We start from the raw sequence: 230,686 nt of genomic DNA, 5'->3' as shown, positions 1-230,686 counted from the left end.
GCTAACGCGAAGCTCTTGATCGAAGCCCCGGTAAACGGCGGCCGTAACTATAACGGTCCTAAGGTAGCGAAATTCCTTGTCGGGTAAGTTCCGACCTGCACGAATGGCGTAACGATGGCGGCGCTGTCTCCACCCGAGACTCAGTGAAATTGAAATCGCTGTGAAGATGCAGTGTATCCGCGGCTAGACGGAAAGACCCCGTGAACCTTTACTATAGCTTTGCACTGGACTTTGAATTTGCTTGTGTAGGATAGGTGGGAGGCTTTGAAGCGTGGACGCCAGTCTGCGTGGAGCCAACCTTGAAATACCACCCTGGCAACTTTGAGGTTCTAACTCAGGTCCGTTATCCGGATCGAGGACAGTGTATGGTGGGTAGTTTGACTGGGGCGGTCTCCTCCTAAAGAGTAACGGAGGAGTACGAAGGTGCGCTCAGACCGGTCGGAAATCGGTCGTAGAGTATAAAGGCAAAAGCGCGCTTGACTGCGAGACAGACACGTCGAGCAGGTACGAAAGTAGGTCTTAGTGATCCGGTGGTTCTGTATGGAAGGGCCATCGCTCAACGGATAAAAGGTACTCCGGGGATAACAGGCTGATACCGCCCAAGAGTTCATATCGACGGCGGTGTTTGGCACCTCGATGTCGGCTCATCACATCCTGGGGCTGAAGCCGGTCCCAAGGGTATGGCTGTTCGCCATTTAAAGTGGTACGCGAGCTGGGTTTAGAACGTCGTGAGACAGTTCGGTCCCTATCTGCCGTGGACGTTTGAGATTTGAGAGGGGCTGCTCCTAGTACGAGAGGACCGGAGTGGACGAACCTCTGGTGTTCCGGTTGTCACGCCAGTGGCATTGCCGGGTAGCTATGTTCGGAAAAGATAACCGCTGAAAGCATCTAAGCGGGAAACTTGCCTCAAGATGAGATCTCACTGGAACCTTGAGTTCCCTGAAGGGCCGTCGAAGACTACGACGTTGATAGGTTGGGTGTGTAAGCGCTGTGAGGCGTTGAGCTAACCAATACTAATTGCCCGTGAGGCTTGACCATATAACACCCAAGCAATCTGCAGAAAGATGGCAGGTTGCGGTGTGTGAAGACGCATGAAGACGAAAGTTTGCGAACACACAGGCTGTACCTTGATCACATACCCGATTTGCTGAAGCGTTCGAGAGAACGAGTCAGTACCCGAATTTCTTGACGACCATAGAGCGTTGGAACCACCTGATCCCATCCCGAACTCAGCAGTGAAACGATGCATCGCCGATGGTAGTGTGGGGTTTCCCCATGTGAGAGTAGGTCATCGTCAAGATTAAATTCCGAAACCCCATTTGCGAAAGCAGATGGGGTTTTGTTTTTGCGCGCGAAAAAGCGGGCAACCATCCCTCGCCAGATAACCAAGGGAAGCGCGTTCGCCCGCCGCCCTACCAAGATCGACCGCTAACGAGTCCGCTCCCTCTGTTAGTCTTCTCCCTCTTTTGAAAGACCAAGGGACACAGCTATGCCGGTGACATCCAATCTCAACCCCGGGTTTATGGTGGTCCATGGGAATCGCCTGGATGAGCTGCGTGGCCTTGTGGTGTCATGGATGCGGCGTTACCCACTGACGCCCCTTGAAAACGAAGTGGCGTTAGTACAGAGCAACGGTATTGCTCAATGGCTGAAGCTCGCTTTGGCAGAAGATGCACAGGACGATGATCAAGGGGGTTGTGGCATCGCCGCTGCGATCGATGTGCAGCTCCCTGGCAGCTTCATGTGGCAGTTGTATCGTGCGGTGTTGGGCAAGGCCGAGATTCCAGAAACCTCGTTGCTGGATAAAGCGCCCCTGACCTGGCGATTGATGCGACTGCTCCCCGGCCTGATCAACCAGCCACACTTCGAGCCGCTGCAGCGATTCCTGACCGCCGACACCGACCTGCGCAAGCGCTACCAGCTGTCCGAGCGGCTCGCTGACCTGTTCGACCAATATCAGGTGTACCGCGCCGACTGGCTGGAAGATTGGGCTGCTGGCACGCATCAACTCAGAACCGGCCGGGGAGAGGCAAAGCCGCTGAAACCAGAGAACTGCTGGCAAGCCGAACTGTGGCGTGCGCTGCTCCATGATGTTGGGGCAGAGGGGATGGCCCAGAGCCGGGCCGGCGTGCATCAGCGTTACATACAACGGATCAACAGCCTGACGGAGGCGCCGGCCGGTTTGCCGGCGCGAGTGATCGTGTTCGGTATCTCCTCACTGCCCGCCCAGGCATTGGAGGCGCTTGCCGGGCTGGCTCGTTTCAGCCAGGTCCTGCTCTGCGTTCACAACCCTTGCCGCCATCACTGGGCAGACATCGTGGCTGACAAGGATCTCCTGCGTCACGAATACAAACGCCAATCGCGCAAGCCGGGCATGCCGGTGGTGTTGAACCCTGATGCATTGCACCAGCACGCTCACCCGTTGCTGGCTGCGTGGGGCAAGCAGGGTCGTGATTACATCAATTTGCTCGACAGCCATGACGATCCGAACAGCTACCGCTCGATCTTTCGCGACGGGCGCATCGACCTGTTCAGCGAGAGCGAGCCCACGACCCTCCTGAATCAGCTCCAGGACGATATCCTTGAGCTGCGCCCTTTGAGCGAGACCCGCGAAGTCTGGCCGCCCGTAGACATAAAGACCGACCGCTCGATTCGCTTTCATGTAGCCCACAGTGCCCAGCGCGAAGTGGAGGTGCTGCATGATCAATTGCTCGCGCGCTTCAGCAAGGATCCGGACCTTCGTCCTCGGGACGTCATCGTCATGGTGCCGGACATCGACAGCTACGCTCCTCATATTCGCGCGGTGTTCGGCCAGCTGGATCGTGACGATCGCCGCTTTATCCCCTTCACCCTCGCAGACCAGGGCAAACGTGGTCGCGATCCGTTGCTGATCGCCGTCGAGCACTTGTTGAAGATTCCGGACAGTCGATTCCCGGTCAGTGAAATCCTCGATCTGCTGGACGTTCCCGCACTGCGCGCGCGCTTTGGCATTGATGAGCGAGATCTTCCAACCCTGCACCGCTGGATCGAAGGTGCGGGTGTTCGATGGGGTCTCAACGCCAAGCAGCGTGAAGGACTGGGGCTGCCGGAACAGCTTGAGCAGAACAGCTGGCATTTTGGTCTGCGTCGCATGTTGCTTGGGTACGCCGTCGGTGCGGGTGCGGCCTACGATGGCATTCAGCCCTATGACGAAATCGGCGGGCTGGATGCGGCCCTGATTGGCCCGCTAGTGTCCCTGATCGACGCCCTGCAGGTGGCTCACAATGAACTCTCCCAACCCGCGACGCCCGCGAAGTGGGGCGCGCGGCTTCAGGCGATCATGCAGCTGTTTTTCATGGCCGACAGTGAGCACGACGACTACCTGTTGAGTCAGCTCGAAACACTGCGTGAAACCTGGCTGCAGACCTGCGAGACCGTCGGCCTGGATGAAGAATTACCTTTGACGGTTGTGCGTGAAGCCTGGCTGGCCGGGCTGGATCAGGGCCGATTGTCCCAGCGTTTTCTGGCCGGTTCGGTCAACTTCTGCACGCTGATGCCGATGCGTGCCATTCCGTTCAAGATCGTCTGTTTGCTGGGCATGAATGACGGCGATTACCCCCGAGCGCAGCCGCCGCTGGATTTCGATCTGATGGGCAGCGACTACCGGCCCGGCGACCGTTCTCGACGTGAGGATGATCGTTATCTTTTACTCGAAGCGCTGCTGTCCGGCCGTGATCAGCTGTACATCAGCTGGGTCGGGCGCAGCATTCGCGATAATTCTGAGCGGCCAGCTTCGGTGCTCATCGGGCAACTGCGTGATCATCTGTCCAGCGGTTGGCGGCTGGCCGATGCCATCGAGCCCGAGGACGATAAAAAGCGTGATCCGGGTCAACAGTTGCTGCACAAACTTACCGTCGAACATCCGCTGCAGCCGTTCAGTGCCAAGTACTTCCAGGAGAGCCCGGAGTTCTTCAGCTTTGCCCGCGAGTGGCAGGTGCTGCACGAAGCCGTCATCGAAGCAGGCGAAACAAAAGCGCTGCGAAAGCACCAGCAGGAAGAGCCCTTGAGCCTGATGCAGTTGCAGGATTTTCTGCGCAATCCGGTCAAGCACTTCTTCAGTCAGCGCTTGAAGATATTCTTTGAAGTCGCCGAAGCGCCTTTGGCGGACGAGGAGCCTTTCGTGCTCGACGCGCTTGAGCGTTATGGCCTCAGCGACAGCCTGTTGCAAGCGGCGCTCACTGACCCCGAGCACATTCAGGAATCGCTACATGCTCAAGCGACGCGCTTGCAGGCTAGCGGCTTGCTGCCGATGGCCGGGTTCGGCACGTTGTTGCAGGATGAACTGATCGAGCCGCTGCCCGACCTCGTCGCCCGTTATCACGAATTGCTGATTCGCTGGCCTGTGCGGTTGCACAGCGCGCTGCCGGTCAGTTATCAGCATCAGGGCGTCGAGCTCGATGGCTGGGTCGATGGGCTTTATCAGAACCCTCAGAACCAGTTACTCGCGATCACCGCTATTCCCAATGCAATCGCCAGCAAGAAGACGCGCAAGTGGCATCGTCTGACCAAGCCGTGGGTAAACCACCTGGTGGCCTGCGCGTGCGATCTGCCATTGACCACGGCGCTGGTGGCCAGCGACGAAACCCTCTTGCTGCCGCCGCTGGACAAGGACACTGCCACGCGCACCCTCAACGATCTGCTGCTCGCCTGGCATCAAGGCATGCAGCGACCGCTGCCGATTGCGGTGAAGACGGCATTTGCCTGGCTGGGCCAGAACGATGAAATCAAAGCTGAAGCTGCCGCGCGCAAGGCCTATGAAGGCGATGGCCAGAACAGCAAGGGTGAGCGTGCCGAAAGCACTGCGCTGGCGCGTCAGTTCCCGGACTTCGATGCGTTGCTGGCCAGCGAGGAATTTGTGGGCTGGTGCGAGGCGTTGTACAAACCGATTTTTGAAGCGCCCTGGCAGGCTCTTTCTCGCGAGGAGGCCGGCGCATGAGTGACGTACAACAACCTCTGGCGCTGCGCTTCCCGCTGAAAGGCAGCCAACTGATTGAAGCCAGCGCCGGCACCGGCAAGACGTTTACCATCTCGGCGCTGTACCTGCGTCTGGTATTGGGGCATGGCAGCGAGGAATCGGGTTTCGGCCGTGAGCTGTTGCCGCCGCAGATTCTGGTGGTGACGTTCACCGACGCAGCGACCAAGGAACTGCGCGACCGCATTCGCACGCGACTGGCCGAGGCGGCGCGGTTCTTCCGTGAAGAAATCGAAGTGCCCGATGCGTTGATCGCTGGCTTGCGGGACGAGTTCGCCATTGAGCAATGGCCCGGCTGCGCCAGCCGTCTCGACATCGCGGCGCAGTGGATGGACGAGGCGGCAGTTTCGACGATTCACAGCTGGTGTCAGCGCATGCTGCGCGAGCACGCCTTCGACAGCGGCAGCCTGTTCACCCAGAGTCTGGAAACCGATCACACCGATTTGCTGAGCGAAGTGCTGCGCGATTACTGGCGCAAGTTCTGCTACCCCATGAGCGGTGACGCGCTGCTTTGGGTGCGAGAGAGCTGGGGCGGCCCTGCGGCGCTGCTGCCGAGGGTGCGGGCGTTGTTCGGCAGTGAGCGGGCGAGCGTGACCCAAACCCCGACGCAGATCATCGAGCAGTCGATTCAGGAGCGGCGCGAAACCCTCCGCCAGCTCAAGGCGCCATGGGCCAACTGGGCCGCGGAGCTGCATGCGATCTGTATCGACGGCGTCGCCTGCAAAGTGGTCGATGGCCGCAAGATGCAGGAGCGTTATTTCAGGCCCTGGTTCGACAAGCTGATTGCCTGGGCCAATGACGACGAGCAGGAGCAGCTCGACCTCGGCACCGGTTTCACCCGGCTGACCCCCGACGGCATCGCCGAAGCGTGGAAAAACAATCCACCGTCGCACCCTGCGTTCGAGGCGATGGTCGAGCTCAAGGTGGCGCTGGACACGCTGCCAACACCTGATGCGGCGGTGCTCGAACACGCTGCGCAATGGGTCGGCGCGCGTTTTGAAGAAGAGAAGCGGCGCCGCGCTGAAATGGGCTTCGACGACATGCTGCTGCGCCTGGACGCTGCGTTGCGCGGCAGCGGTGGCGAGCGTCTGGCGACGTTGATCCGCGAGCAGTTCCCGGTCGCCTTGATTGATGAATTTCAAGACACCGACCCGGTGCAATACCGCATTTTCGACAGCATCTACCGGCTTGAGGCAAACGACGAAAGCACCGGCCTGTTCCTTATTGGCGACCCGAAGCAGGCGATCTACGCGTTCCGTGGCGCCGACATTTACACCTACCTGCGCGCCCGTCAGGCCACCACCGGGCGCTTGCACACGCTGGGTACAAACTTCCGCTCCAGCCACGCGATGGTCGACGCCGTGAACCATGTATTCGTGCGCGCGGAAAACAACGAAGCGGGTCGCGGTGCGTTCCTGTTCCGCACGCCCGAAGACAATCCCGTGCCGTTTCTGGCGGTCGGGTCTCAGGGCCGTAAAGAGACGCTGCAGGTCGACGGGCAGGTGCTTGCGGCGCTCAACGTCTGGCAGCTGGAAACCGATCAGCCGGTGTCGGGCACGGTCTATCGAGCGCAACTGGCGGCGAGCTGCGCCAGTGAGATCGTTCGTTTGCTCAACGCCGGTCAACAAGGGCAAGCGGGCTTTGCCAAAGCGGGCGAGTCATTGAGACAACTGCTGCCCGCCGACATCGCAATTCTGGTGCGTGACGGCAAGGAAGCACAGGCCGTGCGAGGCGAGTTGTCGGCGCGTGGCGTACGCAGTGTGTACCTCTCGGACAAGGACTCAGTGTTCGCCGCGCAAGAAGCCCATGACCTGCTCGCCTGGCTCAAGGCCTGCGCCGAGCCTGACGCCGAGCGAACCCTGCGCGCGGCCTTGGCCTGCATCACCCTCGCGTTGCCGCTGGCCGAACTCGAGCTGCTGAATCAGGACGAGCTGGCGTGGGAAAACCGTGTCATGCAGTTCCGCGACTACCGACGCATCTGGCGCACCCAAGGCGTGCTGCCCATGCTGCGTCGGCTGCTGCACGACTTCAAGTTGCCGCAAGCGTTGGTTCAGCGCACCGATGGCGAGCGCGTACTCACCAACCTGTTGCACCTCAGCGAACTGATGCAACAGGCCGCCGCCGAACTGGATGGCGAGCAGGCCTTGATTCGTCATCTGAGCGAGCATCTGGCGCTGTCCGGCCAAGCGGGGGAAGAGCAGATCCTGCGCCTTGAAAGCGATGAACAACTGGTCAAGGTGGTGACCATCCACAAATCCAAAGGCCTGGAATACCCGTTGGTCTTCCTGCCCTTCATCTGTTCGACGAAGCCGGTGGACGGCAGTCGTTTGCCGCTGCACTTTCACGACGCCGATGGCCATGCGCAAATCAGCCTCAAACCCACGCCTGCTCTGATCGAGCAGGCGGATGACGAGCGTCTCGCAGAGGATCTACGTCTGCTGTATGTGGCCCTGACCCGCGCGCAACACGCGTGCTGGCTGGGCGTTGCCGATCTCAAGCGCGGCAGCAACAGCGCCTCGATACTGCACCGCTCGGCACTGGGCTATTTGCTCGGCGGCGGGCATAAGCTGGCTGAGTCAGTGGCGTTGGGGCAGTGGCTGCGTTCGCTGGCAGACGATCATCCCGCCGTTAAGGTTGAGCCTGTGCCGCTGCCGACAACCGAGTCCTTCAGCGCGCCGCGCAGCGAGGTCGCGTTGAGCAAGCCGCGCGTGCCCCGGCGCAGCGCACGGGAGAACTGGTGGATTGCGTCCTATAGCGCGCTGCGCATCGGCGACACCATTACCGACAGCGGCGATCAGTCGCCGGACAGCCCGCAAGCGCAGAAGCTGTTCGACGATGAGCGTCTCGACCCGGATGCGCCGCGAGAGGTGATGGTCAGCGGCGGCGATATCCACCGATTCCCGCGCGGCCCCAACCCCGGCACCTTTCTGCACGGCTTGCTGGAATGGGCGGGCGAGAAGGGCTTTGCCGAAGCGGCGGCTGATCCGCTGTCGCTGGAGAAAGTCGTCGCCCAACGCTGCAACCGGCGCGACTGGAAAGGCTGGATCAACACGCTGACCGACTGGCTGCAACATCTGCTGCCCCTGCCCCTGCCGCTGCGCTTGGGCTCAGACGTTCAGCCCGTGGCGTTGTGCGAGCTGGATCAGCCGAACCAGTACCGCGTCGAAATGGAATTCTGGTTCGCCTGCTCGAAGGTCGATGTGGCGCAGATGGACGCGCTGGTGCGCCGCTACACCCACAACGGTGCGCCGCGAGCGGCCGCTGAGACAGTCTCTTTGAATGGCATGTTCAAGGGCTTCATCGACCTGACGTTCGAGCACGAAGGTCGTTACTTCGTTGCCGACTACAAATCCAACTGGCTGGGCGTCGACGACGATGCCTACACCGAGCAGGCGATGGAAAACTCGATTCTGGACAACCGCTACGACCTGCAATACGTGCTCTATCTGCTGGCCTTGCACCGTCAGCTCAAAGCACGTCTCACTGATTACGATTACGACCGGCACATGGGCGGCGCGGTGTACCTGTTCGTGCGCGGCAGCCGCGCGGCGAGTCAGGGGGCGTGGTTCACCCGGCCGCCCCGTGAGTTGATCGAACGTCTCGATCTGCTGTTTCAGGGCCGAGCGCCGATTACGGAAGACGTGCTGTCAGGAGACCTCGTATGAATCGCACCTTCGCTCACTTGATGCCCACGGCGCTGGACGCCGACAGTCTGGCCGACCTGACGCCCCTCAGCCGTGTGGATGACTTGCTGCTGTTGCTGCAGCGCTGGGTCGAACGCGGCTGGCTGCGAGCGCTGGACAAGGCCTTCGTGGCGTTTCTGGCCGACCTTGATCCTGCCGCCGATTCGCTGGTGCTGTTGGCGGCCACGCTGACCAGCCACCAGTTGGGCCACGGACACGTCTGCCTGGACCTCTACGAAACCCTGAAAGAGCCGGACTTCGCCCTGTCGCTGCCGCCGGAAGGGGATGTGTTGTCGACGCCGATGCTGTTGCCGTCCTCGCTGCTCAAATCCCTCGACGGCGCGACGTGGTGCAAGGCACTGGAAGCCAGCGCGCTGGTTGCTCATGCCGGGGATGTCAGTGAAGCGGCGGCGCAGAGGCCGTTGGTTTTATCCGATCGGCGCCTGTACCTGCGCCGTTACTGGACCTATGAGCGGCGGATCGATGCGGCGTTGCGTCGTCGGCTGGCTCAGGTGGAAACGGAGTTCAGCGATTTCCCCCAGCGGCTGGATGCGCTGTTCGGCCCGGCCAATCACGCGCCTGACGCGTTGATCGACTGGCAAAAGCTGGCCTGCGCCCTGGCGACCCGGGGTGCGTTCAGCATCATCACCGGCGGCCCCGGAACGGGCAAAACCACCACGGTCGTGCGTTTGCTGGCGCTGCTGCAATCGCCGGCGGTTGAGCGCGGCAAGCCGTTGCGCATTCGCTTGGCTGCGCCGACCGGCAAGGCAGCGGCACGGCTGACCGAGTCGATCAGTCATCAGGTGCAGTCGCTGCAAGTGCCGGAAGACGTGCGGCAGAAAATCCCCAGCGAAGTTACGACGGTTCACCGTTTACTGGGCAGCCGTCCGGGCACGCGGCATTTCCGTCATCACGCGGGCAACCCGTTGCCGCTGGACGTGCTGGTGGTCGATGAAGCTTCGATGATCGACCTGGAAATGATGGCGAACTTGCTCGACGCGTTGCCGCCCCATGCGCGCATGGTGCTGCTGGGCGACAAGGATCAATTGGCGTCGGTTGAGGCCGGCGCGGTGCTGGGCGATTTGTGCCGTGACGCGGAGGCGGGGATGTACAGCCCGCAGACCCAGGCGTGGCTTGAATCGGTCAGCGGCGAAGATCTGTCCAGAAGCGGTTTGCAGCAGGGTGACGATCAGCATCACGCGTTGGCTCAGCAAGTGGTGATGCTGCGCCACTCCCGGCGTTTCGTCGCGGGCAGCGGCATCGGCCAGTTGGCGAAGCTAGTCAATCAGCAGCAGGACCAGGACGCGCGCGCGTTGCTCGCGGCTCGTCAGTACCCGGATTTGTTTTCCCTGGTGCTCAAGGGTGAGCAGGACCGTGCGCTGTCACGGCTTTTGCTCGACGGTCATGGCGAGGGCCCGCAAGGCTATCGCCATTATCTGGGCGTAATGCACGCGCAGCGGCCGCAAGACCTGACGCAGATCGAAGACCCGCGTTGCGTCGAGTGGGCGCGGCATGTCTTGAATGCGTTCGATGAGTTCCAGCTGCTGTGTGCGGTGCGCAAAGGGCCGTGGGGCGTGGAAGGGTTGAATCGACGGATCACGGAAACGCTGTTCACCGCCGGGCTGATCGAGAGTGATCATCAGTGGTACGAGGGGCGCCCGGTGTTGATGACGCGCAACGACTACGGGCTGGGTTTGATGAACGGCGACATTGGCATTGCCTTGCGTCTGCCCGAGGGGCCGGTCGAGGAGAACCGTCAGGCGCTGCGTGTTGCGTTCCCGCGTAATGACGGCAGCGGGGGTGTGCGCTTTGTGCTGCCGAGCCGGCTCAATGACGTGGAAACGGTGTACGCGATGACGGTGCACAAGTCCCAAGGGTCGGAGTTCGCACACACGGCCTTGATCCTACCCGAGGCGTTGAACCCGGTGCTGACCAAGGAGTTGATCTACACCGGTATCACCCGGGCGAAGCACTGGTTCAGCCTGATCGAGCCGCGTCAGGGCGTTTTCGAAGAAGCGCTGCGGCGCAAGGTCAAGCGCCTGAGCGGGTTGATGTTGGGGCTGTGACCGGCGCGTCGAGATTGGATCTGTCATTGGAGCGGCTTGCTGGTGAACGGGCAGGTCAGTCAGCTTCGAGGTGAATGACCTGACGCGTTCGCGGGCAAGCGCGCTCCTACAGTTGATCTGCGCCAGCTGCGAATTCTGTGATGTACGCGAATCCGTAGGAGCCGGCTTGCTGGCGAAAGCATTCTGCCCGGCGCTGCTGCAGTGGATGATTAACCGAGTTCGCCAGCAAGCCGGCTCCTAATGACGGTTTGTGGGCTGAGTGAAGGGGAGTCAAGCCCCATGAACGTGCGCACGCGCGCGCCGCACTGGTCGGCAAGAATCGTCTGCGGCGCGGCGTCGACCTGTACGATGCCGTTTTCCATGAAGATCACCCGGTCGGAAATCGACAAGGCGAAGTCCATCTCATGGGTCACGATGAGCATCGTCATGCCTTCCTTCGCCAGGTCGGCGATGACCCTCAGCACGTCGCCCACCAGCTCCGGGTCCAGCGCAGACGTCGGCTCGTCGAACAGCATGATCTGCGGGTCCATCGCCAGTGCCCGGGCAATCGCCACGCGTTGCTGCTGACCACCGGATAACTGATGCGGGTATTTGTGCGCGTGGGCCAGCAGCCCGACCTTGTCGAGCAGGACGTAGGCACGCTGCTCGCTGACGTCCCGGTCGCGGCCGTGATAACGCGGCGCGAGGGTCACGTTGTCGAGAATGGTGCGGTGGGGGAACAGGTTGAAGTTCTGAAACACCATGCCGATGCGCTGCACGCCACGGCGGATCTGCGGCGCGTTGGGGGTGTCGCCGGCGTGAATGTAGCCTTCGCCAAACAGGATGATTTCACCCTTGTCGATGGTCTCCAGGCTGTTGACCGTGCGAATCAGCGAGGTCTTGCCCGAACCTGATGGGCCGATGATGGAGATCACCTGACCGGCGCCCACCTCCAGATTGATGCCCTTGAGCACTTCATGCTGCCCATAGCTTTTGTGGATGTTGACCAGTTGCAGCGCCGGCGCCGAGCCCGGACCGGTTAGCGGCTGACGCGTCACTGTGGGCTGCGTGACCAAGCTGGCGCGCAGGTGAGTCAGGGCAGTGTCGTCGAGGGTCTGCGGCTTGCGGTTGCTCAGCTCCAGGTGCTGCTCCAGCCAGTGAAACAGCCAGCCGAACACCGTCACGATCATCACGTAATACACCGCGACGGCTGACAGCGTTTCCATGACCAGAAAGTTTTGCGCGTACAGGCGTTGGCCCACGGTCAGCAGTTCGGTGAGGGAAATCACTGACACCAGCGAGGTCAGTTTCACCACGGTGATGTATTCATTCACCAGCGTTGGCAGAGAGATACGAAATGCCTGGGGGATGACGATCAGACGCTGCATACCGATCAGGCCAACACCCAAGGCGCGGCCCGCTTCCTTCTGGCCCTTGGCAACGGAAATCAGGCCACCGCGGTGGATCTCCGCCATGTACGCCGCTTCCGTGACTACCAGCGCAAGAAGGCCCGAATAGAAAGGGTTGGAAAGCACGTCGCGGGTGACCGGAAACATCTGCGGCAGGTTGTAGGTAAACACCACCAGCACCAGCAGCGGGACACTGCGGAAGAACCAGATATAAATCGACGCCGGCACGCTGATCCAGCGCGCGGTCGAAAGCTTGGCCGACGCCAGCAGGAAACCCAGCAGCATGCCGATGAACCAGCCCAGCGCGCTGAGCTCGATCACGGTGATGCAGGACTCCCAGAAGTCAGCGACCGAGAACAAAGAAAAAAAGTAGGACCATTCGAATTGCATACACACACCTCAGCAGGGCGGGGCCCGGCGGGATTCTCTTATCAAACACGATCCCTTGTAGGAGCGCGCTTGCTCGCGATGACTTAGGTACAGTCGCTACATCTTTATTGTCTGTCCGGGCCAATCGCGGGCAAGCGCGCTCCTACAGAAGGGCAAGCATCAAGCCGTCAGTTGGCGGGTTCTTCCAAGTTGTACCGCTTCAGCAGCGCCGCGTATTCGCCGGATTTTTTCGTCTCGTCGAAGGCCTTGAGCAGCGCCTGATACAGCTCGTCATTGCCCTTCTTCACGTAGATGCCAAGCGTTTGCTGATAGATCGAATGCTCGGTGCTGACCACCACGCGACCCTTGGTGCGTTCGGCGATCATGCCGGCGGCGCCGTCGATTTCCACTTGCGCCTGAACGTTGCCCGACAGCAGCGCCTGGGTCACTTCCGGTGCCGACGGGAATTCGCTGACGGCGACCGGGCCTTTGCCCTTCGGCACGCAGTATTCGGCGGACAGCTTGTTGAACTGGGTGACCCACGTGGTGCCTTTTTCCAGCCCGATTTTCAGCCCGCACAAGTCTTCCGGCACCTTGGGTTTGAGCGGACTGTCCTTGAGCACCATGATCGCGGCGCCCGTTACGGCGTAGGGGATGGTCTGGGCCTGGGTCTGGCGCTCCGGCGTGATGTACATGCCCGAAATGATCGCGTCGTAGTGACCGGCATTGAGGCTGAGGATCAGGCTGGAGAACTTGGTGTCGACAAACTCCGCTTTGAGGTCCATGTGCTTGGCGAGCAGGCGCGAAAGGTCCGGGTCGGCACCGACGACATTTTTCTTCTCGTCGTAGGATTCGAACGGCGGGTAGGTGATCTCCATGCCGACCTTGAACTGCCCGGGCGTCACGGTGGTGGCCGCCTGCGCGGCGGTGGCAGCGAGCAGGGATGCACCGAGTACGGCGGAGGCAAGCACGGTCAAGCGGACAGCAGTGTTCAAAGTGTTGCGCATCGTCGGCGACTCCACGTCAGAAAGGTAGGGCTGGGTGTGTTGAGTATTCGGGTGGAACAGAGGGACGCATCGCATCACGATGGGTCCTGTGTCTGGCTCTTCAAATGGCCGAAGCTCGACGGCTTGCGCGCCTTTTCGTACAGCTTGAGTTCACCGTTCTCGACCTTGCGCCGCAGGTACTGGTAGGTCTGCAACGCCTGACCGAACATGTGCTCGCCGATGGTGATTTCTTCGTAGTCGGCAGTGCCCTTGTCGAACTGCGCAAGGGGCTTGATCTGGGTGTGGAAGTCGCAAGCGAAGAACAGCGGAAACGAATAGCGCTCCTCACTGACCGTGCGTACCCGGTGAGCCGTAGCAACGAACGTACCAGCGGTCATGACCTCCAGCATGTCGCCGATGTTGACCACAAACGCGCCGTCTACCGGCGGCGCGTCGATCCACTGCCCCAGATCGTTCATCACTTCCAGTCCGGGCTTGTCGGCCAGCAGCATGGTGAAGCACTCGTAATCGGTGTGCGCACCAATTCCGGGCGCATCCTGAGCGGCACCGTCGAACGGGTAATGGATCAAGCGCAGCTTGGAAGGCGGGCGGGTGACCATCGCCTCGAAGTAGCCTTCCTCCAGGCCCAGCGCCAGCGCGAAGCCGTCGAACAGACGGCGGCCCAAGGCAAACGCTGCGGCGTAATACGCTTCTACCGCAGGACGAAAACCGGGCAGGTCCGGCCATTCGTTGGCGCCGATCAGCGGGGTTTTGGCGATCACCAGCGGGTCGTCATCGCCCACTTCAAAACCGATATCGAAGGCCTCTTTGTGGTCTGGCTTGCCCTTGGCGTACACCTCTTCGCCCTCGGGCACGAAGCCTTTGTGGCTGCGCGAAGTGCCGATGTAATGCTGCATTTTGTAGTCGAGGGATTGGGCGAACAGGCTCTTGGCGGCCTGGCGCAGACCGTCGATCAACGACGGCGCGATGCCGTGATTCCTGACGTACAGAAAACCCACTTCCCGCGCCGCCTTGCCCAGTTCGTCGGCGACGGCCTGACGCAGCGCGATGTCGGAGCTGAACAGCCCGGCGATATCAACCACGGGAATACTGCTGAAATTAGCGACCTTCGGGGCTGCCCCGTGCGACGGATCTGGCATGACGAAACGCTCCTTATCGGCTTGTTGTGTGGGTGAAGCGCTGGAAATGTTCGCGTTCGGTGTGGCCCATCCACAGGTTCAGCGACCAGAGATCGGCCACCGGCACATCGGTGAAGGGCAAATGATGCAGATAGCCGTCGGCGCCGAATTCGGGCGTCATTGTGCTGACCTGATAGCCTCGCGCCTGCTGGGATTTCCACACGGCTTCCCAGTGCTGCTGATGGAAAGTCAGCTCGCGGGCGTACTCGGGGGCAGCGGGATGGGGGACTTGCGGACCCTGGTCGTAACCGACCCGGGCCTGAATGTGATGGACGCGTTCGACGAATGCGCTGAGGTCGTCTTCCGGGTCGTCGAGCAAACGCTCGCAAGTGACGAGCCAGTGGCTGATGTCGCTGGTGAAGCGCAGATCCGGCAGTTGGCGGATCAGCTCAAGGGTGACCCACGGATTGAACAGCGAGCGCGCGCGGTGGGTTTCGAAGGTGACCGTCTGCCCATGCTTGCGCGCCACCTCCAGCGCCTGACCGAAGAAGTCCACCTGCTGCGGCAATTGCCAGCGATCGTTGCCGGCCAGTACGTTGACGAAGCGTGGCGCCAGTTCGCTCGACCAGGCGAGCTTCTGTTCCAGATCGGTGAGGTGCTCTGCGGTCGTCGCCGATTGCTCCGGAAGGACGTCGTAGGCAGTGAAAACGGTGGCGATGTAAGGCACGTGATTGGCGCGCAGGAAGGCGCCGAATTCCGCGCGCTCAACCGGTGTCAGCGGCAGGCGTGCTTCCATGCCGTCGAACCCGGCGTCCAGCAGCTCATCCAGCGCCTGGGCCTTGCTGGCGCGGTAGCCCCAGAGCGTACGGAAGATTTCCAGTTTCATCGAGCGTCCTCAAAGATTGCGTCGTGCGGCTGACGTGCGACCCCAGACAGGCCTCCGCCACGGCGCAGGCCGGAGCGGGCTACAGCGGCAGTCACATCAGAAAAGGCAATCTTCGGGCCGTGTCTCTAATGGACGGGCTCCTTTATTGCGGCCGATCTTAGATTCGGCCGATGAACGGGAAGAATAGGAAAGCTCAAATGCATAGTTCAGAGATTTCTGAACTATGGTGGGGAGGGGCAGAGCAGACGTTCGGACGTGTGTAGGAGCGCGCTTGCCCGCGAAAAATGCATCAGACGCCATTGATGTGTCTGATGCAACGCCATCGTTGGGATGCGATCCAGAAAAAGCCCTATTGCTTGTAGCGTCCGATCCCGATCCGACACATTGAGGTCGGCTGTCCAGGTGCGTTCGCCAGCAAGCCGGCTTCTACATTTTGCTGTGTCCGATCACTCAATCCACAAACGTCATCTGATCCGTCTCGCCCAACAGAAATCCCTGATTGCGCTCGGTGGCCTCACGGATGTAATCCCACAACAACGTAATCCGCTTGAGCTTTCTCAGGTCCTCCCGGCAGTACATCCAGAACTGCCGGGTGATATCCACCTCACTTTCCAGCACCGGCAGCAGTCGTGAATCCTGCGCCGCCAGAAAGCACGGCAGAATCGCCAGCGCTCGTCCCTGCAATGCAGCGACGTATTGGGCGATGACGCTGGTGCTGCGCAGGGTGGCATGGGCGCCGGGGAGTAGGTTGCTGAGGTAGAGCAATTCCGAGCTGAAGGCCAGGTCGTCGACGTAGCTGATGAACGGATGGTCGGCGAGGTCTTCGGTCTTGAAGATCGGCGCGTGGTTGTCGAGATAATCCTGGGTGGCGTAGAGCCTGAGTCTGTAATCGCACAGCTTGCAGCACACGTACGGCCCGTGCTCCGGACGCTCCAATGCGATGACGATGTCCGCCTCGCGCTTGGACAGGCTGATGAAATGTGGCAGCGGCAGGATGTCGACCGAGATAGCGGGATAAGTGTCGGTGAAGTGACTGAGTTGCGGGGTGATGAAGAAGCTGCCAAAGCCTTCGGTGCAGCCCATGCGAACGTGCCCTGACAGCGCGACGCCGGAGCCGGACACCTGCTCGCAGGCGATGTGCAGCGTGCTTTCGATGGACTCCGCAGCGCCCAATAATCGTTGGCCTTCCGCCGTGAGGATGAAACCGGTGTTGCGGGATTTCTCGAACAGCAGCGTGCCCAGTGACGTCTCCAGCGAGCTGATCCGGCGCGACACCGTGGTGTAGTCCACCGCCAGGCGTTTGGCTGCCGAACTGGCCTTGCGCGTGCGCGCCACTTCGAGAAAAAACTTCAGGTCATCCCAGTTAAGCGCGCTCAGGGACGTGATGTTTTTTTGCATGTTGAACCTGCTTTTATGTGCGTTCTTATTAGAAGTTTGCACATCTATACTCCGAAGCGCTGCCGGATCCTACCGACCCGTAACGACGCGATCTGTAGGAGCCGGCTTGCTGGCGAAAGCATTCTAGCCGGCGCTGCTGCGGTGGATGATTAACCGAGTTCGCGGGCAAGCGCGCTCCTACAGTTGATCTGCGCCAACTGCAAAATCTGCGAGGTACGCGAAACCTGTAGGAGCCGGCTTGCTGGCGAACACGTCGGGTCAGCGACAGCGATGTTTGATGACACAACGCGGTTCGCCAGCAAGCCGGCTCCTACGGAATCAGTGATCCACTGAGGACGAGTTCCAGGTTCAAATACATCCAGAAAACACACGCCATAACACCCTGCATAACAATAAATAAGCGGAGGAGTTTATGAAGAACGCTACTACGGCGGACGCTGGCGTACTCGATGCCAGCCCCGTGAAAAACGCACGATCCTACCGGCTTGCCGGTACGGCCAGCATGGCTGGCACGACCATCGAGTGGTACGACTTTTTCCTCTACGGCACGGCTGCCGCCCTGATCTTCAACAAAATCTTCTTCCCTGCACTGGACCCGATCATCGGTGTGCTGGCGGCGTTCGCCACCTACGCTGTGGGCTTTCTCGGCCGGCCACTGGGCGGCATCGTGTTCGGCCATTTCGGCGACAAGATCGGGCGCAAGTCCATGCTGCTGTTCACCCTGATGCTGATGGGCATTCCGACCATCATCATCGGCCTGATTCCCACCTACGAACAGATCGGCTACTGGGCTGCCGTGTTGCTTGTCGTGACGCGTTTTCTGCAGGGAATGGCGGTCGGCGGCGAATGGGGCGGGGCGGTGCTGATGGCCGTCGAACATGCGCCCGAGGGCCGCAAAGGTTTCTACGGCAGCCTGCCGCAAACCGGCGTCGGCGCGGGGCTGGTGCTGGCCTCGCTGGCGATGGGCATGGTGGCGAAACTGCCGGAGGCCGATATGCTCAGCTGGGGCTGGCGCATTCCGTTTCTCGCCAGCGTCGTGTTGCTGGGCGTGGGCTGGCTGATTCGCCTGAAAGTCCCGGAGTCGCCTGATTTCGAGAAGCTCAAAAAAGACAACATCGCCGTCAAGGTGCCGCTGTTCAGAGTGTTCCGCGAATACCCGAAAGAAACCCTGACCATCATCGGCGCGCGCACCGCCGAGAACGCCTGGTTTTACATGTCGGTGACCTTCGCGTTGGCATACGCCGCCAACCAGTTGCTCATCCCCCGCGCTGACGTGCTGAGCGCGATCACCGCCGGCGCTGCGCTGTCCCTGGTGACGATGCCGCTGTGTGGGCACCTGTCAGACAAGGTCGGTCAGAAACGTCTGTATTTCGCCGGGCTTCTGCTGCTCTGCGCTTTCGTCTATCCCTTCTTCGCCATGCTCGGCACCCGCGAGCCGCAGATGGTGTGGTGGGCGATGGTGCTGGCAGTCGGCGTGGTTTTCCCGATCCTGTACGCGCCGGAGTCTCTGCTGTTTGCCCGTCAATTCCCGGCGGAGATTCGCTACAGCGGCATCTCCGTTTCGGTGCAGTTGGCGGGCGTCCTGGGCGGCGGATTTGCGCCGATGATCGCCACGCAATTGCTCGCCATGGGCGGCGGCAGTCCGCGCTATGTCATCGCCTACCTGATCGGCATGGCGCTGGTGGCATTGGTCTGTACGGCGCTGATGAAGCGTGATCCTCCTCGTTATCGCGCTGCCTGAAATCGACTTTTTTCAGCGCGCTCAAGTCGGCGCGCTGCCTTGAATGGAGCAATGGCAATGAACGTGTCACTGAACAAGAACAACACCACCGTGGCCCACGTGAAGCTGCTGATCGGTGGTGAATGGGTTGAGTCGCAAACCACCGAATGGCTCGACGTGGTCAATCCCGCCACCCAAGAAGTGCTGGCCCAGGTGCCCTTCGCGACGCCGGCCGAGGTCGATGCCGCCGTCGCCGCTGCGCAGAAGGCGTTCAGCACCTGGCGGCACACGCCGATTGGCGCCCGCATGCGCATCATGCTCAAGTTGCAGGCGTTGATCCGTGAACACTCCAAACGCATCGCCGTCGTGCTCAGCGCCGAACAGGGCAAGACCATTGCGGACGCTGAGGGCGATATCTTCCGCGGCCTGGAAGTGGTCGAGCACGCGTGCTCCATCGGCACGCTGCAGATGGGCGAATTTGCCGAAAACGTGGCCGGTGGCGTCGACACCTACACGCTACGTCAGCCCATCGGCGTCTGCGCAGGCATCACGCCTTTCAACTTCCCGGCGATGATCCCGCTGTGGATGTTCCCGATGGCCATCGCCTGCGGCAACACCTTCGTGCTCAAGCCGTCCGAGCAGGACCCGATGTCGACCATGCTGCTGGTGGAACTGGCGGTCGAGGCGGGCGTGCCGGCGGGCGTGCTCAACGTCGTCCATGGCGGCAAAGAAGTGGTCGACGGGATCTGCACCCACAAGGACATCAAGGCGGTGTCCTTCGTCGGTTCTACGGCGGTGGGCACTCACGTTTACGACCTGGCAGGCAAACACGCCAAGCGCGTGCAGTCGATGATGGGCGCGAAGAATCATGCCGTCGTGCTGCCGGATGCCAATCGCGAGCAGACCCTCAATGCACTGGTCGGCGCCGGTTTCGGCGCGGCGGGTCAGCGCTGCATGGCGACGTCGGCGGTGGTCATGGTCGGCGCGGCGAAGCAGTGGATTCCCGACCTGAAGGCGCTGGCGCAGAAGCTCAAGGTGAATGCGGGCAGCGAGGCGGGCACCGATGTCGGGCCGGTGATTTCCAGGCGCGCTAAACAGCGGATTCTTGATTTGATCGAAAGTGGCGCTCAGGAAGGCGCCACCCTCGAACTGGACGGGCGCGGCATCACGGTGGAGGGCTACGAGGACGGCAATTTCGTCGGGCCGACGCTGTTCACCGGCGTGACCACCGAGATGCAGATCTACACTCAGGAAATCTTCGGGCCGGTGCTCGTGGTGCTGGAGGTCGACACGCTGGATCAGGCCATCGCGCTGGTCAACGCCAACCCGTTCGGCAACGGCGTTGGCCTGTTCACCCAGAGCGGCGCGGCGGCGCGCAAATTCCAGAGTGAAATCGATGTGGGTCAAGTGGGCATCAACATCCCTATTCCGGTGCCGGTGCCGTTCTTCAGCTTCACCGGTTCGCGCGGTTCGAAGCTGGGGGATCTGGGGCCGTACGGCAAACAGGTGGTGCAGTTCTACACTCAGACCAAGACCGTCACCAGCCGCTGGTTTGATGACGACAGCGTGAATGATGGGGTGAATACGACGATCAATCTGCGTTGAGTGCGACGCCCTGTTTTAGGCGCGCGCTTGCCCGTGAAAGCGATCTGCCTTTGAGGGGTGAGTTGATAGATACGACGCCATCGCGGGCAAGCGCGCTCCTACAAAGATCGTATTCCGTCAGTTGGTTTGAGCTGAGTTTTGAACAAGGAGAACAAGCATGAAAATCGCATTCATCGGCCTGGGCAATATGGGGGCGCCGATGGCGCGGAACCTGATCCGTGCCGGGCATCAGTTGCATTTGTTCGACGTCAACCAACAGGTCTTGTCCGAGCTGGCCGAATTGGGCAGCCGCGTCAGTGAGTCGCCCAAACATGCGGCGCAGGGTGCCGATCTGGTCATCACCATGCTCCCGGCGGCCGCTCACGTTCGCGCGGTTTACCTGAACGAAGACGGCGTATTGGCTGGCATCAGCGCAGGGGTGCCGGCGGTGGATTGCAGCACGATTGATCCGCAGACCATCCGCGATGTAGCGGCGGCTGCGGCGAAACAGGGCGTGATGGTCGGCGATGCGCCGGTGTCGGGTGGCACCGGTGGCGCGCAGGCCGGGACGCTGACATTTATGGTCGGCGCGAGTCTTGAGCACTTCGCGGTGCTCAAGCCGATCCTGGCGCAGATGGGCCGCAACATCGTCCATTGCGGCGACGTCGGCACCGGTCAGATCGCGAAGATCTGCAACAACATGCTGTTGGGCATTTCCATGATCGGCGTGGCAGAAGCCATGGCACTGGGCAATAGCCTGGGCATCGACACCGGCGTGCTGGCGACCATCATCAACAGCTCGACCGGGCGCTGCTGGAGCTCGGAAATGTACAACCCGTGGCCCGGCGTCGTGGAAACCGCCCCGGCGTCGCGCGGCTACACCGGAGGGTTTGGCGCGGAGCTGATGCTCAAGGATCTGGGCCTGGCAACCGAGGCCGCCAAAGCCGCGCGCCAACCCGTGATCATGGGTGCGCTGGCGCAGCAGCTGTATCAGGCGATGAGTTTGCGCGGTGATGGCGGTAAGGACTTTTCGGCGGTGGTTGAGGGGTATATCAAGAAAGGCTGATAGCACGGCCAAGAACGATCATCAACGTAACTGCCGAGTACCCAATGTAGGACCGGCTTTAGCCGGGAAGAGGCCAGCATCAACACCCGCAATTTTGCGGCGTGGCATCCGACGCCTTCCCGGCTAAAGCCGGTCCCACACTATGCACGCGGTCAGTCAGTGGAACCGGCTTTAGCCAGGAAGAGGCCAGCACCAATACCGTAATTTTGCGGTGTGACAACCGACGCCTTCCCGGCTAAAGCCAGTCCTACAGAGCGGCGCGCGGGCCGCTGTAATCCTTGGCCCACTTCTCCTGCGTCACCAAATGCTGTTTAAACCGCGCGATCTGCTCGGCTACGCGCACCGGCGACGTTCCGCCCCAGCCGCTGCGCGCCGCCAGTGCGGCCTCCAGCGTCAGGCTCTCCAGCACCTCCGGCGTCAGGCGCGGGTCGGTGTCGGCGAGCATCTTCGGCGTTAGCTCCGGCAGCCCGATGTCCTGCGCCTCACACAGCTGAACCAGCTGCCCGGTGATCTCGTGGGCTTCCTTGAACGGCACGCCGCGAACGGCCAGCCAATCGGCGACTTCGGTTGCCAAGGTAAAGCCTAGCGGCGCCTGCCGCAGTAACTCGTCCTTGCGCACCTTCATGGTCCGGACCATACCGGCGAAGGCGGGCAGCACCAGATTCAGTGTGTCCAGCGCGTCGAAGATGGCGTGTTTGTCTTCGCTCAAATCCCGGTTGTACGACAGCGGCTGCGCCTTGAGCACGGACAGAATTGCCGTCAGCGAACCAATCAAGCGGCCGGATTTCCCCCGGGCCAACTCGGCGATGTCCGGGTTCTTCTTCTGCGGCATGATCGAGCTGCCGGTGGCGTAGGCATCGTCCAGTTCGACCCAGCGAAACTGCCGCGACGTCCAGATGCAGAACTCCTCGGCCATGCGCGAAATGTTGATCCCCAGCATGCTCGCGCAGAACAGAAACTCGGCCACGTGATCGCGGCTGGCGACGGCGTCGATGGAGTTTTCACAGGGCCCGGCGTAACCCATTTCCGCCGCTGAACGTTGAGGATCGCGGGCAATGGCGGAACCGGCCATGGCGGCGGCACCGAGGGGCGAAAGGTTGAAACGCTGATCCCAATCATGCAGGCGCTGGATGTCACGATGAATCGCCTGGGCGTGGGCCATCAAATGGTGACCGAACACAATCGGCTGCGCTTGCTGCAAGTGGGTGAAACCCGGCGCGATGGTCTCGATATGCGCTTCGGCCTGGCTCACCAATGCCTGCTGCAAGTCGAGAATCGACAGGGTCAGCACGCGAATTTGGTCACGCAGAAACAGCCGCATGTCGTTGGCCGTCTGATCGTTGCGCGAGCGCCCGGCGCGAAGCTTGCCGCCCAGTGCGCCGAGGCGTTCGGTGAGCAGGCGCTCGATGAAGGTGTGTACGTCCTCATCGGCGCGAATGGGTTGAATCGTGCCGGCAGCAAAATCCTCGTCAATCGATTGCAGCGCGTCGATGATGCGGCGTGTTTCATCGGCGTCCAGCAAACCGGCGCGCTCAAGCTCGTGGGCATGGGCCTTGGACCCTGCGACGTCATAGGGCGTCATGCGGAAATAGACGGCGGGCGAGCGTGACAGGTTGGCCATCGCTTCAGCCGGCGCTGACTTGAAGCGCGCCCCCCACAGACGATCCGTTGCATCGGACATATGCATTCCCCCTCAAACATTTGATTGCTGGCGAGCCAGGCGTCGCCGACGTCAGGGGATCCTAGGAAAAACCGGCTACCGGTGAAACGTTACAAATGGCAAGTCGGGTTGGCAGAAATGGAAAGCTGCGGTATCAAATCGCTATTCAGTGACGTCGTGCTGACTATTTTTCTGTTATCGCAGCTGCCCAAATGTGTTGAAGTGGCGCCGATTGCAACGCCCGATGTTTTCCCTCTTCGACCTTTTCGCAGGATGCGCCCCATGGATGGTTTCCTATCGCTTTATCAGAACCTTGGCTGGACTTTGTCAGTGTTGGTGCTGCTGACATTTTTGCTGGCGGGGACGGTCAAGGGCGTCATCGGCATGGGGTTGCCGACCGTGGCCATGGGCTTGCTCGGCGCGATGATGCTGCCGACCCAGGCGGCGGCGTTGCTGCTGATTCCCTCGACACTGACCAACTTCTGGCAGCTGGCAACCGGCGGGCATTTGCGAGGACTGTGTACGCGGTTGTGGCCGCTGTTGTTGATGATCGTCATCGGCACGCTGCTCGGCTCCTACGCGCTGGGGCTCGGCAACGGGCACGGCATGGCGAGGGCGCTGGGCGGCGCGTTGTTTGTGTATGCACTGTGTGGCTTGTTCCTGCCGACGCTCAAAGTACCGCCCGCTGCCGAGGGCTGGCTCGGGCCGTTGTGCGGATTTATCACCGGGCTGGTCACCTCGGCCACCGGCGTCTTCGTGATTCCCGCGGTGCCCTACATTCAGGGCCTGGGGCTGGATCGCAATGAACTGGTGCAGGCGCTGGGTCTGTCGTTCACTGTCTCGACCCTGGCACTGGGTGCTGGTCTGTTCTGGAACGGCGCAGTCGGCAGCGCCGAAATGGGCGCCTCGTTGCTGGCGCTGATTCCTGCTTTGCTCGGCATGATGTTCGGGCAGTGGCTGCGTCAACGCATCAGCGCCACTGTGTTCAAGCGGATGTTCTTCATCGGCATGGCGCTGCTGGGCGCGCACTTGATGATCGCTGGCTGAACACGGGGTGTCCCGCCCGCATTCACGCTGTAGGCCAATCAACGTAAATTCATCAATAGGCGCCTGACTCGTGATTCAGGCGCAAATGTATTTTGCCCCTCTTCGGCTTATTCCCCTCTCGCCTGATCGATATTCTGCCGTCCATTCCAATTGAAGACCCTCAATCCGGCACCGCTAAACAGCGGGCTGCGTTGACGGCGGACGAGGCTTGAAATGAAAAAAGTACTGTTTCTCAATGGCGGCAAACAATTCGCGCACTCCGACGGTCGCTACAACACCACGCTGCATGAAGCCGGCCTGGCGCTCCTGGACCGTGCCGGGTTTGACGTGCAGCAGACCTTCATCGACGGCGGCTACGACGTGGCCGAGGAAGTGCAGAAGTTTCTCTGGGCGGACGTGACCATCTGGCAGATGCCAGGCTGGTGGATGGGCGCGCCGTGGACGGTGAAAAAGTACATCGACGAAGTCTTCACCGAAGGGCACGGCAGCTTGTACGCCAACGACGGTCGCACCCGTTCCGATGCCTCCCAACGGTACGGCAGCGGCGGCTTGCTGCACGGCAAGCAATACATGATTTCCGCTACCTGGAACGCGCCGCAACAAGCGTTCGACGACCCGGCAGACTTTTTCGAAACCAAGGGCGTGGATGCCGTGTACTTCCCGTTCCACAAGGCCAACCAGTTCCTGGGCATGACCGGTCTGCCAACCTTCCTGGCGGTGGACGTGATGAAGATGCCGAACGTGGAGGCGGACGTTAAGCGGTATGAGGCGCACTTGGCCTCGGTGTTCGGGATCTGAGCGCGAGGAGCGAGTTACTAGCTTCAAGCGTCAAGCTTCAAGCTCACGGCTTACGGCTTTTAGCGCCTGACTTGCAGCTCAGTGCTTGTAGCTTGTAGCTCTTGCCAGCAAGCGCGCTAATATCCAGTCTCTTGTGAGCGGGAGGCAACAGTGAAAGCCAGGTCAGATGAGTTGCAGGTGTTTGTCACGGTGATCGAAAGCGGCTCGATTTCCGCTGCGGCCGAGCAGGTCGGGCAGACGCCCTCGGCGATCAGCCGCACGCTGTCGCGACTTGAAGGCAAGCTAGGCACGACGTTGATCAACCGCACCACGCGGCGCATGGACCTGACCGAGGAGGGCAAGTATTTCCTCGAGCGGGCCAGGCAGATTCTGGATCAGATGGAAGAGCTGGAAGAGCGCATGTCGGTGCGACAGCAGACGCCGTCCGGTCGTTTGCGGATCAACGCGGCGTCACCCTTCATGCTGCATTCCATCGTCCCGTACGTCGCCGAGTTTCGCGCGCTGTACCCGGACATCCAGCTGGAGCTGAACAGCAACGATCTGATCATTGATCTGCTGGAACAGAGCACCGATGTGGCGATCCGCATTGGCGTGCTGGCCGATTCCACGCTGCATGCCCGGCCCCTCGGCAGCAGCCCGCTGAATATTCTGGCTAGCCCCGAATACCTCGAACAACACGGCACGCCGAAAACCGTGGCCGCGCTGAGCGGACATTCACTGCTCGGCTTTACCCAGACAGAAACGCTCAATCACTGGCCGTTGCGCCACGCCGACGGGGATCGGCTGTTCATCCAGCCGACGGTTTCGGCCTCCAGCGGCGAGACGTTGCGCCAATTGGCGTTGGCGGGGGAGGGCATCGTGTGCCTGTCGCACTTCATGACCCACGAAGACATCCGCCTGGGCCGTCTCACCGTCATCCTGCCCCAGGCCAACAGCGGCTATCGGCAGCCGATCCACGCCGTCTACTACCGCAACTCGCAGCTGGCATTGAGGATTCAGTGCTTTCTGGATTTCATTCAGAAAAAGCTGGCGGTGTACGCGGCGTGAACCTGCTTACATTCCCTGTGGGAGCGTGGCTTGTCCCGCGATCTGCCGGGAATCGGCAGCAAACCCTGCAAACGCGGTCTGTCTGGAGGACTTGATTGGAATGGTTTTGCTACTGCTGCGCAGCAGATCGCGGGACAAGCCACGCTCCTACAGGCAGGTATCACGCCTCACTAATCCCGCTGAACTCCGCCCGCAACATCTCCACAAACGCCTCCCGCGCCGGGTGGTGCTCGGCGTTCTCGTGCCAGTAAAACAGGTTGTCTATGGAGGTCAGTTCAGGGAATTCATAACCGACCCAGCCCGAGCCTTTCTGGTACTGCTCGTAAACGCCCTTGGGCACCAGCGCCACCCCGGCGCCGGCGCTGACGCAACCGACGATGGTGCCGTAATTGGCGATGCTGACGATGGGCTGAGTCTGGCCGTCGTGCTGCAACCAGCGCTCTAGCGCCGCGCGATAAGGGCAGCCTTCGGGCCACATGAAAATCGATTTGCCCTGCAGATCCGCGGCGCTGCGAATCGGCCCCATCGACTCGGCGGCAATCAGTACCAGATCCTCCCGGTACATCGATGTGCGCTTGAGCCGTGGGCGTTTGACGTCGATGGCAACAATGGCGCCATCGAGCTTCTGGTTGAGCGTCGCGTCGAGCAGTTGCGTGCCGGTGCCCGTCGTCAGCTCCAGTGACACCTGCGGATAACGCGCATGAAAGCGCGCCAGCAGTCGCGGCAGCCGCGCGGTGGCCGAGGATTCAATGGCGCCGATACGCAACGGCCCGGAGGGCGCGGCATCGGGATGCACCGCGCGTTTGGCTTCGTCGGCCAGACTGAGCATTTTGCCGGCGTAAGTCAGGAAGATTTCCCCCGCCGGGCTGATGCGCAACCCTCGGCCCTGACGGTAGAACAACTCGGTGCCCAACTCCGCCTCAAGCGCCTTGATCCGCGCAGTGATGTTCGACGGCACGCAGTGCAACACCTCCGCGGCGCGGGCAATGCTGCCGGTGTCGGCGATGGTCTTGAACATGCGAATCTGGGCCAGTTCCATTCATCACCAAAAGTGAGTGTTTACGTCATTATTGTTCGGTTGTGGTGAGCATAAGTTGTTTCGATACTCGCAGCCATGGGCAGGCGCCGGGCCTGTCGGCAGGAGTTATCGAAATGAGCGTGGTGGCTGAACCCGTTTGCAGTTCGGATACACCGGTGAGTGCTGCGGTGCCGTGGCAAGGGATGAAAGTTGCCCTCGCCACGTTCTTCGTGGTCGCCTGCTGGGGCTTTTCGCCCACCGGCATTCGTATTGGTTTGCAGGCCTATGAGCCGGGGCATCTGGCGCTACTGCGCTTCCTGATTGCATCGGTGTTCATGCTGCTAATCGCCTCATCGCAACGCATCGCGTTACCGCGCCTGAAGGATCTGCCGTTGCTCGCGGTGTTGGGTTTCTTCGCCGTCAGCCTGCACCACATCGCTCTCAACTTCGGCCAGGCCGGCGTGAGTGCCGGGGCGTCCAGTGTGCTGGTGCAATCGACGCCTTTGTTTACCGCGCTGCTGGCGCATTTCGTGTTCAAGGAGCGGGTCAGCGCCTGGCGTTGGGGCTGTGTTGCGCTCGGGTTGGTGGGCGCGGCGATTGTCGTCACCGGTGATCGGGGCATTGGCCACATGGACGCGCGCGGGCTGCTGATTCTGCTGGCGGCGTTTTCATGGAGCGTTTATTTCTCGCTGCAGAAGCGTCACAGCCACCGGTACGACGGCCTGACTATGGTCTGTTATACGGTCTGGGCGGGCACGGTGTTCCTGCTGATTTACTTGCCGGGTCTGATGGGGGAAGTCTTCAACGCGCCGCTGAGGGTCAATGTGGCAGTGGGTGTGCTGGGGCTGTTCCCCAGCGCACTGGCGTATCTGGCTTGGGCCTACGTTCTGAAGCACATGGAGGTCAGCCGCGCGTCCATGAGTTTGTACCTGACACCGCCGATGGCCATCGCCATCGCCTCGGTGATGCTGGGCGAGTTGCCGTCGCAGCGTGTGATCGTCGGGTCGATTGTGGTGCTGGCGAGTGTCTTGGCCCTGAATATGCGGCGGGAGCGGGTAAAGCTGATCGTGGCGAGCTGATCGTACCCGGCTGATCGTACGAAGCTTCGGGCTGAAACCTGGTGCCGCTATTGGCCGTAGTATTTTGAAATGCTCTGTTTGGTGAGCTCCAGCATCCGGCGGTTGTCAGCGCTCTGAGCGTCGCCCATAGGGACGCCGTTGTATCGCAGATCGGGATTGGACCATGCGTTCAGAACTGGGCACCCGCTCGACCATGGCACACAGGGATAAGCCATGAGTGTTCTCCATTGTGCAGCGTCAACTGTGTAGCGATATCCATGGGCATAGGAATACGGACCCTGTCCTGAGTCGTTCTCGGGGTTGTGGCGAGCAGACTGTAAATGACCCAGCTCATGGGCGAATGTCTGGTTGAAGATGCATCGATAGTTCACGGCAGCGACTGCTGTAGCGGCAGTCGAGCCTACCTGTTTTGCCAGGCCGCAAAGATAATCGCCCTCAAGAACGCGGCCGTAATCATCAATCAGCATGACCACGTCGCTGAAGGACTTCTCCCTGATGACCATACTATCGTCCATGTACCCATCCTTGGGATCCATCAGGCGACTCATGTCCAAATCCAAAAAGTTGGATGAGCTGTAGTCCGTCACTTGGTATGCACTCAACCTGAGGCTGATGCCGATATCACTGTTGATATAGCTTTGGTTCGCCTGAGCGACTGCCAGCTGCATCAAGGCGAGCATGTCGCCGTCATAGGCGTCCACGGCTCTCTGCATGATGACGGTGAATACGTCTATAACCACATTACCCGCCGATTCGGTCGGTGATGATTTTTCCAGGACAGCCCCAGATCCAGATGGCATGGGGGCATTGACCTCATCGGGCATTTCCGACTCGTCCAATTCCACGATGAGGTGCTTGCCATTTTTCATAGGCCATAGCCAGAAGAGTCTGGCGCCGTGACGAATGACGCCCGTTACACCGGTCTTCGACTTAACCAGCGTGATTGAATTGAGAGGATCCTGTCGTGCTGCGTTGAAAGGCTCAATGTTGATATGCGGCTCTAGATTTCCATACCAGACAGTCATGTCTGACACGTCCTTTTCGCGCGCTTCATCACGCGGAACAGACACTTTTGAAGGCTGGTTCAGTTGTTCACTGCGAACGAATGTGGCCAACAGCGTTGCTCCATCTATCTCCAGCGCCAGGGTCGAATGATCTTTAATCTCGCGTCGATATCCGCTTCGCTTATCTGGATGGTCGCTGGGAATGAATGCTGCGCTTTCAACGTCGCTGATGCGTCGAAATCTCGCTCAACAAGTGGCCGGCCTGATTTCAGAAATGGCGTCTCAGCGGCCGTTGCCGGTGTGGCCGCCGCCAGGGGCATTAGGAATACTAACCAGGCCAATATCCTTATCACGGTGGTGCTCCGTTCTGGTTAAACGCCCAGTGGCTTTACTTGATCGTAGGTATTTCAAGACGCTGTATTAGATTCGTTGGCGATGCAGACAAGGGCTGTTATTGCGATTGATTTCGGACCGCAGGGATGATGTGCGGCAGGTTGAATCAGGTATCGAGTGCTTCAGGTCAGACCACGAACGGCGTCACACCACAGGACTGGCCGACCTCATCACGGGGCAAGCCGGTTACCCGCGTGTGGCCGTTTGCGTTTGCGGCAAGTTTCATCATTAATGTGCAGCGGGACCGTTAGTCTCTTCAGCCTTCAGACAGCCCATCAGTTACAAGCTGTCGCATTTGTCATCAAGGAAGCCCCATGCGTGCAGTGATCCTCAAAACCCTTGCCCTGTCGGTGATCTTCGCCGCGAGTTCGCCGGTGTATGCCGTGGTGCTGGAAGGCGGGGCCGTTGCGTCCCCGGATCAATACGGTGCCCAGGTCGCTGCGCAGATTCTGAAAAAGGGCGGCAATGCCGTCGATGCCGCTGTCGCCACGGCCTTCACCCTGGCGGTCACCTACCCCGAAGCGGGCAACATCGGCGGCGGTGGCTTCATGACCCTGTTCATGAACGGCCGGCCTTACTTTCTCGACTACCGCGAAGCCGCGCCGAAAGCGGCCACGCGCAACATGTACCTGGACGACAAGGGCGAGGTCATTCCGGGCATGAGTCTGGTTGGCGCACGTGCCTCGGGCGTTCCCGGCACCGTGATGGGGCTGTGGGAAGCCCATGAAAAATTCGGCAAGCTGCCGTGGGCCGAGCTGCTGACGCCGGCCATTGGTTATGCCAAAAACGGCTTCAAGGTCGCCGACAAGCAATACATGTATGGCGCTGAAGCGATCAAACAGCTCAACGGCAAGACCAATTTTGCGGATTACTTCGGCGACATGAAGACCGGTGAGACCTTCCGTCAACCGGAGCTGGCCAAGACCCTGGAACGCATCGCCAACAAAGGCGCCAACGAGTTTTATCATGGCCAGACGGCCGACCTGCTGGTGGCGCAGATGCAACACGACAACGGCCTGATCACCAAAGAGGACTTGCATGACTACAAGGCCATCTGGCGCAAGCCGCTGCACGTGAATTTCAACGGCAACACGCTTTATACGGCGCCGCTGCCCAGTTCCGGCGGCATCGCGCTGGCGCAACTGATTGGCATGAAACAGCTGCTTGCTGATGACTTCAAAGACGTGCCGCTCAATTCGGCTCGCTACATCCATTTGCTCGCAGAGATCGAAAAACGCGTGTTCGCCGATCGTGCCAACTACCTGGGCGATCCGGACTTTTCCGTGGCGCCGGTGAGTCAGCTGACTGACAACGCCTACCTGGCCAAGCGTGCCCATGAAGTGAACCCGACGGCGATTTCGCCCACGGAAAACGTGAAGGCCGGGCTTGAATCGCACCAGACCACGCACTTCTCCATCGTCGATGCCAAGGGCAACGCGGTGAGCAACACTTACACCCTGAACTGGGATTACGGCAGCGGCGTGGTGGTGAAGGGCGCGGGTTTTTTGCTGAACGACGAGATGGATGATTTCAGTTCCAAGCCGGGCGTTGCCAATGCGTTCGGCGTGGTGGGCGGGGATGCCAACGCTATCCAGCCCGGCAAGCGCATGTTGTCGTCGATGAGCCCGAGTCTGGTCACCCGCGATGGTGCGGTGACGCTGGTACTGGGCACGCCGGGTGGCTCACGGATTTTCACCACGGTGTTTCAGGTGTTGAACAATATCTATGACTTCCACATGCCGCTGAAAGACGCCGTCGCGGCGCAGCGGGTTCATCACCAGTTGCTGCCGAAAGACACGATCTACACCGAGAAATTTGCACCGCTGGCGAACCCGGTGGCCGACGAGCTGACGGCCATGGGTTACACGCTGAAGGACCAGGGCTGGTCGATGGGCAACGTGCAGGCGATCAAGATCGACGGCTCGAAAGTCGAGACCGCGTCCGATCCGCGCGGGCGGGGAGTGGGGATGGTGGTGAAGTGAGGGCGTGACGGCTGATTGATCGTTCCCGCGCTCCGCGTGGGAATGCATCCCTGGACGCTCTGCGTCCGCAGTCAAATGACGCGGAGCGTCGGCAGCGGCGTTCCCACGCAGAGCGTGGGAACGATCACACGACCGGCTGAGCCTTAGTGATGCTCCCGCGTCGCGCGGAATTTCACGTCGGGCCAGCGCTCTTCCATCAAGGCCAGGTTGACCCGCGTCGGCGCGAGGTAGGTCAGGTGACCGCCGCCGTCCACGGCCAGGTTTTCCACCGCCTTGTTCTCGAATTCCTCGAGCTTCTTCTTGTCGCTGCAATCAATCCAGCGGGCGGACCACACGGTGATCGGCTCGTAGGCGCATTCGACTTTGTATTCTTCCTTCAGGCGGCTGGCGACCACATCGAACTGCAGCACACCGACGGCGCCGAGGATGATGTCGTTGCTGCGCTGCGGGAAGAACACCTGAGTGGCGCCTTCCTCGGCCAGTTGCTGCAGACCCTGGCGCAGCTGCTTGGATTTCAGCGGATCCTTCAGGCGCACGCGTCGGAACAGCTCCGGGGCGAAGTGCGGAATACCGGTGAAGCTCAGGGCTTCGCCTTCGCTGAAGGTATCGCCGATCTGAATCGTGCCGTGGTTGTGCAGGCCGATGATGTCGCCGGCGTAGGCCTCTTCCAGTTGCTCACGCTCGCTGGAGAAGAACGTCAGCGCGTCACCGATGCGCACGTCCTTGCCAGTGCGCACGTGGCGCATCTTCATGCCCTTGTCGTACTTGCCCGAGCAGATGCGCATGAACGCGATGCGGTCGCGGTGTTTCGGGTCCATGTTCGCCTGGATCTTGAACACGAAGCCCGCGAATTTCTCTTCGATCGGCTCGACCGTTCGCTCGTTGGCGACACGGGCCAGTGGTTCCGGTGCCCAATTAACGACAGCGTCAAGCACGTGGTCGACACCGAAGTTGCCGAGCGCTGTCCCGAAGAATACCGGCGTCAGTTGGCCGTCGAGGAATTCCTGCTGGTTGAATTCGTGACAGGCGCCTTGCACCAGCTCCAGCTGATCGACAAAGCGATCGTACTCATCACCCAGGTGCGCCCGCGCTTCGTCGGAGTCGAGCTTCTCGATGATTTTCACATCGGTGCGCTCATGGCCATGACCGGCGGTGTACACGATGATGTAGTCGTCGGCGAGGTGATACACGCCCTTGAAATCGCGGTAGCAACCGATCGGCCAGGTGATGGGCGCAGCCTTGATTTTCAGGACCGCTTCGATCTCGTCGAGCAGCTCGATCGGGTCGCGAATGTCGCGGTCCAGCTTGTTGATGAAGCTCACGATCGGCGTGTCGCGCAGGCGGCAGACGTCCATCAGTGCGATGGTGCGGGGCTCAACGCCTTTACCGCCATCGAGCACCATCAGCGCCGAGTCGACAGCGGTCAACGTGCGGTAGGTATCTTCGGAAAAGTCTTCGTGGCCCGGGGTGTCGAGCAGGTTGATCATGTGATCGCGATACGGGAACTGCATGACCGAGGTGGTGATGGAAATCCCGCGCTGCTTCTCCATTTCCATCCAGTCGGACGTGGCGTGGCGGTCGGATTTACGCGACTTCACCGTACCGGCGACGGAAATGGCCTTGCCCATCAGCAACAGCTTTTCGGTGATGGTGGTCTTACCCGCATCGGGGTGGGAAATGATGGCGAAAGTGCGGCGTTTCGCGACTTCGGCGGCCTGTCTGGTCATGGGAAATCGCCCGAGAGGTGATTCAAAAAAAGGGCGGCGATTATAGCCCAAACCAGAGCAATAACCGAACCGTTCAGTCAATAAGGGGTGGCCAGATACCATCGCACGTGGGAACCTTTGCGGTTAAGGAGACGTCCATTCCCAGGTATCGCAAGACGCCAAGGGTTGCAAAATCAGCTAGTTAGCTTGACGAAGCTGCGCTCATGGCTTGTGTTTTCGCCGAGGTATCAACCTTTCCGGCGACCCACCCGCTGCTCTTCGCGAACGTTCGCGTGCTGCCTGAAAGGCCAGTTCCACGCCAGACGTTCGCCGACTGAAATAAGGAGTCCGCCCGTGGCAAATCGCTATGGCAAGGGGCTGTTGGGAGGTGTGATTGTCATCGCACTCCTGGCCCTGCTGGTCCAATGGATCGGCATCAGTACCATCAGGCAGTATCAGGATGATCTGCTGTTTTATCTGCAAGCCCATGTCTGGCTTGTGCTGGCTTCGATGCTGGCGGCACTGGTGGTCGGGATCCCGACCGGCATTGTCCTTAGCCGACCGAACATGGTTGGCCGCGCCGAACGCTTCATGCAGATCTTCAACATCGGTAACACCGTTCCTCCTCTCGCCGTGCTGGCCATCGCTCTGGGTATTCTGGGCATCGGCAGCGGTCCGGCGATCTTCGCTTTGTTCCTCGCTTCGTTGTTGCCCATCGTGCGCAACACCTACGAAGGCCTGAAAAACGTTCAGGGTTCCCTCAAAGAAGCCGCGCGCGGCATCGGCATGACGCCGCGTCAGGTGCTGTGGCGTGTCGAGTTGCCCAATGCCGTGCCGATCATCATCGGCGGTGTGCGCGTGGCGTTGGCGATCAACGTCGGGACCGCGCCACTGGCGTTCCTCATTGGCGCGAACAGCCTGGGCAGCCTGATTTTCCCCGGCATCGCCCTGAACAATCAGCCGCAACTGGTGCTGGGCGCCGCGTGTACTGCGTTGCTGGCGCTGCTGCTCGATGGCGCCGTGACCCTGGCAAGCCGTCTCTGGCTGGAACGCGGCCTGGCTCGATAAGTCGAGCCCCGCTGAGAAAGGAATTGGTATGAAGAAGTTATGCACATTGATCATGGGCGCGTGCCTGGCGCTGTCTGGATTCGTCCAGGCGGCCGACAGCACCCCTGAAAGACCGGTATTGCGCGTTGGCGCACGGGTCTTTACCGAACAGGCGCTGCTGGCCGAAATCACCGCGCAGTATCTGCGTGAGAAGGGCTATGACGTTCAGGTCACCGGCGGTCTGGGCAGCAGCTTGGCGCGCAGTGCCCAAGAGTCCGGCCAGTTGGACATGTTGTGGGAATACACCGGCGTTTCGCTGGTGAACTACAACCATGTCGATGAAAAACTCGACAGCGATCAGACCTACCAAAGGGTAAAGGAACTGGACGCGAAGAGGGGCCTGATCTGGCTTTCTCCGTCCAGGTTCAACAACACCTACGCGCTGGCCCTGCCTGACAAAATTGCGCAGAAGTACCCGCAGGTCAACACCATGTCCGATCTGACCGCCATCCTCAAGGATGAGGCGAAGGAAGGACACATCGTTGCGCTCGACACCGAGTTCGCCAACCGTTCCGATGGTCTGGTGGGCATGGTCAAGCACTACGACATGAACCTGAGCCGTGAAAACACCCGTCAGATGGATGCAGGGCTGGTCTACACCGCGCTGCGCAACGGGCAGGTGTTTGCAGGGCTCGTTTACACCACCGACGGTCGTCTGGATGCCTTCAAATTGAAGGTGCTCAAAGACGACAAGCACTATTTCCCGGACTACACCGCCGCGCCAGTGATCCGCAAGGACTACCTGGACAAGCATCCGCAGCTGGCCGAGCAGCTCAAGCCGCTCGCGGCATTGCTGGATGACAAGACCATGCGCGGGTTGAACGCGCGTATCGACGTCGACCATGAAAACCTGGCGACCGTGGCCTCTGACTTCCTGCGTTCGCACCCGATCAATCCTTCTGCCGATAGCGTGCCGGTCCCGCCGGCGACGGCAGCAAAACAGGAGGGGAAACCATGAGCTTCCTCAGCGTTTTCTCCCATATGGACTGGAACCAGGTGTTTCACCTGACCCTGCAGCACATCACCCTCGTCGGCATTGCGGTGACGTTGGCGATTGTCGTCGGCGTGCCCTTGGGCGTGTTGATGACGCGCTTTCCGAGCCTCGCCGGGCCTTTGCAGGCCAGCGCTACCGTGCTGCTGACCATCCCGTCGATTGCCCTGTTTGGCTTGCTGCTGCCGTTTTATTCGAAGTTCGGTCAGGGCCTTGGCCCATTGCCAGCGATCACAGCGGTGTTCCTCTATTCGCTGTTGCCGATCATGCGTAACACCTATCTGGCCCTCACGGGCGTTGATCCAGGTATCCGCGAAGCCGCGAAAGGCATCGGCATGACCTTCGGCCAGCGCTTGCGCATGGTCGAGCTGCCGATTGCCGTGCCGGTGATCCTCGCCGGCGTACGCACCGCCGTGGTGATGAACATCGGCGTCATGACCATCGCCGCGACCATCGGTGCCGGTGGTCTGGGTGTACTTATTCTTGCCTCTATCAGCCGCAGCGATATGTCGATGCTGATTGTCGGCGCCGTACTGGTCAGCATTCTGGCCATCTTTGCCGACCTGCTTCTGCAATGGCTGCAACGCTCGCTGACTCCAAAAGGATTGCTCAAATGACTGTCAAAACCATGATCGAACTGCAAAATCTTTCCAAGACCTTCCAGAGCAACGGCAAGGAAGTGAAGGCCGTCGATTCAGTGAGCCTGACCGTCAATGAAGGCGAGATCTGTGTGTTCCTGGGTCCGTCGGGCTGCGGCAAAAGTACAACGCTGAAAATGATCAACCGCCTGATCATGCCGACCTCCGGCAAAGTGCTGATCAATGGCGAGGACACTACAGGCCTGGACGAAGTCACCCTGCGCCGCAACATCGGCTACGTGATCCAGCAGATCGGCCTGTTCCCCAACATGACCATCGAAGAAAACATCGTGGTCGTGCCCAAGCTCCTCGGTTGGGACAAGCAGAAATGCCACGACCGCGCCCGCGAACTGATGAGCATGATCAAGCTGGAACCCAAGCAGTATTTGCATCGCTACCCGCGCGAATTGTCGGGTGGTCAGCAACAGCGCATCGGCGTGATTCGTGCGCTGGCCGCAGACGCGCCTCTGCTGCTGATGGACGAGCCGTTCGGTGCGGTCGACCCGATCAACCGCGAGATGATCCAGAACGAGTTTTTCGAGATGCAGCGCGCGCTGAACAAGACCGTGATCATGGTCAGCCACGACATCGACGAAGCCATCAAGCTGGGCGACAAGATCGCCATCTTCCGCGCCGGCAAACTGCTGCAGATCGACCATCCGGACACCCTGCTGGCGCACCCGGCAGATGATTTCGTCAGCAACTTTGTCGGCCAGGACAGTACGCTCAAGCGCCTGTTGCTGGTCAAAGCCGAAGACGCGGCGGACAACGCGCCGTCCGTGAGCCCGGAAACCCCAGTCGCCGATGCGCTGGAAATCATGGACGAAAACGACCGCCGCTACGTTGTGGTCACCGATGCCGAAAACAAGGCGATGGGCTACGTCCGCCGCCGCGACCTGCACCGTCAGGCCGGCACGTGCGACCAATACCTGCGCCCGTTCAACGCCACCGCCGCCTACGACGAACACCTGCGCATCCTGCTGTCACGCATGTACGAGTTCAACCGCTCGTGGCTGCCGGTGCTGGATGCCGAGAATGTGTTCCTGGGTGAAGTGACGCAGGAATCCATCGCGGCTTACCTGAGCTCCGGCCAGTCGCGCGGGATGAAGACCAGCATTGTTTCGCCGGCTGAGTTGGTGGAACAGGCTGCGTTGAGTTGAGGTGAAGGGCCTGGGTGCTTTGGTGCCCGGGCTGGCTCTGCGTCAATGAACTCGCTTCTACAGGTAAAATGCACTGTCCTGTGGAAGCGGTTATACACGGTGGGGGCAAGCAATTGTGGTGGGATTTATACTAGTCCCTCGTTGCGCTACCAAGTTGCGTCAGCGTAATCCGATAACTTCTTAACTGATCTCCTTCAGTAACATACTCTTCACTGAAATAGAGGTAGACCGCACCTTTCAGCGTTATGGCTACGCCATCGGGTGTTTCTTGAATTACTACGTTTTCCAAAGCGCTGTCCGTGATCAGGAATTCACCCCCTTTATTAAGTTTTTTGAGTAAGTCTGCATCATTACCGTCAAGCGGCTTGCTGATAAAGAATCGTAAAGTGTCCATGTCAGTGACCATCGCACCGTAACGGGTGATATATAGCCAGTCGCCCTGAGGGAGCTGCCGTTTCAAAACCACCTCATCAGCGTCGCTTCCGAATTCAAAAAAGTCGCCGAACGATGCATTGAAAATCAAAACCGCTACAAGCAACCAGAATGCATGTTTGTAGGTGAACCCAAGATTCGTATCGCTTACGGTATTCATAGATTTTTAAGGGGGCGTAGCAACGGATTCGCCCGAGATTGGTTAGGCGGGTTGCAGGTCAATGGCGACGCACTCGTCATGATTATGATTCAGTAGATTCGCACTGATACCGGAGAATCATGCGTTTCGGTGAGTTCGTAAATTTGCTTGCACTTGTGAAAGTCGTCCATCGTATTTATGGGAGTATCAAAACCTACGTAATATTTGCAAAAATCGATGGCGTACTGTCGCTCCTCGGTCTCCAGATATCCATTCCAGTTATCCTCATGATCACTGCGAAATACATTGATGAAGCTGATTTTGTAGGTTGGGCGTTTTTTAATGAAAAATGTCAACTGATCGTCTTCTATCCATCGTGTTTGGTAAAAGCCCAAAAAAAGGAGTGGTGGAATTAATAACGCGATTATGAGCGAGATTTTTTTCATGCTTCAGGGGGCCTGTTCAAGGAAGTTTTGAGTCTAATTAAATTGACGAGGGTCATCCCAATATTTCCCGGACAGATTTTCCCATTGGCTTTCTGGCGTGGAAATTCTTTATGACCACCCAGTCGGGTGATGTTGAAAACGCTTTTCAACGCATTGACGAGATTTAAGGTCGCATCAGCCTGTTGGAGCGGGATTTCATTGGTGGTACTAAAACCGATGGCGTCCAGCACGCTTCTTCCCCATGCAGTGGGGCCTCCTCCTTCTTCGGTCGTGGTCAGGTTGTTGAGCAATACAATGCTGATCACGGCAGTGTTGTATAACTCAACACCTGATGCTTTAAATCGAATATCTCTACCCTCATAAACAATGCCCGAGCAGTCGATTCCAAAGTGATAGCCGATGTCATCGAATTTTTTCTCCTCAAGATGTGTTCTTAGCGCTTCTTGCATTTGGTTCGCACCCTCCCCGCAGGAATAACTCCTCCCTGCGTGATGAAGCGCGATCATTGTGTAGTCCCAGTCTCGAACCAAAGCCTTTTTAGGCGGCTGCGCATGCCACTCCGACCGCTCAACAAACCCATGCCCCAACTCACGCACCTTCCGAATGATCGCCTCGCGCGTCGCGGCCCGATCATTCACGGTGATCACCATGGGCTTGGGCGTATCCCCGTGGATCAACGTCTCGACCCGCGTCGTAGTGGTCACTTCCCGCGTCGTCATTCCCGCAAGCTCGTTCAACTCGCGCGCGGGCGAGCGGAACATGACGTGGAGGGAAACGACAGAATCTGCTGAAGAACCCTCAACGCGCGCCATTCCGCTGCTGTCGGTGGTACCCGACTTTTGCTGACCATCCACCGTCGCCGTGAATGTGCGGTTCGCGAGGGGCTGCCCCGTTTCGCTGTCGCGGATGGCGAACGCACGGGCGAAGATTTTCCCCGGCGCCGGAGTGGTGTGTGGATAAAGAGAAGACAGGGTATTCGGCGTGGGCATAGTGGGGTGTGGCGCCGCAGGGGCGTCCGGTGCCGCTCGACTGGCCCCCGCGCGTCCTGACCGCGAGGCAATCAATCGATTGGTGCCCGGCGGACATGCGCACAACACAAGCGCGTCGTGCACGGCGGTCGGAATGCCATCCCACGTGAAGCTGTCGTCCCCTTCGACAATTTCGCCAACTTGCCCACACACGCCGCAGGAGCTGGTCTTGTCGCCGAGCCGCAATGCCATGCGGCCATCTTCCAGCGAAGTTTGAACAAGGCTGGCGTGGCAGATGGCGCCGGTGGTGGTTAGGTCGCCGTCGAGGCCTTGCTCCCGGCCGTTGATATCGAAGATTGTCATGCTTCAATTCTCCACGTCGGGCAGAAAGTCATCCGGCCAGGCGACATCCTTGCGCTGGAGCAGAAGAAGAGAACCCTGCGACGTGTTGATGATCTCGTCGCCGTTGCTCAAGCGGCTGCCCACCAGTGCCATTTGGCTGTTCGCCTTTCCTGCACCCGTGACGACCTGGGCCATGGTGCCATCGGGGTAAACGGCGCAGTCACCGACGCGAGCACCTGCGACCTTGCTTCCGTCCGCCAGTCTGAACTCCACGCCAAGGGCGCCTCTCACGATCACACCGCCATCGCGGGTCTGGCTGCCTTCCGCCGCCACCCGGAAAATGCCGGTGCAGGGGTGGGCTTGCTTGTAAGCCTCACTCTCTCTCACCTGAGCCAGCGCTGCCGGACTGAACGTGGTCAGCGCCTCTCCCGAAAAGGGCGGTCGATCCAGATCACGCAGGTACTCGGAGGTGACGTCATTGTTGTACAGCGGGGAATAGGCAGTCTTGTGCATGACTTTGATCCTTGGTCAGGTTGATTCAGCGCCTCGTACAGTTCGAGCGAAGCGAATGGACGCCAACCCTAGTGATCAGGATCAATGGGATACGTGGGGGAGAGAGATCCGGTGCGTAGGGCATTTCAGGTGATCAGGTAGCCGATGTCTGACGGACAGGTGGCTTTCGTGACGGATTGCCCATTTGCCACCCACCGGGAACATCACCCTGTCACATCGGTCGGTTACTACGGGTTGATTGAACGCGCGTGGAATTCCCGTCTGGCAAAAACGGGCAGAAACGCGACATTTTTAGTTGATCTCCGGCCCCTCAGGTCCTACAGTTCGCGCCGAACGTCCATGCTGGAAACGATCCATCCGGCTCAAGTACTGACGACGAGACAGCAAGGCCACGGGACAGAGCGTTCCCATGGCCTTTTTGCTTTCGGCCGAGCAGCCTTGGGAAGTAGGCGAACCAAAGTGGGGATACGGAGGACGTTCACGAGCCGCGTGCTCACACCCATTGTTTTTTACCGTTTGCCAACAGGAGTCCCCGCATGTCGATCCAGGTCGAAGACTATTTCGAGAAAAGCACCTTCGAAAAAATGAAGGCGTTTGCCGACAAGCAAGAAACCCCATTTGTGGTCATCGACACCGCGATGATCGGCAAGGCCTACGACGACCTGCGTGCAGGCTTCGAATTTGCCAGCATCTACTACGCCGTGAAAGCCAACCCGGCCGTTGAAGTCATTGACCTGCTCAAGGAAAAAGGCTCCAGCTTCGACATCGCCTCGATCTACGAGCTGGACAAAGTGATGGATCGCGGCGTCAGCCCGGATCGCATCAGCTACGGCAACACCATCAAAAAATCCAAGGACATCCGCTACTTCTACGAGAAGGGCGTGCGTCTGTTCTCAACCGACTCCGAAGCGGACCTGCGCAACATCGCCAAGGCCGCGCCGGGCTCGAAAGTCTACGTGCGTATCCTCACTGAAGGCTCGACCACGGCTGACTGGCCGCTGTCACGCAAATTCGGCTGCCAGACCGACATGGCGATGGACCTTTTGATCCTCGCCCGCGAACTGGGCCTGGTGCCCTACGGCATCTCCTTCCACGTCGGTTCGCAGCAGCGTGACATCAGCGTCTGGGACGCCGCGATCGCCAAAGTAAAAGTGATCTTCGAGCGTCTGAAAGAAGAAGACGGCATCGTTCTCAAGCTGATCAACATGGGTGGCGGCTTTCCCGCCAACTACATCACCCGCACCAACAGCCTGGAAACCTACGCCGAGGAAATCATTCGCTACCTGAAAGAAGACTTCGGTGACGACCTGCCGGAAATCATTCTGGAGCCGGGCCGTTCGTTGATCTCCAACGCCGGTATTCTGGTCAGCGAAGTGGTGCTGGTGTCGCGCAAATCCCGTACTGCCGTCGAGCGTTGGGTTTACACGGACGTGGGCAAGTTCTCCGGCCTGATCGAAACCATGGACGAAGCCATCAAGTTCCCGATCTGGACCGAGAAGAAAGGCGAAATGGAAGAAGTGGTCATTGCAGGCCCGACCTGCGACAGCGCCGACATCATGTACGAGAACTACAAGTACGGCCTGCCACTGAACCTGGCTATCGGTGACCGCCTGTACTGGCTGTCCACCGGTGCGTACACCACCAGCTACAGCGCTGTTGAATTCAACGGCTTCCCGCCGCTGAAATCGTTCTACGTTTAAGCGTCTGCTGTAGCAATAAGCGGCTCCCAGTAGGGTGCCGCTTTTTTTTTGCGCTTCAAATAACGAATCGAAGAATGTTGTCGAAGGTGTAATCGATCAGGCGCTGGGCCTCGCGTGCCGAGCTGGCCGCTGATTGACACGACACAGTCATGCGCCGCGCAGGTTGATTGGCCTTCAGCGTGCGGATCTCCAGGACGGTGGCGTTCAACAGGCCGGACAGCCGCGAACAATAGGCCCCCATATTCCCCGCCGAGAGGATCGCCGTGTTGTAGGCGCGACGATGCCATTCCAGGCTGCTTCTTGCCGAAGCGAGACTGCTCTCGTCCGTCACCGCGCTGTTAAGCGTTCCTGGTACGTTGCTGGACGTTCCTTTGACCAGCAGCCCTTTGCGTTCCGCGTATTCATAGGCCCTCACGTGCATGAAGTCCATGAACCGTGGAATGGTCTGCGTGGCGCATTCGATGATGCGGTCGCATTCCGCCTGTTGCCGCTTGAACGCTGCCTCGTGGCGCAGCATATCCTGCGTGAGCTGCGCGATTCGGCTGTCAAACGGATTGCTGTCCAGCAGTGCGATCATGTCGGCCAGTGTCTTTTGGGTGTCCTGATGGAGCGCGCGAATCTGCTTCGCGCTGCTGTGCCACAGCGGGCTGCCTTGCCGCGCGGTGGCGACGACCTGATCCATCGCGGGCTCTTTGTATTTACCGTATTCGGCCTCAGGCACCAAACCGAGTTTGATTTTGAAGGCTTCAATATGTTGGGGAAGCTTTTCCAGATAGCCGATGTTGAAGCCCAGATAAGCGACGTCGTCGTACTCGATGAGATGTGTTGTCATTTTTCGCCCTCCATGGCGTTACAGCGCGAACCCGATGCGTTGCCACTGCAAGGTGGCTTGGCATTTTGCGTGATCCTGAATATTCGAATTCGCTAGGTCATTGATGTCCATGATTCTTGCGGAAGTCACGGTCTGCTTCTTTGAACACCTTGAGTAAGGTGTCCGCGTCGCGTTTTATTTGAGCCCAGGGTTGGGCCACGAGGTTGAAAGCATTCAAGAGGCGACGCAGGGACAGCGCGCTGTCGATTCTTCCTGCTTCCTGAACCGAATGAGTCAGGTAGGTATGTAGGCCGTTCCACACAACAACCATGTTTTGAGTAGCGATGTCTGCATCCAGAATGACCCGTGTCAAGTCATGCCAATCACTGCGAACGCGATGAAGTGAGCCGTGAATCCTGTTTTTCTGCTCAAGCAGAATAACGCTGGCCTCCTGTTGCTGACGCAGTGCGCTTATCTGTTTGCGCACTTTATCTGCCTCGGCGCTGCGATAAAGCCCCAATGCGGGTACAGCGATACTGTCACCGGCGGACTTTTGGACCAGCGCCGTGTATTCACGCTGCTTATCTTCAATGTCAGCACTCCGTCTATCGACGACGTCTATCAGCGCTTTAATGTCGGTTGGCAACTTACTGGTGTCGATGCTCCGTAGCTTGAGCCGTACCTCGGGCATCACTTCGGCCGACAATTCTTGAGCGAAGGCATTGAGCCGGCGCTTGAGTAACTCGGTTACATTTCGACGCTGCAGAACGAGCGATGCGACCTGCTGGATGTACTGCAAAAACTCCGCCTGATCTTTCGGATCAAGCTTTTCGGACGACGTGGCCTTGATCTCGTTATAGAGGTGTCGTACTCCGTTTGCGTAAACCAGCATCTGATCGGCGAAAACCCAGAGTTCGCTGCCGACATTCATCAGATCGGTGCGAAGCGGGTTCCATTGCAACGCATGTTGATGAATACGATTGAAAGTCGTCTGGAAGTCCCGGGCTTCCAGATGCGGGCCCGCGCCGGTCTCGTAGCCAAGGTAAAAAATGACATCGTTGAGTGCCGTTGGAACTGCGAGACCGCGGGTTTCATAACGCTTCAAATCAATCAATTGCTCTGTCGTAAGAATGAGCCCAGGCGCACGAACGGCGCCTTCTGACGTGCCCGCTGCAGCGGAAATCAACGTACCGGGCAGCCGCTCCGCCAAGTCAAGTTTCTCATCGCGAATGGGGGCGTCATCCAGTGGTTCGGATGATTTCATGTCGTTAATCCTTTAAAGAAATGAGGTGCCACGGAGAGCGCTGTTATGACCAGCACACTCCGGGCATGAGGCCGGGACGAACATCCTTGAACCTCCCGGCCGCAGTGTTGCGCATTATCGGGGATGAAATCAGGCCATGACCTTCAAATGTTTCGCCAGCGACAGTACGTCCGCGGCAAATTGAGCGACCCCGTCCTGATCGGCGCCATTGACGTTGCTATGGGTACTCAGGAAGGAGCGGGAAGCCGTGACGCACTTTTCGTATTCGGCAACGTACTGCGCTCGGTGGTCGTCGAAACGATGGGATTCGGTCACCAGATCTTTTTTCCACGAGACCAGACGCAGCTCTTCTTTCTTCGCAAGCGCGCGCTCGATCAGGTCATTGATCTGTTTGCGCAGCCTGTCACGAGCTTCAATCATGCCCACATAATTGATCAGGCTCTCGGCCCTTTCCAATACCTGCAAAGCCACATTAATAGCCGCCTCTACCGCCATCACCTCGGGCGTGGCCATTCCCAGTTTGGTGATTTCCTGAGCGCTCAGCGCTGTATCTTTGGCGATCTGGGTGAAGCCTTTGGCTTCGATCAGCGCCATCGCTTCCGTCAGCGCCTTGCGTTTTGCGTCCAGCGCGTTTTGACGTTCTGTGATTTCAAGTACTTCTGTCGGCAGGCGTGCCTGATCCGCTTCGAACTGAGTGATGTATTTGTCCGTGGCCGTGCGATCAATCGGGGCGGCCATGGCAGGAATCAAGCTTTTGAGTACCTGCTCTTTTTCGCTTACGTACCCTATGATGGTCTGGACCCGTTTACCAATGTCTTCGATGATGTCTTCATGGTCGGACTCAGGTGGGTTGCGTAACTCGGATTGCAGGTATCGAAGCGCATCAACCTGCCTGTTTGTTTCGCTTTCCAGTGAGTTGACGGTCTCACGCAGCTGGAAATCAGCAGTACGCAGCGCTTGGTCCTGGCCAGAGATTCGGCTGTGCAAAGACGGGAGGTACTGTGTCTGAATGAACAACCTTTTAACTTCAATGGTTGCCTCATTCGCCTTGGTTTTCGCCTGTCGAAACGCTTGCGGGTTCAGCATTGGGTATTCGATGCTGCCTGGGAATTGAGCAATAGTGTTCATTTTAAACTCCGTATTCTTCTTTGAATTCGCGGTCGGCTGCTGCAAACACGCCTTCTAATTTTTTGGCATCGACTTTGATGGTTTCCCAAGGTTTGACCACCAGGTTGAATTGGTTACGGAATCTGCGCATGGAGAGCCCATCGTGGATATCCTTGATTTCGGTGGCGGAAGCAGCGATGAATGTGTGAAGCGAGTTCCAGACGGTGATCAGGTTTTTGGTGGCGATGTCGGCATCGATCACAACCAGATCCAGGTTTTGAAAGTCCATTCGTACACGACCCAGCGACGCCAGAATCCTGTTTTTCTGGTCCATCAGCGCGATGTCCTTCTCCTGTTCATTGGAGAGCCTGTTACGTTCCTTTCGGATTTTCTCAGCCTCGACGCTGGAGTAGATCAGCATGGCCAAATTGCCGAAGACAGAGCCGACGGCTTGCATCACAAGTTCTTTGTATTCTTTGTTCTTGTCGTCGATGGCCGTTGAGCGTTCATCAATTTTTACCTGCAGCGCTTTGATTTCACTGCCCACGGAATGGTTGTCCATGAGAGACAGTTTTTGCTTGATGCCAAAGAGCACTTTCCCGTCTAATGCCTCGCCGAATGTTTTCAGCCGCTCTTTGATTCGAGTTGCTTCGATCGCCTGCTCCTTTATTTTTTCAAGTATTTGATCCAGGAAATAACCGAGATCACTGCGGTCTAGTGCTTTGATGTCGGGGAATGTTATCCCCGAGTTGATTTCGAATTTGCGCAGATCTTCAAGTGTGTTGATACCGTGTTCGTCGACCAGTTCCAATGCCTTTATGCTTTTGAAAACGTCCTCCATGGCCTCGTGATAGGTTCCAACTGATTCGGCGAACACCGCCAGTTTGGTGTTGACGGTCAGCATATCCGTGCGCAATGGATTCCACAGTCTGGCGTGACCATTGACGAGTTGGAACGTCTCCTGAAAGTCCGTGGCCTCCAGGCCCTTACCAGCACCGCTTTCATAGCCCAGATAGGCGATGACGTCTTTTAGTTCGGTCGGAAGGGCCAGTCCGGCGATTTCATATTTCTTGAGACTTTTGATCTGATCTTTGGTCAAGATCAGACCGGTGTCCCGAGTATCGGTTTCAGGTGTTGCAACGGATGAACTGAAAAGTGCCTCAGGCGCCGTCGCTGCGACGGTGATAAGGTCTTGTTCTGATTGAGACATATCATTATTCCTTTAATGATGTCGCGTTACTGGTCCGGGGCTTCTTGCACTCCGGATGCAGGCGGGTAAGTTACCTGCACGAAGAAGAGAGTAAGTTGTACTCTTGGGGAGGTCAAAGTGGAAAAGTAGTTTGAATCTGTAGGAAGATTCCAGCGGCTCACAGGTTACTACTGACTAACTCCCTGAAACCAGCACGTTCGAAGCGTTGCGAGGGTTTCATTGGTCTGTATTAGAAAGCAGAACTTACAATTGCCCATTAAAGAGCGTTCAAGAGGTCACGATAGGTCGCAGCGTCCGTTTCGTCCCCAAGGTGTGCCGCTTTGGCATGGTAATCCAGCGCCAACCTGTGAATTTCCGGGTGGACTGCGTGCAAGAGGACCTGGCGACTGACGCGCAGGAATTTAAGGTTGCCGATGCTCAGCGCGATCTCGAGCCATTCAACGGCCTCCTGGATACGACCTTGTTCGGCCAAGACTGCGGCGTAACTGAACTGCCCGCGAAAGTCGCCGCCTTCGGCCGAACGCTGGTACCAGTCGTAAGCGCCAGCCAGATCCTGATCGCAGCAAAGACCCTCTTCCAGATAACGCCCCACCAGGTTCATCGACTTGGCATGGCCCAGTTCTGCCGCCTTGCGATAGCACGCCAGCGCGCGAGCCTGATCTTTATTGACGCCACGTCCGGTCGCCAGAAGATTGCCGTAGTTGTAAAAGCCCCAATCCAGCCCGGCCTCGGCGGCGAGACGATAATGCTCGGCAGCCTTTGCAACGTCCGGCTCGCAGCCCCATCCATGTTCATGGCAACGGCCGGCCATGTTCTGCGCCATGGGATGGCCGTGACGGGCGGCGATTTGAAACCAGACCAGCGCCAGCGCCGGGTCGCGCTCAATGCCGGTGCCGTCGAGCAGGATCTGTCCGAGCAGCGCCTGGGCGTCGACGATATTAGCCTGCGCCGCAATCAGAATCGCCCGTGCGGCACTGGCCGGGCTGTCTTCAAGCATGGCGCGCAACTGGTCGCCATCGAGCACCTCTTCACGTCGCAGATTCCAGGTCATGACTCAGACCTCGACCCACTGCCGTAGCAGATTGTGATAGGTGCCGGTGAGTTGAAGCAGCGAGGCGTGATCAGGCACGTCGCGGCTGAGTCGCTGGATGGCCGCGTCCATTTCGAACAGCAGCGTGCGGTGGCCATCGTCACGCACCAGGCTCTGGGTCCAGAAGAACGAGGCATACCGCGCGCCCCGTGTCACGGCGTTGACCTTGTGCAGACTGCTGGCTGGATACAGCAGCAGGTCACCCGCTGGCAGCTTCACCTGACGGGTGCCGAAGGTGTCCTGGATCACCAGTTCGCCACCGTCGTAATCCTCTGGATCGCTGAAGAACAGCGTCGATGACAGATCGGTGCGCACACGCTCGGCGCTGCCCTTGGCCTGACGCACGGCGTTGTCGATGTGAAAGTCGAAACTGCCCCCGCCGGTGTAGCAATTCACCAAGGGCGGGAAGACTTTGTGGGGCAGGGCGGCGGACATGAACAGCGGGTTCTGCCACAAGCGTTCGAGCATCGCTGCGCCAATCTCCACGGCAAGCGGATGGCCTTCCGGCAATTGCAGGTTGTGCTTGGCTTTCGCCGACTGGTGCCCGGCGGTGATCTTACCGTCAGCCCATTCAGTTTCTTCCAGCGCCTGACGGATGCGTCGCACCTCCTCGGGTGAAAACAGACCGGGGATATGTAGGAGCATGAGTCGCGACCTGCGGGAAGAATGAAGCGGCGGATGATAGTGATTCTTATTGGCTGTGTAAAACGTCTCCTGCGCGCGTGAATGGGCAGATGTGAAAATTGAGTAATGGAAAAGTGTAAAGAATGTAAGTTTTCTGCGAATGCGAAGCAGTCTCAACTATATTCCGCCGCCTTATTGTTTCCTTGGGGAAGGAAAATGTCGCGCCAAGCACAACCGGTTACCGCACCTTCGCAGCGCTCCATCGTCGGCGCCGTCAGCGTCGCCCTTGCAGCGATGTCAGCCGCCCATATGGCGCAGGCTGCGGAACCTTCATCGGATGCTCTGAATCTGGGGGCCACCAACATTGACGGAGAGCGAGCCGACACGGCTTACAAGACCGAAGAGTCTGCCTCGAAAAAGTACACCGCGCCGCTGCGCGAGACGCCGAAAAGCGTGACGGTTATTCCGCAGCAAGTGATTCGTGACACCGCGGCCACGAGCCTGACTGACGCATTGCGCACCACCCCCGGCATTACCTTTGGTGCGGGCGAGGGCGGTAACCCGAATGCCGATCGCCCGATCATTCGTGGCTTCAACGCAGAGAGCGACGTGTTCGTGGATGGCATGCGCGACGTGGCGGCGCAAAGTCGGGAGATTTTCAACGTCGAATCCGTCGAGGTCAGCAAGGGCCCGGGCTCGGCCTTCACCGGCGCAGGATCCACGGGTGGCAGCCTGAACCTCGTCACCAAAGGCGCCCACCTGGGCGATGCCTTCAACGGCGGCTACACCTTCGGTTCGGACCAGACCCAGCGCTACACCCTGGACGTCAACAAGCAGATGACCGACACCTCGGCGTTCCGCCTGAACCTGATGAAGCATGATTCCAATGTCGCCGGCCGCAACGATGTCGACAACAGCCGCTGGGGCGTCGCGCCTTCGTTCGCGTTCGGTCTGGGCACCGACACGCGGGTCAAGGTCGACTACTACCACCTGTCCACCGACGACATGCCCGACTACGGCATCCCGCTGACCAACACCACCGGCCGCAGCCAGTACGTGGTCGACAGGCCGGCCCACGTCAACGAAAACAACTTCTACGGCCTGACCGACCGCGACTACCGCAAGAGCGTCAACGACAGCGGCACGATCCGCCTCGAGCACGACCTTAACGACAACCTGACGATCTCCAACAGCTTCCGCATGTCGCGCTCGACCCTGGATTACATCGTCACCAACCCGGACGACAGCCGCGGCAACGTCGCCAGAGGTCTGGTCTCGCGGTCGGCGAAGAGCCGCAATTCCACCTCCAGCGGCTTCGTCAACCAGACCGATCTGCAGGCGAAATTCGACACCGGTTTCATTCAGCACAGCCTGGTGACCGGTCTCGAGTTTTCGTATCAGGACACCCACAACCGCGGCTACAACGTGCTCAGCGCCAGCGGCGGCACCATTGGCTCGACCTGTAACGCAGCGCTGCTGGCGTCGGCTGACTGCACCAGCCTGGCCAACCCGTCGCCGAACGACGACTGGAACGGCACCATCACCGACAGCCTGGCGTACACCGATACCGACACCAAGACCAGTGCGGCGTATGTGTTCGACACGCTGAAATTCAACGAGCAGTGGTCCCTGAACCTCGGCCTGCGTTATGACGATTACGACGTGCGCTCCAGCGGTTACAGCACCGGTGGCCGTGGCTCGGTCGCGGGCAGCTTCAAGCGTGAGAACACCAGTCAGCTGTGGAATTACCAGATCGGCGTGACCTACAAGCCACTGCCGAACGGCAGCATTTACGCGGCGTGGTCGACGTCCAGCAACCCGTCGGGTGAGACCAGCGGCAATGGCGGTCTGGAAATCGCGGCGAACAACGCCAACCTCGATCCGGAGAAGAACCGCAACTACGAGCTGGGCACCAAGTGGGATTTCTTCGACGACAACCTATCGCTGACGGCTGCGCTGTTTCGCACCGAGAAGACCAACGCGCGGGTGACCGATCCTGATAACGCGACGTTCCAGGTGCTGGACGGCGAGCAGCGTGTCGACGGCCTGGAGCTGACCTACAGCGGCAACATCACCGGCAAATGGAAAGTCTACGGCGGCTACACCTACATGGAGAGCGAGATCGTCAGCGCGACCAGCAAGGCGGATGAGGGCAATCACATGCCGAGCACGCCGCGCAACAGCTTCAACTTCTGGTCGACCTACGAACTCATGCCGAAGCTGACCGTGGGCGGCGGCGCGACCTTCGTCGACTCGCGTTTCGGCAACGAAGCCAACTCGGTGGAAGTGCCGTCCTACTGGCGCTACGACGCCATGGCCACGTACGCGCTGACCAAGAACGTCGACCTGCAGCTGAACGTGCAAAACCTGACCGACAAACGTTATTACGATCAGGTCTTCAGCACCCACTACGCCCACATGGCCGCCGGGCGTACCGCGCTGATGAGTGCCAGCTTCCACTTCTGATCCTGTCGCTGTGTGAGCTAGCGATATAGATCTTCGTCAAACGCAAAACCTGTAGGAGCGCCACCCCGGTCGCTCCTGCAGTGGATCTCCGCAGCGATCATGATCTTCGGCGAACGCAAAATCTGTGGAAGTGAGCTCGCGAAGGCGGACGCTCGGCCGCTGGATATCCAGTGGATGTACCAACCTCTTCGAGCAAGGTGGAGCGCCATCCCGGTCGCTCCCACAGATTCTGCATTAAGAATCAGCCACAGATGAGAATGCATGCCGTTTGTGCGCATAATGCGCGCCGTAGCGGGTGAGTGAGGTGTCGAGGGTGTTGAAGAAAGTCCTGTTTCAAGTGCACTGGTTCTTCGGAATCACGGCCGGTCTGGTGCTTGCCCTGATGGGGATCACCGGTGCGCTGTATTCCTTCGAGGACGAAATACTCGACGTGCTCAACCCCGATGTGCTGTTCGTGCAGCCCCAGGGCCGTCAACTTTCACTGGCCGAAATGGTCAGCAAGGTTGAAGCCCAGGGCAAAGACACGGTGGCGATGTTCCGTATCGACGTCGACGGCGACAGAATCGCCCAGGTCTGGTTCACACCGCCGCCGGGACAGCGTCGCGGCGAGATGCACAACTTCAACCCCTACACCGGCGCGTTCACCGAGGACGCGATGGGTCAGGACTTCTTCGGCTTCATCCTCAACCTGCACCGATTCCTTGCCGCAGGTGAATACGGCAAGCAAGTCACCGCAGCCTGCACACTGATCCTCGTGTTCTTCTGCCTGTCCGGACTGTATCTGCGCTGGCCGCGCAAGCCGCTGAACTGGCGCGTCTGGCTGACCATGGACTGGGCGAAGAAGGGACGCAGTTTCAATTGGGACCTCCATTCGGTGTTCGGCACCTGGTGCCTGATCATCTATCTGCTGCTGGCGATCACCGGGCTGATGTGGTCCTACGACTGGTTCAGCAACGGCATGACCAAGCTGATTGGCGATCCTCCCGTGGGGGGCGAACAGCGCCGTGGCGCAGGGCCGCGTCCTGGCCCGGCCGTGAAAGAGGCACCCAAAGCAATCACGGCCTCGGCGCCGGACTATGACGCCATCTGGCAGACCATCCAGAGCGCTGCCGGCCCGGATCTCAAGGCCTACAACCTGCGCATGCCCCAGGCCCCGGGCCAGATGGCGACGGTGTTTTACCTCCTTAAAACAGGGCCGCACCCCCGCGCGTTGAACCAGATGACTCTCGATCCGGCCGACGGCGCGCTCAAGGCGGTGTCGCGCTATTCCGAGAAAAGCCTCGGCGCGCAGCTGTTGGTCAGCAACTACGCGCTGCACACCGGGAGCTATTTTGGCCTGGTCGGGCGCATCGTCGTGACCGTTGCCGCGCTGCTGATGCCGCTGTTTTTCATCACCGGCTGGCTGCTCTACCTGGACCGTCGTCGCAAGAAGCGCGAGATCCGTAACGCTCGCGGTGAAGTGTCGACAACAACCGGCGAGCAGGGCGCGGCCTGGTTGATCGGCTTTGCCAGCCAGAGCGGGTTCGCGGAGCAACTGGCCTGGCAGACGGCGAGCCAGCTGCAAACCGCCGGTGTGCCGGTGAACGTCCAGCGTCTGGGCGACATCACCGAGCACGACCTGCATCAGAGCCGCAACGCGTTGTTCGTCGTCAGCACCTTTGGCGACGGCGAGGCGCCGGACAGTGCCCGCGGATTCGAGCGCAAAGTGCTGGGCCGGCCGCTGGCGCTGGACAATCTCAACTACGCAGTGCTTGGGTTGGGGGATCGGCAGTATCAACAGTTCTGCGGTTTCGCTCAGCGGCTGCACGGCTGGCTGGCCGAGCGCGGCGGACGCACGCTGTTCGCTCCGGTGGAAGTGGACAGCGGCGACGGTGCGGCGCTGCAACACTGGCAGCAGCAATTGGGCCAGTTGACGGGCTCGACGCCGACGACCGTCTGGCAAGCGCCGGATTATCAGACTTGGACGCTCGTGGCGCGGGAGTGGCTGAACCCCGCAAGCGTGGGTTCGAAAGTGTTCTTGCTCGGCCTGACGTGCGATTCAGCGACCCGCTGGGAGGCCGGCGATCTGGTGGAGGTGTTGCCGCGCAACCCGGTCTCTGCGGTCGAGCAGTTCCTGTCCGGACTGGGCATTCCTGCTGATACGCAGATCACCGTCGATGGCTTGAGCGAGACTCTTGGGCAAGCCTTGTCCACGCGTCAGTTGCCGGTCAATCGCAGCCATCTGGTTGGCTTGCACGCGCAGGCGTTCATCGATGCGCTGGTGCCGCTGGCGATGCGCGAGTATTCGATTGCGTCGATTCCCGAGGACGGTGTGTTGCAGCTTATCGTGCGCCAGGAGCTGCACCCCGATGGCAGCCTTGGGCTGGGCTCGGGCTGGCTGACCGAGCATGTTGCGGTGGGCGGCGCGATCAGTGTGCGGGTGCGTCGCAACAGTGGATTTCATCTGCCGGCCGAGTCGGTGCCGATGATTTTGATTGGTAACGGGACGGGGTTGGCGGGCCTGCGCAGCTTGCTCAAGGCGCGCATTGCTTCCGGTGAGCAGCGCAACTGGTTGCTGTTTGGCGAGCGAAACAGTGCCCACGATTTCCACTGCGCGGATGAGCTGAATAGCTGGCGGGCGAGTGGCGATCTCGCGCGTCTGGACCTGGCTTTTTCTCGGGATCAGGCTGAAAAAATCTATGTGCAGGACCGCTTGCGTGAGGCGGCTGACGAGCTGCGTCGCTGGCTGGCCGAGGGTGCTGTGATCTACATCTGCGGCAGCCTGGAAGGCATGGCGGCCGGTGTGGATGCGACGTTGAACGCGTTGCTGGGTGCGGACGCGGTGCGGGATTTGATTGAGCAGGGCCGGTATCGGCGGGATGTGTATTGAAGTGGTTCTTTCTACGATGGAACCGTTTCATTCCCTGCTAAAGACCGTACTGAATGCACGCGATCCCCTGTAGGAGCCGGCTTGCTGGCGAACACGGTGTGTCAGCTATACCTGTGTCGACTGACCCACCGTGTTCGCCAGCAAGCCGGCTCCTACAGTTAAATCGCGCGCATTCAGTAGGACCGGCTTCAGCCGGGAAACACGCCGGCGCTTAAACTCATCCGTTATCGCGAAGCAGTGGTTCAGACGCCACAAAATCAAGCCACAAAAAAAGGCCGTTGCGCTCTCACGCAACGGCCTTTTTCTTACTCAGCCCTCACGCCACAAACTGTTCCGCGTAATGGCAGGCCACCTGACGGTTGTCGACCCAGCGCAGCTCCGGCACTTCGGCGGCGCAGCGTTCGGTCGCGTACGGGCAGCGCTTGTGGAACGCGCAGCCCGACGGCGGGTTCAGCGGGTTTGGCAGTTCGCCGACGATCTTGATCTTCGGCTTCGACGGGTCCGGGTGGATCGTCGGGGTCGCTGACAGCAGCGCCTGGGTGTACGGGTGCAGCGGACGGTTGTAGATCTCGTCCTTGGGACCCATTTCGGCCGGGCGACCGAGGTACATCACCAACACCGTGTCGGCGACGTGACGCACCACCGCCAGGTTGTGGGAGATGAACACGTAACCGGTGTTGAACTCCTGCTGCAGGTCCATGAACAGGTTCAGCACCTGGGCCTGAATCGACACGTCGAGGGCCGACGTCGGTTCGTCTGCCACCAGCACTTTAGGCTGCAGCATCATCGCCCGCGCCAGCGCGATACGTTGACGCTGACCGCCGGAGAACATGTGCGGGTAGCGCTGATAGTGCTCGGGACGCAGACCGACCTGAGCCATCATCGCCTGCACTTTCTCGCGACGTTCGGCGGCGGAAAGGCTGGTATTGATCAGCAGCGGCTCGCCCAGTTGATCGCCGACTTTCTGCCGTGGATTGAGCGACGCGTACGGGCTCTGGAACACCATCTGCACGTCTTTGCGCAGTTGCTTGCGTTGTGCCTTGGTCGCGCCGGTGACTTCCTGGCCAGCGATTTTCAGCGATCCCGAAGAAGGCTCTTCGATCAGCGTCAGCGCGCGGGCCAGCGTCGACTTGCCGCAGCCGGACTCACCTACCACCGCCAGCGTCTTGCCAGCTTCGAGTTCGAACGACACGCCGTTGAGCGCGCGCACGGTTGCATGGGGCTTGAACAGCCCACGGGACACGTCGTAGTGACGAGTAAGGTCACGAGCGGTCAGTACGATTTCGCTCATCACGCCACCTCCTGATTCAGCGGAAAGAAGCAACGCGCCAGACTATGGGCTTTCGGGTCGAGGCCCGGGCGTTGCTGGCGGCATTTGTCCTGGACGTAAGGGCAGCGCGGCGACAGCAGGCAACCGCTTGGGCGGTCGTAGCGACCCGGCACGATGCCCGGCAGCGTCGACAGGCGCGCGGCGCCCATGCTGTGCTCGGGAATCGCCGCCAGCAACGCTTCGCTGTACGGGTGCGCCGGGACGTCGAACAGCCCCGGTACTTGACCCACTTCGACGGCTTGGCCGGCATACATCACGCAGACCCGCTGAGCGGTTTCAGCCACCACGGCGAGGTCGTGAGTAATGAGCACCAGCGCCATGTCCTGCTCTTTTTGCAGGGCCAGCAGCAGGTCCATGATCTGCGCCTGAATGGTCACGTCCAGCGCAGTGGTCGGTTCGTCGGCGATCAGCAGCTTCGGCTCGCCGGCGATGGCCATGGCGATCGCAACACGCTGGCTCATGCCGCCCGACAGTTGATGCGGGTAGGCGTCCAGACGCTGTGCGGCGCCCGGAATCTCTACTTTCTGCAGCAGCTCAAGCGCACGCTGATGGGCAGCGCGGCCGGACAGACCCAAGTGCTGCTTGAGCACTTCCTTGATCTGGAAGCCCACGGTGTAGCTCGGGTTCAGCGCGGTCATCGGGTCCTGGAAGACCATCGACATGTCTTTGCCGACGATCTTGCGACGCTGGCGCGCATTGAGCGTGAGCATGTCCTTGCCGTCGAAGACCAGGGCGTCGGCGGTGACGATGCCGGGGTGCTCGATCAGGCCCATGAGCGCCATCATGGTCACGGATTTACCCGAGCCCGATTCGCCCACGATCGCCAGCACTTCGCCCTTGTCGACGGCCAGATCCAGGCCGTCGACGACCGGGGTGGCCGTGGCGTCGCCAAAGCGCACGTTGAGGTTCTTGATGTTTAAAAGAGACATTCGGACGTCCTCAGGCGGCGTTCTTGAGTTTCGGGTCCAGCGCATCGCGCAGACCGTCGCCCATCAGGTTGATTGCCAGCACGCTGAGCAAAATGGTCAGACCCGGGAGGCTCACCACCCACCAGGCGCGTTCGATGTAGTCGCGGGCCGAAGCGAGCATGGTGCCCCACTCAGGCGTCGGCGGTTGTACACCCAGACCCAGGAAGCCCAGCGCCGCAGCGTCGAGGATTGCCGAGGAGAAACTCAAAGTGGCCTGAACGATCAGCGGCGCCATGCAGTTGGGCAGCACGGTGATGAACATCAGGCGCGGCAGCGTTGCGCCGGCCAGACGCGCGGCGGTCACGTAGTCACGGTTCAGTTCGCCCATCACCGCTGCACGGGTCAGACGCACGTAGGACGGCAGGGAAACGATGGCGATGGCGATGACGGTGTTGATCAGGCCAGGGCCGAGGATCGCGACGATGGCCACAGCCAGCAGCAGCGACGGCAGCGCCAGCATGATGTCCATCAGACGCATGATGGTCGGGCCGAGGATTTTCGGGAAGAAACCGGCCAGTAGACCCATGAGGATCCCCGGAATCAGCGACATCACTACGGACGACAAACCGATCAACAGCGACAGGCGCGAACCCTGGATCAGGCGCGACAGCAGGTCGCGGCCCAGTTCATCGGTGCCCAGCAGAAACTGCCATTGGCCGCCTTCGAGCCAGACCGGCGGGGTCAGCAGGAAATCACGGTATTGCTCGCTCGGGTCATGGGGGGCAACCCACGGCGCGAACAGGGCGCAGAACACGATCACTAGCATGAACGCCAGGCCCGCGACGGCGCCTTTGTTCTTGGCGAAGTGCTGCCAGAACTCTTTGTAGACGGATGGGTAGAGCAGGCTTTGATCGACTGCTACTACGGGAGTAGGTGTGCTCATAAAAAGGGATCTCAGCGCTGATGACGAATGCGTGGGTTGGCAAAGCCGTAGAGGATGTCCACCACGAAGTTGACCAGAATCACCAGGCAGGCGATTAGCAGGATGCCGTTCTGCACGACAGGGTAGTCACGGGCGCCGATGGCTTCGATCAGCCACTTGCCGATGCCCGGCCAGGAGAAGATCGTTTCGGTCAGAACCGCACCGGCCAGCAGCGTCCCCACTTGCAGACCGAACACGGTCAGTACCGGGATCAGCGCGTTGCGCAGGCCGTGAACGAACACCACGCGAGCCGGCGACAGGCCTTTGGCACGGGCGGTGCGCACGTAGTCTTCACGCAGGACTTCGAGCATCGAGGAGCGGGTCATCCGGGCGATGACCGCCAGCGGGATGGTGCCCAGCACGATGGCCGGCAGAATCAGGTGACGCAGGGCGTCCATGAACGAACCTTCTTCATCGCTGAGCAAGGTGTCGATCAGCATGAAGCCGGTTTTGGGGGAATGTCGTAGAGCAGGTCGATACGTCCCGATACCGGGGTCCAGCCCAGCGATACCGAGAAGAACATGATCAGGATCAGGCCCCACCAGAAGATCGGCATCGAGTACCCCGCCAGGGAGATACCCATTACCCCATGGTCGAACAGGGACCCTCGCTTCAGTGCCGCAATCACACCGGCCAGCAGCCCGAGAATGCCTGCGAAGATCAGCGCCGCAATCGACAGTTCCAGTGTTGCCGGGAACAGCGAAGTGAATTCGGACCACACGCTCGTGCGCGTACGCAGCGATTCGCCCAGGTCGCCATGGGCGAGCTTGCCGACGTAATCGATGTATTGCGCATAAAGGGGTTTGTTCAGGCCAAGACGTTCCATGGCTTGGGCGTGCATTTCCGGATCGACCCGGCGTTCACCCATCATGACTTCGACAGGGTCGCCCGGAATCAGGCGAATCAATGCGAAGGTCAGCAAGGTGATGCCGAAGAAGGTGGGTATGAGCAACCCCACTCGGCGAGCGATAAAACTAAACATCTTCTCGTGTACCTCATCAGCCGGTTAGGCGTATTCCGGCGGGTCTCTGGGTAGAGCCCGCCGGATTATTCTTCTACTTCACTTGGGTGGTAGCGAAGTTGTTAGTGGTGAGAGGGCTGATGTGGTAGCCCTCTACGTTGTTGCGCATGGCAGTGAACACCTTGGTGTGGGCCATGCTGATCCATGGCAGGTCCTGGTTGAAGATCACTTGAGCCTGCTCGTAGAGCGAAGCGCGTTCGGCCGGGTCGGTTTTTTCCCGTGCCTGATCGATCAACGTCTGGAACTTCTGATTACACCAGCGCGCGTAGTTTTCGCCGTTTTTGGCGGCCTCGCAGCTGAGCAGTGGAGTCAGGAAGTTATCAGGGTCGCCATTGTCACCTGACCAGCCGGCCGACACCATGTCGTGTTCGCCGTTTTTGGCGCGTTTGAGCATTTCGCCCCATTCCATGACGCGTATATCTAACTTAATGCCGACTTTGGCCAGGTCAGACTGCATCATTTGTGCGCCCATGGCCGGATTAGGGTTGGTCGGACCGCCACCGTTACGGGTGAACAGGGTCAGCACGGCACCTTCCGGAACGCCGGCTTCCTTGAGCAGCGCGCGGGCCTTGTCCAGATCGTGGGCAGGGTTTTTCAGGTCTTTGTTGTAACCCAGCAGCGTGTCCGGGTACGGGTTCACGGCGACGGTAGCATTGTCCTTGCCAAACAGCGCTTTGACATAGGCCTCTTTATCAAACGCAAGCTCGATGGCTTTACGTACGCGCACGTCGCTCATGTACTTGTGCGTGGTGTTCATGGCGATGTACGCGGTGGTCATCGAGTTCAGCTCATCGACCTTGAGGTTCGGGTCTTTCTTGATGTTCGGAATGTCGTCCGGCTTGGGGTACAACGCAACCTGACACTCGTTGGCCTTGAGCTTCTGCAGGCGCACGTTGTTGTCGGTGGCAATGGCGAAGATCAGGGTGTCAGCCGGCGGCTTGCCACGGAAATAATCCGGGTTGGCCTTGAAGCGAACCTGAGCGTCCTTGGCATAACGCTGGAAAATAAACGGACCGGTGCCGATGGGCTGGCTGTTGAGGTTGCCGGTCTTGTTGGCCTTGAGTAACTGATCGGCGTATTCCGCCGAGTACACCGAGGCAAAGGCCATGGCGACGTCAGCCAGGAACGGTGATTCGCGGCGGGTCAGGGTGAACTTGACGGTGCTGTCGTCCACTTTCTCGACGCTCTTCAGCAGCTCTTTGAAACCCATGCTCTCGAAGTACGGGTAACCGACCTCCGACTGTTTGTGCCAAGGGTGGTTGGGGTCCAGTTGACGCTGGAAGCTCCAGACCACGTCATCGGCGTTCATGTCGCGGGTCGGTTTGAAGTATTCGGTGGTGTGAAACTTGACGCCCTTGCGCAGGTGGAACGTGTAGGTCAGGCCGTCATCGCTGATCTCCCACGTGTCGGCCAATGCCGGAACGATTTCCGTGGTGCCTGGCTTGAAATCCACCAGACGGTTGTAAATGGTTTCCGCCGACGCATCGGCGGTCACGGCGGTGGTGTAGAGCGCCGGGTCGAAGCCTTCCGGGCTGGCTTCGGTGCAGACCACCAGAGGCTTGGCCGATACGCCGACCGCGACGCTGAATACCGCCAGTGCGATCGCGCTGCGCAATGTTGCGAGTTTGAATGTCGATTTCAAGTAACGCGCTCCGCAAGTGATGAAGCCATAAAAGAGTAGGTATCGGGCCACGAAGTTCGGTTGAACCGCACCTTGAGGCCCGATGGATCGTGCTGATTACATAATGTTGAATGGAATCGTGGTGACCACACGGAACTCGTTGATGTTGCCGTCGGCCTGGTTGGCGCTCGCGCGGTGCGTGGTGTAGGTCGCACGCATGGTCGAGGCCTTCAGCGGGCCGGACTGCAGGGTGTACGAAGAGCCAACACCGTATTCGTAGTGAGTTTCGCCGTCCATGCCGCGGACATCGTAAGCGGTGCCTTTGTAATGGGTACCGTCGATGTCGAAGCCGCGCGCCTGGTAGATGTTGAACTTCAAGCCCGGCACGCCATAGTCGGCCATGTTCAACAGGTAGCCCAATTGCACCGACTTCTCGTTAGGTCCGTTGAAGTCCGACAGAAGGGAGTTGGACAGGAAGATGGCGTTGGTGTCGTGCAGGTAATCGAAATACGTGTCGCCGAAGACTTGCTGGTACGCCACGCTGAAGCTGTGCGCTTTGTGCGTTGCGGTCAACGACAGACTGTAGGTGTCGTTGTCGATCTTGCCCATTTTGGCCTGACCGGAATCCTTGGTCTTGTAGTAGTTCAGGTTGGTGCTCAGGCCCAGTACGTCGGTATCGCCTATTTCGTGCAAAGCCGAGAAGTAGTACTGATGCCAGAAGTCCTGGACATTGGAGCCGTAGAAGCTGGTGGTCAGGCTTTTGAACGGTTTGTAATCCACACCTGCGATGTCAACGCGGTCAGCGGTAGCGGTGTTGTTGGTGTACTCGGAGCGGAACTTGGTGAGGCTCTGCTCGGTACGTGGCGACACGCGATCAAAGCTGCCGGCCTGGAAAGAGATGTTGTTGAACTCTTCGCTCAGAATGCTCACACCTTCGAAGCTCGAAGGCAGCGCACGGTTGCCGATGTAAGCCAGCACCGGGGTGTTCATCGACTGGCGGCCGGCGGTCAGGGTCGTGTTGGAAACGCGCGCCTTGATGTTGGCCAGGCCCATCTTGCTCCACTGCCCGACAGGGTCGCCGTTGTTCTCGGTCAGCGTACGGTTGGCGCCGCCCATCAGGTCGTCTTTGTCACGGTCCAGCGCAACGGCGTTGTAGACCGCCATTTGCGTGGCAAAACCGACAGTGCCCTGGGTGAAGCCCGAGCTGTAGTCAACGATGGTGCCCTGAACCCAGTTGATCCGGCGCGGGTCGCTGTCGACCACGACGCCGTTCTCTTTGCGGGTGAACTCGCCGCCACGGCGCAACAGTTCGTTGGCGTACCAGTTCTTGGTCGAACCGGTCAGTTTCGAGTCTTCCAGAAAGCCCTTGGCTTCGCCCTGAAGGTTGGTGGTGGCCAGTGTGGTCGGAACGAATTCCTGACTGGTCGGCTCTGCCTGGGCCGCGACGCTGATGGCGAGGACGGATAAGGCGAATACAGCGGTGCTGGCTTTTTTCACGTTTTGAAGCTCCCGATTGCTGCTTTTTTAGAGGCGGGCTTTTTATGGTGTAGCCCGCTCGGTGGTGCGGCCCATGGGCCAGTTTCTTGCCTATCCGGCGAAACGCGGATAAAGCAATGCCAAAAGGCGTGGTTGCGCCCCCAGGCATGTTTTTGAATCAGTCGGCGATGCTGACGCCCGAGAAGTTGTTGCGGTTGAACGGGCTCACCAGGAAACCTTGCACGTCCTTACGCAGCGGCTGGATCACCGTCGAGTGGGCAATCGGCGTAATGGGTACCTGTTCTTTCAGGTAATGCTGAGCCTGTTTGTACAGCGCGATGCGCTGGTCCTTGTTGGTGTTCGAGACGGCGGCCTTGACCAGTGCGTCGTATTTTTCGTCGCACCACATGGAGTAATTGTTGCCGCCGATGGATGCGCAGCTGTACAGCGTGCCCATCCAGTTGTCGGGGTCACCGTTGTCACCGGTCCAGCCGATCAGCGAAATGTCATGCTCGCCGTTCTTGCTGCGCTTGAGGTATTCGCCCCACTCGTAACTGACGATGGTCGCCTTGATGCCCACCTTGGCCCAGTCGGCCTGAAGCATCTGGGCCATGAGCTTGGCGTTGGGGTTGTAGGGGCGCTGGACCGGCATGGCCCAGAGGGTCAGTTCGGTGCCTTCCTTGACGCCGGCGGCGCGCAGCAACTCGCGGGCTTTTTCCGGGTTGTAGGGCGCATCCTTGACCGTGTCGTCGTAGGACCACTGTGTCGGTGGCATGGAGTTCTGGGCCAGCTGTCCGGCACCTTGATACACCGCGGCGATGATCGCTTTTTTATCCACCGCCATGTCCAGCGCCTGGCGGACCTGCAGGTTATCCAGCGGGGCGTGGCGCACGTTGTAGGAGATGTAACCGAGGTTGAATCCGGGCTTTTTGATCACCTGCAGGTTTTTGTCCGCTTCGATCGACTCAACGTCTGCCGGGCGCGGATTCAGTGTCACCTGACACTCGTCTTTTTTAAGTTTTTGAATGCGCACCGACGCATCTGTATTGATCGCAAAGATTAACTGATCAATCTTGACGCGACTCGGGTCCCAGAACGCTTTGTTTTTCACGTAGCGAATCTGCGAATCTTTTTGATAGCGCTGGAACACGAACGGGCCAGTGCCAATGGGTGCCTGGTTAATATCACGCACATCGCCCGAAGCCATCAGTTTGTCAGCGTATTCAGCGGACAGAATTGACGCGAAGTTCATGGAGACGTTCTGGATGAACGCCGCGTCAACTTTGTTGAGTGTGAACACGACGGTCATTGGGTCGGTCTTTTCCACCGACTTGATGTTCTTGTCCAGGCCCATGCTGGTGAAGAACGGAAACTCTGTTGGGTAAGCAACGCGGAAAGGGTGGTCCTTGTGCAGCATGCGATTGAACGTGAACAGCACGTCGTCGGCATTGAAGTCGCGCGTGGGCGTGAAGAACGTGTTGCTGTGGAATTTCACGCCTTCGCGCAGATGGAAGGTGTAGGTCAGGTTGTCAGGGGAGATGTCCCAGCTCGTTGCGAGAGCAGGCACCACGGTGGTCTCGCCCCGTGCGAACTCGGCGAGACGGTTGTAGATTGGCTCGGCGGCATCGTTGTCCGTGCCGGAGGTGTACTGGCCAATATCAAATCCGGCCGGGCTGCCTTCCGAACAGAAGACCAGGCTTTTGCTGGCGGCCTGAACAACGGGCGTCATGGCCAGCAGGCCGGCTGCAATAAGTGATGGCATAACGATATTCGAACGCATGATATTCCTTATCGTGAGAGGCGCATTAAATGCGAATGCCTGCGCGATCCATTGCAATCGTTTGCGCAAATGGAGAGTCAACGCTGAATACAACTCACTGTTCAAGATAAACAACGGGCTTTATTTGCGGCTCGTCAGAAGGTAAGTCTCTGGCGCCACACAGTCCATAGTTACGCGTGCTTCAAAGTTTGTAGGAAAAGTGCTTATCGTTAGTAGGCAGAGACTGTAGTCCGGTCACTACTCATCTAACGATAGTCAATTTCATTTAACGATCGTGCACGTGACAACGCGGTCGCATTGCCCTGAGGCAATGCGACCGAGTGGTCATTTAAAAATATTACTTGCCGCTGACGCTGACGCCGTAGAACGAGTTCAGACCGAACGGGCTGATCTTGAAGTCCTGAACTTCCTTGCGCATCGGCTGATAAACAGTCGAGTGTGCAATTGGGGTCATAGGCACCGCATCTTTGAGCAGGTGTTGAGCCTGCTTGTACAGCTCGGTACGTTTGGCCTGATCGGTGGTTTCCTTGGCCTGGTGGATCAAGGTATCGAACGGCTTGTCACACCATTTGGCAAAGTTGTTGCCGTTAAGGGCGTCACAGCCAAACAGGGTACCCAGCCAGTTGTCCGGGTCACCGTTGTCGCCGCTCCAGCCAATCAGCATGGCGCCATTTTCGCCGGCCTTGGCGCGCTTGATGTACTCGCCCCACTCATAGGAAACGATCTTGGCGTTGATGCCGATCTTCTTCCAGTCGTTCTGGAGCATCTCGGCCATCAGCTTGGCGTTGGGGTTGTAAGGACGCTGAACCGGCATCGCCCACAGGGTGATCTCGGTGCCTTCCTTCACGCCCGCCTGCTTGAGCAGCTCCTTGGCCTTGGTGATATCGAACGGTGCGTCTTTGATGGTGGTGTCGTAAGACCATTGGGTCGGCGGCATGGCATTGACTGCCAGTTGGCCTGCGCCCTGGTACACGGCGTCGATGATGGCTTTCTTGTCGACAGCCATGTCCAGCGCCTGACGCACTTTCAGGTCAGCCAGCGGGTTCGGCTTGTCTTCGCCCTTGATCTTCGGCATCACGTTGTAGGCGATGTAACCCAGGTTGAAGCCGGCCTGATCAGGCATCTTCAACGCAGGGTCAGCCTTCAGCGTAGCGAGGTCAGCCGGACGCGGGTAAGCAGTGATCTGGCATTCGCCCTTCTTCAGCTTCTGCACTCGAACCGAGGCGTCAGTGGTGATGGCGAAAATCAGGTTGTCGACTTTGACGTCTTCAGGCTTCCAGTAGTCCTTGTTCCCGGTGAAGCGGATGTTGGAGTCTTTCTGGTAGCTCTTGAACACGAACGGGCCAGTGCCGATCGGCTTCTGGTTGATGTCTTCCGGCTTGCCTTCTTTGAGCAACTGGGCTGCGTATTCAGCGGACTGAATGGACGCGAAGCTCATCGCCAGGTTCTGGATGAACGCCGCATCGACAGTGCCGAGGGTCATTTTGACGGTGTGATCGTCGACCTTCTCGATCTTGGTGATGTTGGTGTCCATCGCCATGTCGGTGAAGTACGGGAATTCGGTCGGGTACGCCTTACGGAACGGGTCGTCCTTGTTGATCATGCGGTTGAACGTGAACAGCACGTCATCGGCATTGAAGGTACGCGTCGGCTTGAAGTAAGGCGTGGTGTGGAATTTCACACCTTCACGCAGGTGGAAGGTGTAGGTCAGGCCATCCGGAGCAACGTCCCAGCTGGTAGCAAGGCCTGGAATGACAGCGGTGCCGCCACGTTCGAACTGGCTCAAACGGTTGAAAACGGTCTCGGCCGAAGCATCGAAGTCGGTACCGGTGGTGTATTGACCTGGATCGAAACCAGCAGGGCTGCCTTCGGAGCAGAACACCAGATTCGATGCTGCATGGGCGAAGGGAGCGCTGGCGATCAAACCTGCGCCGAGTAGAAACGGAATGACCGCTTTTTTGAGCATGGTGGCCTCAGTTGTTGTCATTTTTTGATTGAGGGTACGGCCTTTTGAGCCGGTCCCACGGATACTTATGCAGGCGCCATACCCAAAGCAAGATGTTGGCGCCAGCAAGGTGACAAACAGTGGCACGAACGTACACGAATGTCGCATAAGTGTAATTTCTGACGCTGTTGAACGTTTGCGTGTCGCATATCGATATCTTTGCAGCACCAAAAAGGTGCATCGCAACGTGGCGATTGCACCCGCTTCGGTCAACAAGTGTTACTTCGCTGTTGGTTTTGGCTGATTTATTCGGCCAGGCTCACGCCGTAGAAGGGCGTCAGGCCAAACGGGCTCAGCTTGAAGTCCTGTACCTCTTTGCGCATCGGCTGAAACACTTTGGAATTGGCGATCGGGGTGATCGGCACGTCGTTTTTCAGAATCATCTGCGCCTGCTGATACAGCTTGATGCGTTCGTCGCGGTTGCTGGTCAGCTTGGCCTGGGTCACCAGCTTGTCGTAGCCGGGGTTGCACCACTTCGCGTAGTTGCTGCCGTTCACCGCTGCGCAGCTGTACAGCACACCGAGCCAGTTGTCGGGGTCGCCATTGTCACCGGTCCAGCCGTAGATCATCACGTCGTGCTCGCCGGCCTTGGCGCGCTTGATGTACTCGCCCCACTCATAACTGACGATGTTGGCCTTGATGCCGATCTTCGCCCAGTCCGACTGAATCATCTGCGCCGACATGCGCGCGTTCGGGTTGGACGCGCGCTGCACGGTCATCGCCCACAGGTTGATCTGCGTACCTGGCGCAACGCCTGCTTCCTTGAGCAGTTGCTTGGCTTTTTCCGGATCGTGGGGCGCGTTCTTGATCTTCGGATCAAAGCTCCATTGCGCCGGCGGCAGCGCGTTCTGTGCCAGCTGCCCGGCGCCCTGATAAACCGCCTTGATGATGGCCGGCTTGTCGATGGCCATGTCCAGCGCCTGACGCACTTTCAGTTGGTCGAGCGGCGGATGGGTCACGTTGTACGCAAGAAAGCCCAGGTTGAAACCGGCCTGACTCAGCACCTTGAGGTTCGGGTCCTTCTGCGCTTCTTCGATGTCCTGCGGACGCGGATACCCGCTGATCTGGCATTCGCCGGTCTTGAGTTTCTGCAAGCGGGTGGCGGCGTCGGTGTTGATCGAGAAGATCAGGTTGTCCAGCTTCACGTCCTCCGGCTTCCAGTATTGCTTGTTGCCGACGTAACGGATCTGCGCGTCTTTCTGATAGCGCTTGAACACGAACGGCCCTGTACCGATCGGCTTCAGGTTGATGTCGCCAGCCTTGCCTTGCTTGATCAGTTGCGCGGCATATTCAGCCGATTGAATCGAGGCGAAGCTCATCGCCAGATTCTGGATGAACGCCGCATCAATGTTGTTCAGCTGAAAACGGACCGTCTGATCGTCGACCTTTTCGACCTGCTTGATGGTGGTGTTCATGCCCATGTCGGTAAAGTACGGCGACTCCGACGGGTAAGCCTTGCGGAACGGGTCGTCCGGGTTCAGCAGGCGGTTGAAGGTGAACAGCACGTCATCGGCGTTGAAGTCGCGGGTCGGTTTGAAATAGTCCGTGGTGTGGAATTTCACGCCAGGGCGCAAGTGAAAGGTGTAGGTCAAACCGTCGTCAGACACGTCCCACTGGGTTGCAAGGCCGGGCTCGACGTCCGTGCCGCCGCGCTTGAACTGAGTCAGGCGATTGAAGACGGTCTCTGCTGACGCATCGAACTCGGTGCCACTGGTGTACTGGCTGGGATCGAAACCGGCAGGGCTGGCTTCCGAGCAATAGACAAGGGTGCTGGCCGCCTGCACCGAGGGAACGCACAGCGCCATTGCGGCTGCGAGGAGCAGGGGTTTGAAGGTGGTGTCCATGTGAACCTCATAAAGTGCGGCACTCATGCCTGAATTCATCGACGGGATGATAGACCGCCAAGAATGCCGCACAGCTCACTTGAGCAACAAGCCACGGAAATTCATAAGCTTATTACTTGATGAGCGTTTGCAGCTCTTTCCACCAGGATGTGTTGGCAACCAGTTTAATGAATGCTTGCTCAAGATAGCCCTGAAAGTCTGACGGCTGCGGGTCCTTGCTGTTGAAAACGTAGTCCAGATAGCGCTGACTGTCCTTGAAGAGTGTGGTCTGGATGGCGCGAAGTTCGTCAATTGCCTCTTGCTGGGTCTTGTCCAGCTCGCTCTTCGATTCACTGCGCGCGATTTCCGTCGGATTGCTGTCCGCCCATGCCGTGACGATCGGGTACTGCCATTCGCTGTCGGCGGGATGGCAGAAGAGTGCCGACGCGACGGCGACCGGATCGGCCCCGGGTTTGCCAGCCCAGTAATCGACCATGGACTGGGCAACCTTGCGCACGGCCTCGGTAGCGAGCAGCGCCGCCAGATCGTGAAGCGGGTGTTCGGCGTGATCTTTGGAAAGTTGCGAATGGCTCGGTTCAAGGTCCGCATCGACATTCGGGTCACTGCCCAGAAGCGTTTGCGCGTCGTCGACACTGTTGCCGATCCAGGTCAGAACACCTTGCGCCGCGCTGTTGTAGGCGTTCAGCAGAATGCCCGCCGGGGTATTGATCAGCCAGCGATAGAACTTGAGGGTGTCTACGCCCATTTTCTTCGCAAGCGTCACCAGGCCGTCCCTGGCCGTCAGCAGCGCGTTGAATGCATTGAAGTAATCCTGGTCAGGATGTTCGCTCAGTAACACCAGCATTACCTTATCCCGGTCCGAGCGATAGCCTGGCTGAGTGAGCTCGAACTCCAGCTCCCGGGTGGAAAAGAGGATTTTGCCCAGCGGTCCCGCCAGACTGGCGATCACGTCCGTGGCCCCGAACGTGCCCGTGACCAGCGGCAGATTCCATTTGACGTGTGTAGGCGTGGTCCAGGGCAGAACCCTGACATGCCCGGCTTTTATCAGGCTCAGCTCTGCAAAGTTTGAATGGGCGAACAGGTCTTCGAGCACATGCAGCGCGGCGCCGAAACTGCGCAGTCCGTCAAGGGAACGGCCCTGCTTCATGGCCACACGCAGCTCCTTTTCCATGTAGCCCACTGCGTTGCCGATGTAACGCTTCATCGACGTGTCTCGGTCCGCGCCAAGGGATGGATCGCCGGGAAGCACCCAGGCTTCGAAGTCCGGGTCGCGCACTTTCGGGTCCGGGAACGGCGGGTCGATGGCCAACGGATTGTCGATATGCTCCGCCGGACGATAAACACCAAGCTTGTGCGGCGTGACCTTCATTTCGTTCGGATAGCGCATCCGCAGGTCGAAGAATTTTTTCGCGGCCAGCACATCGACGAGGTCGGTCCAGCTCTCGCGGGACAGGGTCGCGGGAAATTCTTTTGGCATGTCCGCTGCGCGGGTGATCTTGGGATCGACGACCTGGGAGTAGTCCCGCAGCCAGTTGCCGAAGTAAACCGCGTCTATCTCGTTCTGACTGAAGTTGAAATCCCGAAGGACCCATTCAATCGTCTGGTGAGTGCTGCCCTTTGCCTCTGCGTTGCCGGCTTCGAAGGCTTCACGATCGCAATGGCTGTGGGATGGCTCGAAGCGCAGATTTGTCGAGGCCAGATAATCGCGAATGGCTTGGCAGGCTTGCTGCCAGGAAATCGCGTAATCATTGACCGGGCCTGTGGAGGTCACTTCGGAATAGGTCGCGAAGGTCAGATCGTCCTGGCTCGGGCGGGCAGCTTCGGTGAGCCACAAGGTGAACAGGTGGCCTTCTTCGAAGGGTGCGTCGGTTGCGGCGGACGGTTGCTCTTTGCTCAGTTCTCGACGCAGGACATTATCGATGTGGTGGCCGAACTCGTGGATCAGCGCGGTCGCCAACCACCAGTAATGCTGAGGATCGACGGTCGTGCGTGCGAAAAATGCCCAATCGACGCGGATGACCCGCTCGCGGTTGTCATAGTCGGCTTCGAAGCCCAGATCCCAGGCCAGGAGGACCTCAGGGTTGGCCACTTCACCGGCCTGCAGCTTGTCCTGCAGTTTCAGGTAGAGGTGAGGCGGGATGTCGTTGCCGAAGACGTTGCTCATTTCCAGGGCAAAAGCGTCTGGGGCAAGGTTTTCGGCCACTCGGGTCAGCAGGTCCAGCGCGAAGGTACTGCATAGGGTGCGGGCGGTCATATCGACCGGCATTACGGGTTGTGCTTGAAAAGGCATGACTGGATTCTTCCTTGAATCGTTGACTGCGCACGGTCGGGCACTTGGCGTGCAGGCGGCCTTGAGTGCGCGTTAAGGGTGTGTTTCCGGAGACAATTCTATTTATTCCGGCCAGCGTGAAAATCGGTCGAATCGCTCTTGACCGTAGGAGAAGGGTGCCGCGCTGATGGGGAAGGGGCGACGGGATCGCCGGAAAAAGCGGGGGGAGGGGGAGGGAAAGAGCGGCAGCCATCGGCTGCCGCCGTGTGCATCAAGGGATAGCGACTTCGATGACACCGTCGGCTGCCACGCTGACCTGACTGGTGCCGGCTTCGACATCCGGCGTTGGCGCGGCGTCGGCACGGGCGGCCTTCATCATCATGACCGGCGCTCGCAGATACGGTTGCGGAAAACCTGAGGTGTTCAGGTTCAGGTTGACCAGCTTGTAGCCGGTGCCGCCCAGGGCGTCGGTCACCAGTTTGGCGCGGGCGCGGAAGGCCGTCACAGCGTCCTTGAGCAACGCGTCTTCGCTGGTCTTGCGCGCGGGGTTGGAAATCGAGAAGTCCATACCGCCCATTTTCATGTCGCCGCCCAGCAGGTCGCCGGTCAATTTGGACAGCGCGGCAAAGTCGGCGCTTTCCAGGCGCAGTTCGGCATGCTCGCGCCAGCCGGTGATCTTCTGGCCTTTGTCGTCGTAGATCGGGTAGCTGTTGCGGCTGCCCTGACGGATGTTGATGTCCTTGACCTCACGTGCTTCGCCCAAGGCCTTGTTCAGCGTCTCGGTCACGCCAGCAGCCAGCTTGGCCGGGTCGGTGTTCTGCGATTCGGTGAAGAGGGTGACGGTCATCAGGTCGCGCTGGACTTCCTGGCTGACCTCGGCGCGGACTGAAACCTGGTTGTAGCGAGCGTCGTCAGCGAGGGCAGGGGCGCTGGCCAGCGCGAGTGCACCGAGGGTGAATAATGCGGCAGTCGGGCGAAGGCTGAACATAAAAACTCCTTGTTTGGCGAACCGTCCCGAGGCGCATTGCAAGCCCCCGGCGGACGGATGCCCATGAGACTGTGAACCCGCAGGCTTGTTCCTGCGCCGTCGCACACACGTCAAATGGATGTGGCGCTTTGACGCACTTTGACGGCAACTGTTGTCCCATTGGTTATACTCGCTCCGATTCGCCTGGAGCGCTCATCAGGAGAGCTCATGCTCGCCCCCTTGCAACTGCTTTCCGCCACCCGTCAGAACCTCTGGCGCCTCACGTTCATCCGCATTCTGGTGCTGGGTGCACAGGCAGGTTCGGTGGGTTTCGCCTATCTGTTCGATCTGCTGCCGCTGCCGTGGCTGCAGCTGGACATTACCCTGGGTTTCTCGGCGATCGTCTGCCTGCTGACGGCCATTCGCCTGCGCACCTCGTGGCCGGTGACCGAGCTCGAATACGCCGTGCAACTGGCGTTCGACCTGTTTATCCACAGCGCGCTGCTGTACTTCTCCGGCGGCTCGACCAACCCCTTCGTTTCTTATTATCTGGTGCCGCTGACGATCGCCGCCGTGACGTTGCCGTGGCGTTATTCGCTGATCCTGTCGGGCATCGCGCTGGCGCTGTACACGCTGATGCTGGCCAAGTTCTTTCCGCTGGATGCCTTCGTGGCCCGCGAGAACATGCAGATCTACGGCATGTGGCTGAGCTTCGCGCTGGCGGCCGGGGTCATCACGTTTTTTGCTGCGCGCATGGCCGAAGAGCTGCGCCGTCAGGAACACATGCGCGCCTTGCGCCGCGAAGAAGGGGCGCGCGATCAGCAATTGCTGGCGGTGGCGACCGAGGCTGCCGGTGCCGCCCATGAACTCGGCACGCCGCTGGCGACCATGAGCGTGTTGCTCAAGGAAATGCAGCATCACCACAAGGACCCTGCGCTGCAGGAAGATCTTTCGGTGCTGCAGGATCAGGTAAAGCTGTGCAAAGAGACGTTGCAGCAACTGGTGCGTGCCGCTGAAGCGAATCGCCGGCTCTCAGTGCAGGAGCAGACGGTCACGCACTGGCTCGATCAGGCGCTAAATCGCTGGCACCTGATGCGCCCGGAAGCCACTTACCGCTTTCAACGTCTGGGGCAGGGAGACGTGCCAATGCTGGCGCCGCCGCCCGATCTGACCCAGGCACTGCTGAACCTGCTCAACAACGCCGCCGATGCCTGCGCCGAAGGGCTCGAGGTGAATCTGGACTGGACCGCCACCGAGATTCGCATCAGCATCCGCGATCATGGCCCCGGCGTCCCGCTGGCGATCGCCGAGCAGATTGGCAAACCGTTTTTTACCACCAAGGGCAAAGGCTTCGGCCTTGGCCTGTTCTTGAGTAAGGCCAGCGTGACCCGCGCGGGCGGCTCGGTGAAACTCTATCCTCACGAGGAGGGCGGCACGCTCACCGAGCTGCGCCTGCCCCGTGACGCACGAGGAGATGAAGCATGACTGACGAAATCCAGGTTGAAGGCGAAGAATTGCCGCACCTGCTGCTGGTGGACGACGACGCCACTTTTACCCGCGTGATGGCACGGGCCATGGCGCGCCGTGGCTTTCGCGTGAGCACCGCCGGTTCCGCCGACGAGGGCCTGGCCCTCGCGCAGCAGGACATTCCGGACTACGCCGCCGTCGACCTGAAAATGGAAGGCGACTCGGGGCTGGTGCTGTTGCCCAAGCTGCTGGAACTGGACCCGGAAATGCGCGTGCTGATCCTGACCGGGTATTCGAGCATTGCCACCGCCGTTGAAGCGATCAAGCGCGGGGCCTGCAACTACCTGTGCAAACCCGCCGATGCCGATGATGTGCTGGCAGCGCTGCTCTCCGAACATGCCGACCTGGACACACTGGTGCCGGAAAACCCGATGTCGGTGGACCGTCTGCAGTGGGAGCATATTCAGCGCGTGCTGACCGAGCACGAAGGCAATATTTCGGCGACGGCGCGTGCGCTGGGCATGCATCGACGCACCTTGCAGCGCAAGTTGCAGAAGCGCCCGGTCCGTCGTTAAGCAGGGAAGGCTCTTTAAACATTTCTTCATGGAAGATCGCCTGTGGCGTCTGGCACATTGGCGCCAACGCCTATAACTGCCCGCTGCCGAGCTTTTTGCCATGAATTTTGATGTAGATGAATCCAGGGTCAATGACGCTGTAAACGGGAATTTCTTTTCCCGGGTCTGGAAGCTGGTGACGCCTTACTGGCGCAGCGAAGAAAAAGGCATGGCCTGGGTGCTGCTGATCGCAGTGATCGTGCTGTCGCTGTTCAGCGTGTTCATTTCGGTACTGGTCAACAGCTGGTACCGCGACTTCTACAACGCCCTGCAGAACAAGGATCTTGGGGCCTTCACCCATTTGATCCTGTACTTCTGCGGCATTGCTGCCATCGCCATTCTCGGCGCGGTCTATCGCCTCTATCTGACCCAAATGCTGACCATCCGCTGGCGTCGCTGGCTGACCGAACAGCATTTCGCCAAATGGCTCGCGCACAAGAACTACTACCGGCTGGAGCAGGGCGGTTACACCGATAACCCTGACCAGCGTCTGTCCGAAGACCTTAATAACTTCACTTCCGACACCCTGAGCCTGAGCCTGGGCCTGCTGCGTACCGTCGTCAGTCTGGTGTCGTTCTCGGTGATTCTGTGGGGCGTGTCCGGCAGCATCGAGCTGTTTGGCATCACCATTCCCGGCTACATGTTCTGGGCCGCGCTCATTTATGCAGCGGTCGGCAGCTTGCTGACTCACTTGATCGGCAAGCGTTTGATCCTGCTGAGCAACCAACAACAACGTTACGAAGCCGACATGCGTTTCTCGCTGGTGCGCGTTCGCGAGAACGCCGAAAGCATCGCCCTGTCCGACGGCGAGGCCAACGAGAATCAGCGCCTGAGCGCGCGCTTCGGCATGGTCTGGAGCAACTTCTGGACCATCATGAAAGTGCAGAAGCGCCTCACGTTCTTCACCGCCGGTTACTCGCAGATCGCAATCGTCTTCGCCTTCGTCGTGGCCGCACCGCGTTACTTCGCCGGCAAGATCGAATTGGGCGGACTGATGCAGATCAACTCGGCGTTCGGCAATGTGCAGGAGAACTTCAGCTGGTTCATCGACGCGTACACCCAGTTGGCGTCGTGGCGCGCCACCTGCGATCGTCTGCTCAGCTTCCGTCAGGCCATGGACGAAAACGAAGCGCGCGTGCCGTCCATCAAGGTCAGCCATGAGAACGACGCCTTGCAGCTCGAAGGCCTGGCGCTGTCCCTCGCAGGCGGTCGCCAGTTGCTGAACAACGCCAACATCAGCATTGCAGCAGGCGAGAAGGTCATGCTCAGCGGGCGCTCCGGCAGTGGCAAAAGTACGTTGCTGCGGGCAATGGGCGGGTTGTGGAAAGAAGGCCACGGCGCGGTGAAATTGCCGGCCAAACGTGCGTTCTTCCTGCCGCAAAAACCGTATCTGCCGATCGGCACGTTGCGGGAGGCGTTAAGTTATCCACAGGCGCCCGAGGTCTACCCTGCCGAACGCTTTGCGCAAGTGCTGGAAACCTGCCGCCTCGGTCATCTGATTCCGCGACTGGACGACACCGAGCATTGGCAGCGCATGCTGTCGCCGGGTGAGCAACAACGCGTCGCGTTCGCCCGCGCCCTGCTGTTCGCACCGGACTGGTTGTACCTGGATGAAGCGACATCAGCGATGGACGAAGAGGATGAAGCCGCGCTGTATCAGGCGGTGCTGGACGAGTTGCCAAGCGTGACCTTGCTCAGCATCGGCCACCGCAGCAGCCTCAAGCGCTTCCACCGTCGGCACGTGCGCATCGATGGCGGCCAGTTGCATGAGCAGCCGCTGACTGAAACGGCACTTTGAGCGTAAAGTGCTGAAGCGATAAAGTGTCGTAAACAAGGCGCCTCGCCGGGGTTGTTGTGTGATCGCACAACCCGGTGAGCTATCATCAGCGTTCAGCGTATTTAGAGATGCATGTTGGATATGGAAAATCAGAGCGCTCCGCCTCGCGCCCGCCGAAAGCACCGCAGTCTCGCGCAGGAATTGGTTACCGAACTCTCCGAGCGCATCCGCACGGGCGGACTGAAGCGCGGCGATAAGTTGCCCACCGAGTCTGCCATCATGGAAGAGCAGGGCGTCAGCCGAACGGTTGTACGCGAAGCCATCTCACGCTTGCAGGCGTCCGGGCTGGTAGAAACCCGGCACGGCATCGGCACTTTTGTCCTCGATACGCCCAGCCCGAGCGGTTTCCGTATCGACCCGGCCACCATCGTCACCCTGCGTGACGTCCTGGCGATTCTTGAACTGCGCATCAGTCTTGAAGTCGAGTCGGCGGGCCTCGCTGCTCAACGCCGATCCGCCGAACAACTGGCCGACATGCGCGCCGCCCTCGATGCTCTCAATGAAAGCGCGGCCCATGCCAGCGATGCCGTGGGCGCGGACTTCCAGTTCCACATGGCAATCGCTCTGTCGACCGGCAACCGCTACTTCACCGACATCATGAATCACCTGGGCACCAGCATCATCCCCCGCACGCGCCTTAACTCCGCGCGCCTGGCCCACGACGACAACCAGCACTACATGAGCCGCCTGAGCCGCGAGCACGAAGAAATCTACGACGCCATCGCGCGTCAGGACTCCGATGCCGCCCGCGCCGCCATGCGCCTGCACCTGACCAACAGCCGCGAGCGGCTGCGCCATGCCCATGAAGAGGCTGAATCGCAGCGGGCTTGAGGTGGATTGATTGATAGGGTATCGCATTGCTGCGGTGCCCTTGATCGAACAAGGTTATGGCTGGGTTATTCGACGTTTGGATCTACCCGTGAGCGCCTCAATTTCCGCAGGGCTTTGGTGAGCGCTACGCATGTCAGCGTTGAAGCAATAAGCGTCACGCTGAGCGTCAAGAGAATGAGCATGTCTTCGCCGTCTTCCAGACCCTCCAAATTGAAGAGCGTTAGTAGCCATACATAAGCATTCATCCCGGTTTCAGTGTGAAGTATCCATTTCATCGGTCCGCCAATCATCACCCAGCGTTCGAGTAATATTGAAAGCGTAAGTATGAAGATGATTTGCAGGAATATCGCCAGCATTCTAATCATTTGGCCCCCTGAGAGTTTTCCAGCACATCCAACACTCCGAAGTATTTGATTCCTGTGCTAGGCAAGATTTCCCCTGGCAGATTTCTCAAGGATCGACGTAGCTCATCGAATGCCAACTTCGATGTCATGGTCACGCAGCCCTGGCTAATTCCCTGTGGTCCAACCGGATGAATCCGGAACGCGCTTCGCTGAATGTTGTTGATAGTCGTCTGGTCGTCCACTTGGCCGTCGTCTCGGTAAAGGCTGAACCACTCGCTCCTGTCAGTTCCTGCAAATACGTCTTTAACTGGTTGTCTGATCCAGCCCAGCATGCCACCAGATTCTCGGTCTAATATGTAATACCTGCCGAGGGGCAAAGGCCCCTCCTTAACTACATCCTGATAGCGTGCATTATTAACGTACGTCGCAACATCTCCGGAAAACGCTTCGTAACTTCTTCCCTCACACGTCAACTCACTCAACGGCTCGCCGTTGAGTACATAGGTGCAGTAGGCAATATTCGGGTTCCGCTCATTTTTACCAGCCATGTCAGCTATCCTCCAACGGGTCAGCGTTACGCGTATACCTTGTTCGCAACACCATCCCAGCCCCCGACTATCTGGCCGCCGCCTGATCCATCGGAGCGCTTCTGCTGTATGTAGGTCATCTTGATCCGCGCGTAATTCAGACGGACTGTTTCAGTGGGGAAACCGGTTTCTTTGCTGCCGTTGCCATTCAGCGAAACTGAAGAAACAATCACTTCCTCAAGCTTTATTTCCAGGTACTTGGTCTTGTCGTTGCCCGCCCGATTTAACGCGATGGTCACTTCTTTGAAGTGCCTGCCACTGCAGCAGGCTTCGTGCAGCTTAGGTGTTGCTTTATCGACAGCTTTTCGGAAGTACAAATCACTCATTTTCGCGCGGCCACTGCTGGCCCCGCCCGAGCTGGTCGTGGTTGCGGAGGCTGACTGGCTGGCGCCGACATCAAAGTCTTCCATCTCAATCCAGTCTTTGAACTGGGCGTCCAGTGACTCACCCGGGATGTCAGCCATTTTCAAAAATGCATCAATTGCCATTTCGTTTCGTTTCTTGCGGTTCGCGGTGATTAAGAATTTGAATTTGAACCGCAACGACTTTAGCGACGTGCCGCGCCCTGCAGAAGGTTTTCCAGGCAGGTGCGCGAGCAGTTTCAGAGAAGGACTACAACGTCTTGACCACTGGACTACGGAATAATCCAAGAGGGCGGTGAAAGCGTTTGATTTTGGCCATATGCCGTAGGAGTGAGCTTGCTTGCGATCGGCTGCGCAGCAGTCGTAAAACTGAAGCTGCAGTTCGTTCCGACATGCCGCATTCACAAGGATGCTGCCGCTTCTCGCCAGATCGCGAGCAAGCTCACTCCTACAAATAGCGCCATTTAGCGCAGCCCTTGGGGCGACTGCGGCATCTGATGATCAGGCGCCGCTACCCATGGCGACATCAGCCGGGCACCACTCATCCTCGCCCGTCATAAATATTTCAAAACGCTATTGAGTGATACCTTCCTCAGTTGTACGATGACTTACGACATCAGCACAGGACTGGTGCTTCATCCACAAAAATAGCTCCCCAGGGTGTTCGAATAATGAATCCACAAGAACTGAAGTCCATCCTCTCTCACGGTCTGCTTTCCTTCCCGGTTACCGATTTCAATGCCCAGGGCGACTTCCACCGCGCTGGCTACATCAAGCGTCTGGAATGGCTCGCTCCGTACGGCGCCTCTGCGCTGTTCGCGGCTGGCGGCACAGGTGAGTTCTTCTCCCTGACTGGCGACGAATATTCCGAAATCATCAAGACTGCCGTCGACACCTGCGAAACCAGCGTGCCAATCCTGGCGGGCGTCGGTGGTCCTACTCGCCAAGCCATTCAGATGGCTCAAGAAGCCGAGCGTCTGGGTGCCAAGGGCCTGCTGCTGTTGCCTCATTACCTGACCGAAGCCAGCCAGGACGGCGTTGCCCTCCACGTTGAAGCGGTCTGCAAATCGGTCAAGATCGGCGTTGTCGTCTACAACCGTAACGTCTGCCGCCTCACGCCTTCGCTGCTGGAGCAACTGGCCGAGCGTTGCCCTAACCTGATCGGCTACAAAGACGGCCTGGGTGATATCGAACTGATGGTTTCGATCCGCCGTCGTCTGGGCGACCGCTTCTCGTACTTGGGCGGTCTGCCGACCGCTGAAGTCTACGCCGCCGCCTACAAGGCGCTGGGCGTGCCGGTTTACTCGTCGGCGGTGTTCAACTTCCTGCCGAAAATGGCCATGGACTTCTACCACGCCATCGCCAAAGACGATCACGAGACCGTCGGCAAGCTGATCGACGATTTCTTCCTGCCCTACCTGGACATCCGTAACCGCAAACACGGCTACGCCGTGAGCATTGTCAAGGCGGGCGCTAAGCTTGCCGGTTACGACGCAGGTCCGGTGCGCGCGCCGCTGACTGACCTGACTTCGGACGAAGTCGACATGCTGGCTGCGTTGATGGACAAGCAGGGCAAACAGTAATCGCCCAGTTGGCGCAAAACCGCTGAGCGATCAGCGGTTTTTTGCCCTCGGGGCGTCGCTCACGAATACCTGGCAGGACAGCTTCACATCGCATCTGTTTTAGGGGCAGGGGCGAGCAGCACACACACACACATAAGATCGTTTACCCGCACAAAAAAATAATTAGTGGGAGTTTCGAACATGCAGAAAACCAAGCCGACTCACGTCCGCTATTTGATCTTGCTCATGCTGTTTCTGGTGACCACGATCAACTATGCCGATCGTGCGACCATCGCCATCGCGGGCTCCAGCCTGCAAAAAAGCCTCGGCATCGACGCCGTCACCCTCGGTTTTATCTTCTCCGCATTTGGTTGGGCGTACGTCGCTGGCCAGATCCCCGGCGGCTGGCTTCTGGACCGTTACGGCTCCAAGAAAGTCTACGCAATGAGCATCTTCACCTGGTCGCTGTTCACCGTGCTGCAAGGCTACGTCGGTGAATTCGGTCTTTCGACCGCCATCTTCCTGCTGTTCGCCCTGCGCTTCATGGTCGGTCTCGCCGAAGCACCGTCCTTCCCCGGCAACGCCCGTATCGTGGCGGCCTGGTTCCCAACTTCCGAACGCGGCACTGCTTCTGCGATCTTCAACTCGGCGCAGTACTTCGCGACCGTGCTGTTCGCCCCGATCATGGGCTGGATCGTCTACACCTTCGGCTGGCAGCACGTGTTCCTCGTGATGGGCAGCATTGGCATCGTGTTCTCGCTGATCTGGCTGAAAGTGATCCACAGCCCGCGCAATCACCCGAAAATCAACAAGGAAGAATTCGATCACATCGCCAACAACGGCGGCATGGTCGACATGGATCAGGACAAGGGCAAAGGCTCGGCCAGCGGTCCGAAATGGGACTACGTCAAGCAACTGCTGACCAATCGCATGATGCTGGGCATTTACCTGGCTCAATACTGCATCAACGGCATCACCTACTTCTTCCTGACCTGGTTCCCGGTCTACCTGGTTCAAGAACGCGGCATGACCATCCTCAAGGCGGGCTTCATTGCCTCACTGCCGGCCATCTGTGGGTTCATCGGCGGCGTGCTGGGCGGGATCATCTCCGACTACCTGCTGCGCAAAGGCCACTCGCTGACCTTCGCACGCAAGGCGCCCATCATCGGTGGCTTGCTGCTGTCGACTTCGATTGTGACCTGCAACTACGTCGACATCGAATGGGTCGTCGTGGGCTTCATGGCCCTGGCCTTCTTCGGCAAGGGCGTGGGCGCACTGGGTTGGGCGGTCATGTCCGACGCATCCCCGAAACAAATCGCCGGTTTGAGCGGCGGTCTGTTCAACATGTTCGGTAACATCGCTTCCATCACCACCCCGATCGTCATCGGCTACATCATCAGCACCACCGGTTCGTTCAAATGGGCTCTGGTGTTCGTCGGCGCCAACGCGCTGGTGGCGGTGATCAGCTACATCTTCATCGTCGGTGAAATCAAACGTGTAGAACTCAAGGAAACCCCAACGAAGGGTGCCTTGCCGGCCAATGAAGCCGAGCTTTCTCAAGCGAAACTCTGAGGAAAAACCGTGATGAACTTGATCCAGCATGCCGACTCGCCGCGTTACATTCGCTTGCATGCGCTTGATAACGTCGTCGTCGTGGTCAATGACCAGGGCGTTCCGGCGGGGACTGAATTCGATAACGGTCTGGTGACCGTCGACAATGTGCCGCAGAGCCACAAGGTGAATACCGTGGACATTGCCGAAGGGGAGCCGATCATTCGTTACGGCCACACCATCGGCTATGCGCTGCAGCCAATTCCGAAGGGCAGTTGGGTCAAGGAAGATCAGCTGCGCATGCCATCAGCGCCAGCGCTGGACAGTCTGCCGATGTCCGACGCCGTGCCGGTCCGCGGTGAGCCGCTGGAAGGCTTTACCTTCGAGGGCTATCGCAACGCCGATGGCACCGTCGGCACGCGCAATATCCTGGGCATTACCACGACGGTGCAGTGCGTTACCGGCGTTCTGGATTTCGCCGTCAAGCGCATCCGCGAAGAGCTGCTGCCCAAATACCCGAACGTCGATGACGTGGTGGCGCTGACCCACAGCTACGGCTGCGGCGTTGCCATCACCGCCAAGGACGCGTACATCCCGATTCGCACCGTGCGCAATCTGGCGCGCAACCCGAACCTGGGTGGCGAGGCGCTGGTGATCAGCCTGGGCTGCGAGAAGTTGCAGGCCGATCAGGTCATGCACGCCGACGACGCCTCGGTTGATCTGAGCGAGCCCTGGCTCTATCGCCTGCAGGATTCCAAACACGGCTTCAACGAAATGATCGAACAGATCATGGAATTGGCCGAAACGCGTTTGAAGAAGCTCGATCAGCGTCGTCGCGAAACCGTGCCGGCCTCTGAGTTGATTCTGGGCATGCAGTGCGGCGGCAGCGATGCGTTTTCCGGCATCACCGCCAACCCGGCACTGGGTTATGCCTCGGACCTGCTGCTGCGCGCAGGTGCGACCGTGATGTTCTCGGAAGTGACCGAAGTGCGTGACGCGATCTACCTGCTGACCTCCCGTGCCGAAAACATGGAAGTCGCTGAAGGACTGGTTCGTGAAATGGACTGGTATGACCGTTACCTGGCCAAGGGCGAAGCGGACCGCAGCGCCAACACCACGCCGGGGAACAAGAAGGGCGGGCTGTCGAACATCGTCGAGAAATCGCTGGGATCAATCGTCAAGTCCGGCAGCAGCGCGATCAACGGGGTGCTTGGCCCTGGCGAACGCGTGACGCGCAAAGGCCTGATCTTCTGCGCAACGCCGGCGAGCGACTTCGTCTGCGGGACGCTGCAACTGGCGGCCGGGATGAACCTGCACGTGTTCACCACCGGACGCGGTACGCCGTATGGTCTGGCGATGTCACCGGTGGTGAAAGTGTCGACCCGCACCGAGCTGGCCCAACGCTGGCCGGACCTGATCGACATCGATGCCGGGCGCATTGCGACCGGGCGCGCGAGCATCGAGGACCTGGGTTGGGAGCTGTTCCACTTTTATCTCGACGTCGCCAGCGGCAAGAAAAAGACTTGGACCGAGCACTATCGTCTGCACAACGACATCACCCTGTTCAACCCGGCGCCGATTACCTGAGCAATCCGCGCTACAACTCCGTGGGAGCCGGCTTGCTGGCGAACGCACAAGGTCAGACAACACTGTCGTTGCTGACCCGCCGCCGTCGCCAGCAAGCCGGCTCCTACGGATTTGCACACAGCCCAGACCTGTGATTTGACGCCGACCCACTGTAGGAGCGCGCTTGCCCGCGAATGCGTCAGATCAGACAACACTGTCGTTGCCGACCCACCGCCTTCGCCAGCAAGCCGGCTCCTACGGATTTGCACACAGCCCAGACCTGTGATTTGACCCCGACCCACTGTAGGAGCGCGCTTGCCCGCGAATGCGTCAGATCAGACAACACTGCCGTTGCTGACCCGCCGCCTTCGCCAGCAAGCCGGCTCCTACGGATTTGCACACAGCCCAGACCTGTGATTTGACGCCGACCCACTGTAGGAGCGCGCTTGCCCGCGAATGCGTCAGATCAGACAACACTACCGTTGCTGACCCACCGCCTTCGCCAGCAAGCCGGCTCCCACGGATTTGCACACAGCCCAGACCTGTGATTTGACGCCGACCCACTGTAGGAGCGCGCTTGCCCGCGAATGCGTCAGATCAGACAACACTACCGTTGCTGACCCGCCGCCTTCGCCAGCAAGCCGGCTCCTACGGATTTGCACACAGCCCAGACCTGTGATTTGACGCCGCCCCCCTGTAGGAGCGCGCTTGCCCGCGAATGCGTCAGATCAGACAACACTACCGTTGCTGACCCGCCGCCTTCGCCAGCAAGCCGGCTCCTACGGATTTGCATACAGCCCAGACCTGTGATTTGACGCCGACCCACTGTAGGAGCGCGCTTGCCCGCGAATGCGTCAGATCAGACAACACTACCGTTGCTGACCCACCGCCTCCGCCAGCGAGCCGGCTCCTACGGATTTGCACACAATCCAGACGTGAGGTTTGACGCACACCCACTGTAGGGGCCGGCTTGCTGGCGAACGCATCACTCCAGACAATACAAAAATTGCTGCCCTACCCATTCGCGAGCAAGGTGGAGCGCCGCCCCGGTCGCTCCCACAAATCTGTGAACCCCTGACGTATCAGCGGCCCGCCACCCACTCTCCTTTCTCCTCGCTCGCCTCAGGTTCCGGCTCCGGAAACGCTTCGGTGTGATCAAACTCCACGCCTTCGCCCATCGCCTTGTACTTCTTGCGCAGCGCGTGCAATTCCTTCTGATCGAGGTTGTCCAGGCTCAGCACAGCGTTCTGGGCGTCTTTGGTCACGCGCAGCAGCTCGTCGATCTTGATGTGCATCTGATCGGTGTCGCGGTTCTGGGTGTTCTGGATCAGAAATACCATCAGAAAAGTGATGATGGTGGTGGACGTGTTGATGATCAGCTGCCAGGTGTCGTTGTAATGGAATAACGGCCCGGTCACAGCCCACACACAGATCAGCGCAATCGCCACGAGGAAGGTTCGTGGGCTGCCGGACCACTGCGACAAGGCCTGCGCGAACTTCGAGAATTTCATTAACGGGTTTCCTTAGTTACCGAGAGAGTTACCCAAGGGACCACGCTAAGTCTTTGAAATTTCTTCTTACAACATGAAATCGGCGACAGGTTCAGCCCCAGTCAAATACCTCGCAGGCGTTGGCGGTGCTTGCTGCGGCCAGTGTGTCGGCAGGGATCTTCATCAGCTCGGCAATGGCCGTGCAGATATCGGGAAGATGCTCGGGGCTGTTGCGCATGCCGGGAAACATCGCGGGTGCCATGTCCGGGGAATCGGTTTCCAGCACGACGCTCTCCAACGGCAGACCGGCGATCACCCGATGCATGCGCAAGGCTTGCGGCCAGGTCGCCGCACCGCCCAGCCCCAGCTTGTAACCCAGCTTGATGTATTCCCGCGCTTCCTCGCGGCTGCCGGCGAAGGCGTGAACAATGCCACAGCGCTTGAGCTTGAAACGCTTGAGCGCGGCAATGGTGTCGGCATGGCTGCGGCGCACGTGGAGCAGGGCAGGGAGGTTGAAGTCCGCTGCCATTTGCAGCTGCTGGTCGAGCAAGGTCTGTTGCCGCGGGCGGTCCAGCGTTTCGATGTAGTAATCCAGACCGATCTCGCCCACGGCGCACAGCTTCGGATGCCCGGCCAGACGCGTCAGCCAGTCGCGCAGTTGTTGCACATGCTCGGGCTGGTGCTCTTCAAGGAAGACCGGATGTAAGCCCAGCGCGGCGTACACCGAAGGTTCGCTAAGCGCCAGATCCCACACCCGTTGCAGATTGCGCTGATAGACGCCCAACACCACGATGCGCTCGACACCCAGCTGCCGGCTGTTGGCGAGGACGTCGTCACGGTCGGCGTCGAAATCGTCGAAGTCCAGGTGCGTGTGGGTGTCGATCAGTCGCACGTTGCTTACGCCTCGTGAATCCGCTGTTTGAATGTCCGCACGATGGCATGCACGCCCGGTTCGTACTGATCCTGCTCAATGGCCGACAACGCCAGCGCGAGGGCTTTTTCAGCGATCAGGTGGTGCTGCTGCGCCATGGCATTGACTGGCAGTGGCAGGAAATCCAGCAGCTGTGTGTCACCGAATGTCCCCAGATGAAGCTGATCCGGGTTCAGGCGGCGCTGGTGCAGCAGGTCGAACACCCCTTGCAGCAGAACGTAGGACGTTGTGATCAGCGCGTCGGGGAAATACCCCAGGCGATCAAACATGCCGCTGGCCAGTTGCTGGCCACAGTCACGGCTGAACGCGTCGCCGTGTTCGATGATCACCGAGCCTTCGAAACCCTCCAGCGCGTCTTCAAATCCGCTGGCCCGGGCCTTACTGACGCTCAGCTCCGGCCGCGCGCCGATCAGGGCGATGTGGCGGGGCTTGATCTCCAGCAGGCTGCGGGTCAGTTGCTGGCTGGCGTCGTGGTCATCGCTGACCACCGAGCAGAAGTACGCTGGGTCCATCTCCCGGTCGATGGCGATGATCGGAACCCCTTGCTGCTGCAGCGCGCGGTAGCTGTCATCGCTTGCTGGCAGACAACTGGCGACGAACAGCGCATCGCAGCGTCGTGCACGAAACAGCTGCAACAACTGCAACTCGCTGATGGGATCGTCGTCTGAACTGGCGATCAGCAATTGGTAACCGCGAGCGCGCGCGCCCTGTTCCAGTTGCTTGGCGATGCGCGCGTAACTCGGGTTTTCCAGGTCGGGCAGGATGAAGCCGAGGGTTCGGGTATGCCGACTGCGCAGCCCGGCCGCCTGCGGGTTGGGCCGGAAGCCGTGGGCGTCGACCACCGCGCGCACGCGCTCGACCGTTGCACTGCTGATGCGTTGCTGTTCGGCCTTTCCGTTGATCACGTAGCTGGCCGTGGTCACAGAAACACCGGCCAGACGCGCAATATCACTGAGTTTCAAGCCGGGCATCCTTTCGTGATGAGAAGCAGAAGTGGGAGCTGAACTACCGTGGCAGGGATTTTCACCGATTAACAGCCATCATGACAGCAGACCGTCGCCTCGTAGGAAGCATTGAACCGCGCGGGATGTTTCCTACGCGATTCGACCGGATGAGCTTCAAACCGCCGGGATTATCAAGTAACGTGCGCGACACTTCAGATTAAACGATTCAGCAGGCCTGTTTATGGCGCCTTTTGCCCAATAGCAGCGCTGAACGGGAGCACGAATGCGATTTTTCGCATCCAATATTCGCAAACCGTAAGTCATCGGCGTTTACGACCGGTCCTACAACAAGAATCTGGCGCGACCCCGCGCAGCACAGGAGAACGCAATGCTCGAGCTGACCATAGAGCAAATTTCCATGGACCAGTCGGCGGTGGACAAGCCCGCTGCGTTGCAACTGCTGGCTGACTTGCTCGTCGCTGATGGCCTGGTGGCTGCCGGCTACCTTGCAGGCTTGCAGGCGCGCGAGCAACAAGGCTCGACCTTTCTGGGCCAGGGCATCGCCATTCCCCACGGCACGCCACAGACCCGCGACCAAGTGTTTGCCACCGGCGTGCGCCTGATGCAATTCCCCGAAGGCGTGGACTGGGGCGACGGGCAGATGGTCTATCTGGCCATCGGTATCGCCGCCAAGTCCGACGAACACCTGCGTTTGCTTCAGTTGCTGACCCGCGCCCTCGGTGAGAACGACCTGGGCGAAGCGCTGCGTCAGGCGAAGGACCCCGAGTCGCTGCTCAAGTTGCTGCAGGGTGCGCCACAAGAACTGGCCCTCGACGCGCAGATGATCAGCCTGGGCGTCATGGTCGATGATTTCGAAGAACTGGTGTGGCGCGGCGCCCGTCTGCTGCGCAAGGCCGAGTGCGTGAATAACGGTTTCGCGGCGGTGCTGCAGCAGGTCGAGCCGTTGCCGTTGGGCGAAGGCCTCTGGTGGTTGCACAGCGAGCAAATGGTCAACAAGCCCGGTCTGGCATTCGTCACCCCGGACAAACCCATGCGGCATCTGGGTCAGTCGCTGACCGGCCTGTTCTGCCTGGCCAGCCTGGGTGAGTCCCACCAGGCGTTGCTCGAACGTCTTTGCGCGTTGCTGATCGAAGGTCGCGGCCACGTACTGGGTGAAGCTACCAGCAGCCGCGCCGTGCTTCAGGCATTGGGCGGCGAAGTGCCGCCGGACTGGCCGAGCGAGCGCGTGACCCTGGCCAATGCCCACGGCCTGCATGCGCGCCCGGCGAAAATCCTCGCGCAGTTGGCCAAAGGCTTCGACGGCGATATCCGCGTGCGCATCGTCGACGGCAGCGAGAATCCGGTGTCCGCCAAGAGCCTGAGCAAACTGCTGAGCCTCGGCGTGCAGCGCGGTCAGTCCCTTGAGTTCATTGCCGAGCCGACGATTGCTGCCGACGCCTTGCCTGCATTGATCGCCGCGGTACTCGAAGGCTTGGGCGAAGAAATCCAGCCGTTGCCGACCCACACCGAAGCCGCACCCGCACCGGCAGTTGTGGAAAAAACCCTCAGCGCGCCCGCGCCGGGCTCACAGATTCAAGCCGTTCCTGCCGCGCCTGGCATCGCTTTCGGCCCGGCCCACGTGCATGTTCTGCCGGTGTTCGATTACCCGGCGAAGGGCGAATCGCAAAGCGTCGAACACGAACGCCTGCACAGCGCCCTGGCGCAGGTGCGCGTCGACATCGAGCAATTGATTCAACGCAGCACGGCGAAGGCCATTCGCGAGATCTTCGTCACCCACCAGGAAATGCTCGCCGACCCCGAACTGGTCGACGAAGTGGCGCAGCGCTTGAAGCAAGGAGAAAGCGCCGCTGCGGCGTGGATGAACGTGATCGAAGCCGCCGCGCGTCAGCAGGAACAGCTGAAAGATGCGCTGCTGGCCGAACGTGCCGCTGACTTGCGGGATGTCGGTCGCCGCGTATTGGCGCAGATCTGTGGCGTCGAAGACCTGGTTGAGCCCGAAGAACCGTACATTCTGGTGATGGACGAAGTCGGTCCGTCGGACGTTGCGCGTCTGGACCCTGTCCGTGTCGCCGGTATCCTGACCGCCCGCGGCGGCGCCACGGCCCACAGCGCCATCGTTGCGCGAGCTTTGGGCATCCCGGCGCTGGTCGGTGCCGGCGATGCGGTGTTGCTGATCAAATCCGGCACTCAGTTGTTGATAGACGGCCAGCGCGGGCGTCTCGACGTCGCGCCGGACGAAGCGACTCTGCAGCGCGCCTTGCAGGACCGCGACACCCGCGAGCAACGCCTCAAGGCTGCCGCGGCCCTGCGCATGGAGCCGGCGATTACCCAAGACGGCCACGCCGTTGAGGTCTTCGCCAACATCGGTGACAGCGCCGGTACGCCGGCAGCCGTGGAGCAGGGCGCCGAAGGGATTGGCCTGCTGCGCACCGAATTGCTGTTCATGGCGCACAGTTCCGCGCCCGATGAAGCGACCCAGGAAGCCGAGTACCGGCGCGTGCTCAATGACCTCGGCGGCCGCCCGCTGGTGGTTCGCACCCTGGACGTCGGCGGCGACAAACCGCTGCCGTACTGGCCCATCGATAAAGAGGACAACCCGTTCCTCGGCGTGCGCGGCATTCGCCTGACCTTGCAGCGCCCGGACATCATGGAAAGCCAGCTGCGCGCGTTGCTGCGTGCGGCGGACAATCGCCCGCTGCGCATCATGTTCCCGATGGTGGGCACCGTTGAGGAATGGCGTCAGGCCCGGGACATGACCGAGCGTCTGCGTCTGGAGATCCCGGTTGCGGACCTGCAGCTGGGCATCATGATCGAGGTGCCGTCGGCGGCTTTGCTGGCGCCGGTGCTGGCCAAGGAAGTGGACTTCTTCAGCGTCGGCACCAACGACCTGACCCAGTACACGATGGCGATCGATCGCGGTCACCCGACCCTCTCCGCCCAGGCCGATGGCCTGCACCCGGCGGTGTTGCAGCTGATCGACATCACTGTTCGTGCCGCCCATGCCAATGGCAAATGGGTGGGCGTCTGTGGCGAATTGGCCGCCGATCCGCTGGCCGTGCCGGTGCTGGTCGGTCTGGGTGTGGATGAATTGAGCGTCTCGGCGCGGAGCATCGGCGAAGTCAAAGCCTGCGTCCGTGAATTGAATCTGATAGAAGCCCGGAAACTTGCGCAGGCGGCCCTGGCCGTTGGCAGCGCGGCGGACGTGCGTGCCCTCGTGGAGGGGCTGTAATGGCGAAAATTCTGACATTGACCATGAACCCGGCGCTGGACCTGACCGTGCAGTTGGGCCCGTTGCAGATCGGCCAGGTCAACCGCAGCGACGCCATGCTCAGCCACGCGGCGGGCAAAGGCATCAACGTCGCTCAGGTGCTGGCTGACCTGGGGCACGAGCTGACCGTTGCCGGCTTTCTCGGCGTCGACAACCAGCAACCGTTCGAAACCCTGTTCGCCAAGCGCGGCTTCGTCGATGAGTTCGTCCGAGTGCCGGGCGAGACGCGCAGCAACATCAAGCTGGCCGAAAGCAGCGGGCGCATCACCGACCTCAACGGTCCAGGTCCGGAAGTCAGCGCGCAGGCGCAACAGGCGCTGGCCGCTCGGGTTGAGCAGATCGCATCGGGGTTTGATGCAGTGGTCGTGGCCGGCAGTCTGCCCCGTGGCGTCAGCGCCCAATGGCTGAAAACCCTGTTGCTGCGCCTCAACGCCATGGGCCTGAAAGTGGCACTGGACACCAGCGGCGAAGCCTTGCGCGCCGGGCTGGAAGCGTCGCCGTGGATGATCAAACCCAACACCGAAGAACTGGCCGACGCCCTCGATGCGCCGATCATTTCCATCGCCGCTCAAGCAGAGGCCGCAGCCGACCTGCGCCAGCGCGGCATCGAGCATGTGGTGATTTCCCAGGGCTCGGAAGGCGTTCACTGGTTCAGCAGCAATGTGGCATTGCAGGCGCTGCCGCCCAAGGTCACCGTCGCCAGCACCGTCGGCGCGGGGGATTCGCTGCTGGCCGGGATGGTTCACGGCTTGCTCTGCGGGCACAAGCCCGAGCAAACCTTGCGGACTGCCACGGCCATCGCGGCCATGGCTGTCACTCAGATCGGCTTCGGGATCAATGATCCGGCGCAATTGAAACGTCTGGAAAGCGGCGTCAATGTCCGCGTCCTGACGGCATAACAAGAGAGGAAGTGTGATGAAGTTAGCCATCGTTACGGCCTGTCCGAACGGCAAAATCAGCAGCGTCCTCAGTGCCCGTCTGCTGGATGCGGCGGCCCAGCGTCAGGGTTGGAGCACCAGCGTCGAGATCCACGATCCGCGGCATCCGGAGAAGCAGCTGTCCCCGGGCGACATTGAAGCGGCGGACTGGGTGCTGGTGGTCAACACCGGCGCGCTGGACCTGGCGCGTTTCTCCGGCAAGCGTTTGTATCAGGCCACGCCCGCGCAGGCGTTGCAGGACGCCGATGGCTTTCTGCGTTCAGCAGCGGCGCTGGCGACCGAGCACACCGCGACTTCCGCCCCGTCTGCTACTTCCAGCGCCCAGCCGCGCCTGGTGGCGGTGACAGCGTGCCCGACCGGCGTCGCCCACACCTTTATGGCCGCCGAGGCGATTCAGCAGGCGGCGAAAAAGCTCGGCTATGACCTGCAGGTGGAAACCCAGGGTTCGGTCGGTGCGCGTAATCCCCTCAGCGCCCAGGCCATTGCCGACGCCGATGTGGTGCTGCTGGCGTGTGATATCGAAGTCGCCACCGAGCGTTTCGCCGGCAAGCGCATCTATCGCTGCGGTACCGGTATTGCGCTCAAGCAAGCTGAAGCGACGCTGAAAAAAGCGCTGGCGGAGGCGGAGGTCGAGTCCACAGCTTCGACATCCAAGGCGTCCTCCAAAAAGGAGAAGACCGGCGTCTACAAACACCTGCTCACCGGCGTGTCGTTCATGCTGCCGATGGTGGTGGCGGGCGGTTTGCTGATCGCGCTGTCGTTCGTGTTCGGCATTCACGCGGCAGAGGAACCGGGGACGCTGGCGGCCGCGCTGAAACAGATCGGCGCGGGCGCAGCGTTCCAGTTGATGGTGCCGTTGCTGGCCGGTTACATCGCGTATTCCATTGCCGACCGTCCGGGCCTTGCGCCGGGGATGATCGGTGGTCTGCTGGCGAGCACCTTGGGCGCCGGGTTCATTGGCGGGATCATCGCCGGGTTTCTTGCGGGCTACAGCGCGTGGGCGGTGAATCGCTACGCGAAGCTGCCGGCCAGTGTCGAAGCGCTGAAGCCGATTCTGATCATTCCGCTGCTGGCGAGCCTGTTCACCGGTCTGGTGATGATTTACGTGGTGGGCAAGCCGGTCGCTGGCATGCTCGAAGGGCTCACGCACTTCCTCGACACCATGGGCACTGCCAACGCGGTGCTGCTGGGCGTGCTGCTGGGCGCGATGATGTGCGTCGACCTGGGTGGGCCGATCAACAAGGCGTCGTATGCGTTTTCCGTGGGGTTGCTGGCCTCCAGCAGCGGCGCGCCGATGGCGGCAACGATGGCCGCGGGCATGGTGCCTCCGATCGGGATGGGGATCGCTGCATTGATCGCCCGGCGCAAATTCGCCCAGAGCGAGCGTGAGGCGGGCAAGGCGGCCTTCGTGTTGGGGCTGTGCTTCATCTCCGAAGGCGCGATTCCGTTTGCGGCGAAAGACCCGCTGCGGGTGATTCCGGCGAGCATCGCGGGCGGCGCGCTGACCGGTGCGCTGTCGATGTTCTTCGGCTGCAAACTGATGGCGCCCCACGGTGGTTTGTTCGTGCTGCTCATCCCTAACGCGATCAACCATGCGCTGCTGTATTTGCTGGCGATAGTGGCGGGCAGCGTCTTGACCGGCGTGCTCTACGCGTTGCTGAAACGGCCTGAAACGGCAGAGCTTGATGCGGTGCCGGCCGGCGCATAGTCGTCGCTGATTGTACTGGCGCCTTCGCGGGCAAGCGCGCTCCTACAGGGACCGCGTTTGGCGCAGAATTATTCGCCGAACGCGCACATTGTGATCGGCGGACAACCATTTGCCGAACACGATCAGTTGTAGGAGCGCGCTTGCCCGCGATTGCAATATCCCAGCCGCTGAAGATGCGTCGGATGTACCAACCTCTATCGCGAGCAAGCGCGCTCCTACAGGTTTGCGTTAAGCCCGCCGTCTAGTTCCCTGTCATCTCCCGCAAACAATCCGCTGCTAGCTTCCTCTCTTTGGCATTCGCTTGAGGAGGATAAACATGTCCCGGTTCGACCTGACTCGCCGCCGTATCATCCAGGCCGCTGGCGCCGGATTGTTGTTGCCGGGGCTTGCGCCGGCGGTCATCGCCTCGGTCAAGGACCGCCCGAAGATGACCGACGGCGTGCAGTCCGGCGACGTGCTGGGCGATCGCGCCATGGTCTGGAGTCGCAGCGACCGGCCCGCGCGAATGGTGGTGGAATGGGACACCCGCAGCATGTTCAGCAACCCGCGCCGCACGGTGTCGCTGCTCGCCGACCCACGCACTGACTTCACCGCGCGCGTCGAACTGACCGGCCTGCCGGCGGATCAGGCCATCTTCTACCGCGTGTTCTTCGAAGACGCGCAAACCGGCGTCGCCAGCGAACCCTGGTTCGGCCACCTGCGCAGCGTGCCGGTCAATCGCCGCAACATCCGCTTCGTCTGGAGCGGCGACACCGTCGGCCAGGGCTTCGGCATCAACCCCGAGATCGGCGGCATGCGCATCTATGAAGCCATGCGCCTGCGCTTGCCGGACTTCTTCATCCACAGTGGCGACACCATCTACGCCGACGGCCCGGTGCCCGCCGAAGTGGTTACCGAAGGCGGGCGCGTCTGGCGCAACATCACCACCGAAGAGAAGAGCAAGGTCGCGGAAACCCTCGACGAATACCGCGGCGCCTACCGCTACAACCTGATGGACGAAAACCTGCGGCGCTTCAACGCCGAGGTCCCGCAGATCTGGCAGTGGGACGACCACGAGGTGACCAATAACTGGTCACCGAGCAAGCAGCTCGACGACCGCAACAAGGTCAAGGACATCCAGGTCTTGGCCGCACGCGGGCGTCAGGCGTTTCTCGAATACTCCCCTATGCGCCTGCAGAGCGCTGACAACGGCGGGCGGGTCTATCGCAAGATCGCTTACGGCCCGATGCTGGACGTGTTCGTGCTCGACATGCGCAGCTATCGCGACGGCAACGACGCCAATCTGGCCGACAAGCCCGGGCCGACCACCGCGTTTCTCGGCCGTGAGCAACTGGACTGGCTCAAGCGCGAGCTGCAGGCGTCCGGCGCCCAGTGGAAGGTCATTGCCGCCGACATGCCCATCGGCCTTGGCGTGCCCGATGGCGAAATCAGCCCTGGCGTGATGCGTTGGGAGGCCGTCGCCAACACCGACAACGGCGCGCCCAAAGGCCGCGAACTGGAAGTCGCCGAACTGCTGGGCTTCCTGCGCCAGCAGAAGGTCCGCGACACCGTCTGGCTGACGGCCGATGTGCATTACTGCGCCGCTCACCACTACCACCCGGATCAGGCGGTGTTTCAGGATTTCGACCCGTTCTGGGAGTTTGTCGCCGGGCCTTTGAACGCGGGCAGTTTCGGGCCCAATACCCTGGACAAGACCTTCGGGCCTGAGCTGGTGTTCCAGAAGGCTCCGCCGGCGCAGAACACCTCGCCGTTCGCCGGGTTTCAGTTTTTTGGTGAAGTGAATATCGACGGCCAGAGCGGGGAGATGACCGTGACGCTGCGGGATCTGGACGGGGTTTCGGTGTTTGAGAAAAAGCTGCAACCTGCCGACCAGACGTGACGCAATACCCTGTAGGAGCGCGCTTGCCCGCGAATTCGGTATTTCAAACACATTGATGGTGACTGACACGACGCATTCGCGGGCAAGCGCGCTCCTACAGTTTGGTGGTGCCCCGCCATTCCGATCTGAATGACGAACGTTGCGGTTGTACGATGACCTGAATTGCCGGTAACACTTCCCGCGCCGCTGGCCTATCATTAGCCACCTAACGACGGCTCAGGGTTTGGCGTGCATGCTGGCAATCTTTCTGGAAACCCTGAACATCACCGCCCCGGTCTTCGCGATGCTGTTCCTCGGCGTGTTGCTCAAGCGCGTGGGCTGGATCGACGACAGCTTTATCCACACCGCCTCCTCGCTGGTGTTCAATTGCACCATGCCGGCGCTGCTGTTTCTGGGGATTATCCACGCTGACCTTCACGCGGCGTTTCAGCCGGGCGTCCTGATCTACTTCATCGTCGCCACGCTGGCGGGTTTCGCGCTGTCGTGGGGCTGGGCCATCTACCGCGTGCCGTTCGCCGAGCGTGGCACTTACACCCAAGGGGCGTTTCGCGGCAACAACGGCGTCATCGGCCTCGCCCTGGCCGCGAGCATGTATGGCGACTACGGCATATCCCTCGGTGCGATCCTCGCCGCGCTGGTCATTCTTTTCTACAACACCCTTTCCACCGTCGTGCTGGCGGTCTACAGCCCGGTCATCAAGTCCGACCCGTGGAGCATCACCAAGAGCGTCATGGCCAATCCGCTGATCATCAGCATTGTCATCGCAGCGCCGTTCGCCTACTTCCAGATTCCGCTCCCCAAGTGGCTCGACACGTCCGGCAGCTACCTGGCGCAGATGACCCTGCCGCTGGCGCTGATGTGCATCGGCGGCACGCTGTCGTTGAAGTCGTTGCGAGAGAGCGGCACGGTGGCGATCAGCGCGAGCCTGATGAAGATGGTCTGGCTGCCGCTGATCTGCACGCTGGGTGCGTGGCTGCTGGGCTTCCGTCACGCGGAGCTGGGGATTCTGTTTCTGTACTTCGGCGCCCCGACGGCATCGGCCAGTTTCGTTATGGTCCGCGCCGCCAATGGCAACCACGAGCTGGCCGCGTCGATTATCGTCATGACCACCCTGGCGGCGGCGGTCACGACCAATGTCGGGATATTCATTCTGCAGTGGGGCGGGTGGATTTAGGCAATAAAGCCATGCCCTTCCCACTGGCGATATTCCACGGCCTGGATCGCAACTCGTAGGAGCCGGCTTGCTGGCGAACCCGGTGCATCAGGCGATATCCTCGTCACTGATCTACCGCTTTCGCCAGCAAGCCGGCTCCTACAGTGGGTCGTGGTTCATCCGCAGTTGCTCAATGCTGACGCCGCCAGGCCCGCACCGTACCCACGACGACACATAGCGCAATCACCGGCAGTGCGTAGTGAATCATCAAACGCTCCAGCCGTTCGGCCAGTGGCATGCCCGTGGTAAACGAAACGATGTGCAGGCCGTATACCGCGTAAAGCCCGAGCAGCAACAGCCCCTCCAGCCGGGTGATTCGATACCCCGAATAGAACAGCGGCACGCACAGCGCCGCGACACCCAGCATCACCGGCAAATCGAAATCCAGCGCGTTGGGCGAGATCGACAACGGCCCGGTGGAGATCAGCGCCGTGATGCCGAGCACGCCCAGCAGGTTGAACAGGTTACTGCCGATGATGTTGCCCACTGCGATATCCCGCTCGCCGCGCAATGCCGCGACCAGCGACGTCATCAGCGCGGGCAGCGAGGTGGCGACGGCGATCACGGTCAGGCCGATCACCCGTTCCGACAGGCCAAGGTCCAGCGCCACCGAGACGGCCGCGCTGACCAGCAGGTGGCTGCCCAACGTCAGCAGCGCCAGGCCGCAGGCCATCAGTGCCAGTCGCCCCAGCAACGGCCAGAGGCGACGGCGCGGCTCAAGGTCTGTTCTCGGCACATGGCGCGCGCCGTGGGCGAACTGGCGCACAACGACGAACAGATATGCTGCCATGCCCAGCAACAGCACGACGCCATCCAGCCCACTCAGCTCGCCATTCCACGCCAGCGCCGCGACAAGGGCCGTGGCAGCGATCATCAAAGGCAGATCCACGCGCACCAGTTGCCGGGCTACACGGAGCGGGATGATCAGGGCGGACAGCCCCAAGGTGACCAGCACGTTGAAAATATTGCTGCCAATGACGCTGCCGACCGCAATGTCGGTGCTGTCTGTGAACGCCGCTTGCAAGCCGACCGCCAGTTGCGGCGCACTGCTGCCTAGCGCGACGACGGTCAGGCCGAGGAACAGCGGGCGGGTTTTGAGCAGGGCGGCAAGGGCCACGGCGGCGCGTACCGACACTTGCGCGCCGATGATCATCAGCAGCAGGCCGCAGACCAGCTCGATGAGCGTGGGCAAGGGCAGATTCGTTAGGGCGAGAATTCAGGGCACCAGTCAGTCGTCGAGGGCTTGTACCCGCACTTGGGCGGTTCCGCTGCGCAGCATACCCAATTGCGCGGCGGCTGCACGTGACACATCAATCAGCCGCCCCCGGGTGTGCGGGCCGCGGTCGTTGATACGGACGATGACCTTGCGGTCGTTGTCCAGGTTGGTGACTTGCACGCGCGTGCCGAACGGCAGTTGCCGGTGCGCGGCGGTCAGGGAATTGGCGTCGAAGCGTTCACCGCTGGCGGTGCGCTGACCGTGATGTTGCGAGCCGTAGTACGAGGCGCCGCCGGTGGCGTTGTAACCGTGCGGGTCGATGATGCCGTCACTGGCGCAGCCGGCCAGCAGAGAGAGCAGGGCGCAAGCGCCGAGGATTCGCCGCATGGGGCAGGGTCCCTACAGAAGATGTTCTGATGGTCCCCGCGCAGGGCGAGGGGACGATCGAGTGAACGCGGTCCCCTGTAGGAGCGCGCTTGCCCGCGAAGAGGCCAGTACATCCGCTACACGTCTAGCGACTGAAATACCGTCTTCGCGGGCAAGCGCGCTCCTACAGATTTAGCACTCAGCCTTCCAGCTTGCGCTTCAGCAGTTCGTTGACCTGACCCGGGTTGGCCTTGCCTTTCGATGCCTTCATCGCTTGCCCGACGAAGAAGCCGAACATCTTGCCGCGTTTGGCTTCATCGGCCGCGCGGTACTGTTCGACCTGTTCGGCGTTGGCGGCGAGGACGTCGTCCAGCATCGACTCGATGGCGCCGCTGTCGGTGACTTGCTTCAGACCGCGCTGATCGATGATCTCGTCGGCGCTGCCCTCACCATTGGCCATGCCCTCAAACACCATTTTGGCGATCTTGCCGGAAATGGTGTTGTCCTTGATGCGCAGCAGCATGCCGCCCAACTGCTCGGCGCTGACCGGCGACTCGTCGATCTCGACCCCTTGCTTGTTCAGCAACGAACCCAACTCAACCATCACCCAGTTGGCCGCCAGCTTGGCGTCACCGGAAATGCTCACGACCTTCTCGAAGAAGTCCGCCTGTTCGCGGCTGGACGCCAACACGCTGGCGTCATACAGCGACAGGCCGAACTGCGACTGGAAGCGCTCGCGTTTCTGCGGCGGCAGTTCCGGCAGGGTAGCGCGGGTCTGCTCCAGGAACGCGTCTTCGATGATCACCGGCAACAGGTCAGGATCGGGGAAGTAACGGTAGTCGTTGGCTTCCTCTTTACTGCGCATGGCGCGGGTTTCGTTGGTGTTCGGGTCGTACAGACGCGTCTGCTGAATGACCTTGCCGCCGTCTTCAATCAGGTCGATCTGGCGCTGGATCTCGCTGTTGATCGCCTTCTCGATGAAGCGGAACGAGTTGACGTTCTTGATCTCGCAACGCGTCCCGTACTCGACCTGGCCCTTCGGGCGAATCGACACGTTGCAGTCGCAGCGCAGCGAGCCTTCAGCCATGTTGCCGTCGCAGATGCCAAGGTAGCGGACCAGCGCGTGCATGGCCTTGACGTAGGCGACCGCTTCTTTGGCCGAACGCATGTCCGGCTCGGAAACGATCTCCAGCAACGGCGTACCGGCGCGGTTCAGGTCAATGCCGGTCATGCCGCTGTAGTCTTCGTGCAAGCTCTTGCCGGCGTCTTCTTCAAGGTGGGCGCGGGTCACGCCGATGCGCTTGATGGTGCCGTCTTCAAGGGTGATATCCAGATGGCCTTTGCCAACGATCGGCAATTCCATCTGGCTGATCTGATAGCCCTTCGGCAGGTCGGGGTAGAAGTAGTTTTTGCGGGCGAACACGTTGTGCTGACCGATCTCGGCGTCGATGGCCAGGCCGAACTTGACCGCCATCTGCACGGCCTCCTTGTTCAGCACCGGCAGCGTGCCGGGCATGCCCAGGTCGACGAGGCTGGCCTGGGTGTTGGGCTCGGAGCCGAACGTGGTGGCGCTACCGGAGAAAATCTTCGATTGGGTGGTGAGCTGGGTGTGAATCTCCAGCCCGATGACGACTTCCCATTGCATGTGTTTTCTCCTTAGAAGCCAGCCGGCGAGCGGGTGTGCCAATCGGTTACTTGCTGATATTGATGGGCAACGTTCAGCAAGCGGCCTTCCTGGAAATACGGCGCCAGCAATTGCACGCCCACCGGCAGGCCGTCGGCGAAACCGGCGGGCATCGACAGGCCCGGCAGGCCCGCGAGGTTGGCGGTGATGGTGTAGAAGTCTTCCAGGTACTCGGCGATCGGGTCGGCATTCTTCGCGCCGATTTTCCAGGCCGGGTTCGGCGTGGTCGGGCCGAGGATCACGTCGACTTCGGTGAACGCGTTCATGAAGTCGTTCTTGATCAGGCGCCGAATCTTCTGCGCCTGCAAATAGTAAGCGTCGTAGTAACCGGCCGACAGCGCGTAGGCGCCAACCAGAATCCGGCGCTGCACTTCAGGGCCGAAGCCTTCGCCACGGGAGCGCTTGTACAGATCGGTGAGGTCTTTCGGGTCTTCGCAGCGATAGCCAAAACGTACGCCGTCGAAACGCGACAGGTTGGAAGAGGCCTCGGCCGGCGCGATCACGTAGTAAGCCGGGATAGCGTGTTGCAGGTTCGGCAGGCTGATTTCCTTGACCACTGCGCCGAGCTTTTTCAGCGCTTCGACGCTGGCCATGACCAGATCGGCGATGCGCGGGTCGAGACCTGCGCTGAAGTATTCCTTCGGCACGCCAATGCGCAGGCCTTGCAGCGAGGCATTCAGGCCTGCGCTGTAATCCGGCACAGGCTCGTCGATGCTGGTGGAATCGTTGACGTCGAAACCGGCCATGCCTTGCAGCAGCAACGCGCAGTCTTCAGCGGTGCGCGCCATCGGGCCGGCCTGATCGAGGCTGGATGCATAGGCGATCATGCCCCAGCGCGACACGCGACCGTACGTCGGCTTCAGGCCGGTCAGGTTGGTCAGCGCGGCAGGCTGGCGAATGGAACCGCCTGTGTCAGTGCCGGTGGCGCCAGGCAGCAGACGTGCAGCAACCGCCGCCGCCGAACCGCCAGAGGAGCCGCCCGGTACGTGTTGCAGGTTCCACGGGTTTTTCACCGCGCCGTAATGGCTGGATTCGTTGGCCGACCCCATGGCGAATTCGTCCATGTTGGTCTTGCCCAGCGTCACGGTGCCGGCGGCGGCGAGCTTGGCAACCACCGTGGCGTCGTAGGGCGCCTTGAAGTTGTCGAGCATTTTCGACGCGCAACTGGTGCGAATGCCCTTGGTGCAGAAGAGGTCCTTGTGCGCCAGCGGAGCGCCCAGCAGCGCGCCGGATTCACCTGCCGCGCGACGGGCGTCAGCGGCCTGAGCCTGGGTGATCGCCAGGTCTTCGGTGACGGTAATGAAGCTATTGAGCTGCGGATCCAGCTGGGCGATGCGCGCCAGCAGAGTGCGGGTCAATTCTTCGGAAGAAAACGTTTTATCGGCGAGTCCGCGAGCGATCTCTGCCAGAGTCATTTGATGCATTGCAGGCACATTCCCTTAGTCGAGGACTTTCGGAACCAGATAAAGGCCGTCTTGGACCGCTGGTGCGATGGCTTGATAGGTCTCGCGATGATTGATCTCGGTAACGGCGTCTACACGCAGCCGTTGCGAGGCTTCAAGGGGGTGCGCGAGGGGCTCGATGCCGGTGGTATCGACCGCCTGCATCTGGTCAATCAGCCCGAGAATGCTGTTAAGTGCTTCAGTAGTACGCGGGATATCGGCGTCATTGAGGCCCAGTCGGGCCAGATGAGCGATTTTTTCCACGTCGGAGCGATCAAGCGCCATGGGGTTCTCCAGTGGAATGCGCACGGGGTGAGCCGTACGTCAGATTGCGGAACACTACGCCCTTTAAACGGTCATAAGGCCGCGATCTTCGAGGGTAGTGCTCGGAAAACCGCCAATTTAACATATTGGCTCCTTGCCCAAAATCCCTGTCGTTGTTAGAGTTTGCCGCACTTTTTTACCCACGCGTTGCCTAGGGTCCTTTCCCCATGTTCAAGAAACTGCGTGGCATGTTTTCCAGCGATCTTTCCATCGACCTGGGCACTGCCAACACCCTTATTTACGTGCGTGAGCGCGGCATTGTGCTGAATGAGCCATCAGTTGTGGCCATTCGGACCCACGGAAATCAGAAGAGCGTTGTTGCTGTCGGGATGGAAGCCAAGCGGATGCTGGGCCGTACCCCGGGCAACATCGCCGCCATTCGCCCGATGAAAGACGGCGTCATCGCCGACTTCAGCGTGTGCGAGAAGATGCTCCAGTACTTCATCAACAAGGTTCACGAGAACAGCTTCCTGCAGCCAAGCCCTCGTGTGCTGATCTGCGTTCCGTGCAAATCGACCCAGGTCGAGCGTCGCGCCATCCGCGAATCCGCTCTGGGCGCCGGTGCACGTGAAGTATTCCTGATCGAAGAGCCAATGGCTGCGGCCATCGGTGCCGGCTTGCCGGTCGAAGAGGCCCGCGGCTCGATGGTTGTCGACATCGGTGGCGGTACCACTGAAATCGCGCTGATCTCCCTGAACGGCGTTGTGTATGCCGAGTCCGTCCGTGTGGGTGGCGACCGTTTCGACGAAGCGATCATCACGTACGTGCGTCGCAACTACGGCAGCCTGATCGGCGAATCCACTGCCGAGCGCATCAAGCAGGAAATCGGCACGGCCTACCCGGGCGGCGAAGTGCGTGAAGTCGACGTACGCGGCCGCAACCTGGCCGAGGGCGTGCCACGTGCGTTCACCCTGAACTCCAACGAAGTGCTGGAAGCGTTGCAGGAATCCCTGGCAACCATCGTTCAGGCCGTGAAGAGCGCGCTGGAACAGTCTCCGCCGGAGCTGGCTTCAGACATCGCCGAGCGCGGTCTGGTGCTGACCGGTGGTGGCGCTCTGCTGCGTGACCTCGACAAGCTGCTGGCCCAGGAAACCGGTCTGCCGGTGATCGTAGCCGAAGACCCGCTGACCTGCGTCGCGCGTGGCGGTGGTCGTGCGCTGGAAATGATGGACAAGCACACCATGGACCTGCTCTCCAGCGAATAAGTCGCCGGAACGCAGCATGTTGCGCTTAACGGGCAGCACCTCACCGTGCTGCCTGTTCGTGTCCGACCTGTTGACGTCGCGCAGCGATGTTGCAAGTCTGACGCCCTGCATTTCCATCAACCTGCACCAGGCCGGTTTCATGTCGCATGAATAAGCACAGCCACACTCAAGCACCTCTGCATGCATCTCTGGAAGGAGCGGCCCATTAAACCGCTTTTCTCCAAGGGCCCGTCCCTGGGCGTCCGTCTGCTGGTGCTGGTCGTGCTGTCTGTGGCCGTCATGGTCGTGGACGCGCGTTTCACCCTGCTTAAACCTGTCCGCAGTCAGATGTCGCTGGTGCTGATGCAGTCTTACTGGATTGCCGATCTGCCCGAGCGTCTGTATCAGGGCGTTGCCAGCCAGTTTGGCAGCCGTACCGAACTCACCGCCGAAAACGAAAAGCTCAAGACCGAGAACCTGCTGTTGCAAGGCCGCCTGCAAAAGCTGGCTGCCCTGACCGAGCAGAACGTGCGCCTGCGCGAGCTGTTGAATTCGTCGGCACTGGTCAACGAGAAAGTCGAAGTCGCCGAGCTGATCGGCATGGACCCCAACCCGTTCACCCACCGAATCATCATCAACAAGGGTGAGCGCGACGGCGTGGTCCTCGGTCAGCCGGTGCTCGATGCGCGCGGCCTGATGGGGCAGGTGGTCGAGTTGATGCCGTACACATCCCGCGTGCTGCTGCTGACCGACACCACCCACAGCATTCCTGTGCAGGTGAACCGCAACGGCCTGCGCGCAATTGCCAGCGGCACCGGCAACCCGGAACGCCTAGAGCTGCGCCATGTGGCCGACACCGCTGACATCAAGGAAGGTGACCTGCTGGTGAGTTCCGGCCTGGGTCAGCGTTTCCCGGCGGGTTATCCGGTGGCGACGGTCAAGGAAGTCATTCACGATTCTGGCCAGCCCTTTGCCATCGTGCGAGCGGTGCCGACGGCTGCGCTGAATCGCAGCCGTTATCTGTTGCTGGTGTTCTCGGACGGACGTTCCCCTGAAGAGCGCGCTGCCGACGCGGCCCAGCAACAGGAATCCCTTGACCGTCAGGCGGCTGATCCGTCGGCAGTGCCATCGGCCACTGTGCCGGGTGCCGCGCCTGCCGCCACGCCGAACAAACCGGTTGTTCCGGCCACCGTGCCGAAACCTGCCGGGCACAATGCTTCATCGACGCCGGCCAACGCCAATAGCGCGCCTGCTCCGGCGACCACCGCACCGGCGGCGACCACGCCTGCCAAGCCCGCGACCAGCAAGCCGCCCGCCAAACCTGCGGCGAAACCTGCCGCCACCCGTCCGGCGACGCCTGCAGCGACCCCGGCCGCTCCACGCGAGAGGGAAGAATAATGGCGCGTCACGCTCCTGCACGAAACGGCTGGGTGGTCTGGCTGACCTTCGCCATCGGCCTGCTGCTCAGCGTTTCGCCGCTGCCGCAGTTCATGGAAATATTTCGCCCGCTCTGGCTCGCACTGCTGCTGGCCTTCTGGGCATTGGCGTTGCCTCACAAGATTGGCATGGTCACGGCGTGGATGCTGGGGCTGGCCGAGGATGTGCTGTACGGCACATTGCTGGGGCAGAATGCGTTGATCCTCACGCTGATTACCTTTCTGGTGCTGTCGTTGCAGCAGCGCTTGCGCATGTTCCCGATGTGGCAGCAGTGCCTGGTGCTTCTGGTGATTTTCGGTCTCGCGCAGCTGGTGCAGCTGTGGCTCAGCGCCCTGACCGGCAACCGCCAGCCGACCCTGGCGCTGGTGTTGCCGGCGTTGGTCAGCGCATTGCTCTGGCCATGGGTCAGCTACGGCCTGCGCGGATTGCGCCTGCGTTTGAAGATCAACTAAGTCATTGGGAACGGCATCTGCCAGTTTTTGCAGGACCGGCTTCAGCCGGGAAGAGGCTGGTATGGGCGCCATCAGTTCTGCGGTGTGACACCCGGCGCTTCCCGGCTAAAGCCGGTCCCACAGTTTGAACGCGGTGTTTTAGTGGGACCGGCTTCAGCCGGGAAGAGGCCGGTGTGGGCGCCATCAGTTCTGCGGCGTGACACCCGACGCTTTCCCGGCTAAAGCCGGTCCCACAGTTTGAACGCGATGTTTTAGAGGGACCGGCTTCAGCCGGGAAGAGGCCGGCGTGAGCACCCTCAGTTCTGCGGTGTGACGCCCGACGCTTTCCCGGCTGAAGCCGCTCCCACAGTTTGAACGCGGTGTATCAGTAGGACCGGCTTCAGCCGGGAAGAGGCCAGTGTGAGCACCTTCAATTCTGCGGCGTGACACCCGACGCTTTCCCGGCTAAAGCCGGTCCCACAGTTTGAACGCGGTGTTTTAGTGGGACCGGCTTCAGCCGGGAAGAGGCCGGTGTGGGCGCCATCAGTTCTGCGGTGTGACACCTGAAGCTTTCCCGGCTAAAGCCGATCCCACAGTCTGAACGCGGTGCATCAGTAGGACCGGCTTCAGCCGGGAAGAGGCCAGTGTGAGCACCCTCAATTCTGCGGCGTGACACCCGACGCTTTCCCGGCTAAAGCCGGTCCCACAGTTTGAACGCGGTGTTTTAGTGGGACCGGCTTCAGCCGGGAAGAGGCCGGTGTGAGCACCCTCACTTCAGCGATGTGCACCAAGGCTACGCTTGTGATCAACGACACGGAGACGTCCCATGCCCCACCTTCTTCTTGCCTCCGGCTCCCCGCGCCGTCGTGAGCTGCTGACCCAGATCGGCGTGCCGTTCACGACACTCAGCGCCGACATCGACGAAACCCCTCTGGCCAACGAAACCCCTGCCGCATACGTCCTGCGGCTCGCCCGTGGCAAGGCGGATGCCGGGCTGCTGCAGCTCGCCAACGATCCCGCGTACCCGACCGCCTGCGTCCTCGGCGCCGATACCGCCGTGGTGCTCGACGGCCGCATCCTCGGTAAGCCGGCGGACGAAGCCGAGGCGCTGGCGATGCTTGCCGCACTGTCGAACCGGGAACACGACGTCCTGACCGCCATTGCCGTGGTCCATGAGGAGCGTTGCGAAACCCGAACCGTCACCAGCCGTGTCCGTTTCCGGGCGATCCCGGAAGACGAAGCCCGCTGCTACTGGGCCAGCGGCGAGCCCTGCGACAAGGCCGGCGGCTACGGCATCCAAGGGCTGGGCGCGGTGTTCGTGGAAAACCTCAGTGGCAGTTATTCCGCCGTGGTCGGCTTGCCCTTGTGCGAAACCGCAGAAATCCTCCAGCGTTTCGGCATACCCTGTTGGCAACGCCCGGAAGGTGACAAGTCATGAGTGAAGAGATTCTGATCAACATCACGCCGATGGAATCGCGCGTGGCGGTCGTTGAGAACGGGGTGTTACAAGAGGTGCACGTCGAACGCACCCAGCGTCGCGGGATCGTGGGCAATATCTACAAGGGCAAAGTCGTGCGCGTGCTGCCTGGCATGCAGGCGGCATTTATCGACATCGGGCTGGACCGCGCGGCGTTCATTCACGCATCGGAAATCTCCATGCGCGAAGGCCCGGCCGTGGAGACCATCAGCTCGCTGGTCCACGATGGCCAGAGTCTGGTGGTGCAGGTCACCAAAGACCCGATCGGCAGCAAAGGCGCACGGTTGACCACTCAGCTGTCGATCCCGTCGCGCTACCTCGTGTACATGCCGCGCACGGCCCACGTCGGCATTTCCCTGAAAATCGAAGACGAAGCCGAGCGCGAGCGTCTGAAACAAGTGGTCAGCGATTGCGTCGCCAAGGAAGGGATCAAGGAGAAGGGCGGTTTCATTCTGCGCACGGCGGCCGAAGGTGCGGGCGCCGACGAGATCATGATGGACATCCGCTACCTGCGCAGGTTGTGGGACCAGATTGGCGAGCAGATCAAAACCATCAGCCCGGCCAGCGTGATCTACGAAGACCTGGGCCTGGCGCTGCGCACCTTGCGCGACTTGGTCAGCCCGCGCATTGAAAAGATTCGTATCGACTCCCGCGAGACCTTCCAGAAGACCACCCAGTTCGTCGCCGAGCTGATGCCGGAAATCGCCGACCGCCTTGAACACTATCCTGGCGAGCGGCCGATCTTCGACCTGTATGGCGTCGAGGACGAAATTCAGCGCGCGCTGGACCGCAAGGTGCCGCTCAAGTCCGGCGGCTATCTGGTCATCGATCCCGCCGAGGCCATGACCACCATCGACGTCAACACCGGTGCCTTCGTCGGTCATCGCAACCTCGAAGAGACCATCTTCAAGACCAATCTTGAAGCGGCGACCGCGATTGCCCGACAGCTGCGCCTGCGCAATATCGGCGGCATCATCATCATCGATTTCATCGACATGGAAGACGCCGAGCATCAGCGTCAGGTGCTGCGCACGCTCGAAAAACAGCTCGAGCGCGATCACGCCAAAACCAACATCATCGGCATCACCGAACTGGGTCTGGTGCAGATGACGCGCAAGCGCACCCGGGAAAGTCTGGAGCAAGTGCTCTGCGAGCCGTGCAGCAGTTGCCAGGGCCGTGGCAAGCTGAAGACCCCGGAAACCATCTGCTACGAGATATTCCGCGAGATTCTGCGCGAAGCCCGCGCCTATCAGGCGGTGGGCTACCGCGTGCTGGCCAATCAGAAAGTGGTCGACCGGCTGCTCGATGAAGAATCCGGCAACGTGGCCGAGCTGGAAGTGTTCATTGGCAGGACCATTCGCTTTCAGGTCGAGACCATGTACTCCCAGGAACAATATGACGTCGTGCTGCTCTGAGAGTGCGTGATGCGCCGTGCTGCCGAGTGGCGGCGCAGTTGAATACAGAAAACAGTGCCCTTGAGGCAGACGGAACGGATGCCGTCCAAAGAGAACAACGCGTGGCGATTGAGCACAACCTGGACGTACCCGCACCTGCACGATTGAGCCGGATGCCATATGCAGGCAGTTTTTGCGGAGGCGTAGCGTCATGGAGCGTCTGACTCGGTTTCTCGCTGCGCTGATCCGCTGGGGCCTGACGCTGTGCGCCCTCTTCGTGGTGCTGGTCGCGCTGTACGTGAGCGTTGGCCGTCAATTGGTGCCGATGGTGGCTGAATACCGCGCCGACGTCGAAGCCAAGGCGCAGACCGCCCTGGGCATGCCGGTGAGCATTGGCCGGCTGGAAGGCAGCTGGAGCGGCTTCGCACCCATCTTTGTGGCGCGTGACGTGATGATTGGTGAGGGCGGCAATGCCGTTCGCCTCGATCACGTGCGGGCCATGCCGGACTTGCTCGCGAGCCTGCGTACACGCGAAGTGCGCCTCGAGCGGCTTGAGCTGGACGGCCTGCAGATCGGCCTGAAGGAAGACCAGACCGGCCACTGGGCACTCCAGGGGCTCCCCGTTCAAACCGACAAGCCCTTCGACCCCGAGCAAATCCTCAATCAGATGCAGATGGTCTCGCACCTGTCGCTGTTCGACAGCCAGATCACTCTGCAGCCGTATGACCACTCGCCCCTGACGCTGACCTATGTAAGCCTGACGCTGAAGACCGGCAGCCTGCATCAGCGCCTCGACGCCCGCTTGAATCTGCCCGACGGCCAGCCGCTGTCGCTCAACGTTCGCTCCACCGTGCGCGCCCACGAGTGGCGCGACGGCGCGGCCGACGCGTATCTCAGCCTCCCGCAAAGCGACTGGTCGAAGTGGCTGCCAAAAAGCCTCACCCGCGAGTGGAAGATCCAGACGCTCAAGGCCGGCGGTGAGTTGTGGCTGAACTGGGGCAAGGGCAATCTGCAAAGCGCTGTCGCGCGCTTGAATGCGCCGCAGTTCAAAGGCGCGTACGCCGACCGCAAGCCCGCGCGCATTGACAATCTGGCCCTCAACGCCTGGCTTGTGCGCGACGAAAAAGGCTTCAGCGCCACCCTCGACTCCTTGGCGATGGACCTGAACAGCCAGCGTTGGGAAAGCCGTGTTCATCTGCAGCAGACCGCCGCGACCGCCGACGCCGAAGAGCTGTGGCACGTCCAGGCTGACCGGCTTGATCTGACGCCGATCACTCCGCTGCTCGACTCCCTGGCGCCATTGCCTGACAAGGTGATGGTGGCGGTCGACCGCCTGAAGGTTACCGGCGGGCTGCGCAATGTGCTGGTCGATTACCGACCGCAGGCTGAGGCGCCCAAGCGACTGAGCTTCGCTGCCAATCTGGACAAGGTCGGTTTCGACGCCTACCACGGCGCGCCGGCGGCGGGGAATGTCAGCGGTGCCATCAGCGGTGATCTGGGCCAGGGCGAACTGCGCCTCGACACCGACGATTTCATGCTGCACCTGGACCCGATCTTCCGTAACGAATGGAAATACCGTCACGCCAATGCAAAGCTGACCTGGTCGCTGGAGGATCAGGGCTTCACGCTGATTGCGCCGTACATCAAGGTCGAGGGCGAGGAGGGCAATATTGCCAGCGACTTCCTGATCCGCCTGCACTTCGATCACAGCCAGGAAGATTACATGGACCTGCGCGTCGGGCTGGTCGACGGCGACGGTCGCTACACCTCCAAGTACCTGCCCGCCGTGCTCAGCCCGGCCCTCGACCAGTGGCTGCGCACCGCGATTCTGGGTGGCAACGTCGATCAGGGTTTCTTCCAGTACCAGGGCTCGATCAACAAAGACGCGCCTGATGTGGCGCGGGTCATCAGCCTGTTCTTCAAGGTGCGCAACGCCAGCCTGGCGTTCCAGCCAGGGTGGCCGCAGCTGAACAATGTGGACGGTGATGTGTTCGTCGAGAACAGCGGCGTGCGCATTCGGGCCAACAAAGGTCAGTTGCTGAACACCCAGGTCAGCAATGTCGCGGTGGACATTCCCCACGTCCCGGCGGGCCAGTCCAGCCATCTGTTGGTGGACAGTGACTTGAAGGGCAGCCTCCAGGACGGCATGAAGATCCTTCAGGAAGCGCCGATCGGCACCGCCCAGACCTTCGCCGGCTGGCAGGCGGAAGGTCCGTTGCAGGGGCATCTCAATCTGGATATCCCGCTGGTCAAGGGGCAGGAGCCCAAGGTCGTGATGGATTTCAGTACCGACAATTCGCGGCTCAAGCTCGCCGATCCAGTGCTGGAGCTGACGCAACTGCGCGGCGATTTCCGTTTTGACTACACCAAAGGACTGAGCGGCAAGAACATCAAGGCCGTCGCCTTCGACAAGCCGGTGAACGCCGAGATTTTCGCCGAAGGCAAACCGGGGGCGCCGGTGACGCGCATCACTGCCAGCAGCCAGATCGCCAGCAAGCGCTTGACCGATTGGCTGGGTGTCACGCAGCCGTTGCCGATTTCAGGGGATTTGCCCTATCAGTTGCAGCTGACATTGAACGGCAACGCCAGCCAGCTGCAGATCAACTCGAATCTGAAAGGGCTGGCGGTCGATCTGCCGGCGCCGTTCGGCAAAACCGCTGATGATGCGCGTGACACTGATTTCCGAATGAACCTGCAAGGCCCGGAACGGCGCATCGACGTCGGCTACGGCAATATCGCCAATCTGGCGTTCGCGTCGCCGCCGGGCAAATTCGGCGACGGGCGTGGCGAGCTGTTCCTCGGTGAAGGCGGGGCGATTGTGCCCGACAGCAAGGGGTTGCGTGTGCGCGGCTCGTTGTCGGAACTCGACGTCGCGCCCTGGCAAGCCATGGCTGAGCGTTATGCCGGCAATGACCCTGGGGGCAGCGCCAAGCAGTTGCTCAATAGCGTCGATTTGCAGATCGGCAAGCTGACCGCGATGGGCACGACCCTGGAGCAGGCGGGCGTTCAGCTCAAACGCAGTGATGCGGCGTGGGCGCTGTCGCTGGACAGCTCGAAGGTGAAAGGCACGGCGACGTTGCCGGACAGCAAAACCGCGCCCATCGACATCAGCTTGTTGTACGTGCGCTTGCCCGCGCCGGACCCGAATGCAGCGGTCGTTGAAAACGCCCCGGACCCGTTGGCGGACGTCGACCCGCGCAAGATCCCCGCGCTGGACATCAAGATCACTCAGCTGTTTCAGGGCGATCAATTGATGGGCGCGTGGTCGCTCAAGGTCCGCCCGACGCCGAACGGCATTCAGCTGGCCGATATGAATTTGGGCCTCAAAGGCATTGCACTGCTCGGCAACGGCGGTTGGGAAGGCACACCGGGGACGACCAGCAGTTGGTTCAAGGGCCAGGTGAGCGGCAAGAATCTCGCCGATGTGCTCAAAGCCTGGGGTTTCGCGCCCACGGTCACCAGTCAGGAGTTCGAGCTGAACGCTGACGGTCGCTGGCCGGGCTCGCCCGCCTGGGTGGGGTTGAAGCGTTATTCTGGCAATCTGGACGCGACGCTGAAGAACGGCCAATTCGTTGAGGTCGAGGGCGGTGCGCAGGCGTTGCGTGTGTTCGGCCTGCTCAACTTCAACTCGATTGGCCGGCGTCTGCGTCTGGACTTCTCTGACCTGTTGGGCAAAGGGCTGAGCTACGACAAAGTCAAAGGTCTGCTGGTGGCGAGCGATGGTGTGTACGTCACACGTAATCCAATCACCATGACGGGCCCGTCCACCAACCTGGAACTCGACGGCACGCTGGACATGGTCCGCGACCGAGTCGACGCCAAGCTGCTGGTAACGCTTCCGGTGACCAATAACCTGCCAATCGCTGCGTTGATCATTGGGGCGCCGGCGATTGGCGGCGCGTTGTTCCTCGTCGACAAACTGCTCGGCGACCGCGTATCGCGCTTCGCCAGCGTCCAGTACAAAGTCGAAGGGCCATGGAAAGAACCGAAGATCACCTTCGACAAGCCGTTCGAGAAACCCCAGTGATCACTGCCTTGGCACGACGCGGACCTTTGCAGCGTGACGCCCGACGTCTTCCCGGCTAAAGCCAGTCCTACTAGGGGAGCGCGGTGTCAGTGGGACCGGCTTCAGCCGGGAAGAGGCCAGCATGTACACCCCAAATGTTGCAGTGTGGCTTCCGACGCCTTCCCGGCTAAAGCCGGTCCCACTAGGGGAGCGCGGTGTCAGTGGGACCGGCTTCAGCCGGGAAGAGGCCAGTGGGTGCCACGAGCGTTCACTGTCTGCCGCTGATCGGTGTAGGAGCGCGCTTGCCCGCGAAGAGGCCGGTACATCCGACGCATTCGGGTCGCCCGTACCTACGCTTTCGCGGGCAAGCGCGCTCCTACGTTCAGATCTGCGGCTCTTCAATTGCTCTGCGGTGTGACACTTGAAAGATTCCGGCTAAAGCCAGTCCCACAAGGTGAGCGCGGTGTGTAGGACCGGCTTCAGCCGGGAAGAATGGTGCAGTCACGATGAATTCGAGCGGCCGGGCGAGCCCATCGACGGTGCTTGGAGTAGAGTGAAGTCCTATCGATCAGGGAGCGCGTATGTCTTTCGCAGTCATTCAGATGGTCAGCCAGAGCGATGTCGAGGCTAATCTGGCCCAGGCGCGCAGGTTGCTGGAACAGGCCGCTGCGTCGGGTGCGAAACTGGCTGTGCTTCCGGAAAACTTCGCCGCCATGGGCCGTCGTGATATCGCGGCCATCGGCCGCGCCGAGGCTTATGGCGAAGGACCGATCCTGCCATGGTTGAAACTTGCTGCTCGCGACCTCACCTTATGGATAGTTGCCGGGACATCGCCGCTGCCGCCCGAAGGTCAGCCTGACGGCAAAGTCACGGCGTGTTCGCTGCTGATTGACGATCAGGGCCAGCAGGTCGCGCGTTACGACAAGCTGCACCTGTTCGACGTCGATGTCGCCGATGCACGAGGGCGGTACCGGGAATCCGACGATTACGCCCACGGCAACAACGTGGTCGTGGCCGATACGCCGGTCGGGCGTTTGGGGCTTTCGGTGTGTTACGACCTGCGATTCCCGGAGCTGTACACCGCGCTGCGGGAAGCGGGGGCTGAACTGATTACCGCGCCGTCGGCCTTCACCGCGGTGACCGGCGCGGCGCACTGGGACATTCTGCTGCGCGCCCGGGCCATCGAGACCCAGTGCTACGTGCTGGCGGCGGCGCAAGGCGGCATTCACCCGGGGCCGAGAGAAACATTTGGGCACGCGGCGATCATAGATCCATGGGGCCGCGTGCTGGCCGAGCAGGCACAGGGTGAAGCCGTGCTGCTGGCCGAACGAGACAGCGTAGAACAAGCGTCCATACGGGCGCGCATGCCGATAGCGAATCATCGGCGATTTTTTTCGCAGGCCGCCGTGCGACCTGCCAATACCCCGGAGTGAATATGAGCCACTTGTCCTCTGTCAGCGAACACCTTCTGGCACCAGGCGGCCTGAGTATCGACAGCCTGCAATCGGTGCTCGGTGAGCTGGCCGGCCCAGGCATCGACGCAGCCGACCTGTATTTTCAGGGGCAGATTTCCGAGTCCTGGGCGCTGGAAGACGGCATCGTCAAGGAAGGCAGTTTCAACCTGGACCAAGGCGTCGGCGTACGCGCGCAGTCAGGCGAGAAAACCGGCTTCGCCTACAGCAACGCCATCACACCTGAAGCCCTGACCCAGGCGGCCCGTGCCGCGCGCTCGATTTCCCGCGCGGGCCAGAACGGCCGGGTTCAGGCGTTCACCACCCAGGACGTCGCCCAGCTGTACGCGCCGGACAACCCGCTGGAGGTCATGACCCGCGCGGAGAAAGTCGAACTGCTCAAGCGCGTCGACGCCGCCACCCGTGCGCTGGATTCGCGCATTCAGCAAGTCACCGTGAGCATGGCCGGTGTCTGGGAACGCATTCTCGTGGCGTCCACTGACGGTGGTCTCGCCGCCGACGTACGTCCGCTGGTGCGCTTCAACGTCAGCGTGATCGTCGAGCAGAACGGCCGTCGTGAGCGCGGCGGACACGGCGGCGGTGGTCGCACCGATTACCGTTATTTCCTCAGCGACGACCGCGCCATGGGCTATGCCCGTGAAGCACTGCGTCAGGCGCTGGTCAATCTCGAAGCCATTCCGGCCCCGGCGGGTACCTTGCCGGTGGTGTTGGGCTCCGGCTGGTCCGGCGTGCTGCTGCACGAAGCGGTCGGCCATGGCCTTGAGGGCGACTTCAATCGCAAAGGCAGCTCGGCTTACAGCGGTCGCATGGGCGAGATGGTCGCGTCGAAGCTCTGCACCATCGTCGACGACGGCACCCTGGCCGATCGCCGCGGTTCCCTGACCGTCGATGACGAGGGCACCCCGACCGAGTGCACCACGCTGATCGAAAACGGCGTACTCAAGGGTTACATGCAAGACAAGCTTAATGCACGGCTGATGGGCGTCGCGCGCACGGGTAACGGTCGTCGCGAGTCTTACGCGCACCTGCCGATGCCGCGCATGACCAACACCTACATGCTCGGCGGCCAGAGCGATCCGGCTGAAATCATTGCCTCGGTCAAGCGCGGCATCTACTGCGCCAACCTCGGCGGCGGACAGGTGGATATCACCAGCGGCAAGTTCGTGTTCTCCACCAGCGAGGCGTATCTGATCGAAGACGGCAAAATCACCGCGCCGGTCAAAGGCGCGACGCTGATTGGCAACGGTCCGGAATGCATGAGTCGCGTGTCGATGGTCGGCAACGATCTGTCCCTGGACAGCGGCGTCGGCACCTGCGGCAAGGACGGTCAATCGCTGCCGGTAGGCGTCGGTCAACCCACGCTGAAGATTGATGCGATCACCGTTGGCGGCACAGGCGGGGCTTGATAGTCGAGGGGCGTGCGCCGGTTGAGTGATTCAAACGGCGCAGCAGTTTTAGCGCAGTCCGCGTTTGCTTTCGTCTAGCTCGCGGATGTATTTGAAGATTTTACGGGTCGCGGTAGGGGCCTTGTTCTGCGCAGCTTCATGCTGAGCCTGACGGATCAGCGAGCGCAGTTGCTGACGGTCGGCGTCCGGGTATTCACTGACGAACTGCTCAAGCACGTCGTCGGTGCCGGTCACCAGGCGATCACGCCAGCGTTCCAGATTGTGGAAGCGCTCGTTGTACTGGCGCGTAGAGGCGTCAAGCTGATCGAGCAGCACCAGGATTTCATCCAGATCCTGATCGCGCATCAGCTTGCCGATGAATTGAATGTGGCGTTTGCGCGCAATGTGCGCGGTGTGCTTGGAAGCATCGGCCAATGCCCGACGCAAAGGGTCGGTCAGAGGCAGCTTGGCCAGCACATCGGGCTTGAATGTCGTCAAGCGTTCGCCCAGCTCCACCAGAGCGTGAAGCTCTCGTTTGACCTGGGTTTTGCTTTTCTCTCCGTCGAAGGAGTCGTCGTAAGAATCAACCATGGGGGCCGTCCGCAAATAAACGCCGCCATGATAACCAGTCAGGGCCCGATTGTCCGGCCCGGCTGCTGAAATCAGAATTTGATGGAGAACGTCATGAGTGCATCAGAAAGCGTCGGCCCGCAGGCTTTGCCGGCATTGCAGCAGCAGGTCGAGCAGATCGTCGCTGAAGCCAAGCGTCAGGGGGCGACCGCGTGCGAAGTCGCCGTGTCGCTGGAGCAGGGCCTGTCCACCACGGTTCGCCAGCGCGAAGTCGAGACCGTCGAATTCAACCGTGATCAGGGTTTCGGCATCACCTTGTACGTGGGCCACCGCAAGGGTTCGGCCAGCACCTCCGCGAGCGGCCCCGATGCCATTCGCGAGACCGTTGCCGCCGCCCTGGCCATTGCCAAACACACTTCGGAAGACGAGGCCTCGGGTCTCGCAGATGCCGCGTTGATGGCCAAAGACCAGCCGGATTTTGACCTGTATCACCCGTGGGGCATTACCCCCGAGCAGGCCATCGAACGCGCGCTGATCTGCGAAGCGGCTGCCTTCGACGCCGACAGCCGGATCAAGAACGCCGACGGCACCACGCTGAACGTGCATCAGGGCTGCCGCGTCTACGGCAACAGTCACGGGTTCATCGGCGGTTACGCGTCGACCCGCCACAGCCTGAGCTGCGTGATGATCGCCGAAGGCGAAGGGCAGATGCAGCGCGACTACTGGTATGACGTCAATCGCCGTGGCGACCTGTTAATGGACGCCCGGCTGATCGGCCAGAAAGCCGCCGAGCGCGCCGCGAGCCGACTGGGCGCCCGGCCGGTGCCGACCTGTGAAGTGCCGGTGTTGTTCTCGGCAGAACTGGCGGGCGGTCTGTTCGGCAGTTTTCTGGGCGCTATTTCCGGGGGCAACCTGTACCGCAAATCGTCGTTCCTTGAAGGCGCCATCGGCCAGCGCCTGTTCCCTGAATGGATGACCATCGACGAGCGCCCGCACCTGGTCGGCGCCATGGGCAGCTCCGCGTTCGATGGCGATGGCCTGGCGACCTATGCCAAGCCGTTCGTCGAAAATGGCGATCTGGTGTCCTACATCCTCAGCACGTATTCGGGCCGCAAACTCGGCCTGCCGAGCACCGCGAATGCGGGGGGCGTGCATAACCTGTTCGTCAGCCACGGCACTGAAGACCAGGCGGCGCTGATCCGCCGCATGGGACGCGGGCTGCTGGTCACCGAGTTGATGGGCAGCGGCTTGAACATGGTCACCGGCGATTATTCCCGGGGCGCGGCGGGTTTCTGGGTCGAGAACGGCGAGATCCAGTTCGCGGTTCAGGAAGTGACCATCGCCGGCAACATGCGCGATATGTTCAAACAGATCGTTGCCGTGGGCAGTGATCTGGAACTGCGCAGCAACATCCGCACGGGTTCTGTGCTGATCGAGAAGATGATGGTGGCGGGGAGCTGAGTCCCGCTCTGCTATAGCGCTTCATCCCAAAAGGCCTGCCCCGATTTCGGTGCAGGCTTTTTTTGTGGGTGTTTTTCGATTTATGTCGCACCCGAACCCTGTAGGAGCGCGCTTGCCCGCGAATCGCGGTGGATCAGCTTCATTTTCTGTGACTGACAAACCGCCATTCGCGGGCAAGCGCGCTCCTACAGTTGAGTGTGTTCTTGAGATCAGAGCAGGGTCTCAATCCATCAGCGGGGTTGTTTTGATTCTTAAACTCATTTAATAATGAATCTCATTCGTTAAGTGGGCCTCGGTCATGGGTACTGTTCTGCACGAGTCGCCGTATCTGGAAAACTGGCGCGCATTGAGTCTGCGGATTCGTTGCGCGCTGGATCCGGACGAGCCGCGGCTCATCGAACACTACCTTGCGGAAGGTCGCTACCTGGCGCGCTTTACCGCCACGCCCAAATCCCTCATCTGTGAAAGCACCTTTCGCCTGCTGATCGACACCGCCAGCGACACCGCGCTGCCCTGGCATTGGCGTTGTCTGTGCCTGGACCAGGCATGGCGTCCGCTGCGTGACATGCAAGCGCTCGCCACATCCGCTGCGCAACAGCAAAGGGTTCAGGCCTTCGCCCAGCGCCTGGCGACCTGCGCGCTGCTGCCGTCGATTCCTCTGACAGAACTCGCGCCATCGAATCCGCAAAACGCCCTGCCGACGGCTTCTGATCGCCGGCGCCACTCGTGAGGACCTGCGCCATGGAGCAATGGAAACGTACCATCCTGAGCGGTAACAGTTGCTTCAACCGAGGCGAGCTGATCGATGCGCGCGAGCTGTACCTGCAGGCCCTTGCGCTGGCGCAGGTGCTCTTCGACCGCTGGAGCATCGCCGATGAGGCCGTGGCGGCGTTCGTGATTTCGCACCACAACCTGGCGGATCTGCACCTGAGCCTGGGTCAGCCGGAGGAGAGCGCCGAATACCTCTGCGCCGTGCATCAGCGCCTGTTGAATGTGATTCAAGACCCGCAAATGACACCTGCCCTGCGACAGGCAGCGCTGCGGCACAGTAATAAAACCTACAGCGAACTCTTGGGTTTCGTCGGCCAATACGGCGAGTACCCACGCACCCGTCGCCTGCTCAACAGCAACGGCGAACATTCCCGCTCGGCGCTTCAGCACCACGCCGCCCGCGCCGGCACCCTCTCGTTCGGAGTCCACTGACATGCCCTTTACCTTGCCAGCCTTGCCCTACGCCTACGATGCGCTCGAGCCACACATCGACGCGCAGACCATGGAAATCCACTACAGCAAGCACCACCAGACCTACATCAACAACCTTAATGCGGCGGTCGCCGGCACTGAATACGCGGAGTGGCCCATCGAGAAGCTGGTGGCGAGCGTCGCCGAGCTTCCGGAAAAGCTGCGCCCGGCGGTGATCAATCAGGGCGGCGGTCATGCCAACCATTCGCTGTTCTGGGAAGTGATGAGCCCCCAGGGTGGCGGCGTGCCCAGCGGTGCGCTGGCAACGGCAATCGACGAACAGGTGGGCGGATTCGAGGCGTTCAAGGATGCGTTCACCAAAGCAGCGCTGACCCGCTTCGGCAGCGGCTGGGCCTGGCTGAGTGTCACTGCGGGCAAAAACCTCGTCGTGGAAAGCAGCGGCAATCAGGACAGCCCGCTGATGAACGGCAATACGCCAATCCTCGGGCTCGACGTCTGGGAGCATGCCTATTACCTGCGCTATCAGAACCGTCGTCCGGAATACATCGCCGCGTTCTACAACGTCGTCAACTGGGATGAAGTTGCCCGGCGCTACGCCGCGGCGCTCGGCTGAAACCTCCCAGACCTCGGATAAGGCGATTTATGCGCTCGGACATACTGGCTCTCGGCAGCGTGCGGTTATTGCGGCTGGCATTGGGCTCGATTCTGGTCCTCGTCGGCACCGGTTTGCTGGTGGCCCAGGGACTCTCATGGATTGCACTCGAGCCCAGAATGTTGCGAGCCCTGGAAGGCGGCGCCATCTGCGCGTTGGGCACCGCCCTGGGCGCCGTGCCGGTGCTGGTGATTCGCGGCATGCCGGTCGCGGTGTCCGACGGCCTGCTGGGTTTCGGCGCCGGCATCATGCTCGCGGCGACGGCTTTTTCGTTGATCGTGCCGGGCTTGGGCGCGGCCCATGATCTGGGCTTTACCCCATGGGGCGCCGGTGCGTTGGTCAGCTTCGGGATACTGCTCGGCGCGACCGGTTTGTTTCTGGTCGACACGCTGGTTTCCAGAGGGCCGCAGTTATCGGAGGTGGCCGGGAAGCCGGCGATCCCCTCGAACATCTGGCTGTTTGTGATTGCCATCATTGCCCACAACATTCCGGAAGGCATGGCAGTGGGCGTGTCGGCGGGTGGCGGTCTGGCCCACGCCGACAGCCTGGCGATGGGTATCGCCATTCAGGACGTGCCGGAAGGGCTGGTCATCGCGCTGGTCTTGGCGGCGGCCGGCATGTCCCGGTTCAAGGCGTTTCTGATCGGCGCGGCGTCCGGATTGGTCGAGCCGGTATTCGCGGTGCTCTGCGCCTGGCTGGTGGAAGTGGCCGCATTACTGTTGCCGGTGGGACTGGCGTTGGCGGCCGGGGCGATGCTGCTGGTGGTGACCCACGAAATCATCCCCGAATCCCGGCGCAACGGTCACGACAAAATCGCCAGCTTCGGATTGCTGGTCGGGTTCTGTTTGATGATGGTGATGGACACGGCGCTGGCGTAACGTCGGGCTGCAGGGTGCGGCTTTAGCGCTGTATCCCGGACCGTTGGCTTGGCTTACGTCTTAGGGATTGTCTCAGATACTGTAGGAGCCGGCTTGCTGGCGAACGCGGAGCGTCAGATACGATGATGTCGCTGACACAACGGGTTCGCCAGCAAGCCGGCTCCTACGGATTTGCGTTCCTCTGGGCGTGTCTCATCAGGCGATCAACGCTCATGTCAGGACGGCTCGCTGAATATTTCTCAAGCCAGCTTCGACAAGGTCACACTGTCCGGCTTACCTTCAAAAAACGCCTCAAGCACCTGCTGAAAAACCGGCGTGTCCGGCGCCACCGCTGTGAACAGCGTCATGCTCGATCGCAGTTTCATGTCATCCGGCGAGCCCATGATCTGCATGGCGCTGCGGTTTTTCCATTCAAGCAACGCCTCGCAACAGCGCGTCAACCGCTCGCCCAATACCGGGTGCTGCAAATAGGCAGTCGCCTCTTCACGCCCGCTGACGCCGTACCGCCGGGCCATGTCGCTGTGGCCCAGACCGGCCAGTTGCGGGAACACGAACCACATCCAGTGCGACTGCTTGCGCCCGGATTTCAGTTCCGCCAACGCGCGTTCGTGCATCGACGTTTGCGCCTCGACGAACCGCTGCAGGCCAAATGGATCGTTCATTGCGGACTCCTTGCCCTGATCACGGCACCTCACCGTTCTTGCGATTGAGACTACAGCAGCTGGCGTTGTTTTCAGCTCTTTCGGGCGCCTGCTCCTCAAGGGGGTAAAAACCCTTATAATCCTGCGCCTATTCCCTCTGATGCGAGATCCGCCGTGAGCTTACCGCCGTGCCCAAAATGCAGTTCCGAGTACACCTACGAAGATGGCAGCCAACTCGTGTGCCCGGAATGCGCCCACGAGTGGTCGGCTGACGGCGCCAGCGCCGAGGCGGGCGATGACACCAAGGTAATCAAGGACGCAGTGGGCAACACGCTGCAGGACGGCGACACCGTCACGGTCATCAAAGACCTGAAGGTCAAAGGCTCGTCGCTGGTCGTCAAGGTCGGCACCAAGGTCAAAAACATCCGCCTGGTGGACGGCGATCACGACATTGACTGCAAAATCGACGGCATCGGCGCGATGAAGTTGAAATCGGAGTTTGTGAAGAAGGGTTGATCCCGCGAATCCGCTGGCTACCCACGTTGATCGTTCCTCACGCTCCGCGTGGGAGTGCCGCTGATGACGCTCCGCGTCACCGGAATGCGGGAAGGGGCGCGGAGCATCCCCAGCGGCGATACCACGCAGAGCGTGGGAACGATCAATCAAGCTCACTCCCACAATGGATTGTGTGCCGCCTAGATTCTCCGCACGCTAATCCAGACGCCAGTCTCAACTCGGCAAGTTAATCCCGAACGTATTCATCCCATGCTCGCTGCGCACGAACACGGTGCCGCCGTGCATCAGGGCGATGGCTTTTACAATCGCCAGGCCAAGCCCGTGGTTGGCGCCGCTGTTGCTGCGCGAGGCGTCGACGCGGTAGAAGCGCTCGAACAGTTTCGGCAGATGCTCCCCGGCGATCTGCGCGCCGGGATTGGTCACGCCGATGCTGACGTGATCGCCCTCATCGCGAATATCCACATGAATCAACTGCCCCGGCAAGGTGTGCTGCACCGCGTTGTGCAGCAGGTTGATCAGCGCCCGGCGCAAGTGCGCGGTTTCGATGGGCGCGTTGGCATCCCCACGCACTTCAACCTGCACTTGGGCGTCTTCGAGAATGAAATCGAGATAATCCAGGGTCTTCGCCACTTCCTGAGCGAGTGACGCCTGGGTCAGTTGCGTCGCCTTGCTGCCCTGATCGGCGCTGGCCAGAAACAGCATGTCATTGATGATCGAGCGCAGCCGTTCGAGCTCTTCAAGGTTGGATTGCAGCACCTCGAAGTAATGCTCGGCCGATCGCCCTCGAGTCAGCGCCACCTGGGTCTGGCCGATAAGATTGGTCAGCGGCGAGCGCAATTCATGGGCAACGTCGGCGTTGAACGACTCCAGTCGCGAATAGGCCTGCTCGACCCGATCCAGCGTCGAGTTGAACGAGGTCACGAACTGATCCAGCTCCGGCGGCAGATGTGACAACTTCAGGCGCCCGCTCAATCGCGGCGGCGTCAGCTTGCGCGCCTCCAGGGACAGCGCCGTCAGCGGTTTGAGGCCGATGCGCGCCACCCAGTAACCCAGCGCAGAAGCCAGCAGGATGCCGATGCCTGCCAGACTGATCAGCGCGATAAGCAGGGAATGTTGGGTCTGCCAGAAGGTTTCGGTGTCGACCGCTGTCAGAAAACGCAGCGGCGGACGTTGATCTTTCGCCGGGAACTGACTGACCAGCACCTTGAACGGGTAATCATGGCCGCTCAGGTTCAAGTCGCGCATGCCCACCGGGCCCTTGGCGAAGGCGCGGATCTCGGCGTCCGGGTTACCGAATTCATAGGTCGGGTTGTCGCTGACCACCCAGAAGCGCAGGCGTTTGTCTTCCTCGCCGAGCAGCTTGAGTTTGGCGTTGATTTTCGCCCAGTGCTCAGGTGTTCCGTAACGCTGGACGGCCGATTCGAGCACGCTGTAGCGGGCGTCGACTTCGGCTTCCGGTAACAGCCCCAGGCCCTTGTCCACTTGCAGGTAAAGCGCCCAGCCGATCAGCAGAAACACCAGCAGCGCCACGAGGGCGAACATGCCGCTCAGGCGCAGGGCGATGGAGTTAGTCGACACGACGGCTCTCCAGCACGTAACCCATGCCGCGAATGGTGTGCAGCAGTTTTTGCTCGAACGGCCCGTCGAGCTTGGCGCGCAGACGTTTGATCGCGACTTCGACGACGTTGGCATCGCTGTCGAAATTCACGTCCCAGACCATCTCGGCAATCGACGTCTTCGACAGGATTTCTCCCTGGCGCCGGGCCAGTACGCTGAGCAGCGAAAACTCCTTGGCGGTGAGGTCCAGACGCACGCCGGCCCGGGTGGCCTTGCGGCTGATCAGGTCGATCCACAAATCGGCGACGCTGATCTGCACCGGCTCGTGGCCGCCACTGCGCCGGGTCAGGGCTTGCAGCCGCGCCACCAGTTCCAGAAACGAAAAGGGCTTGCCCAGATAATCGTCAGCTCCTTCGCGCAGGCCGCGAATCCGATCGTCAACGTTCTCGCGCGCGGTCAGCATGATCACCGGCGTCTGTTTGCGCGCGCGCAGGGCGCGCAGCACGCCATAGCCGTCCAGGCCCGGCAGCATGACGTCGAGAATGATCACCGCGTATTCGCTTTCCAGCGCCATGTGCAGGCCTTCGATGCCCTCGCGCGCGACGTCGGTGGTGTAACCCTGCTCGGTCAGGCCCCGGTGCAGGTAATCGGCGGTTTTCTCTTCGTCTTCGATAATCAGGACACGCATCGGTCCACGCTCACTTTTTCACTGCTTGCTAATTAGGTGCCTGGTTTCAACCGCTTATTTTTCAGCGACCAGGTCGGCTGCGGCCGGCCTGGCTGAAGTTGTCGAGGCTGGCGCTGCCGAGTCAGCCGTCTGACGCTGGCGATGGAACAGTCGCTCAAGCTGCAGGTAGATCACGGGCGTTGTAAACAGCGTCAGCGCCTGGCTCACCAGCAATCCTCCGACAACGGCAATGCCCAATGGCTGACGCAGTTCAGCGCCGACACCATAACCGAGCATCAACGGCAGCGCGCCGAGCAATGCGGCCAGCGTGGTCATGATGATGGGCCGGAAACGCGTCAGACACGCTTCATAAATGGCGTCGCGCGGGGACATTCCGCGGTTGCGCTGGGCGTCCAGTGCGAAGTCCACCAGCAGAATGCCGTTCTTCTTGACGATGCCGATCAGCAACACGATCCCGATCAGCCCCATGATCGAAAAGTCCTGACCCATCAGCCACAGCAGCAACAGCGCACCGATACCGGCGGAGGGCAGGGTGGAAATGATCGTCAACGGATGGACGAAGCTTTCATAAAGCACGCCAAGAATGATGTACACCGCCACCAGCGCCGCAAGAATCAGCCACGGCTGGTTAGCCAGCGAACTCTGGAACGCCTGGGCCGCGCCCTGAAAGTTGCCGATGATCGAGGCCGGCATGCCGATCTCGTTCTTCGCCTGATCGAGCAGCACCACCGCATCCCCCAGCGCCACGCCGGCCGATAGGTTGAACGACAGGTTGGCGGCCGGGAACATGCCGTCATGGCTGATCGACAACGGGCCCATCTTCGGCGCACCGACTTTGGCGAGCGCCGACAACGGCACCATCTCATTGGTCAGCGGCGAGCGCAGGTAGAAGTAGTTCAGGCTTTCGGCCTTGCCGCGCTGTTGCGGTTCAAGCTCCAGGATGACTTTGTACTGGTTGATGTCGGTCTGGTATTCGTTGATCTGGCGCTGACCAAAAGCGTCGTACAGCGCCTGATCGACGTCCGCCGTGGTCAGGCCGAAGCGCGCGGCGGCGCTGCGGTCGATGTCCAGATGGGTCACGCTGCCGCCCAGCTGCAAGTCATTGGAGAGGTCGCGGAAAGCCGGCAGAGTTTTCAGCTTATCGGTCAGCTTCTGCGTCCAGACATTCAACAGTGCGCCGTCGTTGCTCTTGAGCACGTATTGATACTGCGCGCGGCTCGGACCGGAACTCAGGTTGATGTCCTGACCGGCCCGCAGATACAGGACGATGCCAGGGATTTGCGCCAGTTTCGGTCGGATCCGATCGATGAACTGACTGGCCGTGACATCCCGGTCTTCCCGGTCCTTGAGGGCGATCCATACCCGGCCGTTGGCGATCGTCTGGTTGCTGCCGCTGACGCCCACCGAATGCGAGAACGCCTTGACCGCCGGATCCGCTGCGATGATTTTCGCCAGCTGTTTGTGTTTCTCGATCATGTCCGGGAATGAAATATCCGCCGCCGCCTCACTCGTGCCCAGCACCATGCCGGTGTCCTGAACCGGGAAGAAACCTTTGGGGATCAGCACATAGCCGGCCACCGCCAGCACCAGGGTCAGGCTGAAAATTCCCAGCATCAATCGCTGGTGGGCGAGGGCGAAGCGCACGCCGCGAGCGTACCGCGCGAGCAGTCGTTCACCGAAGCCGGGTTTGGCGTGGGGATCATGTTTGGGCGCGCGCATGAACAGCGCCGCAAGGGTCGGCGCCAGCGTCAGCGACACCACCACCGAAATCAGAATGGTCGACGTCGCGGTCAGCGCGAACTCCTTGAACAGCCTGCCCACCACCCCGCCCATGAACAACAGCGGAATGAACGCGGCAATCAGCGAGAAACTGATCGACACCACGGTAAAGCCGATTTCGCTGGACCCTTTGATTGCCGCGTCGCGCATGCTTTCGCCGGCTTCCAGGTGCCGATGGATGTTCTCCACCACGACAATCGCATCGTCGACGACAAACCCCACCGCCACCACGATGGCCACCAGGGTCAGGTTGTTCAGGCTGAAGCCGAGCACGTACATCAGCGCGAAGCTGGCGACGAGGGACACGCCCAGCACGGCGGTTACGATCAGCGTCGCAGAGAGCTGGCGCAGGAACAGCGCCATGACCGCGATCACCAGCGCGATGGCGATCAGCAGCGTCATTTCAACTTCATGCAACGACGCGCGAATGGTTTTGGTGCGGTCGCTGAGCACCGAAACGTCCACCGACGCCGGAAGCATTTCCTGCAATTTGGGCAATTGGCCGAGCACGCGATCCACCGTCTCGACGATGTTTGCGCCGGGCTGGCGGAACACCACGATGTTCACGCCCTGCTGATCCCCGGACCAGGCCCGCACGTAGGCGTTTTCCGAACCGTTAATGACCCTCGCCACGTCACGCAGATGAACCGGCGCGCCATCTTTGTAGGAAACGATCAGTTGCTCGTAGTCCTTCGCCTGAAACAGTTGGTCGTTGGAGGCGAGGGTGGAAATGCTGTCTTTGCCGTACAGCGCGCCCTTGGCCAGGTTCAGGCTGGTCTGCTGCAGGGATACCCGCAGATCGGCGAGGGTCAGCCCGATCGACGCGAGTTTTTCAGGTGCCGCCTGCACACGGATCGCCGGACGTTGCTGGCCGGTGATGTTGACTTGTCCGACACCGTCGATCTGACTCAACTGACGCGCCAGCAGGGATTCGGTGACGTCGCTGAGTTCGGTGCCGGGCATCAGGTTCGAGCTGACACTGAGGATCAGCACCGGGCTGTCCGCCGGGTTGACCTTGCGCCAGGTCGGCAGTGTCGGCAGGTCCGCAGGCAAGCGTCCGGCCGCCGTATTGATGGCTGCCTGCACTTCCTGCGCGGCGGTGTCGATGCTTTTGTTGAGGGTGAATTGCAGCGTCAGGTTGGTGGAGCCCAGCGCGCTGCTCGACGTCATCTGGGTCATGCCGGGGATGGCGCTGAACTGCACTTCAAGGGGCGTCGCCACCGAAGAAGCCATGGTTTCCGGGCTGGCGCCGGGCAGTTGGGCTGCGACCTGAATCGTCGGAAACTCGGCTTCTGGCAGCGGCGCGACCGGCAGGCGAGGGAAGGCGATGCAGCCGAGCAACACCAGCGCGAAGGTCAGCAAAACCGTGGCGACCGGGTGGTTGACGCACCAGGCGGAAATGGACCCGCGGCTGTTCATTTCGCCGCCCCGGTAGAGTCGGCCAGGGTGTCCACAGGATCACCCTTGACCACCTCGATGTGCGCACCGTTTTTCAGGCGCGACTGACCGTCGCTGACCAGCACGTCATTGGCCTCCACCCCGCTGATGAGCATCAGGTCGCTGTCCTGATACAGCACGTTGACCGGCACCACCTCGGCCGTGTCGCCCTTGACCCGATACACGTAATGCTGGTCGATGCCGCGCTGCACCACTTGCGGCGGGACCTTCAAGGCATTGCGATCAATGGCCGTCTGAATCCGCACGGTCACCAGTTGCCCGGGCCACAGCTTCTCCGCCGCATTGTCGAATATCGCCTTGGCGCGAATGGTGCCGGTGCTGGCCGCCACCTGATTGTCGATCAACAGCAACTTGCCCTGACCCAGCAGCGTGCCGGTCGCGCCTTCGCCGAGGTAAGCGTTCACCGGCGCGGGCGTGCTGGAGGCAATCAGATCATGGAGCGTGGGCAGCATCTGCTGCGGCAGGGAAAACTCCACCGACACCGGGTCAATCTGCGTCACCGAAAACAGCCCGATCGCATCGCTGACCCGCAGGAAGTTACCTTCATCGACATTGCGAATGCCCACACGACCTGTCACGGGGGAGCGTATTTGCGTGTAGGACAGCTGCACCTGCGAGGCATTGATCGACGCCTGATTACCCAGCGCCGTCGCTTTGAGTTGATCGACCAGTGCTTGCTGCTGATCGTACTGCTGCTTTGAAATGCTGTTGTCGACGGTCAGCAACTTGTAGCGCTTGAGGTCGACATTGGCCACGTTCAACTGCGCCTGACTCTGGCCCAACAGCGCTTTAGCCTGCTCGAGTGCGGCGCGGATCGAGCGATCATCGAGGGTTGCCAGCAGATCACCCGCTTTGACCTGTTGCCCTTCCTTCACCAGCACTTTGGTCAGGATGCCGTCCACCTGCGGGCGGATTACCACGCTTTGCAGCGACAGCACCGAGCCGATTCCGGTGACGTAACGCGGCACGTCTTCTTGCATCACGTTGATCACGCGCACCGGCACGGCAACCGGGGCGCTGACCTTTTTCGCCGCGGGGCGGGTCACTGCCCAGACGCCTGTCACCAAGAGCACGACCAACAGGGTCGCGAGCATCACCACTTTGTTCTTCTTCTGCATACAGGGACAGGGCCAACCAGTGAATGAGGGGCGGGTAACCGAGAGCGTTCTTTATAACCCTTTGACCCGGTCAGCAAAATGACTGCTACCTGTCAATATTGTCAGGTGAATAACGGCAGACGATGAACGTGGGTAAAGAAAGAACGCCGCAGGGCGATACCCAAGTAGAAGGCACGAGTTTTGATGAACGAGTTCTACTGTGACGGGGAAGATTCCTACATAAACTTCGTGAGTTCTGAATGCTGGTTCACTGGACCTGGACAGACATTGGTCAGCCGGTTCCTACTCCGGAGTAGTGCGATGAAAAGCCAAAAGGCTGTTTCGCTGTTTTTCTCGATCGCGGTCATCGGCGCAGGTGCCATGACGGTTCCCGCTGCCTGGGCTGCCCAGGGCGCGCTTATGTTTCACGGCAGCGTCGTCAATGCGGCATGCGACGCGCAGGCCTTTAGTGGTCCGTCGACAACCCTCCCTTTTAAAACCCTGCAAGCGGGCAATCATGTCAGCGTGGCGCTGAGTCGCGGTGACGACGCTTGCGGCCAGCACGCTGTGCCCGTGCAGGCCAGTTACGCCGAGCTAACGACAGCCGATGCGGATGCTCACGCAGGCATTGTCACGCTGACTTACCAATAAGCGCTTATTCCCTCACCCGCAACATCTGCTGACCAACCCGGCTCAATCGAGCCGGGTTTTTTGTGGGTGAACGTTTTGCAGGCGCTCTTTTGCTTCCACGCAATCCGGCGTGCAGTGCAAACGTTCGCCCCGGCTTTTCTGAGGGCTTATAGCCGGAAGCCCCAGTCTACGGGCCCTGTGACATTAAAGCGTCACCTCCTACCGAAAGGTCTTACACGCCCCACTGTCTTTTCAATCCACAGGATGTAGAACGCCTGACAGCCGACTCTGGAAGCGCTGCTTATAGTTCGTCTCGTCCTTTTGGGCACACACGAATCGACACAAGGAACGTCGTTATATGAAAAAGCTTTCTCTTACCCTGGCTATCGTGGCCGCAATGGGGCTTGGCATTTCCGGGACCGCGAATGCTGCGAACAACGGCAAACTTGTTTTCACCGGCACCCTGACCAACATCACGTGTGACATCGGCGCCGGAAGTGGCGCAAGCCCTGGCAACAATCCAGGCGAGATCAAGGTTGACCTGGGCAACGTCTCGTTTTCCGACATCGGTCGCTTCGCCGACAACAAACTCGAAACCGCTTCGCCCATCCAGCTGTTGGTCAATTGCACCGGCGGCGCCGATCAATACAACACCGTGAACATGCGCTTCGTCGCTCGTCAGGGCAGTGGTCTGGACAACCTCGATCAGAAACTGCTGCGGGCTACCGGAGCGGCGGACGGCGTGGGCATCGGCCTGCTCAATGCGTCCAACCAGCTGATGGACCTGAGCGGCAACGAAACCATCGACACGCCGCTGGTCAAGGACGGCGCCGATGGCGCGACCGCCGAGATCAACTTCGGCGCCGTTTATGTCCTCAACGGCGCGCCGACCAACCCGGGTAATGCCGACGGCTTCCTGCCGTTCGTGATGGATTACCAGTGATGTAGCGGGCGGGCGGGCAATGGCTCGCTCGCCTACCTCGCTTCCACCTCAACGCCCAGGACGGTCTCACCATGCTTCCTGATTTTATTCGCTGCTCCGCCCTGTGGCTGGGGTTGCTTCTGGCTGCCCCGGCGCAGGCGGGCATCGTGCTGAACACCACGCGTGTCATTTATCAGGCCCAGGACAAGGAGGTCAGCTTCGTCGTGAACAACAGCGGTACGGCAGACATCCTTGCCCAGTCCTGGCTCGAAGCGGATGCCCACTTCACTGCCGAGAACCTGCCATTTGTCATCACCCCGCCACTGGCACGAATGGCGGGCAGTGCCCGGCAAATGATTCGGGTGATCTACGCCGGCGAAGGTTTGCCCGACGACCGTGAGTCCGTGTTCTGGCTCAACGTCCAGGAAATCCCGCAGTCGGCGAAGGACAACCAGCTGCAGATCGCGATCCGGCAGCGCATCAAGCTCTTCTACCGGCCCGCCGCGTTGAGTGGCGATCCGCTCGACGCAGCAAAAAGCCTGCAATGGCGAGTGAAGGACGGCCAGTTGGAGGTCAGCAATCCGACGCCGTATCACGTGTCGATGATCCAGATCGACGCCCGACAGCAGGGCAAGACAGTGCTCACCGCCGACAGCCGAATGGTCGCGCCCAGGCAGACCGTTCAATTGCCCCTCAAGCAACTGGGCAGCGGTCACGCGGTGGACCTGCGGTTCATCAGCATCAACGATTTCGGCGCCCAGGAGCCGTACACCGCGCAGGTGTCCGGGGGGCAGACGATTCAAGCCGCCAGAAGCGTCGCCGGGACAGAGTAGCCACGCAGTAGCCAGTCGGATTTTCCCAAGTCTTTCTTCAGTCGCAGTCATGCGGCTCCAGCCCCTTGCGCCTGCCAAATCTGCTTTGCCAGCGCGCCGGAATTGAGAACACGAGTGAAACCCGCTAATGGAACCCCGAGATCACCACAAGGGATATGCACGGATTGCAGCCTGCTCTTCAGGCATCGACCGCAGACATCAGGCGCATTCGCTGCTGCGCATCAGCCCGTTGGCGAGGCTCATTGTTGCGTCCGCAGGATTGGCGCTGGCGTCGTCTGCGGTGGCCATGACCCATCAGAGCACCGACGCGGCCGATGTGAAATTCAACACCTCGTTTATCCAGGGCACCAATCAGCCCGCCGATCTCGCGACATTTTTGCACGGCAACAGCGTAGTCCCCGGGAGCTACCGGGCGGACGTCTATGTCAATCGTGTGCTGAGCGGGCGGCGTGACATCAACTTCGTCGCCAACCCTGCGAAAGGCACCGTCGAGGCCTGCCTTACGCTGGACATGCTCCGCGAGTTCGGCATGAACCCGGAGGCAGTGCAAGCCGGCGATGCTTCGCCGACGGAATGTTTCGATCTGCCGGCGCGGGTCGAGTTTGCCCGCGTCGACTACCAGCCTGCGAGCCTGCGCCTGAACATCAGCATCCCTCAGGCGATGATGTCCAGCAGCGCTCGCGGGTATGTGCCACCCGAGTTATGGGACGAGGGCGAGACGGTCGGTTTCGTCAATTACAACTTCAGCGGCGCGCGCCGTACCCGCAGCGGCCAAGGTCGATCTCAAGCGCAGGATCAGTATTACCTGAGCATGCGCAACGGTGTGAACCTCGGTGCCTGGCGCCTGCGCAACGAATCCTCGCTGACCTTTGGCAATGATCAGCCGTATCGCTTTCGCAGCAATCGGACGTTCATGCAGCGTGACATCACTGCGTTGAAAAGCCAGCTTACCCTGGGCGAGACCTTTACCGATTCGCAAGTCTTCGACAGCGTTCGATTCCTCGGCGCCATGGTGATGTCCGACGAGGGCATGCTGCCCGACAGCGAGCGGATATTCGCGCCGGTCATCCGCGGCATTGCCGACACCAACGCCTTGGTGGAAGTGCGTCAGAACGGTTTCATGCTGTACAGCGGCAACGTCTCGCCGGGGCCGTTCGAAATCACCGACATCTATCCCAGCGGGTCGAACGGCGACCTGGAAGTGACGGTCGTCGAAGCCGACGGCAGCAAGCGCGTATTCGTCCAGGCCTATGCGTCGCTGCCCATCATGGTGCCCAAAGGCGCGCTGCGGTACAGCCTCGCCGCCGGCCAATACGACAGCAACACGGAGGACGGTCTTTCTCCCGGCTTTACCTCCGGCACCTTGGTGTATGGCCTGACCGAGCGGGTGACGGCAGCGGGCGGCGTGCAAATCGCAGAGGACTATCAGGCGAGCAACATCGGTGCCGGGATCAATACCGGACTGGGCGCGGTGTCGCTGGACGTGACCCAGTCCCTTAGCCGCCAGCGTGAGCAACGTTACAGCGGACAGAGCCTGCGCGTTCGCTACGCCAATACGCTGGACCTGACCCAGACCACGCTCGCCGTGGCCGGCTATCGCTATTCAACGGATCAATACCTGACGTTCGACGACCATGTCGATGCGTTGCAAGCGCGTGACGGATCAGCCAGCGGGCGTGCCAAAGATCGCCTCGAAATCAGCCTGACCCAGTCGCTGCCGGAGCAGTCTGCGTCGCTAAGCTTTACCGGATCCGAGCAACGTTACTGGGACCGGGGCAGCAAAACGCGCCAGCTTTTTCTGTCGTGGAACTCGGCATGGCGCAGCCTCAGCTACAGCGTGTCGCTCGAGCGCAACCAGACTTTCGAGCGCAGCGGAGATAATCAGTCGGACAACCGCATCGCGCTGACAGTAAGCCTGCCGCTGGGGAGCGATTCCGGCTCCTCGCGGGTGTTCGGAAATGCCGTTCGCGACAGCTCCGGCGCATCCAGCGTGCAGTCGGGCCTGAATGGTCAGATATTCGACGACCGCAACAGCTTCTACTCAGTACAGGCGGGGCATGACAGCAACACCGGTTCATCAGGGTTCGGCAAGCTCAGCACCACAACGGCTTATGGACGTTTCGATGCCGGGTACGGGCAGGGCAGCGATTACCAGGCGCTGAGCATGGGCGCGTCGGGTTCGGTGGTCGCTCATGCCGGCGGCGTCAATTTCGGCCAGCCCTTGGGTGAGACCTTCGCGCTGGTTCAGGTGAAAGGCGTCGGCGGTGCGCGATTGAGCAACTTCAGTAACGTCGAAACCGCCGACAACGGCTACGCGATCCTGCCTTATGCCCAGCCCTATCGAACCAACTGGGTGAACCTCGACACTCGCCAGCTGGGTGCCAATATCGAACTGGAAAATGCGGTGGATCAAGTCGTGCCCCGGCGCGGCGCGGCGCCCCTGCTCAGCTTTCGCACGGCCATCGGTCGGCGTGTGCAATTCGAACTGGTGCGCGCCGATGGCAGCCGCTTGCCCATGGGCGCCGCGGTGGAAGACGAGCAGGGCAAGCCGCTGGCAACCGTTGATCCCAGCGGCCGGGCGCTGGTGCTGAGCGAGCGGGACAGCGGCGAGCTTGTCGTCAAATGGACCGATCAGCAGTGCCGCGCATCCTTCGCGCTGCCACCCAAAGAAGCCCACCGCAGCTACGATCGGCTGAAGGTGCAATGCCAATGAAACAGGTCTATCTGGCAGGAGTGTTGTTGGCCGTGATCAGCGGCATGGCCCAAGGCGCGGTGTCGCTGTCAGGCACACGGTTGATCTTCGACGGTCGCTACAACGAGGCGACGATCGAGGTCAGCAACCGCAGCGATGCCGAGGCCCTGATTCAGGCCTGGCTTGATGCGCCGCGCCGGGATGATCAACCAGGCGATGGTCGCGCCGCTGATCTGCCGTTTGCGTTGACCCCGCACCTGGTGCGCCTGCCGGCCAAGGGCAAGCAGACCCTGCGCCTGCTCTATGAAGGCGTCGGCATGCCCCGGGACCGGGAGTCGATGCTGCATCTGTATGTGCTGGAAATCCCCCGGCGCAGCACGGCGGCTCAGCAGTTGAGCATCGCCATTCGCCAGCGCATCAACGTGTTCTATCGCCCGGCGGGGCTGCCCGGCGATCCGGCGGAGGCGGCGCAAACGCTGCTTTGGCAGCGCGCTCCATCGGCTGACGCCACGCTGACCGTGCGCAACCCGACGCCGTATCACGTCTCGCTGCAGAACCTGCGCATTAATGGAATCGAGGTCGCAGACCACCGGTTGCTGGCGCCTTTTTCGGACGCATCACTCGCGCTGCCTGTTCTCGGCCCGGAGGGCACAGTGCCTGACACCCTGAGCTTCAAGGCCATGACCGATTACGGCGGACAGCGCGACTACTGCGCGCCGTTCCAGGACGCGCAGCCGTTCAATGTGCCGCTGCACACGTCGGATTCACACTCACTCATAGGGAAATGCTGACATGAAGACACCCATCATCCGAGGGTGGCTGACGCTGCCGATCACGTTGCTGATGACGCTATTGATGCCTGGCCTCGCAATGGCGCTGACCTGCAAGACCCAGGGCGCCGGTGATTCGGTGGTGCGCGCGGACTTGAGCAGCACCGTCGCCATTCCCGCGAATCTGCCCGATGGCACCGCAGTCTGGCGTTCGGAGCGACTGAACCTTGCCGTCGAATGCGCGAGGGACGAACCGGGCGGCCCCGAGGATGTAGTCATTGATCTGAACCCTGACAACCTGCAGATCGGACAGGGGATTCGCGCCGGGCTCACGGTGAGCGGCGTTGATTTCGTGCAAACCAGCGGGCGAATTCCCACGCGTCAGCAAGCCCCTGCCTGCACGGACGCACGCTCGGTCTGCCCGAGCGTTACGTTCAACCTGCCGTTTTCGGTGTTCATTCAGAAGTACGGACCGACCCCGCCGTCCGGCGTCGCCAGTGGTCTGCACGACTATCGTATGTTTCAGCTCGACGGCAGCAGCGGGCAGAGTCCGGCGTCTGACCCCACGCTCAGCTACGTCATCAACAACCTTGAGGGGCTGCGCTTCGTCGCCTGCGACGCTGAATTGCGGGTCATGCCCGAGACCGTGGATTTCGGCGACGTGGCCATCCGCAACGTACGGGTGGGAGAAGTCGCCACCTTTCAGCGCTTTGCCCTGGCCACGAGCCGCACGTGCGAATCGCCGTTCAGTCTCAATGCGCGCATCACGCCGGTGTCCGGGATCCTCAAGGGTGACGTACTGGTGCCGGCCAACAACAACAGCATCGGCGTTCGCATTGCCCGTGCCCGCGACGGCTCGCCCGTGCCGTTCCACGAACCCTTCCACCTGACCGATCTGCTGGAGGGCAATTACTCGGAGACAGCGGACTTCAACGCCGAGCTGCTGTGGCAAACCAGCACGCCGACCGCCGGCCCGTTTTCGGCGGAAGTGATGGTGGATCTGTTCTACAAATAGGCGCGCGCAGTCGGTCTGTTGGCAGAAGCGATCCGCCGGCGATTCAGGTATGCTGCGCGGCCCTCGGGCGCCGCCCGTATTCCTCGACCGTCTGCCCTTCCGGAGCTTTCATGACCACCCCGAACACACGCCCGCTCCTGATGCTCGTGAATCGCACGCTTCGGTCGACGCCAACGCTGCGGCGGCGGATACAAAACCTGCGATTCCGGCGTTCAGCTTCCCGTTCAAATCGGGCGAGCTGTTGCAGGCGAAGAAGGATCAGCAGCACTACAAAGGCCCGGGCAAATCGAACCACGACAAGCGTCCTGGCGCTGCGCCTTCTGGCACGCGTCGGTCGATGGGCAAGCGCTGATCACAGTTTCGCTGGCGTGCACGCTGCAGAGTTGATCCTCCGCCCGCCGTGCTCATGCTTGCTTGCGAAAACTGTCCCGGTACTGAGTCGGCGTCACCCCCAGACGCTGACTGAAGATCAGCCGCATCCGCGCGGCGCTGCCAAATCCGCAGTGATACGCCACCGCCTTGATCGCCATTTTGCTGCCTTCCAGCAAGTGGCGGGCGGCGTCGATGCGCGCGCGTTGCACGAACTCCGCTGGCGTGACTTTGGCGTCGCGGGCAAACACCCGGGCGAACGTGCGCGGACTCATCGCCACCACGTCGGCCAGTCGCTCCACTGAAAACGGTTCGCCGATATGCTCCATCACGTAGCGCTGCACCTTGGCCACGGGGGAATCGTCATCTGCCGACGCCGCAAGGTACGGGCTGAACTGCGACTGCCCGCCCTGACGCTGGGCCACCACCAGCAGACGCTTAGCCACCGCCAGGGAAATCGCCGGGCCATGATCCTCCGCCACCAAGGCCAGCGCCATGTCGATGCCTGCCGTGACCCCGGCTGATGTCATCAGCGCACCGTCACGAACATAGATGCGGTCTGGCTCGACCCTGGCCTGCGGGAACTGGTCGGCGAGTTGCTGAGCGTGGCTCCAGTGGGTGGCGGCCCGCTTGCCATCCAGCAATCCGGCGTGCCCGAGGATGAACGCCCCGGTGCAGATCGAGCCGTAGCGTCGCAAGTGGGGCACGGCTTGCAGCAGCCACCGGGTGATAGCCGGCATTTCATCGCCATCCGGCAGCGAAGGGCCGCCCGGAATCAAGAGGATGTCGACCGGCTTCGGCGCGTCCGCCAGGGAATACTCAGCACCCAGCGGCATGCCGTTGGACGCAATGATCGGGTAGGGCGCCGTGCCGATGGTGATGATGTCGTAGCCATCACCCTCGGGAAGGAAACGATTGGCTTCGGCGAAGACGTCGAGTGGGCCGGCCACATCCAGGGACTGCACGTTGGGAAACAGCACGATCGCGACGCGCTTCATGCGGGCACGCTCCAGACGCAAGGGGGTGTCCGGAGGCGACCGTTGCTGTGGGATTTATCCCGCCCAATCGGCTCAAGTCGCGAACGGTCCGAGCGCAAGTCGCCTTACTTCTTCGGCAACGTGGTGACGTTATCCCACTCGGTAATCAGCGCTTTCTTGTTCTTGCGGTCGTAGAGGCAAAGCTCGGTGCCGGTCTTGTTCTTCATGAATGCCTGTTTGTACTGGCCCTTGATCAACAGCGCGTTGAAGCCGACGCTGTCATCGAACGCCGCATCGGCGCCGGCAGGTTTGGCGTTTTTCAGGGAGCTGGCGCTGACACAACTGTCGACCAGGGTTTTGTTGAAAGCGGCCCAGGCGTCCGGGCTGGAGGCATGGGCCTGGCCAGCAGCGCAGGCGGTTAGAACGAGCAACAACGCGGTGTGCATCTTCATGGGTGGGGCTCTCCATGGCGTGAGGGAGGAACGCGTCTCGGCGTAGATTCAGCGCGGTTCGAGTTCGTGGCGCTGAATATATTGCATACCGGCGCGCTCATACAGCCGGCGTGCGCCCAGATTGCTTTCCATCACCTTGAGATCGACGTGGCCTTCGCCCCGCTGGCGGAAGGCCGCGAACGCCTGATTCAGCAACGCCAGACCCAAGCCTTGGCGGAGGGCGCGCGGGTGAACCACCAGATTGCGAATGAATGCACTGGTCCAGCACTGCGCAACGGCCACCACGCCCTGAGCGTCCTCCAGAACCAAACACAGCGCCTGATCAAACTCGGGATCCGTCTCGAAGGCGCCCAGCCAGGTGGCATAGTCCGCCACCCGACCGCCGCCGTGCTCGCGACCCAGCATCAGCAACTGGTGTACCGCCGGGGCGTTCTGAACAGTGAATACAACGGGACGCACGGCAGCGGGCCAGTCCGGATCATCGAGGGCCGGGCCGAGGTCACGACGCATCAACCAGTAATGCGCGGTGGAGGCGTCGCCTGCGGTCGGTCTCAGATTCCCTGAGCTTCGACCGTGCGGGCGGCTTCGATCAAGCATCGTGTCAGCTCAGGCGAGGAGAACTTGGTCAGAACAGCGTTGGCGCCGGCAGCATTGGCTTTCTCGGCGTTCATCGCACTGTCCAGTGAAGTGTGCAACAGCACGTACAGCTCCTGGAAGTCCGGCGTTTCCCGAAGCGTGCGGGTGAGCGCGTAGCCGTCCATCTCCGACATCTCGATGTCGGACACCACCACGTTGATCTGCTGCGCGGTGCCTTGCAAATCGAGTAACTGATCGATGGCTTCCCGCGCACTGCGGGCGGTGTGGCATTCGATGCCCAGATTGCGCAGGGTGATCACCGACTGTTGCAGCGCCACCTGACTGTCATCGACCACCAGAATGCGCGCCTTGGCCAGCACTGCGGCGTCCTCGGCACTCAGCTCGGCGCGTTCGGCGACGATCCGCGGTGGTGCGATGCCGTGAATGACCTTCTCGATGTCCAGCACCTGAACCAGCGTCCCGTCGACCTGCGTCACACCGGTGATGAACGACTTGTTGCCGGAGCCAAAGGGCGGCGGACGAATGTCAGTGGTCAGGCAGTGAACGATCTTGCTGACTGCCTGCACGTGCAGCCCCTGTTTGGAGCGGCTGACATCGGTGACGATCAGGCAGCCGCCGTCCGGGTCCACCAACGGACGCTCGCCAATGGCACGACTCAGGTCAATCACCGACAGCGGGTTGCCACGCAAGGTGGCGACACCCTTCACGTGTGGGTGGGATTCCGGCAGACGCGTGAGGGGAGGGCAGGGGATGATTTCACTGACCTTGAGCAGGTTGATCGCCATCAGCTTTCCGCTGCGTAACGTGAACAGCAGAAGCGAGAGTGAATCTGCGCGGACGTTCTTGGACATATAAACCTTCTGTGATGCGTTGCCTGGCCGCGTGGAATCGGCCAACAGCTTTCGATGACGGTTTATCGACCTGCCGAAGTCAGGCTTTAACCCTTTCGATTTTTCCCGGCCGGCTGGTGACTCAGCATCGCAGTCAAATTGACTGTGGGAAGGTCATTTTGACGTGCGATTTCATCGGGTCATATTGACTTTGCTTCGGCTAAGCCCTTGATTTAATAGGTTGGAGTGACTGGCACGATTCCTGAAGTATCGAGGTAACGCTTGCTCATTACTTCTCAGGAGTTTTCTATGTTGTCTGCATCGGATCGTGCAATCGTTAAATCCACAGTGCCACTGCTGGAAAGCGGCGGAGAGGCGCTGATTACCTATTTCTACAAGCTGCTGCTCGACAGATACCCGCAGGTGCAACCTCTCTTCAACAAGGCTCACCAGGCCAGTGGTGACCAGCCCCGCGCGCTGGCGAACGGGGTGTTGATGTACGCGCGGCACATCGATCAGCTGGATCAACTGGGCGATCTGGTCGCCAAAATCATCAACAAGCACGTGGCACTGCAGATCCTTCCCGAGCACTATCCGCTCGTTGGCGAGTGCCTGCTGGAGTCCATTAGCAAGGTGCTGGGGGAGGAGATCGCAACGCCAGACGTGATTACCGCGTGGGGCAACGCCTACGGGCAACTAGCCAACATTCTGATGGGGGCTGAAGAAGCCATCTACCAAGAGAAAGCCCAGGCGGAGGGCGGCTGGCGTGGCGAGCGTGAATTCAAGGTGGTCGCCAAAACGCCGGAGAGCGCGGAAATCACCTCGTTCTACTTTGCGCCGGCAGACGGCCAGCCGATCCTGCCATTCACCGCCGGCCAGTACATCGGCATTCAGTTGTACGTGGACGGCGAGGAGATCCGCCGCAATTACTCGCTGTCGGCGCTGGCCGGAAACAATCAGTACCGGATTAGCGTCAAGCGCGAGCCTGACGGGGTCGCCTCCAACTACCTGCACGATCAGTTGCAGGTCGGCGACAGCATCAATCTGTATCCGCCATCGGGAGAATTCACGCTGACTTACAGCGACAAACCGCTGGTGCTCATCAGCGGTGGCGTCGGCATCACGCCAACCCTGACCATGCTTGAAGCGGCGTTGCCGACCCAGCGGCCGATCACCTTCATTCACTGTGCGCGCAACGGCTCGGTTCACGCGTTTCGCGACTGGATCGAAAGCCTGGCGAGCCAGCATCCTCAGCTCAAGCGTTTCTATTGCTACTCCGAAGACGACGGCGTCAGCCCGGCGGCCCATGGGATGGGTCTGCTGGATCAGACGCGCCTGGAGCAATGGTTGCCGGAGAATCGCGACGTTGACGCCTACTTCTTGGGTCCGAAAGGCTTCATGGCGGCGATGAAGCGTCAGTTGAAGGCGGCGGGCGTGCCCGATGCACAGGCGCGTTACGAATTCTTCGGTCCTGCGTCAGCGCTGGAATAATCGCTGCGACAATTAGACGCATCCTACATATATATAGAAGGGCTTCTCGCGGCGCTCCGGCCCTGCGACAAAAAGCCGCACTCTTCTATATATAAGTGGGAAACGGGAGAGGTCACGATACCGTTTGAATTGGAATGTTAACGCTCGGCTAATGCGGACGTGTTCACCATTGCGCGGGTTGCGGCGGTGGACCGGGAGGCGTTGGCGTTCTGTCCCGAATGGCACTACGTGAACCGGGTGTCACGAGGGTGATAGAATCGCCGCCCTTGCGGGGCGTCCGGGCCGCAACACTCCACATCCGTCGATCCGGATGACTCCAATTCAAAGGGAATGTGCATGACTGAAGAGATGTTATACCTGCGGCGTGAAAAGCAGTTCTTGGTGTTGCTGGGAATCATCTGCCTGGCGTTGATCGGCGGCGCCTTGTACATGCAGGTGGTGCTGGGTGAAGCGCCTTGCCCGCTGTGCATCCTGCAGCGGTATGCGCTGTTGTTCATCGCGGTGTTTGCGTTCATCGGCGCAGCAATGCCGGGCCGTCTGAGCCTGACCATCTGTGAAGCGCTGGTGATGTTGAGCGCAGTGGGCGGGCTCGTTGCGGCGGGGCGTCATGTGTATATCCAGACCCACCCGACCGAGAGCTGCGGCATTGACGTGCTCCAGCCGATCGTCGACGGCCTGCCCCTGGCGTCCCTATTTCCGCTAGGCTTTCAGGTAGGTGGTTTCTGCGAGACGCCATATCCGCCAGTTCTCGGTATGTCGTTGGCACAATGGGCACTGGTAGCGTTTGTACTGACCGTCGTGCTTGTTCCAGCGGGAATTATTCGTAACCGGATGAAAGCACGCTGATTACAAAGTGTTGCGTAACAAAGCCCCGGAGATCCTTCAATAGAACCGGGGCTTTGCGCCTTTTCAAGGTGCGACATAACACCGCATTTTTACCAATTACGAAATTAACTGTTGCGCAGAAACTTATAGTCAATAAAACTTTACGTATCTACAATCGCCCCCAATTCACGCCCCCCCTCATTTGCGGGACGGTGTAAATCGAGGTTATGGAGCGTCTTTTCGCTCTAGTAGACGCGGTTCGAATGGCCTCCTGAGTCACGTTCTGAATGTCTGCGCCAAGGGATCGGGTCCGCATTAGCGGGTGCCACCATTCGAATAAGAAACCAACGATCAACCCGGATTTGTTGTGAGGCCCCTATGCTTCCTGACAGGCCCCTTTTCAATCCAAGCATTTGCCAGCACCTGGCAGGGTGAAGTGTTGGCGGTCGAAACCCAACTGCGATGCGAAAGCTGCTTTTAGAGGTCGTGAGATGAGTAAAAAAAGGTACCCCAGGTTTTTTGGCTTCTTGGCCCTTTTCAGCATGCTCCTGCTCAGCGGGTGCGATTACACCCTGCTGGATCCCAAAGGGCATGTCGGTGTTCAAGAACGTGACCTGATCATCACTGCTACCTTGCTGATGCTGCTGGTGGTGGTGCCGGTCATTTTCATGACCATCATCTTCGCCTGGAAGTATCGCGCTACGAACAAGAGCGCGACGTACACGCCCGACTGGGCGCATTCGACCCGTATTGAACTGGTGGTCTGGCTGGTTCCATTGGCCATCATCATCGTGCTCGGCTATGTGACCTACAAGTCGACCCACGCGCTTGATCCCTACCGCCCGCTCGAGTCGGACGTCAAGCCGCTGACCATTGAAGTGGTCGCGCTGGACTGGAAATGGCTGTTCATCTATCCGGAACAGGGCATCGCCACCGTCAACAAGATCGTGTTCCCGGCCAACACGCCGATCAATTTCCGCATCACGTCCGATTCGGTCATGAACTCGTTCTTCATCCCTGCACTGGGCGGCCAGATCTACGCAATGGCCGGCATGCAGACCAAGCTGCACCTGATCGCAAATGAAAACGGCGAGTTCGATGGTATCTCCGCCAACTACAGCGGCGCAGGTTTCACCGGCATGAAGTTCAAGGCGACTGCTACCTCACAGGCTGATTTCGACACCTGGGTTGCCGACGTCAAGAATTCACCGAAACAACTGGCAACGGCCGAATACGCCGCGCTGGCCAAGCCTAGCGAACGTAACCCCGTTGAACTCTACTCCTCGGTCACTCCGAACCTGTTCCAGATCATCATCGACAAGTATGAAGGTATGAAGCCGGGCAAGATTGTCCATGAGAAGAAAGAAGTAGCAGGTACGGAAGGGATGGACATGGGTAAGAATTCAGCTGCTCAGGCAGAGGAGTAAACAATGTTTGGTAAATTAAGTCTGGACGCGATTCCGTTCCACGAGCCGATAGTCATGATCACGGTCGCCATGATCGCGATCGGTGGTGTGGCGCTGGTGGGCCTGATCACGTACTTCAAGAAGTGGACTTACCTCTACACCGAGTGGCTGACGTCCGTCGACCACAAGAAAATCGGTGTCATGTACATCATCATTGCAATGGTCATGCTGCTGCGCGGCTTTGCCGATGCCGTGCTGATGCGTTCGCAATTGGCCATGGCCACTGAAGGCTCACCCGGCTACCTGCCGCCTGAGCACTATGACCAGATCTTCACCGCTCACGGTGTGATCATGATCATCTTCATGGCAATGCCGTTCTTCACTGGCCTGATGAACATTGTCGTGCCTCTGCAGATTGGCGCTCGTGACGTTGCCTTCCCGTTCCTGAACTCCTTGAGCCTGTATCTGCTGCTCTCCGGCGTGATTCTGGTCAACGTGTCTCTGGGCGTCGGCGAGTTCGCACGTACCGGCTGGGTTGCCTATCCACCGCTGTCGGAACTGGGTTATAGCCCGGGCGTGGGTGTGGATTACTACATCTGGGCACTGCAGCTGTCAGGACTGGGGACAACGCTAACCGGGGTCAACTTCCTGGTCACCGTGCTGAAGATGCGTACCCCTGGCATGAAACTGATGGACATGCCGATCTTCACCTGGACCTGCACCTGGGCCAACGTCCTGATCGTGGCTTCGTTCCCGATCCTGACCGGCACCCTGGCGTTCCTGACCCTCGATCGTTACCTGGACTTCCACATCTTCACGAACGAGTTGGGTGGTAACCCGATGATGTACGTGAACCTGTTCTGGGCGTGGGGTCACCCTGAGGTTTACATCCTGATTCTGCCGGCGTTCGGGGTCTTCTCCGAAGTCATCTCGACGTTCACTGGCAAACGACTGTTCGGCCATCACTCGATGATCTACGCCTCTGGTGCGATCTCGATTCTCGGCTTCATGGTCTGGCTGCACCACTTCTTCACCATGGGTTCGGGTGCAAGCGTCAACGCCTTCTTCGGTCTGGCGACGATGCTGATTTCCATCCCGACGGGTGTGAAGCTGTTCAACTGGCTGTTTACGATCTACCAGGGACGTCTGCGCTTCACCGCGCCAGTCATGTGGACCCTGGGCTTCATGGTGACCTTCTCCATCGGTGGTATGACCGGCGTACTGCTGGCTATCCCGGGTGCCGACTTCGTTCTGCACAACAGCCTGTTCGTGATCGCGCACTTCCATAACGTGATCATCGGTGGCGCTGTGTTCGGTTACATCGCCGGCTTCGCGTTCTGGTTCCCTAAAGCGTTCGGCTTCAAGCTGAACGAGAAGTGGGGCAAGGCAGCGTTCTGGTTCTGGATCTCGGGCTTCTACGTCGCCTTCATGCCGCTGTACGCACTGGGCTTCATGGGCATGACCCGTCGTCTGAACACCACTGACAACCCGGACTGGACGCCGTACCTGCACGTCGCGTTCGTCGGTGCTTTGCTGATCGCTATCGGTATCGCCTGTCAGTTGATCCAGATCTTCGTGAGTATCCGTGACCGCGAGCAGAACCGCGATCTGACCGGTGACCCATGGAATGGCCACACCCTGGAATGGTCCACCTCGTCGCCACCGCCTTTCTACAACTTTGCAGAAATGCCGAAAGCCAACGAGATTGATCCGTTCTATGCCGCCAAGCGTGATGGCGAGGCGTACAAGGTTCCGGCCAAGTACTCCGATATCCACATGCCGAACAACACGGCAACGGGCATGATCATGGGCGGTCTGCTGACCGTGTTCGGTTTCGCGATGATCTGGCACATCTTCTGGCTGGCTGCCGTCAGCTTGATCGGTACCATCGTGTACTTCGTGATTCACGCGGCACGTGACGATCAGGGCTACATGGTTCCTGCATCCGAAGTGGCACGCATCGAAGGCGAACAGCACGCGATCCTGGCCCGGGTCCGCAACGACCAGACAAACACTCCTGTCAACAAGCTGGAGCAGGCATAAACAATGTCGAACTTAGTATTTGATGGTGCGAAGGGTCACGACCACGGTCATGACCACGAGCACGACCATGGTCACCATGACGCCGGCGAGATGAAAATCTACGGCTTCTGGATCTACCTGATGACCGACTGCATTCTGTTTGCGTCGATCTTCGCCATTTACGCGGTACTGGTTAATAACGTTGCGGGTGGTCCTGCGGGCCACGACATCTTCGAACTGCCTTACGTGCTTGGCGAAACCGCCTGCCTGTTGCTCAGCTCGATCACCTACGGCTTCGCCATGCTGGCGATGCACAAGGGCAACAAGTCGGGCGTTCTGGGTTGGTTGTTCGTGACCTTCCTGTTCGGCCTGGGCTTCATCGGCATGGAGATCAACGAGTTCCACCTGCTGATCTCCGAAGGTTACGGTCCTAACCGCAGCGGCTTCCTGTCGGCGTTCTTCACGCTGGTCGGCACCCACGGTCTGCACGTGACCAGCGGCCTGATCTGGATGGCGATCATGATGTATCAGGTCTCCAAGCACGGTCTGACCGGGACCAACCAGACTCGCCTGAGCATGCTCAGCCTGTTCTGGCACTTCCTGGACGTTGTCTGGATCTGCGTGTTTACCGTTGTCTATCTGATGGGGACCATTTAAATGGCGAATTCACATCAATCCCATGACGATGCCGGCCACGGCAGCTTCAAGTCCTACATGGTCGGTTTCGTACTGTCGATCATCCTGACCGCGATTCCCTTCGGTCTGGTGATGTTCCCGACGATTTCGAAAGTGGCCACTCTGTGGGTCGTTCTGATCTTCGCAGTCGTGCAGGTTCTGGTTCACCTGGTGTACTTCCTGCACCTTGACCGATCCGCAGCACAGCGCAACAACGTCATCGCGTTTGCCTTCGCTGGCCTTGTGATCGTGCTGCTCGTTGGCTTGAGCACCTGGATCATGTTCAGCATTCACACCGCCATGATGGCGAAGTGAGGAAAACCTGATGTCACTGAAGCACTTTATCCAAATCACCAAACCGGGGATCATTTTCGGTAACGTGCTTTCGGTGGCAGGTGGCTTTTTTCTGGCGTCCAAGGGACATGTCGACATCGGCCTGTTCCTGGCAGCGGTGATCGGGACTTCACTGGTGGTGGCTTCTGGCTGCGTATTCAACAACTGCATCGATCGCGATATCGATGTGAAGATGGAGCGCACCAAGAATCGGGTGCTGGTGCAAGGGTTGGTGTCAGTGAAACTGGCGCTGATCTACGCCACCGTGCTGGGCATTGTCGGCGTCGGTCTGCTGTACACCAAGGCCAACGCACTGGCGGCGCTGTTTGCCGTGATCGGCTTCGTGATCTACGTCGGCTTCTACAGCCTGTACCTGAAGCGCAGGTCGGTTCATGGCACGTTGGTGGGCAGCCTGTCGGGCGCGATGCCACCGGTGATTGGTTACGTCGCAGTCAGCAACACCTTCGACCTCGCGGCGTTGACCTTGCTGGTGATGTTCAGCCTGTGGCAGATGCCTCACTCGTACGCCATCGCGATTTTCCGCTTCAACGACTATAGGGCTGCCTCGATTCCGGTCTTGCCGGTAAAACGCGGTATCCGGGTCGCCAAGCGGCACATCCTGATCTACATCCTGGCTTTCCTGCTCGCGACCTTGATGCTGACGTTCGGCGGCTACGCCGGGCTCAACTACCTGGCCGTGGCAGCGGCGATGGGCATGTACTGGTTGTACATGGCCTGGACCGGCTACAAAGCCAAAGACGACACCGTTTGGGCACGCAAGCTGTTCGTGTTCTCCATCTTCACGATCACAGCCTTGAGCGTGGCGATGTCGCTGGATTTTCAGGTAACTAAGGAGCTGTTGGTGACATACGCAGCGCCTTAGTCGCTTGAATGAAACGCAAAAAACCCGGTGGCTCGCGAGAGAAACCGGGTTTTTTTTCGAGCTGAATAAAGTCTCTGGTTTAGCTGGTTGGCCCTTTGGCAGAGGCCTCTTCGGGGTCTTTTGCCGGCCCGAGCACGATGGCCAGATGGCGCAAGTCTTCGATCTCCACGCTGACGCTTTTCCCGGAAGGGCTGGCGACCAGTGTGCCCAAGGCAAAGATGGTGAAGAAGCGCACCTCGTCCGCATGGCTCAGCAGCTCGCTGAGGTAGCGACTGGAGCGATAGGCCTGCATCTGCACGGGTGAGACGTACAAGGTCACCAACTTGCCTTGCAGGCGATCGAAGAACTTGAATTTGAAGCCTGTCCCGTAGCGCTCGACCAGTCCGCCGCCATACAGCACGCGTCGCTCGTCATTCAGCTGGGCGAACTTGATATGGCGGAAATAGGCGCGCAGGGACACCTCGCCCTGACCTGGAATGCGCAGGGTCAGCAGCGCGAGTTCTTCCTTGCTCAACGAGGCTTGGGCCTGACGAAAGCTGTCGACCAGGCGCTCCAGATTGCTGGTGCGATTTTGCTTTTCCTGTTTGGCCTTCAATGTGTCAGCAGGGGCCGCGATGTCGTCGGGCTTCTCGGGCGGATCGGCGTCAGGCTTATCTGTCGGCGATGTGGGTTTTGCGCGTTCCTTCGGGCTCGGATCGAAGACGTCGATGTAGTCGTCCAGCTTGCGCTTGACCTTGCGCAGCTCGCTTTCGGCCTCGGTTTCGGCTTCCTGCACAACCGGCGTCTCGACGGCTTCATCCACCCATTCGCAATCGGCGTGATGTTCGTAGTTCGGGTTGGCCCGGTAGTGCGCGGCAACGAAAGTCGGATGCTCCTGGGGCTTAACGTCATAGCGAACCCCGGTGATTTTGACACCCAGGGCTCGGCACGGCTCTGACGAACACAGGAAACTGAAGCGCGCCCGGGGTAGCTCTTGAGAAAAGTACTCACGTCGCGCCGCCACGATGGAAAGCTCTTCCTGCAGCTCGACGCAAAATGCGCGAGTAATGGTTCTATTGGTTTTCATGTATACGGCGGGGTCCTGTGCCGAAGTCTTGCGGGCATGCTGCGCACGGTCACTCTGTAGGCATCGCCAGCCACTCGCCTACCACTTTCTTGTAAGCGCCGGTGGCTTTAGAGAGATGCAGCCATTGGTCAACGTAGGCCTTCCAGGCCACGTCATCCCGCGGCAGCAGATAGGCCTTTTCGCCGTACTGCATGTAATTCGACGGATTGACTGTACACAAGCCGGGCATGCGTTTCTGCTGGTAGAGCGCTTCGGACGCGTCGGTGATCATCACGTCGGCTTGCTTGTCGAGCAACTGCTGGAAAATGGTTTTGTTGTCGTGAAAGGCCAGGCTGGCGTTGGGCAGATAGGCGTGGGCAAAGGCTTCGTTGGTGCCGCCTTGAGGTTCAATCAGGCGAACGCCGGGCTGATTGATCTGCTCGAGGGTCTGGTACTTCGACTCGTCTTCGCAGCGCACCAGCGGGACCTTGCCGTCGATGTCCAGCGTGCTGCTGAACGCCGCCTTCTTTTGCCGCTCCAGGGTGACCGAGATTCCGCCGACCGCCATGTCGCATTTGCCAGCCGTGAAATCGGTCATCAGGGTTTTCCAAGTGGTCGGGACCCACTCGATCTTCACCCCCAGGCTCTGCGCCAGCGACTGGGCCAGTTCGATGTCGATGCCTTCGTACTGGCCGTCGGACTTGAGAAACGTGTAGGGCTTGTAATCCCCTGTCGTGCAAACGGCCATTTGGCCCTTCTGCATGACGGTGTCCAGGTGCGACGGCGTCTCAGCGGCCTGGGCCTGGACGATGCTGACCATGCTCAACAGCAAACCGGCGGTGATGCGTGTGTTCATCGAGTCGATCCCTCTGCGTCAAATGCCTGTCTGCCGTTATAGAGGCGGTCGCCGCAGATGGGAAGCGTTATCCCGCGGAGGAGGGTGGGACGTCTTTTGCCCGCTTGGCCGCTTGCCGGGCAGGCCGGGTTTTCGCCCGACGATGCCGATACAACGCGACGGCTGCGCCCACCACGACCACGCCCAGGAAGATTGGCAGGCGATAGGGTTTCAGGTTGCCGAACATGGTCTCGAGAAAGCCCCCTGCCCAATAGCCGGCCGCGAGAAAGAGGCTTGCCCAGACAGCGGCGCCGATCAGGTTGATGATCGCAAAACGGATGGGCGACAAGCGACTCGCACCGATGACCAAAGGCCCGATCAGACGCATGCCGTAGAGGAAACGCACCGAGAAAATGGACGCCGTGGGGTAGCGCTTGATCAGGTCGGAGACGCGGTCGATGGTCGCTTGCTGGCGGTGCAGGCGCGGCAGCAGACGTGGCCCGAAGTAGCGCCCGGTCCAGAACAGAATCTGATCGCCGAGCATCCCGCCCAACGTGGCGTAGATGAGCACCTGCTGCCATTGCAGGACGTGCTGGTGCGCCGCCAGCCCGCCGAGGATCAGAATGGTTTCCCCTTCCAGCAGACAGCCGATGAAGACGGCCCAGTACCCGTAGTTTGAAAGCAGATAGTTGAAGTCGATGTGTTCGAACATGGAAGGCCGGTGGTTTTAGGTGAATGGCTGACCGCTAAAACTCCAGCGGCGTGCGCGCCTCGGGGGCGCATTGCATGGCGTTCGACCGAGGCGGGCCTTCATCGGTTCGGTCGCTTTAGGTCGAATCTTCCTGCGCTGCGCCTCGAATTCCGGCTCCTGGCTCTTCGATTGTTCTGGGACCCAAATCGCGCCCACAAAAAACCGGCTCAAAGCTAGCCGGTTTTTTTGTGCTTCAAGCCATGATCAATCCGAGAGTTAAGGGTTATCTTGCTTGTAGGTGTGATCGGGATTGATCACTACTTTCTTTGCGAGGGCGTCGAGTTCTTTACTGTGATACAGATCCAGGCATTTCAAAAAGTCGAACCTGACACCTTTAACCTCAGCCTCAACTAACGGGTTTTTATAACTCCTGCCCATATAGCTGTTTACCAAGGCTTTGACTTCATCCGGACTTTTTTCCAAGTCGTAATACGTCCAGTCACGCAACGCGCTAACACTGCTGCCGGCATCTGTCGCTGCGTTCTTGTCATCCTTATAAGCGTTCGCCACACACGTTGCGAGCACCATATCCTTGTAGTTTTGTCCGTAGCTTTGCCCGATGCTTTGTGGAGAGGAGGGACGATCAGTTGCGAAGGCCAGAGATGCTGTAAGCATCATAGCTAAGAAGCCCAGGAAAGGTCTCATCAGCTTAAACTCCAAAAGTTTGCCTGATCTGTATGGTAATTAACACCGGGCTCATAGTGAAGTCCGCTGGGATGCAGCATGAGCTGACAATTCTTCTTCGATGAACGCTGCAATCATCGCCCGGTATACCTTTTCTATTATCTCCGCAGAGGCCCCGCAGTCCTCTGCGACGGCCCGGACTTTCGCAATCACGTCCTCAACCCTTGAGGGCGCCTTGACCTGGGCCGTCGTGTTTTTAAACGCCGCAGCCTGGTTAACCAGATTCCCGCGACGGGCGAGCAATGACACGAGATCACGGTCAATGCAGTCGATGTGCTGCCGGACTTCTTCAATCGATGTGCAGGTGATCATATTCAGTTTTCATCTTTGATCCGGTATTTCACGAAAGCGATATATTTGGCGAAAGCGAAGTTCAGGATCTTTTTTTTTACAGACCCTGACAGGTGCCCTACCATGATGAATCTCGCACCTGCGAGATCGGTAAGGTCGCTGAGCTTGAACGCCGATAGCATGTCATCTTCCAGGTCCTTATCTCGGATGAGGATACTTGGCTCACTGAGATAGTCGCCGCAGTTGAGCCAAGCTGAACCGTCCTTTCGGTTGACGTTATTGATCTGTCCCCAGAACAGGCGCACGGAGCCCAGTTCAATATCCGAAAGTTGATATTGGGAGGACAGCAAGCGGCGAATGCCCCCTTCAAGTACTACCCGCCCGTTGTCGGCGGTTATCCTGATGTTGGTTTCATCTTCGGGGTAGTCAGGGTTACGCAACAGCCTCGACAGGATTTGTCTCAGCGACTTATTGACTGGATAGTCCGCTGGGTTTGCGTATTGCTTTTGGATGCTGCCCCACGGTGATCCTGCGGGAGGTGTCGTAGGAGGGGCCGGTGTGAGAATGGTTTGCGGTGTTCGCTTGTCGAGATCCACGACGATATGCGCGGTATCTTCACCATCGACAGTGCCAGGCTCTTCGCCGTCGACGACGAGTATCACCGTTTTGATTTGGCAGCCTTCTTTGTGATGCGCTGCGAAACACGCAGTTCGCTCACGCAGCCCGCCAGTTGATCCGCTGACAAACCAGGCGCCTGCCTCGCACTCGACACACCTGATATTGCCCGCGTATTTATCCACATCCTGCTGGAATTCGGCCAGCGAGCATAGGCTCAGGTCCACGCGGTAAATGACTGATTGCATCTCTTATCCTTAAGCGCAGCCGGTGGTTGGAAACTGGCTAAGTGCCGTCTTGGTTCGATCATACTCAATGTGCGTTGTGATGCTAGCTGAGAGGCTTCTGAGCTGGTTGTCGGACGTTGCCTACAGATAAAACGGCTAGGTGCGGAAGCGGTTACGTGCCGCAGTGGGATAGGTGGATTTGAACGCCGTCAGAGTTGCGACGTGACAAGTGGCGCTTCCACGGCTAAGGCCAGTGCGACTGAGCGCAAGCGTTGTGTTAGTAGGACCGGCTCAGCCGGGAGGAGGCCGGTTTACTCACACGAAGGGAATGAGCACGCTGACGATGGCAAAACAAGGCGGCTACCAGCCTTTGGCACCAGTCTTCCAATGCTCGGGAAATCCCATTCGCTGGAAGTGAGCAGCGCCATACCGCCCCTCCATTGATTCCAACCTGGCCTTGAAGTCGCCGTTGAAGGCAACCTGCGTTGTACCGAACTTCGAAGAGATCGTAGTTGTCCTAACAAGCCTTGATGTACAGCCTGGAAGACGCTCGTTCGACCTCCCCCTCAATCTTGGAAAGCATTTGTCCTAGGCCAACTTTGCCTTTGGGCGCGAAGATCTCCGTTTTCAGATACCAATGCGGGGAGTACTTCAGGCTTAGCAAATTGCAGATCACAGTGCGTACTGCAACCTCGAGCCTTTCCACCGACGCCATGATGATGGCTCGGATTTCGCGGTCGCATTCGTAGCGCTGAACTACCTGTTCAAACGTCGTGTTAGGCAGAAAGCTTTTGCCAGCTACGTCCTGCAGTGGGTACCAGTACCCTTTGAGGCGAAAGTGACCAACATAAGAAATGTAGTTGAGGGCGATTTTGTCATCGCCGATGACCAATCCCTGAGTTTTGAGTTTTGAGTTTTGAGTTTTGAGCTTTGCGAGCAGGCTACCGAGGGCTATCCGCCGGGTTAACCCGCTTTGTGGGTAGGCTCATTTCCTGCCATTTCAGGAGGCATGCTTTAGCTGGGAAGAGGTGAGTGTGAAAACCCTCAACTCTGCCGGGGACACCCCACGCTTTCCCGGCTAAAGTCCTGCTAGCGCACGCGTTGTCTCAGTGGGACCGGCTTCAGCCGGGAAGGGGCCGGTTTGATCGCCATGAGATTTGCAGCGGACGTATACCGCTCTCTGCGGCGCCAGTGATGAGTCAAAGGCAGGGCCATTGGCCCGCGACTCCCGGCATCCACCGAATCGCGCCCACAAAAAAACCGGCTCAAATCTGGCCGGTTTTTTTGTGCTTCAAGTCACGTAACCACTTGAAGGTGTTGCTGTTTGGTGCCCCGAGGGAGAATCGAACTCCCACTTCTTTCGAAAACGGATTTTGAATCCGCCGCGTCTACCAATTCCGCCATCAGGGCTCAATGGCGGCGAAGTATAGAGACGAGCCTACCGTTGGTCAATCATGTTTCATGGTCAATTTTCACTTATTCGGCTAAACTTCCCGGCCCTGCTAGACGAACCCCATCATGCGTGTCGCTGACTTTACCTTCGAGCTCCCGGATTCATTGATCGCTCGCCATCCTCTGGCGGAGCGACGCAGCAGCCGTTTGCTGACCCTCGACGGGCCAAGCGGCGCGCTGGCACACCGCCAATTCACTGATTTGCTGGAGCATTTGCGCCCTGGCGATCTGATGGTCTTCAACAACACCCGGGTGATTCCGGCGCGGCTGTTCGGGCAGAAAGCCTCGGGCGGCAAGCTGGAAATCCTCGTTGAGCGCGTTCTCGATCAGCACCGTGTGCTGGCCCATGTGCGCTCCAGCAAGTCGCCCAAGCCGGGTTCGACGATTCTCATCGATGGCGGGGGCGAGGCCGAGATGGTCGCGCGCCACGATGCGTTGTTCGAACTGCGTTTTGCTGAGCCGGTGCTGCCGCTGCTCGAGCGCGTCGGGCACATGCCGTTGCCTCCTTATATAGACCGCCCGGACGACGATGCCGATCGCGAGCGTTATCAGACCGTGTACGCCCAGCGCGCCGGTGCGGTGGCAGCGCCGACGGCAGGTCTGCATTTCGATCAGACCATGATGGCCGCGATTGCCGAGAAGGGCGTCGAGACCGCATTCGTGACGCTGCACGTCGGCGCCGGGACGTTCCAGCCGGTGCGCGTCGAGCGTATCGAAGATCACCACATGCACAACGAGTGGCTTGAAGTCACTCAGGAAGTGGTCGACGCCGTGGCCGCCTGCCGCGCACGCGATGGTCGGGTGATCGCCGTGGGCACGACCAGCGTGCGTTCGCTGGAAAGTGCCGCACGCGATGGCGTGCTCAAGCCCTTCAGCGGCGACACCGATATCTTTATTTACCCGGGCCGACCCTTTCATGTGGTCGATGCGCTGGTCACCAACTTCCATTTGCCGGAATCGACGCTGTTGATGCTGGTCTCGGCATTCGCCGGTTACCCCGAAACCATGGCGGCCTACGCGGCTGCGGTGGAGCATGGTTACCGCTTCTTCAGTTACGGGGATGCCATGTTCATCACCCGCAATCCCGCGCCGACCGCTCCCGGGGAATCAACCCCGACGGAATCGGCCCCAGAGGATCAAGCATGAGTCGCACCTGTCGTATGTCTTTCGAGCTGCTGGCCACCGATGGCAAAGCGCGTCGTGGTCGTCTGACCTTTCCCCGCGGCGTTGTCGAAACGCCTGCGTTCATGCCGGTCGGCACTTATGGCACGGTCAAGGGCATGCTGCCTCGGGACATCGAGGCCACCGGCGCTCAGATGATCCTGGGCAACACCTTCCACCTGTGGCTGCGTCCGGGCACTGAAGTCATCAAAGGCCACGGCGACCTTCACGATTTCATGCAGTGGAAAGGCCCGATTCTGACCGACTCCGGCGGTTTTCAGGTGTTCAGCCTGGGCGCGATGCGCAAGATCAAGGAGGAGGGCGTGACCTTCGCCTCTCCGGTCGACGGCGCGAAAGTGTTCATGGGGCCTGAAGAATCGATGCAGGTTCAGCGCGACCTCGGCTCCGACGTCGTAATGATCTTTGACGAATGCACGCCTTACCCGGCCGACGAAGATGTCGCGCGCACCTCCATGGAGCTGTCGCTGCGCTGGGCCAAGCGTTCCAAGGTTGCCCACGGTGAAAACACGGCGGCGCTGTTCGGCATCGTTCAGGGCGGCATGCACGAGAACCTGCGCGTGCGCTCCCTCGAAGGCCTGAACGAACTCGACTTTGACGGCCTGGCGATTGGCGGCCTGTCGGTCGGCGAACCCAAGGACGAGATGATCAAGGTGCTGGACTACCTGCCGGGCCTCATGCCGGCGGACAAACCTCGTTACCTTATGGGTGTAGGCAAGCCCGAGGACCTGGTTGAAGGTGTCCGCCGCGGCGTCGACATGTTCGACTGCGTGATGCCTACGCGCAATGCGCGCAACGGTCATCTGTTCATCGATACCGGTGTTCTGAAAATCCGTAATGCGTTTCATCGTTACGATGAGTCGCCGCTGGATCCGACCTGTGATTGCTACACCTGCAAAAACTTCTCCCGCGCCTATCTGCACCACCTGGACAAGTGCGGCGAAATGCTGGGTAGCATGCTCAATACGATCCACAATTTGCGCCATTACCAGCTGCTTATGGCTGGTTTGCGCGAGGCTATTCAACAAGGTACATTGGCCGCCTTTGTCGACACGTTCTATGCCAAACGCGGGCTTGTGACGCCGTTATTGGCCTGAGCGACATCCGGTCTTTCGCTTCCTATTATTAAAATATGCAACTGGAGTGTTAAATGAGCTTTTTCATCTCTTCCGCTTTCGCGGATGCGGCTGCCCCTGCTGCTGCAGGCCCTATGGGCGGCGGCTTCGAGTGGATTTTCCTGGTCGGTTTTCTGGTCATCTTCTATCTGATGATCTGGCGTCCACAGGCCAAGCGCGCCAAAGAGCAAAAGAACTTGCTGGGTAACTTGCAGAAGGGTGATGAAGTCGTCACTACCGGCGGTATAGCGGGCAAGATCAACAAAGTGACTGATGACTTCGTTGTTATCGAAGTGTCGGACACCGTAGAGCTGAAGATCCAGAAGGGCGCAATCGCTGCCACCCTGCCCAAGGGCACTCTGAAAGCCATCTGATTCCAGTCTTTTACCAATCGACGGGGCGCGCAAGGCGCCCCGCGTTATAAGCAGGCGGCGTGATGTTGAACAAATACCCTCTGTGGAAATACATCCTGATCCTGGCAGTGCTGGTGATCGGTTTTATTTATTCCGCACCCAATCTCTACCCTGATGACGCGGCTATTCAAGTCACTGGCGCAAGCACTGCGCTGCAGGTCAATCAGGCTGATCTGGATCGCGTAAGCAAGGCGCTTACCGATGCTGGCATCGCGGTCAAGGGCGCGTCTCTGGCCGAGAACGGCAAGGGCGGTTTGTTGCGTCTGACCAAACAGGAAGACCAGCTGCCAGCCAAAGATGTCGCACGCAAGGCGCTGGGCGACGATTACGTTGTCGCGCTCAACCTGGCTCAGACCACGCCGAAATGGCTGCGCAGCATTGGCGCTACGCCGATGAAGCTGGGTCTCGACCTGTCTGGTGGCGTGCACTTCCTGCTCGAAGTCGACATGGACAAGGCGCTCAGTGCGCGTCTGAATGTCTACGAAGGCGAAGTGAAGAGTCTTCTGCGCAAGGAAAAGGTGCGTTATCGCAGCCTGCCGCAAGACAACGGCGCCATCCAGCTGGGCTTCAGCGATGCTGATACCCGCGAACAGGCCCGTGCGCTGATCCGCAAGGACTACACCGATTTCGATATCACCACGAGTGATCGCGGCGAGATGCCGACTTTGCGTCTGGCCATGACGCCAGCCAAGATCGCTGAAATCCGCGAATACTCGATCAAGCAAAACCTGACCACCGTGCGTAACCGGGTCAACGAGCTGGGCGTCGCCGAGCCGCTGGTTCAGCGTCAAGGCGCCAACCGCATCGTGGTCGAGCTGCCGGGTGTTCAGGACACCGCCGAAGCCAAGCGTATTCTCGGCAAGACGGCCAACCTTGAGTTCCGTCTGGGCGCAGGTCCTGATGACAGCAAAGCCACCACCGAGATGTTCGAGTTCCGCGAAGGAGGTCGTCCTGCGGCGCCGGTCGAGCGTGGTCTGATCATCACTGGCGACCAGGTGACTGACGCCAAGGCCGGCTTTGACGAGCACGGCCGTCCTCAGGTGAACATCAAGCTGGACGGCCATGGTGGTGATCTGATGAGTCGCGCAACCCGCGCGAACGTCGGTCGCAGCATGGCGGTGATCTTCATCGAGCAGAAGCCGACCACCACCTACACCAAGCAAATGGTCAACGGCGTCGAAAAAGACGTGCCGGTTCAGACGTTCAAGGAAGAGAAGAAGATCATCAGCCTGGCGACCATCCAGTCGCCGCTCGGTGCTCAATTCCGCATCACTGGCCTGAACGGCGCAGGTGAGTCTTCCGAACTGGCGCTGCTGCTGCGTGCCGGTGGTCTGGCTGCACCGATGTACTTCGCTGAAGAGCGCACCATTGGTCCAAGCCTGGGTGCCGACAACATCACCAAAGGTATCGATGCATCCCTGTGGGGCATGCTGTTCGTCTCGCTGTTCATCCTCGCCATCTACCGTTTCTTCGGTCTGATCGCGACGGTGGCACTGGCCTTCAACATGGTCATGCTGCTGGCGCTGATGTCACTGCTGGGTGCAACACTGACCCTGCCAGGCATCGCCGGTATCGTCTTGACGATGGGTATGGCGGTCGATGCGAACGTGCTGATCTTCTCGCGGATTCGTGAAGAGATCGCCAACGGCATGACGGTCCAGCGTGCGATCAACGAGGGCTTCGACCGCGCTTATACCGCGATCCTCGACGCCAACCTGACGACGCTGCTGGTCGGCGGCATTCTCTTCGCGATGGGCACAGGCCCGGTGAAGGGTTTTGCGGTCACCATGTCCCTCGGGATCTTTACCTCGATGTTCACAGCCATCATGGTGACCCGCGCAATGGTCAACCTGATCTTTGGCGGTCGTGACTTCAAGAAGTTGTGGATTTAAGGGGCTGCCATGAAACGTACGATCAACTTCATGGGCGTTCGCAACATTGCGTTCGCCATTACCATGCTCCTCACCGCTGTGGCGTTGTTCAGCTGGTTCTATAAAGGGCTGAACTTCGGTCTGGACTTCACCGGCGGTACGCTGATCGAGCTGACCTACGAGCGTCCGGCCGATCTGCACAAAGTGCGCGAAGAGCTGGTTGCGTCGGGTTACACCGAAGCAGTGGTGCAAAGCTTCGGTGCGACCACCGATCTGCTCGTTCGTATGCCGGGTGAAGACCCGCAACTGGGCACTCAGGTCGCCGAAGCGCTGCGCAAGACAGGCGCCGATAACCCGGTGACCGTCAAGCGCGTCGAGTTCGTCGGTCCGCAAGTAGGTGAAGAGCTGCGCGACCAGGGCGGCCTCGGCATGCTGCTGGCGCTGGGCGGCGTTCTGGTCTACCTGGCCTTCCGCTTCCAGTGGAAGTTCGCGGTAGGGGCCATCGTCTCGCTGATCCACGACGTGGTGGTGACGATGGGTATCCTGTCGTTCTTCCAGGTGACCTTCGACCTGACTGTGCTGGCTGCGGTGCTGGCGATCATTGGTTACTCGCTCAACGACACAATCGTGGTATTCGACCGGGTTCGCGAGAACTTCCGTCTGCTGCGCAAGGCCTCGTTGATCGAGAACATCAATATCTCTACTACGCAGACATTGCTGCGGACGATGGCTACTTCGATCTCCACATTGCTGGCCATCGTCGCGCTGTGGATCTTCGGCGGCGACAGCCTGCACGGGTTCTCGGTGGCGCTGTTTATCGGTGTTCTGGCGGGTACTTACTCGTCGATCTACATCGCCAACGTGGTGCTGATCTGGTTGAACCTGCGTAGCGAAGACCTGTTGCCACCGGTCACCGTCGACAAAGTGGATGACCGTCCGTAACCCATAGTGGTAACCGGCCATCATCTAAAAAGGCGCGAGTGTGAACTCGCGCCTTTTTTTGTGCTCCAAGGCTGGGAGTAGTGCGAGCAATCGCGCTGAATATCGTCAGGAGGTTCACGTGAACAAGTCGTTGCTTATTGGTGCAGTGTTGGGTGCTGTCGGTGTAACCGCCGGTGGTGCTTTGGCCACCTATAGCCTCGTAAAACAAAGCGGCCCAGAGTACGCAGACGTACTTGCCGTCGAGCCTGTTAAAGAACAAATCAAAACCCCGCGACAAGTCTGCAAGGACGTTGCCGTCACTCACCGCGCGCCGGTGAAGGACGAGCATCAGATCGTCGGGAGTGTCATCGGTGCCGTAGCGGGTGGCCTGCTCGGTAACCAGGTGGGTGGCGGTACTGGCAAGAAGATCGCCACGGTCGCCGGTGCGGTCGGTGGTGGTTATGCCGGTAACAAGGTTCAGGAAGGCATGCAGAACCGCGACACGTACACAACCTCCGAGTCGCGCTGCAACACCGTCAACGACATCAGCGACAAAGTCGTCGGCTACAACGTGAAGTACAAGCTCAACGACAAGGTCGGGCAGGTGCGTATGGACCGTGATCCAGGCAGCCAGATCCCTGTCAACAAGGACGGTCAGCTGGAGTTGAGTCAAGCGGGTCAGTAATTGCGCAGTGAGTTGATCAAGAAAGCACCTTCGGGTGCTTTTTTGTTGCCCGGAGCATAGGAAATCAGGCGCAAAAAAACCGGCACATGGCCGGTTTTTTGTACAGCGCGCTGGGCTTAACGCTTCAGCGAAGCTGGCACGAACGGAGCGATCGAGGTCAGGACCGCTTTGAAGCATTTGGTGTTACCGGCAACGATGTGGCCTTTTTCAAGGAAGTCGTGACCGCCATTGAAATCGCTGACCAGACCGCCTGCTTCCTGAATGAGCAGGGCGCCTGCGGCCATGTCCCACTCCGACAGGCCTGATTCCCAGAACGCATCGAAACGGCCTGCAGCCACGTAAGCCAGATCCAGGCTCGCCGCGCCAGCGCGGCGGATGCCGGCAGTCTGGCCCACAAGCGAACGGAACATGTTCATGTAGTTGTCGAGGTTATCGAGCTGGTTCTCGCGGAACGGGAAACCTGTGCCGAGCAGGGCACCTTCAAGGCTCTTGCGCGGGCTGACGCGCAGACGACGGCCGTTCAGGGCAGCACCACGACCACGGCTGGCAGTGAACTCTTCCTGACGGACCGGATCCAGAACAACGGCGTGTTCCAGGCGACCGCGGTATTTGCACGCGATGCTGACGGCAAAGTGAGGAACGCCCCGCACGAAGTTGGTGGTGCCGTCGAGCGGGTCGATGATCCAGAGGTACTCGGTGCCTTCGCCGCTGCCTTCATGCAGGCCGCTTTCTTCGCCAAGGATGCCGTGGGTTGGATACGCTTTGCGCAGTGCAGTGATGATGCTCTGCTCGGCGGCGCGATCGATTTCGGTTACGTAATCTTTCGCGTCTTTTTCGTCGACCTTGATGGTATCCAGGCGCTCGATGGAGCGGAAAATCAATTCGCTGGCGCTGCGGGCGGCGCGCAGCGCGATATTCAGCATTGGCTGCATGGATGGATCACCTAGGTCGTTAAAGAGAGCCGGGCATTCTATGGGTTCTCTAGGATGATTTCCAGCGCGAGTGCAGACTTTGCCGCGCGTCCGGTCGGCTTGGCGTGAGCAGCTCGGCGGTGCCTTTCTTCTTTTAGTAGTGTATCCCGTGCGTGAGGCGCAAGGTTCGTGGCGTTGAAGCGAGCGCTTCTGTAACATTCGTCCCCCTTTTCACCTGCTAGCGAGACTTCACCAGTGCTGCAAAATATTCGTGTCGTCCTGGTCGGTACCAGTCATCCCGGCAATATCGGTGGCGCCGCGCGTGCCATGAAAAACATGGGCCTTACGCGCCTGGTGCTGGTTGATCCCGCCATGTTTCCCCACCATGAGGCCGATGCACGGGCGTCTGGCGCGGGCGACATTCTGGAAGGCGCGCAGGTCGTGGCGACGCTGGAAGATGCGTTGGTAGGTTGCAATCTGGTGTTGGGCACCAGCGCGCGGGATCGCCGCATTCCATGGCCGCTGCTCGACCCTCGCGAAGCGGGCGTCAAGACCATCGAGCACGCCGCATTGGGCGAAGAGATCGCACTGGTATTCGGCCGTGAATACGCAGGCTTGACCAATGAAGAGCTGCAGCGCTGCCATTACCACGTACACATCCCCTCGGATCCGGAATTCAGCTCGTTGAATCTGGCCGCCGCCGTGCAGGTGTTGAGTTACGAAACCCGCATGGCCTGGCTCGCTGCCGATGGCCAGGCGAGCAAGGTGGAAAAGTTCGAGGTCAACTCGGTGCGCAGTACCGAGCTGGCGACCATGGATGAGATGGAGAAATTCTATGAGCATCTCCAGTCCACGCTGGTCACTATTGGCTTCCTTGATCCCGAGAAGCCGCGTCATCTGATGGCGCGGCTGCGTCGTCTGTACGGGCGCTCTGCGGTGAATCGATCCGAAATGAGCATCTTGCGCGGCATCCTCACCGAGACCCAGAAAGCGGCCAACGGCGAACCCTATAAGCGGAAGGATCAGTAATGTTCGAGCGTTTGCGGGAAGACATTCAAAGCGTGTTTCATCGTGACCCGGCGGCTCGAAATGCCTTTGAAGTGCTGACCTGCTACCCCGGCATGCACGCGATCTGGCTGCATCGGCTGTCTGGCTGGCTGTGGCGCAACGAGCTGAAATGGCCGGCGCGCATGGTTTCCAACTTCGGTCGCTGGCTGACGGGGATTGAGATCCACCCGGGCGCCAAAGTAGGTCGGCGCTTGTTCATCGATCACGGGATGGGCATCGTCATTGGCGAAACCGCCGAGATTGGCGACGACGTGACGCTTTATCAGGGCGTGACCCTGGGCGGCACCAGTTGGAACAAAGGCAAGCGCCATCCGACGCTGGAGTCCGGCGTGGTTGTCGGCGCGGGCGCCAAGGTGCTCGGCCCGTTCACGGTGGGCGCCGGGGCGAAGGTCGGCTCCAACGCGGTGGTGACCAAGCCCGTGCCTGCGGGTGCGACTGTTGTGGGGATTCCCGGGCGGATCATCGTCAAGTCGGATGACGAGACCGAAGCCAAGCGCAAGGCGATCGCCGAAAAGCTCGGCTTCGATGCTTATGGCGTCAGTGAGGATATGCCTGATCCCGTGGCGCGCGCGATCGGGCAGTTGCTCGATCACCTGCAAGCGATGGACGTGCGCGTGGAAGACATGGGCAAGGCATTGAAGAGCCTGGGTGGCGAGTATCGCGAGAAGGAATTGCCCGAGCTGCGTCAGGAAGTCTTCGATTGCATGAAAGAGCGTTGCGAGGCTAATGCTCCGCGCAAATAGAGCAGCGCACGCCCACAGGCGGCACATGTGCCAATCCCTGGCGCGTTTTGCTATGATGCGGCCGCGCTTTTGCGGGTAATCCCGACTGTTCTACTAGGTCTTATAGTTGACTTAAATACTCGGGAATAGCATACTCGCCCTCATTCCGAACCTCCGCGGTAAACGCCATGCGACTGACTACAAAAGGCCGATACGCTGTCACTGCCATGCTCGATCTGGCATTGCATGCGCAGCATGGGCCAGTGTCCCTGGCCGATATCTCCGAGCGGCAAGGGATTTCCCTTTCCTACCTCGAGCAACTGTTCGCCAAGCTGCGCCGTGGCAACCTGGTTTCCAGCGTACGCGGCCCCGGCGGCGGTTATCAGTTGTCCCGCGACATGCAGGGCATTCAGGTAGCGCAAGTGATCGACGCCGTTAACGAGTCAGTTGACGCGACGCGCTGCCAGGGGCTCGGTGATTGCCATGCTGGCGACACCTGTCTGACCCACCACTTGTGGTGCGACCTCAGTCAGCAGATTCACGAATTTCTAAGCGGTATCAGCCTGGCCGACCTCGTCACTCGCCGTGAAGTGCAAGAAGTCGCCCAACGTCAGGATCTGCGCCGTTGCGGTAGCAAGACGCAGCAACTGGACAAGATTGAAACATCCGCCGTTGAGTGAACGCAGATGAACGCGCGGCGCGCCTGCCCGATAGGAGATATTCAATGAGATTGCCAATTTACCTCGATTATTCCGCGACGACTCCGGTCGATCCGCGTGTTGCGCAGAAGATGAGCGATTGCTTGCTGGTGGATGGCAACTTCGGTAACCCGGCGTCGCGCTCCCACGTCTTTGGCTGGAAGGCCGAAGAAGCGGTCGAAAACGCGCGTCGTCAGGTCGCTGATCTGGTCAACGCCGACCCGCGCGAAATCGTCTGGACCTCCGGTGCTACCGAGTCCAACAACCTCGCGATCAAGGGCGCTGCGCATTTCTATGCCTCCAAAGGCAAGCACCTGATTACCAGCAAAATCGAACACAAAGCCGTGCTCGACACCATGCGTCAGCTTGAGCGTGAAGGCTTTGAAGTCACCTACCTCGAACCGACCGAAGATGGCCTGATCACTCCGGCCATGATCGAAGCGGTCATGCGCGACGACACCGTTCTGGTCTCGATCATGCACGTCAACAACGAGATCGGTACAGTCAACGACATCGCTGCGATTGGCGAGATGACCCGTTCCCGCGGTGTGCTCTTCCACGTCGACGCAGCCCAGGCCACCGGCAAGGTTGAAATCGACCTGGCCAACCTCAAAGTTGATCTGATGTCGTTCTCGGCCCACAAGACCTACGGTCCTAAAGGCATTGGCGCACTGTGGGTCAGCCGCAAGCCACGTGTCCGCATCGAAGCCGAAATGCACGGTGGCGGTCACGAGCGTGGTATGCGTTCCGGCACGCTGGCGACGCACCAGATCGTCGGCATGGGCGAAGCCTTCCGCGTTGCCAAAGAAGACATGGCTGCCGAGAACGTTCGCATCCAGGCCTTGAGCGATCGCTTCTACCAGCAGGTTTCGCACCTGGAAGAGTTGTACGTCAACGGCAGCATGACTGCCCGTGTACCGCACAACCTCAACCTGAGCTTCAACTATGTAGAAGGCGAGTCGCTGATCATGGCGCTCAAGGATCTGGCGGTATCGTCAGGCTCCGCGTGCACCTCGGCTTCGCTCGAACCTTCCTACGTGCTGCGCGCCCTGGGTCGTAACGATGAGCTGGCACACAGCTCGATCCGTTTCACTTTCGGTCGCTTCACCACTGAAGACGAGATTGACTACGCCGCGCAGAAAGTCTGCGAGGCCGTCACCAAGCTGCGCGCCTTGTCGCCGCTGTGGGACATGTTCCAGGACGGCGTCGACATCTCCAAGATCGAGTGGGCGGCGCACTAATTCAAAGTCGCCATTTCATGCGGCACTTTGAAAACCGGGTTTTCCAAGTGTCGTGAGAGCGACGTGTTGTATCTGATGAGGATTGCACCATGGCTTACAGCGAAAAGGTCATCGACCACTACGAAAATCCCCGCAACGTCGGCAAGATGAACGCGGAAGACCCTGATGTCGGCACCGGCATGGTCGGCGCGCCGGCATGCGGCGACGTGATGCGTCTGCAGATCAAGGTCAACGAGCAAGGCATTATCGAAGACGCCAAGTTCAAGACTTATGGCTGCGGCTCTGCCATCGCGTCGAGCTCCCTCGCCACCGAGTGGATGAAGGGCAAGACTCTGGATGAAGCAGAGACCATCAAGAACACTCAGCTGGCTGAAGAACTGGCCCTGCCGCCAGTGAAAATCCACTGCTCCGTACTCGCTGAAGACGCCATCAAGGCGGCCGTTCGCGACTACAAGCAGAAGAAAGGCCTGCTCTAAGCAGAGCCTGTTCCGCTGCGTTAAGTAACTTGCGTGAGGTAAGGAGTTCCGATGGCTATCAGCATGACCGAAGCGGCCGCCAACCATGTACGCCGCTCCCTCGATGGGCGTGGCAAGGGTGACGGCATTCGTCTGGGCGTTCGCACGACCGGTTGTTCAGGCCTTGCATACGTGCTCGAGTTCGTCGATGAGCCGGAAAGCGAAGACACGGTGTTCGAGTACCACGGCGTCAAGGTGATCATCGATCCCAAGAGCCTTGTCTATCTCGACGGCACCGAGCTCGATTTCGTCAAGGAAGGGTTGAACGAAGGTTTCAAGTTCAACAATCCCAACTCGCGCGGTGAATGTGGCTGCGGCGAAAGCTTCAACGTCTGAGGCTTATTGTGGGTACTCCTTGTCACTTTGCTTTATTCGACCTGCAGCCGGGATTCAATCTGGATCTCGACCTGCTGGCGACGCGTTACCGTGAGCTTGCCCGGAGCGTGCACCCCGACCGTTTTGCCGACGCCCCTGAGGCTGAGCAACGGGTTGCGCTGGAGCGCTCTGCCAGTCTGAACGACGCCTACCAAACGCTGAAGAACGCGCCAAAAAGGGCGCGTTATCTGTTGGCGCTGAAGGGTGAGGTTCCGCTGGAAGTCACTGTGCAGGATCCCGAGTTTCTGATGCAGCAGATGCAGTGGCGCGAAGAGCTCGAAGATCTTCAGGACGAAGCGGATCTGGCAGGTGTTGCGGTATTCAAGCGCCGGTTGAAGGTTGCCCAGGAAGCACTGAACGAAAGCTTCGCGGCCTGTTGGGACGACGCTGCACAGCGTGAGCAGGCTGAACGGCTGATGCGTCGCATGCAGTTCCTCGACAAGCTCTCCTACGAAGTGCGCCAGCTCGAAGAGCGCCTCGACGATTAACCCCGCGCCGTCCCTTTGGGGCGGCACGCCAGTGATATCAGAAAAGCAATGGCTCTACTGCAGATCGCCGAACCCGGCCAAGCTCCAAAACCCCATCAGCGTCGCCTGGCTGTCGGAATCGACCTCGGCACCACCAATTCGCTGGTGGCAGCCCTGCGCAGCGGCATCAGCGAGCCGCTCCCCGACGCCAACGGTCAGGTCATCCTGCCGTCTGCCGTTCGCTACCACGCTGATCGCGTCGAAGTGGGCCAGTCGGCCAAGGACGCTGCTGCCACTGATCCGCTGAACACCATCATTTCCGTCAAGCGCCTCATGGGCCGCGGGATCTCCGATGTGAAGCACTTGGGTGGGCAGCTGCCTTACCGCTTCACCGGTGGTGAGTCCCACATGCCGTTCATCGAAACCGTGCAGGGCCCGAAGAGTCCGGTCGAAGTGTCGGCGGACATCCTCAAGGTGCTGCGCCAGCGCGCTGAAGAGACACTGGGTGGCGAGTTGGTCGGTGCGGTCATCACCGTTCCCGCTTATTTCGATGATGCCCAGCGTCAGGCCACCAAAGACGCCGCGAAGCTGGCGGGCCTGACTGTCCTGCGTCTGCTCAACGAGCCCACTGCAGCTGCCGTGGCCTACGGGCTGGATCAGAACGCAGAAGGCGTGGTCGCCATTTACGATCTGGGCGGCGGCACCTTCGACATCTCGATCCTGCGCCTGACCGGCGGCGTGTTTGAAGTCATGGCCACCGGTGGCGACAGCGCGCTGGGCGGTGATGATTTCGACCACGCCATCGCGACCTGGATCATCGCTGAAGCCGGTCTGTCCGACGATCTCGATCCGGCTGCCCAGCGCCGACTGATGCAAACAGCGTGCGCGGCGAAAGAAGCGCTGACGGATGCTGATGCGGTTGAAGTCGTCCATGGCGATTGGCAGGGTGCACTGAGTCGTGCTGCGTTCGACTCCCTCATCGAGCCCATGATTGCCCGCAGCCTCAAAGCGTGCCGTCGTGCCGTTCGTGATTGCGGCATCGAGCTGGATGAAGTCGAAGCCGTGGTCATGGTGGGCGGTTCCACCCGTGTCCCGCGTGTTCGCGAAGCCGTTGCCGAGCTGTTTGGCCGCCAGCCGTTGACCGAGATCGACCCGGATCAAGTGGTTGCCATCGGTGCTGCGATCCAGGCCGATACCCTGGCAGGCAACAAGCGCGATGGCGGCGAGCTGTTGCTGCTCGACGTGATCCCGTTGTCCCTGGGGCTGGAGACCATGGGCGGCTTGATGGAGAAGGTCATTCCGCGCAACACCACGATCCCGGTGGCCCGCGCTCAGGAATTCACCACTTACAAAGACGGCCAGTCGGCCATGATGATTCACGTGCTGCAAGGCGAGCGTGAGCTGATCAGCGACTGCCGTTCTCTGGCGCGCTTCGACCTGCGCGGTATCCCCGCCATGGTCGCCGGCGCCGCGAAAATCCGCGTGACCTTCCAGGTCGACGCCGATGGCCTGCTCAGCGTGTCCGCCCGCGAGCTGGCATCGGGCGTGGAATCGAGCATTCAGGTCAAGCCTTCGTATGGCCTGACTGACGGTGAAATCACCCGCATGCTCAAGGATTCGTTCCAGTACGCCAGTGATGACATGGTGGCTCGCGCGTTGCGTGAACAGCAGGTCGACGCCCAGCGTTTGCTCGAAGCCGTCGACGGCGCGTTGCAGGCCGATGGCGAGCGCTTGCTCGATGCCGAGGAGCGCATGGTCATCGACCTGCAGATGGAAGAACTTCGTGAATTGATGAAGGGCGATGACGGTCCGGCCATCGAGCTTCAGACCAAGCGTCTGTCGCAGGTGACTGATGCGTTCGCCGCCCGCCGCCTGGACTCGACGGTGAAAGCCGCGCTGTCAGGGCGCAACCTGAATGAGATTGAGGAATAACTGATGCCGCAGGTTACATTTCTGCCACACGCCGAGCATTGCCCGGACGGGATGGTTGTCGAGGCCGAAGTCGGCAAGTCGATTCTGGAACTCGCCCACGATCACCACATCGAGATTGAAAGTGCATGCGGTGGCGTCTGTGCCTGCACCACCTGCCATTGCATCATTCGTGCGGGGTTCAACTCCCTCGAAGAAGCGGACGAGCTGGAAGAGGACTATCTTGATCGTGCGTGGGGTCTGGAAGCGCAGTCCCGTCTGGCGTGCCAGGCCAAGGTCGGTACGGAAGACCTGACCGTCGAGATCCCGAAATATTCGCTTAACCACGCTGCCGAAGCGCCGCACTGATCGAGAAGCTGTCATGAGTTACGGTTGGAATGACGTACAACGCATCGCTGAAGAACTCGCCGAGACCCATCCCGGCGTTGACCCTTATTCAGTAGGGTTCACCAAGCTGCAACTGATGATCAAGCAACTGCCGGATTTCGACGACACCTCTGGCCGCGTCGGCGAGAAAGTGCTCGAGGCGGTCCAGACGCTCTGGGCCGACGAAATCGACTGATCAGATTTGCACGTTAGGCAATAACATCAAACCCGCGTATAATTCGCGGGTTTAATTTTTCGCAATAATCACTGCTTCTGGAGTTACACCATGGCTGTTCAACGTACTTTCTCGATCATCAAGCCTGATGCTGTTGCCAAAAACGTCATCGGCGAGATCACCACTCGTTTCGAAAAAGCCGGTCTGCGCGTTGTCGCTTCGAAACTGAAGCAACTGTCCAAAGCCGAAGCAGAAGGTTTCTACGCTGAGCACAGCGCCCGTGGTTTCTTCGGTGACCTGGTTGCATTCATGATCTCCGGCCCGGTTGTCGTTCAGGTTCTGGAAGGCGAAAACGCTATCGCTATGAACCGCGAGCTGATGGGCGCTACCAACCCTAAAGAAGCCGCTGCCGGCACCATCCGTGCTGACTTCGCTGATTCCATCGACGCCAACGCTGTTCACGGCTCCGACTCCGAAGCCGCTGCTGCTCGTGAAATCTCGTACTTCTTCGCTGCTACCGAGGTAACCACTCGCTAAGCTATTGCTGCGAGTGAGGGTGAATCCATGACTGAATCAACTGGCAAAATCAACCTGCTGGGTCTCACCCGGCTGGAAATGGAAAAATTCTTCGAGTCTATCGGGGAGAAACGCTTCCGCGCCGGTCAGGTCATGAAGTGGATTCACCACTTTGGCGTCGATAACTTCGAGGCCATGACGAACGTCGGCAAGGCCCTGCGCGAAAAGCTGCAGAGCCGTGCCGAAATTCGGGGTCCTGAAGTCGTCAGCGAGGACATCTCCACCGACGGCACCCGTAAGTGGGTCGTCCGTGTCGAGTCCGGCAGCTGCGTCGAGACCGTCTATATTCCGCAAGGCAAGCGCGGCACGCTATGTGTCTCGTCCCAGGCGGGTTGTGCGCTGGATTGCAGTTTCTGCTCCACCGGCAAACAAGGCTTCAACAGCAACCTTACCGCCGCCGAAGTCATCGGCCAGGTATGGATTGCCAACAAATCTTTCGGCAGTGTCCCGGCTACCGTCGACCGTGCCATCACCAACGTGGTGATGATGGGGATGGGCGAGCCATTGCTGAACTTCGACAATGTCATTGCCGCCATGCATCTGATGATGGATGACCTGGGGTATGGCATTTCCAAGCGCCGGGTGACGCTGTCCACCTCCGGCGTGGTGCCGATGATCGATGAGCTGTCCAAGCACATCGACGTCTCGCTGGCCCTTTCGCTGCACGCGCCCAATGACGCGCTGCGAAACCAGCTGGTGCCGATCAATAAAAAGTACCCCCTGAGGATGCTCCTCGAGTCCTGCCGCAACTACATGTCTGCGTTGGGCGAAAAGCGCGTGCTTACCATTGAGTACACGCTGCTCAAGGACATCAACGACAAGCCTGAGCACGCCATCGAGATGATCGAGCTGCTCAAGGACACCCCGTGCAAGGTCAACCTGATCCCGTTCAACCCGTTTCCGCATTCGGGCTATGAACGCCCCAGCAACAACGCGATCCGTCGTTTCCAGGATCTGCTGCATCAAGCTGGCTTCAACGTCACCGTGCGTACCACGCGCGGTGAGGACATCGATGCTGCCTGCGGCCAGTTGGTCGGACAGGTAATGGACCGCACCCGTCGCAGCGAGCGCTATATTGCTGTGCGGGAGCTCAGTGCCGATGCCGACGTCGTGCAGGTCGCTTCCGCTCGCAACTGATTGCGAATTTGACTGAGAGGATCTCTATGTCCCTGCGCGTTGCGCTGCTGCTCTGTTTTGCCACGCTGCTGGTCGGTTGTGTGTCCACCGGCAACGTCGATCCGCTGAGTACCAGCAAGGGGCGTGAGGAAGCTCGTCAGGCTTACGTGCAATTGGGGTTGGGCTATCTTCAGCAAGGTCAGATGGAGCGTGCGAAGGCACCTCTGAAAAAGGCACTTGAGCTGAACAGCTCCGATGCGGACGCCAATGCCGCGCTGGCTCTGGTGTTTCAGGCCGAGATGGAACCGGAACTGGCGAACCAGTATTACGAGAAAGCATTGTCGGCACGTCCCAAAGACGCGCGAATCCTCAACAATTACGGCAGCTTTCTCTACCAGCAGAAGCGTTACAAGGAAGCTTACGAGCGCTTCGAGCAGGCCGCCGAGGATAACCTCTACGCCGAGCGCGCCCGGGTTTTCGAGAACCTCGGCATGACGGCTGTGATGCTCGGTGATCGCGTCACCGCCCGTGAGCATTTCGACAAAGCCCTGCGTCTTGACCGTCAGCAGCCACGCGCGTTGCTGGAAATGGCTGAGTTGTCGTACGAAGACAGGCATTATGTGCCGGCGCGCGATTACTACGAGCGTTTCAGCCAGTTAAGCGAGCAGAATGCGCGGAGCTTGTTGCTCGGAACGCGGCTGGCGAAGGTGTTTGATGATCGCAACAAGGCAGCCAGTTACGGGTTGCTTCTAAAAAGACTCTATCCCGGTACGCCGGAATATCAGCAATACCTGTCGGAGCAATGATGAAAGCGGCGCATCCCGAAGTTGTAGCAGCCACTCGCACGAACCCAGGCGAAACATTGCGACAGGCCCGCGAGAGCAAGAACTGGTCGCTGCCAGATGTGGCGTTGAGGCTCAACCTCACCGTGGCGTCCCTTACTAACCTGGAAGCGGGTGATTTCGACAAGCTCCCCGGCCATACCTTTGCCCGCGGCTATGTCCGTGCCTACGCCAAGCTGCTGGACCTTGATCAAGCTGCACTGGTCAGCGCGTTCGATCAGTACACCGGCACCGACGGCAAGGGCAGCAACGTTCATGCGCTGGGCCGAATCGAAGAGCCAGTGCGCCTGTCTCACAATATTCTGCGCATCGTCAGCCTCTTGCTGCTCATCGCATTGATCGGCGGCGGCTTCGTGTGGTGGCAGGATCAGGCCACGCTGCGCGGCAAAGAGCCGACCAATCTGGGCATGGAGCACGTCGAAGTCGAAAGCGCCGACGGCACCACCCAGATCCATCCGCTCGACGAGCCCGAAGATCAAGCTGTCGCTCAAGGCCAGACGGCGCTGCCGTTGAATAACGCCGAGCCTGCGTCCGCACCTGAAGCCCCGGCTTCATCCAGCAGCGTACCCAGCAGCACGGGCACCACTGCAGGCGCAGTTGTTCCTCACAGCACATCAACCACCGCTCCGGTGACACCCGCGCATAGCGCTTCGACGCCAACTGCGCCGGTCACTACCGTGGCGCCAACGCCTGCGACCACCGCACCCGTCAATACCGCCCCGAGCGCGACGGCCGACGCAGCGCCCGTTCCGGCAGGTGCCGGCCGCGTGCAGGTTCAGTTTGTGAATGATTGCTGGACCCAGGTCACCGATGGCAACGGCAAAGTGCTGATGAGCGGTCTCAAGAAAAAAGGCGACACCCTCGACGTCAACGGCAAGCCGCCTCTGACCCTGCGCCTGGGCTTCGCTCGTGGCGCGCAGGTGAGTTACAACGGCCAGCCGGTTGATGTGGCACCTTTCACCAGTGGCGAAACTGCTCGCCTGAAGCTAGGGCAATAAGTCATGCACGGCGAATCTCCGATCAAACGTCGCGAATCTCGTAAAATCTGGGTCGGCTCTGTGCCGGTCGGTGGCGATGCCCCGATCGCAGTGCAGAGCATGACCAACAGCGACACCAATGACGTCGCGGCCACTGTGGCGCAGATCAACCGTCTGGAAGCCGCTGGCGTCGACATCGTGCGCATCTCGGTGCCGGACATGGACGCTGCCGAGGCCTTCGGCCGTATCAAGCAGTTGGTCAAGGTCCCGCTGGTCGCTGACATCCACTTCGATTATAAAATCGCCCTGCGCGTTGCTGAGCTGGGTGTCGATTGCCTTCGGATCAACCCGGGCAATATTGGCCGTGAAGACCGCGTCCGCGCGGTGGTCGAGGCGGCCCGTGATCGCGGCATTCCGATTCGCATCGGCGTGAACGCCGGTTCGCTGGAAAAAGACCTGCAGAAGAAGTACGGCGAGCCCACGCCGGCTGCGCTGGTCGAGTCCGCGCTGCGTCACGTCGAGCATCTGGACCGTCTGGATTTCCAGGACTTCAAGGTCAGCGTCAAGGCCTCCGATGTGTTCATGGCGGTCGAGGCGTATCGCCTCCTGGCCAGGCAAATCATCCAGCCGTTGCACCTGGGCATCACTGAAGCGGGCGGTTTGCGCTCAGGCACAGTGAAATCGGCCGTCGGCCTAGGTATGCTGCTGGCCGAGGGGATCGGCGATACCATCCGGATTTCCCTGGCTGCTGATCCGGTTGAAGAAGTGAAGGTCGGTTACGACATCCTCAAGTCGCTGCGCCTGCGTTCCCGTGGCATCAACTTCATCGCCTGCCCGAGCTGCTCGCGGCAGAATTTCGATGTGGTCAAGACCATGAACGAGCTGGAAGGGCGCCTTGAAGATTTGCTGGTTCCGCTGGATGTCGCGGTAATCGGTTGCGTGGTGAACGGTCCCGGCGAGGCGAAAGAAGCTCACGTCGGTCTGACCGGTGGCACGCCGAACCTGATCTACATCGATGGCAAGCCGGCGCAAAAGCTGACAAATGACAATCTGGTGGATGAGCTTGAACGCTTGATCCGTCAGAGAGCGGCCGAAAAGGTCGAGGCCGACGCAGCGCTGATCGCGCGCGGCTAACCCAGTTTTCAAGGAATATTTGTGAGTAAGTCTCTGCAAGCCATTCGTGGCATGAACGACATCCTGCCGGATCAGACGCCGCTGTGGCGCTACTTCGAAGGCACGGTCTCGCGTTTGCTGGATAACTACGGTTATCGCCAGATCCGCATGCCGATCGTCGAGTTCACCGACCTGTTCAAACGCTCCATTGGCGAAGTCACCGACATCGTCGAGAAAGAGATGTACACCTTCGCCGACCGTAATGGCGATTCCCTGACCCTGCGCCCTGAAGGCACGGCGGCGTGCGTGCGTGCGGTCCTCGAACATGGCATCACCGGCGGCGGTCAGGTGCAGAAACTCTGGTACATCGGCCCGATGTTCCGCCACGAGCGTCCGCAAAAAGGCCGTTATCGTCAGTTTCACCAGATCGGCGTCGAGGTGTTCAACCTTGATGGTCCGGACATCGACGCCGAGCTGATCGTGCTGACCTGGCGCCTGTGGGGCCTGCTGGGTATCCGCAACGCCGTCAAACTCGAACTCAACAGCCTGGGCACCAGTGAAGCCCGCGGCCGTTATCGTGAGGCGCTGGTCGAGTATCTCTCGGCGCGTCACGAGCAACTGGACGAAGACAGCCAGCGCCGTCTGAAGACCAACCCGCTGCGTGTGCTGGATACCAAACACCCTGAAACTCAGGCGGTGCTGGTTGATGCACCCAGGCTGGCGGATTACCTGGACGACGAATCCCGGGTTCACTTCGAAGGCCTTAAGGCGCGTCTCGACGCGGCGGGCATTCCGTATGTGATCAACCCGAAGCTGGTTCGCGGCCTGGACTATTACAGCAAAACCGTATTCGAGTGGGTGACTGACCAGCTCGGCGCTCAGGGCACTGTCTGCGCGGGCGGCCGTTACGACGGTCTGGTCGAGCAGATGGGCGGCAAGCCGACCTCGGGCGTGGGCTTTGCCATGGGCATCGAGCGTCTGGTGCTGTTGCTGGAAACCCTCGAGCAGATTCCCGAAGAAATCGCCCGTACCGTCGACGTTTACGTGTGCGCATTCGGCGAGGCCGCCGAGCTGGCAGCGCTGACCCTGTCCGAGCGCTTGCGCGATCAGGCGCCGAACCTGCGTCTGCAAGTCAATGCCGGGGCTGGCAGCTTCAAGAGCCAGTTCAAGAAGGCCGACAAGAGCGGCGCGCTGTACGCGTTGATCCTTGGCGACGAAGAGCTGGCGCGCAAGGAAGTGGGCGTCAAGCCGCTGCGTGGTCAGGGCGAGCAACAAAATATTGCCTGGGATGCTCTGTCCGAGCACCTGGCCACCTGCATCTCGCAGGGTTGAAGCAGATAAAAGCCGATTTAGCGAATAGGAGTATTGGGGTGTCGAGTACCGATGATGATGAGCTGGTTGCCGTAAAGGACTGGTGGCAGCGTAACGGCAAGCCTCTGCTGACCGGCGGCCTGCTGGCGGTGATCGTGGTGTTGGGCTGGCAAGGCTGGCAGCGCTATCAGAACAACCAGGCGCAAGGTGGTTCGGCGCTGTATCAGCAATTGCTGGAAACTGCACTGACGCCAAGCGGCCAGGCCGATGCAGGCCGAGTGGCCGAGATCGCCGGCAAGCTGAAGAGCGAATTCGGCGGCACCGCGTACGCTCAGTACGGCAGTCTGTTCGTGGCCAAGGTGGCCGTGGACACGGGCAAGCTGGATGACGCCGCGAACGAACTAAAATCCGTGACCGACAAGCCGGCCAACGCGACGCTGGGTGAAATCGCCCGTCAGCGTCTGGCTCGCGTGCTCGCTGCACAGAACAAGGCTGAAGACGCGCTGAAGCTGCTCGACGGTCAGGCCGACAAGTCCTTCGCGGCCAGCCGTGAAGAGCTGCGCGGCGACCTGCTGGTTCAGCTGGGTCGCACCGATGATGCCTATGCTGCGTACAAAAAGGCCAAGGCGGCGCTTTCTGAAGAAGCGGCTGTTGGCGGTCTGCAAATGAAGCTCGACGACCTGGCGAAAGGGGATGCGTGACGTGATTCGTTGGAAACATGCAGCATTGCTGGCTCTGGCCATTCTGGCCGCGGGTTGCAGCAGCAACAGCAAAAAAGAGCTGCCTCCGGCAGAACTCGTCGACTTCAAACAGGAAGTGACCCTGCAGAAGTTGTGGAGCCGCTCCGTCGGTGACGGTCAGGGCGACATCTACAACATGCTGGTTCCGGCCATCGACGGTGAGAATATCTACGCTGCCGATGCGAACGGTCTGGTCATGGCGATCAATCGCAGCAACGGCGACGTGGTCTGGAAAAAAGAGCTTGAGCAACCGGTCTCCGGCGCCGTCGGCGTAGGTTTTGGTCTGGTCATGCTCGGCACGTTGCGCGGCGAAGTCATCGTCCTCGACGAAGCGACCGGCGAGCAGAAGTGGAAAGCCAAGGCGACCAGCGAAGTGCTGTCGGCTCCGGCCACCAACGGCAGCGTTGTGGTTGCCCAGACCCAGGATGATCGGGTCATCGGTTATGACGCCATCACTGGCGATCAACGCTGGATCTACGAGAGCAGCCCTGCTGTTCTGACACTGCGTGGCACCGGTGCACCGATTGCCACCCCTTCGCTGGCCATTGCAGGTTTGTCGACCGGTAAGGTCGTGGCGCTGGACATCAACAACGGCGTACCGGCCTGGGAGCAGCGCGTTGCCATTCCGGCAGGTCGCTCCGAGCTGGATCGCGTGGTCGACATCGACGGTGGTCTGCTGCTCTCCGGCAACACGTTGTATGTCGCGACTTACCAGGGTCGCGTAGCCGGTCTGGAACTGCAGAGCGGTCGCGTGCTGTGGCAGCGTGATGCCTCGAGCTATTCGGGTGTGGCGCAGGGCTTCGGCAGCGTTTACGTCTCGCTGGCCAACGGCACGGTGGAAGGCATCGATGAGCGCTCGTCCACCGGTCTGTGGAGCAACGACTCGCTGGCCCGTCGCCAACTCGGCGCGCCGGAAGTGTTCTCCAGCTACGTCGCAGTCGGTGACATGGAAGGCTATCTGCACCTGCTGAGCCAGGTCGATGGTCATTTTGTCGCCCGTGAAAAGATTGACAGCGATGGCCTGCGTGCTCGCCCGCTGGTCTCCGGCAGCACCATTTATGTCTTCGGCAACAGCGGCAAGCTGGAAGCGCTGACGATCAAGTAGTGGCTGTCTATGCTTGAGGAGGTCGTGTTTTGGCTTCCCCAGGCGGCCCCGCTTTCATGGGGCCTGCGACGCTTCGGCGTTGCTCCGAACTCCGGCCGCTGCCTTGCAGCGGCTTTTGTATTTTCTGAAATAACGAAGTGGAGAGCCGCATGGTTCCCGTAATCGCCCTGGTGGGTCGACCGAACGTCGGCAAGTCCACCTTGTTCAACCGCCTGACCAGGACTCGCGACGCCATCGTCGGCGACTTGTCCGGTCTGACCCGTGATCGCCAATACGGTGAGGCCAAGTGGCAAGGGCGCTCCTACATCCTGATCGACACCGGCGGTATCTCCGGTGACGAGCACGGCATGGACGAAAAAATGGCCGAGCAGTCGCTGCTGGCCATCGAAGAAGCCGATGTCGTGTTGTTCCTCGTTGACGCCAAAGCAGGCTTCACTGCCGCCGACCAGATGATTGGCGAGCACTTGCGCAAGCGCAACAAGACGTCTTACGTGGTCGCCAACAAGGTCGACAACATCGACCCTGACATGGCCCGCGCCGAGTTTTCACCGCTGGGCATGGGTGACGCGATTCCGGTTGCCGGCGCTCACGGTCGTGGCATTACTCAGATGCTCGAAATCGCCCTGCGCGACTTCCCGAAAGACGCTGATGAAGTCGAAGAAGGCGAAGAAGAGGAAGTCGTCGCCGAAGGTCAGGAAGCCAAGCGCATTCCCGGCCCGAGCGAGAAGGACGGCATCAAGATCGCGATCATCGGTCGCCCCAACGTTGGCAAGTCGACGCTGGTCAACCGCATGCTCGGTGAAGACCGCGTCATCGTATACGACGAGCCGGGCACCACCCGCGACAGCATTTACATCCCGTTCGAACGCAACGAGGAAAAGTACACGCTGATCGACACCGCCGGTGTGCGCAAGCGCGGCAAGATCCACGAAGAAGTCGAAAAGTTCTCCGTGGTCAAAACCCTGCAGGCGATCAAAGACGCCAACGTGGTGATCTTCGTGATGGACGCCCGTGAAGGCGTCGTCGACCACGACCTCAACCTGTTGGGCTTTGCCCTTGAATCCGGTCGGGCCCTGGTCATCGCGCTGAACAAGTGGGATGGCATGGTGCCTAGCGAGCGCGATTACGTGAAGGTCGAGCTGGAGCGTCGGTTGTTCTTCGTCGACTTCGCCGACATCCACTTCATCTCGGCGCTGCATGGCACGGGCGTGGGCAACCTGTATCAGTCGGTGCAGAACTCGTTCAAATCCGCCGTGACCCGCTGGCCGACCAGCCGCCTGACCCAGATTCTGGAAGACGCGGTCAGCGAGCACGCACCGCCGATGGTGGGCAGTCGCCGCATCAAGCTGCGTTACGCTCACTTGGGTGGCGCGAACCCGCCGTTGATCGTGATTCACGGTAACCAGGTCGAGAAAGTACCGAAGTCGTACGTCCGCTATCTCGAGAACACCTACCGCCGTGTGCTCAAGCTGGTCGGTACGCCGATCCGCATCGAGTTCAAGGGTGGCGAGAACCCGTACGAAGGCAACAAGAACACGCTGACGGACCGCCAGGTCAACAAGAAGCGTCGAATGATGTCGCACCACAAGAAAGCCGACAAGAAGCGCCGCGACAAGCGTTGATCGTGTAAAGGTCTTTCTCGGAAAAGGCGCCAGTGGCGCCTTTTTTTGTGCGCGACATCTGGGCTATCCTGCGGGTCCCCGAGCCCTTCAGGTGTCGGGAGTGGAGCAGGAAAACCCCATGATCACCAGCAAACTGCCGAACGTTGGCACCACCATTTTTACCGTGATGTCCCAGCTGGCCGCTGAAACCGGGGCGATCAATCTGTCTCAGGGTTTTCCCGATTTCGATGGGCCCGACGCACTGCGTGAAGCCCTTTGCCGCCGCGTCATGGACGGCAACAACCAATACGCGCCGATGGCTGGCCTGCCTGCGTTGCGCGAGCAAGTCGCCGCGAAGATCGCCCGGTGCTACGGCCGTCAGGTCGGCGTCGACAGCGAAATCACCATCACACCCGGCGCTACCCACGCCATCTTCTGCGCGATCCAAACCGTTGTGAGTACCGGTGACGAAGTTATCGTCTTCGACCCGTGCTACGACAGTTATGCGCCTTCTGTGGAACTGGCCGGCGGGCGCACCGTGCATGTGCAGCTCAAGGACGGCGACTTCGCCATCGACTGGGAGAAACTCAGTGCTGCGCTGAGCCCTCGCACCCGGATGATCGTCATCAACACGCCCCACAACCCCAGCGGCGCGCTGATCACTCGCGATGAACTGGATCGGCTGGCGGCATTGATCCGTGATCGCGATATTTACGTGCTCAGCGACGAGGTCTACGAGCATCTGGTGTTTGACGGCCTGCAGCACGCCAGCGTGCTGGCCCATGACGAACTCTACCAGCGCGCCTTTGTGGTCAGTTCGTTCGGCAAGACCTATCACGTCACCGGCTGGAAAACCGGCTACCTCGTTGCGCCGCCGGCACTGACCGCCGAAGCGCGCAAGATCCATCAGTTCGTCGCGTTCTGCGGGGTTACACCGCTGCAATGGGCGCTGGCCGATTTCATGGCGGCGCACCCGGAGCACGTCGACGAACTGCCGGCGTTCTATCAGGCCAAACGCGACTATTTCTGCGATCGCCTTGAAGCCTCGCGCTTCACCTTCACGCGCGCCAGCGGCACCTACTTTCAGCTCGTTGATTACTCGCAGATCCGTCCGGACCTCAACGATGTGGACATGTCGCTGTGGATGACCCGCGAGCACGGTGTGGCGAGCATTCCGATCTCGGTTTTCTATCAGAATCCGCCCGAAGGCCAGCGCCTGATCCGGCTGTGCTTTCCCAAGCGTGAGGAGACGCTGCGTCTGGCGGCGGAAAAACTATGCGCGATCTGAGCACGCTGCCCAATCTGAGTATCGCGCTGGTCCAGACCACGCTGGTCTGGCACGACGCCCCGGCGAACCACGCTCACTTCGAAGAGCTCCTGGCCCAGGCCAGGGGCGCAGATCTGGTGATCCTGCCGGAGATGTTCACCACCGGGTTTTCCATGGAATCCGAGACGCTGGCCGAGCCCGAAGACGGCCCGACGGCCCAGTGGATACTGGCGCAAGCCAGGCAACTGGATGCGGTGGTGACCGGCAGCGTGATCATTCGCGCCGCTGACGGCAGCCATCGCAATCGCCTGCTGTGGGCGCGGCCAGATGGCGAGCTGCTGCATTACGACAAGCGCCACCTGTTCAGAATGGCCGGGGAGCACGAGCATTACAGCCCAGGGGAACGCCAGGTGCAGTTCGAGCTCAAGGGCTGGCGCATTCGTCCGCTGATCTGCTACGACCTGCGTTTCCCAGTGTGGAGCCGTGACGCCCACAACACCGATCTGCTGCTTTACACCGCCAACTGGCCGGGCGCTCGCCGTCTGCACTGGAACCGCTTGCTGCCGGCGCGGGCCATCGAGAACCTGTGTTACGTCGCGGCGGTGAACCGCGTGGGCATCGATGGCAAGGGCTTCGCCTACACAGGCGACAGCCAGGTGCTGGACTTCCAGGGCGAGAGCCTGCTGAACATCGGCGAGGCGGATGGGGTGTTTCAGGTCAGCCTGTCCGCGCAGAGCCTGGCGGCGTACCGAGAGAAATTCCCGGCCTGTCTCGACGCTGATACATTCGAGATACAGTAACGTCATAGAGTTAATGGACAGGTGGTCGATAGCGCTTGTACCCAGACAGGAGATCGGTATGACCACCATCAGCACATCCTCATTGAGTTCGTATTCCGCCAGCTTTACCGTTGCGGTCAAGAAAGACGCCACGACCACTGCGGCTGACAGCGACACCTCCACCACGACAGATGCCACTTCGGCGTCTGCATCGACGACAACGACTGCAGCCGGTGGCGCTGGCGGTGCCGGTGGGGCAGGCGGGGCGTCTGATTCCTCCTCCAGCACCAGCGAGCAGGCCATCGAAAAGCTGGAAGAGCAGATCAAGGAGACCCAGAAGCGCTTGCAGGAGCAGCAACAGCAACTCGCTGCCGCTCAGGCAAGTTCGGGCTCTGACGAGGAAAAGTCCGCGCGGGTAATGGCCATTCAGGGGCAGATCTCGTCGACGACCGCCAGCCTGTCCACGGAGCAGGCGGCGCTCTTGCAGCTGCAAAAGTCCGGCAGCATCAACACCACTGCCTGATTCACTGATTTACAGACAAAACCGCTCCATGACTTCGGTCGTGGGGCGTTTGTGCGTCTGCAACAAATTCGACTTCAGATGTTTGTACGCTGGCCGATACAAAGTGCACCTCATAAGGAGTTCATCATGACCACCATCAACACCAGTTCGTTGGCTGCTTACTCCAGCGTGTTCACGGCTGCCGTCAAGACCGACGACTCCACCAAGAGCGATGCCAAGACCGCCAGCGTCGAGTTGCGTGGCAACGTCTATGGCGACCCTCAAGCCACCGGTGCCGGCAAGGCAGGTGCGGCGTCGAGCCCCCAAGACCAGGCGATCCAGCAACTGCAAGAGCAGATCAAGGAGACCCAAAAGATCTTGCTACAACAGCAGGCTCAGCTGGCCGCCGCTCAGAACAGCAAGGCGTCGGATGAGGAAAAATCTGCCCAGGTCATGGCTATCCAGCAGCAGATTTCCGGGACAATGGCTCAGTTGAACGCTCAGCAGGGCGCGCTGCTGAACCTAATGAAAGGCACGGTCAGCACAACGGCCTGATCATCGAGCTTCAAAATAAAAGGCCCTGAAACTCACGCTTCAGGGCCTTTTTTCGTTGCGATGAATTACGCCGCTTTTGTCGCGTCAGCCTGCAGCAAGCCGCGATTAAGTGCGCTGAACAGCGCCTTGAAGCTGGCCGTGGTGATGTTTTCGTCAATGCCGACGCCATGCACCGCCCGGTCACCGTTCACACGCAACTCGATGTAAGCAGCGGCCTTGGCCGTGGTGCCTGCGCCGATGGCGTGTTCGTTGTAGTCCATGATCTCGGCTGAAACCGGCAGACCGGCGACCAGCGCTTCCAATGCGCCGTTGCCGGTGCCTTTCCAGCGCAGATTGCTTTCGCTGTCGCTCATTCCGGTCACGACCACTTCAACGGCACTGTTGCCGTTTTCTTCTTGCAAACGATGGCTGACCAGCGCGTACGGCTTGTTGGCCTGCAAGTATTCACGCTTGAACAGCGAGTAAATCTGCTGAGCCGTCATTTCCAGGCCCAGACGATCGGTCTCGCCCTGAACCACCTGGCTGAACTCGATCTGCATGCGACGCGGCAGGGAAATGCCGTATTCCTGTTCCAGCAGGTAGGTGATCCCGCCCTTGCCGGACTGGCTGTTGACGCGGATGACCGCCTCGTAGCTGCGACCAATGTCGGCTGGATCGATTGGCAAGTACGGCACTTCCCACATCGTGCCTTCTTTCTGCTGGGTGAGGCCCTTGCGGATCGCATCCTGGTGGGAGCCGGAGAACGCGGTATGCACCAGATCACCAACGTACGGATGACGCGGGTGCACCGGAATCTGGTTGCACTCTTCAACCACCTTGCGCACGCCGTCGATGTCGGAAAAGTCCAACTGTGGATTCAGGCCCTGGGTGTACATGTTCAGCGCGACGGTCACGAGGTCGACGTTGCCGGTGCGCTCGCCGTTGCCGAACAAGCAGCCTTCAACGCGATCCGCGCCCGCCATCAGGCCCAGCTCGGTTGCCGCGACGCCGGTACCACGGTCGTTGTGGGTGTGTAGGCTGATGATCACGCTGTCACGACGGGAAATGTTGCGGCAGAACCATTCGATCTGGTCGGCGTAAATGTTCGGGGTTGCGACTTCGACGGTCGCCGGCAAATTCAGGATCACCTTGTTCTGCGGCGTCGCGTTCCACACGTCAATGACGGCGTCGCAGACTTCCTTGGCGAACTCCAGCTCGGTGGCGCTGAACGTCTCCGGCGAGTACTCGAACTGCCATTGGGTTTCTGGCTGCTGGGCGGCGTATTTGACGAACAGCTGCGCGGCATTCACTGCGATGGCCTTGACGCCTGCTTTGTCCTGGTTGAAGACGATGCGGCGGAAGGACGGGCAGGTGGCGTTATACAGATGGACGATGGCTTTTTTCGCACCGCGCAGGGACTCGAACGTCCGCGCGATCAGGTCTTCGCGAGCCTGCGTCAGCACCTGAATCGTGGTGTCGTCCGGGATGTGGCCGTCTTCGATGAGCGTGCGCACGAAGTCGAAATCGGTTTGCGACGCGGAAGGGAAGGAGGCTTCGATTTCCTTCACACCCACTTGCACGAGGGTTTTCCAGAAACGCAGTTTCTTGACCGCATCCATGGGCTCGATCAGCGACTGGTTACCGTCACGCAAGTCGGAACTGCACCAGATCGGCGCCGCAGTGATGGCCTTGGAAGGCCAGGTGCGGTCAGGCAGGTCGATGACAGGAAAGGCGCGGTACTTCGTCGAGGGATCTTTGAGCATGGTCATGTGAATAATCCTTGTTGTACTCAGGGCCGAAAAAAGGCGGCCAGCCGGTTGATGCGAGAGTAGCACTGCGGGGTGAGCGTCGAGGCACCGCGTTCAGCTTTGCAGTCGTGCACTGACGAGGCAGAGGCAGCGATGTTGACGCATCAGAATGAGGGTGTGAGAGGTTTTCATGTCGCCAAACGTAACCAATGGGGTGAAAGCTGGCAAGCGGTTGGGAAAAATTGAGAGAAATGACCGGTAAATGCTCGAGATCGATATTTTATTGCTGGGTTTCAAGGCTATGCGCGATTTAATTGCCCATTCGATTCGGTCTGAACGTACCGATCGCGCGTGAGCAGGCTCAGCAGGATGTAGGCATTCCAATTGTAGGACTGGCTTCAGCCGGGAAGGGGCCAGAATTTACACCATCAGAGTTGCGGTGTTGCGCCTGACGCCTTCCCGGCTAAAGCCGGTCCTACGGGGGGCTGCAGGGTTAATAAAACGATCAAGCGTCACGGCTGAAACGCATTAATGAAAATCGCCGGATCAACCCGCGCGTCATTCAGGCTGACGTTCCAGTGCATGTGCGGCCCCGTCGCGCGACCAGTCGAACCCACGCGCCCGACCACGCCACCGCGCGGCACGGCATCGCCGACCTTCACGTCGATCTTCGACATATGGCAGAACATGCTGATGAAACCCTGGCCGTGATCGACGAACACAGTGTTGCCATTGAAGAAGTAATTGCCGATCAGAATCACTTTGCCCGCAGCCGGCGACTTGATAGGCGTACCAGCCGGAACGGCGAAATCCAGTCCCGCGTGCGGGTTGCGCTCCTCACCGTTGAAAAAGCGCCGCACACCGAATTTGCTCGAGAGCGGCCCGTCCACCGGTTTGTCCAGCAGCAGGTTGCTCGGCGTCACGGGACTGAACGTACGGTAGGCGCGGACCTGCACGTCGAGTTCCTGCTCGATGCGCTTGAGGTCGTCCGGGTTCGGATTGACCTGACGCTGGTTCTTCAGGGTAATCCGCTGTTCCGGGTACTTCTTGTCGCCCACCACGAAAGGCACGTTGCGACCGCCGCTGCTGACCTGCTGCGCAGTGCCTGGCTTGGTACTCAGCGGGATGCCGACGATGGCCAGCCAGCGCGCGTCCTGATCCTTGACCACCAGCACCGGTTTGCCCTGCCACGTGGCTTTGGGCGCTTGCGCGGCGGGGCCGAGATCGACCACCGCCACGCCGCCCGGCACCGGCTTGTTGAGCAGGCGGGAAATGTAGCTGTCAGCGTAGGCGGGCAGGGCAGCGCAAAAGACCAGGGCAGCAGTTGCCAACGAACGGGATAGAAAAGGCAGCATTGATCAATCCAGAAGTGAAAGGGTGACAGGCGTCAGATGGTTGTCTTCGACGCGCACTTGCAGCTCACCGTCCGCCAGCTTTGCCGTCAGGCGCTGACCCTGATGAGTCTGCTCGGCAGCGCGAATGGCCCTGCCGCGTTCATCCAGCAAAATACTGTAGCCACGGCCAAGGGTCGCCAGCGGGCTGACCACGTTGAGCGTCTGCACCTGACTTTGCAGCTGCAGGCGACGGCTTTTGAGGTTTTCCTTGATCGCGCGCGGCAGCCGTTCGGCCAATACCGCCAGGCGCTGACGCAGAAACATCAGCGTGCGTCCCGGATGTTGCGCGGCCAGGCGGCTTTCCAGATGGCTCATGCGCACCAGGCGCTTGTGCATCTGCTGCTCGAAGGCCCGGCGCATGCGCATGTCCAGGTCGTCGAGGCGCTGGGCGCGCTGGCGCAACCGCTCGCCGGGGTGGCGCAAGCGGCGGGAAATACCGTCCAGGCGCAATTGCTCGCGCATCAGCCGATCCTGCATGCGGCTGATCAGCCGGCGCTCCAGGCTGTCGACGCGGCGCTGCAAGTCGCTTGAATCCGGCGCCAGCAGTTCAGCGGCGGCGGAGGGCGTGGGTGCGCGCACGTCGGCGACGAAGTCACTGATCGAAACATCGGTTTCGTGGCCGACCGCGCTGACGATCGGCGTCACGCACGCATCGATGGCGCGGGCGACGGCTTCCTCGTTGAAGCACCAGAGGTCCTCCAGCGAGCCGCCGCCCCGCGCCAGGATCAACGCATCGAAGCCCCTTCCATCCGCAAGCTTCAGGGCGCGCACGATCTGGCCGATGGCTTCGCGGCCCTGCACGGCGGTGGGAATCAGGGTGAGTTCGACTTGGGGCGCGCGACGACGAAACACGCTGATGATGTCGCGAATCACCGCGCCGGTTGGGGAGCTGATGATGCCGATGCGCTTGGGGTGCAGGGGCAGGGCGACCTTGCGCTCGGCGCTGAACAGGCCTTCGGCGCTGAGCTTCTCCTTCAACGCGTCGAAGGCCAGACGCAGTGCACCATCGCCAGCAGGCTCGACGGTGTCGAGAATCAGCTGATAGTCGCCGCGACCTTCAAACAGCGAGACCTTGCCGCGCACCTTGACCGCCAGGCCGTCCTTCAATGCCTGACGCACCCGCGCCGCATTGCTGCGAAACAGCGCGCAACGCACCTGGGCGCCGGAGTCCTTCAGCGTGAAGTAAACGTGCCCTGAGGCCGGACGCGAGAGGTTGGAAATCTCGCCCTCGACCCAGATGCTGGAAAACACATCCTCCAGCAGCACGCGTGCGCGGCCATTGAGCTGGCTGACAGTGAGGACGTCCCGGTCAAGGCCGAGTCTTGCGAAGGGGTCTTTGATCATGGCGGCATCATAAAGGCATTGGGGCACGGGTCACCAGATGAGATCGCTGACGCCGGGCGCTAAGAGAGCGCCCAAATCCGAGGTGTTATAGGCGTGCGTACTTCTACCGGCTGCGCAGCAGTCGTAAAAACAGGCAACGCTGGTCTCGCTGACCCACCGTATTCACCTGTTTTACTGCCGCTGCGCGCCAGATCGCGGGCAAGCGCGCTCCTACGCCCTTCGGGCAGAGGCCGACCGCGACCCATGCCCTTTCACCGGCCATTTCACACCTGAGGGGTGGTCATCCAACGAAGATTACCAACACCAGCGCAGATTAACGGATGGCGCAAATCACCTGTAGGAGCGCGCTTGCCCGCGAACGCGGTGGGTCAGTCACCTTTCCATCAACTGACAGGACGCGTTCGCCAGCAAGCCGGCTCCTACAGGCTGGCAGTGTCAGGGCTATCTCGGAGCTGTTTGAGCACCGAAATGATAAACCTCGCGGCGCCGTCGACCGGGGTCGGATTGCCACGACGGTCGTCCGCCAGCAGCAATTCACCGTGGGGGGGGCGGCGCGGCTGAGAAAACGCCAGAGTACGCCTTCGGCGCAGTCGTCGAGCAGCCAGCCGAAACGCAACAGCACATGCGACCCGACGGCCATACTTGACGTCACCGACAGCGCGATTAAGCTGCCGCCCCCCCGATTACTCGTCAGACAGGCCCGTCATGGACACCCAAAGCATCATCGTCCCGCAAATCTCCAGCTTTCCTGCGCACGAAGCGAAGGCGCGGGCGATCCTGCGCTGGCTGGTGAAGCTGAACGTCGTCGAGGAATCGCTGACCACCTGTGGGCGCAGCTTCAATCGCATGGCCTACGCGGTTGCGCCGGGCGCGCGACGCTTCGTCGAAAACCCTGACGCCTTGCCATTCGGTCAACCGGTCAACGGCCTGGAAATCGTCCTCAAGCGGTGCATCTATACGCCGCAGCAGGGCTTCAAGGAGGAGGCCGGTTGCCCGGAATGCCGGCGTGAGATCGGCGAAGCGCTGTTCGACAGCCTGGAAGACTGGATGCCGGGCCACACCGACAACTTCATGTGCCCCGAATGCCGCCATGAAGACGACATCAACGGGTTTCTGTTTCTTGAGCCCTGCGGGTTCTCGAATCTGGGGTTCATCTTCAACAACTGGCTGGATGCCGGCTTCAAAAGCAGCTTCGTCGAGGCATTTGCCGAGCGCATGGACCGTCCGGTTTCTCACGTCAAAGTCAGAATGTAGATATGTACTGCTGTCATTGGGCGCCGTAATCCGGCTCATGCGTAAATAGCCTGATCTTTACATTGAGATAGTGCAGGTGTCTGGGTACAATGGCGCGCTTCCATTTTCCCGCTCGGGAGCCCAGCGATGCTGCGTATAAGCCAAGAAGCCCTTACATTCGACGACATTCTCCTTGTGCCCGGTTATTCCGAGGTGCTTCCCAACGAAGTCAGTCTGAAAACACGATTGACCCGTGGCATCGAACTCAATATCCCCCTCGTTTCCGCCGCTATGGACACCGTCACTGAAGCCCGTCTGGCAATCGCCATGGCTCAGGAAGGCGGCATCGGCATCATCCACAAGAACATGACCGTCGAGCAGCAAGCTGCCGAAGTGCGCAAGGTCAAGAAGTTCGAAGCGGGTGTGGTCAAGGATCCGATCACCATCGAGGCTGACGCCACCGTTCGCGACCTGTTCGAACTGACCCGTCAACACAACATCTCCGGCGTTCCGGTCCTGCATGACGGCGAGCTCGTCGGCATCGTGACCTCCCGCGACGTACGTTTTGAAACCCGCCTTGATGTGCCTGTTCGCGAAGTGATGACGCCGAAAGAGCGTCTGGTCACCGTCCGTGAAGGCGCCGACAAGTACGAAGTGCGCGATCTGCTGCACAAGCACCGTCTGGAAAAAGTCCTGATCGTGGACGACAAGTTCGCACTCAAGGGCATGATGACCGTCAAGGACATCGAGAAATCCAAAGCGTGGCCGCTGGCGAGCAAAGACGACCAGGGTCGTCTGCGTGTCGGCGCAGCGGTCGGCACCGGTAAAGACACCGGCGAACGCGTCAGCGCGCTGGTTGCGGCGGGCGTGGACGTCATCGTTGTTGACACCGCTCACGGCCACTCCAAAGGCGTGATTGACCGCGTTCGCTGGGTCAAACAGAACTTCCCTGACGTGCAAGTCATCGGCGGCAACATCGCCACCGGCGCCGCTGCATTGGCACTGGTCGAGGCCGGCGCTGACGGCGTGAAGGTCGGCATTGGTCCTGGCTCCATCTGCACCACCCGTATCGTGGCTGGCGTGGGCGTCCCGCAAATCAGTGCCATCGCCAACGTGGCTTCGGCACTGGAAGGCACTGACGTTCCGCTGATCGCCGACGGCGGCATCCGCTTCTCGGGTGACCTGTCCAAGGCCATCGTTGCCGGCGCCTACTGCGTGATGATGGGTTCGATGTTTGCCGGTACCGAAGAGGCACCGGGCGAGATCGAGCTGTTCCAGGGCCGTTCGTACAAGGCCTACCGCGGCATGGGTTCGCTGGGCGCAATGTCCCAGGCCCAGGGCTCGTCGGACCGTTACTTCCAGGACTCGTCCGACGGCGCGGAAAAACTGGTACCGGAAGGTATCGAAGGCCGCGTTGCGTACAAGGGTTCGCTGACTGCCATCGTTCACCAGTTGATGGGCGGCCTGCGCTCCTCGATGGGTTACACCGGCAGCGCAGACATCCACGAAATGCGCACCAAGCCTGAATTCGTGCGCATCACCGGTGCCGGCATGGCGGAGTCCCACGTTCACGACGTGCAGATCACCAAGGAAGCGCCGAACTACCGGGTCGGCTGACGCCTCCAGCCACAAGTTGATAGTTACTAGCTACAAGCGATCTGTAGCGGCACCGCCTTTAGGCCTGTCGCTACGGATCTGCGGCCCCTGACACCTTGCAGCTTGAAGCTTGAGGCTTGAAGCTGCTCTATCTAGAGTCCTCTCATGGCCCTCGACATTCACGCCCACCGCATCCTGATCCTGGACTTCGGTTCCCAGTACACCCAGCTGATCGCCCGTCGCGTTCGCGAAATTGGCGTTTACTGCGAACTGCACCCGTTCGACATGTCGGACGAAGCGATCCGCGAATTCGCCCCGAAAGGCATCATCCTCGCCGGCGGTCCCGAGTCCGTCCACGTTGCCGACAGCCCGCGTGCGCCGCAGGCTGTGTTCGACCTGAACGTGCCGATCTTCGGTATCTGCTACGGCATGCAGACCATGGCCGAGCAGCTCGGTGGCCGTGTGGCCGGCTCCGAACTGCGTGAATTCGGTTATGCCCGTGTCGACGTCGTCGGCAAGAGCCGCGTGCTGGATGGCATCGAAGACCACGTCGACGCCGATGGCGTTTTCGGTCTCGACGTCTGGATGAGCCACGGCGACAAAGTCACCGAGATCCCGGAAGGCTTCCACGTACTGGCCAGCACCCCGAGCTGCCCGATCGCCGGCATGGCCGACGACACCCGCGGCTACTACGGCGTGCAGTTCCACCCGGAAGTGACCCACACCAAGCAGGGCGGTCGCATCCTGTCGCGCTTCATCCTCGACATCTGCGGCTGCGAAGCGCTGTGGACCCCGTCGAAGATCGCTGAAGACGCCATCGCCCAGGTTCGCGCCCAGGTCGGCACCGACAACGTGCTGCTGGGTTTGTCTGGCGGCGTTGACTCCTCGGTAGTCGCGGCCCTGCTGCACAAAGCCATCGGCGACCAACTGACCTGCGTCTTCGTCGACAACGGCCTGCTGCGTTTGCACGAAGGCGAGCAAGTCATGGCGATGTTCGCCGAGAACATGGGCGTCAAGGTGATCCGCGCCAACGCCGAGGACCAGTTCCTCAACAACCTGGCCGGCGAAAGCGACCCGGAGAAGAAGCGCAAGATCATCGGGCGCACCTTCATCGACGTGTTCGACGCCGAGTCGACCAAACTCGACAACATCAAGTACCTGGCCCAGGGCACCATCTACCCTGACGTGATCGAGTCCGCTGGCGCCAAAAGCGGCAAGGCCCACGTCATCAAGTCGCACCACAACGTGGGCGGCCTGCCGGAAGAGATGAACCTGAAACTGGTCGAGCCACTGCGCGAACTGTTCAAGGACGAGGTCCGTCGTCTGGGCCTCGAACTCGGTCTGCCGTACGACATGGTCTACCGCCACCCATTCCCGGGCCCAGGCCTGGGCGTGCGTATCCTCGGTGAAGTGAAGAAGGAATACGCCGACCTGCTGCGTCGCGCCGATCACATCTTTATCGAAGAACTGCGCAAAGCCGACTGGTACCACAAAGTCAGCCAGGCGTTCGTCGTGTTCCAGCCGGTGAAATCGGTTGGCGTGGTCGGCGACGGTCGTCGTTACGCCTGGGTCGTGGCCCTGCGTGCCGTAGAGACCATCGACTTCATGACCGCACGTTGGGCGCACCTGCCTTACGAGCTGCTGGAAACGGTGAGCGGCCGGATCATCAATGAGATCGAAGGTATTTCGCGCGTGACGTACGACGTGTCGAGCAAGCCGCCTGCGACGATTGAGTGGGAATGATGGGGCGGCCGGGATTGACCGGCACGATCTAGCAAGAAGTGCTCTAAGGCCCGCGTAATTGCGGGCTTTTGGCTTTTTGGGATTGGCAAATTCTGTCTGCTTTGTGCATTAATCCAAGTGACAGAATTTGGATTACACCACGGAGATGGCGAACCGCAAATGAACTCATCCGTAATTGATGCTCCTGCTCCGGAGCCGCGCTGGATAACAATAGGGGCGAAGAACAATGCCGTTGAGCCGGGACATTGGTTCTATGTGTTCCACATCATCCCCGGCGAACCGGATAAACCATTCTGTTTTGAGGAGTCGATTGGAGGTGGACATGCGGAACGTGGAGGCGCAATCCGGTTGGGGTTGTTAGACCTCGAAGATTGGCCAGGCGACTGGCGCAATCACTTGCTCAAGGCGGGCTGCCCTTGGGTGGCAGAAGTTATTGATAATCGCCTGAGTGACGACGTCCAGGATTTGATGACTGCTATCCTTAACCATCGCAACAGCTGATGGAAAATGGCGTCGGTTAGTCAAAGGTCCTTGTTTTGTGAAAGTGTAATCTCCCCCCCCCACGGGACGGGCTCACCGCCTTGTCGTCCCGAAAAAGCCGAGTGAAGCCGTCACTGCTTCACTCGGTTTCAGGTTTGTCGCTCGACGCGCCAGCGTTATCATCGCGTGGCGCTTGGGCCGCCTGACGAATAGGGTCTGGTCGAGCTTCTCACGGGCAACAATCTATGGGTATTGCGTTTGCTGCAGGGCTTGACGTTGAGCTGTCAGCCTTCGCACATCTGCGGCTTGGCTAGGTCTGTAGGCGAATCAGGAAGGGGAACGAGTCTTCAATTCGTTGTCTGGACTCTGAAACCATGTTCAGGGCGAGTATGGCTAGTGATAGTTCTTAATCTCAGCGAAGCTTGGTTGCGCCTCAAAACTTGGCTATTTTTCTATGGAATAATTTAATGCACAATAATGAAATCATGATAAAGCATATTGCCGCAATAAACCTGGCCACGAAAATGCTTAAATCAAAGAAATAATTAACGAGAAGCAATATCCATACTGAATGAAAGGCAGCGCACGCAATCGCAAAAAAATAAACTCTTGCGTTTGAAATGATGCGTCCAGCTTTTTGTTGGTTCACTATTTTTGCATTCCGTCTACTGTGATGGCGTCGGCGGCCCTGTCTAGCACTAATACAGGCACTGACGTATTTCTATATGCACGAACATAGTCAGTTCTAATATATCTAAATAGGCGCCAGGCATCTGGTTTTAAGACCAGCTTAGTTACACCATATACAGACATCGCGAGGTCGGCTGATCCGTAGGCCATATTTCCTTCTCGTGCTCCGTAACCAACTGCTTTCGCTGCTGCTTGGTATCCCTTTCTGACTGGGCCTTCTGTATCACTACGCCCCTCCCAAAGGTTGCGCCCGTTTTCATAAACGTTATTTGCACCATGAGCCATAATTGGTACACCTGCAACGAGGCATAGCGTACCTAGGGAGCCATAGCAAATGCCCGCACCCGCTGCGAATTGCATTGCTCCGGCGACTGCTCCAATGCCTTTTTTGGCAACCTCCAATGACTGAGTAAATAAGCTATTTTGTTCATCTCTTAGTTCTTTTAGTCCCTGTTCGGGACTTTTTTTGCCTTCGGAAACGTCTTTGATAATGCTTTTAGCGTAATAGGCGACTTCTCGGTTGAATTGCAAGCGTAGTGTGCCGTTTTGGATATGCCTAAGACCTAATGTACAGGCTTGCTCGCCTAGTTTTTCAGCGGCAGTACTAACCATCAGATAGTTTGTTCTGTTTTCGTCTGTTGATTTCATCATTCATTCCCTGCAGGTGCTGTATATGCGGTTAGCCATTTCTCTGCCCCTGAGATCAGTTTTCCGTTTTATCAAATGGCACCCAATCCATTTACTTAAGCAAATGGCTTGTTCGCAGTCTTGTCCCATCCCCCAGAAATGATACCGGCACTTCCGCCATTAGCACGATTTTGTTGTGAGTATTCAAATTTAATGCGGCCGTAATTAAGGTTTACTACCTCTATAGGGAAACCTGATTGGTCGTCACCTTGACCGCTTACTAATGAAATCAGAACCTCTTCAAGTACGATGTCCAGATACTTAAATTTTTCAGTTCCTGCACGGTGGATTCTAATGGTCACATTTTTGATATGCGAACCTCTACAGCAAAGCTCAAATAGCTTCGGGGTCGCTCTGTCCACATATTTGCTGATCTGGAAATCGCCGAGGGAAACACCTCCCGCAGTGGCTCCACCACTGGAGCTGGCAGTCTGACTGATGGGCTGCATGGCGTTGTAGTGATAGGAAAGTAATTCGATCCAACCTTTGTGCCCATCGTCAAGAGACTCACCCTCAACCCCATCAACCTTCATAAATGCATCAAATGACATGATTAGCTCCTTGCTTTTCAAAAAATTCAGGTCAGAACACTAACTGAATTTCAGCACGAATTACCAGCCCGACACGGGGTTAGGTTGGTTGTGCGGAGTTTAGAGCTGCTATACCTTCTTAAGCGAAAGCCGAGTGAGCCTCAACGTCTCACTCGGCTTTTTACGTTTTCCGCCTCAGCCCACCAACCTCATCCCCATCAGCTCCAGCGCAGTCGTCAGATCCGCCAAGGTATCGAATCGCCGCCCACTCACACGAGGCCATGCCGGGCGGTCGATGTACACGCGATTCCCCTCGTGCTTCACCTCCGTATGCACCGCAGCGCCTGCTTTATTGCGATGCACGAGCGTCACCCCGTCGCCGGTTCGTTCGAGCGTGAACATGCCAGGGTGGAGCAACCTGCTCTCCAGGTCGGTCTGCTGGCTGGGCGCCTCCCGCAGGTATTGCAGGCGGAAGTCGCTCCTCACGGTCCCTGCGCGACGGCCCATAGAATCGAACATCTCGGCACCAGGGTCCGGGGTTACCGCTCCCGACTCCATGACGCGGACATCTTCGATGCGCAATCCGATGGCGCCTTCCAGTTCGGCCACGCCCGGGATGCCCTGATAGGTGTTGGCGTGGGAGTTGCCGACGAGCGCGACCCAGCTGCCACTGTTTGCTGCTTGATCCGCATCGATGACGCCTTTGGCGAAGTAATTCATCATTTTCTGCCTAAGGGTTCGTTCAGCACTCCCTACGCCGTCGAGACGATAACTGGCCATGCAGTCGATGGCTCTGATTCGCAACCGATTGGCTCGGGCGGCTCTGAGCACGGCCATAAAGGTGTATTTGCCGGTGGGATCAGTCCGATGCCCTTTGTCGAGTGTTTCTACATAGGTTTCAAGCTGAGGCGACATCTGCCCCGTCTTGTAAAAGGCATCCAGATCTGCCTGATGAAAATCGGTCATGAGGTGTTCCATATACAGTGTTCGCACCTTGAGCTTGGCGAGACGCGGCATCTGTTCGATCAGAAACTGTTTGCTACCGATGCCGGCGTGACTCTCCCCGATGACCAGACCCGGTGAGCGTTGGAACAGCGTCTTCAGCGTGCTTTTCAATGGCGCGTCGGTAGGCAGGCCAGGGATTTCCGGACGCGGCGGCAGTTGGAGTGTCGTGAAGAATGCGTCGGCGTCATTGTGCAGATCGTGACGCAGGCGTTTGAAATCATCATAGGGGTCGCGCGTGCTGAAATCGCCACTGTGGTAGCGCTCATCCACACGACGTCCACCAAATTGCGCGCCTTCCATCACATCGGACCTGAGTGCCTCCGGTATTTCGTAGGGGCTGGGCAGAGGCGCTGTGTGCGGTGAAACGCCGGGCCCACGTCCAATCCCTATCTTGCTCATCGCTTTACCTCCGCCTTGCAGACTCAACGGAATGATGGGCTCCCACCTGCCAGCGCTGTTGAGCCGGACGGGCCGGTTTCGATAAAACGAGAAGGGGTTCTCAGGGTCGATGATGGCCCAGGATTTCAGTTCGTTGATGTAGCGAACGGCGTAGGCAAAGCCATCGATCTCGATAAAGGTTTCACCCTGATCGGTCAGGTAGATGCCGTTCATCTTGCCCTCTTCACGTATGGGCTCGAAGGCATCCAGTAGCATGTTGGTCTCGAAAGAATTCAGCCCATCGTTGCGCTCAGTGGGGTAAACGGATTCGGGTTCGAAGCCCGGCGTCTCTACGAACCCACCCACAGGCTCATCGACATCGGGGGCTGGTTCCAACCCGGCTTCAGGCTGCGGTAGCTCGCCTTCCGCCAACGTCTCTCCGCCCACAAGAAATGCACTGTTAAACAGCGTGTCGATGGCCGCCGTCACCGCGCCGATAACCCCTGCCTTGCGCTGAGCGGTGCTCGCGCCGTTCACGGCCTGATCGATGTTGAGCCCTATGTCGGCGATGCCGGCGCCCACGGCTGCCAGCGCGATCGGCCAGTCAATCGCCGCCAGCGCGCCGGACAGTTGAGAGAGCGATCGCAGATAGCCGATCCACATCTGTTTGCGCAGGTCGCCGTTGGAATGCAGCGCCAGATCTGCGTCGGCAAACATCCGCGCCCGGATTGCGTCGCGCAGAAGAGCGAACGGGTCCCCTGACACAGGCCGACTCTGTTGATTGATCAGACCGGGATGAGCAGATCCCCATGTGCTGTAGAGCACATCCAGGCCGTGATACAACCCGATATTTTCATCGGCCTCGCCATGGGCCGACAGCGGGAAGTGGCCCATGAAGTGTGCGCGCCTCTCCGGGCGGTTGTTCTGCGACAGCAGCCACCAGTGCAATTCGTCCGGTGTCGCGAAAGCATGAAACGCCTGCACTTCGCCGGGGGTGTAGAGGATCTGCCGGCCGGTCGAGGTCACGATTCGCAAGATGTCGCTGGCCTCATAGCCGATCACGTCGAAGGTCCAGACGTTCGCGTCAACACTGGCCGGCGAGCTGGCCTGGAGTGTTTGCAGGCTCGGAGAATCGGTCGGTTCAACGTTAGCCGCACGCAAGACGGTTCGTAGATCTTCTTCACTGAGCCAGCCGGCGTGGTGGTCTTCGAAGGCGCTGGCGATGAAATTGGCTTTGGCCAGGGTGCGGAAATCGTCGGCGAAGTCGCGCCAGAACGTCTTCAACTTCTCTTGAAAGCGGGATTTGAAATCCACTGCCCAGAAGTCGCTCATGACCTGCGCGGGCAACATCATGACCTCGTTTCGCTCATCGAACGCTTCTGCATCAGGGCCCGCGGTGTAGAACCCGCTGAGCATCTGCAGGGTGTCGGCGTTGTCCTGATCGTGAGGGTTGAAACGGTGCATGACCAACTGCGCAAGGGTCATCGATTGGTAAGGCGCGTCCCGGTGTTGCCAGCCGTTGAACGATCGCGGGCTGCTCTCCGCCGTGTGGAAGCAGTGCCAGTAAACTGTGTCGGGCTCGGTATCGTAACCGGTGTGACGCAGGAGGATTTCTCGGGCGATGCTGCGGGCCATTTCGCGCATGTCCGGGCAGGCCTCGACCAGGCGCTCACTCATTTTGATGAGGGCGGTCCGGTCCTGGCTCAGGGATGTAGCGCGTAGGCGGGTGGGTGCAAAGGTCATATTCGTCTTCCTTGATGAACGGGAAGACAATCTTGGCGCGATCGCTGATTCATTTGGCACTAAATATGTATTGCGTACGCAGTCGCCTTAAAATTCTGTAAGTGCAGGTGTATCGTGTCCGCCCCTTGCATCGTTCCCGGATGCGGACAGTCGTTTTGAGGTTTTTCCGTACATGTCTTTTACCCGTCGACAGATACTCGGAGGTCTGGCCGGTCTTGCCGTGGTCGGGCTTGGCGCGGGCGGCGCCTCAAGGTATTGGCTCGGCAAACGCGGGCCGGGCGAAGGGCACGATTACGAACTGATCGCCGCGCCGCTCGACGTTGAGCTGGTGGCCGGGCACCAGACGCCCGCCTGGGCATTCGGCGGCTCGGCGCCTGGCACTGAACTGCGCGTCAGGCAGGGCGAGTGGCTTCGGGTGCGCTTCATCAATCATCTGCCCGTTGAAACCACGATTCACTGGCACGGCATTCGGCTCCCGCTGGAGATGGACGGCGTGCCCTACGTCTCGCAATTACCGGTCAAACCGGGCGAGTACTTCGACTATAAATTCCGCGTGCCGGACGCCGGCAGCTACTGGTATCACCCCCATGTCAGCAGCAGTGAAGAACTGGGCCGCGGGCTGGTCGGGCCGCTCATCGTCGAAGAACGCGAGCCGACAGGGTTTGCTCACGAACGCGTCGTCAGCCTGAAGAGCTGGCACGTGGACGAGGAGGGCGCTTTCACTGATTTCAGCGTTATTCGCGAGGCTGCACGCGAGGGCACGGCGGGGCGTCTGTCGACGATCAATGGCGTGCCACAAGGCGTCGTTGAGCTGCCTGCCGGGCAGATCACCCGCGTGCGCATTCTCAATCTCGACAACACCGTGACCTATCGCCTGAACCTGCCGGGCGCCGAGGCGATGATCTACGCCCTGGACGGCAACCCGGTCAAGCCGCGACCTCTGGGCAAGGATTACTGGCTGGGTCCTGGCATGCGCATCTGTCTGGCGATCAAGGCGCCTGCCGCCGGTGAAGAGATTTCCCTGCGCAACGGCCCCGTGCGGCTGGGCACATTTCGTTCGGTGGCCAGCACCGATACGCCGGGCGAGTGGCCGCCTGAGCTGCCGGCCAATCCGGTTGCCGAGCCTGATCTGGCAAACGCCGAGAAGCTCAATTTCAATTTCGAATGGGTCGGTTCGGTGTCGGTGAATGTCGACAACGGCAAGCCGCCCAGTTTGTGGCAGATCAACGGCCAGGCGTGGGACATCACCGACAAGACCTGTGCCGACCGGCCGATCGCCAGGCTTGAACGAGGCAAGAGTTACATCTTTGAGCTGAAGAACATGACGCAGTATCAGCATCCCATTCACCTGCACGGCATGAGCTTCAAAGTCATCGCCTCCAATCGCAAGGACGTGATTCCGTATTTCACCGACACCTACCTGCTGGGGCGCAACGAGCGCGCGCGCGTCGCCTTGGTGGCGGATAATCCCGGCGTGTGGATGTTTCATTGCCATGTAATCGATCACATGGAAACCGGTCTCATGGCCGCTATTGAGGTCTCCTGATGCGTCAGCCGCCCATTATTGATCGCAGTCGCGATCAGCACTTCATGCGCGAAGCCCTGGCCCTGGCTGCGGAGGGTGGGTTACTGGGCGAGGTGCCGGTTGGCGCGGTGGTGGTGCAGAACGGTGAAATCGTCGGCCGCGGTTTCAACTGCCCCATCAGCGGCAGCGATCCCAGTGCCCACGCCGAGATGGTCGCCATTCGTGCGGCAGCACAGTCACTCAGCAATTACCGCCTGCCCGGCAGCACGCTGTACGTCACGCTTGAACCCTGCAGCATGTGCGCGGGTTTGATCGTTCATTCGCGCATCAGCCGCGTGGTATATGGCGCGACTGAGCCGAAAGCGGGGGTGGTGCAGAGTCAGGGGCAGTTCTTTACGCAACCTTTCTTGAACCATCGCGTGTTGTTTGAAGGCGGGGTGCTGGGGGAGGAGTGCGGGACGATGCTGAGCGAGTTCTTCAGAATGAGGCGGGCGAAGGGGTAGTTCAGTGCCACCGCGAGCGGATTCCGGCGACTGACTAAAGCGGCGCCTTTTCTTCCGAGGGCTTGGTCTTGTCCACGCCGGGCACATGAAGCGAGCCTTCCGCGATTTGTCCGCCTTCCATCTGCGGCTGGTTCACCCATGTCAGGATGTCGTAATAACGGCGGATGTTGGCGACGAAGCTGACCGGTTCGCCGCCCCGGGCATAGCCGTAGCGAGTCTTGCTGTACCACTTCTTCTGCGCCAGACGCGGCAGCATCTTCTTCACGTCCAGCCACTTGTTCGGGTTCAGGCCTTCGCTTTCCGCCAGCTTGCGCGCGTCATCCAGGTGACCGCTGCCGATGTTGTAGGACGCCAGCGCCAGCCAGGTGCGATCCGGCTCCTGAATCGAGTCGTCGAGCTGTTCTTTGACGTAGGCAAAATACTTGGCGCCGCCCTGAATACTCTGCTTGGCGTCGAGCCGATTGGACACACCCATGGCCTGGGCCGTGCTCTGCGTCAGCATCATCAAGCCGCGCACGCCGGTCTTCGACGTCACGCCTGGCTGCCACAAGGATTCCTGATAACCGATCGCCGCCAGCAGCCGCCAGTCGACCTGCTCAGACTTGGCGGCGGCCTGGAAGTGCTTTTCGTACTTGGGCAGGCGTTCCTGCAAATGTTGGGCGAAGGTGTAGGCGCCGACGTAACCGAGGACGTCAACATGCCCGTAATAGCGGTCTTTGAGCCGCTGCAGCATGCCGTTCTTCTGCATCTTGTCGAGATAGGCGTTGATCTCGTTGAGCAGGCTGTTGTCATCGCCCAACGCCACTGCCCAACGCTGATCGCGGCCATCGCCAAGGTCGAAGCCGACGCGAACGTTGGGGAAATACACCTGATTCATCGCCAGTTCGTTGGAGTCCACCAGCGTCAGGTCGATCTGGCCCTCATCCACCATGCGCAGCAGGTCGACGACTTCGACCTGATCGGATTCTTCGTAGTTAATGGCGGGGTACTTGACCTTCAGCGCTGCCAGCTGCTCGGCGTGGCTGCTGCCTTTAAGCACGAGGATGCGCTTGCCGACCAGATCGCCCGGATCGGTGGGGCGCGACTGGCCGTTGCGGTAGACGACCTGCGGGGTGACTTCAAGATAGGAGTGGGAAAAACGTACCTGCTTTGCGCGGTTTTCGCTGCTCACCAGGCCCGCTGCCGCCAGCACCGGGCCGCCCGGCTTGCCCATCTGATCGAACAGGTCGTCGAGGTTGTCGGCGGCTTCGATTTTCAGTTCAACGCCCAGATCGTCGGCGAAACGCTTCACCAGTTCGTACTCGAAACCGGTTTCACCGTTGCGGTCCTGAAAATAGGTCGCCGGGCTGTTGCGGGTGACGACGCGCAAAACGCCATCCTCCTTGACTCGTTCCAGCGTGTTGGGTTTCTCCACACACGCGCCGAGCAGCAGGAAGATTCCGGTTGCGATGAGCCACTTGGCACAGCGTGGGCGGAAATCTGATTGGGAAAACATCGGTGCAGTATACGCAAAGGAGCCATACCGCCATATCTCGACAGCGCGGGTCGCGTCTGATAGAGCAGAGGATTTTTTACCTTCCGGCGCAGGCAAGCGCCCGGAGCCGACATTCGGGTGCGTTCCGTGCCGTGGTTTCGGGTGCCGACGCAGACTGATTAGGCTAGAATGCACGGCCTCAAAGCACACCCCCTTCCCGAGGCTGTCCCGACGATGTTGATCCTGCGTGGTGCTCCCGCCCTTTCCGCTTTCCGCCACAAGAAATTACTTGCGCAGCTGAACGATAAAGTTCCGGCTGTCAGTGGCCTGTACGCTGAATTCGCCCACTTCGCTGAGGTCAATGGCGTTCTGACCGAAGACGAGCAGCAAGTCCTTGCCCACCTGCTGAAATACGGTCCGAGCGTGCCGGTTCAGGCGCCTGCGGGCCGCCTGTTTCTGGTCCTCCCGCGTTTCGGCACCATTTCGCCATGGTCGAGCAAGGCCACCGACATCGCGCGCAATTGCAGCCTGACCAAGATCCAGCGTCTTGAGCGCGGCATTGCCTTCTATGTAGAAGGCCAGTTCAGCGACGCCGACGCGCAGCTGATCGCCGACGCTCTGCACGACCGCATGACCCAGATCGTGCTGGGCGCGCTGGAAGAGGCGGCGAGCCTGTTCAGCCACGCCGAGCCCAAGCCGCTGATCGCCATCGACGTACTGGGTGGCGGCCGCGCGGCGCTGGAGACAGCCAACGTCGAACTGGGTCTGGCCCTGGCCGAAGACGAAATCGACTACCTCGTCAGCGCGTTCGTCGGCCTCAAGCGCAACCCCCATGACATCGAACTGATGATGTTTGCGCAGGCCAACTCCGAGCACTGCCGTCACAAGATCTTCAACGCCAGTTGGGACATCGACGGCCAGAGCCAGGAAAAAAGCCTGTTCGGCATGATCAAGAACACCTACCAGATGCACAACGAAGGCGTGCTGTCCGCTTACAAGGACAACGCTTCGGTGATCGTCGGCAGCGTGGCCGGCCGCTTCTTCCCGAATCCTGAAAGCCGCGAGTACGGTGCGGTTCAGGAGCCGGTGCACATTCTGATGAAAGTCGAAACCCACAACCATCCGACGGCAATTGCCCCGTTCCCGGGCGCAGCCACCGGTTCAGGCGGCGAGATCCGCGACGAAGGCGCGACCGGCCGTGGTGCCAAGCCGAAAGCCGGCCTGACCGGTTTCACGGTGTCCAACCTGAACATTCCGGGTTTCGAGCAGCCTTGGGAGAAGCCGTACGGCAAACCCGAGCGGATCGTGACCCCGCTGGACATCATGATTGAAGGCCCGCTGGGTGGCGCGGCGTTCAACAATGAGTTCGGTCGCCCGGCCCTGACCGGCTACTTCCGTACCTTCGAGCAGTCGGTCAGCACGCCCCACGGTGATGAAGTTCGCGGCTACCACAAGCCGATCATGCTCGCAGGCGGCATGGGCAACATCCGCGAAGGGCACGTGCAAAAAGCCGAAATCACCGTCGGCGCCAAGCTGATCGTGCTCGGCGGCCCGGCGATGCTGATCGGTCTGGGTGGCGGCGCGGCTTCCTCCATGGCCACCGGCACCAGCTCGGCGGACCTGGACTTCGCTTCGGTACAGCGTGAAAACCCGGAAATGGAACGCCGCTGCCAGGAGGTCATCGACCGCTGCTGGCAGCTGGGTGAAGCCAACCCGATCGCGTTCATCCATGACGTCGGCGCGGGCGGTCTGTCCAACGCCTTCCCGGAACTGGTCAACGATGGCGGTCGCGGTGGCCGCTTCGAGCTGCGCAACGTGCCAAACGACGAGCCAGGCATGGCGCCGCTGGAGATCTGGAGTAACGAGTCCCAGGAACGTTACGTTCTGGCCGTCAGCGCCCCTGATTTCGAGCGCTTCAAAGCCATCTGCGAACGTGAGCGTTGCCCGTTTGCAGTAGTCGGTGAGGCAACTGAAGAGCCGCAACTGACCGTCACCGACAGCCACTTCGGCAACAACCCTGTCGACATGCCGCTGGAAGTGCTGCTGGGCAAGGCGCCGCGCATGCACCGTTCGGCCGAGCGTGAAGCGGAGCTGGGCGACGACTTCGACCCGAGCGCGCTCGACATCGAAGAAAGCGTGCAGCGCGTTCTGCATCATCCGGCAGTGGCGAGCAAGAGCTTCCTTATTACCATTGGCGACCGCAGCATCACCGGCATGGTCAATCGCGATCAGATGGTCGGCCCATGGCAAGTGCCGGTGGCGGACGTCGCCGTCACGGCGACCAGTTTTGACGTGTACACCGGCGAAGCCATGGCGATGGGCGAGCGCACGCCGCTGGCGTTGCTGGATGCCCCGGCGTCCGGCCGCATGGCCATTGGCGAGACACTGACCAACATCGCGGCGTCGAGCATCGGCAAGCTTTCCGACATCAAGCTGTCAGCCAACTGGATGTCCGCCGCCGGCCACCCTGGCGAAGACGCGCGTCTGTACGACACCGTGAAAGCAGTCGGCATGGAGCTGTGCCCCGAGCTGGGCATTACCATTCCGGTGGGCAAGGACTCGATGTCCATGAAGACCCGCTGGAGCGACGAAGGCACAGAGAAAACCGTCACCTCGCCGCTGTCGCTGATCGTCACCGGTTTCGCACCGGTCACCGACATCCGCAAAACCCTGACCCCGCAACTGCGCATGGACAAAGGCCTGACCGATCTGATTCTGATCGACCTCGGCCGCGGCCAGAACCGCATGGGCGCGTCGATTCTCGCCCAGACCCACGGCAAGCTTGGCAGCGTCGCGCCGGACGTCGATGACGCCGAAGACCTGAAAGCCTTCTTTGCCGTCATTCAGGGCCTCAACGCTGACGGCCACTTGCTGGCCTACCACGACCGTTCCGACGGTGGCTTGATGGCGACCGTGCTGGAAATGGCCTTCGCGGGTCACTGCGGCTTGAATCTCGAACTCGACACGTTGACCGGCAAGCGCGAAAAAGTTGCGGCCATTCTGTTCAACGAAGAGCTGGGTGCAGTGATCCAGGTTCGTCAGGACGCTACGCCGCTCGTGCTTGCGCAGTTCAGCGCTGCCGGCCTGGGCGAGGATTGCGTCGCGGTCATTGGCAAACCGATCAACAACAGCGACGTGATCATCAGCCTGAGCGGCGACACAGTGTTCAAAGGCGATCGCCGCCTGCTGCAGCGCCAGTGGAGCGAAACCAGCTATCAGATCCAGCGCCTGCGCGATAACGCCGATTGCGCCGATCAGGAATTCGATGCGCTGCTGGAAGAAGACAACCCGGGCCTGAACGTGAAGCTGGGCTATGACGTCAACGACGACATCGCTGCGCCTTACATCAAGAAGGGTGTTCGCCCGCAAGTGGCGGTGCTGCGTGAGCAGGGCGTCAACGGTCAGGTCGAAATGGCGGCTGCGTTCGACCGCGCCGGTTTCGCTTCGGTTGACGTGCACATGAGCGACATCCTCGCCGGTCGCGTCGACCTCAACGACTTCAAAGGTCTGGTGGCGTGCGGTGGTTTCTCCTACGGCGACGTGTTGGGTGCCGGTGAAGGCTGGGCCAAGTCCGCGCTGTTCAACAGCCGCGCACGGGACGCGTTCCAGGGCTTCTTCGCCCGCAGCGACAGCTTCGCCCTGGGTGTTTGCAACGGTTGCCAGATGATGTCCAACCTTAGCGAACTAATCCCGGGCAGCGAATTCTGGCCGCACTTTGTGCGCAACCGCTCGGAGCAGTTCGAAGCACGCGTGGCGATGGTCGAAATCCAGAAATCGGCGTCGATCTTCCTGCAAGGCATGGCCGGCTCGCACATGCCGATCGCCATTGCCCACGGCGAAGGCCACGCTGAGTTCAAGACCCCTGAGTCGCTGATTGAAACCGATCTGTCCGGCACCGTTGCCGTGCGTTTCGTCGACAATCACGGCAAGGTCACTGAAACCTATCCGGCCAACCCGAACGGTTCGCCCCGTGGTATCGCGGGTCTGACCACGCTCGACGGTCGCGTCACCATCATGATGCCGCACCCTGAGCGCGTGTTCCGCGCCGTGACCAACTCGTGGCGTCCGGATGAGTGGGCCGAAGACGGCGCGTGGATGCGCATGTTCCGCAATGCGCGCGTCTGGGTGAACTGATCGCTGATGTACAAGCTGGCCTTCTTTGTGCCACCGAGCCATGTTGAGCAGGTCAAAGACGCGTTGTTCGCCGCCGGTGCGGGGCGAATCGGCGCGTATGACTGCTGCTCATGGCAGGTGCTTGGCCACGGTCAGTTTCGTCCGCTGGACGGCAGTCAGCCGTTCATTGGGCAAGCCGGCGAGGTCGAGCAGGTTCAGGAATGGAAGGTTGAGCTTGTCGTGTCAGATGAGCTGATCAGGCAGGCGGTGGCTGCGCTGAAGGCCAGTCATCCCTACGATGTACCGGCTTATGATGTGTGGAAGCTGGAAGATATCTAGCTCCGCTGCCGTCCGTGTTCCGTCGATGTTGGCCTTCTTGAATGTCAGCACCGCTGCCCCTCTGTAGAAGCCGGCTTGCTGGCGAACGCGGTAGATCGTTGACGAAAATGTTGACTGCGACATCCCCGTTCGCCAGCAAGCCGGCTCCTACAGTTACCTCAAGGCCGAATCTCGATCATCGTCCCGTCTTTCACCAGATCCCACACCTCACGAATATCGCCGTTGCGCATGGCAATACAGCCGTTGGTCCAGTCCAGTGTGTGGAAATACCATTCCGGGTAATCCTCGTTGATCGGCGTGCCGTGAATCATGATCATGCTGCCGGGTTTCACGCCTTCGCGGCGGGCGCGTGCTGCATCGGAGATGTTGGGGTAGGAAATGTGCATCGACAGGTTGTAGGCGTCGCTGGTCTTGCGCCAGTCCAGCCAATAGAAACCCTCCGGCGTGCGCTGGTCTCCCTCTTGCAGTTTTGGGCCGTTGGGCGCCTTGCCCAGTGAAATCCGGTAGGTCTTCAACGCTTCGCCACGGCTAATCAGCTGCAGTTGATGCGCAGATTTCAGGACCAGCACCTTGTCGATGGTGCGGTCGGCGATGTTCTCGGTGTCGACGACCTTTCCGCCAACGAACTTCTGTTCGCTGCCTTTGGGCACGATGGTCTGGGTGAATGCAGCCTGGGACAGCGGCACAACCGACAGGCATAAAACGGCAAGCAACCAACGCATGAAAAGGGTATCCCTGAAGCCTGCGCGGCAATCGCGCGTCATCGTCTTGATCAAGTGGTTTTGAGAGGGGGTGTGACGGACAGGCAATCGGTGTGCAGCTGGAAATCCTGATGCTGCCGGTCGCGGAAAAAGCATTCTAGGGTACGTCTGACGGTCTGGAAAGCCAGCTCCGACCACGGGATGTCGGCTTCGTCGAACAACTTCACCTCAAGGCTTTCGATGCCCGCGGCGTACTCCGGGCTGACGAGGTTCGCGCGGTAGAAGATATGCACCTGATTGATGTACGGCACGTCGATCATCGAATACAGCTGCAGGTCCTTGACCTGCGCGCAGGCTTCTTCAAGGGTTTCCCGGCGGGCGGCCTGTTCGACACTTTCGCCGTTTTCCATGAACCCGGCGGGCAGCGTCCAGTAGCCCAATCGGGGCTCTATGGCGCGGCGGCACAGCAACACCTTTTCGCCCCACACCGGCACGACGCCGGCCACGATGTTGGGGTTCTGGTAGTGAATGGTGTCGCAATGTTCACACACGTAACGCAGACGGCTGTCGCCCTCGGGAATACGCTGGATGACCTGTTCGCCGCAGTTGCTGCAGAATTTCATGATGGAATCGGGTTCCTGTTGGCAGCGGCTATCTTGAGCCGTACCGCGGGTGGACGGCAAGAGGCGTCTTGCGCGGGTGGGTTGTCCTACAAGACTTGGGCGCGTCGTCGCTTTGGTGCATGATGCCGGGCAGGCAACCGATCGAGAATTCCCATGCTGGATGAGCTACTTCACCGTATGAGCAGCCACACGCCGGTGATGCTGGAAACGGACGCGCGCTTCCCCGAGGCCGCCGTGCTTCTCCCCATCACCCGCAACGCAGAGCCCGAACTGGTGCTCACTCTGCGCGCCAGCGGCCTGTCGACCCACGGCGGTGAAGTGGCCTTCCCGGGCGGGCGGCGTGACCCGGAAGACCCGGACCTGATCTTCACGGCGCTGCGCGAAGCCCAAGAGGAAATCGGTTTGCCACCGGGTCTGGTGGAGGTGATCGGCCCGCTGAGTCCATTGATCTCCAAGCACGGTATAAGGGTGACGCCCTACGTCGGCATCATTCCCGATTTCGTCGAGTACACACCCAATGATGGCGAGATCGCGGCGGTCTTTAGCGTGCCGCTGGATTTCTTCCGACAGGATGCGCGCGAGCACACTCACCGCATCGACTATCAAGGGCGTAGTTGGTACGTGCCGAGTTACCGCTTCGGCGAATACAAGATCTGGGGCCTGACCGCGATCATGATCGTCGAGCTGATGAACCTGTTGTTCGACAGCGGCATCGACCTCAACGAGCCGCCAAAGCGATCGATCATCCACACTCTGAAATCCTGACCTGCAGCCGCCGCGCCGGCATGAGGACTGGACCATGAGGACCGAGCCATGAGGGCCGAACGATGAGGAGCAGACCATGAAATACCGCCTGGGCGATGCCCGCGTCGACGCGCACGCCAGCAGCTGGATCGCGCCGACAGCCACCGTCATCGGCCATGTGCGCTTGCAGGCCAACGCCAGCGTCTGGTTTGGCGCCGTGTTGCGCGGCGACAACGAGCTGATCGATATCGGCGAGAACAGCAACGTGCAGGACGGCACGGTGATGCACACCGACATGGGTTCGCCGCTGACCATCGGCCGAAACGTGACCATCGGCCACAACGCGATGCTGCATGGTTGCAGCGTGGGCGACAGCACGCTGATCGGCATCAACTCGGTCATCCTCAACGGCGCGAAGATCGGCAAACACTGCATCATCGGTGCGAACTCGCTGATCGGCGAAGGCAAAGTCATCCCTGACGGTTCGCTGGTCATGGGCTCGCCCGGAAAAATCGTCCGCGAACTCACAGAGGCGCAGAAGCAGATGCTCGACGCCAGCGCTGCCCATTACGTCCACAACGCCCAGCGCTACGCGCGTGACCTGGCCCCACAGGAAGATTGATGTCCAGCGCCGACCCCCCCATCCATGAAGCGCCCGTCGATGAAAAGCCCATCCATGAAAAGCCGGTCCGCTCGCCCTGCGTGAACATCTGTGCACTGGACGACGCCGACATCTGCACCGGTTGCCAGCGCACGGTCGCCGAGATCACCGGCTGGAGCCGCATGGACAACCAGGCGCGCCGCGACGTGCTGATGGCCTGCGATGAGCGGGCGAGGGCGAGCGGGATGATGTTCCCGGTGAGCGGCAGCAGCCCTCGACGCTGAATCAACCCTGCGCCGCTGCATCCCATTCCCCGGCCTTCATGTTAAATTGCGCGCCTTTCTACCTGCGGTCGCTTGCACACGGCGAGCGACCCTCGACCTGCTCCACGAGGACCTGAGATGACTCAAATCGGAACTCCACTGTCGCCGACCGCGACCCGCGTTTTGCTCTGCGGTTGCGGCGAGCTTGGCAAGGAAGTGGTGATCGAACTGCAACGCCTGGGCGTTGAAGTGATCGCCGTTGACCGTTACGCCAATGCTCCGGCGATGCAGGTCGCGCACCGCAGCCACGTCATCAATATGCTCGACGGCGCCGCCTTGCGTGCGGTGATCGAGTCCGAGAAGCCGCACTACATCGTCCCGGAAATCGAAGCCATCGCCACCGCGACCCTGGTGGAGCTGGAGTTCGAAGGATTCACGGTCATTCCGACTGCCCGCGCTGCGCAGCTGACCATGAACCGCGAAGGCATTCGTCGTCTGGCCGCTGAAGAGCTGGACCTGCCGACCTCGCCGTATCACTTTGCCGACACCTTCGAAGACTACAAAAAAGCCGTCGAAGACCTCGGCTTCCCGTGCGTGGTCAAACCGGTGATGAGCTCGTCGGGCAAGGGCCAGAGCCTGCTGAAAACCGACGCAGACATCCAGAAGGCCTGGGATTACGCCCAAGAAGGCGGTCGTGCTGGCAAAGGCCGGGTGATCATTGAAGGCTTCATTGATTTCGATTACGAAATCACCTTGCTGACCGTGCGTCACGTTGGCGGTACCACCTTCTGCGCGCCGGTCGGCCATCGTCAGGAGAAGGGCGACTATCAGGAATCGTGGCAACCCCAGGCCATGAGCCCGGTGGCATTGGCCGAGTCCGAGCGCGTCGCCAAAGCGGTAACCGAGGCGCTGGGTGGCCGTGGTCTGTTTGGTGTGGAGTTGTTCATCAAGGGTGATCAGGTCTGGTTCAGCGAAGTCTCGCCGCGCCCCCACGATACCGGTCTGGTCACCTTGATTTCCCAGGACCTGTCGCAGTTCGCCCTGCACGCCCGGGCCATTCTCGGTCTGCCGATCCCGTTGATTCGCCAGTTCGGCCCATCGGCCTCGGCAGTGATTCTGGTAGAAGGTCATTCGACCCAGACGGCGTTCGCCAACCTGGAGCAAGCCCTGAGCGAACCGGACACCGCGCTGCGTCTGTTCGGCAAGCCTGAGGTCAATGGTCAGCGCCGTATGGGCGTTGCCCTGGCGCGTGACGAGTCGGTCGAAGCCGCCCGCCGCAAGGCCACCCGCGCGTCGATCGCGGTGAAGGTTCAGCTGTAAGCGTCACGCTGAATGAAAAACGGCGCCCTCAGGGGCGCCGTTTTGTTTGGTAACTGTGCTCACGAATACGGTCGCTCAGGCATACCTATGTCACCCGCCACACCGCAGACACTGTAGGAGCGCGCTTGCCCGCGAACGCGGTGTATCAGGTTCTGATCCATTAACTGACACACCGCGTTCGCGGGCAAGCGCGCTCCTACACGTACGTTTCTGGTGCGGTCAGGCAATCGTATCCAGGTTCGCATCCCGGGTTTCTTTCAGGCAGAGCACGGCGATCACGCTGATCAGCGCCGCCGCCGACACATACCCTCCGACCCAGCTCAGGCCGCCCATCTCCACCAGCTTCTGGGCGAAGAAAGGTGCGACCGAGGCGCCGACAATGCCGCCGATGTTGTAGGCCGCCGACGCGCCGGTATACCGCACCCGTGTGGGAAACAGCTCCGGCAACATCGCCCCCATCGGCGCGAAGGTGACGCCCATCAGAAACAGCTCGATCGACAGGAACAGCGTCACCGCCCAGGTCGTGCCATGGGTCAGCAAGGGCTCCATCAGAAAGCCCGACAGGATTGCCAGCACCCCGCCAATGATCAGCACCGGCCTGCGACCAAACCGATCACTGGCCAACGCCGACAGCGGCGTCGCCAGGGCCATGAACAGCACCGCAAAGCACAGCATCGCGAGGAACGACTCGCGGCTGTAACCCAGCGTTTTCACGCCATAGCTCAGTGAGAAGACGGTGGAGATATAGAACAGCGCGTAGCACACCACCATCGACGCTGCCCCCAGCAGCATCGGCTTCCAGTATTGACCGAACAGCTCGGCAATCGGCAGTTTCACCCGCTCATGGCGGGCGATGGCCTTGGCGAAAACAGGCGTTTCCTCAAGCTTCAGGCGCACATACAGCCCGATGATGACCAGCACGGCGCTGAGCAGAAACGGCACGCGCCAGCCCCAGGAGCGAAATTGTTCGTCGTCCAGCGTCATCGCCAGTGTCAGAAACAGCCCGTTTGCCGCGAGGAAGCCGATCGACGGGCCCAGCTGCGGGAACATGCCAAACCACGCACGTTTGCCCTTGGGGGCGTTCTCGGTCGCCAGCAATGCCGCACCGCCCCATTCGCCGCCCAGTCCAAGGCCCTGGCCGAAGCGCAGCACGCAGAGCAGGATCGGCGCCCATGATCCGATGGCGTCGTAACCCGGCAACACGCCGATGAGGGTGGTGCAGACGCCCATCAGCAGCAGCGAGGCGACCAGTGTCGATTTGCGGCCGACACGATCGCCGAAGTGGCCGAACAGCGCCGAGCCCAGAGGACGTGCGAGAAAGGCGATCCCGAACGTCAGAAACGCCGACAGCATCTGTGCGGTGCTGGAGGTTTGCGGGAAGAACACCGGCCCGATCACCAGCGCGGCGGCGGTGGCGTACACGTAAAAATCGTAGAACTCGATGGTGGTGCCGATGAAACTGGCGGTGGCGACGCGGGCCGCCGAATTGGCAGGGCGGGGCTCGCTTTCGTCGCGGGTTGGACAGGCAGAAGTCGTGGTCATGCAGAAATCCCTGGCAGTCGTATCGCCTGTCAGCGGGAAACGAAGATTCGTACGCGCGCTGCGGCAATCGTTAATTGTTTTTTTGGTCCAGCGCTGAACAGACTAGCCCGGATGCGGGCAAAGGCGCGTGGCGTGCTCGGGATGGGAGCGAAGGCCAGGGTGTCGCGTGAGCGGTCAGGCTGTGTGACTGGCCGGATCCCGCATTGTGCGGGTAGCACGCGGATCGGCGGGGCTGGGTAAGCGGATCGATTATAGGAAGGGGATCAGCGCGGAAACAAGTGTTTCAGGGCGGCGCCTGCCTTTTCAGATGACGTCTTCAGATCACGTCTTTGGTGCGGGTGTTCAGCCACATCAGCACCCGGCTGACGCGGTTGTCTTCGGTCTCGAGGATTTCCAGGCGGTAAGGCCCGATCTTCAGGCAAACCGAGCTGTTGGGTAGGGTCTCCAGCGCTTCGGTGATCAGACCGTTGAGGGTCTTTGGGCCATCGGAAGGCAGATGCCAGCCGAGGCTCTTATTCAGATCGCGAATCGACGCTGCGCCGTCAATCACCAGACGCCCGTCAGGCTGCGGCTGAATGTGCGGGTTATCGAGGGCTTGTTCGCTTTCGAACTCGCCGACGATCTCTTCCAGAATGTCCTCGAGGCTGACGATGCCCAGTACCTCGCCGTATTCATCGACGACCACGCCCATTCGCCGCTGCTGTTTGTGGAAGTTGAGCAGTTGCATCTGCAGCGGCGTGCTTTCCGGCACGAAGTACGGTTCGTAGCAGGCGGCTTGCAACGCCTCTTTGGTCAGCTCGTTGCGCGGCAGCAGGTGGCTGATCATTCGCGTGTTGAGCACGCCTTCCACTTGGTTGATGTCGTTGTGGTAGACCGGCAGACGGGTATGGCGAGAGATGATCAGCTTGTCGATGATCTCCTCGAGGGAGTCGTCGAGATTGATGCCGTCGACTTCGCTACGCGGCACCAGGATGTCATTGACGGTCATGCGGTCCAGCGCGTAGATCCCGGAGATCACATGGGCGCGGCCATACTGGCTCTCGTTGTCCTGATAGACCGTCGGGCGCGCGTCGTCTTCGTCATCAACGGTGTCTGGCCGACGCTTGGACAGAAAAGGGCGCAGCAGTGTCTTGGCGATGTTCTTGTAGATCCAGGTCAGCGGCTGCAACAGTCGAACCGGGATGCGCAGCACGTTGTTGCCCAGCAGCAGGATTGATTCGGGGCGACGCGCCGCCAGCTTTCGCGGAATGAACTCGGTCACCACCACCAGCACGCTGGTGACACCCAACCAGGCAATCAGAGGACCGTGAAAATACCAGTGTCCGATGGCGAGCAGGGTGGCGAGGACGGTAATCAGCGCCTTGAGCAGCGTGTTGCCGAGGATGAGGCTGTTGAGGTTGAACGCAAGGACGGGCTTGGGCGGCTCGTTGGAGCGGGGATTGACCGGCATCGCCCGGAGATTGTGGTGCGCAGCGTCGACCGCAGTGAACAGCCCGGACCATAGCGTGAGCAGGGCAAGCAGCGTGAGCATTGTGCCGACCGGCAGGTTATCCATGATCAACGCGCCCGTCAGATGTGCAGGATGTATTCACGAACGAGCTTGCTGCCGAAGTAGGCCAGCATCAGGAGCAGAAATCCGCCCAGCGTCCAGCGGATCGCCTTGTGGCCGCGCCAGCCCAGATGGTGGCGTCCCCACAGCAGCACACTGAAGACCATCCACGCCAGGATCGACAGCAGGGTCTTGTGCACCAGATGCTGGGCAAACAGGTTTTCGACGAACAGCCAGCCGGAAATCAGCGACATCGACAGCAAGACCCAGCCGGCCCAGAGAAAACCGAAGAGCAGGCTTTCCATGGTCTGCAGTGGCGGGAAGCTTCTGATCAGGCCAAGTCGGTGCTTGTTCTTCAACTGGTGATCCTGCAGCAGCAGGAGCAAGGACTGGAACACCGCGATGGTGAACATCCCGTAGGCGAGGATCGACAGCAGGATATGGCTGATGATGCCGTGTTCTTCAATGATGGGTTGCAGCGTACCGGAAGGCGCGAACTGCGCCATCAGGGTCGTCAACAGCCCCAGCGGGAACAGGAGGATCAGCAGAATTTCGACCGGGAGGCGAATGCACGCGAGCATGGTCACGATGATCACGGCAACAGCAATCAGGCTGGCGGCACTGAAAAAGTCCAGGCCCAGGCCGATAGGGCGCACCAGTTGGCCGAACAGCGCACTGGCCTGGCAGGCAACTGCAAGGGTGCCGATCAGGCACAGCAGCCATTTGTCGGCCTTTTGGCCCTGACGCAGGCGCATACCCTGGTAGACGGTCGCAGCGGCGTAAAAGACGGCGGCGGCGAGGCTGAAGAGCAAACTCGGTGACAAGGGGGACATAGATCCTGTTGGGCGTGCTCGAAAGCCAGTGAGTTTGGCATAAAACCGGCATTTCACGAAAGACTACAGAAGCAGACGCCGTGGTGTCCGTGCGCCGGAGTCTTCGCTATAATCCGCGACCTGCTCAAGCCACAGGCTAGCCGATCGCTGTTTCAGCCGCCCTTATAGCGTCTCTATTTTTATAGTGATCCTTTAAAGAGCAGGCGTCGCGATGTCGGCAGCCGACTGAAAAGGCCGCTACGGGCCTGGCCGCATCAATCGGGGTTCAGTACGAACCCAAAGGATCACGCATGTTTGAAAATCTGACAGATCGTCTCTCGCAGACGCTGCGCCAGGTCACTGGTAAAGCCAAGCTGACCGAGGACAACATCAAGGACACACTGCGTGAAGTGCGTATGGCGCTGCTTGAAGCCGACGTCGCCTTGCCGGTTGTCAAAGACTTCGTCAATCGCATCAAGGAACGCGCCGTCGGCACCGAGGTGTCGCGCAGCCTGACGCCGGGCCAGGCGTTCGTGAAGATCGTCCAGGCCGAACTGGAAGAGATGATGGGGGCGGCCAACGAAGAGCTGACCCTCAATGTCACGCCTCCGGCGGTCATCCTGATGGCGGGTCTGCAAGGTGCGGGCAAGACCACCACTGCCGGCAAGCTCGCCCGATTCCTGAAAGAACGCAAAAAGAAAACCGTGATGCTGGTGTCGGCGGACGTTTACCGTCCGGCCGCGATCAAGCAACTGGAAACCCTGGCCAACGACATCGGCGTGACGTTCTTCCCGTCCGACATCAGCCAGAAGCCGGTGGACATCGCCGAAGCGGCGATCAAAGAGGCCAAGCTCAAGTTCATTGATGTCGTGATCCTCGACACCGCCGGTCGTCTGCACATCGACGCCGAAATGATGGGCGAGATCCAGGCGCTGCACGCGGCGGTCAAGCCGGCCGAGACGCTGTTCGTCGTCGACGCCATGACCGGCCAGGACGCCGCCAACACGGCCAAGGCGTTCGGTGACGCGCTGCCGCTGACCGGTGTGATCCTGACCAAGGTCGACGGCGACGCCCGTGGCGGTGCTGCGCTGTCGGTGCGCGCCATTACTGGCAAGCCGATCAAGTTCATCGGTATGGGCGAGAAGAGCGAGGCGCTGGAGCCGTTCCATCCTGACCGTATCGCATCGCGCATCCTGGGCATGGGTGACGTGCTCAGCCTGATCGAGCAGGCCGAACAGACCCTCGACAAGGACAAGGCCGACAAACTCGCCAAGAAACTGAAGAAGGGCAAGGGCTTCGACCTCGAAGACTTCCGCGATCAGCTGCAACAGATGAAGAACATGGGCGGCCTGGGCGGGCTCATGGACAAACTGCCAAGCATCGGTGGCGTCAACCTGTCGCAGATGGGCAACGCGCAAAGCGCAGCCGAAAAGCAGTTCAAACAGATGGAAGCCATCATCAACTCGATGACACCGGCCGAGCGTCGCGACCCTGAGCTGATCAGCGGTTCACGCAAACGTCGTATCGCCATGGGTTCTGGCACCCAGGTGCAGGACATCGGTCGTCTGATCAAGCAGCACAAACAGATGCAGAAGATGATGAAAAAGTTTTCGACCAAGGGCGGCATGGCCAAAATGATGCGCGGCATGGGCGGAATGTTGCCCGGCGGCGGTATGCCCAAAATGTAAATTGCATCGCGCGGGGGTTATTCCCGCGCGTTCTTCATTGGGGCAACCGTCCCGGTGGCCTGCTCAGGCAGGCACTCAACGCCGTCATCCCTGGCGGCTCCATGGCAGATCTAGGTGGCCCGACGGCGTACGCCGGAAAAAGTCATTTGCAAAAATCCGGATATTCCTTAGAATATGCGGCCTTTCGGGCACCCATGCCCGCTGTGCATCTTAGATTTGCAGCACCGACTACAGGAAAATTGTTCAATGCTAACAATCCGTCTTGCCCTTGGCGGCTCTAAAAAGCGCCCGTTCTACCACCTGACTGTCACCGACAGCCGCAACCCACGTGACGGTTCCCACAAGGAACAAATCGGTTTCTTCAACCCGGTTGCCCGTGGTCAGGAAATCCGTCTGTCCGTGAACCAAGAGCGTCTGGCCTACTGGCTGAGCGTTGGTGCACAACCTTCTGAGCGTGTTGCTTCGCTGCTGAAGGAATCTGCTAAGGCTGCGGCCTGAGCAATATGAACGCGACGCCAGCTTCCGCCGACGATTTGATCGTCATCGGCAAGATTTACTCGGTACACGGCGTTCGCGGCGAAGTGAAGGTGTATTCCTTTACTGATCCAACCGAAAACCTGTTGCAGTACAAAACCTGGACGCTCAAGCGCGAAGGCAATGTGAAACAGGTCGAGCTGGTCAGTGGACGCGGGAACGACAAGTTCCTGGTCGCCAAGCTCAAGGGTCTTGATGACCGTGAAGAAGCTCGTCTTCTCGCCGGTTATGAGATCTGCGTGCCACGCAACCTGTTCCCTGAATTGACCGACGGCGAGTACTACTGGTACCAGCTTGAAGGTCTGAAGGTCATTGACGGTCTTGGGCAATTGCTCGGGAAGGTCGATCATCTTCTGGAAACCGGCGCCAATGATGTAATGGTGGTCAAACCCTGCGCAGGCAGTCTGGACGATCGCGAACGCCTTTTGCCCTATACGGAGCAATGCGTGTTGGCAGTTGATCTGGTTGCAGGCGAGATGAAGGTGGAATGGGACGCGGATTTCTAAGCAATGGCCAGCCTGCGCATAGAAGTCATCACGCTGTTTCCCGAGATGTTTTCCGCCATCAGCGAATACGGCATTACCAGCCGTGCGGTGAAACAGGAGCTGTTGCAGCTTACCTGTTGGAATCCGCGGGATTACACCACTGATCGACATCACACTGTGGACGATCGCCCGTTTGGCGGTGGCCCTGGCATGGTGATGAAGATCAAGCCCCTCGAAGATGCTCTGGCTCAGGCCAGGCAGGCGGCGGGGGATGCGGCGAAGGTGATTTACCTGTCGCCACAAGGCCGCAAGCTGGATCAGTCTGCGGTACGCGAACTGGCGCAGGAAGAAGCACTTATCCTGATTGCCGGTCGTTATGAAGGCGTCGACGAGCGTTTCATTGAAGCTCATGTCGATGAAGAGTGGTCGATTGGCGACTATGTGTTATCTGGCGGTGAGCTGCCGGCCATGGTCCTGATAGATGCGGTTACGCGACTGCTGCCTGGAGCTTTAGGGCATGTAGATTCCGCGGAGGAAGATTCCTTCACGGATGGTCTGCTGGATTGCCCGCACTACACCCGACCGGAGGTGTATGCGGATCAGCGTGTTCCCGACGTATTGCTTAGTGGCAATCACGCACACATCCGGCGTTGGCGTTTACAGCAGTCCCTTGGGCGGACCTATGAACGACGCGCCGATCTTCTGGAAAGCCGCTCGCTTTCTGGAGAAGAGAAGAAGCTGCTGGCGGAATACCTCCGCGAGCGGGACGATAGTTAACGTATCGATGGTAGATCGAACCGATTTACCTTAGGAGCACAGCATGACTAACAAAATCATCCTTGCACTCGAAGCAGAGCAGATGACCAAAGAGATCCCTCCCTTTGCCCCGGGCGACACCATTGTCGTTCAGGTGAAAGTGAAGGAAGGCGACCGCGCTCGTCTGCAGGCGTTCGAAGGCGTTGTTATCGCCAAGCGTAACCGTGGTGTGAACAGTGCTTTCACTGTTCGTAAAATCTCCAACGGTGTTGGCGTTGAACGTACTTTCCAGACCTACAGCCCGCAAATCGACAGCATGGCTGTGAAACGTCGCGGCGACGTTCGCAAGGCCAAGCTGTACTACCTGCGTGACCTGTCCGGTAAAGCAGCTCGCATCAAGGAAAAACTGGTTTAATCCCAGTCTTCCCATGCGAATGAAAAAGCAGCCCACGGGCTGCTTTTTTGCTTTCTGGCGTTCGGTTTTGTCCCGACTTCGCAGGTATGAAAAACTGCTCCCGCTTCCCACCACTCAAGTCAGAACCCATGCCCGCCATTGACCACCCCATGATCGACCGCTTCCTCGACGCCCTGTGGCTGGAGAAAGGGCTGTCGGACAACACGCGCGATGCCTACCGCAGCGATCTTGCGCTGTTCAATGGCTGGCTGCAGGAAAAGGGCGTGGACCTGATGAGTGTCAGTCGGGAAGCGATTCTCGACCACCTGGGATGGCGAGTCGACAATGGCTACAAGCCCCGATCGACGGCACGGTTGCTTTCTGGGCTGCGCGGCTTCTATCGCTATTTGCTCAGAGAAAAGCTTATCGCGGTCGACCCGACGTTGCAGGTCGACATGCCGCAGCTGGGTAAGCCACTTCCAAAATCCTTGTCTGAAGCTGATGTCGAAGCCTTGCTGGCTGCGCCCGACCTGAGCGACGCCATCGGTCAGCGCGACCGGGCCATGCTGGAAGTGCTGTACGCCTGCGGCCTGCGGGTGACCGAACTGATCAGCCTGACGCTGGAACAGGTCAACTTGCGCCAGGGCGTGCTGCGCATCATGGGCAAAGGCAGCAAAGAGCGCCTGGTGCCGATGGGGGAGGAAGCCATCGTCTGGGTTGAGCGCTACATGCGCGACGCTCGCCACGAATTGCTCAACGGCCGGCCCAGCGACGTGCTGTTTCCCAGTCAGCGCGGCGACCAAATGACGCGGCAGACCTTCTGGCACCGCATCAAGCATCAGGCCAAAGTCGCCGGCATCGGCAAATCGCTGTCGCCCCACACCTTGCGCCATGCGTTCGCCACCCATTTGCTCAACCACGGCGCAGACCTGCGCGTTGTGCAAATGCTGCTGGGCCACAGCGACCTCTCCACGACGCAAATCTACACCCATGTCGCCCGCGCGCGGTTGCAGGAAATGCATGCGAAGCACCACCCGAGGGGGTAGGGGACTTCAGTAATTTGCGACGTGTCTTACGTCAGCGGGCGTCGGCCTCGCGAGCCTTATGTGATAGGCTTTGCCGGTTTCGCAGATCAAGGCCCTGAAAACCTCCCGGTGTTTTTCCGCCACCCGTTTTCAGCCCGGCCCGTCTGCTCACCGCTCGAGGAGTTTTCATGCGCGTCACTCGTTTTCTCGGTGCTGCCGTTGTAGCGCTGGCCAGCTCTTTCAGCCTTTTTGCCCACGCCGACGAGGCGTCCGACAAAGCCATTCGCAAGACCCTGGAATCGCTCAATCTGGAAATTCCCGTCGAGAGCATTTCCAGCAGTCCGTTGAACGGCCTCTACGAAGTCAATCTTAAAGGCGGTCGCGTGCTGTACGCCAGCGGCGACGGCCAGTTCGTCATGCAGGGCAACCTGTACCAGATGCAGGCCGGCAAGCCGGTCAACCTGACCGAGAAGGTCGAGCGTCAGGCGATTTCGAAGACCATCAATGGCATTCCTGCCGCTGAGATGGTCGTCTACCCAGCCATTGGCGAGACCAAATCCCACATCACGGTGTTCACCGACACTACCTGCCCGTACTGCCACAAACTGCACGCTGAAGTGCCGGAGCTGAACAAGCGCGGCATCGAAGTGCGCTATGTGGCGTTCCCGCGTCAGGGTCTGGGCTCGCCGGGTGACGAACAACTCCAGGCCGTCTGGTGCTCCAAAGACCGCCGCGCTGCCATGGACCGCATGGTCGATGGCAAGAATATTCAGGCGCCCAAGTGCGACAACCCGGTCACCAAGCAGTTTGAGATCGGCCAGTCCATCGGCGTTAATGGCACACCGGCCATCGTGTTGGCCGACGGTCAGTTGATTCCGGGCTACCAGCCTGCGCCACAAGTGGCCAAACTGGCGCTCAGTGCCAAGTAATTTGGTTTATCGCAGCCTCCTGCGATAAACACTGGAGCGGCCTGTCTGCAGCGCTTCATCAATAGCGAGCCGTGTTGAACGCGGCTGATTCCACGGCCGGCCTCGCGTCGGCCGTTTTATGGGGAGTTCATAGTGAAACCGGTCAAAGTAGGCATCTGTGGGCTGGGTACTGTCGGTGGCGGTACCTTCAATGTGCTAAAGCGTAACGCCGAGGAAATTGCCCGCCGTGCCGGGCGTGGAATCGAAGTGGCGCAGATTGCCATGCGTACACCAAACCCCAATTGCCAGATTACCGGTACCCCGACCACGACCGACGTGTTCGACGTGGCGAGCAACCCTGAAATCGACATCGTCATCGAGTTGATCGGTGGCTACACCATCGCCCGCGAACTGGTGCTCAAGGCCATCGAAAACGGCAAGCACGTGGTCACCGCCAACAAGGCGCTGATCGCCGTGCACGGCAACGAGATTTTCGCCAAGGCTCGGGAGAAGGGCGTCATTGTTGCGTTCGAAGCGGCGGTGGCGGGCGGTATCCCGGTGATCAAGGCCATTCGTGAAGGCCTGTCGGCGAACCGCATCAACTGGGTCGCCGGCATCATCAACGGTACCGGCAACTTCATCCTCACCGAGATGCGCGAAAAGGGCCGCACCTTCCCGGACGTCCTCGCTGAAGCGCAGGCGCTGGGCTATGCAGAAGCCGATCCGACCTTCGACGTCGAAGGCATCGACGCGGCGCACAAGCTGACCATTCTGGCGTCCATCGCCTTTGGCATTCCGCTGCAGTTCGACAAGGCCTACACCGAAGGCATCACCAAACTGACCACCGCCGACGTCAACTACGCCGAAGCGCTGGGCTATCGGATCAAGCACCTGGGCGTCGCCCGCAGCACGCCGAGCGGCATTGAACTGCGCGTCCACCCGACGCTGATCCCGGCGGACCGCCTGATCGCCAACGTCAACGGTGTGATGAACGCCGTGATGGTCAACGGCGATGCAGCCGGATCGACCCTGTTCTACGGCGCCGGTGCCGGCATGGAGCCGACCGCTTCATCCGTTGTGGCGGATCTGGTCGACGTGGTCCGTGCCCTGACCACAGACCCCGAAAACCGCGTCCCGCACCTGGCCTTCCAGCCCGATTCGCTGTCGGCCCACCCGATCCTGCCGATCGACGCGTGCGAAAGCGCCTACTACCTGCGGATCCAGGCCAAGGATCATCCCGGTGTGCTGGCGCAGGTGGCGAGTATCCTGTCCGAGCGCGGCATCAACATCGAATCGATCATGCAGAAAGAAGTCGAAGAACATGACGGCCTGGTGCCGATGATTCTGCTGACCCACCGCGTGGTCGAGAAACGCATGAACGACGCGATCAAAGCGCTGGAAGCGCTGGAAGATGTCGCCGGACCGGTTGTGCGAATCCGCGTCGAGCATCTGAATTGAGATGAGCCGCAAGCGTTAAGCGGCAGGCTGCAGGTTGCAAGCAAGAGCAAGAGCAAAATCATATCGCGGTGAGCTTCGTGCTCCGGGCGGCAAGGGGAAGGCGAATCGTCTTGACCTGCAGCTCGCCACTTGAAGCTTGCCGCCCAAACCGAAGGTTTGAACAATGCGCTATATCAGTACCCGCGGCCAGGCACCGGCCCTGAATTTTGAAGACGTGTTGCTCACCGGTCTGGCGAGCGATGGCGGTCTGTATGTTCCGGAAAACCTGCCGCGCTTTACGCAGGAAGAGATCGCGTCCTGGGCCGGTCTGCCTTATCACGAACTGGCTTTTCGCGTGATGCGCCCGTTCGTGACAGGCAGCATCCCGGACGCGGATTTCAAGAAGATTCTCGAAGAAACCTACGGCGTGTTCTCCCACGCTGCGATTGCGCCACTGCGTCAGCTCAACGGCAACGAGTGGGTATTGGAGCTGTTTCACGGCCCAACCCTGGCGTTCAAGGATTTCGCCCTGCAACTGCTGGGGCGTCTGCTGGACTATATGCTCGAGAAGCGCGGCGAACGCGTGGTCATCATGGGCGCAACGTCCGGTGACACCGGCTCGGCCGCCATTGAAGGCTGCCGTCGTTGCGACAACGTCGACATCTTCATTCTGCACCCGAACAATCGGGTGTCCGATGTTCAGCGCCGCCAGATGACTACCATCTTCGGCGAGAACATCCATAACATCGCGATCGAAGGCAACTTCGACGACTGCCAGGAAATGGTCAAGAACAGCTTCGCCGACCAGAGCTTCCTCAAGGGCACGCGTCTGGTGGCGGTGAACTCGATCAACTGGGCCCGGATCATGGCCCAGATCGTTTACTACTTCCACGCAGCCCTGCAGTTGGGCGGCCCGGCGCGGTCGGTGGCGTTCTCCGTGCCGACTGGCAACTTCGGCGACATCTTCGCCGGTTATCTGGCCCGCAACATGGGCTTGCCGATCAGCCAACTGGTGGTGGCCACCAACCGCAACGACATTCTGCACCGCTTCATGAGCGGCAATCAGTACGTCAAGGAAACCCTGCACGCGACGTTGACCCCGTCGATGGACATCATGGTGTCGTCCAACTTCGAGCGTCTGCTGTTCGACATGCACGGTCGCAACGGCGGCGCGATTGCCAAGCTGATGGACACATTCAAGCAAGGCGGCGGTTTCAGCGTCGAGGAAGAGCGCTGGTCCGAGACCCGCAAGCTGTTTGATTCCCTGGCGGTCAGTGACGAAGACACCTGCAAAACCATCGCTGAAGTATTCGCCAGCACGGGCGAGCTGCTCGATCCGCACACCGCGATAGGTGTGAAAGCCGCGCGCGACTGCCGCCGCAGCCTGGATACGCCGATGGTGATTCTGGGGACGGCGCATCCGGTCAAGTTCCCGGACGCCGTGTTGAAGGCCGGTGTAGGAAAAGCGCTTGAGCTGCCTGCACATTTGTCTGATTTGTTTGAGCGAGACGAACGCTGCACGGTCCTGCCGAACGACCTCAAGGCCGTGCAGGCCTTTGTCAGCCAACACGGTAATCGTGGCAAACCTCTCTGACCGTATCGCCGTGTAACAACTAAGGCCCGCCTCGCAGCGGGCCTTGTTTTTTCTGCGTGCCACACTTCCGAAGAATTTTCATTTTTCGGATAAGCCCGTGGTGGTTAAACAGTTTTACTCAGCGGCATTCAACGGCCGCGACCTGAATCTCAAACCGGCGCTGTGGGCGTTGCTGATGCTCGTGTGCATCTGCAGTCGTGCAGGCCATGCAGCTGAAAGCTTGCGGTTTGGCCTGAGCTCGCTCTTCGTGGCCCAACAACCGCTTGTCCTTGATGATGCGGATCGCGAGTGGCTGAACGAACGAAAAGTGCTGAGGGTTGGCATTTCCGTTGCTGATCATGAGCCTATCGACATCACCACCGACCATAATCGCTATCAAGGCATCAGCGCGGATTATCTGGGTCTGATCAGTGCGCGGCTTTCCATGCCCGTGCACATACAGGGGTTTGCCAAACGCGAACAGGCGGTCAACGCATTGCTGGCCGGGGAAATCGACTTGCTGACGAGCGCCAACGGTTTTGAGCGAGGAACGCCCGGACTGGTATTTACGCAGGACTACGTTCCCGACCGGGCAGTGGTGTTTGGCAGAGGCAATGACGCGGGTCTGCACACTTCGCTGGGAGGAAAGCGCGTGGTGTTGCTGGACGGCTATGCCGACGAGGGTCAGGTTCAACGGCTCTACCCGGACAGCAAGATCGTCGTCGCGCCCACGCTGTACAGCGCGATGGAGGCGTTGGCGCACGACTACGCCGACGCGCTCATCGGCAACGAGCTGACGGTGCAGGCTTACAGCCTGTTGCGGCCTTACCTCGGTTTACAGACCAAGTTCGACAGCCTGTTGCCCTCCACAGGTTTTTCATTTGCCTTTCGAGAGCAGGATTCGAGGTTGCTGAAGCTCTTCGATCGAGCGCTGGCGGGCCTGGACGAATCCGTCATCCGTGAGATCCAGGGGCGCTGGACCCTCGGGTTGGGCGCCGATCTTGCCCGGCGTCAGGTGAATTTCAACGCTGTCGAACAGCTGTGGATTCGCAGGCACCCGCAGGTCATCGTCGCCTCCACCCAGCACCCTCCCTACATCTACAAGGACGCTCAAGGTCGCTGGGTGGGTTTGAACGTGGATGTGCTCGCGCGTATTTCGCGAATGACCGGTTTACAGTTCGTCTATCAGGAGTCGACCTCGACCGAAGGCTTGCTGGAGACGCTGGCGCAGGGCAGTGCACACATGAACACCACGCTGGCCGAAAACCCGGAACGCAAAGAGCTGTTGAATTTCACCTACGCATTTGGCGGCAACAACTGGGTGTTTCTGGTGCACGCTGACAGCAACCCTGCCTTCCAGCTGTCGGACATGGCCGGCAAGGTGTTGGCGCTTCCCGCGCGACACGCGTTGCTCGCGTTCATTCAGCAACGCTTTCCGCATATCCGGCTCAAGCTTGTGGCGACCTATGAAGATGCCCGCCGATTGGTGGAGAAAGGCGATGCCGACGCCACCATCCAGAACGAGGCAGGCGCGTGGCTGTCTCCATCGGGCGAGCTGAAAGTCGGGCGTAGCGTCGAGGGCATGTGGTCGCCGGACAAATTTTCGATCGTCAAAAGCCAGCCTGAATTGCTTGGCATACTCAACAAGGCCCTGGAAGAATTCCCGGTGGCCGAAATGCGGGCGATCCGCCTGAAATGGCTCGGCGCGGCGAATCCTCAACCCTCGATCTGGAACCGTATTCCCGCCTGGATCTACGGGGTCGTGAGCGCTTCCTTGTTGCTGGGGCTGGTGTCGCTGGCCTGGAGCAGTCTTCTGAAGTTCCAGATTCACCAACGGCGGCGCGCCGAAGCGCAACTGGGTGATCAACTCGCCTTCAAGCGGATACTGCTCGACGCCATCCCCAACCCGATTTACGTGCGTGACCTTCAGGGCCGTCTCGTCGCTTGCAACCGCAGTTATGAGGAGAGCTTCGGGATCAGTTACGAGCAGATGCAGGGCCGCCGCCTGATCGACGTGGATCTCGTTCCTCGCGAACTGGCCGAGCAGATGCATGCCGATTACTTGAAGTTGCTGGAAACCCAACAGCCCGTGTTTGCAGAGCGCGCCCTCACCCTGGCCGGGCGACAGGTTTACGCCTGGCAGTGGGCGGTGCCTTACTACCGAGCCGACGGTCAGATGCAGGGGGTGCTCGGCGGCTGGATGGACATCAGCGAACGCAAGCGTCTGGAGTCTGAGCTGCGTGACGCGCGCAAGGCAGCCGAGCAGGCGGCGGAGCAGCTGAAGGCGCTGCTCAACAACGCAGGCCCGGCGCGCGCACCCGAAGCGTAAATTCTGCCTGTCACATTCGGCAGGCATGCTCCGGAATCAGGCTGCGGGAGTCAGTGGGCCGGTGTCAAAGCGCCACAGTGCTCAGAACTTTCCACTGCTGCCAATGGTCATTGGTTGGCACCTTTGCATTCAAACTGTTGAGTGGTGATCCGGATGGAAAATATCAGCTTGCTACTGAGCGAAGCGCTGTCCCCTTATCAGGTAAGCATTGGTCCTGCCGGCGTTCTGGGCGAGCGTCTGGTGACGCTGAAAAGTCCAGCGGGTGCGCGGGTGATTGAGCGTGTGTTTTCTGCATCGCAATTGGGCGACAAGCGTCAGCTGACTGACGTGGTAGATGGTCTTCACCGTGACTTGATGGTGGCTGAAGGGCGCATCGAGCCTTGTGTGATCGCCGCCATGCGCAATGTTTCCCAGTCCGCCGCTTTCGCTGCATCTCGACCTTTCATCTGAGTCGCAGGGAACCTTCTCGATTCAGTAGGCTCCTATCAGTTACGGCAGGCGCAGGCATTGTGCTCCGGTGTTCATGCTGCCTGCCGTACGGGTCCAAGATGGACCACGGTTGACCCCGAGCAGTCTCCCCGCTGCTCGGGGTTTCTTTTGTCTGAAATTCAGCGCCTCAACGAGGGGCACGGATTTCACGCAGCGTCAGTTTGGCGGCTCATCGAAGAATGTCTGGGCGTCGCGCAGGTATTCCTCCTTCTTGACCATCCATTGCGCGTAAAACCCCACCAGTCGCGTCACCCGCAGCACGCGCATTTCCCGGTTAATGATCTCCATTGCAGCCCGGCCCTTGTCGGTCTTCGAACAGGCAATGTGGGCGAACTGGTATTTGGGCACGTCTTTCACCGGTAAAAACTCCAGCTCGGTTAGCGCAATGCCCTGTTCCTGCGCGTGAAAGCGCGCCTCCGGCCAGTAACTGATGATTGCCTGAAAGCGATCCAGCCGTTCCATTTCCAGCATGCTGCCGACGGCCGCATTGCCGTAGTGCAGGACCAGACGATCGGGGTGGGTCGTCTCACGCAACGCCTTGTCAATGACCGCGCCGTAGCTGCGCTCGCCGACGATGCCGACATCGACGCTGTTGCTGGCGAGCAAGGCGGCAAGGTCGAGGCGGCCGTCGGCATCGATGAAAGGCGCGAACAGTTCACGGCGCCTGCGTTCGATCGTTACACCGTTACTGGGCGTGGCGTAGGAGGGGATGGAAAACAGAATGGTTTTGTCGCGCTCCGGCGTCCACAGCAGGGTCGGGTCGCAGGCGAATACGTCAGGGTCATTGAGCATCTGCGTTCCGCGCGCGCGGTTGACGTGCATGATCTTGTGATCGTATTCCGGCATCCGAGCGGTCAGCTCGGGCATCAGCCTGTCAATGGCCCCCTGGCCCGCCAACGGTCCGGAAAATATGGTCAGGGGCGGGAAATCGCGCAGCAGCCAGATCAGTGTTTCACGTGCCGATGCCGTACCGGGCAGGCAGCTGAGCAACGCGACGATCAGCAAGGTGCGCATTCGGGGACCGGTGACAGGCATGGAAGCGTTGACCCTCATTGGCAGCGTCTCGCAGCAAAGTATCGGCGTTGTGCTTCATTTATTTAACACATGTCATGTGGGTGTGAGTAACGCCTCGCGGACGTTGTACCCCATCTCCCATTTGAGGGGCGAGCTGCCTCGCTCATCGAGTTCGGTCGTTCAACGGGGCTGCATCGGGTAGACTTGCCGCCTTTCCCGTCTCTCTAGAAGCCCGTTCATGGCCCAGCCGTCCACGACCTACAAGTTCGAACTCAATCTCACCGACCTTGATCGCGGGGTCTATGAAACCGTCAAGCAGACCATCGCCCGTCACCCATCGGAGACCGAAGAGCGCATGACCGTGCGCCTGTTGGCCTACGCCTTCTGGTACAACGAGCACCTGTCGTTCGGCCGTGGTCTGTCGGATGTTGACGAGCCCGCGCTGTGGGAAAAGAGTCTGGACGATCGCGTGCTGCACTGGATCGAAGTCGGCCAGCCCGACGCCGACCGCCTGACCTGGTGCTCGCGCCGAACCGAACGCACGAGCCTGCTGGCCTACGGCAGTCTGCGGGTGTGGGAAGGCAAGGTCATACCGGCGATCAAGACGCTGAAGAACGTCAATATCGCTTCGGTACCCCAAGAGGCGCTGGAAATCCTGTCCAAGGACATGCCCCGGGTGATCAAGTGGGACGTGATGATCAGCGAAGGCACGATCTTCGTCACCGATGATCGCGGCCAGCACGAAGTGCAACTGCAGTGGCTGGCGGGCGAGCGGGGCTGATTCAGTCCTGCATTGCGACGGCATTGCGACGCTGCTACGACGGCGTCGCGAGTGCATCGCAACCCCCAACCGGCCCCCACCAGAACACCAGCGGAACCTGAATGCGCATCGAACCACGCGAGTTACCTGACACCCTGCCATTTCTTGGCGATCTGCCGCCGTTGCTCACCCGGCTCTACGCCGCGCGCGGTGTGGCGTCGGAGGCCGAACTCGACAAGGGCCTCGCCCGGTTGATCCCGTATCAACAGCTCAAAGGCATCGACGCCGCTGTCGATCTGCTGGTGACTGCCTTGCAGCAGCGTCAGCGCATCCTCATCGTCGGCGACTTCGATGCCGATGGCGCCACAGCCAGTACGGTTGGCGTGATGGGCCTGCGCTTGCTCGGTGCTGCCCATGTGGACTATCTGGTGCCGAACCGTTTCGAATTCGGCTACGGCCTGACACCGGAAATCGTCCAGGTCGCCCTTGAGCGCCAGCCTGATTTGCTCATGACCGTGGACAACGGCATTTCCAGCGTCGAAGGCGTTGCGGCGGCGAAGGCGGCGGGCTTGCAGGTATTGGTCACCGATCACCACTTGCCCGGCCACGAATTGCCGGCGGCCGACGCCATCGTCAACCCGAACCAGCCCGGCTGCACCTTTCCGAGCAAATCGCTGGCCGGCGTCGGCGTGATCTTTTATGTGTTGATGGCCTTGCGCGCGCGACTGCGGGACATCGGCTGGTTCGAGGGCCGCGCTCAACCCAATCTGGGCGAGTTGCTCGATCTGGTGGCATTGGGCAGCGTCGCTGACGTGGTGCCGCTGGATGCCAATAACCGGATTCTGGTGCACCAGGGGCTGATGCGCATCCGCGCCGGGCGTGCACGTCCGGGGTTGCGCGCCATCCTCGATGTCGCCCGGCGCGAGGCGTCGCGCATCACCTCCACCGATCTGGGTTTCATCATCGGCCCGCGCCTGAACGCGGCCGGGCGTCTGGATGACATGAGCCTGGGCATCGAATGCCTGCTGTGTGATGACGAGACCCAGGCGCGGGAAATGGCCGTGCGTCTGGACGAACTCAATCAGGACCGCAAATCCATCGAGCAGGGCATGCAGCGCGAGGCGCTCGCCCAGCTCAAGGACCTGCCGCTGGAGTCAATGCCGTTCGGGCTGTGTCTGTTCGAACCTGAGTGGCACCAAGGCGTGATCGGCATTCTGGCCTCGCGCATGAAAGAGCGTTATCACCGCCCGACCATTGCGTTCGCCAGCGCCGGCGAGGGTGTGCTGAAAGGCTCGGCGCGTTCGGTACCGGGCTTTCACATCCGCGACGCGCTCGATGCCGTGGCGGCGAAACATCCCGAGCTGATCAGTAAGTTTGGCGGCCACGCGATGGCGGCCGGGCTGTCGCTGCCGGAAGGCAACTTCCCGGCGTTCGCCGAAGCGTTCGACGTCGAGGTTCGCCGCCAGCTCAAGGAAGAAGACCTGACCGGCCGACTGTTGTCCGACGGCACCTTGGCGGTGGAAGAGTTTCATCTGGAGCTGGCCCGTGCGTTGCGCAATGCCGGCCCGTGGGGGCAGCACTTTCCCGAACCGTTGTTCCACGGCGTGTTCCAGCTGGTGGAGCAGCGAGTGGTCGGCGAGCGCCATCTGAAGATGGTACTCAAGACCGAATGTGGCACCGTCAAGCTCGAAGGCATCGCCTTCAGCGTCGATCGCGACGTATGGCCCAACCCGACCGTGCGCTGGGTCGAGCTGGCGTACAAGTTGGACCTGAATGAATTCCGCGGCAACGAAACCGTGCAACTGATGGTGGTTCACCTTTCACCACGTTGATTCATTGGGGTCGGCCAAAGCTGGTCCACAGGTGAACGCGGTGTCTCCGTAGGACCGGCTTCAGCCGGGAAGACGCCTTTCCAGACACCATGATCGTTCCCACGCTCCGCGTGGTAATGCATCCTCCGACGCTCTGCGTCGCAGCGATGGACGCGGAGCGTCCGGGGCGGCATCCCCACGCGGAGCGTGGGGACGATCATTCCCACAGATGCACGCGATAGTAGGACCGGCTTCAGCCGGGAAGACGCCTGCGTGGGCACCCTCGATTTCGCGGTGTGACACCCGACGCTTTCCCGGCTAAAGCCAGTCCTACAGGTGAACGCGGTGTCTGCGTAGGACCGGCTAAAGCCGGGAAGAGGCCTTTCCAGACACCATGATCGTTCCCACGCTCCGCGTGGTAATGCATCCTCCGACGCTCTGCGTCGCAGCGATGGACGCAGAGCGTCCGGGGCGGCATCCCCACGCGGAGCGTGGGGACGATCATCAGATGCACGCGATAGTAGGACCGGCTTTAGCCGGGAAGACACCGGTGTGCACGCCATCAATTTTGCAGTGTGGCTTCCGACGCTTTCCCGGCTAAAGCCAGTCCTACAGGTGCACGCGGTGTCTCCGTAGGACCGGCTTCAGCCGGGAAGACGCCTTTCCAGACACCATGATCGTTCCCACGCTCCGCGTGGTAATGCATCCTACGACGCTCTGCGTCGCAGCGATGGACGCGGAGCGTCCGGGGCGGCATCCCCACGCGTTGATCCCACAGATGCACGCGATAGCAGGACCGGCTTCAGCCGGGAAGACGCCTGCGTGGGCACCCTCGATTTCGCGGTGTGACACCCGCCGCCTTCCCGGCTAAAGCCAGTCCTACAGGGGTATGCATTCCAATAGTAGGACCGGCTTCAGCCGGGGAATGACTGAACCCTCACTTCTCTCGGGTTGTCGACTAGGCTCAAGGTTCGCAACCCAAGGAACCTGTCACACGATTTGAGAGGTCCCCATGAGCCTGCTGCTTGAACCCTATACCCTTCGCCAACTGACCTTGCGCAATCGCATTGTGGTATCGCCGATGTGCCAGTACTGCTGCGCCGACGGCCTGGCCAATGACTGGCATCTGGTCCATCTGGGCAGCCGCGCGGTCGGCGGCGCCGGGCTGATTTTCACCGAAGCGGCGGCAGTCACCCAGGACGGGCGCATTACCCCGGAAGACCTCGGCATCTGGAACGACGAGCAGATTGAACCGCTGCAACGCATCACTCGGTTCATCAGCGCCCAAGGCGCGGTTGCCGGCATTCAGCTGTCCCACGCCGGACGCAAGGGCAGCACCTGGCGTCCATGGGTGAGCCAGAGCGGCGCCATCCCTGCCGACCAGGGCGGATGGGCGACCTGGGGCCCCTCGAAGATCGCTTTCGACCCGACCTACACCGTGCCTACGCCGCTGGATGAAGCCCAGATCAAGGACATCATCAAGGCCTTCGTCGATGCTGCCAAGCGGTCCTTGACCGCCGGTTTCAAAGTGGTCGAAATCCACGCTGCGCACGGTTATCTGCTGCACCAATTCCTGTCGCCGCTGAGCAACCAGCGTCAGGATCAGTACGGCGGCTCCTTCGACAACCGCATCCGCCTGACCCTCGAAATCACCAAAGCCGTGCGTGAAGTCTGGCCCGAAGATCTGCCGGTTTTCGTGCGCGTCTCGGCGACCGACTGGGTGGAAGGTGGCTGGAACGCGGATGAAACCGTCGAGCTGGGCAAGCGCTTGAAAGGGCTGGGCGTCGACCTGGTTGACGTTTCTTCTGGCGGGACTGCGGCCAAGGCCGAGATCCCGGTGGGCCCGGGTTATCAAACCGAATTCGCCGCTCGCGTGCGCCACGAGTCCGGCATTGCCACCGGGACTGTGGGCATGATCACCGAACCCACCCAGGCCGACACCATTCTGCGGACGGGTCAGGCTGACCTGATTTTCCTCGCACGTGAATTGCTGCGCGATCCGTACTGGCCGCTGCAAGCCGACGAGGCCCTCGGTGGACGCCAGGCCACGTGGCCCGCGCAGTACCAGCGTGCCACGCACCGCGACCAGCCGATTCATGAGTCGGATCTGCGCGATTGATCACGCCGCTGAATGGCTGATCTGCACTGCTCCAGCGTCTTTTGCTCTGTGATGCTGGCTCTACTGGAGAAGATCCATGTGGGAATGACCGGGGTGGCGCTCCACCTTGCTCGCGAAGACGGTATTCCAGCCGCTGAAGATTTGGCGGATGTACCGACCTCTTCGCGAGCAAGTTCGCTCCCACACTTGTCCTGCGTCGGCCTCCGGAATGAAGATAGCCGCTCACTTCCCCCCACTCCCCGCCACGCTTTCCCCGCCCCGCGTCAGGTAGTAAGCGCCGAGTATCGGCAGCAGGGTCACTATCATCACGAGCATCGCCACCACATTGGTCACCGGCACGTCGCGTGGGCGGCTGAGTTGGTTGAGCAGCCAGATGGGCAGGGTGCGTTCATGCCCGGCGGTGAAGGTGGTGACGATGATCTCGTCGAAGGACAGGGCAAACGCCAGCATGCCGCCGGCCAGCAGCGCCGAGCCCAGGTTCGGCATGATGATGTAGCGGAAGGTCTGCCAGCCATCGGCGCCGAGGTCCATCGAGGCTTCTATCAGGCTGTGGGAGGTGCGTCGCAGGCGGGCGATGACGTTGTTGTAGACGATCACCACGCAGAAGGTGGCGTGGCCGACGATGATGGTGAACATCCCCGGCTCGATCCCCAAGGTATTGAACGCCGACAACAAGGCCAGTCCGGTGATGATGCCGGGCAGGGCGATGGGCAGAATCAGCATCAGCGAAATGCCGTCCTTGCCGAAGAAGTCTCGCCGGTACAGCGCCGCCGAGGCCAGCGTGCCGAGCACCAGTGCAATCAGCGTGGCAACGCAGGCGATTTGCAGCGACAGCTTGATCGACTCCAGCACGTCAGGCCGCGCGAATGCCACGCTGATCCACTTCAGGGTGAAGCCTTTCGGCGGGAAGCTGAAAGCGGCGTCTTCGGTGTTGAAGGCGTAGACGAAGATGATCAGGATCGGAAAGTGCAGAAACATCAGCCCGCCCCAGGCGGCGATTTTCAGGCCCCACGACGCTTTTTCAGAGTGCATCGAAAGCCCCCAGACGCTTGACGATAGCCAGATAGACCGCGATCAGCACGATCGGCACCAGCGTGAATGCCGCCGCCATGGGCATGTTGCCGATGGCGCCTTGCTGGGCGTAGACCATGCTGCCGATGAAGTAGCCCGGCGGGCCGATCAGTTGCGGCACGATGAAATCCCCCAGCGTAAGCGAAAACGTGAAGATCGAGCCCGCCGCAATGCCCGGCACCGACAGCGGCAGAATCACCTGGATGAACGTCTGCCGGGGCGTGGCACCGAGGTCGGCGGAGGCATGCAGCAGTGACGGCGGCAAGCGTTCGAGGGAGGCCTGAATCGGCAGAATCATGAACGGCAGCCAGATGTAGACGAACACCATGAATCGCCCGAGGTGCGAGGTCGACAAGGTGCTGCCGCCAATGCCGGGCACGCTCAACAGCCACTGCAACACCGGCGCCAGCCCCAGATGCTGAACGAACCATTGCGCGACGCCGCCCTTGGCCAGCAGCAGCGTCCACGCGTAGGCCTTGACGATGTAACTGGCCCACATCGGCATCATCACCGCGATGTAAAAGAACGCCTTGGTTTTGCCGGTGGTGTAGCGCGCCATGTAATACGCGATGGGGAAGGCGACGACGGCGCTGGCGATCGACACCGCCACGGCCATGGTCAGGGTGCGGCGGATGACATCGACGTTGGCCGGGTTGAACAGCGCGCCGAAGTTGGCCAGGGTCAGCTCCGGCGTCACGGTCATGCTGAAGTCGTCGAAGGTATAAAAGCCTTGCCACAAAAGGCCCAGCAGCGAGCCGAGGTAAATCGCGCCGAACCACAGCAGCGGCGGGATCAGCAGCAGTGACAGGTACAGATTAGGGCGGCGATACAGCAGGTTGGAAAAGCGCCGGATGGGCGACTGCCGTTGCGTCGGCGCCGAGCCAGTCAACGTCTGACCCATCTCACTGCGCCTCGTCGGGCGCGTCATGCAGCGCAATCATGGCTTCCCGCGCCCAGCGAACGGTAACGCGTTGACCCGGCTGATGGTGCGCGCCGGTGTCCAGCCACTGATCATTGGCCCGGCTGACCGTGAGCGTCTGGCCGTTGTCCAGCCTGACCTCGTAACGGGTGGCGCTGCCCTGATATTGAATATCGTGCAGCACGCCGCTGACCTGAACCTCGTGGCTCGCCGCAGCGGCATCGGCAAAACGGATGTGCTCGGGCCGAATCGAAAACGCGCCGGGGGTGCCGCTCAACGCCTGCGCCAGCTCGCCGCGCACAACGTTGGAGGTGCCCACGAATTCCGCCACAAAGGTCGTTGCCGGTTTCATGTACAGATTGCGCGGCGTATCGACCTGCTCGATGCGGCCCTTGTTGAACACCGCGACCCGGTCCGACATCGACAGCGCTTCGGTCTGGTCGTGGGTGACGAAAATGAACGTGATGCCCAGTTGGCGCTGCAGCTTCTTCAGTTCGCTCTGCATCTGTTCGCGCAGCTTCAGGTCGAGGGCGCCGAGGGGTTCGTCGAGCAGCAGCACGCGCGGGCGATTGACCAGTGCCCGCGCCAGGGCCACACGCTGGCGCTGGCCGCCGGACAGTTGCACGGGTTTGCGCGCGCCGTAGCCCTCGAGGGCGACCATGCTCAGGGCCTCGTCGGCCCGCTTGATCCGCTCAGCCTTGCCCACGCCTTTGACTTTCAGCCCGTAGGCGACGTTGTCCTGCACGTTCATGTGTGGGAACAGCGCGTAGTCCTGGAACACTGTGTTGACGTCACGCTGGTAGGGCGGCAAACCCGCGGCTTCCTGACCATGAATGCGGATCGAGCCAGCGCTGGGTTGCTCGAAGCCTGCGATGAGGCGCAGGCAGGTGGTCTTGCCGGAGCCCGAGGGACCGAGCATGGAAAAGAACTCGCCGTCCTCGATGTCGACGGACACCCGGTCCACGGCTTTCACCTCGCCGAACAGCCGCGAAACCTGGGTGAACTGGACAGCGTGGGGCATGGTGGCTAATTCCCGAAATCTTTCTCGATGTGTGCACTGGGCAGGTTTGTATTTGTAGGAGCGCGCTTGCCCGCGATTGCGACCTGCCTGTGACGTTGATGCTGTATGACACACCGTAATCGCGGGCAAGCGCGCTCCTACAATGGATGGATTTACCTACCCAGAGAGATTCCCCGGGCCTGAATACGCTTACCTGCCACCCATGATCGCAATGTAATCCTGCGTCCAGCGGCTGTAGGGCACGTATTTGCCACCCTCGGCCTGGGGGGTTTTCCAGAAGGCGATCTTTTCAAACAGGTCAAACCCGTTGGTTTCACAGCCCTCGGCACCGAGCAGTGCGTTGCCCTTGCAGGCGTCGGGCACCACCGGCAGGGAGCCGAACCAGGCGGCGACGTCGCCCTGAACTTTCGGTTGCAGCGACCAGTTCATCCATTTGTAGGCACAGTTGGGGTGTTTGGCTTCGGCGTGCAACATCGTGGTGTCGGCCCAGCCGGTGGCGCCTTCCTGCGGGATGGTCGAGGCGACGGGCTGTTTGTCGGCGACCAGCCCGTTGACCATGTAACCCCACGAACTGGACGCTGCCACGCCTTCGTTTTTCACGTCGCTCATCTGCACCGTCGCGTCGTGCCAGTAGCGGTGAACCAGCGGCTGCTGGGCGCGGAGCAGGTCGAGCACGGCCTTGTACTGTGTTTCGGTGAGCTGGTAGGGATCGACGATGTTCAGTTCCGGCTTGGCGGTTTTCAAATACAGCGCTGCGTCGGCGATGTAGATCGGCCCGTCATAGGCCTGGACCCGGCCTTTGTTCGGTTTGCCGTCCGGCAAATCCTGCGGCTCAAACACCACGCTCCAGCTCACCGGCGGCGTCTTGAACACGTTGGTGTTGTACATCAGCACGTTCGGGCCCCACTGATAAGGCGTGCCATACGTTTTGCCCTCGACCGTGTACCAGGGGCCGTCTTTCAGGCGCGGGTCGAGGGTTTTCCAGTTCGGGATCAATGCGGTGTCGATGGGCTGCACGCGCTTGCCAGCGATCAGTCGCAACGACGCGTCCCCCGATGCGGTGACCAGATCATAGCCGCCCTTGGTCATCAGGCTGACCATCTCGTCGGAGGTTGCGGCGGTCTTGACGTTAACCTTGCAGCCGGTCTCCTGCTCGAAGCCGGTCACCCAGTCGTAGGCCTTGTCGCTTTCGCCGCGCTCGATGTACCCCGGCCACGCCACGATATCCAACTGCCCCTCGCCATCGCCCACCGCCGTGAGTGCTTCAGCGGCCTGCACCGCGCCGGTGGTAAATAGGGCGGTGATCACGGCGCTCAGAATCGCGGTCTTGTACACAGACATGGTGGGTTTGCCTCATGGTAGTTGTTTGGGCAGAGATCAATGGTGCAGAGCGTAGTGCCCAGTTCGATCCTCGACAAACTTGACGCAGCAAATACCGAGCCCATTCGTGCAGGCTGATGCGGTTGAGTGAAACCCCATCGTCATCCGGCCTCAGGACACCCAAACGCCGCAACATTCAGAAGCAAACCTGCCCAACGGCTGCTGGTGCCTTCGCCTTAACCTGCGGGTCGAATCGTCTGTCCCCATTTCTGAAGGTGAAGTCATGAACACGCGCGGCTTACTCGATCAACTGTTGAAATCCGGCCAGGACCTGCTGCAAAACAAGGCCGGCGCTCACGACAAGAGCGGCAAAAGCGTGCAAAACGGGCAGGGCGGTCTTGGCGATCTGCTCGGCAAGGTCAGTGGCGGTAAGTTGGGCAGTGGCCTGGGCGGGAATTTGGGCGGCAGCCTTGGCGGGCTGCTTTCCGGTGCCGGCGGCGGTGCGTTGGCGGCGGGCGCGATGGGCCTGCTGATGGGCAACAAAGGCGCACGCAAAATGGGCGGCAAAGCGCTGACCTACGGCGGGCTCGCAGCGTTGGGCGTGCTGGCGTACAAGGCCTATGGCAACTGGCAGGCGAGTCAGGGTGTGGCGCAACCGGTTGAGCCGCAAACCGTGGACCGCGTGCCACCGACCCAGGTCGAACAGCACAGCGAGGCCATCCTGCGGGCGCTGGTGGCGGCGGCCAAGGCCGATGGCCACGTCGACGCGCGTGAACGCGAACTCATCGAAGGCGAGTTCACCCGCATCACCGGCGACAACGAACTGCAGCAATGGCTGCACGCCGAACTGAACAAGCCGCTGGACCCTGTCGATGTCGCCCGCGCGGCGCAGACCCCGGAAATCGCCGCCGAGATGTACCTGGCCAGCGTGATGATGGTCGACGAAGAACACTTCATGGAGCGCGCTTACCTGGACGAACTCGCCAAGCAGCTGAAGCTCGATCCGGCCCTCAAGACCGAGCTTGAGCATCAGGCTCGTCAGGCGCAGCCGTAAACCGTCAGTCTGCCCAGTGACCCGTAACAGACACAACTTCCGACCCCCACAAACCTGCCGGGTCAGCCCCGATAATCATTGGGGCCTGACCCGCATCCCTCTCCCGCGCTTTAAAAGCACCATCAAGCAACGCCATATCAAGCCGATAGCATGTAAGACAGTTCCAATTTGGCTGTGTGTTATGGCGTTTTCCTCGTGGGAAACAGCCCGATTATTGAGAATGCACTGGGCTATACTCCCGCTCGCTTTGGACCGTCCGTCGGTCCGCTTCTTGAACCCGGTCATGCCGGCGTTGAACCCTTGAGGGCTGACTGTGAAGAACTGGACGTTGCGTCAACGGATTTTGGCGAGCTTCGCTGTCATCATCGCCATCATGTTGTTGATGGTGGTCGCGGCGTTCAATCGCCTGTTGGTGATCGAGAGCAGCGGCGATGCGGTACGACTGGACGCGCTCCCCGGCGTGTTTTACAGCAGCACCGTGCGCGGCGCCTGGGTTGAAAGCTATGTAGAGACTCAGCGTTTACTCAGTGAAGGCGCCGGTCGCAACCTTACCAGCGCCGAAAAAGACCAGTACAAAAGCTTCGAAGACCGCCTGCAGGCGCAGATCGTCAATTACCAGAAAAGCATCTTCGACGAATCGGATCGCAACGACTTCGCCCAGTTTCTGCAATTGCGCGAACGCTACCAGCTACTGCTCAACGGTGTGCTCGCGGCTTACCAGGGCGACAACTACGCGCTGGCCCAACAGATGTTCGCCGAGCAATTCACGCCCGCGTGGTTTGAGGGTCGCAAACAGCTCAACGCACTCGGCGCCAAAAACAAGGTGGTCGCCGACAAGGCGTCCGACGCCATTCAGGCCGCTGTTTCCAGCGCCAAAATCACCCTTGGCATCTCGCTGATCATCGCCCTGCTGGCGGCGGCTGCGTGCGGCCTGTTGCTGATGCGCGCGATTCTGGCGCCGATGAACCGCATCGTGCAGATACTCGACACCATGCGCACGGGTGACCTGAGCACGCGGCTGGCGCTGGACCGCAACGATGAGTTCGGATCGGTGCAGACCGGCTTCAACGACATGGTCGCCGAGCTTGCCGCATTGGTGTCCCAGGCCCAGCGCTCGTCGATTCAGGTGACCACGTCGGTGACCGAGATTGCCGCCACCTCCAAGCAGCAACAGGCAACGGCCACCGAGACCGCTGCGACGACAACCGAAATCGGCGCTACCTCGCGGGAAATCGCCGCGACGTCCCGGGATCTGGTACGCACCATGACGGAAGTGACTTCGGCGGCCGATCAGGCTTCGGTCCTGGCAGGCTCAGGTCAGCAAGGCCTGGCGCGCATGGAAGAAACCATGCACTCGGTGATGGGCGCGGCCGATCTGGTCAACTCCAAGCTGGCGATCCTCAATGAGAAGGCCGGCAACATCAATCAGGTCGTGGTGACCATCGTCAAAGTCGCCGACCAGACCAACCTGCTGTCGCTCAACGCCGCCATCGAAGCCGAAAAAGCCGGCGAATACGGCCGAGGCTTTGCCGTCGTCGCGACCGAGGTCCGGCGTCTGGCCGACCAGACCGCGGTGGCCACCTATGACATCGAGCAGATGGTTCGCGAGATCCAGTCGGCGGTGTCGGCGGGCGTCATGGGCATGGACAAATTCTCCGAAGAAGTGCGTCGCGGCATGTACGAAGTGACCCAGGTCGGTGAGCAGCTTTCGCAGATCATCCATCAGGTGCAGGCCCTGGCGCCGCGTGTCTTGATGGTCAATGAGGGCATGCAGGCCCAGGCCACAGGCGCCGAACAGATCAACCAGGCGCTGGTGCAACTGGGTGATGCCAGCAGCCAGACTGTCGAATCCCTGCGTCAGGCCAGCTTCGCCATCGACGAGCTGAGCCAGGTGGCGGTGGGGCTGCGTAGCGGCGTTTCGCGTTTCAAGGTCTGAGTCAGGCCCATGATCGAGCATTCAGCCAAGCGCAGCGCTGCGGTGTTGCCCAAGAACAAGCTGTTTCTGCTGTTCCGCATCGGCGCGGAACGCTATGCGCTGCAAGCGACAGAAGTCGCCGAAGTGCTGCCACGGCTGGTGCTCAAGCCCATTGCACAAGCGCCGCACTGGGTCGCCGGGGTGTTCGCCCACCGGGGCGCGATCGTGCCGGTCATCGACCTGAGCGCGCTGACCTTCGGCCATCCCGCTCAGGTGCGCACCAGCACACGGCTGGTGCTGGTTCATTACCGCCTCGGCGGCGATCGTCCCGCCCGGGAGCTGGGCTTGATCCTCGAACAGGCGACCGACACGCTGCGCTGCTCGCCCCATGAATTCAAAGCCTACGGCCTGGACAACGCACAGGCGCCGTATCTGGGCCCGGTGCGCGAGGACGAGCACGGTCTGCTGCAATGGATACGCGTGGAGGACTTGCTCAGTGACGCGGTGCGCGAACTGTTGTTTCCCGAGCAGCCCATGAGCCTTGATGCCTTCGAGGCGGCGCCATGAGCAGCGACGCGCGTTTCTTCGCCTTTCTCAAAGACCGCATCGGCCTGGACGTCGCGTCGGTGGGCGAGGCGATCATCGAGCGCGCCGTACGTCAGCGCTGCACGCTGTCCAAGGCGCGGGACCACGATGACTACTGGCAGACGCTGCTTGTCTCGGCGGACGAGCAACAGGCGCTGATCGAAGCAGTGATCGTCCCCGAAACCTGGTTTTTCCGTTATCCGGAATCTTTCGTCACCCTCGGCAAGCTGGCCAATGCCCGGTTGGCGCAGCTCAACGGCGTTCGTCCGCTGCGCATTCTCAGCCTGCCGTGCTCCACCGGCGAGGAGCCTTACTCCATCGCCATGGCGCTGTTCGACGCCGGTCTGCGAGGCCCGCAGTTCAGCGTCGAAGCCGTGGACATCAGCCCGCTTTCAATTCAGCGCGCGCGCCAGGGTGTGTATGGCAAAAACTCTTTTCGCGGCGATCAACTGGGTTACCGGGAACGTTTTTTCAGCCCGGCTGAAGAGGGCTATCGTCTTGAAGAGCGAGTGCGGTCTCAGGTGCGTTTCCAGTCCGGCAACCTGCTCGATCCCACCATGGCGGTCGCGCAGTCGGCCTATGATTTCGTGTTCTGCCGCAACCTGCTGATCTACTTTGACGTCGACACCCAGCGTCAGGGTTTTGATGCACTCAAGCGCATGACTCGCGACGATGGCGTGCTGTTCATCGGCCCTGCCGAGGGCAGCCTGCTCGGGCGCATGGGCATGGTGTCGATCGGCATTGCCCAATCTTTTGCCTTTCGTCGGCATGACGAAGCCGTTCCCGAACCCCACGGCGTCTTGACTGCCCCAGCCATGCAGCCGTCGCGAAGCGACTCGTCGCCCGCTTATTCAACGACTGCTCACTCAACAACGACTCTGTCGCGCAGCAGCCATAAGCCGCAGCCCTTTGCGCCGAGGTTGTTGGGTGATTCTGCGCTGACTGAAGAACGCAGGGCAGCGCTCAGACCCGACATCAAGGCATTGCCGGCGCCGGGCGCTGGCAATGGCAATGGCGAAGCTGCCGAGTTATTGCGCAGCATCGCGGTCCTTGCCAACGAAGGCCGCAGTGCCGAGGCGAAGGTTGCGTGCGAGCAGTACCTCAAGCGCTTCGAGCCCGTGGCCCCGGTGTTTTACTGGCTGGGCCTGCTCAGCGAGGTAGCGGGGCAGGCGAGCGCGGCACAAGGGTTCTATCGCAAGGCGTTGTATCTGCAACCGCAGCATCCGGAAACTCTGGCGCAACTGGCCGCGCTGCTTGCCGCCCAGGGCGACAGCGCAGGGGCCCGGCGGCTGCAGGAGCGCGCGGCACGGGGTGTCACTAAAGAAGGACGCAGTGGATGAGTCGCGTACACACAGAGCTGGTCAGCGACGACGCCGAGGCGATCGACGACTGCTGGAACCGCATCGGCATCCATGGCGACCGGTCCTGCCCGCTGCTTGCCGATCATATTCATTGCCGCAACTGCTCGGTGTACTCGGCGGCGGCAACGCGCTTGCTCGACCGTTACTCGCTGGCGCAGGAG

The 230,686-nt window shown here is 60.3% G+C and carries 193 protein-coding genes, 1 tRNA gene, 2 rRNA genes and 3 pseudogenes (2 of these 199 only partly in view); 122 read left to right on the top strand and 77 right to left on the bottom strand.

All coding sequences use genetic code 11. The features are described from left to right. The 5 genes from OKW98_RS25035 to recD all read left to right on the top strand — a co-directional run. Positions 1 to 1,038 (top strand): 23S ribosomal RNA (locus OKW98_RS25035) (it extends 1,854 nt beyond the left edge of the window). A 146-nt stretch (positions 1,039 to 1,184) separates the two neighbouring features. After that, positions 1,185 to 1,300, top strand: a 5S ribosomal RNA gene (rrf, locus tag OKW98_RS25030). 189 nt (positions 1,301 to 1,489) lie between these two features. Beyond that, a complete protein-coding gene (gene recC / locus OKW98_RS25025) occupies positions 1,490 to 4,975 on the top strand; it encodes an exodeoxyribonuclease V subunit gamma (protein ID WP_265387112.1) in 3,486 nt (1,161 codons plus the stop codon). Beyond that, positions 4,972 to 8,676, top strand: coding sequence for an exodeoxyribonuclease V subunit beta (gene recB, locus OKW98_RS25020; RefSeq protein WP_265387111.1), 3,705 nt, complete (start codon positions 4,972 to 4,974; stop codon positions 8,674 to 8,676). The genes recC and recB overlap by 4 nt, the downstream gene beginning before the upstream one ends. Further along, positions 8,673 to 10,760 carry an exodeoxyribonuclease V subunit alpha gene (gene recD, locus OKW98_RS25015; RefSeq protein WP_265387109.1) on the top strand — a complete coding sequence of 696 codons (2,088 nt, stop codon included), beginning with the start codon at positions 8,673 to 8,675 and terminating at the stop codon, positions 10,758 to 10,760. Before recB ends, recD begins: the two co-directional genes overlap by 4 nt. A 209-nt stretch (positions 10,761 to 10,969) precedes the next feature. Here recD and OKW98_RS25010 read toward each other — a convergent pair whose 3' ends face one another. The 5 genes from OKW98_RS25010 to OKW98_RS24990 all read right to left on the bottom strand — a co-directional run bounded on the left by OKW98_RS25010 (position 10,970) and on the right by OKW98_RS24990 (position 16,926). Next, positions 10,970 to 12,538, bottom strand: a complete 1,569-nt coding sequence (locus tag OKW98_RS25010) for an amino acid ABC transporter permease/ATP-binding protein (RefSeq protein WP_265387108.1) — start codon at positions 12,536 to 12,538, stop codon at positions 10,970 to 10,972. 167 nt (positions 12,539 to 12,705) lie between these two features. After that, complete coding sequence (locus OKW98_RS25005; protein ID WP_265387107.1) at positions 12,706 to 13,524, bottom strand: ABC transporter substrate-binding protein; 819 nt, start codon at positions 13,522 to 13,524, stop codon at positions 12,706 to 12,708. A 74-nt stretch (positions 13,525 to 13,598) separates the two neighbouring features. Further along, entirely contained in the window at positions 13,599 to 14,663 is a 1,065-nt protein-coding gene (locus tag OKW98_RS25000) for an isopenicillin N synthase family dioxygenase (RefSeq protein ID WP_265387106.1), read from the bottom strand. Positions 14,664 to 14,676: 13 nt separating this feature from the next. Then, positions 14,677 to 15,528, bottom strand: a complete 852-nt coding sequence (locus OKW98_RS24995; protein ID WP_265387105.1) for a sugar phosphate isomerase/epimerase family protein — start codon at positions 15,526 to 15,528, stop codon at positions 14,677 to 14,679. Between the two features lie 450 nt (positions 15,529 to 15,978). Next, entirely contained in the window at positions 15,979 to 16,926 is a 948-nt protein-coding gene (locus OKW98_RS24990; protein WP_265387104.1) for a LysR family transcriptional regulator, read from the bottom strand. A 412-nt stretch (positions 16,927 to 17,338) separates the two neighbouring features. On the opposite strand from OKW98_RS24990, the gene OKW98_RS24985 reads away from it, so the two are divergent. The 3 genes from OKW98_RS24985 to mmsB all read left to right on the top strand — a co-directional run bounded on the left by OKW98_RS24985 (position 17,339) and on the right by mmsB (position 21,296). Next, a complete protein-coding gene (locus OKW98_RS24985; protein WP_265387103.1) occupies positions 17,339 to 18,667 on the top strand; it encodes an MFS transporter in 1,329 nt (442 codons plus the stop codon). A gap of 57 nt (positions 18,668 to 18,724) precedes the next feature. Next, a complete protein-coding gene (locus tag OKW98_RS24980) occupies positions 18,725 to 20,251 on the top strand; it encodes a CoA-acylating methylmalonate-semialdehyde dehydrogenase (protein ID WP_265387102.1) in 1,527 nt (508 codons plus the stop codon). Positions 20,252 to 20,408: 157 nt separating this feature from the next. After that, complete coding sequence (gene mmsB, locus OKW98_RS24975; RefSeq protein WP_265387101.1) at positions 20,409 to 21,296, top strand: 3-hydroxyisobutyrate dehydrogenase; 888 nt, start codon at positions 20,409 to 20,411, stop codon at positions 21,294 to 21,296. 247 nt (positions 21,297 to 21,543) lie between these two features. Here the strand turns inward: mmsB and argH are convergent, their stop codons facing one another. Further along, a complete protein-coding gene (gene argH / locus OKW98_RS24970) occupies positions 21,544 to 22,977 on the bottom strand; it encodes an argininosuccinate lyase (protein ID WP_265387100.1) in 1,434 nt (477 codons plus the stop codon). Positions 22,978 to 23,238: 261 nt separating this feature from the next. On the opposite strand from argH, the gene OKW98_RS24965 reads away from it, so the two are divergent. The 3 genes from OKW98_RS24965 to OKW98_RS24955 all read left to right on the top strand — a co-directional run bounded on the left by OKW98_RS24965 (position 23,239) and on the right by OKW98_RS24955 (position 25,848). Continuing rightward, the gene (locus tag OKW98_RS24965; RefSeq protein WP_265387099.1) at positions 23,239 to 24,003 is read left to right on the top strand and encodes a sulfite exporter TauE/SafE family protein; all 765 of its coding nucleotides are present in this window, start codon (positions 23,239 to 23,241) and stop codon (positions 24,001 to 24,003) included. A 213-nt stretch (positions 24,004 to 24,216) separates the two neighbouring features. Continuing rightward, complete coding sequence (locus tag OKW98_RS24960; protein WP_265387098.1) at positions 24,217 to 24,801, top strand: NAD(P)H-dependent oxidoreductase; 585 nt, start codon at positions 24,217 to 24,219, stop codon at positions 24,799 to 24,801. Between the two features lie 150 nt (positions 24,802 to 24,951). Further along, the gene (locus tag OKW98_RS24955; protein WP_265387097.1) at positions 24,952 to 25,848 is read left to right on the top strand and encodes a LysR family transcriptional regulator; all 897 of its coding nucleotides are present in this window, start codon (positions 24,952 to 24,954) and stop codon (positions 25,846 to 25,848) included. A gap of 160 nt (positions 25,849 to 26,008) precedes the next feature. Here OKW98_RS24955 and OKW98_RS24950 read toward each other — a convergent pair whose 3' ends face one another. Further along, positions 26,009 to 26,887 carry a LysR family transcriptional regulator gene (locus OKW98_RS24950; RefSeq protein WP_265387096.1) on the bottom strand — a complete coding sequence of 293 codons (879 nt, stop codon included), beginning with the start codon at positions 26,885 to 26,887 and terminating at the stop codon, positions 26,009 to 26,011. Between the two features lie 182 nt (positions 26,888 to 27,069). Here OKW98_RS24950 and OKW98_RS24945 point away from each other — a divergent pair, with 182 nt between their 5' ends. Then, on the top strand, positions 27,070 to 27,945 hold the full coding sequence (locus tag OKW98_RS24945) for a DMT family transporter (protein WP_265389832.1): 876 nt from the start codon (positions 27,070 to 27,072) through the stop codon (positions 27,943 to 27,945). Between the two features lie 47 nt (positions 27,946 to 27,992). Here the strand turns inward: OKW98_RS24945 and OKW98_RS24940 are convergent, their stop codons facing one another. After that, a complete protein-coding gene (locus OKW98_RS24940; protein WP_265387095.1) occupies positions 27,993 to 29,060 on the bottom strand; it encodes a M12 family metallo-peptidase in 1,068 nt (355 codons plus the stop codon). Positions 29,061 to 29,656: 596 nt separating this feature from the next. Here OKW98_RS24940 and ggt point away from each other — a divergent pair. After that, positions 29,657 to 31,324, top strand: a complete 1,668-nt coding sequence (ggt, locus tag OKW98_RS24935) for a gamma-glutamyltransferase (protein WP_265387094.1) — start codon at positions 29,657 to 29,659, stop codon at positions 31,322 to 31,324. A gap of 143 nt (positions 31,325 to 31,467) precedes the next feature. Here the strand turns inward: ggt and OKW98_RS24930 are convergent, their stop codons facing one another. Continuing rightward, positions 31,468 to 33,051: a peptide chain release factor 3 gene (locus OKW98_RS24930; protein WP_265387093.1), complete on the bottom strand. Its 1,584-nt coding sequence runs from the start codon at positions 33,049 to 33,051 to the stop codon at positions 31,468 to 31,470. A 333-nt stretch (positions 33,052 to 33,384) separates the two neighbouring features. On the opposite strand from OKW98_RS24930, the gene OKW98_RS24925 reads away from it, so the two are divergent. The 4 genes from OKW98_RS24925 to OKW98_RS24910 are packed head-to-tail and all read left to right on the top strand — an operon-like array spanning position 33,385 to position 36,926. Further along, entirely contained in the window at positions 33,385 to 34,098 is a 714-nt protein-coding gene (locus OKW98_RS24925; protein ID WP_074886589.1) for an ABC transporter permease, read from the top strand. Positions 34,099 to 34,126: 28 nt separating this feature from the next. Beyond that, positions 34,127 to 35,095, top strand: coding sequence for a glycine betaine ABC transporter substrate-binding protein (locus tag OKW98_RS24920; protein ID WP_416147672.1), 969 nt, complete (start codon positions 34,127 to 34,129; stop codon positions 35,093 to 35,095). Further along, complete coding sequence (locus tag OKW98_RS24915; protein WP_265387092.1) at positions 35,092 to 35,745, top strand: ABC transporter permease; 654 nt, start codon at positions 35,092 to 35,094, stop codon at positions 35,743 to 35,745. The genes OKW98_RS24920 and OKW98_RS24915 overlap by 4 nt, the downstream gene beginning before the upstream one ends. An 11-nt stretch (positions 35,746 to 35,756) precedes the next feature. Then, positions 35,757 to 36,926, top strand: coding sequence for a betaine/proline/choline family ABC transporter ATP-binding protein (locus OKW98_RS24910; protein ID WP_108120962.1), 1,170 nt, complete (start codon positions 35,757 to 35,759; stop codon positions 36,924 to 36,926). Positions 36,927 to 37,056: 130 nt separating this feature from the next. Here the strand turns inward: OKW98_RS24910 and OKW98_RS24905 are convergent, their stop codons facing one another. Continuing rightward, the gene (locus tag OKW98_RS24905; RefSeq protein ID WP_074886583.1) at positions 37,057 to 37,518 is read right to left on the bottom strand and encodes a hypothetical protein; all 462 of its coding nucleotides are present in this window, start codon (positions 37,516 to 37,518) and stop codon (positions 37,057 to 37,059) included. A gap of 119 nt (positions 37,519 to 37,637) precedes the next feature. Here OKW98_RS24905 and OKW98_RS24900 point away from each other — a divergent pair, with 119 nt between their 5' ends. Beyond that, positions 37,638 to 37,913: a hypothetical protein gene (locus tag OKW98_RS24900; RefSeq protein ID WP_265387091.1), complete on the top strand. Its 276-nt coding sequence runs from the start codon at positions 37,638 to 37,640 to the stop codon at positions 37,911 to 37,913. A 26-nt stretch (positions 37,914 to 37,939) separates the two neighbouring features. On the opposite strand, the gene OKW98_RS24895 is transcribed toward OKW98_RS24900, so the two are convergent. After that, complete coding sequence (locus tag OKW98_RS24895; protein WP_265387090.1) at positions 37,940 to 39,274, bottom strand: N-acetylmuramoyl-L-alanine amidase; 1,335 nt, start codon at positions 39,272 to 39,274, stop codon at positions 37,940 to 37,942. A gap of 3 nt (positions 39,275 to 39,277) precedes the next feature. Then, positions 39,278 to 39,766, bottom strand: coding sequence for a hypothetical protein (locus OKW98_RS24890; RefSeq protein ID WP_265387089.1), 489 nt, complete (start codon positions 39,764 to 39,766; stop codon positions 39,278 to 39,280). A 536-nt stretch (positions 39,767 to 40,302) separates the two neighbouring features. On the opposite strand from OKW98_RS24890, the gene OKW98_RS24885 reads away from it, so the two are divergent. Next, on the top strand, positions 40,303 to 41,466 hold the full coding sequence (locus OKW98_RS24885) for a type III PLP-dependent enzyme (protein ID WP_074886578.1): 1,164 nt from the start codon (positions 40,303 to 40,305) through the stop codon (positions 41,464 to 41,466). Positions 41,467 to 41,521: 55 nt separating this feature from the next. On the opposite strand, the gene OKW98_RS24880 is transcribed toward OKW98_RS24885, so the two are convergent. The 6 genes from OKW98_RS24880 to OKW98_RS24855 all read right to left on the bottom strand — a co-directional run bounded on the left by OKW98_RS24880 (position 41,522) and on the right by OKW98_RS24855 (position 47,593). Further along, positions 41,522 to 42,298 (bottom strand): hypothetical protein, encoded by a 777-nt coding sequence (locus OKW98_RS24880; protein WP_265387088.1) that lies wholly within the window; start codon positions 42,296 to 42,298, stop codon positions 41,522 to 41,524. A gap of 97 nt (positions 42,299 to 42,395) precedes the next feature. Beyond that, positions 42,396 to 43,541 carry an alpha-xenorhabdolysin family binary toxin subunit A gene (locus tag OKW98_RS24875; protein WP_265387087.1) on the bottom strand — a complete coding sequence of 382 codons (1,146 nt, stop codon included), beginning with the start codon at positions 43,539 to 43,541 and terminating at the stop codon, positions 42,396 to 42,398. Positions 43,542 to 43,670: 129 nt separating this feature from the next. Continuing rightward, positions 43,671 to 44,669, bottom strand: coding sequence for an alpha-xenorhabdolysin family binary toxin subunit B (locus OKW98_RS24870; RefSeq protein WP_265387086.1), 999 nt, complete (start codon positions 44,667 to 44,669; stop codon positions 43,671 to 43,673). A gap of 1 nt (position 44,670) precedes the next feature. Continuing rightward, positions 44,671 to 45,858: an alpha-xenorhabdolysin family binary toxin subunit A gene (locus tag OKW98_RS24865; RefSeq protein ID WP_265387085.1), complete on the bottom strand. Its 1,188-nt coding sequence runs from the start codon at positions 45,856 to 45,858 to the stop codon at positions 44,671 to 44,673. 256 nt (positions 45,859 to 46,114) lie between these two features. After that, positions 46,115 to 46,909 carry a tetratricopeptide repeat protein gene (locus OKW98_RS24860; RefSeq protein ID WP_265387084.1) on the bottom strand — a complete coding sequence of 265 codons (795 nt, stop codon included), beginning with the start codon at positions 46,907 to 46,909 and terminating at the stop codon, positions 46,115 to 46,117. A 3-nt stretch (positions 46,910 to 46,912) separates the two neighbouring features. After that, the gene (locus tag OKW98_RS24855) at positions 46,913 to 47,593 is read right to left on the bottom strand and encodes a Fe2+-dependent dioxygenase (RefSeq protein WP_265387083.1); all 681 of its coding nucleotides are present in this window, start codon (positions 47,591 to 47,593) and stop codon (positions 46,913 to 46,915) included. A gap of 195 nt (positions 47,594 to 47,788) precedes the next feature. Here OKW98_RS24855 and OKW98_RS24850 point away from each other — a divergent pair, with 195 nt between their 5' ends. Together OKW98_RS24850 and OKW98_RS24845 are read left to right on the top strand one after the other, a co-directional pair. Next, the gene (locus tag OKW98_RS24850; protein ID WP_265387082.1) at positions 47,789 to 50,038 is read left to right on the top strand and encodes a TonB-dependent receptor; all 2,250 of its coding nucleotides are present in this window, start codon (positions 47,789 to 47,791) and stop codon (positions 50,036 to 50,038) included. Between the two features lie 316 nt (positions 50,039 to 50,354). After that, positions 50,355 to 52,907 carry a sulfite reductase flavoprotein subunit alpha gene (locus OKW98_RS24845; protein WP_265389831.1) on the top strand — a complete coding sequence of 851 codons (2,553 nt, stop codon included), beginning with the start codon at positions 50,355 to 50,357 and terminating at the stop codon, positions 52,905 to 52,907. A 316-nt stretch (positions 52,908 to 53,223) separates the two neighbouring features. Here OKW98_RS24845 and OKW98_RS24840 read toward each other — a convergent pair whose 3' ends face one another. The 11 genes and pseudogenes from OKW98_RS24840 to OKW98_RS24790 all read right to left on the bottom strand — a co-directional run bounded on the left by OKW98_RS24840 (position 53,224) and on the right by OKW98_RS24790 (position 69,131). Then, the gene (locus OKW98_RS24840) at positions 53,224 to 54,198 is read right to left on the bottom strand and encodes a peptide ABC transporter ATP-binding protein (RefSeq protein ID WP_065990188.1); all 975 of its coding nucleotides are present in this window, start codon (positions 54,196 to 54,198) and stop codon (positions 53,224 to 53,226) included. Continuing rightward, the gene (locus OKW98_RS24835; RefSeq protein ID WP_065990186.1) at positions 54,198 to 55,166 is read right to left on the bottom strand and encodes an ABC transporter ATP-binding protein; all 969 of its coding nucleotides are present in this window, start codon (positions 55,164 to 55,166) and stop codon (positions 54,198 to 54,200) included. The genes OKW98_RS24840 and OKW98_RS24835 overlap by 1 nt, the downstream gene beginning before the upstream one ends. A 10-nt stretch (positions 55,167 to 55,176) precedes the next feature. Next, on the bottom strand, positions 55,177 to 56,088 hold the full coding sequence (locus tag OKW98_RS24830; RefSeq protein ID WP_265387081.1) for an ABC transporter permease subunit: 912 nt from the start codon (positions 56,086 to 56,088) through the stop codon (positions 55,177 to 55,179). An 11-nt stretch (positions 56,089 to 56,099) separates the two neighbouring features. Continuing rightward, positions 56,100 to 57,109: pseudogene (locus tag OKW98_RS24825) on the bottom strand (ABC transporter permease subunit). A gap of 73 nt (positions 57,110 to 57,182) precedes the next feature. Further along, the gene (locus OKW98_RS24820; RefSeq protein WP_265387080.1) at positions 57,183 to 58,790 is read right to left on the bottom strand and encodes an ABC transporter substrate-binding protein; all 1,608 of its coding nucleotides are present in this window, start codon (positions 58,788 to 58,790) and stop codon (positions 57,183 to 57,185) included. A 96-nt stretch (positions 58,791 to 58,886) separates the two neighbouring features. Then, entirely contained in the window at positions 58,887 to 60,266 is a 1,380-nt protein-coding gene (locus OKW98_RS24815; protein ID WP_265387079.1) for an OprD family porin, read from the bottom strand. Positions 60,267 to 60,423: 157 nt separating this feature from the next. Beyond that, the gene (locus tag OKW98_RS24810) at positions 60,424 to 62,025 is read right to left on the bottom strand and encodes an ABC transporter substrate-binding protein (protein WP_265387078.1); all 1,602 of its coding nucleotides are present in this window, start codon (positions 62,023 to 62,025) and stop codon (positions 60,424 to 60,426) included. Positions 62,026 to 62,362: 337 nt separating this feature from the next. After that, a complete protein-coding gene (locus tag OKW98_RS24805) occupies positions 62,363 to 63,991 on the bottom strand; it encodes an ABC transporter substrate-binding protein (RefSeq protein WP_265387077.1) in 1,629 nt (542 codons plus the stop codon). A gap of 284 nt (positions 63,992 to 64,275) precedes the next feature. Continuing rightward, positions 64,276 to 65,874: an ABC transporter substrate-binding protein gene (locus OKW98_RS24800; RefSeq protein WP_265389830.1), complete on the bottom strand. Its 1,599-nt coding sequence runs from the start codon at positions 65,872 to 65,874 to the stop codon at positions 64,276 to 64,278. 112 nt (positions 65,875 to 65,986) lie between these two features. Next, the gene (locus tag OKW98_RS24795) at positions 65,987 to 68,164 is read right to left on the bottom strand and encodes an HET-C-related protein (protein WP_265387076.1); all 2,178 of its coding nucleotides are present in this window, start codon (positions 68,162 to 68,164) and stop codon (positions 65,987 to 65,989) included. Positions 68,165 to 68,414: 250 nt separating this feature from the next. Further along, on the bottom strand, positions 68,415 to 69,131 hold the full coding sequence (locus OKW98_RS24790; protein WP_265387075.1) for an SIMPL domain-containing protein: 717 nt from the start codon (positions 69,129 to 69,131) through the stop codon (positions 68,415 to 68,417). Positions 69,132 to 69,338: 207 nt separating this feature from the next. Here OKW98_RS24790 and OKW98_RS24785 point away from each other — a divergent pair, with 207 nt between their 5' ends. The 4 genes from OKW98_RS24785 to OKW98_RS24770 all read left to right on the top strand — a co-directional run bounded on the left by OKW98_RS24785 (position 69,339) and on the right by OKW98_RS24770 (position 73,859). Further along, the gene (locus tag OKW98_RS24785; protein WP_265387074.1) at positions 69,339 to 70,595 is read left to right on the top strand and encodes an ATP-binding protein; all 1,257 of its coding nucleotides are present in this window, start codon (positions 69,339 to 69,341) and stop codon (positions 70,593 to 70,595) included. Continuing rightward, positions 70,592 to 71,152 carry a response regulator transcription factor gene (locus OKW98_RS24780; RefSeq protein ID WP_065990162.1) on the top strand — a complete coding sequence of 187 codons (561 nt, stop codon included), beginning with the start codon at positions 70,592 to 70,594 and terminating at the stop codon, positions 71,150 to 71,152. Before OKW98_RS24785 ends, OKW98_RS24780 begins: the two co-directional genes overlap by 4 nt. A 100-nt stretch (positions 71,153 to 71,252) precedes the next feature. Beyond that, complete coding sequence (locus tag OKW98_RS24775; protein WP_265387073.1) at positions 71,253 to 72,989, top strand: ABC transporter ATP-binding protein/permease; 1,737 nt, start codon at positions 71,253 to 71,255, stop codon at positions 72,987 to 72,989. Positions 72,990 to 73,109: 120 nt separating this feature from the next. Then, on the top strand, positions 73,110 to 73,859 hold the full coding sequence (locus OKW98_RS24770; RefSeq protein ID WP_133776307.1) for a FadR/GntR family transcriptional regulator: 750 nt from the start codon (positions 73,110 to 73,112) through the stop codon (positions 73,857 to 73,859). Positions 73,860 to 73,924: 65 nt separating this feature from the next. Here OKW98_RS24770 and OKW98_RS24765 read toward each other — a convergent pair whose 3' ends face one another. Genes OKW98_RS24765 through OKW98_RS24755 form a run of 3 tightly spaced genes read right to left on the bottom strand, consistent with a single transcriptional unit; the run spans position 73,925 to position 75,278 of the window. Next, positions 73,925 to 74,224 carry a hypothetical protein gene (locus OKW98_RS24765; protein ID WP_265387072.1) on the bottom strand — a complete coding sequence of 100 codons (300 nt, stop codon included), beginning with the start codon at positions 74,222 to 74,224 and terminating at the stop codon, positions 73,925 to 73,927. Then, positions 74,221 to 74,751 (bottom strand): DUF2778 domain-containing protein, encoded by a 531-nt coding sequence (locus OKW98_RS24760; protein ID WP_265387071.1) that lies wholly within the window; start codon positions 74,749 to 74,751, stop codon positions 74,221 to 74,223. Before OKW98_RS24760 ends, OKW98_RS24765 begins: the two co-directional genes overlap by 4 nt. Positions 74,752 to 74,777: 26 nt before the next feature. Beyond that, positions 74,778 to 75,278, bottom strand: coding sequence for an Hcp family type VI secretion system effector (locus tag OKW98_RS24755; RefSeq protein WP_265387070.1), 501 nt, complete (start codon positions 75,276 to 75,278; stop codon positions 74,778 to 74,780). 545 nt (positions 75,279 to 75,823) lie between these two features. Here OKW98_RS24755 and kdgD point away from each other — a divergent pair. From kdgD to garD, 3 genes are all read left to right on the top strand, one after another. Further along, the gene (kdgD, locus tag OKW98_RS24750) at positions 75,824 to 76,735 is read left to right on the top strand and encodes a 5-dehydro-4-deoxyglucarate dehydratase (RefSeq protein ID WP_122534960.1); all 912 of its coding nucleotides are present in this window, start codon (positions 75,824 to 75,826) and stop codon (positions 76,733 to 76,735) included. 180 nt (positions 76,736 to 76,915) lie between these two features. Then, entirely contained in the window at positions 76,916 to 78,286 is a 1,371-nt protein-coding gene (locus OKW98_RS24745; protein WP_265387069.1) for an MFS transporter, read from the top strand. A 12-nt stretch (positions 78,287 to 78,298) separates the two neighbouring features. Then, on the top strand, positions 78,299 to 79,852 hold the full coding sequence (garD, locus tag OKW98_RS24740) for a galactarate dehydratase (protein ID WP_237254212.1): 1,554 nt from the start codon (positions 78,299 to 78,301) through the stop codon (positions 79,850 to 79,852). A 1,061-nt stretch (positions 79,853 to 80,913) separates the two neighbouring features. Here garD and OKW98_RS24735 read toward each other — a convergent pair. The 3 genes from OKW98_RS24735 to cra form a co-directional block, all read right to left on the bottom strand. After that, entirely contained in the window at positions 80,914 to 81,342 is a 429-nt protein-coding gene (locus OKW98_RS24735) for a low affinity iron permease family protein (RefSeq protein WP_265387068.1), read from the bottom strand. Positions 81,343 to 81,433: 91 nt separating this feature from the next. Further along, positions 81,434 to 82,213 (bottom strand): TatD family hydrolase, encoded by a 780-nt coding sequence (locus OKW98_RS24730; protein ID WP_265387067.1) that lies wholly within the window; start codon positions 82,211 to 82,213, stop codon positions 81,434 to 81,436. Between the two features lie 5 nt (positions 82,214 to 82,218). Then, the gene (gene cra / locus OKW98_RS24725; RefSeq protein WP_265387066.1) at positions 82,219 to 83,214 is read right to left on the bottom strand and encodes a catabolite repressor/activator; all 996 of its coding nucleotides are present in this window, start codon (positions 83,212 to 83,214) and stop codon (positions 82,219 to 82,221) included. A gap of 370 nt (positions 83,215 to 83,584) precedes the next feature. On the opposite strand from cra, the gene ptsP reads away from it, so the two are divergent. From ptsP to OKW98_RS24700, 5 genes are all read left to right on the top strand, one after another. Next, positions 83,585 to 86,446 (top strand): phosphoenolpyruvate--protein phosphotransferase, encoded by a 2,862-nt coding sequence (gene ptsP, locus OKW98_RS24720; protein ID WP_265387065.1) that lies wholly within the window; start codon positions 83,585 to 83,587, stop codon positions 86,444 to 86,446. Then, positions 86,446 to 87,384, top strand: a complete 939-nt coding sequence (gene pfkB / locus OKW98_RS24715) for a 1-phosphofructokinase (RefSeq protein WP_265387064.1) — start codon at positions 86,446 to 86,448, stop codon at positions 87,382 to 87,384. Before ptsP ends, pfkB begins: the two co-directional genes overlap by 1 nt. 16 nt (positions 87,385 to 87,400) lie before the next feature. Then, entirely contained in the window at positions 87,401 to 89,131 is a 1,731-nt protein-coding gene (locus tag OKW98_RS24710; RefSeq protein ID WP_265387063.1) for a PTS fructose-like transporter subunit IIB, read from the top strand. Positions 89,132 to 89,447: 316 nt separating this feature from the next. After that, positions 89,448 to 91,010 (top strand): alkaline phosphatase D family protein, encoded by a 1,563-nt coding sequence (locus OKW98_RS24705; RefSeq protein ID WP_265387062.1) that lies wholly within the window; start codon positions 89,448 to 89,450, stop codon positions 91,008 to 91,010. Positions 91,011 to 91,242: 232 nt separating this feature from the next. Continuing rightward, the gene (locus OKW98_RS24700) at positions 91,243 to 92,184 is read left to right on the top strand and encodes an AEC family transporter (RefSeq protein ID WP_265387061.1); all 942 of its coding nucleotides are present in this window, start codon (positions 91,243 to 91,245) and stop codon (positions 92,182 to 92,184) included. A 169-nt stretch (positions 92,185 to 92,353) separates the two neighbouring features. Here the strand turns inward: OKW98_RS24700 and OKW98_RS24695 are convergent, their stop codons facing one another. From OKW98_RS24695 to gatC, 5 genes are all read right to left on the bottom strand, one after another. Continuing rightward, positions 92,354 to 93,376, bottom strand: a complete 1,023-nt coding sequence (locus OKW98_RS24695) for a calcium/sodium antiporter (protein WP_265389829.1) — start codon at positions 93,374 to 93,376, stop codon at positions 92,354 to 92,356. Between the two features lie 75 nt (positions 93,377 to 93,451). Beyond that, on the bottom strand, positions 93,452 to 93,826 hold the full coding sequence (locus tag OKW98_RS24690; RefSeq protein ID WP_265387060.1) for a septal ring lytic transglycosylase RlpA family protein: 375 nt from the start codon (positions 93,824 to 93,826) through the stop codon (positions 93,452 to 93,454). Positions 93,827 to 94,004: 178 nt separating this feature from the next. After that, a complete protein-coding gene (gatB, locus tag OKW98_RS24685) occupies positions 94,005 to 95,450 on the bottom strand; it encodes an Asp-tRNA(Asn)/Glu-tRNA(Gln) amidotransferase subunit GatB (RefSeq protein WP_065990118.1) in 1,446 nt (481 codons plus the stop codon). An 11-nt stretch (positions 95,451 to 95,461) separates the two neighbouring features. Beyond that, positions 95,462 to 96,913, bottom strand: coding sequence for an Asp-tRNA(Asn)/Glu-tRNA(Gln) amidotransferase subunit GatA (gatA, locus tag OKW98_RS24680; protein ID WP_265387059.1), 1,452 nt, complete (start codon positions 96,911 to 96,913; stop codon positions 95,462 to 95,464). Between the two features lie 15 nt (positions 96,914 to 96,928). Continuing rightward, on the bottom strand, positions 96,929 to 97,216 hold the full coding sequence (gene gatC, locus OKW98_RS24675) for an Asp-tRNA(Asn)/Glu-tRNA(Gln) amidotransferase subunit GatC (protein ID WP_265387058.1): 288 nt from the start codon (positions 97,214 to 97,216) through the stop codon (positions 96,929 to 96,931). Positions 97,217 to 97,422: 206 nt separating this feature from the next. Between gatC and mreB the strand changes: the two genes are divergently transcribed. From mreB to tldD, 9 genes are all read left to right on the top strand, one after another. After that, positions 97,423 to 98,460, top strand: a complete 1,038-nt coding sequence (mreB, locus tag OKW98_RS24670) for a rod shape-determining protein MreB (RefSeq protein ID WP_020292894.1) — start codon at positions 97,423 to 97,425, stop codon at positions 98,458 to 98,460. A gap of 16 nt (positions 98,461 to 98,476) precedes the next feature. Then, a complete protein-coding gene (locus tag OKW98_RS24665; protein WP_265387057.1) occupies positions 98,477 to 98,614 on the top strand; it encodes a hypothetical protein in 138 nt (45 codons plus the stop codon). An 80-nt stretch (positions 98,615 to 98,694) separates the two neighbouring features. Continuing rightward, the gene (gene mreC, locus OKW98_RS24660) at positions 98,695 to 99,837 is read left to right on the top strand and encodes a rod shape-determining protein MreC (protein ID WP_265389828.1); all 1,143 of its coding nucleotides are present in this window, start codon (positions 98,695 to 98,697) and stop codon (positions 99,835 to 99,837) included. Next, positions 99,837 to 100,328: a rod shape-determining protein MreD gene (gene mreD, locus OKW98_RS24655; protein WP_074755995.1), complete on the top strand. Its 492-nt coding sequence runs from the start codon at positions 99,837 to 99,839 to the stop codon at positions 100,326 to 100,328. The genes mreC and mreD overlap by 1 nt, the downstream gene beginning before the upstream one ends. A gap of 805 nt (positions 100,329 to 101,133) precedes the next feature. Next, on the top strand, positions 101,134 to 101,745 hold the full coding sequence (locus OKW98_RS24650) for a Maf family protein (protein ID WP_265387056.1): 612 nt from the start codon (positions 101,134 to 101,136) through the stop codon (positions 101,743 to 101,745). Beyond that, positions 101,742 to 103,199, top strand: coding sequence for a ribonuclease G (gene rng / locus OKW98_RS24645; RefSeq protein WP_265387055.1), 1,458 nt, complete (start codon positions 101,742 to 101,744; stop codon positions 103,197 to 103,199). The genes OKW98_RS24650 and rng overlap by 4 nt, the downstream gene beginning before the upstream one ends. A gap of 190 nt (positions 103,200 to 103,389) precedes the next feature. Beyond that, the gene (locus OKW98_RS24640; RefSeq protein WP_265387054.1) at positions 103,390 to 107,205 is read left to right on the top strand and encodes a YhdP family protein; all 3,816 of its coding nucleotides are present in this window, start codon (positions 103,390 to 103,392) and stop codon (positions 107,203 to 107,205) included. Positions 107,206 to 107,765: 560 nt separating this feature from the next. Then, entirely contained in the window at positions 107,766 to 108,617 is an 852-nt protein-coding gene (locus tag OKW98_RS24635) for a carbon-nitrogen hydrolase family protein (RefSeq protein WP_265387053.1), read from the top strand. A gap of 2 nt (positions 108,618 to 108,619) precedes the next feature. Further along, on the top strand, positions 108,620 to 110,062 hold the full coding sequence (gene tldD, locus OKW98_RS24630; RefSeq protein ID WP_265387052.1) for a metalloprotease TldD: 1,443 nt from the start codon (positions 108,620 to 108,622) through the stop codon (positions 110,060 to 110,062). Positions 110,063 to 110,110: 48 nt separating this feature from the next. Here the strand turns inward: tldD and yjgA are convergent, their stop codons facing one another. Further along, entirely contained in the window at positions 110,111 to 110,632 is a 522-nt protein-coding gene (yjgA, locus tag OKW98_RS24625; RefSeq protein WP_133776245.1) for a ribosome biogenesis factor YjgA, read from the bottom strand. Between the two features lie 93 nt (positions 110,633 to 110,725). On the opposite strand from yjgA, the gene pmbA reads away from it, so the two are divergent. From pmbA to OKW98_RS24600, 5 genes are all read left to right on the top strand, one after another. Beyond that, on the top strand, positions 110,726 to 112,072 hold the full coding sequence (gene pmbA, locus OKW98_RS24620) for a metalloprotease PmbA (RefSeq protein WP_265387051.1): 1,347 nt from the start codon (positions 110,726 to 110,728) through the stop codon (positions 112,070 to 112,072). A 298-nt stretch (positions 112,073 to 112,370) separates the two neighbouring features. Further along, positions 112,371 to 112,802: a FagA protein gene (locus tag OKW98_RS24615; RefSeq protein ID WP_265387050.1), complete on the top strand. Its 432-nt coding sequence runs from the start codon at positions 112,371 to 112,373 to the stop codon at positions 112,800 to 112,802. Positions 112,803 to 112,813: 11 nt separating this feature from the next. Further along, the gene (locus tag OKW98_RS24610; protein ID WP_265387049.1) at positions 112,814 to 113,275 is read left to right on the top strand and encodes a hypothetical protein; all 462 of its coding nucleotides are present in this window, start codon (positions 112,814 to 112,816) and stop codon (positions 113,273 to 113,275) included. A gap of 1 nt (position 113,276) precedes the next feature. After that, positions 113,277 to 113,888 carry a superoxide dismutase gene (locus tag OKW98_RS24605; RefSeq protein ID WP_265387048.1) on the top strand — a complete coding sequence of 204 codons (612 nt, stop codon included), beginning with the start codon at positions 113,277 to 113,279 and terminating at the stop codon, positions 113,886 to 113,888. 29 nt (positions 113,889 to 113,917) lie between these two features. Then, on the top strand, positions 113,918 to 114,805 hold the full coding sequence (locus OKW98_RS24600; protein WP_265387047.1) for a ZIP family metal transporter: 888 nt from the start codon (positions 113,918 to 113,920) through the stop codon (positions 114,803 to 114,805). A gap of 239 nt (positions 114,806 to 115,044) precedes the next feature. On the opposite strand, the gene OKW98_RS24595 is transcribed toward OKW98_RS24600, so the two are convergent. Beyond that, the gene (locus tag OKW98_RS24595) at positions 115,045 to 115,467 is read right to left on the bottom strand and encodes a DUF1810 domain-containing protein (RefSeq protein ID WP_265387046.1); all 423 of its coding nucleotides are present in this window, start codon (positions 115,465 to 115,467) and stop codon (positions 115,045 to 115,047) included. 153 nt (positions 115,468 to 115,620) lie between these two features. Between OKW98_RS24595 and OKW98_RS24590 the strand changes: the two genes are divergently transcribed. Continuing rightward, entirely contained in the window at positions 115,621 to 115,962 is a 342-nt protein-coding gene (locus OKW98_RS24590; protein ID WP_065990097.1) for a zinc ribbon domain-containing protein YjdM, read from the top strand. A gap of 213 nt (positions 115,963 to 116,175) precedes the next feature. Here OKW98_RS24590 and OKW98_RS24585 read toward each other — a convergent pair whose 3' ends face one another. Genes OKW98_RS24585 through OKW98_RS24570 form a run of 4 tightly spaced genes read right to left on the bottom strand, consistent with a single transcriptional unit; the run spans position 116,176 to position 122,562 of the window. Then, the gene (locus tag OKW98_RS24585) at positions 116,176 to 117,540 is read right to left on the bottom strand and encodes a heavy metal sensor histidine kinase (RefSeq protein WP_265387045.1); all 1,365 of its coding nucleotides are present in this window, start codon (positions 117,538 to 117,540) and stop codon (positions 116,176 to 116,178) included. Further along, the gene (locus tag OKW98_RS24580) at positions 117,530 to 118,207 is read right to left on the bottom strand and encodes a heavy metal response regulator transcription factor (protein WP_122534987.1); all 678 of its coding nucleotides are present in this window, start codon (positions 118,205 to 118,207) and stop codon (positions 117,530 to 117,532) included. The genes OKW98_RS24585 and OKW98_RS24580 overlap by 11 nt, the downstream gene beginning before the upstream one ends. Positions 118,208 to 118,261: 54 nt before the next feature. Then, positions 118,262 to 121,405 carry a multidrug efflux RND transporter permease subunit gene (locus tag OKW98_RS24575; RefSeq protein WP_265387044.1) on the bottom strand — a complete coding sequence of 1,048 codons (3,144 nt, stop codon included), beginning with the start codon at positions 121,403 to 121,405 and terminating at the stop codon, positions 118,262 to 118,264. Then, positions 121,402 to 122,562, bottom strand: coding sequence for an efflux RND transporter periplasmic adaptor subunit (locus OKW98_RS24570; protein ID WP_265387043.1), 1,161 nt, complete (start codon positions 122,560 to 122,562; stop codon positions 121,402 to 121,404). Before OKW98_RS24570 ends, OKW98_RS24575 begins: the two co-directional genes overlap by 4 nt. A gap of 183 nt (positions 122,563 to 122,745) precedes the next feature. Here OKW98_RS24570 and OKW98_RS24565 point away from each other — a divergent pair, with 183 nt between their 5' ends. The 7 genes from OKW98_RS24565 (at position 122,746) to OKW98_RS24535 (ending at position 129,755) form a co-directional block, all read left to right on the top strand. Then, the gene (locus OKW98_RS24565; RefSeq protein ID WP_265387042.1) at positions 122,746 to 123,192 is read left to right on the top strand and encodes a hypothetical protein; all 447 of its coding nucleotides are present in this window, start codon (positions 122,746 to 122,748) and stop codon (positions 123,190 to 123,192) included. A 337-nt stretch (positions 123,193 to 123,529) separates the two neighbouring features. Continuing rightward, on the top strand, positions 123,530 to 124,114 hold the full coding sequence (locus tag OKW98_RS24560) for a fimbrial protein (protein WP_265387041.1): 585 nt from the start codon (positions 123,530 to 123,532) through the stop codon (positions 124,112 to 124,114). Between the two features lie 71 nt (positions 124,115 to 124,185). Continuing rightward, positions 124,186 to 124,926 (top strand): molecular chaperone, encoded by a 741-nt coding sequence (locus OKW98_RS24555; protein ID WP_265387040.1) that lies wholly within the window; start codon positions 124,186 to 124,188, stop codon positions 124,924 to 124,926. Positions 124,927 to 125,212: 286 nt separating this feature from the next. Continuing rightward, positions 125,213 to 127,639 (top strand): fimbria/pilus outer membrane usher protein, encoded by a 2,427-nt coding sequence (locus OKW98_RS24550; RefSeq protein WP_265389827.1) that lies wholly within the window; start codon positions 125,213 to 125,215, stop codon positions 127,637 to 127,639. After that, on the top strand, positions 127,636 to 128,409 hold the full coding sequence (locus tag OKW98_RS24545; RefSeq protein WP_265387039.1) for a molecular chaperone: 774 nt from the start codon (positions 127,636 to 127,638) through the stop codon (positions 128,407 to 128,409). The genes OKW98_RS24550 and OKW98_RS24545 overlap by 4 nt, the downstream gene beginning before the upstream one ends. A 1-nt stretch (position 128,410) precedes the next feature. Then, the gene (locus tag OKW98_RS24540) at positions 128,411 to 129,403 is read left to right on the top strand and encodes a fimbrial protein (protein WP_265387038.1); all 993 of its coding nucleotides are present in this window, start codon (positions 128,411 to 128,413) and stop codon (positions 129,401 to 129,403) included. 49 nt (positions 129,404 to 129,452) lie between these two features. Beyond that, entirely contained in the window at positions 129,453 to 129,755 is a 303-nt protein-coding gene (locus OKW98_RS24535) for a hypothetical protein (protein WP_265387037.1), read from the top strand. 52 nt (positions 129,756 to 129,807) lie between these two features. On the opposite strand, the gene OKW98_RS24530 is transcribed toward OKW98_RS24535, so the two are convergent. The 4 genes from OKW98_RS24530 to OKW98_RS24515 all read right to left on the bottom strand — a co-directional run bounded on the left by OKW98_RS24530 (position 129,808) and on the right by OKW98_RS24515 (position 132,649). Continuing rightward, positions 129,808 to 130,770, bottom strand: coding sequence for a GlxA family transcriptional regulator (locus OKW98_RS24530; RefSeq protein WP_265387036.1), 963 nt, complete (start codon positions 130,768 to 130,770; stop codon positions 129,808 to 129,810). 104 nt (positions 130,771 to 130,874) lie between these two features. Beyond that, on the bottom strand, positions 130,875 to 131,201 hold the full coding sequence (locus OKW98_RS24525; protein WP_265387035.1) for a hypothetical protein: 327 nt from the start codon (positions 131,199 to 131,201) through the stop codon (positions 130,875 to 130,877). A gap of 48 nt (positions 131,202 to 131,249) precedes the next feature. Continuing rightward, the gene (locus OKW98_RS24520; RefSeq protein ID WP_265387034.1) at positions 131,250 to 131,711 is read right to left on the bottom strand and encodes a GNAT family N-acetyltransferase; all 462 of its coding nucleotides are present in this window, start codon (positions 131,709 to 131,711) and stop codon (positions 131,250 to 131,252) included. Positions 131,712 to 131,752: 41 nt separating this feature from the next. Next, the gene (locus tag OKW98_RS24515) at positions 131,753 to 132,649 is read right to left on the bottom strand and encodes a chemotaxis protein CheV (protein WP_265387033.1); all 897 of its coding nucleotides are present in this window, start codon (positions 132,647 to 132,649) and stop codon (positions 131,753 to 131,755) included. Between the two features lie 288 nt (positions 132,650 to 132,937). Here OKW98_RS24515 and hmpA point away from each other — a divergent pair, with 288 nt between their 5' ends. The 7 genes from hmpA to cyoE all read left to right on the top strand — a co-directional run bounded on the left by hmpA (position 132,938) and on the right by cyoE (position 140,263). After that, positions 132,938 to 134,119, top strand: a complete 1,182-nt coding sequence (gene hmpA, locus OKW98_RS24510; RefSeq protein WP_265387032.1) for an NO-inducible flavohemoprotein — start codon at positions 132,938 to 132,940, stop codon at positions 134,117 to 134,119. A gap of 336 nt (positions 134,120 to 134,455) precedes the next feature. Then, a complete protein-coding gene (locus OKW98_RS24505) occupies positions 134,456 to 134,965 on the top strand; it encodes a disulfide bond formation protein B (protein WP_265387031.1) in 510 nt (169 codons plus the stop codon). A gap of 470 nt (positions 134,966 to 135,435) precedes the next feature. Further along, a complete protein-coding gene (gene cyoA, locus OKW98_RS24500) occupies positions 135,436 to 136,371 on the top strand; it encodes a ubiquinol oxidase subunit II (protein WP_237251229.1) in 936 nt (311 codons plus the stop codon). Positions 136,372 to 136,374: 3 nt separating this feature from the next. Beyond that, positions 136,375 to 138,393 carry a cytochrome o ubiquinol oxidase subunit I gene (cyoB, locus tag OKW98_RS24495; protein WP_265387030.1) on the top strand — a complete coding sequence of 673 codons (2,019 nt, stop codon included), beginning with the start codon at positions 136,375 to 136,377 and terminating at the stop codon, positions 138,391 to 138,393. Positions 138,394 to 138,396: 3 nt separating this feature from the next. Beyond that, entirely contained in the window at positions 138,397 to 139,029 is a 633-nt protein-coding gene (locus OKW98_RS24490; protein WP_074886388.1) for a cytochrome o ubiquinol oxidase subunit III, read from the top strand. Continuing rightward, entirely contained in the window at positions 139,030 to 139,362 is a 333-nt protein-coding gene (gene cyoD, locus OKW98_RS24485) for a cytochrome o ubiquinol oxidase subunit IV (protein WP_237251226.1), read from the top strand. 10 nt (positions 139,363 to 139,372) lie between these two features. After that, entirely contained in the window at positions 139,373 to 140,263 is an 891-nt protein-coding gene (gene cyoE / locus OKW98_RS24480; RefSeq protein WP_265387029.1) for a heme o synthase, read from the top strand. Positions 140,264 to 140,342: 79 nt separating this feature from the next. Here cyoE and OKW98_RS24475 read toward each other — a convergent pair whose 3' ends face one another. The 8 genes from OKW98_RS24475 to OKW98_RS24445 all read right to left on the bottom strand — a co-directional run bounded on the left by OKW98_RS24475 (position 140,343) and on the right by OKW98_RS24445 (position 146,121). After that, positions 140,343 to 141,329, bottom strand: a complete 987-nt coding sequence (locus OKW98_RS24475) for an ATPase (protein WP_265387028.1) — start codon at positions 141,327 to 141,329, stop codon at positions 140,343 to 140,345. 49 nt (positions 141,330 to 141,378) lie between these two features. Next, positions 141,379 to 142,173: a transporter substrate-binding domain-containing protein gene (locus tag OKW98_RS24470; protein WP_416148539.1), complete on the bottom strand. Its 795-nt coding sequence runs from the start codon at positions 142,171 to 142,173 to the stop codon at positions 141,379 to 141,381. A gap of 58 nt (positions 142,174 to 142,231) precedes the next feature. Beyond that, positions 142,232 to 142,855 (bottom strand): DedA family protein, encoded by a 624-nt coding sequence (locus OKW98_RS24465; protein ID WP_265387026.1) that lies wholly within the window; start codon positions 142,853 to 142,855, stop codon positions 142,232 to 142,234. Between the two features lie 255 nt (positions 142,856 to 143,110). Next, positions 143,111 to 143,539: a type VI secretion system amidase immunity protein Tai4 gene (locus OKW98_RS24460; protein ID WP_265387025.1), complete on the bottom strand. Its 429-nt coding sequence runs from the start codon at positions 143,537 to 143,539 to the stop codon at positions 143,111 to 143,113. Positions 143,540 to 143,590: 51 nt separating this feature from the next. After that, the gene (locus tag OKW98_RS24455) at positions 143,591 to 143,890 is read right to left on the bottom strand and encodes a chorismate mutase (protein WP_265387024.1); all 300 of its coding nucleotides are present in this window, start codon (positions 143,888 to 143,890) and stop codon (positions 143,591 to 143,593) included. A gap of 2 nt (positions 143,891 to 143,892) precedes the next feature. Next, complete coding sequence (locus tag OKW98_RS24450; RefSeq protein ID WP_265387023.1) at positions 143,893 to 144,732, bottom strand: hypothetical protein; 840 nt, start codon at positions 144,730 to 144,732, stop codon at positions 143,893 to 143,895. Positions 144,733 to 145,228: 496 nt separating this feature from the next. Then, entirely contained in the window at positions 145,229 to 145,603 is a 375-nt protein-coding gene (locus OKW98_RS27715) for an Abi family protein (RefSeq protein WP_416147653.1), read from the bottom strand. 433 nt (positions 145,604 to 146,036) lie between these two features. Next, positions 146,037 to 146,121: transfer RNA gene (locus tag OKW98_RS24445), tRNA-Leu, on the bottom strand. Positions 146,122 to 146,229: 108 nt separating this feature from the next. On the opposite strand from OKW98_RS24445, the gene queA reads away from it, so the two are divergent. From queA to OKW98_RS24415, 6 genes are all read left to right on the top strand, one after another. Continuing rightward, positions 146,230 to 147,309 (top strand): tRNA preQ1(34) S-adenosylmethionine ribosyltransferase-isomerase QueA, encoded by a 1,080-nt coding sequence (queA, locus tag OKW98_RS24440; protein ID WP_265387022.1) that lies wholly within the window; start codon positions 146,230 to 146,232, stop codon positions 147,307 to 147,309. 14 nt (positions 147,310 to 147,323) lie between these two features. Continuing rightward, positions 147,324 to 148,439 carry a tRNA guanosine(34) transglycosylase Tgt gene (gene tgt / locus OKW98_RS24435; RefSeq protein ID WP_265389826.1) on the top strand — a complete coding sequence of 372 codons (1,116 nt, stop codon included), beginning with the start codon at positions 147,324 to 147,326 and terminating at the stop codon, positions 148,437 to 148,439. Positions 148,440 to 148,492: 53 nt separating this feature from the next. Beyond that, positions 148,493 to 148,831, top strand: coding sequence for a preprotein translocase subunit YajC (gene yajC / locus OKW98_RS24430; protein ID WP_037012510.1), 339 nt, complete (start codon positions 148,493 to 148,495; stop codon positions 148,829 to 148,831). Between the two features lie 62 nt (positions 148,832 to 148,893). Further along, complete coding sequence (gene secD, locus OKW98_RS24425) at positions 148,894 to 150,762, top strand: protein translocase subunit SecD (RefSeq protein ID WP_265387021.1); 1,869 nt, start codon at positions 148,894 to 148,896, stop codon at positions 150,760 to 150,762. 9 nt (positions 150,763 to 150,771) lie between these two features. Further along, positions 150,772 to 151,683 carry a protein translocase subunit SecF gene (secF, locus tag OKW98_RS24420; protein WP_265387020.1) on the top strand — a complete coding sequence of 304 codons (912 nt, stop codon included), beginning with the start codon at positions 150,772 to 150,774 and terminating at the stop codon, positions 151,681 to 151,683. A 118-nt stretch (positions 151,684 to 151,801) separates the two neighbouring features. After that, entirely contained in the window at positions 151,802 to 152,347 is a 546-nt protein-coding gene (locus tag OKW98_RS24415) for a glycine zipper 2TM domain-containing protein (protein WP_265387019.1), read from the top strand. 116 nt (positions 152,348 to 152,463) lie between these two features. Here the strand turns inward: OKW98_RS24415 and suhB are convergent, their stop codons facing one another. After that, positions 152,464 to 153,279 (bottom strand): inositol-phosphate phosphatase, encoded by an 816-nt coding sequence (gene suhB / locus OKW98_RS24410; protein ID WP_265387018.1) that lies wholly within the window; start codon positions 153,277 to 153,279, stop codon positions 152,464 to 152,466. A gap of 234 nt (positions 153,280 to 153,513) precedes the next feature. Here suhB and trmJ point away from each other — a divergent pair, with 234 nt between their 5' ends. From trmJ to OKW98_RS24295, 23 genes are all read left to right on the top strand, one after another. Beyond that, entirely contained in the window at positions 153,514 to 154,287 is a 774-nt protein-coding gene (gene trmJ, locus OKW98_RS24405; protein WP_265387017.1) for a tRNA (cytosine(32)/uridine(32)-2'-O)-methyltransferase TrmJ, read from the top strand. Next, positions 154,287 to 155,069: a serine O-acetyltransferase gene (gene cysE, locus OKW98_RS24400; RefSeq protein ID WP_265387016.1), complete on the top strand. Its 783-nt coding sequence runs from the start codon at positions 154,287 to 154,289 to the stop codon at positions 155,067 to 155,069. Before trmJ ends, cysE begins: the two co-directional genes overlap by 1 nt. Before the next feature lie 167 nt (positions 155,070 to 155,236). Continuing rightward, positions 155,237 to 155,728 (top strand): Fe-S cluster assembly transcriptional regulator IscR, encoded by a 492-nt coding sequence (iscR, locus tag OKW98_RS24395; RefSeq protein ID WP_265387015.1) that lies wholly within the window; start codon positions 155,237 to 155,239, stop codon positions 155,726 to 155,728. 44 nt (positions 155,729 to 155,772) lie between these two features. Then, positions 155,773 to 156,987: an IscS subfamily cysteine desulfurase gene (locus tag OKW98_RS24390; RefSeq protein WP_265387014.1), complete on the top strand. Its 1,215-nt coding sequence runs from the start codon at positions 155,773 to 155,775 to the stop codon at positions 156,985 to 156,987. 89 nt (positions 156,988 to 157,076) lie between these two features. Continuing rightward, entirely contained in the window at positions 157,077 to 157,463 is a 387-nt protein-coding gene (gene iscU / locus OKW98_RS24385) for a Fe-S cluster assembly scaffold IscU (RefSeq protein ID WP_062383507.1), read from the top strand. Positions 157,464 to 157,514: 51 nt separating this feature from the next. After that, positions 157,515 to 157,838: an iron-sulfur cluster assembly protein IscA gene (iscA, locus tag OKW98_RS24380; RefSeq protein WP_065990022.1), complete on the top strand. Its 324-nt coding sequence runs from the start codon at positions 157,515 to 157,517 to the stop codon at positions 157,836 to 157,838. Between the two features lie 8 nt (positions 157,839 to 157,846). Further along, positions 157,847 to 158,365 (top strand): co-chaperone HscB, encoded by a 519-nt coding sequence (gene hscB, locus OKW98_RS24375; protein WP_265387013.1) that lies wholly within the window; start codon positions 157,847 to 157,849, stop codon positions 158,363 to 158,365. 48 nt (positions 158,366 to 158,413) lie between these two features. Beyond that, complete coding sequence (hscA, locus tag OKW98_RS24370) at positions 158,414 to 160,276, top strand: Fe-S protein assembly chaperone HscA (RefSeq protein WP_265387012.1); 1,863 nt, start codon at positions 158,414 to 158,416, stop codon at positions 160,274 to 160,276. A gap of 3 nt (positions 160,277 to 160,279) precedes the next feature. Next, positions 160,280 to 160,621 carry an ISC system 2Fe-2S type ferredoxin gene (fdx, locus tag OKW98_RS24365; RefSeq protein ID WP_065990018.1) on the top strand — a complete coding sequence of 114 codons (342 nt, stop codon included), beginning with the start codon at positions 160,280 to 160,282 and terminating at the stop codon, positions 160,619 to 160,621. 13 nt (positions 160,622 to 160,634) lie between these two features. Next, positions 160,635 to 160,835 (top strand): Fe-S cluster assembly protein IscX, encoded by a 201-nt coding sequence (iscX, locus tag OKW98_RS24360; protein WP_108120869.1) that lies wholly within the window; start codon positions 160,635 to 160,637, stop codon positions 160,833 to 160,835. A 90-nt stretch (positions 160,836 to 160,925) separates the two neighbouring features. After that, on the top strand, positions 160,926 to 161,351 hold the full coding sequence (gene ndk, locus OKW98_RS24355; protein ID WP_265387011.1) for a nucleoside-diphosphate kinase: 426 nt from the start codon (positions 160,926 to 160,928) through the stop codon (positions 161,349 to 161,351). A gap of 27 nt (positions 161,352 to 161,378) precedes the next feature. Next, positions 161,379 to 162,527 (top strand): 23S rRNA (adenine(2503)-C(2))-methyltransferase RlmN, encoded by a 1,149-nt coding sequence (gene rlmN / locus OKW98_RS24350; protein ID WP_265387010.1) that lies wholly within the window; start codon positions 161,379 to 161,381, stop codon positions 162,525 to 162,527. A 26-nt stretch (positions 162,528 to 162,553) separates the two neighbouring features. Then, on the top strand, positions 162,554 to 163,312 hold the full coding sequence (pilW, locus tag OKW98_RS24345) for a type IV pilus biogenesis/stability protein PilW (protein ID WP_265387009.1): 759 nt from the start codon (positions 162,554 to 162,556) through the stop codon (positions 163,310 to 163,312). Beyond that, entirely contained in the window at positions 163,312 to 164,346 is a 1,035-nt protein-coding gene (locus OKW98_RS24340) for a RodZ domain-containing protein (RefSeq protein ID WP_265387008.1), read from the top strand. The genes pilW and OKW98_RS24340 overlap by 1 nt, the downstream gene beginning before the upstream one ends. A 3-nt stretch (positions 164,347 to 164,349) precedes the next feature. Beyond that, positions 164,350 to 165,459: a flavodoxin-dependent (E)-4-hydroxy-3-methylbut-2-enyl-diphosphate synthase gene (gene ispG, locus OKW98_RS24335; RefSeq protein WP_265387007.1), complete on the top strand. Its 1,110-nt coding sequence runs from the start codon at positions 164,350 to 164,352 to the stop codon at positions 165,457 to 165,459. A 21-nt stretch (positions 165,460 to 165,480) separates the two neighbouring features. After that, positions 165,481 to 166,770 carry a histidine--tRNA ligase gene (gene hisS / locus OKW98_RS24330; protein WP_265387006.1) on the top strand — a complete coding sequence of 430 codons (1,290 nt, stop codon included), beginning with the start codon at positions 165,481 to 165,483 and terminating at the stop codon, positions 166,768 to 166,770. Between the two features lie 38 nt (positions 166,771 to 166,808). Continuing rightward, complete coding sequence (locus tag OKW98_RS24325) at positions 166,809 to 167,450, top strand: tetratricopeptide repeat protein (RefSeq protein WP_265387005.1); 642 nt, start codon at positions 166,809 to 166,811, stop codon at positions 167,448 to 167,450. Next, positions 167,443 to 168,594, top strand: coding sequence for an outer membrane protein assembly factor BamB (gene bamB, locus OKW98_RS24320; RefSeq protein WP_265387004.1), 1,152 nt, complete (start codon positions 167,443 to 167,445; stop codon positions 168,592 to 168,594). The genes OKW98_RS24325 and bamB overlap by 8 nt, the downstream gene beginning before the upstream one ends. 149 nt (positions 168,595 to 168,743) lie before the next feature. Next, a complete protein-coding gene (der, locus tag OKW98_RS24315) occupies positions 168,744 to 170,216 on the top strand; it encodes a ribosome biogenesis GTPase Der (protein WP_265387003.1) in 1,473 nt (490 codons plus the stop codon). 118 nt (positions 170,217 to 170,334) lie between these two features. Next, positions 170,335 to 171,483, top strand: a complete 1,149-nt coding sequence (locus tag OKW98_RS24310; protein WP_265387002.1) for a pyridoxal phosphate-dependent aminotransferase — start codon at positions 170,335 to 170,337, stop codon at positions 171,481 to 171,483. Next, positions 171,471 to 172,262 carry an amidohydrolase gene (locus OKW98_RS24305; RefSeq protein WP_265387001.1) on the top strand — a complete coding sequence of 264 codons (792 nt, stop codon included), beginning with the start codon at positions 171,471 to 171,473 and terminating at the stop codon, positions 172,260 to 172,262. Before OKW98_RS24310 ends, OKW98_RS24305 begins: the two co-directional genes overlap by 13 nt. A gap of 58 nt (positions 172,263 to 172,320) precedes the next feature. Continuing rightward, complete coding sequence (locus tag OKW98_RS24300) at positions 172,321 to 172,764, top strand: hypothetical protein (protein ID WP_265387000.1); 444 nt, start codon at positions 172,321 to 172,323, stop codon at positions 172,762 to 172,764. A 126-nt stretch (positions 172,765 to 172,890) separates the two neighbouring features. Continuing rightward, positions 172,891 to 173,298 (top strand): hypothetical protein, encoded by a 408-nt coding sequence (locus OKW98_RS24295; RefSeq protein ID WP_265386999.1) that lies wholly within the window; start codon positions 172,891 to 172,893, stop codon positions 173,296 to 173,298. A gap of 65 nt (positions 173,299 to 173,363) precedes the next feature. On the opposite strand, the gene leuA is transcribed toward OKW98_RS24295, so the two are convergent. From leuA to OKW98_RS24275, 4 genes and pseudogenes are all read right to left on the bottom strand, one after another. Next, entirely contained in the window at positions 173,364 to 175,046 is a 1,683-nt protein-coding gene (gene leuA, locus OKW98_RS24290) for a 2-isopropylmalate synthase (protein WP_265386998.1), read from the bottom strand. A gap of 491 nt (positions 175,047 to 175,537) precedes the next feature. After that, a complete protein-coding gene (locus tag OKW98_RS24285; protein WP_265386997.1) occupies positions 175,538 to 176,380 on the bottom strand; it encodes a peptidoglycan DD-metalloendopeptidase family protein in 843 nt (280 codons plus the stop codon). 3 nt (positions 176,381 to 176,383) lie between these two features. Beyond that, entirely contained in the window at positions 176,384 to 177,763 is a 1,380-nt protein-coding gene (gene xseA, locus OKW98_RS24280; RefSeq protein ID WP_265386996.1) for an exodeoxyribonuclease VII large subunit, read from the bottom strand. Between the two features lie 449 nt (positions 177,764 to 178,212). Then, a pseudogene (locus OKW98_RS24275) lies at positions 178,213 to 178,388 on the bottom strand (sugar nucleotide-binding protein); the annotation flags it as partial. Positions 178,389 to 178,468: 80 nt separating this feature from the next. Here OKW98_RS24275 and OKW98_RS24270 point away from each other — a divergent pair. The 4 genes from OKW98_RS24270 (at position 178,469) to OKW98_RS24255 (ending at position 182,836) form a co-directional block, all read left to right on the top strand. Continuing rightward, a complete protein-coding gene (locus OKW98_RS24270) occupies positions 178,469 to 179,017 on the top strand; it encodes a sugar ABC transporter ATPase (RefSeq protein ID WP_074886647.1) in 549 nt (182 codons plus the stop codon). A 126-nt stretch (positions 179,018 to 179,143) separates the two neighbouring features. Beyond that, positions 179,144 to 180,613 (top strand): IMP dehydrogenase, encoded by a 1,470-nt coding sequence (gene guaB, locus OKW98_RS24265; RefSeq protein ID WP_065989989.1) that lies wholly within the window; start codon positions 179,144 to 179,146, stop codon positions 180,611 to 180,613. Positions 180,614 to 180,757: 144 nt separating this feature from the next. Continuing rightward, positions 180,758 to 182,335: a glutamine-hydrolyzing GMP synthase gene (gene guaA, locus OKW98_RS24260; protein ID WP_108120879.1), complete on the top strand. Its 1,578-nt coding sequence runs from the start codon at positions 180,758 to 180,760 to the stop codon at positions 182,333 to 182,335. 159 nt (positions 182,336 to 182,494) lie between these two features. Further along, positions 182,495 to 182,836: a hypothetical protein gene (locus OKW98_RS24255; protein ID WP_265386995.1), complete on the top strand. Its 342-nt coding sequence runs from the start codon at positions 182,495 to 182,497 to the stop codon at positions 182,834 to 182,836. 627 nt (positions 182,837 to 183,463) lie between these two features. Here the strand turns inward: OKW98_RS24255 and OKW98_RS24250 are convergent. The 3 genes from OKW98_RS24250 to OKW98_RS24240 all read right to left on the bottom strand — a co-directional run bounded on the left by OKW98_RS24250 (position 183,464) and on the right by OKW98_RS24240 (position 187,848). Further along, the gene (locus OKW98_RS24250) at positions 183,464 to 184,153 is read right to left on the bottom strand and encodes a DUF4225 domain-containing protein (RefSeq protein WP_265386994.1); all 690 of its coding nucleotides are present in this window, start codon (positions 184,151 to 184,153) and stop codon (positions 183,464 to 183,466) included. Positions 184,154 to 184,248: 95 nt separating this feature from the next. Further along, positions 184,249 to 184,743 (bottom strand): Hcp family type VI secretion system effector, encoded by a 495-nt coding sequence (locus OKW98_RS24245; protein WP_265386993.1) that lies wholly within the window; start codon positions 184,741 to 184,743, stop codon positions 184,249 to 184,251. Between the two features lie 174 nt (positions 184,744 to 184,917). After that, a complete protein-coding gene (locus OKW98_RS24240) occupies positions 184,918 to 187,848 on the bottom strand; it encodes a membrane-targeted effector domain-containing toxin (protein ID WP_265386992.1) in 2,931 nt (976 codons plus the stop codon). 172 nt (positions 187,849 to 188,020) lie between these two features. Between OKW98_RS24240 and OKW98_RS24235 the strand changes: the two genes are divergently transcribed. Both OKW98_RS24235 and tadA read left to right on the top strand, forming a co-directional pair. Then, complete coding sequence (locus OKW98_RS24235) at positions 188,021 to 189,394, top strand: multicopper oxidase family protein (RefSeq protein WP_265386991.1); 1,374 nt, start codon at positions 188,021 to 188,023, stop codon at positions 189,392 to 189,394. Next, positions 189,394 to 189,876: a tRNA adenosine(34) deaminase TadA gene (tadA, locus tag OKW98_RS24230; protein WP_265386990.1), complete on the top strand. Its 483-nt coding sequence runs from the start codon at positions 189,394 to 189,396 to the stop codon at positions 189,874 to 189,876. The genes OKW98_RS24235 and tadA overlap by 1 nt, the downstream gene beginning before the upstream one ends. A 34-nt stretch (positions 189,877 to 189,910) precedes the next feature. Here tadA and mltF read toward each other — a convergent pair whose 3' ends face one another. After that, positions 189,911 to 191,371, bottom strand: coding sequence for a membrane-bound lytic murein transglycosylase MltF (mltF, locus tag OKW98_RS24225; protein ID WP_265386989.1), 1,461 nt, complete (start codon positions 191,369 to 191,371; stop codon positions 189,911 to 189,913). Between the two features lie 213 nt (positions 191,372 to 191,584). Between mltF and purL the strand changes: the two genes are divergently transcribed. Next, positions 191,585 to 195,484, top strand: a complete 3,900-nt coding sequence (gene purL, locus OKW98_RS24220) for a phosphoribosylformylglycinamidine synthase (RefSeq protein ID WP_265386988.1) — start codon at positions 191,585 to 191,587, stop codon at positions 195,482 to 195,484. Between the two features lie 6 nt (positions 195,485 to 195,490). Further along, the gene (locus tag OKW98_RS24215; RefSeq protein WP_265386987.1) at positions 195,491 to 195,802 is read left to right on the top strand and encodes a YqfO family protein; all 312 of its coding nucleotides are present in this window, start codon (positions 195,491 to 195,493) and stop codon (positions 195,800 to 195,802) included. A gap of 158 nt (positions 195,803 to 195,960) precedes the next feature. On the opposite strand, the gene OKW98_RS24210 is transcribed toward OKW98_RS24215, so the two are convergent. Both OKW98_RS24210 and OKW98_RS24205 read right to left on the bottom strand, forming a co-directional pair. Further along, positions 195,961 to 196,524 carry a L,D-transpeptidase family protein gene (locus tag OKW98_RS24210; protein ID WP_265386986.1) on the bottom strand — a complete coding sequence of 188 codons (564 nt, stop codon included), beginning with the start codon at positions 196,522 to 196,524 and terminating at the stop codon, positions 195,961 to 195,963. A gap of 50 nt (positions 196,525 to 196,574) precedes the next feature. Next, positions 196,575 to 197,126, bottom strand: a complete 552-nt coding sequence (locus OKW98_RS24205) for an NUDIX hydrolase (protein WP_265386985.1) — start codon at positions 197,124 to 197,126, stop codon at positions 196,575 to 196,577. 153 nt (positions 197,127 to 197,279) lie between these two features. On the opposite strand from OKW98_RS24205, the gene OKW98_RS24200 reads away from it, so the two are divergent. The 4 genes from OKW98_RS24200 to purT all read left to right on the top strand — a co-directional run bounded on the left by OKW98_RS24200 (position 197,280) and on the right by purT (position 200,054). Beyond that, complete coding sequence (locus OKW98_RS24200; RefSeq protein ID WP_265386984.1) at positions 197,280 to 197,891, top strand: CoA pyrophosphatase; 612 nt, start codon at positions 197,280 to 197,282, stop codon at positions 197,889 to 197,891. A gap of 76 nt (positions 197,892 to 197,967) precedes the next feature. Beyond that, positions 197,968 to 198,492 (top strand): gamma carbonic anhydrase family protein, encoded by a 525-nt coding sequence (locus OKW98_RS24195; RefSeq protein ID WP_265386983.1) that lies wholly within the window; start codon positions 197,968 to 197,970, stop codon positions 198,490 to 198,492. Further along, positions 198,492 to 198,755 carry a DUF1289 domain-containing protein gene (locus tag OKW98_RS24190; RefSeq protein ID WP_265386982.1) on the top strand — a complete coding sequence of 88 codons (264 nt, stop codon included), beginning with the start codon at positions 198,492 to 198,494 and terminating at the stop codon, positions 198,753 to 198,755. The genes OKW98_RS24195 and OKW98_RS24190 overlap by 1 nt, the downstream gene beginning before the upstream one ends. Positions 198,756 to 198,872: 117 nt before the next feature. After that, positions 198,873 to 200,054 carry a formate-dependent phosphoribosylglycinamide formyltransferase gene (gene purT / locus OKW98_RS24185; protein ID WP_265386981.1) on the top strand — a complete coding sequence of 394 codons (1,182 nt, stop codon included), beginning with the start codon at positions 198,873 to 198,875 and terminating at the stop codon, positions 200,052 to 200,054. Between the two features lie 219 nt (positions 200,055 to 200,273). On the opposite strand, the gene OKW98_RS24180 is transcribed toward purT, so the two are convergent. From OKW98_RS24180 to OKW98_RS24170, 3 genes are all read right to left on the bottom strand, one after another. Next, entirely contained in the window at positions 200,274 to 201,596 is a 1,323-nt protein-coding gene (locus OKW98_RS24180; protein WP_265386980.1) for an MFS transporter, read from the bottom strand. A gap of 316 nt (positions 201,597 to 201,912) precedes the next feature. Further along, positions 201,913 to 203,151, bottom strand: coding sequence for a transporter associated domain-containing protein (locus tag OKW98_RS24175; RefSeq protein ID WP_265386979.1), 1,239 nt, complete (start codon positions 203,149 to 203,151; stop codon positions 201,913 to 201,915). A gap of 14 nt (positions 203,152 to 203,165) precedes the next feature. Continuing rightward, on the bottom strand, positions 203,166 to 203,978 hold the full coding sequence (locus OKW98_RS24170; protein ID WP_265386978.1) for a cytochrome C assembly family protein: 813 nt from the start codon (positions 203,976 to 203,978) through the stop codon (positions 203,166 to 203,168). A 290-nt stretch (positions 203,979 to 204,268) separates the two neighbouring features. On the opposite strand from OKW98_RS24170, the gene ffh reads away from it, so the two are divergent. The 11 genes and pseudogenes from ffh (at position 204,269) to OKW98_RS24115 (ending at position 215,536) form a co-directional block, all read left to right on the top strand. Further along, positions 204,269 to 205,645: a signal recognition particle protein gene (gene ffh, locus OKW98_RS24165; RefSeq protein ID WP_192170769.1), complete on the top strand. Its 1,377-nt coding sequence runs from the start codon at positions 204,269 to 204,271 to the stop codon at positions 205,643 to 205,645. Between the two features lie 246 nt (positions 205,646 to 205,891). Continuing rightward, the gene (gene rpsP / locus OKW98_RS24160; RefSeq protein ID WP_037012442.1) at positions 205,892 to 206,143 is read left to right on the top strand and encodes a 30S ribosomal protein S16; all 252 of its coding nucleotides are present in this window, start codon (positions 205,892 to 205,894) and stop codon (positions 206,141 to 206,143) included. Positions 206,144 to 206,148: 5 nt separating this feature from the next. Continuing rightward, positions 206,149 to 206,685: a ribosome maturation factor RimM gene (gene rimM, locus OKW98_RS24155; protein ID WP_037012440.1), complete on the top strand. Its 537-nt coding sequence runs from the start codon at positions 206,149 to 206,151 to the stop codon at positions 206,683 to 206,685. A 3-nt stretch (positions 206,686 to 206,688) separates the two neighbouring features. Beyond that, positions 206,689 to 207,441: a tRNA (guanosine(37)-N1)-methyltransferase TrmD gene (gene trmD / locus OKW98_RS24150; protein WP_065989956.1), complete on the top strand. Its 753-nt coding sequence runs from the start codon at positions 206,689 to 206,691 to the stop codon at positions 207,439 to 207,441. A gap of 43 nt (positions 207,442 to 207,484) precedes the next feature. After that, complete coding sequence (gene rplS, locus OKW98_RS24145) at positions 207,485 to 207,835, top strand: 50S ribosomal protein L19 (RefSeq protein WP_037012438.1); 351 nt, start codon at positions 207,485 to 207,487, stop codon at positions 207,833 to 207,835. A 128-nt stretch (positions 207,836 to 207,963) separates the two neighbouring features. Beyond that, positions 207,964 to 208,860 carry a site-specific tyrosine recombinase XerD gene (xerD, locus tag OKW98_RS24140; RefSeq protein ID WP_265386977.1) on the top strand — a complete coding sequence of 299 codons (897 nt, stop codon included), beginning with the start codon at positions 207,964 to 207,966 and terminating at the stop codon, positions 208,858 to 208,860. A gap of 167 nt (positions 208,861 to 209,027) precedes the next feature. Further along, a complete protein-coding gene (dsbC, locus tag OKW98_RS24135) occupies positions 209,028 to 209,768 on the top strand; it encodes a bifunctional protein-disulfide isomerase/oxidoreductase DsbC (RefSeq protein WP_265386976.1) in 741 nt (246 codons plus the stop codon). Between the two features lie 132 nt (positions 209,769 to 209,900). Next, positions 209,901 to 211,205, top strand: coding sequence for a homoserine dehydrogenase (locus OKW98_RS24130; RefSeq protein ID WP_122623446.1), 1,305 nt, complete (start codon positions 209,901 to 209,903; stop codon positions 211,203 to 211,205). A gap of 163 nt (positions 211,206 to 211,368) precedes the next feature. Beyond that, positions 211,369 to 212,778 carry a threonine synthase gene (thrC, locus tag OKW98_RS24125; protein WP_265386975.1) on the top strand — a complete coding sequence of 470 codons (1,410 nt, stop codon included), beginning with the start codon at positions 211,369 to 211,371 and terminating at the stop codon, positions 212,776 to 212,778. Between the two features lie 175 nt (positions 212,779 to 212,953). Continuing rightward, positions 212,954 to 215,050, top strand: a pseudogene (locus OKW98_RS24120) (transporter substrate-binding domain-containing protein); the annotation flags it as partial. 189 nt (positions 215,051 to 215,239) lie between these two features. After that, positions 215,240 to 215,536, top strand: coding sequence for a DUF3509 domain-containing protein (locus OKW98_RS24115; RefSeq protein ID WP_265386974.1), 297 nt, complete (start codon positions 215,240 to 215,242; stop codon positions 215,534 to 215,536). A 195-nt stretch (positions 215,537 to 215,731) separates the two neighbouring features. On the opposite strand, the gene OKW98_RS24110 is transcribed toward OKW98_RS24115, so the two are convergent. Then, the gene (locus tag OKW98_RS24110) at positions 215,732 to 216,589 is read right to left on the bottom strand and encodes a TIGR02285 family protein (RefSeq protein WP_265386973.1); all 858 of its coding nucleotides are present in this window, start codon (positions 216,587 to 216,589) and stop codon (positions 215,732 to 215,734) included. Positions 216,590 to 216,827: 238 nt separating this feature from the next. On the opposite strand from OKW98_RS24110, the gene OKW98_RS24105 reads away from it, so the two are divergent. The 3 genes from OKW98_RS24105 (at position 216,828) to OKW98_RS24095 (ending at position 221,279) form a co-directional block, all read left to right on the top strand. Then, positions 216,828 to 217,370: a YaeQ family protein gene (locus tag OKW98_RS24105; RefSeq protein ID WP_133776162.1), complete on the top strand. Its 543-nt coding sequence runs from the start codon at positions 216,828 to 216,830 to the stop codon at positions 217,368 to 217,370. A gap of 101 nt (positions 217,371 to 217,471) precedes the next feature. Continuing rightward, complete coding sequence (recJ, locus tag OKW98_RS24100) at positions 217,472 to 219,181, top strand: single-stranded-DNA-specific exonuclease RecJ (RefSeq protein WP_265386972.1); 1,710 nt, start codon at positions 217,472 to 217,474, stop codon at positions 219,179 to 219,181. Between the two features lie 991 nt (positions 219,182 to 220,172). Then, positions 220,173 to 221,279, top strand: a complete 1,107-nt coding sequence (locus tag OKW98_RS24095) for an NADH:flavin oxidoreductase/NADH oxidase (RefSeq protein ID WP_265386971.1) — start codon at positions 220,173 to 220,175, stop codon at positions 221,277 to 221,279. A 222-nt stretch (positions 221,280 to 221,501) separates the two neighbouring features. Here OKW98_RS24095 and OKW98_RS24090 read toward each other — a convergent pair whose 3' ends face one another. From OKW98_RS24090 to ydcS, 4 genes are all read right to left on the bottom strand, one after another. Further along, entirely contained in the window at positions 221,502 to 222,311 is an 810-nt protein-coding gene (locus tag OKW98_RS24090) for an ABC transporter permease (protein WP_265386970.1), read from the bottom strand. Next, positions 222,301 to 223,251, bottom strand: a complete 951-nt coding sequence (locus OKW98_RS24085; protein ID WP_265386969.1) for an ABC transporter permease — start codon at positions 223,249 to 223,251, stop codon at positions 222,301 to 222,303. Before OKW98_RS24085 ends, OKW98_RS24090 begins: the two co-directional genes overlap by 11 nt. Position 223,252: 1 nt before the next feature. Then, entirely contained in the window at positions 223,253 to 224,290 is a 1,038-nt protein-coding gene (locus OKW98_RS24080) for an ABC transporter ATP-binding protein (protein WP_265386968.1), read from the bottom strand. A 189-nt stretch (positions 224,291 to 224,479) separates the two neighbouring features. Next, positions 224,480 to 225,631, bottom strand: coding sequence for a putative ABC transporter substrate-binding protein YdcS (gene ydcS, locus OKW98_RS24075; protein ID WP_265386967.1), 1,152 nt, complete (start codon positions 225,629 to 225,631; stop codon positions 224,480 to 224,482). A 262-nt stretch (positions 225,632 to 225,893) separates the two neighbouring features. Between ydcS and OKW98_RS24070 the strand changes: the two genes are divergently transcribed. From OKW98_RS24070 to OKW98_RS24050, 5 genes are all read left to right on the top strand, one after another. Further along, the gene (locus tag OKW98_RS24070) at positions 225,894 to 226,664 is read left to right on the top strand and encodes a tellurite resistance TerB family protein (protein WP_265386966.1); all 771 of its coding nucleotides are present in this window, start codon (positions 225,894 to 225,896) and stop codon (positions 226,662 to 226,664) included. A gap of 373 nt (positions 226,665 to 227,037) precedes the next feature. Continuing rightward, positions 227,038 to 228,600: a methyl-accepting chemotaxis protein gene (locus OKW98_RS24065; protein WP_416148537.1), complete on the top strand. Its 1,563-nt coding sequence runs from the start codon at positions 227,038 to 227,040 to the stop codon at positions 228,598 to 228,600. A gap of 9 nt (positions 228,601 to 228,609) precedes the next feature. Beyond that, entirely contained in the window at positions 228,610 to 229,146 is a 537-nt protein-coding gene (locus tag OKW98_RS24060; RefSeq protein ID WP_265386964.1) for a chemotaxis protein CheW, read from the top strand. Then, positions 229,143 to 230,504: a CheR family methyltransferase gene (locus tag OKW98_RS24055; RefSeq protein WP_265386963.1), complete on the top strand. Its 1,362-nt coding sequence runs from the start codon at positions 229,143 to 229,145 to the stop codon at positions 230,502 to 230,504. Before OKW98_RS24060 ends, OKW98_RS24055 begins: the two co-directional genes overlap by 4 nt. Next, positions 230,501 to 230,686 carry the beginning of a chemotaxis protein CheW gene (locus tag OKW98_RS24050; RefSeq protein ID WP_265386962.1) on the top strand. The gene runs 498 nt beyond the window's last position, so 186 of the gene's 684 nt are visible here — the first part of the coding sequence; the start codon lies at positions 230,501 to 230,503; its stop codon lies off the right edge, out of view. The genes OKW98_RS24055 and OKW98_RS24050 overlap by 4 nt, the downstream gene beginning before the upstream one ends.

It is taken from the genome of Pseudomonas sp. KU26590 (assembly GCF_026153515.1).
Taxonomy (GTDB): Bacteria; Pseudomonadota; Gammaproteobacteria; order Pseudomonadales; family Pseudomonadaceae; genus Aquipseudomonas.
The sequence above is the reverse complement of the archived record's forward strand: the minus strand, read 5'-3'. Positions and strand labels throughout refer to the sequence as shown.

Excerpts from the sequence above, each read along its gene's own strand:
- rng (WP_265387055.1), top strand. The coding sequence starts at position 101,742 with ATGAGTGAAGAGATTCTGATCAACATCACGCCGATGGAATCGCGCGTG.
- OKW98_RS24085 (WP_265386969.1), bottom strand. The coding sequence starts at position 223,251 with ATGGGTCAGACGTTGACTGGCTCGGCGCCGACGCAACGGCAGTCGCCC.
- OKW98_RS24200 (WP_265386984.1), top strand. The coding sequence starts at position 197,280 with ATGCTGGATGAGCTACTTCACCGTATGAGCAGCCACACGCCGGTGATG.
- OKW98_RS24450 (WP_265387023.1), bottom strand. The coding sequence starts at position 144,732 with ATGCAATCAGTCATTTACCGCGTGGACCTGAGCCTATGCTCGCTGGCC.
- OKW98_RS24555 (WP_265387040.1), top strand. The coding sequence starts at position 124,186 with ATGCTTCCTGATTTTATTCGCTGCTCCGCCCTGTGGCTGGGGTTGCTT.
- secF (WP_265387020.1), top strand. The coding sequence starts at position 150,772 with ATGAAACGTACGATCAACTTCATGGGCGTTCGCAACATTGCGTTCGCC.
- pmbA (WP_265387051.1), top strand. The coding sequence starts at position 110,726 with ATGAGTGCATCAGAAAGCGTCGGCCCGCAGGCTTTGCCGGCATTGCAG.
- OKW98_RS24210 (WP_265386986.1), bottom strand. The coding sequence starts at position 196,524 with ATGCGTTGGTTGCTTGCCGTTTTATGCCTGTCGGTTGTGCCGCTGTCC.
- OKW98_RS24700 (WP_265387061.1), top strand. The coding sequence starts at position 91,243 with ATGCTGGCAATCTTTCTGGAAACCCTGAACATCACCGCCCCGGTCTTC.
- mltF (WP_265386989.1), bottom strand. The coding sequence starts at position 191,371 with ATGTTTTCCCAATCAGATTTCCGCCCACGCTGTGCCAAGTGGCTCATC.
- gatA (WP_265387059.1), bottom strand. The coding sequence starts at position 96,913 with ATGCATCAAATGACTCTGGCAGAGATCGCTCGCGGACTCGCCGATAAA.
- OKW98_RS24525 (WP_265387035.1), bottom strand. The coding sequence starts at position 131,201 with ATGAAGATGCACACCGCGTTGTTGCTCGTTCTAACCGCCTGCGCTGCT.
- fdx (WP_065990018.1), top strand. The coding sequence starts at position 160,280 with ATGCCGCAGGTTACATTTCTGCCACACGCCGAGCATTGCCCGGACGGG.
- OKW98_RS24520 (WP_265387034.1), bottom strand. The coding sequence starts at position 131,711 with ATGCGTCGTGACCTCGGCCCGGCCCTCGATGATCCGGACTGGCCCGCT.
- OKW98_RS24910 (WP_108120962.1), top strand. The coding sequence starts at position 35,757 with ATGATCGAACTGCAAAATCTTTCCAAGACCTTCCAGAGCAACGGCAAG.
- iscU (WP_062383507.1), top strand. The coding sequence starts at position 157,077 with ATGGCTTACAGCGAAAAGGTCATCGACCACTACGAAAATCCCCGCAAC.
- OKW98_RS24745 (WP_265387069.1), top strand. The coding sequence starts at position 76,916 with ATGCAGAAAACCAAGCCGACTCACGTCCGCTATTTGATCTTGCTCATG.
- yajC (WP_037012510.1), top strand. The coding sequence starts at position 148,493 with ATGAGCTTTTTCATCTCTTCCGCTTTCGCGGATGCGGCTGCCCCTGCT.
- bamB (WP_265387004.1), top strand. The coding sequence starts at position 167,443 with ATGCGTGACGTGATTCGTTGGAAACATGCAGCATTGCTGGCTCTGGCC.
- OKW98_RS24115 (WP_265386974.1), top strand. The coding sequence starts at position 215,240 with ATGGAAAATATCAGCTTGCTACTGAGCGAAGCGCTGTCCCCTTATCAG.
- OKW98_RS24690 (WP_265387060.1), bottom strand. The coding sequence starts at position 93,826 with ATGCGGCGAATCCTCGGCGCTTGCGCCCTGCTCTCTCTGCTGGCCGGC.
- OKW98_RS24860 (WP_265387084.1), bottom strand. The coding sequence starts at position 46,909 with ATGACCTGGAATCTGCGACGTGAAGAGGTGCTCGATGGCGACCAGTTG.
- OKW98_RS24205 (WP_265386985.1), bottom strand. The coding sequence starts at position 197,126 with ATGAAATTCTGCAGCAACTGCGGCGAACAGGTCATCCAGCGTATTCCC.
- OKW98_RS24475 (WP_265387028.1), bottom strand. The coding sequence starts at position 141,329 with ATGAAAACCAATAGAACCATTACTCGCGCATTTTGCGTCGAGCTGCAG.
- OKW98_RS24790 (WP_265387075.1), bottom strand. The coding sequence starts at position 69,131 with ATGTTCAGCCTTCGCCCGACTGCCGCATTATTCACCCTCGGTGCACTC.
- OKW98_RS24880 (WP_265387088.1), bottom strand. The coding sequence starts at position 42,298 with ATGACAACACATCTCATCGAGTACGACGACGTCGCTTATCTGGGCTTC.
- OKW98_RS24615 (WP_265387050.1), top strand. The coding sequence starts at position 112,371 with ATGGGTACTGTTCTGCACGAGTCGCCGTATCTGGAAAACTGGCGCGCA.
- OKW98_RS24215 (WP_265386987.1), top strand. The coding sequence starts at position 195,491 with ATGTACAAGCTGGCCTTCTTTGTGCCACCGAGCCATGTTGAGCAGGTC.
- mmsB (WP_265387101.1), top strand. The coding sequence starts at position 20,409 with ATGAAAATCGCATTCATCGGCCTGGGCAATATGGGGGCGCCGATGGCG.
- OKW98_RS24635 (WP_265387053.1), top strand. The coding sequence starts at position 107,766 with ATGTCTTTCGCAGTCATTCAGATGGTCAGCCAGAGCGATGTCGAGGCT.
- recJ (WP_265386972.1), top strand. The coding sequence starts at position 217,472 with ATGCGCATCGAACCACGCGAGTTACCTGACACCCTGCCATTTCTTGGC.
- OKW98_RS24665 (WP_265387057.1), top strand. The coding sequence starts at position 98,477 with ATGTTGCGCTTAACGGGCAGCACCTCACCGTGCTGCCTGTTCGTGTCC.
- OKW98_RS24810 (WP_265387078.1), bottom strand. The coding sequence starts at position 62,025 with ATGCGTTCGAATATCGTTATGCCATCACTTATTGCAGCCGGCCTGCTG.
- rlmN (WP_265387010.1), top strand. The coding sequence starts at position 161,379 with ATGACTGAATCAACTGGCAAAATCAACCTGCTGGGTCTCACCCGGCTG.
- pilW (WP_265387009.1), top strand. The coding sequence starts at position 162,554 with ATGTCCCTGCGCGTTGCGCTGCTGCTCTGTTTTGCCACGCTGCTGGTC.
- OKW98_RS24850 (WP_265387082.1), top strand. The coding sequence starts at position 47,789 with ATGTCGCGCCAAGCACAACCGGTTACCGCACCTTCGCAGCGCTCCATC.
- tgt (WP_265389826.1), top strand. The coding sequence starts at position 147,324 with ATGTCTTTCGAGCTGCTGGCCACCGATGGCAAAGCGCGTCGTGGTCGT.
- tadA (WP_265386990.1), top strand. The coding sequence starts at position 189,394 with ATGCGTCAGCCGCCCATTATTGATCGCAGTCGCGATCAGCACTTCATG.
- OKW98_RS24905 (WP_074886583.1), bottom strand. The coding sequence starts at position 37,518 with ATGAATACCGTAAGCGATACGAATCTTGGGTTCACCTACAAACATGCA.
- OKW98_RS24090 (WP_265386970.1), bottom strand. The coding sequence starts at position 222,311 with ATGCACTCTGAAAAAGCGTCGTGGGGCCTGAAAATCGCCGCCTGGGGC.
- trmD (WP_065989956.1), top strand. The coding sequence starts at position 206,689 with ATGGCCAGCCTGCGCATAGAAGTCATCACGCTGTTTCCCGAGATGTTT.
- OKW98_RS24930 (WP_265387093.1), bottom strand. The coding sequence starts at position 33,051 with ATGACCAGACAGGCCGCCGAAGTCGCGAAACGCCGCACTTTCGCCATC.
- guaA (WP_108120879.1), top strand. The coding sequence starts at position 180,758 with ATGGCCCTCGACATTCACGCCCACCGCATCCTGATCCTGGACTTCGGT.
- mreB (WP_020292894.1), top strand. The coding sequence starts at position 97,423 with ATGTTCAAGAAACTGCGTGGCATGTTTTCCAGCGATCTTTCCATCGAC.
- OKW98_RS24865 (WP_265387085.1), bottom strand. The coding sequence starts at position 45,858 with ATGTCTCAATCAGAACAAGACCTTATCACCGTCGCAGCGACGGCGCCT.
- OKW98_RS24995 (WP_265387105.1), bottom strand. The coding sequence starts at position 15,528 with ATGAAACTGGAAATCTTCCGTACGCTCTGGGGCTACCGCGCCAGCAAG.
- OKW98_RS24765 (WP_265387072.1), bottom strand. The coding sequence starts at position 74,224 with ATGATTAGAATGCTGGCGATATTCCTGCAAATCATCTTCATACTTACG.
- ispG (WP_265387007.1), top strand. The coding sequence starts at position 164,350 with ATGCACGGCGAATCTCCGATCAAACGTCGCGAATCTCGTAAAATCTGG.
- OKW98_RS24255 (WP_265386995.1), top strand. The coding sequence starts at position 182,495 with ATGAACTCATCCGTAATTGATGCTCCTGCTCCGGAGCCGCGCTGGATA.
- OKW98_RS24285 (WP_265386997.1), bottom strand. The coding sequence starts at position 176,380 with ATGCTGCCTTTTCTATCCCGTTCGTTGGCAACTGCTGCCCTGGTCTTT.
- ggt (WP_265387094.1), top strand. The coding sequence starts at position 29,657 with ATGCGTGCAGTGATCCTCAAAACCCTTGCCCTGTCGGTGATCTTCGCC.
- OKW98_RS24080 (WP_265386968.1), bottom strand. The coding sequence starts at position 224,290 with ATGCCCCACGCTGTCCAGTTCACCCAGGTTTCGCGGCTGTTCGGCGAG.
- OKW98_RS24735 (WP_265387068.1), bottom strand. The coding sequence starts at position 81,342 with ATGAAATTCTCGAAGTTCGCGCAGGCCTTGTCGCAGTGGTCCGGCAGC.
- OKW98_RS24780 (WP_065990162.1), top strand. The coding sequence starts at position 70,592 with ATGACTGACGAAATCCAGGTTGAAGGCGAAGAATTGCCGCACCTGCTG.
- iscA (WP_065990022.1), top strand. The coding sequence starts at position 157,515 with ATGGCTATCAGCATGACCGAAGCGGCCGCCAACCATGTACGCCGCTCC.
- OKW98_RS24310 (WP_265387002.1), top strand. The coding sequence starts at position 170,335 with ATGATCACCAGCAAACTGCCGAACGTTGGCACCACCATTTTTACCGTG.
- OKW98_RS24600 (WP_265387047.1), top strand. The coding sequence starts at position 113,918 with ATGCGCTCGGACATACTGGCTCTCGGCAGCGTGCGGTTATTGCGGCTG.
- OKW98_RS24340 (WP_265387008.1), top strand. The coding sequence starts at position 163,312 with ATGAAAGCGGCGCATCCCGAAGTTGTAGCAGCCACTCGCACGAACCCA.
- guaB (WP_065989989.1), top strand. The coding sequence starts at position 179,144 with ATGCTGCGTATAAGCCAAGAAGCCCTTACATTCGACGACATTCTCCTT.
- kdgD (WP_122534960.1), top strand. The coding sequence starts at position 75,824 with ATGAATCCACAAGAACTGAAGTCCATCCTCTCTCACGGTCTGCTTTCC.
- OKW98_RS24055 (WP_265386963.1), top strand. The coding sequence starts at position 229,143 with ATGAGCAGCGACGCGCGTTTCTTCGCCTTTCTCAAAGACCGCATCGGC.
- pfkB (WP_265387064.1), top strand. The coding sequence starts at position 86,446 with ATGGCGAAAATTCTGACATTGACCATGAACCCGGCGCTGGACCTGACC.
- OKW98_RS24110 (WP_265386973.1), bottom strand. The coding sequence starts at position 216,589 with ATGCGCACCTTGCTGATCGTCGCGTTGCTCAGCTGCCTGCCCGGTACG.
- xseA (WP_265386996.1), bottom strand. The coding sequence starts at position 177,763 with ATGATCAAAGACCCCTTCGCAAGACTCGGCCTTGACCGGGACGTCCTC.
- OKW98_RS25010 (WP_265387108.1), bottom strand. The coding sequence starts at position 12,538 with ATGCAATTCGAATGGTCCTACTTTTTTTCTTTGTTCTCGGTCGCTGAC.
- OKW98_RS24250 (WP_265386994.1), bottom strand. The coding sequence starts at position 184,153 with ATGAAATCAACAGACGAAAACAGAACAAACTATCTGATGGTTAGTACT.
- OKW98_RS24965 (WP_265387099.1), top strand. The coding sequence starts at position 23,239 with ATGGATGGTTTCCTATCGCTTTATCAGAACCTTGGCTGGACTTTGTCA.
- OKW98_RS24505 (WP_265387031.1), top strand. The coding sequence starts at position 134,456 with ATGACTGAAGAGATGTTATACCTGCGGCGTGAAAAGCAGTTCTTGGTG.
- gatB (WP_065990118.1), bottom strand. The coding sequence starts at position 95,450 with ATGCAATGGGAAGTCGTCATCGGGCTGGAGATTCACACCCAGCTCACC.
- OKW98_RS24840 (WP_065990188.1), bottom strand. The coding sequence starts at position 54,198 with ATGAGCGAAATCGTACTGACCGCTCGTGACCTTACTCGTCACTACGAC.
- OKW98_RS24705 (WP_265387062.1), top strand. The coding sequence starts at position 89,448 with ATGTCCCGGTTCGACCTGACTCGCCGCCGTATCATCCAGGCCGCTGGC.
- secD (WP_265387021.1), top strand. The coding sequence starts at position 148,894 with ATGTTGAACAAATACCCTCTGTGGAAATACATCCTGATCCTGGCAGTG.
- iscX (WP_108120869.1), top strand. The coding sequence starts at position 160,635 with ATGAGTTACGGTTGGAATGACGTACAACGCATCGCTGAAGAACTCGCC.
- recD (WP_265387109.1), top strand. The coding sequence starts at position 8,673 with ATGAATCGCACCTTCGCTCACTTGATGCCCACGGCGCTGGACGCCGAC.
- ydcS (WP_265386967.1), bottom strand. The coding sequence starts at position 225,631 with ATGTCTGTGTACAAGACCGCGATTCTGAGCGCCGTGATCACCGCCCTA.
- OKW98_RS24980 (WP_265387102.1), top strand. The coding sequence starts at position 18,725 with ATGAACGTGTCACTGAACAAGAACAACACCACCGTGGCCCACGTGAAG.
- OKW98_RS24855 (WP_265387083.1), bottom strand. The coding sequence starts at position 47,593 with ATGCTCCTACATATCCCCGGTCTGTTTTCACCCGAGGAGGTGCGACGC.
- OKW98_RS24515 (WP_265387033.1), bottom strand. The coding sequence starts at position 132,649 with ATGTCCAAGAACGTCCGCGCAGATTCACTCTCGCTTCTGCTGTTCACG.
- OKW98_RS24465 (WP_265387026.1), bottom strand. The coding sequence starts at position 142,855 with ATGTTCGAACACATCGACTTCAACTATCTGCTTTCAAACTACGGGTAC.
- yjgA (WP_133776245.1), bottom strand. The coding sequence starts at position 110,632 with ATGGTTGATTCTTACGACGACTCCTTCGACGGAGAGAAAAGCAAAACC.
- rimM (WP_037012440.1), top strand. The coding sequence starts at position 206,149 with ATGAACGCGACGCCAGCTTCCGCCGACGATTTGATCGTCATCGGCAAG.
- OKW98_RS24870 (WP_265387086.1), bottom strand. The coding sequence starts at position 44,669 with ATGAACACTATTGCTCAATTCCCAGGCAGCATCGAATACCCAATGCTG.
- OKW98_RS24190 (WP_265386982.1), top strand. The coding sequence starts at position 198,492 with ATGTCCAGCGCCGACCCCCCCATCCATGAAGCGCCCGTCGATGAAAAG.
- OKW98_RS24530 (WP_265387036.1), bottom strand. The coding sequence starts at position 130,770 with ATGAAGCGCGTCGCGATCGTGCTGTTTCCCAACGTGCAGTCCCTGGAT.
- garD (WP_237254212.1), top strand. The coding sequence starts at position 78,299 with ATGAACTTGATCCAGCATGCCGACTCGCCGCGTTACATTCGCTTGCAT.
- OKW98_RS24550 (WP_265389827.1), top strand. The coding sequence starts at position 125,213 with ATGACCCATCAGAGCACCGACGCGGCCGATGTGAAATTCAACACCTCG.
- cyoB (WP_265387030.1), top strand. The coding sequence starts at position 136,375 with ATGTTTGGTAAATTAAGTCTGGACGCGATTCCGTTCCACGAGCCGATA.
- OKW98_RS24775 (WP_265387073.1), top strand. The coding sequence starts at position 71,253 with ATGAATTTTGATGTAGATGAATCCAGGGTCAATGACGCTGTAAACGGG.
- cyoD (WP_237251226.1), top strand. The coding sequence starts at position 139,030 with ATGGCGAATTCACATCAATCCCATGACGATGCCGGCCACGGCAGCTTC.
- OKW98_RS24785 (WP_265387074.1), top strand. The coding sequence starts at position 69,339 with ATGCTCGCCCCCTTGCAACTGCTTTCCGCCACCCGTCAGAACCTCTGG.
- OKW98_RS24915 (WP_265387092.1), top strand. The coding sequence starts at position 35,092 with ATGAGCTTCCTCAGCGTTTTCTCCCATATGGACTGGAACCAGGTGTTT.
- rplS (WP_037012438.1), top strand. The coding sequence starts at position 207,485 with ATGACTAACAAAATCATCCTTGCACTCGAAGCAGAGCAGATGACCAAA.
- OKW98_RS24235 (WP_265386991.1), top strand. The coding sequence starts at position 188,021 with ATGTCTTTTACCCGTCGACAGATACTCGGAGGTCTGGCCGGTCTTGCC.
- OKW98_RS24800 (WP_265389830.1), bottom strand. The coding sequence starts at position 65,874 with ATGGACACCACCTTCAAACCCCTGCTCCTCGCAGCCGCAATGGCGCTG.
- OKW98_RS24650 (WP_265387056.1), top strand. The coding sequence starts at position 101,134 with ATGCCCCACCTTCTTCTTGCCTCCGGCTCCCCGCGCCGTCGTGAGCTG.
- OKW98_RS24990 (WP_265387104.1), bottom strand. The coding sequence starts at position 16,926 with ATGCAAAAAAACATCACGTCCCTGAGCGCGCTTAACTGGGATGACCTG.
- OKW98_RS24710 (WP_265387063.1), top strand. The coding sequence starts at position 87,401 with ATGAAGTTAGCCATCGTTACGGCCTGTCCGAACGGCAAAATCAGCAGC.
- OKW98_RS24945 (WP_265389832.1), top strand. The coding sequence starts at position 27,070 with ATGAAAGTTGCCCTCGCCACGTTCTTCGTGGTCGCCTGCTGGGGCTTT.
- OKW98_RS24300 (WP_265387000.1), top strand. The coding sequence starts at position 172,321 with ATGACCACCATCAGCACATCCTCATTGAGTTCGTATTCCGCCAGCTTT.
- OKW98_RS24455 (WP_265387024.1), bottom strand. The coding sequence starts at position 143,890 with ATGATCACCTGCACATCGATTGAAGAAGTCCGGCAGCACATCGACTGC.
- OKW98_RS24095 (WP_265386971.1), top strand. The coding sequence starts at position 220,173 with ATGAGCCTGCTGCTTGAACCCTATACCCTTCGCCAACTGACCTTGCGC.
- OKW98_RS24175 (WP_265386979.1), bottom strand. The coding sequence starts at position 203,151 with ATGGATAACCTGCCGGTCGGCACAATGCTCACGCTGCTTGCCCTGCTC.
- OKW98_RS24105 (WP_133776162.1), top strand. The coding sequence starts at position 216,828 with ATGGCCCAGCCGTCCACGACCTACAAGTTCGAACTCAATCTCACCGAC.
- OKW98_RS24895 (WP_265387090.1), bottom strand. The coding sequence starts at position 39,274 with ATGACAATCTTCGATATCAACGGCCGGGAGCAAGGCCTCGACGGCGAC.
- purL (WP_265386988.1), top strand. The coding sequence starts at position 191,585 with ATGTTGATCCTGCGTGGTGCTCCCGCCCTTTCCGCTTTCCGCCACAAG.
- gatC (WP_265387058.1), bottom strand. The coding sequence starts at position 97,216 with ATGGCGCTTGATCGCTCCGACGTGGAAAAAATCGCTCATCTGGCCCGA.
- OKW98_RS24460 (WP_265387025.1), bottom strand. The coding sequence starts at position 143,539 with ATGAGACCTTTCCTGGGCTTCTTAGCTATGATGCTTACAGCATCTCTG.
- ptsP (WP_265387065.1), top strand. The coding sequence starts at position 83,585 with ATGCTCGAGCTGACCATAGAGCAAATTTCCATGGACCAGTCGGCGGTG.
- cysE (WP_265387016.1), top strand. The coding sequence starts at position 154,287 with ATGTTCGAGCGTTTGCGGGAAGACATTCAAAGCGTGTTTCATCGTGAC.
- ndk (WP_265387011.1), top strand. The coding sequence starts at position 160,926 with ATGGCTGTTCAACGTACTTTCTCGATCATCAAGCCTGATGCTGTTGCC.
- OKW98_RS24770 (WP_133776307.1), top strand. The coding sequence starts at position 73,110 with ATGGAAAATCAGAGCGCTCCGCCTCGCGCCCGCCGAAAGCACCGCAGT.
- OKW98_RS24985 (WP_265387103.1), top strand. The coding sequence starts at position 17,339 with ATGAAGAACGCTACTACGGCGGACGCTGGCGTACTCGATGCCAGCCCC.
- OKW98_RS24640 (WP_265387054.1), top strand. The coding sequence starts at position 103,390 with ATGGAGCGTCTGACTCGGTTTCTCGCTGCGCTGATCCGCTGGGGCCTG.
- OKW98_RS24760 (WP_265387071.1), bottom strand. The coding sequence starts at position 74,751 with ATGGCTGGTAAAAATGAGCGGAACCCGAATATTGCCTACTGCACCTAT.
- OKW98_RS24170 (WP_265386978.1), bottom strand. The coding sequence starts at position 203,978 with ATGTCCCCCTTGTCACCGAGTTTGCTCTTCAGCCTCGCCGCCGCCGTC.
- OKW98_RS24610 (WP_265387049.1), top strand. The coding sequence starts at position 112,814 with ATGGAGCAATGGAAACGTACCATCCTGAGCGGTAACAGTTGCTTCAAC.
- der (WP_265387003.1), top strand. The coding sequence starts at position 168,744 with ATGGTTCCCGTAATCGCCCTGGTGGGTCGACCGAACGTCGGCAAGTCC.
- OKW98_RS24195 (WP_265386983.1), top strand. The coding sequence starts at position 197,968 with ATGAAATACCGCCTGGGCGATGCCCGCGTCGACGCGCACGCCAGCAGC.
- OKW98_RS24535 (WP_265387037.1), top strand. The coding sequence starts at position 129,453 with ATGCTGCGCGGCCCTCGGGCGCCGCCCGTATTCCTCGACCGTCTGCCC.
- recC (WP_265387112.1), top strand. The coding sequence starts at position 1,490 with ATGCCGGTGACATCCAATCTCAACCCCGGGTTTATGGTGGTCCATGGG.
- xerD (WP_265386977.1), top strand. The coding sequence starts at position 207,964 with ATGCCCGCCATTGACCACCCCATGATCGACCGCTTCCTCGACGCCCTG.
- OKW98_RS24755 (WP_265387070.1), bottom strand. The coding sequence starts at position 75,278 with ATGGCAATTGATGCATTTTTGAAAATGGCTGACATCCCGGGTGAGTCA.
- OKW98_RS24570 (WP_265387043.1), bottom strand. The coding sequence starts at position 122,562 with ATGCAGAAGAAGAACAAAGTGGTGATGCTCGCGACCCTGTTGGTCGTG.
- recB (WP_265387111.1), top strand. The coding sequence starts at position 4,972 with ATGAGTGACGTACAACAACCTCTGGCGCTGCGCTTCCCGCTGAAAGGC.
- OKW98_RS24240 (WP_265386992.1), bottom strand. The coding sequence starts at position 187,848 with ATGACCTTTGCACCCACCCGCCTACGCGCTACATCCCTGAGCCAGGAC.
- OKW98_RS24960 (WP_265387098.1), top strand. The coding sequence starts at position 24,217 with ATGAAAAAAGTACTGTTTCTCAATGGCGGCAAACAATTCGCGCACTCC.
- OKW98_RS24795 (WP_265387076.1), bottom strand. The coding sequence starts at position 68,164 with ATGCCTTTTCAAGCACAACCCGTAATGCCGGTCGATATGACCGCCCGC.
- OKW98_RS24695 (WP_265389829.1), bottom strand. The coding sequence starts at position 93,376 with ATGATCATCGGCGCGCAAGTGTCGGTACGCGCCGCCGTGGCCCTTGCC.
- OKW98_RS24890 (WP_265387089.1), bottom strand. The coding sequence starts at position 39,766 with ATGCACAAGACTGCCTATTCCCCGCTGTACAACAATGACGTCACCTCC.
- dsbC (WP_265386976.1), top strand. The coding sequence starts at position 209,028 with ATGCGCGTCACTCGTTTTCTCGGTGCTGCCGTTGTAGCGCTGGCCAGC.
- leuA (WP_265386998.1), bottom strand. The coding sequence starts at position 175,046 with ATGACCATGCTCAAAGATCCCTCGACGAAGTACCGCGCCTTTCCTGTC.
- OKW98_RS24605 (WP_265387048.1), top strand. The coding sequence starts at position 113,277 with ATGCCCTTTACCTTGCCAGCCTTGCCCTACGCCTACGATGCGCTCGAG.
- OKW98_RS25000 (WP_265387106.1), bottom strand. The coding sequence starts at position 14,663 with ATGCCAGATCCGTCGCACGGGGCAGCCCCGAAGGTCGCTAATTTCAGC.
- rpsP (WP_037012442.1), top strand. The coding sequence starts at position 205,892 with ATGCTAACAATCCGTCTTGCCCTTGGCGGCTCTAAAAAGCGCCCGTTC.
- OKW98_RS24305 (WP_265387001.1), top strand. The coding sequence starts at position 171,471 with ATGCGCGATCTGAGCACGCTGCCCAATCTGAGTATCGCGCTGGTCCAG.
- OKW98_RS24540 (WP_265387038.1), top strand. The coding sequence starts at position 128,411 with ATGAAGACACCCATCATCCGAGGGTGGCTGACGCTGCCGATCACGTTG.
- iscR (WP_265387015.1), top strand. The coding sequence starts at position 155,237 with ATGCGACTGACTACAAAAGGCCGATACGCTGTCACTGCCATGCTCGAT.
- OKW98_RS24390 (WP_265387014.1), top strand. The coding sequence starts at position 155,773 with ATGAGATTGCCAATTTACCTCGATTATTCCGCGACGACTCCGGTCGAT.
- suhB (WP_265387018.1), bottom strand. The coding sequence starts at position 153,279 with ATGCAGCCAATGCTGAATATCGCGCTGCGCGCCGCCCGCAGCGCCAGC.
- OKW98_RS24560 (WP_265387041.1), top strand. The coding sequence starts at position 123,530 with ATGAAAAAGCTTTCTCTTACCCTGGCTATCGTGGCCGCAATGGGGCTT.
- OKW98_RS24875 (WP_265387087.1), bottom strand. The coding sequence starts at position 43,541 with ATGAAATCATCCGAACCACTGGATGACGCCCCCATTCGCGATGAGAAA.
- OKW98_RS24295 (WP_265386999.1), top strand. The coding sequence starts at position 172,891 with ATGACCACCATCAACACCAGTTCGTTGGCTGCTTACTCCAGCGTGTTC.
- cyoE (WP_265387029.1), top strand. The coding sequence starts at position 139,373 with ATGTCACTGAAGCACTTTATCCAAATCACCAAACCGGGGATCATTTTC.
- OKW98_RS24545 (WP_265387039.1), top strand. The coding sequence starts at position 127,636 with ATGAAACAGGTCTATCTGGCAGGAGTGTTGTTGGCCGTGATCAGCGGC.
- OKW98_RS24835 (WP_065990186.1), bottom strand. The coding sequence starts at position 55,166 with ATGTCTCTTTTAAACATCAAGAACCTCAACGTGCGCTTTGGCGACGCC.
- OKW98_RS24900 (WP_265387091.1), top strand. The coding sequence starts at position 37,638 with ATGCGTTTCGGTGAGTTCGTAAATTTGCTTGCACTTGTGAAAGTCGTC.
- queA (WP_265387022.1), top strand. The coding sequence starts at position 146,230 with ATGCGTGTCGCTGACTTTACCTTCGAGCTCCCGGATTCATTGATCGCT.
- OKW98_RS24950 (WP_265387096.1), bottom strand. The coding sequence starts at position 26,887 with ATGGAACTGGCCCAGATTCGCATGTTCAAGACCATCGCCGACACCGGC.
- OKW98_RS24245 (WP_265386993.1), bottom strand. The coding sequence starts at position 184,743 with ATGTCATTTGATGCATTTATGAAGGTTGATGGGGTTGAGGGTGAGTCT.
- OKW98_RS24575 (WP_265387044.1), bottom strand. The coding sequence starts at position 121,405 with ATGAACAGCCGCGGGTCCATTTCCGCCTGGTGCGTCAACCACCCGGTC.
- purT (WP_265386981.1), top strand. The coding sequence starts at position 198,873 with ATGACTCAAATCGGAACTCCACTGTCGCCGACCGCGACCCGCGTTTTG.
- OKW98_RS24070 (WP_265386966.1), top strand. The coding sequence starts at position 225,894 with ATGAACACGCGCGGCTTACTCGATCAACTGTTGAAATCCGGCCAGGAC.
- OKW98_RS24180 (WP_265386980.1), bottom strand. The coding sequence starts at position 201,596 with ATGACCACGACTTCTGCCTGTCCAACCCGCGACGAAAGCGAGCCCCGC.
- tldD (WP_265387052.1), top strand. The coding sequence starts at position 108,620 with ATGAGCCACTTGTCCTCTGTCAGCGAACACCTTCTGGCACCAGGCGGC.
- mreD (WP_074755995.1), top strand. The coding sequence starts at position 99,837 with ATGGCGCGTCACGCTCCTGCACGAAACGGCTGGGTGGTCTGGCTGACC.
- OKW98_RS24065 (WP_416148537.1), top strand. The coding sequence starts at position 227,038 with ATGTTGTTGATGGTGGTCGCGGCGTTCAATCGCCTGTTGGTGATCGAG.
- OKW98_RS24565 (WP_265387042.1), top strand. The coding sequence starts at position 122,746 with ATGAACGAGTTCTACTGTGACGGGGAAGATTCCTACATAAACTTCGTG.
- OKW98_RS24490 (WP_074886388.1), top strand. The coding sequence starts at position 138,397 with ATGTCGAACTTAGTATTTGATGGTGCGAAGGGTCACGACCACGGTCAT.
- cyoA (WP_237251229.1), top strand. The coding sequence starts at position 135,436 with ATGAGTAAAAAAAGGTACCCCAGGTTTTTTGGCTTCTTGGCCCTTTTC.
- OKW98_RS24830 (WP_265387081.1), bottom strand. The coding sequence starts at position 56,088 with ATGAGCACACCTACTCCCGTAGTAGCAGTCGATCAAAGCCTGCTCTAC.
- thrC (WP_265386975.1), top strand. The coding sequence starts at position 211,369 with ATGCGCTATATCAGTACCCGCGGCCAGGCACCGGCCCTGAATTTTGAA.
- OKW98_RS24920 (WP_416147672.1), top strand. The coding sequence starts at position 34,127 with ATGAAGAAGTTATGCACATTGATCATGGGCGCGTGCCTGGCGCTGTCT.
- OKW98_RS24580 (WP_122534987.1), bottom strand. The coding sequence starts at position 118,207 with ATGCGTGTCCTGATTATCGAAGACGAAGAGAAAACCGCCGATTACCTG.
- hscA (WP_265387012.1), top strand. The coding sequence starts at position 158,414 with ATGGCTCTACTGCAGATCGCCGAACCCGGCCAAGCTCCAAAACCCCAT.
- OKW98_RS24595 (WP_265387046.1), bottom strand. The coding sequence starts at position 115,467 with ATGAACGATCCATTTGGCCTGCAGCGGTTCGTCGAGGCGCAAACGTCG.
- ffh (WP_192170769.1), top strand. The coding sequence starts at position 204,269 with ATGTTTGAAAATCTGACAGATCGTCTCTCGCAGACGCTGCGCCAGGTC.
- hmpA (WP_265387032.1), top strand. The coding sequence starts at position 132,938 with ATGTTGTCTGCATCGGATCGTGCAATCGTTAAATCCACAGTGCCACTG.
- OKW98_RS24885 (WP_074886578.1), top strand. The coding sequence starts at position 40,303 with ATGTCGATCCAGGTCGAAGACTATTTCGAGAAAAGCACCTTCGAAAAA.
- OKW98_RS25005 (WP_265387107.1), bottom strand. The coding sequence starts at position 13,524 with ATGCGCAACACTTTGAACACTGCTGTCCGCTTGACCGTGCTTGCCTCC.
- OKW98_RS24270 (WP_074886647.1), top strand. The coding sequence starts at position 178,469 with ATGGACACCCAAAGCATCATCGTCCCGCAAATCTCCAGCTTTCCTGCG.
- OKW98_RS24060 (WP_265386964.1), top strand. The coding sequence starts at position 228,610 with ATGATCGAGCATTCAGCCAAGCGCAGCGCTGCGGTGTTGCCCAAGAAC.
- OKW98_RS24805 (WP_265387077.1), bottom strand. The coding sequence starts at position 63,991 with ATGCTCAAAAAAGCGGTCATTCCGTTTCTACTCGGCGCAGGTTTGATC.
- argH (WP_265387100.1), bottom strand. The coding sequence starts at position 22,977 with ATGTCCGATGCAACGGATCGTCTGTGGGGGGCGCGCTTCAAGTCAGCG.